193 protein-coding genes and 2 pseudogenes (2 of these 195 cut by a window edge) are annotated in these 228542 nt (G+C 66.5%); 104 read left to right on the top strand and 91 right to left on the bottom strand.

The features are described from left to right. The 6 genes from DFLDMN_RS28630 to DFLDMN_RS28605 all read left to right on the top strand — a co-directional run. A protein-coding gene (locus DFLDMN_RS28630; protein WP_423199121.1) for an aldehyde dehydrogenase family protein crosses the window boundary here: on the top strand, positions 1 to 972 show its 3' portion. It extends 477 nt beyond the left edge of the window; the window shows 972 of its 1449 coding nt (coding positions 478–1449); its start codon lies beyond the left edge, outside the window; its stop codon occupies positions 970 to 972. A gap of 99 nt (positions 973 to 1071) precedes the next feature. Further along, the gene (locus DFLDMN_RS28625) at positions 1072 to 2061 is read left to right on the top strand and encodes a tripartite tricarboxylate transporter substrate binding protein (RefSeq protein WP_423199120.1); all 990 of its coding nucleotides are present in this window, start codon (positions 1072 to 1074) and stop codon (positions 2059 to 2061) included. 32 nt (positions 2062 to 2093) lie between these two features. Then, positions 2094 to 3257: an iron-containing alcohol dehydrogenase gene (locus DFLDMN_RS28620; RefSeq protein ID WP_423199119.1), complete on the top strand. Its 1164-nt coding sequence runs from the start codon at positions 2094 to 2096 to the stop codon at positions 3255 to 3257. A gap of 24 nt (positions 3258 to 3281) precedes the next feature. Then, complete coding sequence (locus tag DFLDMN_RS28615; protein WP_423200602.1) at positions 3282 to 4286, top strand: substrate-binding domain-containing protein; 1005 nt, start codon at positions 3282 to 3284, stop codon at positions 4284 to 4286. A 321-nt stretch (positions 4287 to 4607) separates the two neighbouring features. Continuing rightward, on the top strand, positions 4608 to 5378 hold the full coding sequence (locus tag DFLDMN_RS28610) for an SDR family oxidoreductase (RefSeq protein ID WP_423199118.1): 771 nt from the start codon (positions 4608 to 4610) through the stop codon (positions 5376 to 5378). 77 nt (positions 5379 to 5455) lie between these two features. Then, positions 5456 to 6130: an HAD family hydrolase gene (locus tag DFLDMN_RS28605; protein WP_423199117.1), complete on the top strand. Its 675-nt coding sequence runs from the start codon at positions 5456 to 5458 to the stop codon at positions 6128 to 6130. Positions 6131 to 6182: 52 nt separating this feature from the next. Here DFLDMN_RS28605 and DFLDMN_RS28600 read toward each other — a convergent pair whose 3' ends face one another. Then, on the bottom strand, positions 6183 to 7112 hold the full coding sequence (locus DFLDMN_RS28600; protein WP_423199116.1) for a LysR family transcriptional regulator: 930 nt from the start codon (positions 7110 to 7112) through the stop codon (positions 6183 to 6185). 363 nt (positions 7113 to 7475) lie between these two features. Here DFLDMN_RS28600 and DFLDMN_RS28595 point away from each other — a divergent pair, with 363 nt between their 5' ends. Continuing rightward, a complete protein-coding gene (locus tag DFLDMN_RS28595; RefSeq protein WP_423199115.1) occupies positions 7476 to 8570 on the top strand; it encodes a porin in 1095 nt (364 codons plus the stop codon). Positions 8571 to 8640: 70 nt separating this feature from the next. Here DFLDMN_RS28595 and DFLDMN_RS28590 read toward each other — a convergent pair whose 3' ends face one another. Then, positions 8641 to 9717, bottom strand: coding sequence for a LysR family transcriptional regulator (locus tag DFLDMN_RS28590; protein ID WP_423199114.1), 1077 nt, complete (start codon positions 9715 to 9717; stop codon positions 8641 to 8643). Between the two features lie 389 nt (positions 9718 to 10106). Between DFLDMN_RS28590 and DFLDMN_RS28585 the strand changes: the two genes are divergently transcribed. Continuing rightward, positions 10107 to 11057 carry a cupin domain-containing protein gene (locus DFLDMN_RS28585; protein WP_423199113.1) on the top strand — a complete coding sequence of 317 codons (951 nt, stop codon included), beginning with the start codon at positions 10107 to 10109 and terminating at the stop codon, positions 11055 to 11057. 189 nt (positions 11058 to 11246) lie between these two features. Then, positions 11247 to 11663, top strand: a complete 417-nt coding sequence (locus DFLDMN_RS28580; protein ID WP_423199112.1) for an EF-hand domain-containing protein — start codon at positions 11247 to 11249, stop codon at positions 11661 to 11663. 102 nt (positions 11664 to 11765) lie between these two features. Here DFLDMN_RS28580 and DFLDMN_RS28575 read toward each other — a convergent pair whose 3' ends face one another. From DFLDMN_RS28575 to DFLDMN_RS28565, 3 genes are all read right to left on the bottom strand, one after another. Next, entirely contained in the window at positions 11766 to 14351 is a 2586-nt protein-coding gene (locus DFLDMN_RS28575; protein WP_423199111.1) for a hypothetical protein, read from the bottom strand. Positions 14352 to 14751: 400 nt separating this feature from the next. After that, entirely contained in the window at positions 14752 to 15633 is an 882-nt protein-coding gene (locus DFLDMN_RS28570) for a DUF427 domain-containing protein (protein WP_423199110.1), read from the bottom strand. A gap of 79 nt (positions 15634 to 15712) precedes the next feature. Then, positions 15713 to 16132, bottom strand: a complete 420-nt coding sequence (locus tag DFLDMN_RS28565; RefSeq protein ID WP_423199109.1) for a VOC family protein — start codon at positions 16130 to 16132, stop codon at positions 15713 to 15715. Between the two features lie 305 nt (positions 16133 to 16437). Here DFLDMN_RS28565 and DFLDMN_RS28560 point away from each other — a divergent pair, with 305 nt between their 5' ends. Then, entirely contained in the window at positions 16438 to 17067 is a 630-nt protein-coding gene (locus tag DFLDMN_RS28560) for a CGNR zinc finger domain-containing protein (protein WP_423199108.1), read from the top strand. Positions 17068 to 17191: 124 nt separating this feature from the next. On the opposite strand, the gene DFLDMN_RS28555 is transcribed toward DFLDMN_RS28560, so the two are convergent. Beyond that, positions 17192 to 17854 carry a CGNR zinc finger domain-containing protein gene (locus tag DFLDMN_RS28555; RefSeq protein WP_423199107.1) on the bottom strand — a complete coding sequence of 221 codons (663 nt, stop codon included), beginning with the start codon at positions 17852 to 17854 and terminating at the stop codon, positions 17192 to 17194. A 203-nt stretch (positions 17855 to 18057) separates the two neighbouring features. Continuing rightward, positions 18058 to 19824, bottom strand: coding sequence for an MOSC domain-containing protein (locus tag DFLDMN_RS28550; protein WP_423199106.1), 1767 nt, complete (start codon positions 19822 to 19824; stop codon positions 18058 to 18060). A gap of 200 nt (positions 19825 to 20024) precedes the next feature. Between DFLDMN_RS28550 and DFLDMN_RS28545 the strand changes: the two genes are divergently transcribed. After that, complete coding sequence (locus tag DFLDMN_RS28545; protein WP_423199105.1) at positions 20025 to 20948, top strand: ketopantoate reductase family protein; 924 nt, start codon at positions 20025 to 20027, stop codon at positions 20946 to 20948. Positions 20949 to 21039: 91 nt separating this feature from the next. Here the strand turns inward: DFLDMN_RS28545 and DFLDMN_RS28540 are convergent, their stop codons facing one another. Continuing rightward, positions 21040 to 21483 (bottom strand): copper resistance protein CopQ, encoded by a 444-nt coding sequence (locus DFLDMN_RS28540; protein WP_423199104.1) that lies wholly within the window; start codon positions 21481 to 21483, stop codon positions 21040 to 21042. 342 nt (positions 21484 to 21825) lie between these two features. Between DFLDMN_RS28540 and DFLDMN_RS28535 the strand changes: the two genes are divergently transcribed. Continuing rightward, complete coding sequence (locus tag DFLDMN_RS28535; RefSeq protein WP_423199103.1) at positions 21826 to 23688, top strand: RecQ family ATP-dependent DNA helicase; 1863 nt, start codon at positions 21826 to 21828, stop codon at positions 23686 to 23688. On the opposite strand, the gene DFLDMN_RS28530 is transcribed toward DFLDMN_RS28535, so the two are convergent. Further along, entirely contained in the window at positions 23678 to 23893 is a 216-nt protein-coding gene (locus DFLDMN_RS28530) for a DUF2188 domain-containing protein (RefSeq protein ID WP_423199102.1), read from the bottom strand. The two genes, DFLDMN_RS28535 and DFLDMN_RS28530, sit on opposite strands and share 11 nt — an antisense overlap. Between DFLDMN_RS28530 and DFLDMN_RS28525 the strand changes: the two genes are divergently transcribed. After that, on the top strand, positions 23879 to 24616 hold the full coding sequence (locus DFLDMN_RS28525) for a DUF2244 domain-containing protein (protein WP_423199101.1): 738 nt from the start codon (positions 23879 to 23881) through the stop codon (positions 24614 to 24616). The two genes, DFLDMN_RS28530 and DFLDMN_RS28525, sit on opposite strands and share 15 nt — an antisense overlap. A 48-nt stretch (positions 24617 to 24664) precedes the next feature. Here the strand turns inward: DFLDMN_RS28525 and DFLDMN_RS28520 are convergent, their stop codons facing one another. Together DFLDMN_RS28520 and DFLDMN_RS28515 are read right to left on the bottom strand one after the other, a co-directional pair. Continuing rightward, on the bottom strand, positions 24665 to 27010 hold the full coding sequence (locus DFLDMN_RS28520; RefSeq protein WP_423199100.1) for an FdhF/YdeP family oxidoreductase: 2346 nt from the start codon (positions 27008 to 27010) through the stop codon (positions 24665 to 24667). 313 nt (positions 27011 to 27323) lie between these two features. Beyond that, positions 27324 to 27761 (bottom strand): hypothetical protein, encoded by a 438-nt coding sequence (locus tag DFLDMN_RS28515; protein WP_423199099.1) that lies wholly within the window; start codon positions 27759 to 27761, stop codon positions 27324 to 27326. 289 nt (positions 27762 to 28050) lie between these two features. On the opposite strand from DFLDMN_RS28515, the gene DFLDMN_RS28510 reads away from it, so the two are divergent. After that, complete coding sequence (locus DFLDMN_RS28510; protein WP_423199098.1) at positions 28051 to 28767, top strand: OBAP family protein; 717 nt, start codon at positions 28051 to 28053, stop codon at positions 28765 to 28767. 38 nt (positions 28768 to 28805) lie between these two features. On the opposite strand, the gene DFLDMN_RS28505 is transcribed toward DFLDMN_RS28510, so the two are convergent. After that, positions 28806 to 29393, bottom strand: a complete 588-nt coding sequence (locus tag DFLDMN_RS28505; RefSeq protein WP_423199097.1) for a hypothetical protein — start codon at positions 29391 to 29393, stop codon at positions 28806 to 28808. On the opposite strand from DFLDMN_RS28505, the gene DFLDMN_RS28500 reads away from it, so the two are divergent. Together DFLDMN_RS28500 and DFLDMN_RS28495 are read left to right on the top strand one after the other, a co-directional pair. Beyond that, positions 29322 to 30620 (top strand): SDR family oxidoreductase, encoded by a 1299-nt coding sequence (locus DFLDMN_RS28500; protein WP_423199096.1) that lies wholly within the window; start codon positions 29322 to 29324, stop codon positions 30618 to 30620. The two genes, DFLDMN_RS28505 and DFLDMN_RS28500, sit on opposite strands and share 72 nt — an antisense overlap. Beyond that, on the top strand, positions 30602 to 31060 hold the full coding sequence (locus DFLDMN_RS28495) for a DUF2269 family protein (RefSeq protein ID WP_423199095.1): 459 nt from the start codon (positions 30602 to 30604) through the stop codon (positions 31058 to 31060). The genes DFLDMN_RS28500 and DFLDMN_RS28495 overlap by 19 nt, the downstream gene beginning before the upstream one ends. An 18-nt stretch (positions 31061 to 31078) precedes the next feature. Here DFLDMN_RS28495 and DFLDMN_RS28490 read toward each other — a convergent pair whose 3' ends face one another. Next, positions 31079 to 31300 (bottom strand): DUF3820 family protein, encoded by a 222-nt coding sequence (locus tag DFLDMN_RS28490; RefSeq protein WP_423199094.1) that lies wholly within the window; start codon positions 31298 to 31300, stop codon positions 31079 to 31081. 181 nt (positions 31301 to 31481) lie between these two features. Here DFLDMN_RS28490 and DFLDMN_RS28485 point away from each other — a divergent pair, with 181 nt between their 5' ends. The 3 genes from DFLDMN_RS28485 to DFLDMN_RS28475 all read left to right on the top strand — a co-directional run bounded on the left by DFLDMN_RS28485 (position 31482) and on the right by DFLDMN_RS28475 (position 34298). Then, positions 31482 to 32066 (top strand): TetR/AcrR family transcriptional regulator, encoded by a 585-nt coding sequence (locus tag DFLDMN_RS28485; protein WP_423199093.1) that lies wholly within the window; start codon positions 31482 to 31484, stop codon positions 32064 to 32066. A 268-nt stretch (positions 32067 to 32334) separates the two neighbouring features. Further along, positions 32335 to 33018 carry a GNAT family N-acetyltransferase gene (locus DFLDMN_RS28480; RefSeq protein ID WP_423199092.1) on the top strand — a complete coding sequence of 228 codons (684 nt, stop codon included), beginning with the start codon at positions 32335 to 32337 and terminating at the stop codon, positions 33016 to 33018. Between the two features lie 116 nt (positions 33019 to 33134). Continuing rightward, a complete protein-coding gene (locus DFLDMN_RS28475) occupies positions 33135 to 34298 on the top strand; it encodes a GGDEF domain-containing protein (protein ID WP_423199091.1) in 1164 nt (387 codons plus the stop codon). On the opposite strand, the gene DFLDMN_RS28470 is transcribed toward DFLDMN_RS28475, so the two are convergent. After that, the gene (locus tag DFLDMN_RS28470) at positions 34280 to 35806 is read right to left on the bottom strand and encodes a 3-deoxy-D-arabino-heptulosonate 7-phosphate synthase (protein ID WP_423199090.1); all 1527 of its coding nucleotides are present in this window, start codon (positions 35804 to 35806) and stop codon (positions 34280 to 34282) included. The genes DFLDMN_RS28475 and DFLDMN_RS28470 overlap by 19 nt on opposite strands. Positions 35807 to 36063: 257 nt before the next feature. On the opposite strand from DFLDMN_RS28470, the gene DFLDMN_RS28465 reads away from it, so the two are divergent. The 3 genes from DFLDMN_RS28465 to DFLDMN_RS28455 are packed head-to-tail and all read left to right on the top strand — an operon-like array spanning position 36064 to position 38893. Further along, positions 36064 to 37431, top strand: a complete 1368-nt coding sequence (locus tag DFLDMN_RS28465; RefSeq protein WP_423199089.1) for an NAD-dependent succinate-semialdehyde dehydrogenase — start codon at positions 36064 to 36066, stop codon at positions 37429 to 37431. Positions 37432 to 37442: 11 nt separating this feature from the next. After that, positions 37443 to 38462 carry an alcohol dehydrogenase gene (locus DFLDMN_RS28460; RefSeq protein ID WP_423199088.1) on the top strand — a complete coding sequence of 340 codons (1020 nt, stop codon included), beginning with the start codon at positions 37443 to 37445 and terminating at the stop codon, positions 38460 to 38462. Between the two features lie 20 nt (positions 38463 to 38482). Next, entirely contained in the window at positions 38483 to 38893 is a 411-nt protein-coding gene (locus DFLDMN_RS28455) for a GFA family protein (protein WP_423199087.1), read from the top strand. A gap of 23 nt (positions 38894 to 38916) precedes the next feature. Here the strand turns inward: DFLDMN_RS28455 and DFLDMN_RS28450 are convergent, their stop codons facing one another. Continuing rightward, entirely contained in the window at positions 38917 to 39702 is a 786-nt protein-coding gene (locus DFLDMN_RS28450) for an enoyl-CoA hydratase/isomerase family protein (protein ID WP_423199086.1), read from the bottom strand. 283 nt (positions 39703 to 39985) lie between these two features. Between DFLDMN_RS28450 and DFLDMN_RS28445 the strand changes: the two genes are divergently transcribed. Together DFLDMN_RS28445 and DFLDMN_RS28440 are read left to right on the top strand one after the other, a co-directional pair. Continuing rightward, on the top strand, positions 39986 to 40957 hold the full coding sequence (locus DFLDMN_RS28445) for a Bug family tripartite tricarboxylate transporter substrate binding protein (RefSeq protein ID WP_423199085.1): 972 nt from the start codon (positions 39986 to 39988) through the stop codon (positions 40955 to 40957). Between the two features lie 162 nt (positions 40958 to 41119). Beyond that, a complete protein-coding gene (locus tag DFLDMN_RS28440; RefSeq protein ID WP_423199084.1) occupies positions 41120 to 41740 on the top strand; it encodes a flavin reductase family protein in 621 nt (206 codons plus the stop codon). Between the two features lie 94 nt (positions 41741 to 41834). On the opposite strand, the gene DFLDMN_RS28435 is transcribed toward DFLDMN_RS28440, so the two are convergent. Genes DFLDMN_RS28435 through DFLDMN_RS28420 form a run of 4 tightly spaced genes read right to left on the bottom strand, consistent with a single transcriptional unit; the run spans position 41835 to position 45671 of the window. Further along, positions 41835 to 42188, bottom strand: coding sequence for a hypothetical protein (locus tag DFLDMN_RS28435; protein ID WP_423199083.1), 354 nt, complete (start codon positions 42186 to 42188; stop codon positions 41835 to 41837). 17 nt (positions 42189 to 42205) lie between these two features. Next, positions 42206 to 42997: a citryl-CoA lyase gene (locus DFLDMN_RS28430; RefSeq protein WP_423199082.1), complete on the bottom strand. Its 792-nt coding sequence runs from the start codon at positions 42995 to 42997 to the stop codon at positions 42206 to 42208. A gap of 10 nt (positions 42998 to 43007) precedes the next feature. Further along, complete coding sequence (locus DFLDMN_RS28425) at positions 43008 to 44543, bottom strand: AMP-binding protein (protein WP_423199081.1); 1536 nt, start codon at positions 44541 to 44543, stop codon at positions 43008 to 43010. 12 nt (positions 44544 to 44555) lie between these two features. Beyond that, a complete protein-coding gene (locus DFLDMN_RS28420; RefSeq protein WP_423199080.1) occupies positions 44556 to 45671 on the bottom strand; it encodes an acyl-CoA dehydrogenase family protein in 1116 nt (371 codons plus the stop codon). A 246-nt stretch (positions 45672 to 45917) separates the two neighbouring features. Between DFLDMN_RS28420 and DFLDMN_RS28415 the strand changes: the two genes are divergently transcribed. The 4 genes from DFLDMN_RS28415 (at position 45918) to DFLDMN_RS28400 (ending at position 48828) form a co-directional block, all read left to right on the top strand. After that, positions 45918 to 46934 (top strand): LacI family DNA-binding transcriptional regulator, encoded by a 1017-nt coding sequence (locus DFLDMN_RS28415; RefSeq protein WP_423199079.1) that lies wholly within the window; start codon positions 45918 to 45920, stop codon positions 46932 to 46934. A 156-nt stretch (positions 46935 to 47090) separates the two neighbouring features. Next, positions 47091 to 47606, top strand: a complete 516-nt coding sequence (locus DFLDMN_RS28410) for an acyl-CoA thioesterase (RefSeq protein WP_423199078.1) — start codon at positions 47091 to 47093, stop codon at positions 47604 to 47606. A gap of 45 nt (positions 47607 to 47651) precedes the next feature. Beyond that, on the top strand, positions 47652 to 48434 hold the full coding sequence (locus tag DFLDMN_RS28405; RefSeq protein WP_423199077.1) for an enoyl-CoA hydratase/isomerase family protein: 783 nt from the start codon (positions 47652 to 47654) through the stop codon (positions 48432 to 48434). A 4-nt stretch (positions 48435 to 48438) separates the two neighbouring features. Beyond that, positions 48439 to 48828, top strand: a complete 390-nt coding sequence (locus DFLDMN_RS28400) for a RidA family protein (RefSeq protein ID WP_423199076.1) — start codon at positions 48439 to 48441, stop codon at positions 48826 to 48828. A gap of 110 nt (positions 48829 to 48938) precedes the next feature. Here the strand turns inward: DFLDMN_RS28400 and DFLDMN_RS28395 are convergent, their stop codons facing one another. Continuing rightward, positions 48939 to 49664 carry an IclR family transcriptional regulator gene (locus tag DFLDMN_RS28395; RefSeq protein WP_423199075.1) on the bottom strand — a complete coding sequence of 242 codons (726 nt, stop codon included), beginning with the start codon at positions 49662 to 49664 and terminating at the stop codon, positions 48939 to 48941. Positions 49665 to 49844: 180 nt separating this feature from the next. Here DFLDMN_RS28395 and DFLDMN_RS28390 point away from each other — a divergent pair, with 180 nt between their 5' ends. From DFLDMN_RS28390 to DFLDMN_RS28360, 7 genes are all read left to right on the top strand, one after another. Further along, positions 49845 to 50801 (top strand): tripartite tricarboxylate transporter substrate binding protein, encoded by a 957-nt coding sequence (locus DFLDMN_RS28390; protein ID WP_423199074.1) that lies wholly within the window; start codon positions 49845 to 49847, stop codon positions 50799 to 50801. A 67-nt stretch (positions 50802 to 50868) separates the two neighbouring features. Beyond that, positions 50869 to 51567 carry an RraA family protein gene (locus tag DFLDMN_RS28385; protein WP_423199073.1) on the top strand — a complete coding sequence of 233 codons (699 nt, stop codon included), beginning with the start codon at positions 50869 to 50871 and terminating at the stop codon, positions 51565 to 51567. Further along, a complete protein-coding gene (locus DFLDMN_RS28380) occupies positions 51564 to 52526 on the top strand; it encodes a hydroxyacid dehydrogenase (protein WP_423199072.1) in 963 nt (320 codons plus the stop codon). The genes DFLDMN_RS28385 and DFLDMN_RS28380 overlap by 4 nt, the downstream gene beginning before the upstream one ends. 28 nt (positions 52527 to 52554) lie before the next feature. After that, positions 52555 to 53520 carry a Bug family tripartite tricarboxylate transporter substrate binding protein gene (locus DFLDMN_RS28375; protein WP_423199071.1) on the top strand — a complete coding sequence of 322 codons (966 nt, stop codon included), beginning with the start codon at positions 52555 to 52557 and terminating at the stop codon, positions 53518 to 53520. Positions 53521 to 53535: 15 nt separating this feature from the next. Next, on the top strand, positions 53536 to 54459 hold the full coding sequence (locus DFLDMN_RS28370) for an SMP-30/gluconolactonase/LRE family protein (protein WP_423199070.1): 924 nt from the start codon (positions 53536 to 53538) through the stop codon (positions 54457 to 54459). After that, positions 54456 to 55319: an amidohydrolase family protein gene (locus tag DFLDMN_RS28365; RefSeq protein ID WP_423199069.1), complete on the top strand. Its 864-nt coding sequence runs from the start codon at positions 54456 to 54458 to the stop codon at positions 55317 to 55319. Before DFLDMN_RS28370 ends, DFLDMN_RS28365 begins: the two co-directional genes overlap by 4 nt. Before the next feature lie 46 nt (positions 55320 to 55365). Continuing rightward, positions 55366 to 56367: a Bug family tripartite tricarboxylate transporter substrate binding protein gene (locus DFLDMN_RS28360; protein ID WP_423199068.1), complete on the top strand. Its 1002-nt coding sequence runs from the start codon at positions 55366 to 55368 to the stop codon at positions 56365 to 56367. 60 nt (positions 56368 to 56427) lie between these two features. On the opposite strand, the gene DFLDMN_RS28355 is transcribed toward DFLDMN_RS28360, so the two are convergent. Further along, positions 56428 to 57156: a cysteine hydrolase gene (locus tag DFLDMN_RS28355; RefSeq protein WP_423199067.1), complete on the bottom strand. Its 729-nt coding sequence runs from the start codon at positions 57154 to 57156 to the stop codon at positions 56428 to 56430. 100 nt (positions 57157 to 57256) lie between these two features. Further along, positions 57257 to 57847: a TetR/AcrR family transcriptional regulator gene (locus tag DFLDMN_RS28350; RefSeq protein ID WP_423199066.1), complete on the bottom strand. Its 591-nt coding sequence runs from the start codon at positions 57845 to 57847 to the stop codon at positions 57257 to 57259. Positions 57848 to 57975: 128 nt separating this feature from the next. Here DFLDMN_RS28350 and DFLDMN_RS28345 point away from each other — a divergent pair, with 128 nt between their 5' ends. The 9 genes from DFLDMN_RS28345 to DFLDMN_RS28305 all read left to right on the top strand — a co-directional run bounded on the left by DFLDMN_RS28345 (position 57976) and on the right by DFLDMN_RS28305 (position 65674). Continuing rightward, positions 57976 to 58539: a M23 family metallopeptidase gene (locus DFLDMN_RS28345; protein WP_423199065.1), complete on the top strand. Its 564-nt coding sequence runs from the start codon at positions 57976 to 57978 to the stop codon at positions 58537 to 58539. Positions 58540 to 58682: 143 nt separating this feature from the next. Further along, positions 58683 to 58970 carry a hypothetical protein gene (locus DFLDMN_RS28340; protein ID WP_423199064.1) on the top strand — a complete coding sequence of 96 codons (288 nt, stop codon included), beginning with the start codon at positions 58683 to 58685 and terminating at the stop codon, positions 58968 to 58970. Positions 58971 to 59166: 196 nt separating this feature from the next. Then, on the top strand, positions 59167 to 59961 hold the full coding sequence (locus tag DFLDMN_RS28335; RefSeq protein ID WP_423199063.1) for an AraC family transcriptional regulator: 795 nt from the start codon (positions 59167 to 59169) through the stop codon (positions 59959 to 59961). Positions 59962 to 60251: 290 nt separating this feature from the next. Beyond that, on the top strand, positions 60252 to 60938 hold the full coding sequence (locus DFLDMN_RS28330) for a hydrolase (RefSeq protein WP_423199062.1): 687 nt from the start codon (positions 60252 to 60254) through the stop codon (positions 60936 to 60938). A 237-nt stretch (positions 60939 to 61175) separates the two neighbouring features. Next, positions 61176 to 63032, top strand: a complete 1857-nt coding sequence (locus DFLDMN_RS28325; protein ID WP_423199061.1) for an amidohydrolase — start codon at positions 61176 to 61178, stop codon at positions 63030 to 63032. Between the two features lie 20 nt (positions 63033 to 63052). After that, entirely contained in the window at positions 63053 to 63481 is a 429-nt protein-coding gene (locus DFLDMN_RS28320; RefSeq protein ID WP_423199060.1) for a DoxX family protein, read from the top strand. After that, positions 63478 to 64662, top strand: a complete 1185-nt coding sequence (locus DFLDMN_RS28315; protein WP_423199059.1) for a porin — start codon at positions 63478 to 63480, stop codon at positions 64660 to 64662. Before DFLDMN_RS28320 ends, DFLDMN_RS28315 begins: the two co-directional genes overlap by 4 nt. Before the next feature lie 23 nt (positions 64663 to 64685). After that, a complete protein-coding gene (locus DFLDMN_RS28310) occupies positions 64686 to 64967 on the top strand; it encodes a XapX domain-containing protein (RefSeq protein ID WP_423199058.1) in 282 nt (93 codons plus the stop codon). Continuing rightward, positions 64967 to 65674 (top strand): YoaK family protein, encoded by a 708-nt coding sequence (locus DFLDMN_RS28305; protein WP_423199057.1) that lies wholly within the window; start codon positions 64967 to 64969, stop codon positions 65672 to 65674. The genes DFLDMN_RS28310 and DFLDMN_RS28305 overlap by 1 nt, the downstream gene beginning before the upstream one ends. 153 nt (positions 65675 to 65827) lie before the next feature. Here the strand turns inward: DFLDMN_RS28305 and DFLDMN_RS28300 are convergent, their stop codons facing one another. From DFLDMN_RS28300 to DFLDMN_RS28270, 7 genes are all read right to left on the bottom strand, one after another. Further along, positions 65828 to 66448, bottom strand: a complete 621-nt coding sequence (locus tag DFLDMN_RS28300; RefSeq protein WP_423199056.1) for a flavodoxin family protein — start codon at positions 66446 to 66448, stop codon at positions 65828 to 65830. 186 nt (positions 66449 to 66634) lie between these two features. Beyond that, entirely contained in the window at positions 66635 to 67624 is a 990-nt protein-coding gene (locus tag DFLDMN_RS28295; protein ID WP_423199055.1) for a Bug family tripartite tricarboxylate transporter substrate binding protein, read from the bottom strand. A gap of 273 nt (positions 67625 to 67897) precedes the next feature. Continuing rightward, positions 67898 to 69067, bottom strand: a complete 1170-nt coding sequence (mnmH, locus tag DFLDMN_RS28290; protein ID WP_423199054.1) for a tRNA 2-selenouridine(34) synthase MnmH — start codon at positions 69065 to 69067, stop codon at positions 67898 to 67900. Between the two features lie 107 nt (positions 69068 to 69174). Then, on the bottom strand, positions 69175 to 70230 hold the full coding sequence (locus DFLDMN_RS28285) for a vWA domain-containing protein (RefSeq protein ID WP_423199053.1): 1056 nt from the start codon (positions 70228 to 70230) through the stop codon (positions 69175 to 69177). After that, a complete protein-coding gene (locus DFLDMN_RS28280) occupies positions 70227 to 71264 on the bottom strand; it encodes a DUF58 domain-containing protein (protein WP_423199052.1) in 1038 nt (345 codons plus the stop codon). The genes DFLDMN_RS28285 and DFLDMN_RS28280 overlap by 4 nt, the downstream gene beginning before the upstream one ends. Then, positions 71242 to 72255, bottom strand: coding sequence for an AAA family ATPase (locus DFLDMN_RS28275; RefSeq protein ID WP_423199051.1), 1014 nt, complete (start codon positions 72253 to 72255; stop codon positions 71242 to 71244). Before DFLDMN_RS28275 ends, DFLDMN_RS28280 begins: the two co-directional genes overlap by 23 nt. Positions 72256 to 72267: 12 nt before the next feature. Further along, positions 72268 to 73314, bottom strand: coding sequence for a trypsin-like peptidase domain-containing protein (locus DFLDMN_RS28270; RefSeq protein ID WP_423199050.1), 1047 nt, complete (start codon positions 73312 to 73314; stop codon positions 72268 to 72270). A 75-nt stretch (positions 73315 to 73389) separates the two neighbouring features. On the opposite strand from DFLDMN_RS28270, the gene DFLDMN_RS28265 reads away from it, so the two are divergent. Then, positions 73390 to 74448 carry a VWA domain-containing protein gene (locus tag DFLDMN_RS28265; protein ID WP_423199049.1) on the top strand — a complete coding sequence of 353 codons (1059 nt, stop codon included), beginning with the start codon at positions 73390 to 73392 and terminating at the stop codon, positions 74446 to 74448. Positions 74449 to 74529: 81 nt separating this feature from the next. Here DFLDMN_RS28265 and DFLDMN_RS28260 read toward each other — a convergent pair whose 3' ends face one another. Together DFLDMN_RS28260 and DFLDMN_RS28255 are read right to left on the bottom strand one after the other, a co-directional pair. Next, entirely contained in the window at positions 74530 to 74985 is a 456-nt protein-coding gene (locus DFLDMN_RS28260) for a carboxymuconolactone decarboxylase family protein (RefSeq protein ID WP_423199048.1), read from the bottom strand. Between the two features lies 1 nt (position 74986). Beyond that, a complete protein-coding gene (locus DFLDMN_RS28255) occupies positions 74987 to 75442 on the bottom strand; it encodes a cupin domain-containing protein (RefSeq protein ID WP_423199047.1) in 456 nt (151 codons plus the stop codon). A 110-nt stretch (positions 75443 to 75552) separates the two neighbouring features. Between DFLDMN_RS28255 and DFLDMN_RS28250 the strand changes: the two genes are divergently transcribed. Then, entirely contained in the window at positions 75553 to 76971 is a 1419-nt protein-coding gene (locus tag DFLDMN_RS28250) for a PLP-dependent aminotransferase family protein (protein WP_423199046.1), read from the top strand. 67 nt (positions 76972 to 77038) lie between these two features. Here DFLDMN_RS28250 and DFLDMN_RS28245 read toward each other — a convergent pair whose 3' ends face one another. Both DFLDMN_RS28245 and DFLDMN_RS28240 read right to left on the bottom strand, forming a co-directional pair. Beyond that, on the bottom strand, positions 77039 to 78340 hold the full coding sequence (locus tag DFLDMN_RS28245; protein WP_423199045.1) for a UDP-N-acetylglucosamine 1-carboxyvinyltransferase: 1302 nt from the start codon (positions 78338 to 78340) through the stop codon (positions 77039 to 77041). Between the two features lie 257 nt (positions 78341 to 78597). Beyond that, entirely contained in the window at positions 78598 to 78861 is a 264-nt protein-coding gene (locus DFLDMN_RS28240) for a hypothetical protein (protein ID WP_423199044.1), read from the bottom strand. 276 nt (positions 78862 to 79137) lie between these two features. Here DFLDMN_RS28240 and DFLDMN_RS28235 point away from each other — a divergent pair, with 276 nt between their 5' ends. The 4 genes from DFLDMN_RS28235 to DFLDMN_RS28220 all read left to right on the top strand — a co-directional run bounded on the left by DFLDMN_RS28235 (position 79138) and on the right by DFLDMN_RS28220 (position 82973). Next, a complete protein-coding gene (locus tag DFLDMN_RS28235; RefSeq protein ID WP_423199043.1) occupies positions 79138 to 80229 on the top strand; it encodes a mechanosensitive ion channel family protein in 1092 nt (363 codons plus the stop codon). A gap of 202 nt (positions 80230 to 80431) precedes the next feature. Continuing rightward, on the top strand, positions 80432 to 80926 hold the full coding sequence (locus tag DFLDMN_RS28230; protein WP_423199042.1) for an Ohr family peroxiredoxin: 495 nt from the start codon (positions 80432 to 80434) through the stop codon (positions 80924 to 80926). Positions 80927 to 81069: 143 nt separating this feature from the next. After that, the gene (locus tag DFLDMN_RS28225) at positions 81070 to 82095 is read left to right on the top strand and encodes a LysR family transcriptional regulator (protein ID WP_423199041.1); all 1026 of its coding nucleotides are present in this window, start codon (positions 81070 to 81072) and stop codon (positions 82093 to 82095) included. Next, positions 82092 to 82973 (top strand): DMT family transporter, encoded by an 882-nt coding sequence (locus DFLDMN_RS28220; protein WP_423199040.1) that lies wholly within the window; start codon positions 82092 to 82094, stop codon positions 82971 to 82973. Before DFLDMN_RS28225 ends, DFLDMN_RS28220 begins: the two co-directional genes overlap by 4 nt. 369 nt (positions 82974 to 83342) lie before the next feature. Here the strand turns inward: DFLDMN_RS28220 and DFLDMN_RS28215 are convergent, their stop codons facing one another. The 3 genes from DFLDMN_RS28215 to DFLDMN_RS28205 all read right to left on the bottom strand — a co-directional run bounded on the left by DFLDMN_RS28215 (position 83343) and on the right by DFLDMN_RS28205 (position 86676). Further along, on the bottom strand, positions 83343 to 84764 hold the full coding sequence (locus DFLDMN_RS28215) for an ATP-binding protein (protein WP_423199039.1): 1422 nt from the start codon (positions 84762 to 84764) through the stop codon (positions 83343 to 83345). Between the two features lie 352 nt (positions 84765 to 85116). Beyond that, the gene (locus DFLDMN_RS28210; protein ID WP_423199038.1) at positions 85117 to 86133 is read right to left on the bottom strand and encodes a GlxA family transcriptional regulator; all 1017 of its coding nucleotides are present in this window, start codon (positions 86131 to 86133) and stop codon (positions 85117 to 85119) included. 84 nt (positions 86134 to 86217) lie between these two features. Beyond that, the gene (locus DFLDMN_RS28205; RefSeq protein WP_423199037.1) at positions 86218 to 86676 is read right to left on the bottom strand and encodes a hypothetical protein; all 459 of its coding nucleotides are present in this window, start codon (positions 86674 to 86676) and stop codon (positions 86218 to 86220) included. A gap of 353 nt (positions 86677 to 87029) precedes the next feature. Between DFLDMN_RS28205 and DFLDMN_RS28200 the strand changes: the two genes are divergently transcribed. The 3 genes from DFLDMN_RS28200 (at position 87030) to DFLDMN_RS28190 (ending at position 89814) form a co-directional block, all read left to right on the top strand. Then, positions 87030 to 87770 carry an acetoacetate decarboxylase gene (locus DFLDMN_RS28200; RefSeq protein ID WP_423199036.1) on the top strand — a complete coding sequence of 247 codons (741 nt, stop codon included), beginning with the start codon at positions 87030 to 87032 and terminating at the stop codon, positions 87768 to 87770. A gap of 89 nt (positions 87771 to 87859) precedes the next feature. After that, entirely contained in the window at positions 87860 to 88642 is a 783-nt protein-coding gene (locus tag DFLDMN_RS28195; RefSeq protein ID WP_423199035.1) for a 3-hydroxybutyrate dehydrogenase, read from the top strand. 29 nt (positions 88643 to 88671) lie between these two features. Continuing rightward, on the top strand, positions 88672 to 89814 hold the full coding sequence (locus tag DFLDMN_RS28190; protein ID WP_423199034.1) for a DUF3734 domain-containing protein: 1143 nt from the start codon (positions 88672 to 88674) through the stop codon (positions 89812 to 89814). Positions 89815 to 89877: 63 nt separating this feature from the next. Here the strand turns inward: DFLDMN_RS28190 and DFLDMN_RS28185 are convergent, their stop codons facing one another. Further along, the gene (locus tag DFLDMN_RS28185) at positions 89878 to 90660 is read right to left on the bottom strand and encodes a response regulator transcription factor (protein ID WP_423200601.1); all 783 of its coding nucleotides are present in this window, start codon (positions 90658 to 90660) and stop codon (positions 89878 to 89880) included. A 444-nt stretch (positions 90661 to 91104) separates the two neighbouring features. Between DFLDMN_RS28185 and DFLDMN_RS28180 the strand changes: the two genes are divergently transcribed. Continuing rightward, positions 91105 to 91875 (top strand): sensor histidine kinase, encoded by a 771-nt coding sequence (locus DFLDMN_RS28180; protein ID WP_423199033.1) that lies wholly within the window; start codon positions 91105 to 91107, stop codon positions 91873 to 91875. Position 91876: 1 nt separating this feature from the next. On the opposite strand, the gene DFLDMN_RS28175 is transcribed toward DFLDMN_RS28180, so the two are convergent. Together DFLDMN_RS28175 and DFLDMN_RS28170 are read right to left on the bottom strand one after the other, a co-directional pair. Continuing rightward, entirely contained in the window at positions 91877 to 93676 is a 1800-nt protein-coding gene (locus DFLDMN_RS28175; RefSeq protein ID WP_423199032.1) for an FAD-dependent oxidoreductase, read from the bottom strand. A 208-nt stretch (positions 93677 to 93884) separates the two neighbouring features. Further along, positions 93885 to 94430, bottom strand: a complete 546-nt coding sequence (locus tag DFLDMN_RS28170; protein ID WP_423199031.1) for a carboxymuconolactone decarboxylase family protein — start codon at positions 94428 to 94430, stop codon at positions 93885 to 93887. 134 nt (positions 94431 to 94564) lie between these two features. Between DFLDMN_RS28170 and DFLDMN_RS28165 the strand changes: the two genes are divergently transcribed. Continuing rightward, complete coding sequence (locus DFLDMN_RS28165; RefSeq protein ID WP_423199030.1) at positions 94565 to 95431, top strand: AraC family transcriptional regulator; 867 nt, start codon at positions 94565 to 94567, stop codon at positions 95429 to 95431. Positions 95432 to 95468: 37 nt separating this feature from the next. On the opposite strand, the gene DFLDMN_RS28160 is transcribed toward DFLDMN_RS28165, so the two are convergent. Next, entirely contained in the window at positions 95469 to 96767 is a 1299-nt protein-coding gene (locus tag DFLDMN_RS28160; protein WP_423199029.1) for a class I adenylate-forming enzyme family protein, read from the bottom strand. A 213-nt stretch (positions 96768 to 96980) separates the two neighbouring features. Further along, positions 96981 to 97868 carry a LysR family transcriptional regulator gene (locus DFLDMN_RS28155; RefSeq protein ID WP_423199028.1) on the bottom strand — a complete coding sequence of 296 codons (888 nt, stop codon included), beginning with the start codon at positions 97866 to 97868 and terminating at the stop codon, positions 96981 to 96983. A gap of 120 nt (positions 97869 to 97988) precedes the next feature. On the opposite strand from DFLDMN_RS28155, the gene DFLDMN_RS28150 reads away from it, so the two are divergent. The 5 genes from DFLDMN_RS28150 to fliD all read left to right on the top strand — a co-directional run bounded on the left by DFLDMN_RS28150 (position 97989) and on the right by fliD (position 102286). Continuing rightward, entirely contained in the window at positions 97989 to 99107 is a 1119-nt protein-coding gene (locus tag DFLDMN_RS28150; protein WP_423199027.1) for a muconate/chloromuconate family cycloisomerase, read from the top strand. Between the two features lie 106 nt (positions 99108 to 99213). Beyond that, on the top strand, positions 99214 to 99492 hold the full coding sequence (catC, locus tag DFLDMN_RS28145) for a muconolactone Delta-isomerase (RefSeq protein ID WP_423199026.1): 279 nt from the start codon (positions 99214 to 99216) through the stop codon (positions 99490 to 99492). A 103-nt stretch (positions 99493 to 99595) separates the two neighbouring features. Further along, positions 99596 to 100555 (top strand): tripartite tricarboxylate transporter substrate binding protein, encoded by a 960-nt coding sequence (locus DFLDMN_RS28140; protein ID WP_423200600.1) that lies wholly within the window; start codon positions 99596 to 99598, stop codon positions 100553 to 100555. Further along, positions 100545 to 101333: a 3-oxoadipate enol-lactonase gene (gene pcaD, locus DFLDMN_RS28135; RefSeq protein ID WP_423199025.1), complete on the top strand. Its 789-nt coding sequence runs from the start codon at positions 100545 to 100547 to the stop codon at positions 101331 to 101333. Before DFLDMN_RS28140 ends, pcaD begins: the two co-directional genes overlap by 11 nt. Before the next feature lie 155 nt (positions 101334 to 101488). Then, positions 101489 to 102286, top strand: a complete 798-nt coding sequence (gene fliD / locus DFLDMN_RS28130; protein ID WP_423199024.1) for a flagellar filament capping protein FliD — start codon at positions 101489 to 101491, stop codon at positions 102284 to 102286. Here the strand turns inward: fliD and DFLDMN_RS28125 are convergent. After that, positions 102252 to 103187, bottom strand: coding sequence for a LysR family transcriptional regulator (locus DFLDMN_RS28125; RefSeq protein WP_423199023.1), 936 nt, complete (start codon positions 103185 to 103187; stop codon positions 102252 to 102254). The two genes, fliD and DFLDMN_RS28125, sit on opposite strands and share 35 nt — an antisense overlap. A 120-nt stretch (positions 103188 to 103307) precedes the next feature. Here DFLDMN_RS28125 and DFLDMN_RS28120 point away from each other — a divergent pair, with 120 nt between their 5' ends. Continuing rightward, positions 103308 to 104066, top strand: a complete 759-nt coding sequence (locus DFLDMN_RS28120; protein WP_423199022.1) for an SDR family NAD(P)-dependent oxidoreductase — start codon at positions 103308 to 103310, stop codon at positions 104064 to 104066. Positions 104067 to 104082: 16 nt separating this feature from the next. Here the strand turns inward: DFLDMN_RS28120 and DFLDMN_RS28115 are convergent, their stop codons facing one another. Further along, entirely contained in the window at positions 104083 to 105042 is a 960-nt protein-coding gene (locus tag DFLDMN_RS28115; RefSeq protein WP_423199021.1) for a LysR substrate-binding domain-containing protein, read from the bottom strand. Positions 105043 to 105148: 106 nt separating this feature from the next. On the opposite strand from DFLDMN_RS28115, the gene DFLDMN_RS28110 reads away from it, so the two are divergent. Then, the gene (locus DFLDMN_RS28110; protein WP_423199020.1) at positions 105149 to 106309 is read left to right on the top strand and encodes an L-dopachrome tautomerase-related protein; all 1161 of its coding nucleotides are present in this window, start codon (positions 105149 to 105151) and stop codon (positions 106307 to 106309) included. A 28-nt stretch (positions 106310 to 106337) separates the two neighbouring features. On the opposite strand, the gene DFLDMN_RS28105 is transcribed toward DFLDMN_RS28110, so the two are convergent. Beyond that, positions 106338 to 106733 (bottom strand): cupin domain-containing protein, encoded by a 396-nt coding sequence (locus tag DFLDMN_RS28105; protein WP_423200599.1) that lies wholly within the window; start codon positions 106731 to 106733, stop codon positions 106338 to 106340. 42 nt (positions 106734 to 106775) lie between these two features. Next, positions 106776 to 108044 (bottom strand): esterase-like activity of phytase family protein, encoded by a 1269-nt coding sequence (locus DFLDMN_RS28100; protein ID WP_423199019.1) that lies wholly within the window; start codon positions 108042 to 108044, stop codon positions 106776 to 106778. A gap of 235 nt (positions 108045 to 108279) precedes the next feature. Here DFLDMN_RS28100 and DFLDMN_RS28095 point away from each other — a divergent pair, with 235 nt between their 5' ends. From DFLDMN_RS28095 to DFLDMN_RS28075, 5 genes are all read left to right on the top strand, one after another. Then, entirely contained in the window at positions 108280 to 110619 is a 2340-nt protein-coding gene (locus tag DFLDMN_RS28095; RefSeq protein WP_423199018.1) for an ATP-binding protein, read from the top strand. Positions 110620 to 110692: 73 nt separating this feature from the next. Further along, positions 110693 to 111433, top strand: coding sequence for a methyl-accepting chemotaxis protein (locus DFLDMN_RS28090; protein WP_423199017.1), 741 nt, complete (start codon positions 110693 to 110695; stop codon positions 111431 to 111433). Between the two features lies 1 nt (position 111434). Further along, a complete protein-coding gene (locus tag DFLDMN_RS28085; RefSeq protein ID WP_423199016.1) occupies positions 111435 to 112001 on the top strand; it encodes a hypothetical protein in 567 nt (188 codons plus the stop codon). Positions 112002 to 112016: 15 nt separating this feature from the next. After that, positions 112017 to 112382 carry a response regulator gene (locus DFLDMN_RS28080; RefSeq protein ID WP_423199015.1) on the top strand — a complete coding sequence of 122 codons (366 nt, stop codon included), beginning with the start codon at positions 112017 to 112019 and terminating at the stop codon, positions 112380 to 112382. Positions 112383 to 112540: 158 nt separating this feature from the next. After that, complete coding sequence (locus DFLDMN_RS28075) at positions 112541 to 114778, top strand: TonB-dependent receptor (protein ID WP_423199014.1); 2238 nt, start codon at positions 112541 to 112543, stop codon at positions 114776 to 114778. A gap of 39 nt (positions 114779 to 114817) precedes the next feature. Here DFLDMN_RS28075 and DFLDMN_RS28070 read toward each other — a convergent pair whose 3' ends face one another. Next, positions 114818 to 115123: a high-potential iron-sulfur protein gene (locus DFLDMN_RS28070; RefSeq protein WP_423199013.1), complete on the bottom strand. Its 306-nt coding sequence runs from the start codon at positions 115121 to 115123 to the stop codon at positions 114818 to 114820. A 314-nt stretch (positions 115124 to 115437) separates the two neighbouring features. Between DFLDMN_RS28070 and DFLDMN_RS28065 the strand changes: the two genes are divergently transcribed. The 3 genes from DFLDMN_RS28065 to DFLDMN_RS28055 all read left to right on the top strand — a co-directional run bounded on the left by DFLDMN_RS28065 (position 115438) and on the right by DFLDMN_RS28055 (position 119376). Continuing rightward, the gene (locus tag DFLDMN_RS28065; protein WP_423199012.1) at positions 115438 to 117675 is read left to right on the top strand and encodes a TonB-dependent receptor; all 2238 of its coding nucleotides are present in this window, start codon (positions 115438 to 115440) and stop codon (positions 117673 to 117675) included. Positions 117676 to 117728: 53 nt separating this feature from the next. Next, on the top strand, positions 117729 to 118412 hold the full coding sequence (locus tag DFLDMN_RS28060) for a Fe2+-dependent dioxygenase (RefSeq protein ID WP_423199011.1): 684 nt from the start codon (positions 117729 to 117731) through the stop codon (positions 118410 to 118412). A gap of 298 nt (positions 118413 to 118710) precedes the next feature. Continuing rightward, positions 118711 to 119376 carry a helix-turn-helix domain-containing protein gene (locus DFLDMN_RS28055; RefSeq protein ID WP_423199010.1) on the top strand — a complete coding sequence of 222 codons (666 nt, stop codon included), beginning with the start codon at positions 118711 to 118713 and terminating at the stop codon, positions 119374 to 119376. A gap of 83 nt (positions 119377 to 119459) precedes the next feature. Here the strand turns inward: DFLDMN_RS28055 and DFLDMN_RS28050 are convergent, their stop codons facing one another. From DFLDMN_RS28050 to DFLDMN_RS28020, 7 genes are all read right to left on the bottom strand, one after another. Further along, positions 119460 to 120029: a RidA family protein gene (locus tag DFLDMN_RS28050; RefSeq protein ID WP_423200598.1), complete on the bottom strand. Its 570-nt coding sequence runs from the start codon at positions 120027 to 120029 to the stop codon at positions 119460 to 119462. After that, positions 120029 to 120925: a PhzF family phenazine biosynthesis protein gene (locus DFLDMN_RS28045; protein ID WP_423199009.1), complete on the bottom strand. Its 897-nt coding sequence runs from the start codon at positions 120923 to 120925 to the stop codon at positions 120029 to 120031. The genes DFLDMN_RS28050 and DFLDMN_RS28045 overlap by 1 nt, the downstream gene beginning before the upstream one ends. Beyond that, entirely contained in the window at positions 120918 to 121871 is a 954-nt protein-coding gene (locus DFLDMN_RS28040; protein WP_423199008.1) for a Bug family tripartite tricarboxylate transporter substrate binding protein, read from the bottom strand. Before DFLDMN_RS28040 ends, DFLDMN_RS28045 begins: the two co-directional genes overlap by 8 nt. Positions 121872 to 122151: 280 nt before the next feature. Continuing rightward, the gene (locus DFLDMN_RS28035) at positions 122152 to 122763 is read right to left on the bottom strand and encodes a UdgX family uracil-DNA binding protein (protein ID WP_423199007.1); all 612 of its coding nucleotides are present in this window, start codon (positions 122761 to 122763) and stop codon (positions 122152 to 122154) included. A 257-nt stretch (positions 122764 to 123020) separates the two neighbouring features. Then, a complete protein-coding gene (locus DFLDMN_RS28030; protein ID WP_423199006.1) occupies positions 123021 to 123698 on the bottom strand; it encodes a hypothetical protein in 678 nt (225 codons plus the stop codon). Continuing rightward, entirely contained in the window at positions 123695 to 125167 is a 1473-nt protein-coding gene (locus DFLDMN_RS28025; protein WP_423199005.1) for a cytochrome-c peroxidase, read from the bottom strand. Before DFLDMN_RS28025 ends, DFLDMN_RS28030 begins: the two co-directional genes overlap by 4 nt. A 187-nt stretch (positions 125168 to 125354) precedes the next feature. Further along, positions 125355 to 127601: an alkaline phosphatase family protein gene (locus DFLDMN_RS28020; RefSeq protein WP_423199004.1), complete on the bottom strand. Its 2247-nt coding sequence runs from the start codon at positions 127599 to 127601 to the stop codon at positions 125355 to 125357. Positions 127602 to 127845: 244 nt separating this feature from the next. Between DFLDMN_RS28020 and DFLDMN_RS28015 the strand changes: the two genes are divergently transcribed. Next, positions 127846 to 128862 carry a 2OG-Fe(II) oxygenase gene (locus tag DFLDMN_RS28015; protein ID WP_423199003.1) on the top strand — a complete coding sequence of 339 codons (1017 nt, stop codon included), beginning with the start codon at positions 127846 to 127848 and terminating at the stop codon, positions 128860 to 128862. Positions 128863 to 129210: 348 nt separating this feature from the next. Here the strand turns inward: DFLDMN_RS28015 and treF are convergent, their stop codons facing one another. From treF to DFLDMN_RS28000, 3 genes are read right to left on the bottom strand one after another with little or no spacing between them, the layout of a single operon-like run. Beyond that, on the bottom strand, positions 129211 to 130989 hold the full coding sequence (treF, locus tag DFLDMN_RS28010; protein WP_423199002.1) for an alpha,alpha-trehalase TreF: 1779 nt from the start codon (positions 130987 to 130989) through the stop codon (positions 129211 to 129213). Further along, a complete protein-coding gene (locus tag DFLDMN_RS28005; RefSeq protein ID WP_423199001.1) occupies positions 130976 to 131743 on the bottom strand; it encodes an SDR family NAD(P)-dependent oxidoreductase in 768 nt (255 codons plus the stop codon). Before DFLDMN_RS28005 ends, treF begins: the two co-directional genes overlap by 14 nt. A gap of 56 nt (positions 131744 to 131799) precedes the next feature. Then, on the bottom strand, positions 131800 to 132381 hold the full coding sequence (locus tag DFLDMN_RS28000) for a shikimate kinase (protein WP_423200597.1): 582 nt from the start codon (positions 132379 to 132381) through the stop codon (positions 131800 to 131802). 508 nt (positions 132382 to 132889) lie between these two features. On the opposite strand from DFLDMN_RS28000, the gene DFLDMN_RS27995 reads away from it, so the two are divergent. Next, a complete protein-coding gene (locus tag DFLDMN_RS27995) occupies positions 132890 to 135556 on the top strand; it encodes a tannase/feruloyl esterase family alpha/beta hydrolase (RefSeq protein WP_423199000.1) in 2667 nt (888 codons plus the stop codon). A gap of 102 nt (positions 135557 to 135658) precedes the next feature. After that, positions 135659 to 136360 carry a GNAT family N-acetyltransferase gene (locus DFLDMN_RS27990; RefSeq protein WP_423198999.1) on the top strand — a complete coding sequence of 234 codons (702 nt, stop codon included), beginning with the start codon at positions 135659 to 135661 and terminating at the stop codon, positions 136358 to 136360. Positions 136361 to 136675: 315 nt separating this feature from the next. Here the strand turns inward: DFLDMN_RS27990 and DFLDMN_RS27985 are convergent, their stop codons facing one another. The 13 genes and pseudogenes from DFLDMN_RS27985 to DFLDMN_RS27925 form a co-directional block, all read right to left on the bottom strand. Continuing rightward, a complete protein-coding gene (locus tag DFLDMN_RS27985; RefSeq protein ID WP_423198998.1) occupies positions 136676 to 137605 on the bottom strand; it encodes a hypothetical protein in 930 nt (309 codons plus the stop codon). A gap of 2 nt (positions 137606 to 137607) precedes the next feature. Further along, positions 137608 to 139851 (bottom strand): AAA family ATPase, encoded by a 2244-nt coding sequence (locus tag DFLDMN_RS27980; protein WP_423198997.1) that lies wholly within the window; start codon positions 139849 to 139851, stop codon positions 137608 to 137610. Between the two features lie 58 nt (positions 139852 to 139909). Then, the gene (locus DFLDMN_RS27975; RefSeq protein WP_423198996.1) at positions 139910 to 143722 is read right to left on the bottom strand and encodes an NACHT domain-containing protein; all 3813 of its coding nucleotides are present in this window, start codon (positions 143720 to 143722) and stop codon (positions 139910 to 139912) included. 502 nt (positions 143723 to 144224) lie between these two features. Further along, positions 144225 to 144947 (bottom strand): annotated as a pseudogene (istB, locus tag DFLDMN_RS27970) (IS21-like element helper ATPase IstB); the annotation flags it as partial. 100 nt (positions 144948 to 145047) lie between these two features. After that, the gene (gene istA, locus DFLDMN_RS27965; RefSeq protein ID WP_423198995.1) at positions 145048 to 146088 is read right to left on the bottom strand and encodes an IS21 family transposase; all 1041 of its coding nucleotides are present in this window, start codon (positions 146086 to 146088) and stop codon (positions 145048 to 145050) included. Positions 146089 to 146333: 245 nt separating this feature from the next. Then, positions 146334 to 146957 carry a class I SAM-dependent methyltransferase gene (locus tag DFLDMN_RS27960; RefSeq protein ID WP_423198994.1) on the bottom strand — a complete coding sequence of 208 codons (624 nt, stop codon included), beginning with the start codon at positions 146955 to 146957 and terminating at the stop codon, positions 146334 to 146336. Between the two features lie 161 nt (positions 146958 to 147118). Then, positions 147119 to 147568, bottom strand: a complete 450-nt coding sequence (gene cynS, locus DFLDMN_RS27955; protein WP_423198993.1) for a cyanase — start codon at positions 147566 to 147568, stop codon at positions 147119 to 147121. 64 nt (positions 147569 to 147632) lie between these two features. Then, positions 147633 to 148571, bottom strand: a complete 939-nt coding sequence (locus DFLDMN_RS27950) for an ABC transporter ATP-binding protein (protein ID WP_423198992.1) — start codon at positions 148569 to 148571, stop codon at positions 147633 to 147635. A gap of 7 nt (positions 148572 to 148578) precedes the next feature. Next, on the bottom strand, positions 148579 to 149472 hold the full coding sequence (gene ntrB, locus DFLDMN_RS27945; RefSeq protein ID WP_423198991.1) for a nitrate ABC transporter permease: 894 nt from the start codon (positions 149470 to 149472) through the stop codon (positions 148579 to 148581). 15 nt (positions 149473 to 149487) lie between these two features. Beyond that, positions 149488 to 150903 (bottom strand): CmpA/NrtA family ABC transporter substrate-binding protein, encoded by a 1416-nt coding sequence (locus DFLDMN_RS27940; RefSeq protein ID WP_423198990.1) that lies wholly within the window; start codon positions 150901 to 150903, stop codon positions 149488 to 149490. A 61-nt stretch (positions 150904 to 150964) separates the two neighbouring features. Then, the gene (locus tag DFLDMN_RS27935; protein WP_423198989.1) at positions 150965 to 152353 is read right to left on the bottom strand and encodes an FAD-dependent oxidoreductase; all 1389 of its coding nucleotides are present in this window, start codon (positions 152351 to 152353) and stop codon (positions 150965 to 150967) included. Continuing rightward, a complete protein-coding gene (locus DFLDMN_RS27930) occupies positions 152350 to 153489 on the bottom strand; it encodes an acyl-CoA dehydrogenase family protein (protein WP_423198988.1) in 1140 nt (379 codons plus the stop codon). The genes DFLDMN_RS27935 and DFLDMN_RS27930 overlap by 4 nt, the downstream gene beginning before the upstream one ends. Positions 153490 to 153526: 37 nt before the next feature. Continuing rightward, positions 153527 to 154075 (bottom strand): OsmC family protein, encoded by a 549-nt coding sequence (locus tag DFLDMN_RS27925; protein ID WP_423198987.1) that lies wholly within the window; start codon positions 154073 to 154075, stop codon positions 153527 to 153529. A 342-nt stretch (positions 154076 to 154417) separates the two neighbouring features. Between DFLDMN_RS27925 and DFLDMN_RS27920 the strand changes: the two genes are divergently transcribed. Continuing rightward, a complete protein-coding gene (locus DFLDMN_RS27920; protein WP_423200596.1) occupies positions 154418 to 156001 on the top strand; it encodes a sigma 54-interacting transcriptional regulator in 1584 nt (527 codons plus the stop codon). 25 nt (positions 156002 to 156026) lie between these two features. On the opposite strand, the gene DFLDMN_RS27915 is transcribed toward DFLDMN_RS27920, so the two are convergent. After that, complete coding sequence (locus DFLDMN_RS27915; protein WP_423198986.1) at positions 156027 to 156536, bottom strand: MarR family winged helix-turn-helix transcriptional regulator; 510 nt, start codon at positions 156534 to 156536, stop codon at positions 156027 to 156029. A gap of 364 nt (positions 156537 to 156900) precedes the next feature. Between DFLDMN_RS27915 and DFLDMN_RS27910 the strand changes: the two genes are divergently transcribed. The 11 genes from DFLDMN_RS27910 to DFLDMN_RS27860 all read left to right on the top strand — a co-directional run bounded on the left by DFLDMN_RS27910 (position 156901) and on the right by DFLDMN_RS27860 (position 168660). Further along, on the top strand, positions 156901 to 159294 hold the full coding sequence (locus tag DFLDMN_RS27910; RefSeq protein ID WP_423198985.1) for a xanthine dehydrogenase family protein molybdopterin-binding subunit: 2394 nt from the start codon (positions 156901 to 156903) through the stop codon (positions 159292 to 159294). Further along, complete coding sequence (locus DFLDMN_RS27905; protein ID WP_423198984.1) at positions 159291 to 160109, top strand: FAD binding domain-containing protein; 819 nt, start codon at positions 159291 to 159293, stop codon at positions 160107 to 160109. Before DFLDMN_RS27910 ends, DFLDMN_RS27905 begins: the two co-directional genes overlap by 4 nt. Then, entirely contained in the window at positions 160106 to 160633 is a 528-nt protein-coding gene (locus tag DFLDMN_RS27900; RefSeq protein WP_423198983.1) for a (2Fe-2S)-binding protein, read from the top strand. Before DFLDMN_RS27905 ends, DFLDMN_RS27900 begins: the two co-directional genes overlap by 4 nt. Continuing rightward, the gene (locus DFLDMN_RS27895; protein ID WP_423198982.1) at positions 160623 to 161351 is read left to right on the top strand and encodes an SRPBCC family protein; all 729 of its coding nucleotides are present in this window, start codon (positions 160623 to 160625) and stop codon (positions 161349 to 161351) included. Before DFLDMN_RS27900 ends, DFLDMN_RS27895 begins: the two co-directional genes overlap by 11 nt. 74 nt (positions 161352 to 161425) lie before the next feature. Continuing rightward, a complete protein-coding gene (locus tag DFLDMN_RS27890) occupies positions 161426 to 162595 on the top strand; it encodes an ABC transporter substrate-binding protein (RefSeq protein WP_423198981.1) in 1170 nt (389 codons plus the stop codon). Positions 162596 to 162620: 25 nt separating this feature from the next. Beyond that, a complete protein-coding gene (locus DFLDMN_RS27885) occupies positions 162621 to 163493 on the top strand; it encodes a branched-chain amino acid ABC transporter permease (protein ID WP_423198980.1) in 873 nt (290 codons plus the stop codon). Continuing rightward, positions 163490 to 164539: a branched-chain amino acid ABC transporter permease gene (locus DFLDMN_RS27880; protein ID WP_423198979.1), complete on the top strand. Its 1050-nt coding sequence runs from the start codon at positions 163490 to 163492 to the stop codon at positions 164537 to 164539. The genes DFLDMN_RS27885 and DFLDMN_RS27880 overlap by 4 nt, the downstream gene beginning before the upstream one ends. Then, the gene (locus DFLDMN_RS27875; protein ID WP_423198978.1) at positions 164536 to 165318 is read left to right on the top strand and encodes an ABC transporter ATP-binding protein; all 783 of its coding nucleotides are present in this window, start codon (positions 164536 to 164538) and stop codon (positions 165316 to 165318) included. The genes DFLDMN_RS27880 and DFLDMN_RS27875 overlap by 4 nt, the downstream gene beginning before the upstream one ends. After that, entirely contained in the window at positions 165305 to 166009 is a 705-nt protein-coding gene (locus tag DFLDMN_RS27870; protein ID WP_423198977.1) for an ABC transporter ATP-binding protein, read from the top strand. Before DFLDMN_RS27875 ends, DFLDMN_RS27870 begins: the two co-directional genes overlap by 14 nt. 109 nt (positions 166010 to 166118) lie before the next feature. Further along, positions 166119 to 167384, top strand: a complete 1266-nt coding sequence (locus tag DFLDMN_RS27865) for an amidohydrolase/deacetylase family metallohydrolase (protein WP_423198976.1) — start codon at positions 166119 to 166121, stop codon at positions 167382 to 167384. 13 nt (positions 167385 to 167397) lie between these two features. After that, positions 167398 to 168660 carry a DUF1116 domain-containing protein gene (locus DFLDMN_RS27860; protein WP_423198975.1) on the top strand — a complete coding sequence of 421 codons (1263 nt, stop codon included), beginning with the start codon at positions 167398 to 167400 and terminating at the stop codon, positions 168658 to 168660. A gap of 76 nt (positions 168661 to 168736) precedes the next feature. On the opposite strand, the gene DFLDMN_RS27855 is transcribed toward DFLDMN_RS27860, so the two are convergent. Continuing rightward, positions 168737 to 170086: an erythromycin esterase family protein gene (locus DFLDMN_RS27855; protein WP_423198974.1), complete on the bottom strand. Its 1350-nt coding sequence runs from the start codon at positions 170084 to 170086 to the stop codon at positions 168737 to 168739. A gap of 207 nt (positions 170087 to 170293) precedes the next feature. Continuing rightward, positions 170294 to 171241: a LysR family transcriptional regulator gene (locus tag DFLDMN_RS27850; RefSeq protein ID WP_423198973.1), complete on the bottom strand. Its 948-nt coding sequence runs from the start codon at positions 171239 to 171241 to the stop codon at positions 170294 to 170296. Between the two features lie 120 nt (positions 171242 to 171361). On the opposite strand from DFLDMN_RS27850, the gene DFLDMN_RS27845 reads away from it, so the two are divergent. The 3 genes from DFLDMN_RS27845 to DFLDMN_RS27835 all read left to right on the top strand — a co-directional run bounded on the left by DFLDMN_RS27845 (position 171362) and on the right by DFLDMN_RS27835 (position 174594). After that, positions 171362 to 172531, top strand: a complete 1170-nt coding sequence (locus tag DFLDMN_RS27845) for a hypothetical protein (protein ID WP_423198972.1) — start codon at positions 171362 to 171364, stop codon at positions 172529 to 172531. Between the two features lie 137 nt (positions 172532 to 172668). Further along, positions 172669 to 173745 (top strand): Bug family tripartite tricarboxylate transporter substrate binding protein, encoded by a 1077-nt coding sequence (locus tag DFLDMN_RS27840; RefSeq protein ID WP_423198971.1) that lies wholly within the window; start codon positions 172669 to 172671, stop codon positions 173743 to 173745. A 105-nt stretch (positions 173746 to 173850) separates the two neighbouring features. Next, complete coding sequence (locus DFLDMN_RS27835) at positions 173851 to 174594, top strand: hypothetical protein (protein WP_423198970.1); 744 nt, start codon at positions 173851 to 173853, stop codon at positions 174592 to 174594. Positions 174595 to 174770: 176 nt separating this feature from the next. Here DFLDMN_RS27835 and DFLDMN_RS27830 read toward each other — a convergent pair whose 3' ends face one another. Both DFLDMN_RS27830 and DFLDMN_RS27825 read right to left on the bottom strand, forming a co-directional pair. Next, complete coding sequence (locus DFLDMN_RS27830) at positions 174771 to 175289, bottom strand: DUF6714 family protein (RefSeq protein WP_423198969.1); 519 nt, start codon at positions 175287 to 175289, stop codon at positions 174771 to 174773. 12 nt (positions 175290 to 175301) lie between these two features. Continuing rightward, entirely contained in the window at positions 175302 to 178037 is a 2736-nt protein-coding gene (locus DFLDMN_RS27825) for a DUF6531 domain-containing protein (protein ID WP_423198968.1), read from the bottom strand. A 681-nt stretch (positions 178038 to 178718) separates the two neighbouring features. Between DFLDMN_RS27825 and DFLDMN_RS27820 the strand changes: the two genes are divergently transcribed. The 5 genes from DFLDMN_RS27820 to DFLDMN_RS27800 all read left to right on the top strand — a co-directional run bounded on the left by DFLDMN_RS27820 (position 178719) and on the right by DFLDMN_RS27800 (position 185459). Next, positions 178719 to 179057, top strand: a complete 339-nt coding sequence (locus DFLDMN_RS27820; RefSeq protein ID WP_423198967.1) for a copper resistance protein — start codon at positions 178719 to 178721, stop codon at positions 179055 to 179057. Positions 179058 to 179129: 72 nt separating this feature from the next. Continuing rightward, positions 179130 to 180431: a TolC family protein gene (locus DFLDMN_RS27815; protein ID WP_423198966.1), complete on the top strand. Its 1302-nt coding sequence runs from the start codon at positions 179130 to 179132 to the stop codon at positions 180429 to 180431. Further along, complete coding sequence (locus DFLDMN_RS27810; RefSeq protein WP_423198965.1) at positions 180428 to 181957, top strand: efflux RND transporter periplasmic adaptor subunit; 1530 nt, start codon at positions 180428 to 180430, stop codon at positions 181955 to 181957. The genes DFLDMN_RS27815 and DFLDMN_RS27810 overlap by 4 nt, the downstream gene beginning before the upstream one ends. Beyond that, positions 181954 to 185124: an efflux RND transporter permease subunit gene (locus DFLDMN_RS27805; protein WP_423198964.1), complete on the top strand. Its 3171-nt coding sequence runs from the start codon at positions 181954 to 181956 to the stop codon at positions 185122 to 185124. The genes DFLDMN_RS27810 and DFLDMN_RS27805 overlap by 4 nt, the downstream gene beginning before the upstream one ends. Continuing rightward, positions 185121 to 185459, top strand: a complete 339-nt coding sequence (locus DFLDMN_RS27800) for a copper-binding protein (RefSeq protein ID WP_423198963.1) — start codon at positions 185121 to 185123, stop codon at positions 185457 to 185459. Before DFLDMN_RS27805 ends, DFLDMN_RS27800 begins: the two co-directional genes overlap by 4 nt. A 620-nt stretch (positions 185460 to 186079) precedes the next feature. Here DFLDMN_RS27800 and DFLDMN_RS27795 read toward each other — a convergent pair. Continuing rightward, complete coding sequence (locus DFLDMN_RS27795) at positions 186080 to 186319, bottom strand: hypothetical protein (protein ID WP_423198962.1); 240 nt, start codon at positions 186317 to 186319, stop codon at positions 186080 to 186082. Between the two features lie 255 nt (positions 186320 to 186574). Between DFLDMN_RS27795 and DFLDMN_RS27790 the strand changes: the two genes are divergently transcribed. Next, a complete protein-coding gene (locus DFLDMN_RS27790; protein WP_423198961.1) occupies positions 186575 to 187039 on the top strand; it encodes a BON domain-containing protein in 465 nt (154 codons plus the stop codon). A gap of 134 nt (positions 187040 to 187173) precedes the next feature. Here the strand turns inward: DFLDMN_RS27790 and DFLDMN_RS27785 are convergent, their stop codons facing one another. The 5 genes from DFLDMN_RS27785 to ligD form a co-directional block, all read right to left on the bottom strand. Continuing rightward, positions 187174 to 188271 (bottom strand): Ku protein, encoded by a 1098-nt coding sequence (locus DFLDMN_RS27785; RefSeq protein WP_423198960.1) that lies wholly within the window; start codon positions 188269 to 188271, stop codon positions 187174 to 187176. 8 nt (positions 188272 to 188279) lie between these two features. Beyond that, positions 188280 to 188417, bottom strand: a complete 138-nt coding sequence (locus DFLDMN_RS27780; RefSeq protein WP_423198959.1) for a hypothetical protein — start codon at positions 188415 to 188417, stop codon at positions 188280 to 188282. A 13-nt stretch (positions 188418 to 188430) separates the two neighbouring features. Beyond that, positions 188431 to 190494, bottom strand: coding sequence for a response regulator (locus DFLDMN_RS27775; protein ID WP_423198958.1), 2064 nt, complete (start codon positions 190492 to 190494; stop codon positions 188431 to 188433). Beyond that, entirely contained in the window at positions 190491 to 190718 is a 228-nt protein-coding gene (locus DFLDMN_RS27770) for a hypothetical protein (protein ID WP_423198957.1), read from the bottom strand. The genes DFLDMN_RS27775 and DFLDMN_RS27770 overlap by 4 nt, the downstream gene beginning before the upstream one ends. Positions 190719 to 190990: 272 nt before the next feature. Further along, on the bottom strand, positions 190991 to 194044 hold the full coding sequence (ligD, locus tag DFLDMN_RS27765) for a DNA ligase D (protein ID WP_423198956.1): 3054 nt from the start codon (positions 194042 to 194044) through the stop codon (positions 190991 to 190993). Between the two features lie 257 nt (positions 194045 to 194301). Between ligD and DFLDMN_RS27760 the strand changes: the two genes are divergently transcribed. Beyond that, on the top strand, positions 194302 to 195318 hold the full coding sequence (locus DFLDMN_RS27760) for an SDR family oxidoreductase (protein WP_423198955.1): 1017 nt from the start codon (positions 194302 to 194304) through the stop codon (positions 195316 to 195318). An 18-nt stretch (positions 195319 to 195336) separates the two neighbouring features. Here the strand turns inward: DFLDMN_RS27760 and treY are convergent, their stop codons facing one another. From treY to DFLDMN_RS27740, 4 genes and pseudogenes are all read right to left on the bottom strand, one after another. After that, positions 195337 to 198048, bottom strand: a complete 2712-nt coding sequence (treY, locus tag DFLDMN_RS27755; RefSeq protein ID WP_423198954.1) for a malto-oligosyltrehalose synthase — start codon at positions 198046 to 198048, stop codon at positions 195337 to 195339. Then, positions 198045 to 200078: an alpha-amylase family glycosyl hydrolase gene (locus DFLDMN_RS27750; protein WP_423198953.1), complete on the bottom strand. Its 2034-nt coding sequence runs from the start codon at positions 200076 to 200078 to the stop codon at positions 198045 to 198047. Before DFLDMN_RS27750 ends, treY begins: the two co-directional genes overlap by 4 nt. Before the next feature lie 27 nt (positions 200079 to 200105). Then, a pseudogene (gene glgA, locus DFLDMN_RS27745) lies at positions 200106 to 201747 on the bottom strand (glycogen synthase GlgA). A gap of 279 nt (positions 201748 to 202026) precedes the next feature. After that, positions 202027 to 204606, bottom strand: a complete 2580-nt coding sequence (locus DFLDMN_RS27740) for a glycogen/starch/alpha-glucan phosphorylase (protein ID WP_423198952.1) — start codon at positions 204604 to 204606, stop codon at positions 202027 to 202029. 176 nt (positions 204607 to 204782) lie between these two features. On the opposite strand from DFLDMN_RS27740, the gene DFLDMN_RS27735 reads away from it, so the two are divergent. Then, entirely contained in the window at positions 204783 to 204953 is a 171-nt protein-coding gene (locus DFLDMN_RS27735) for a hypothetical protein (protein WP_423198951.1), read from the top strand. 155 nt (positions 204954 to 205108) lie between these two features. Further along, on the top strand, positions 205109 to 207085 hold the full coding sequence (locus tag DFLDMN_RS27730; RefSeq protein WP_423198950.1) for a PAS domain-containing hybrid sensor histidine kinase/response regulator: 1977 nt from the start codon (positions 205109 to 205111) through the stop codon (positions 207083 to 207085). A gap of 3 nt (positions 207086 to 207088) precedes the next feature. Here the strand turns inward: DFLDMN_RS27730 and malQ are convergent, their stop codons facing one another. From malQ to DFLDMN_RS27700, 6 genes are all read right to left on the bottom strand, one after another. Further along, complete coding sequence (malQ, locus tag DFLDMN_RS27725; RefSeq protein WP_423198949.1) at positions 207089 to 209515, bottom strand: 4-alpha-glucanotransferase; 2427 nt, start codon at positions 209513 to 209515, stop codon at positions 207089 to 207091. Further along, on the bottom strand, positions 209512 to 211662 hold the full coding sequence (gene glgX / locus DFLDMN_RS27720; protein WP_423198948.1) for a glycogen debranching protein GlgX: 2151 nt from the start codon (positions 211660 to 211662) through the stop codon (positions 209512 to 209514). The genes malQ and glgX overlap by 4 nt, the downstream gene beginning before the upstream one ends. 111 nt (positions 211663 to 211773) lie before the next feature. Next, positions 211774 to 214050, bottom strand: a complete 2277-nt coding sequence (gene glgB / locus DFLDMN_RS27715; protein WP_423198947.1) for a 1,4-alpha-glucan branching protein GlgB — start codon at positions 214048 to 214050, stop codon at positions 211774 to 211776. Beyond that, positions 214037 to 217435 (bottom strand): maltose alpha-D-glucosyltransferase, encoded by a 3399-nt coding sequence (gene treS / locus DFLDMN_RS27710; RefSeq protein WP_423198946.1) that lies wholly within the window; start codon positions 217433 to 217435, stop codon positions 214037 to 214039. Before treS ends, glgB begins: the two co-directional genes overlap by 14 nt. Continuing rightward, a complete protein-coding gene (locus DFLDMN_RS27705; protein ID WP_423198945.1) occupies positions 217432 to 220773 on the bottom strand; it encodes a maltotransferase domain-containing protein in 3342 nt (1113 codons plus the stop codon). The genes treS and DFLDMN_RS27705 overlap by 4 nt, the downstream gene beginning before the upstream one ends. A 292-nt stretch (positions 220774 to 221065) precedes the next feature. Then, positions 221066 to 222094 (bottom strand): sigma-54 interaction domain-containing protein, encoded by a 1029-nt coding sequence (locus DFLDMN_RS27700; RefSeq protein ID WP_423198944.1) that lies wholly within the window; start codon positions 222092 to 222094, stop codon positions 221066 to 221068. 382 nt (positions 222095 to 222476) lie between these two features. On the opposite strand from DFLDMN_RS27700, the gene DFLDMN_RS27695 reads away from it, so the two are divergent. From DFLDMN_RS27695 to DFLDMN_RS27675, 5 genes are all read left to right on the top strand, one after another. Continuing rightward, the gene (locus DFLDMN_RS27695) at positions 222477 to 223877 is read left to right on the top strand and encodes a sigma-54-dependent transcriptional regulator (RefSeq protein WP_423198943.1); all 1401 of its coding nucleotides are present in this window, start codon (positions 222477 to 222479) and stop codon (positions 223875 to 223877) included. Between the two features lie 118 nt (positions 223878 to 223995). Beyond that, entirely contained in the window at positions 223996 to 224802 is an 807-nt protein-coding gene (locus DFLDMN_RS27690) for a sensor histidine kinase (RefSeq protein WP_423198942.1), read from the top strand. Between the two features lie 335 nt (positions 224803 to 225137). Continuing rightward, positions 225138 to 225515 carry a hypothetical protein gene (locus tag DFLDMN_RS27685; protein ID WP_423198941.1) on the top strand — a complete coding sequence of 126 codons (378 nt, stop codon included), beginning with the start codon at positions 225138 to 225140 and terminating at the stop codon, positions 225513 to 225515. Between the two features lie 23 nt (positions 225516 to 225538). Beyond that, entirely contained in the window at positions 225539 to 226144 is a 606-nt protein-coding gene (locus tag DFLDMN_RS27680; protein WP_423198940.1) for a hypothetical protein, read from the top strand. 129 nt (positions 226145 to 226273) lie between these two features. After that, positions 226274 to 226735, top strand: coding sequence for a PRC-barrel domain-containing protein (locus DFLDMN_RS27675; RefSeq protein WP_423200595.1), 462 nt, complete (start codon positions 226274 to 226276; stop codon positions 226733 to 226735). Positions 226736 to 226805: 70 nt separating this feature from the next. Here DFLDMN_RS27675 and DFLDMN_RS27670 read toward each other — a convergent pair whose 3' ends face one another. Further along, positions 226806 to 227123, bottom strand: a complete 318-nt coding sequence (locus DFLDMN_RS27670; protein ID WP_423198939.1) for a BON domain-containing protein — start codon at positions 227121 to 227123, stop codon at positions 226806 to 226808. Positions 227124 to 227293: 170 nt separating this feature from the next. On the opposite strand from DFLDMN_RS27670, the gene DFLDMN_RS27665 reads away from it, so the two are divergent. Together DFLDMN_RS27665 and DFLDMN_RS27660 are read left to right on the top strand one after the other, a co-directional pair. After that, positions 227294 to 227830: a low affinity iron permease family protein gene (locus DFLDMN_RS27665; RefSeq protein WP_423198938.1), complete on the top strand. Its 537-nt coding sequence runs from the start codon at positions 227294 to 227296 to the stop codon at positions 227828 to 227830. A 226-nt stretch (positions 227831 to 228056) separates the two neighbouring features. After that, a protein-coding gene (locus DFLDMN_RS27660) for a DUF3182 family protein (protein ID WP_423198937.1) crosses the window boundary here: on the top strand, positions 228057 to 228542 show its 5' portion. It continues 687 nt past the right edge of the window; 486 of the gene's 1173 nt are visible here — the first part of the coding sequence; the start codon lies at positions 228057 to 228059; the stop codon falls past the right edge of the window.

Below are 228542 nucleotides of genomic sequence, written 5' to 3'. Positions count from 1 at the left end.
TTCAATTCCCCGCTCAATACGGTGCTGCACAAGGTGGGGCCCGCGTACGGCGCAGGCAACGCGGTGGTGCTCAAGCCGTCCGCCTTGACGCCGCTGACCAGCGCGCTGCTCGGCCAGGTGCTGCTGGAGGCGGGCATGCCGGCCCCGTTCCTCTCCATCCTGCAGGGCGAGGGCGAGACCGTCGGCGCGTGGCTGCTGGAAGAACAGGACGTGGCGTTCTACACGTTCACCGGCAGCACGCGCGTCGGCCGGATCATCCAGCGCGCCGCGGGCCTGCGCCGGACGCAGATGGAGCTTGGCAGCATCGCCAGTACCTTCGTTGCGGCCGATGCCGACCTTGAGCGCGCCATCCCCAAGATCGCCAACGCCGGTCTGCGCAAGGCCGGGCAGGTCTGTACCTCGGTACAGCGTCTTTATGTCGATCGCCGCATCGCCGACGAAGTGGCGCAGCGCCTGGTGGCGTATGCCGGCACGCTGGTAGCCGGCGATCCGCGCGATCCGGCCACGCGTGTCGGGCCGCTGATCAGCGAACAGGCCGCGCTGCGCGCGGAGGCGTGGATCGGTGAAGCCACTGCCGCCGGGGCTCGCGTGCTGTGCGGCGGCACGCGCCGGCGGTCGGTGATCGACCCGGTGATCATGACGGATGTGCCCGAAGACGGGCGTGTGTGGTGCCAGGAAGCGTTTGCGCCGCTGCTCGCGCTGCGGCCGTTCGACGACTTCGACGCCGCGCTGGCCAGCGCCAACAGCACGCCGTTTGGCCTGGCCGCCGGCATCTTTACCCAGGATATCGACCGTGCGCTGAAGGCGGCGGGCACGCTGCGCTTTGGCACCGTGCAGATCAACGAGACCTCGAGCGCGCGCTCGGACGTGATGCCGTTTGGCGGCGTCAAGGACAGCGGCTTCGGCAAGGAAGGTCCGCACTACGCCATGCGCGAGATGACCGAAGAGCGGCTGGTCGTCTTCAATCCGTGACCGGGCGGGCCATCGATATCGCATGGCCCGGCGCCGCGTCGAACCGTTCCAATCCCGGCTGGCCGCGTGCCGGCCCATAAGAAACACTGGAGACCCATCATGAAAACTTCCCTTAAGCAGCTTGCCCGCGTATTTGGCGCGTCCCTCGGCGTGTCGGCCGCGCTGGCGGTTGCCGCCACGCCCGCGCGCGCGGCCGACTGGCCGACCAGGCCCGTCACCATCGTGGCGCCGTTCACGCCCGGCGGCACCACCGACATCGTCGCGCGCGCGATTGCCGCCCAGTTGCAGCGCGAGCTCGGCCAGTCGGTGGTGGTCGACAACCGCCCCGGCGCGGGCGGCACGCTCGGCGCCGCGATGGTGGCACGCGCGCAGCCGGACGGCTATACGCTGCTGCTGGCCAACGTGGGCCACGCCGCGGCACCGGCGCTCTACAAGAACCTGACGTACGACTTCGAAAAGGACATGACCCACATCACCACCGTTGCCGTGGTGCCGAACGTCCTGATCGTGCGCAAGTCCTTGCCCGTCAACAACGTCAAGGAACTGATCGCCTACGTCAAGGCGAACAAGCCCGAGGCTACCTACGGTTCCGCCGGCGTTGGCACCACCCAGCATCTGTCGGCCGAGCTGCTGAAGAAGCAGGCAGGCTTCGAAGCCGTGCATGTGCCGTACAAGGGCGCCTCGCCGATGATGACGGACATCATCGGCGGCCGCGTGACCTTCGCGCTCGATTCCGCCGCCTCGGCCAACGCGCAGCTCGCCGGCGGCAATATCAAGGCGCTTGCGGTCACCACCGCACAGCGCACCCGCTTTCTGCCCGATGTGCCCACGCTGAGCGAAGCGGGCGTGCCGGGCTACCAGATGAGCACGTGGTACAGCCTCACCGCACCGCGCAACCTGCCCGCGCCAATCCGCGACCGCATCTACCAGGCGGTGCTCGCCAGCATGAAGGACCCCGCCATGCAGACCACCCTGCAAGGCATGGCGGCCGAGCCGGGCGGCATGGCGCCCGCCGCGCTGACCACGTTCGTGCACGCGGAAACCGGGCGCTGGACCAACATCGCCGCGAGCTTCGCCGCGGCAGACTGATGCCGTCGATCCGACCAATCCCGACCACTTGCATGTCCATTACCGATATCTCCACCTTCTTCTGTCCCACCCGCATCTACATGGGCGCGGGATCTCACGCGAAGATCTCCGGCATCGTGCGCGAGCGTGGCTGCAAGCGCGTCTTCATTGCCGTGGACGCCGCGCTGCTCGGCAGCGATTTCTACGGCCGCGTGACCGCGTTACTGGAGCGCGAGGGCGTGGCCATCGCCACCTATTCGGACATCGAGCCGGACCCGAGCGCGCATACGGTGGCGCGCGCGCTGGAGGTATGCCGGGCCCATGAGGCCACCGTCATCCTCGCCATTGGCGGAGGCAGCACCATCGACGTGGCCAAGGCGGTCGGCATCGTGCTGGCCAACGGCGGCCGCATCCACGACTACGAAGGCATCGAGAAATTCGCGATCGCGCCGCCGCCGCTGATCGCGATCCCGACCACCGCGGGCACGGGGTCGGAGGTGTCGGGCTCCTGCGTGATTACCGATACGGACAAGCAGCTCAAGATGTCGATTCGGCATGCCGCGCTCAATCCCGCGGCATTCGCCATCCTCGATCCGCTCGCGCTGCGGACCGTACCGGGCCATGTGGCGGCGCACTCGGGCATCGACGCGTTCGTCCACGCGTTCGAGTCGTATGTGTCGCGCCAGTCCAACCTGATCACGGACGCCATCAACCTGCAGGCCATCGAGCTGCTGGCGGCGAATATCCGCCAGTTCGTGGCCGATCGCGAGAACCTGGAAGCCGCGACCAACATGCTGTGCGGTTCGGCACTGGCGGGGATCACGTTCGGGCAGACCGGACTGGGCAACGTGCATTGCATGGCGCGCTTCGTCGGTGCGGAATTCCATCTCTCGCACGGCCTGTCCAACGCGTTGTGCCTGCCGGCGGTGGCGCGCTTCAACCTGCTGGCCAATCCGGCCAAGTATGCCAAGGTGGCCGCGGCGATGGGACGGCCCGTGCAGGGCTTGCCGATGCTCGATGCCGCCCGCATGGCGGTGGAGGCGATCGACACGCTGTGCGCGGACCTCGGCATTCCGCGCCGCCTGCGCGACGCGGGCGTGACCGAGGACAAGCTGGAGGGGATGGCGGAGCTGTGCGTGCAGGCCAACTATAATCGCTGGAATCCCCGGAAGACGACCCTGGCCGATTTCCGGAACCTGTTCCAGGAAGCCTTCTGACCGGAAACCGATTTGACCAAGCGCGTGACTGTCCATGATGTCGCCCGCGCGGCGGGCGTCGCTATCGCGACTGTTTCGCGCGTGGCAAATGGCGTGCCTACCGTCGCCGAGGACGTGCGCGCGCGCGTCCAGGCCGCCATCGACGAACTTGGCTGGAAGCCTAGCGTGGCGGCGCAAAGCATGCGCGGCATGTCCGCGCGCATGATCGGCTTTATCTTCTCCGATATCCGCAATCCGATCTATTCGGCCATGGTCAAGGGTGCCGAGGGCATCCTCAGCGAGCACGGCTACATGATCATGGTGGCGAGCAGCGATGGCAGCAGCGAACGCGAGCTGGCCTTGCTCGACCTGTTTCGCCAGCGCGGCGCGGACGGCGTCATCTTCGCGGTGCAGGACGAATCGGATCCGAAGGTGCTGGCCAGTATCCGCTCGGGCAATCTTCCGGTCGTGCTGCTGGAGCGCGAACTCGATGCACCGGTCAACGCGGTGGGGGCCGATCACCTCGGCGGCACGCGGCGCGCGGCGGAATACCTGATCAGCCTCGGCCATCGCCGCATTGCCATGATCACCGGGGGCAATGGCACCCGTGTGGCGCGCGACCGGCTGGAGGGCCTGCGCCAGGCGCACGCCCAGGCAGGGTTGACGGTCGACCGGCAGTTGCTGCGGCTCGAAAGCTTCTCCACCGAGTACGCGTATCGCGAGATGCAGATGCTGCTGAGCCTGCCCGAGCCGCCCACCGCCGCCATCGTGCTGGGCATGCCGCTGCTGGCGGGCGTGCTTCCCGCCATCCGTATCGGCGGCCGGCGCATCCCCGAGGATATTTCGCTGATCGCCTCGAACGACAGCGAACTGGCGCAACTGGCCACGCCCCCGATCTCGGTCATTCGCTATGACGCGCACGCGCTCGGCAACGAGGCCGCGCGCATGCTGCTGCGCCAACTCAAGGGCGAAGTGCCGCCCGACAGGCTGCGCATCCAGATCCCCACGGAACTGGTACTGCGCGGCTCGTGCGCGCCGCCGGCCGCCTGAGCGCCGCCACTCCGCAATGAAAGGTCGACGCCCCGAGCGTCGACCTGCCTTGTCAATCGCGTCGGCAACATCTGCGGGGCGCTTACGCCCTTCTTACGCCCTTCTTACCCCCTTGCTTGCCGCTTGCCTGGCCCCCTATATGCGGCTTGTCCGACTGGTCGCGCCCCGTGAGCGGCGCACAGGTTTGTACGCAGGCTTGTAGTAACCTGCTTTAATAAATAATATAGGTTATTATGCCGGCGGCACATTGCCCGTCGCGACACCCATTGCGCGGCTCATGGGGAGCCCGGTGATTTGCGTCGCATACATTTGAGGAAGATCATGTCGGATTCGGTTGCAATCGTCACGGGTGCAAGCTCGGGCATCGGACGGGCCACGGCGCTGCGCCTTGCGCGCGATTTCAGTCATGTCGTGATCGTGGCGCGTGCCGGCGAGCAGCTTGCGGAAGTCGCACGGGGCATCCGTGCGGCGGGCAGCGTGCCGGAAACGATCGAGCTCGACCTGATGGCGGCCGATGCGGCCGACATCGTCGTCAAGACGGCGCTCGCGCGATGCGGACGCATCGATGCGCTGCTCAATATCGCGGGTGCGGTGCCTGGCCTCGATGTCTTCCAGATGACCGACGAACAGTGGCACACCGGCATGGAGCTCAAGTTCCACGGTGCGCGCCGGCTGACGGCAGCGGCCTGGGATGCACTCAAGGCCAGCCAGGGCGCGGTGGTCTTTACCTCGGGCACGGCGGCGGAAATCCCGAAGCCGGGCGCGGCCGCGGTGGGCGCGATCAATGCTGGCATCGAAGCGTTGGCCAAGGCATTTGCCGAGCGTGGTATCGAGGATGGCGTACAGGTCAACAGCGTCTCGCCCGGAGCGGTCATGACCGGTCGCCGTATGGGCATGCTGGAGAAGGCGGCAGCGGCCAAGGGCGTGAGCATCGACGAGGTCAAGGCGGGGTTCCTGCGGCAGGCCGGCATCCGACGCTTCGGCGAGCCCGAGGACATTGCAGAGGTGATGGCGTTTGCGGTCTCGCCGGCGGCACGCTGGATGACGGGTACGGTGCTGCGCATCGATGGTGGCGAGGTGAAGGCGGTTTGATCCTGGCACGCCGCGTGCGCGGCGTAGCGCGGCTCGCGCGGCTGGCGCGGCGGGGGCATTGACCCAAGGAGGATGGCATGAGCAAGATCAAAGGTGTGGTGTTCGATCTGTATGGCACGCTCTACGACGTGTATTCGGTCGCGCAGGCATGCGACGCGTGTTTTCCCGGTCGCGGCGCTGAGGTCAGCCAGCTCTGGCGGCTGAAACAGCTCGAATATGCGTGGCTGCGCAGCCTGATGAACCAGTACCGGCCGTTCGAGGACATCACCGAGGACGCGCTGGTCTACGTATGCCACCGCCTGGCGCTGCCGCTGAGCGATGCGCAGCGCGCCATGCTGTGCGATGCCTATCTGAAGCTGCAGCCATTCCCCGAAACCGCGTCGACGTTGGGGGCGCTGCAGGCGCTGGGCGTGCCGCTGGCAATCCTGTCGAACGGATCGAGCCGCTCGATCGCCAGCGTCGTGCAGCATTCGGGGCTGGAACAACACTTCGCGCACCTGATCAGCATCGAGCAAGTGCGGTTGTACAAGCCCCATACGCGCGCGTATGAACTGGGCGAGCAGTACCTGGGCGCAGCGCGCCACGAGCTGCTGTTCGTCTCCTCCAACCCGTGGGATGCCAGCGGCGCCAGGCACTTTGGCTACCAGGTCGCGTGGGTCAACCGCACGGGCACGGCATTCGACGAACTGGGCGTGCGTCCCGACCGCGAGATCGCGTCGCTCGCAGGGCTGCTGGACGCGGTGCGGGCGTAGCATCGCATCGCGCCCGTCACAGTGCCGACGGCTAGCTGGCCGCAGCCGCTCGCTAGCCCGCTGCCTGCAGGCGCGCCTCGTCGCGCTCCAGCCGCGCCCGCAGCTGTGCCACCGCGTAATCGATGAACGCGCGCGTGCGCGCCGCCAGGCTGCCTTGGGACGCATACATCAGATTCACCGGAATCGCGGGCGGCTCATACTGGCGCAACACCAGTTCCAGTTCGCCTCTGGCCACGCCCTGCGCCACCTGGTGCGACAGCACGTGGGCCAGGCCCATGCCGCTGATGGCGGCATCCACTGCGGCCTCTGCGGTATTGACGGAGATGCGCGGCCGGATGCGGATGCGGTCGGCCCGGGCGCGTGCCGATCCCGCAAAGCTCCACGTCGGCCCCGACGGTAGCGTGTCGATCTCGATGCAGTCGTGCCGTCCGAGATCCGCCGGCGTTGCCGGGCGCCCACGCGCATCGAGGTAGGACGGGCTGCCGCATACCACCCGCATCACACCGCCGACCCCCGTGGCGATCATGCTGCTGTCGGGGAGGTTGCCGACCCGCACCGCCACGTCGATGTGCTCGTCCACCAGGTTCAGTACCTTGTCGGAGAGATTGAGGCGCACGTGGATATCGGGAAACGTCGCCGTAAAGTCACGGACCACCGGCAGCACATGCAGACGTCCGAACAGCAGCGGGGCGGTGACGACGACGTCCCCGCGCACGAAGTGATGACCCTCGGCGACCAGGCGCTCGGCATCGCCGATCTGGCGCAGGATCGACTTGCACGACGCGTAGTAGCCGGAGCCGACGTCGGTGAGCCGGAGGGCCCGCGTCGATCGCACCAGCAGGCTCGCTTCCAGATGCCCTTCCAATTGAGAGACGTTGCGGCTGATCGTGGCGATCGGAATGTCGAGCCGGCGGCTGGCGGCGGCAAAGCCGCCTGCCTCGACCACCGCGACAAAGACCTTCATCGCATCTAGTCTGTCCATCTTTTGCGCAATCGCCCGCCCATGGCGGGTCGCTGATCGAGTGCGACATGATAGGGGCGAGGCATCATGCCGGCGAGACTCGATCGACTCAAATTCATGCCCGCGCGTCTCACGGCATTTTTTCGCCGTGCGCATGCGCGCGCGGATCGTCCAGCCCGTCTTTCACGGGGGGGAATTTCCAGAAACTGGAAATCTGCATTCCATGGCACACGCATTGTCGGTGGCCGTGCCCGAATGCAAAAATTCGTTCCGCCCGGTCGTCGGCCCCGATAGTCGGAACCCTTTGCGAGGGATGTCTTCACATCCGGCATGCCGCAAACGCCGAGGCGATTTCACGCGAAAAATAACAGGGATCATCAAGGAATGAAGAATCGGCTAGCAATTGCGGCGGCCATGTCGCTGCTGCCCATGGCCTCTTTCGGTCAGAGCAGTGTGACACTCTATGGGGTGGTGGACGACGGTATCGAGTACATCAATCATCTGCCCAGGGCAGGTGGCGCCAGTGGCTCCGTGCTGCGTGTGGCGGCCGGCAACCAGTCGACTTCGCGTTGGGGTCTGCGCGGTACCGAGGATCTCGGCGGCGGCCTCAAAGCGGTGTTCCAGATCGAGAACGGCTTCGATGCCGATACGGGTGTGGCCAACCAGGGCGGCCGTCTGTTCGGACGGCAGGCCTATGTGGGTCTGGCCAACCGCTACGGCATGTTCAGTATCGGCCGGCACCAGAATCTGGTCTATGATTTTTCCACGCCGTTCGATCCGTTGTCGGTGTCCACGCGATATTCGCTGCTGACGCACGATCGCTGGATGTCGAGCCGCTCGGATAACTCCGTCAAGTTCTCGGGCCAGACCGGCGCTATCTACTATGGCCTGCTCTACAGCACTGGCTACGACAGCTCGGCCGGCGGCGAGATTCCTGGTGCCTCGAAGGCGGGGCGCGAGCTGAGTGGCGCGCTGGGTTATACCTCCGGGCCGTTCACGACCCGCGTGGTGTATGACGAACTGCGCGGCAGCACGCTGATCACCGACCGCAACACCGAGCGGCGCGCCGCGATTGCCGGTATCTACTCGCTTGGCGCCGCCAAGATCTACGCGGGCTATCGCTGGTACTACGGCAACTACCAGGCCAGCGAGCTGCGCACCAACCTCTACTGGCTGGGCCTGCAATACCAGATCACGCCACAGCTATCGACGACCGGCGCAGCGTATTACACGGATGTGCGCAACAGTGCCGCCGATCCGTTCAGCTTCGTCTGGAAAACCTCGTATGCGTTCACCAAGCGCACCGACCTGTACACCGTGGTGGGCTACGCCTGGAACCGCCATGGTTCGAGCCTGGGCCTCGGGGGCTTCGGTCCGTCGCTGACGCGTTCTCCCAATACGCTGACCACGAGTTCCGAGCAGGTGGTCGGCGGCCAGAGCCAGCTCTCCGCGGTCATCGGCATTCGCCATCGCTTCTGACGATTGCCGAACTTCAAGCAGACGCGTCGTGAACGGCTCCGGCGCGTCTGCTCTTTTTCCACCGCATCGATCAGAGGCTTGCCTCACGCCACGGGCTGGTAGCAGCCGCTCTGGACCTGCCAGTATTGCCGCGCGCTTCGTTGCGGCCGTCCGGGCGATCGCCATGACGCACTTCCGTGCGCACCTCCGACATTTCCATCCCGAGCTGGCGTGACGCACGCGACGCGGCGCGCGCCATCTCCGCCTCGCCGGGCAGACTGTCCACGCTGGCAAACAGCGTGTCGATAAACATGCTGACGCGGCTCGCATGATGGCGGTGCGAGGCATACAGGACCCATACCGGCGGGCCCGGCGCGCGGAAGTCGGCCAGGATCTCGACCAGCGCCCCCTTCTTGAGGTAGGGCAGGGCCACATAGTCCGGCACCTGCACGATGCCGACGCCTTGCGCCGCGGCATCGAGCAACGCCTCGGTGTTGTCGATAAACAGGTTGCCTTTGACGAAGCTGTGATCCGATACTTCGTCGCCGCGCTGGAACGACCAGGTCGGGCGGGCCCGCCGTCCCTGCCGCAGCAGGGTCAGGCAGTTATGGGAGACCAGATCCTCCGGCGATGCCGGCGTGCCCCATTCGTCGAGATAGCCCGGACCGGCCGCCGTGACGATGCGGGATTCATGCAGCTTGCGCGTGACCAGCCGCGTGTCGGGCGGCTCGCCGATCACGATGGCCACGTCGAAGCCTTCGTCGTTCTCGTCGGCATTGCGGTCCGAGAGCCGCGTGCTGATGATCAGGTCGGGGAACTGCTTGGCGATGCCGTTCAGGATCGGCATGATCCAGAATTTTCCGTAGCTGACCGGCAGGGTGACACGCAGCCGTCCGCTCTGGGTGGCATGGGTCGCGGCGAGCTCGTTGCGGGCATCCTCCAGCTCGCGCAGGATCAGCTTGCAGCGCCGGTAGAAGGTCATGCCGTCCGGCGTCGTGCCCACATTGCGCGTGGTGCGCTCCAGTAGCTTGACGCCAAGATCGCTCTCCAGCCTGGCGATCGACTTGCTGACGGATGAGGTGGATATGCCGAGTGCCGATGCACTTCGGGTGAAACTGCTCAGTTCGACAGTCTTCACGAAGACACCGATAAGTCCGAACTGCTCCATCTATTGCCTCTCCTCGCAGATGGTCACGACGCCATCGTCCTGTGCGCGATATGCCTTGACCAGTTCCGCCCCGATGCCCTGCGTTGCACCGGTGATAATGACTGCACTTGACGAAGACATCCTGCATTCTCCCGTTCTTGATGCCCTTCCACGTTGGCTTTTGTCGATAGTTGAGATAACCCGTTTCCGGCAGGAAGGGAAGTGCCACTACGGATAAACCCTATCGCGCTCACGCTGCTGTTACCGACTGATGGCGCACGTTAGCGACATCAATGACCCCGGCAACGCAACTTTAGAGTAACCTCGCTAAATGCTTTTGCCAAGTTATTTGTCGGGGTATACGATGACGGATCGATGTATGGAAAATAATTCAACGGCGAGGGCAGTAAATGGATTGGCTTAGTCAACTGCTGGACATCATGCCCGTGAGCGGGCGCCTTGAAGTGCGTTGTCTTTATGGGGCGCCATGGCGCGTCAACTACGAGCAGTCCGGACCGGGCGAAATGCCGTATCACGTGATCGTGGCAGGCTCGGCCGTACTTGAGGACGGTCCTCATCGTCACCCCCTTTACGCCGGCGATATCGTCATGCTGTCGCACGGCACCGCGCATGTGCTGCACGACGGCAGCGGTCACCGGCCGCTGACCTCGCGCGAGCGCGGTACCGCGAACGTCGTCGTCAGCGAGAACCGTGGCCAGGGTGAGCAGCTGGAAATGCTGTGCGGGCGCTTTGTGGTGGGACCGCAGCATGAGCGCCTGGTGCGTGGCTATCTGCCCTCGTCGCTGGTGGTGCGCGCCAGCAACGACGCGCCCGGAGACCGGCGTTCCGAATCGGCGGCCAATGTGATCAACCTGGTCAGCCTGATGCGCCGCGAGTCGTCCGCCGATGGCCTGGGCGGCCTGGCCATGCTCAATGCACTGTCGGCAGCGCTGTTTGCGCTGGCGCTGCGTCTGGCGAGCGAAGCCGAGGAAGCCCCGGTGGGGCTGCTGGCGCTAGCCGGGCATCCACGCCTGGCGCCGGCATTGATGGCGATGTTCGAGCAGCCCGCGCATCCGTGGACGCTGCCCGAACTGGCGCAACGCTGCAATATGTCGCGCGCCACGCTGGCGCGGCATTTCCAGGAGAAGGTGGGACGCTCGGCCAGCGAACTGCTGACCGATATCCGTATGACGATGGCCACCGGCGCCTTGCGCAAGCCATCGCTCTCCACCGATGCCGTGGCGGAGCTGGTGGGCTATCAATCCGTTGCCGCGTTCCGCCGCGCATTCAAGGACCACGTCGGACTGACGCCGGCGGAATGGCGCAGGATGGCCAGCCCCGCGGTACAGGAAGCGGCGTGACGAGCGCGGCGAGCGGCCAGGCCACAAGCGACCGGCGGTAGCGGCCGATGGTAAGCGACACAGGCCAGGCAAGGCGCGCTTACCCATGCGTCATCGGCCCGATTTCGGGCCACTTATGCCGCCTGCTTCTGCGATGGCACTGGGGTGCCGGTACTACGATGGCCTTTCTTCTTTTCAATGGAGGTCGTCATGGAATTGCGTATCACGGGTGCGGGCGCCGTTTATGCCGCGCAAGGACAGTCTGCCGCGCGCGCCGCGGAGCTCGCGGACACGGACCGACGTAACGCCCAGTCGGCGGCGGCGTCGGACCTCGAGGCCAAGGGCATCAGGATGTTTTCGATCGACATGGTGGGGGCGCACAAGAACCACGTGGCGCAGTCGATCGACCGGAATGGCGATGGCGCGATCTCGCCCGACGAACTCGCGGCGGTCATGGCGGACGGCGGCAAGGACCAGGCCAACCTCGCCGAGACCTACCGGGCGATGGACATGGACCACGATGGCAAGGTCTCCCGCCAGGAACTGGCCGCCAGCATGCCGTTCACGCCGCAGGACTTCCTCGCCCTGGTGGCGTCATCGCGCGAGGCAAAGCTGTACCAACCCTGAGCGTCATTGACGGCCGTGGTGCGACCATCGGCCGACCGGTAACCACCGGGGCGGCCGACGGTGGCAGGCATGGATCCGGCGTCGTCCCATGCCCGCGCGGTGTTACGGCCAGATGCGCCGGGTCCAGTCACTCCACTTCTGGACCCGGGCCGGATCCGCGCCCAGCTGCGTCGCCTTCCAGATACCGTATTGCTGCAGTTGTTCCTGCGGCGGACGGGCATACATATCCGTGTTCATCGCATAGCCGCCGCGTGGCGAGACTGCCAGCGGCTGCTGGCTGCGGTCCACGCAGAAGGCAAAGCCCGCCGTCGGCTCGCTCTCGCCCAGGTCCGTGTTGGCCGGATCGCATCGACGCCATGCGGCGGGATCGGTATCGGTGTAGAGCGTGTTGAATTGCCTGATCTCGCCATTGAGCACCTTCAGGTACAGCCCCGGGGCCAGTTCATCGAGGCCGGAGAAGCGCGTGATGGCGGTGCCGAAGTTGACGGTGGCCTTGTCCATCATCTGCGTCGGCGTCAGGTGCTTGAGGGTCTGCGCCCGCCCATAGCGGCCCCGGTTGTTGATCAGGCTGCCGGTGTCGGTGGACACGTAGAGCGGAATGGCATTGTTGACGTACTGCGCCGCCTTGATATGCGCCTGCAGCAGGCGTGCCGTACTCAGCATCGAGGCATTCTTCTCCGCGGGCCCGGCCGTGCCGATGGCATTGGCGAGCACCTCGTCGAAGCCGGTGAGGTACGGCCAGTCCATCGGGAAGTTGACCCAGTCGCTTTGCGCCCCCGGGTTGAGCGAGAGCTGCAGCTGGTACCAGATATTGGTGCGGTAGTAGGAGCCGACCTTGTTGTTGGCTTCCCACGCCATGTACCACTCCCGCGTGACGCGCCCCGAGCTGTCGGCATCGGCCTGGTACAGCATATGCGGGGCCAGATAGAACGCGCTGACGGTATTGAACGGCCAGCCACGCTTTTCGCCCCGGCCTTTCCACGTATTGGTGCCGGCGTCGTAGTCGCCGATAAACCACGGCTGGTTTTCTTCGAGCCCATAGGCCTGGGCCCAGTCCCATTGCCGGATCAGGTTCCAATGGAGCAGGCTCATCATCGACCGCTCGATAAAGGCATTGGTGGTGGCGGCCTGCGGATCGCCGGCCACGGTCTGGCTGGATGCCAGGCGTGCGAGGTTGCGCGCGCCGACCTGTGCGCCGAATTCGCCGGAGGCCGCGACATGATTGCCTCTGCCGCCGCCGAGGAAGCTGTACGAGACCCAGCCGAACGCGCGGAACATATCGCCAATTTCCTTGCGCCTGGCGGGCGTCAGGTGGCTCCAGTCCCCGCGCGTGCCGTTGGGATTCTGATTGGCCTTGAGCCATGCCTCGATACGTGCGGCGGCGCCGTTCGGGTCCTGGAAGCTGCTCGCCGAGAAGCGCGCGCCAGCGGCGAACGAACCGGAGGCGTCGGCACCGTCGGGCCATACATCGAGCGGGTGGATGGCCGGCAGCCACGCATTCCAGTCGGGATACTGCAGCGGCATGGCCACTTCACGCGTGTTCAGCGTGGCGTTGGGGTCCATCACCGCGTCGATCTCGGCTTGCGTGAGCGCTGGCGCCACATCGTTGGCCGGTTTGCCGAAAATCGCGTTGACGGCCTGTGCCGGCGTTTCCAGCACCGCGCCAAGGCCCGCGCCCGCGGCCCATTCGGCCACCGGCCTGGCGTCCAGGCCGGCACCGGGCTGGTACGGCGGATTCCATGGCGCCGCCTGCGCGACATGGGGCACCTGCTGCTGGGAGTACCGCAGGTACGCGGCGATCTGGCGGCCCTCGCCCTCGCTGAGCCCGTGGAACCTGCTGCGCTGGACAATCGCGTAGTTGGAGTAGTTGAAGTACTGCAGGTCGCGGCCGCTCGGGCTATGGCATGACGCACAGGCCGCGTGAATCTTGCGCGTCACGATCGACGACTTGGCGATCGTGTCCTGGGCGTTCCACAGTGCGGCCCCGGCCGCCACGTCGGGGCTCCAGATGCGGCCGGCGGCCTTCTCCTGTCCGATATCGGCAAACGTCACCGGGTTGGTGACGAGGTTATTGCCCTGTGCGTCGCGCAGCGCCAACGCCAGGACGCGGAAGCCGTTGCTCTCGCCATCGGTGCCGTTGAAGCGGAACTGGACCACGTTCCGGCGCGGCGCCGCGACCAGCCTGGCCCGTGTGGCGTCGTCGAGCGGCAGCGCGAGGCGCACCGTATAGAAGCCACCGCGATCGAGTCCACCCTGGAGGCGTTCGAGGTCGGCAAGCTTCATATTGGCGTCGGTGACGTCCACCCACGGCACGGTCGCGGCCGTCTCCGTATCGGCGCCGCCAAGCACGCGTACGCTGGCCTTCACCCGGGTCACCGGCTCTGTAGTGGCTTCGAACTCCGGCGCGCCAAAGAAGCCGCAGCGATGACAGACAAACCAGAGCTGACTGGCGGTGCCCAGCCGCTCCGGGTCGACGGTCAGTTCGGCCTGGGCAATGACGGGGGCGGAGGGGCGGCCGTCGCCGAGCACTTCCAGCGGCAGTTGCAGCGTGCCATCGGGCGCGGTGCCACCGGGAGGATTCGATGCGCCGGCCGAGCCGGCCGCGGTGGAGGCAGCCGTGGGGCGGCCCGGTGCATCGGACTGGCCACCGCCGCACGCGGCGATCAGTGCCGCGCATGCAAACAGCATGAGTCCCGGTCCAGGCAGTCTGCGGATGCGGGCGCCGACGTCTGCAAGTACCCGTGCCCGCCGTTGTGTCACTCGCTGTTGCGTTTGCACCTGACCCCCGCTTCCATTCGCGTTGCTCGACAAAGTCGTTCTCCTTGTATTTTTCGGGCACGGCCGGAGATGGCGTACCGCTGTCGAAAACTACGCAAAACACGCATTCTGGTAAACCGTGCCACGGTGCCATATTCGGCAAATTGCGCGGGATTTTGCCCGTAGCGAGCGGACACTTTCCGTACCGTCCATGCTGTCTTGTTCGGCGAGAAATTCCGTATGAGCGCGGTATCGGGTGCGTGAAATGGAAACAAAAAAAACGGTGTAGCAAAGTCGCTACACCGTTGTGAGTACTACGGGCAAGCCGGCGTCAGTCGCGTCGCCGCATGCCGTCGCGTTGCAGGATTTCGTCCGGGTCCAGCGCACGGTCGATGCCATGCGGGGTGACGTTCTGCCCGGGCTCCATCAGCAGTTTCCGGTTGTCGAGAAAGACGTCGACCTTGTCCGGTTCGAACGAGACAAGGTTGGAGATGCGGTGCACCTCCGGCCAGGCTTGCGGATAGCACCACGCTGCCTTGCGGGCGCCTGCGATGTCGTAATAGCTCGCCAGCCCCTTGTAGGGGCAGAAGGTCTGGCCGTCCACGGGCGTCAGCGCGGTGGCGTCGAGATCGTCGCGCTCGACATACCAGCGCGGCGCAAAGCCCGATTCGAACAGCACCACCGGGCGCCGCGTATCGGCAATCACGCGGTCGCCGGCCTTGACCACGAGGTGGCGCGAGCTCGCGCGGATATCGATACGGTGATATGGATCCGCGGCGTGGCCGACGATGCGTTCGTCCTCTTCGTAAAACGCATCCATGGCCCGCCACGCAAACGCGACGCGCTCGCGCAATTCCGCCGCATGCGCGGGTGCCGCGCCATGCCGCCACGCGCCGCGCGCCGCGCGGTTGGCACCCACCGCGACGGTGAACCAGTCGGTCTCGCCAAAGTCGCGATGCGTGGTTGCGCGCTCCTCCCTGGACAGCACGTCGGCGCGAATGTCGGCCAGCGGAAAGTAGGCCACCGGATAGCGCGCCGGTTCGTGCAGCAGCAGCACGTTCTCGCTATCGGCAATCCACTCTCCAGCGAACTTCACGCGCATGCGGCGCCGCAGCGGCTCCGCAAACAGCAGACGTTCCGGCAATGGCTCGGGTGTCAGAAAACGGCCCGTCGACCCGCCGCCAAGCGGGCCTTGCTGCCATGAGAGTCCCATGTTTCACCTGTTACGTGGTTGCCCCGCGTCGCTGTCCGCGTTGCCGCTGGCGGCGCGAGGTGTGCTGGCCGACGATGGCTCAGGGCTGACGGAAGCCGCGTTCCTGCAGCGTCCAGCGATTGCCATCGGGGTCCGTGAAATCCGCGAACGTCGCGTAGTCGCGCCGCTCGGGGTCGAGGCCCGCGGCCCAGTCGCCGCTCCATGTCGCCAGTGGGTGCTTGTGCCGGCATTCGCCCACGGCCACGCCGCGCGCGAGCAGTTGCGCGCGCTCGGCCGCAATGTCATCGGTGACGAGGTACAGGTTGCGCACGGGCGCGGGCGTCTCGCTGGCAACCAGGTGGATCGAGCATGCCGAACCAGCCGGCGTCAGTTGCACCACGCGAAACGACGGGGTCGGGTGATAGTCGACATCGAGGTGGAAGCCGGCGCGGTCCCGGTAGAAGGCGATTGCGCGATCCACATCCGCGACGGCGAGTGAGATCACTTCCAGCGACGGCATGCCTGCTCCTGTCTCGATCACAGCGGCCGGGCAGGTGCCGCAATGTGGGGTTGGTTGCGAAGAGTGAGTCGAACTTCTGGATGGATCGTAGCGCCCGCGTCGCCGCTTTTCAAGCGTTCGTTGCAGATTGGATAACTTTCTATTGCGGTATTAGTGGGTTATGTTACATATGCGCTGGCAATGATGTGTCGGGACAGGAACTGCACATCGTGAACATGCGGCGTGCGCGATTTGGCCATCCGCGTGAGCGTTTTGTATAGTTGCAGATAACCGTCATAGGCGGCGTTGACTGGAAAGAGATGATATTGAGACAGCCCCCCCTACTCATCGCCGATGCCGTGGCACTGGATTTCCTGAACTCCGTGGTCAGCTTTCCGCAGGGGACGATCGATTTCATGGCGGATGGCGAGGGCCTGCTCGCCTGGATGACCGAGGCGCGGCTGATCGAGCCATCGTTCGCCGGCGACATGCGGCTATCGAGCACGTCCGAGGAACTCGACAGCATCGCCGCGCAGGCGCGTGAGTTACGCGAGTGGTTTCGGGCGTTTGTCACGGCGCGCAAGGGCCGCAAGATCGTCGCGGCGGATCTGCCGGCGCTGGCGAGGCTCAACGACATGCTCAGGATGGACGACACCTTTACCCGGCTGGTACCGAGCAGCCACACGCCGGGCTATCCCTATCGGCTGGAGACGGTCAGGCGACATGCGGCCAGCATCGGACTGCTGATGACGATCGCCGAGACCCTGGCGCGGTTCGTCTGTGCCGATGCGATGATGCGCGTCAAGTGTTGCGAAGGGCCTGGCTGCACGCTCGTGTTCGAGGACCGCACGCAGGGCCGCAGCCGGCGCTGGTGCGGGGCACCGCTGTGTGGTGACGATACCCGCGTGGCCGACGCGCGCGCACAGGGTCTGGGCGCGCGCTCGCAAGCCTGGTAGTGGGGCGACCGCGGGTCGATAGTGGGTCGATAGTGGCTTGGTAGCGAGGCCGGTAGCGGCCTGGCACCGAGCGGCAGTGGAACGGCTCGGTACGCGCTTCGCCTGCGGCTTCCCAAGCCCGCTTTCAGCGGCTGGCCGGGTCCCCTTCCTTCACCGTGCGACGGCGCGCGCGATGGAGCGCCTGCTTGGCGCGATTGCCGCAGATGGCCATGCTGCACCAGCGGCGGATATGGCCACGGCTGGTGTCGAGGAACAGAATGGTGCAGGCCGAGCCCTCGCAGTGCTTGATATGCGCGAAGTTCGCGGTGGCAACGAGGTCCGCCAGTGTCTTGGCGATGGGCAACAGCAGGGCCTCGGGACTGCGCCAGCGACGCCGCGCCATGAATTCCAGCGGCGACGGCGCGTCCGGGCCCAGATGGGTCGGGTCGCGCAGCACAATCTGACCATAGACCTCGTCGCGCGCGAGCACGCGATTGAGCGGTTCCAGCTCGTCGATGGCCGCGCGCGTGAGGCGGCTGCCCTTGTGTTGGAGCACGAAGCCGCGGAACCACTCGCGCAAGGCACGCGCCTGCCCCGCCACGGCGTCCAGTTCGCCGGGGCCGGCGTTGCTGGCGATCTCCCGCAGGATATCGGTGTGAACCAGCTTGGCCTGATCGAGCCAGTTAAGCAAGCCGGCGCCATCCGCGAGCCACTCGACCTGCGTGTCCACCGGTACCGCGATCGAGTTCAGGAAATCCAGGCCGGGCGAGTCGGCCAGGAACATGGGTGCGGGAAGTTCGTCGGACATGTCCTGTCTTTCTGCGACTTCATTCGCCGATTGCCGTTTCATCTGATAAGCGCGGATTAGTTACTGATTGGTAACCATCTTACCGCAACTGATTAGTAACTTTCTTCCTAATTGAAAAGCGGTTATTAAAAAACCGTTCGATTAAAGAGAATAGGAAACAACGGGCGCGACGGCCAGCCCGTTTGCGGGGAGCATCGCACGATCTAGAGGTCGAGCTCGAGATCGGAGGCCGGCGTTGCGCAGCACAGCAGGATGGTGCCGCGCGCGGGCGGCGCGAGCGGAGCAGGCCGGTAGTCGACCTCGCCCTCGATCAGCGCGGCCTGGCAGTTGTGGCAGACGCCGGTGCGGCACGACCAGCGCGTCGGAACGTCGCAGGCTTCCGCCATTTCCAGCAGGCTCTGGTAACGTTCGCTCCAGCGTACCGACAGGCCGCTGCGGACAAAGTGAACCGAATGACCATGGCCGGGTTCACCGGTCGGCGCATGGGGCGCAGGTGCGTGGATATCGGCCACCGGCGCGCCAAAGATCTCGCTGTGGATGCGCTCGCGGGCCACACCCAGGTCCGGTAATTGGCGCGTGAATGCATCGATAAATCCGGCGGGGCCGCATAAATAGAAATCGGCGTGCACCGGTACCTGGCTGCGCTCCAGATCGGCCAGCGTCAGGCGGCCGGTAACGTTGAAATCCTCGCCGGGGCGATCGGCGGGGTCCGGCTGGCTATAGGCAATACACGATACGGCGCACGGCAGCTCATCGAGCAACTGCCGTGCCTCGCCGCGGAACGCGTGATGCGTGCCGTTCCTGGCGCTATGAAACCACCACACTGGCCGGCCGTTGGCCGCGTCGCGACGGAGTTCGTGCAGCATCGACAGCAGCGGCGTGACCCCCACGCCGGCGCTGAGCAGCACGACCGGCTGGTTGCCCGGGCGCAGATGAAAGGCGCCGCGCGGCGCGGCCAGCTCCAGCGTGCTTCCGGCCCGCACCTCGCCATGCAGGTAGCGGCTGAATGCCCCCAGCGGCTCGCGCTTGACGCTGATGCGATACCTGCCACCGCCGCTCGGGCCCGATAGCGAATACATGCGCGTGATGACCGGTTGCCGCGCGTCGGGATGGCCACGCACCACCACGTGCTGGCCGGACAACGCGGCCGGGAGTGGCGCGCCATCGAGCGGTTCGAGCCAGAACGAGGAGACCTCGGCGCTCTCGCGCTCGACCTGCGTCACACGCATGCGGCGAAAGCCTGGCCACGCGTCGGCGGCCGATGCCAGCGGGTCGAGCGCGGCATTGCCGCCGCCGTTGCCACGATCGGCCCGGTCGGCCTGATCTGCGAGGAGGGCGGCAAACGATTGCTGCCACCCGGGACTGAGCGCATGGATGCGCAGTGCCCGCTGCAAGTCCGCCTCGGGATGATGGCCGCCGTAGAGCAACTGGTCGATGTCGGCCACCGACATGCGTTGGGGCCCATCGCTCACCTTGACGATGTCGTCGCCGGCACCAATCTCGCCGGTCTCGATCACGCGCATGTAGAAGCCTGGGCGGCGGTGCGATACGAGCAGGGCGGGCAACTCCGGATGCTGCATGCGAATGCCGAGCCGGTAGCACGTCACGCGAGGCTGGGTCACTTCGAAGAGGGCCCCCCCGATGCCGCCGATCCGGTAACGGTCGCCGATACAGACTTCGGCGTCTTCCAGGCCGTCCACGGTGAGGTTCTCGCCGAACTGGCCGTAGGAGAAGTCACCGCGGCCGAGCTGCTCGCTCCAGTAGCGGTATGCGGACAGCTGGTACACAAGTACCGCGCGCTGCTCCCCACCGTGGCCTTGCAGGTCGGCCTGCTCGTCGCCGGCCAGGTTGGTGCGGCCGGCGAATACACGTCCCGCCACCGGCGTTTTCCAGATCGCCGTGCGAATCGTCTTGCCACGCCAGGCGACCTCGCGTGGACGTCCCACATTGACCGACAGCAGTTTGCCCACGATAGTCTCCTTGCGCGATGCGCCTGCAGTATCGTTGAAGCTGGCCGGACAGGCGGAATGACGGGTGCGATGGCAAAAATAATAACCATCGTTGTATGCGTTGACAAGTTATGCACCGCTTCGTAATCTGCCCGCCCAGCGTCGATGAGACCCGCGTCGATGAAACCGGGTGCACGATACCCCTACGGACGGAGATGAATATGAAGATCGTCGTAATCGGCGCCGGTGGCGTCGGCGGATATTTCGGTGCAAAGCTGGCGGCATCGGGCTGCGACGTGACCTTTGTCGCGCGCGGCGCGCATCTGCGGGCGGTGCGCGCGGACGGCCTGCGCATCCGCAGTCCCGGGGGCGATCTGCATCTGCAGCCGGTCAACGCGGTGGAAGACGTGGCCGCCGTCGAAGCGGCCGATCTCGTCATCGTCGCCGTCAAGCTATGGGATACGGAAGCACTGGCGCCAAAGCTCAAGCGTCTTGTCGACGACGGGGCCGCAGTGGTGTCGTTTCAGAACGGCACCCACAAGGACGACATGCTGCGCAGGCATCTTCCCGCTGGCGCGCTGTTCGGCGGCGTGGGCTATATCGCCTCGGTGATCGCCGAACCGGGTGTGATCGAACACAAGGGTCAGTTGCAGCGGCTGGTATTCGGCGAGTTCGATGGCCGGCGCACGCCGCGGGTGGAAGCGTTTCTCGCCGCATGCCGGCAAGCCGGTATCGATGCCGAGATCAGTGCCGACATTGCCCGCACGATCTGGGAGAAGTTTGTCTTCCTGGTGGGACTGTCAGGCACGACCGCGAGCATTCGCCAGCCGATTGGCCCGATTCGCTCGCATCCGGCCACGCGCGCCTTTCTGCATGACGTGATGCGCGAAGTGGTGGCAGTGGGCCGCGCCAAGGGTGTGGCGTTGCCCGCGGACTTTGCCGACGAGCGCCTCGCCTTTGCCGATACGCTGCCGCCTGACATGACCTCGTCGATGCATCATGACCTGCAGCGCGGCAACCGGCTCGAACTGCCCTGGCTCAGCGGCGGCGTGGCCAGCTACGGCGTGGAAACCGGTGTGCCGACGCCGTGCAATCGCGCCATTGCCGACGTGCTCGCGCTTTACGCCGATGGCACACGGGTCTGAATGATCCAGTACCCGCCCCGTGACGCCACGAGGCAGGTCTGCGAGAACGGCGCGATGCCTGCCGGCAATTTTTGCCAACAGGCACGCCGTCTTACACATTGGCACCGTCGGTGTACACGTCGCGCGGACCATTGGCGTCATAACGCGCACCGTCCAGATAGGGGTTGCGCGAGCGGGCCGGCGGCGCCGATACGCCCACATGATCCAGTCCGGCAACGGTGCGGGCACCGTCGGTGTACACGTCGCGCGGTCCGTTGACGCCGTAGCGCGCGCCGTCGAGGTACGGGTCGCGCGAGCGCCCCGGCGGCGCCGATACGCCCACATGATCCAGTCCGGCGACGGTGCGGGCGCCGTCGGTGTACACATCGCGCGGTCCGTTGACGCCGTAGCGCGCGCCGTCGAGGTACGGGTCCGCCGTGCGCGATACGGGCGCGTCTTCGGTATAGCCGTCCCGGTTGCTGATACGCGCTTCGGCAGCTCCGGCAACAAACACGGAAGCAAGGGCGAGGGCGGAAACAATGGTCTTGACGTTCATGATGGATCTCCTGGTGATTGACTTCGGTCTGTCTGCAAAATCAGGCGGTGATCGAGTTGCCGTCCTGATGTAAGCCAGTGTAGGGATGGCGGCTGATGCGGGGAACGACGATCTGGCTCAAAAACACGCTCGATCGTCTCAGGGTGGGGTGCGGGGCAGGAGGGGTGCGGCCAGACGCGGCGCGGGTACGGCACGGGGCCGTGGGGTGTCGGGTGGATATGGTGCGGAGCGGATCGTTGCGCGAGGCGAACCGCGTCGGCGGCCTGGCGGCGCGTGCCGCGGGCATCGGTGGCGCGGCATGCTTATTGCTGCGTTGGCGAGATCCCCCGACGCTGGTGCTCCATGTCCCATCGACTGTCCCCCGACCTGATGCGCATCCTGCGCGAACGATTTGGCGTGCGCGAACTGCGCCCTGGCCAGGCCGACGTGCTGGCGAGCGTGCTGCGCGGCGATGACACCGTGGCCGTGATGCCGACCGGCAGCGGCAAGTCGCTGTGCTTTCAGTTGCCGGCATTGCTGCAGGACGGGCTGACCGTGGTGGTGTCGCCACTGATCGCGTTGATGCACGACCAGGCCGACAAGCTGGGCAATATCGATCTGCCTCCCGCCGTGGTCAACAGCGCGGTCGGCGATGGCGCGCTCGCTAGCCTCGCGCGCGGCGGCGAGCGCATCCTGCTGACGACGCCGGAACAACTCGAGGACGAAGCCGTGATGGCGGCATTGCGCCGCAACCGCGTTGCCCTGTTCGTGGTGGACGAGGCCCATTGCATCTCGCAATGGGGACATGATTTCCGGCCGGCATACCTTGGTCTGCGCGATGCCCTCGCGGCGTTGTCGCGGCCGCCGGTACTGGCGCTCACCGCGACGGCCACCGAGGCGGTGGTCAAGGACATCGCGACGCAGCTTGGCATGCGGCGTCCGTGCGTGATCCGCACGCCGTTGTATCGGCCCAATCTCGTTTATGCCGTCGAGCATGTGTCCGGCGAAGCGGCACGACTCGACGCGGTCATGCGCCTGGTGTCGGCACGGGCGGGCGCGGGCATCGTCTACACCGCGACGGTGGCGATGGCCGAGCAGCTCGCCGCCCGCCTGCAGGCCGCCTTGCGCGAGGCCGGCAGACGCGTGGCGCTCTACCACGGCCGTCGCACCGCGAGCCAGCGGCGCGAAGCGCAGGAAGCGTTCATGAACGGGCAGGCCGACGTGATGGTGGCAACCAACGCCTTCGGCATGGGTATCGACAAGCCCGACGTGCGCTTTATCGTGCATGCGCAGTGCCCGGGCAGCCTCGACGCGTACTACCAGGAGTCGGGTCGTGCCGGCCGCGATGGCGAGACCGCGCATTGCACGCTCGTCTTTGACGAGAAGGACCGGCGCATCCATCAGTTCTTTCTGGCCAACCGCTATCCCGCCCTCATGGACTTGCGGCACATGGCCGATGCGGTCCGCGTTGCGCCACGCGCCATCGCCGCGTTGCAGCAGGTGCTGCCCCACATCGGCATGCGGCGGATACAGGCTGGCATGCGCATGCTGGCAGACTTCGGCATTGTGCGGCGTGACCGGCGCGGCCGCTTTGCCTTGCGCGATGGCGGTGCCGGCGACGTGGAAGCGATTGCGGCACGCTATGAAGCGCGCAGCCGCGAGGATCGCGAAACGTTGCAGGCGATGCTCGGCTACGCGCGCAGCGGGCGCTGCCGGTGGACGCTGCTGCTGGCGTACTACGGCGAGGGTGAAGGGCTGGAGCGCTGCGGCACCTGCGACAGCTGCCGCGGCGTGGCGGCGGTGACGGCACAGGCCACCGCGCAGGGGGCAGCGCGGGCCGTCGCGGATCGCGCCGGCGAGGGGAGCCCGGATGACGCCGGCAGGGGCGTTACCGATGCCATCGCCGCATGCGTGACGAAGGCAGCCGCCGGTGCCGTGATCGATGCCGCGCGAGGGGTGACCGGGAAGCTGGTGACAGCCAAAGGTGTGACAGCGAAGGGTGCGGCCGGCACGGTCACGCCCGGCGCCGCCGAAGCTGGCGCCGGGCGTGGTGCTGCGCGCTTTGCCGAAGGCGACGCGGTGCGGGCGCGCCGCTTCGGCCCCGGCACCGTGGTATCCGTCACGACCGAATGGGTCGAGGTGCGCTTTCCGGACGACAGCGTGCGCAGGTTTCTACCGGAGTATCTTCGCCCTTCCAGGGGACTCGCCGTCCGCGCTATCCCTTGATGTCGCGCGGATCATGGCCAAAGGAATTGCGCTGCCGGATCTGGCCATCGCGGCCATGGATCAACAGCTCCACCCTGGCGCGCCTGGCGCGCTCCGTGCCGGCGGCGATGGCCTCTTCCTGCGTAAAGAACATCGTGCGGTCGCCACCACCGGCTTCCTCCACGGCCCATTCGTTGCCTGCGGGTACCACATGAATCGCTGCCATGATCTGCTCCCATGGTTGAGTGTCATCAGTCTTGCCGCAGCGAGCGCGCCTGGCTATCGGCGTGACGCCTACAAGCCAGCGCTGGCGGCCGCGCATCTCGCGGCTCCCTGCGCGGCAGGACCGTGCCGCGTTGCAATTCCCGGCGGGAGACGTTGTAAAGGCGGCGGCACCCCGAGCGCCGTGCCGGCGGGAGAACGCGGGCTGCCGGCAGGCATGCCGTATGCATCAAGGCGTGCTCCCCGAGGAGCCCGACCGGAGTGCGCCATGCAATGGAGAATGCGCAGGATATGCCCGCTGACACGCCGCCAGACGCTGATACGTTACGGTCTGGCCTGTCTTGCCCCGTGCATGCTCGGCATGACGGCGGCATGGTATGGATACTGGCCAATGGCCGCCTTCGTGACCGTGGAAGGCTTTCTGCTGGGCATGCTCGCGCTGCGCTACGCGGCCTCCGCCACGGACAGGGAGCGTGTGGTCATCGACGAGGAGACGCTAAAGGTCGAACTCGATCTGCAGGGCGACCACACCACGCACGTGCTGTTTGCCCCGTTGGTCAACGTGGTCTATCCCTCCGTCTCCGGCCTGGTCCTGTTGAGCTATGCGGGGCAACTGGTCGAGCTGGGCCGCTTTGTCCCGGCCCGGGAGCGTCAGCAGCTTGCCGACTCGGTGCGTACCGCGGTGCGTCGCACGGCGGTCCGCACCGCCCTGGCGATCCATGCCTGAAGCGTTACGCCGGTTGCCGCGCCGGCACCCCGCCGCACGCGCGCCAGGCTATACCTGCCCGGCCGCCCGCGCTGCCGACGGCAGTGAAGATGCGGCGCACGGCCGCAGGAACACCGGCACCGATTTGTAGGACGGCGTGCCGCTGCGCGGATCGAAGTGTTCCAGCGCCACCAGTCCATTGGCTTCCGGGTAATAGGCGGCGACCGAGCCGCGCGCGATGTCGTAGGCCACCGCCACCATATTGCGCAGCACGCGCGCACCGGGGACGCCGACATGCGCCGAGACCGCCTCGATATCGACCTTGTCCCCGTGCGCGAGACCGCGTTCGGCAAGGTCCGCCTCGTTGACGAAGACCACGTCGCGCCGGCCCGTGATGCCACGGTAGCGGTCGTTGTACCCGTACAGCGTGGTGTTGTACTGGTCGTGGCTGCGGATCGTGGCCAGCATCAGCGCGCCGGAATGATTGCGCGCCGGCGTTTCGTCGAGGCCGGCCATGGTAATGAAATTCGCGCGGCCGCCCGGCGTGTGCCACTTGCGCGCCGCGGCGGCATTCGGCAGCCGGAAGCCCAAGGGCTGGCTGACGCGTGCGTTGTAGTCGTGGAAGTCGGGAAACACCGCCTCGATGGCGTCGCGAATGCGGCTGTAGTCGGCCACCATGCCATCCCAGTCGACGCGCGTGCCGCGCAGCGTGGCCTTGGCCATGGCGGCGACGATCCAAGGCTCGGAGCGCAGCATCGGCGAGGCCGGCTCCAGCGTGCCGCGGGTGGCATGGACCATCGACATCGAATCCTCGACCGTGCTCGACTGCGGACCGCTGGCCTGCAGGTCGACCTCGGTACGTCCCAGGCATGGCAGGATCAGGCTCTGCCTGGCGAGGAGCAGGTGCGAGCGGTTCAGCTTGGTGGCGATATGCACGGCGAGGTCGAGCTTGCGCATGGCCGCGTAGCATTGCTCCGGGTCGGGCATCGCTACCGGCAGATTGCCGCCCAGGCAGACGAGCGCGCGCGATTCGCCGGCGAGCATGGCGCGCATGGTCTCCACGGCGTTGTGCCCATGGCGGCGCGGCATCGGCATATCGAAGGTTGCTTCGAGGCGGTCGAGCAGCGCGTCGGAGGGAATCTCGGTAATGCCGACGGTGCGGTCGCCCTGCACATTCGAATGGCCGCGCAGCGGGCAGATGCCCGCGCCGGGCCGGCCGATATTGCCGCGCATCAGCAGCAGGTTGCATAACTGCTGGACATTGGCCGTGCCCTGGCGATGCTGGGTGATGCCCATGCCGTAGCAGAAGATGGCGGCCTCCGAGGCTGCATAAATGCGCGCGATCTCGCGGATCTCGTCCTCCGGCACGCCCGCGGCGGCCTCGATGTGCGTCCATGCGGTGGCGTCGAGATCTTCCACCAGCGCCGCATAGCCGGCGGTGTGGGCGGCAATGAAGTCATGGTCGATCACCGGACGCTGCAGCGTGGCACGCGCATCGTGATCGGCTTCCAGCAGCGCCTTCATCATGCCTTTGAGGACTGCCGCATCACCCCCGATGCGCGGCTGGACATAGCGCGTGGCGATCGGCGTGGACATGCCCAGCGACATCTCCGCCGCATTCTGTGGCGACGTGAACCGTTCCAGGCCGCGTTCGCGCAGGGGATTGACGACGACGATCTGCGCACCGCGCCGGGCGGCGCCGCGCAGCGTCGATAGCATGCGCGGGTGATTGGTGCCAGGGTTGTGGCCAAAGCAGAAGATTGCATCGCAGTATTCGAAGTCCTCCAGCGTGACCGTGCCCTTGGCGACGCCGATGGACTCGGGCATGCCCACGCTGGTCGCCTCGTGGCACATGTTGGAGCAATCGGGGAAATTGTTGGTACCGAACGCGCGCGCAAACAACTGGTAAAGGAATGCCGCTTCGTTGGAGGCCCGTCCCGACGTGTAGAACTCGGCCGCGTCCGGGTGAGGCAGGGCGCGCAGGGCGGCACCGATGCGCGCCATGGCATCGTCCCATTCGATCGGCAGATAACGGTCGGTGGCGGCGTCGTAGACCATCGGGTGCGTCAGCCGTCCTTCGTTTTCGAGGTCGTAGTCGCTCATGCGCCAGAGTTCCGCTACGGTGTGGGCGGCAAAGAAGCCGGGCGTCGTGCGTCGTGACGTGGCCTCCCATGCCACGGCCTTGGCGCCGTTTTCGCAGAACTCGAAGGACGAAGACGCACGCGGGTCCGGCCATGCGCAGCCGGGGCAGTCGAAGCCGTCGGGCTGGTTCACGCGCAGCAGCATGATGGCGTTGCGGCCCGCGCCCATCTGGCCGCGCACCGCGCGCGCTACCGCCTGCAATGCGCCCCAACCGCCGGCTGGTCCGCCGTAACGGCCCACACCCGGCACTTCCTTGCGTTGCGCTTTTTCCATGTCGGTACCCCGGTCGGTGCGTAAGCAACGGGGTGTATGCGCGCAACAAGCGTGCCGGCCCTGTTCCAGCGGTGTCGAGCGTGGCCGCGCGTCGGCCGGCACCGGTTGCCGCCTTGGCTCGCCACCCGCTACCGTCAATAGAAGGCGGCCGCGACGGTATTTCCTGCATCGCCTGCCAGCACCGATTTCACGGCCGGTGCCGGCGGCGCCGATGGCGCGCGCGCAGTCCGCCACGCTGGCGCGGATGTGTCGGGGGCAGCCGAGGGTCGCGCACGAAGGCCGCGCACGATATAGGCCGCCGCCGCGCGCGGCATCATGCGGGGTCCGCGGGTTCGATCACGCAGAAGCCGTGGGTCAGCAGGTCGTAGATGACTGCGGCGGCGGAGATGCCAATCATTGGCGTGTGCTCGTTGATCGACGTTTCCTGTGTTTGGTCGATACGGCCCAGCCAATGCCGGACATAGGCCGGCACGTGCTCGAACGCCGTCTCCTTCGGCACGAGCACCGCTCGCGTGCCGCTACGGTACAGCGTGACCGCGATGGACACCTCGCGTACGTACGGGGCGCGAGGGCAGGCTATGGTCTTGGTGAAAGGGTCGTAGCGCCCGGCCGCGACCTCCGTGGGTGCCGCCAAGGTTGCAAAAGCGTCCGGGCCGCGTACCGGCTCGCCGCGGTCGCTGCGGTCGCCGCGGTCGTCGCGGTCAATGCGTGAGGCGATATCCCGCTCGCCTGCTTCGCCGAAGCAGATCATGGTGGCTCTCCGTGTGGAATGTCGTCTGCAACGGAAGCGTACCGTCCCGGATGCCATCATGGACCTTCCGAAATGGAACCATAGTGAACGGGGTTCTGCAGCGGACATGGTTCTTGCGTGATAGTCGCGTCCCCATTCCAGGAGTGTCGCCATGTGCCGTCTGTCCGCAACGCTGTCCGCGCCCCGGGTCCCGGTGCGGTCGTCCTCGCCACTGTCGGCTGCACTCTGTTTTCGCGGCGCGGCGACTGCCGCCGCCCCGCCGCGATGGTCCTGTGCTCGCATATTGCTGATGGGCTGCGTCGGTGTCCTCGCCGCCACCGCGCTGGCGGGTTGCCAGGGCAAGGACAGTGGCTCCCCGGTAAAGGCGCCGGGGCAGGCCGAATCCACGCGCACGCGCGTCCTCGAAGGTGGCGCCGACGTGCTGCAGGACAAGGCGCCATTGGAGGCGATGCACACCTACCTCGATGGCTTCCATTTCTACAGTGGCAACATGCATGCGCAGATGGAGGCACACCACTATTGCGCGGTGCTCAATGAAGAGGTGTTCCAGTGCATCATTTTCGACGGTAATACCAGGCGCGCAAAGATCATGGGGGTGGAGTACATCATCAGCGCCCGCCTGTTCCGTGACCTGCCCGCGGCGGAGAAGGCGCTATGGCACAGCCATGTCCATGAGGTGAAGTCGGGCCAGCTGGTAGCGCCCGGCATTCCGGACCTTGCCGAGCACAAGCTGATGGAGCAACTGGTCGGGACTTACGGCAAGACCTGGCATACGTGGCACACCGACCAGGGCAACGCGCTGCCGCTGGGTCCGCCGCAACTGATGATGGGTTTCACGGCGGACGGGCAGATCGATCCGGCGCTGGTTTCCGATCGTGACCAGCGCATGGGCGTGGACTCCAACCGCAAGCGTGGCGAGCGCGCGTCGATCCCGGCGCCACCGATCGATCCGGGCGCCGATGCGTGGCAGCACGGCAAGGCCGTCCAGCTCAAGGATCCCTCGTGAACCCGCGCACGCGGGTCCTGCAACAAAGCGGACTGGCGTCACTGCGCATGCCGGGTCGGCGGGCGATGACGCTCGCGCGCGGTCAGCAGATATTGCAGCAGCCGTCCGGCCGACAGCGCCAGACCGAAGCCTGCATACAGCGCGAACAGCGCGCCTGGGCGCAGCTTGCGCTCGAAGCCGGGGGTGAGTCGTTCGGGCGTCAGGCGCAGGTCCACGAGCGCGGCGATGGCTGCGACCGCGGTTCCCACCATCACGGCGTGCGCGGTCGATGCCGCCGGGCGCCGCCATGCCAGATAGCCTTCGTAGCCGGTTGCCCACAGGACCGACATCGCATGATGAATCACGTACCCCGTTACGGTATGCGCGACCGAGAAGTCGTGGCGGCCGAACGCACGCTCGGCCCAGATCCAGTGACTGACGGCGTTGATGGGCGCCACCGCGCTGGCGCAGTCGCGCACGCCGGCGAGCGCCATGACACCGCTGGAGACGAGACTGGCGCAGGTGCCGGAGATCGCGGCGCGGCGCAGGACCATGTCGACGCGCACGGCGGCGTCGTGCTCGTACTCGGCGCAAGCGGGTTTATCGGCCGGCATCTGGTGGGTTTGCTGGTGGCGCGGGGATTCCATGTGATCGCGGGGGTGAGGCGGCCGGAGGGGGCCAACATGGCTGGCATAAGCGAATACCGTGCCGTCGATTTCGCGCGGATGACCGAGGCCGCGGCGTGGCGCCCGGTGGTGGCGGGCGTCGATGCCGTGGTCAATCTGGTCGGCATGTTTCGCGAAAATGCCGCAGCCACCTTCGACGCGGTGCAACACGCGGCGCCCGCGGCGCTGGCCGAGGCCTGTGAGGCGGGCCGCGTGCGACGCGTGGTGCAGATGTCCGCGCTGGGCGCCGACGACAAGGCGGCAACGGCATTCCTGCGCACCAAGCGGGCCGCGGACGAGGCCTTGCTGGCACGCCGGCTCGATGCCGTGGTCGTGCAGCCGTCGCTTGTCTATGGCGAAGACGGTGCCAGTTCGGCGCTGTTCCGCGTGCTGGCATCGATGCCATGCGTGGCGCTGCCGCGTGGCGGCGTCGATGCGGTCCAGCCGGTTCATGTCGACGACGTCGTGGCCGCCATCGCGGCGTTGCTGAGGGCGCCCCCGGGCCGCTACAGCGGACGCCGGCTGGTGCTGGCCGGGCCGGAACCGCTGCCGCTACGTGCGTACCTTGCGCAATTGCGCGCGGGCATGCGGGTGCCGGGGCGGCTGTACGTGCTGCCGCTCGGAACGCGGCTGGCGCGCATCATGGCCGGTGTGGCAGGACGTCTGCCCGGGTCGCTTGTCAGCCGGGATGCGTTCGACATGCTGGCACAAGGCAATACCGCGCCGGACAACGCCGTCTCGAAGCTATTGCGCCGGCCACCACGGGCCCCGGCGGACTTTGTCGCGCCCGCGCACGCCGACATGTTGCGCACCGCCGCCGTGCTCGGCTGGATGGCGCCGCTGCTGCGCGCAAGCGTGGCATTGCTGTGGATCGTGACGGCCGCGGTGTCGTTCGGCCTTTATCCGGTGGCCGACAGCCTTGCGTTGCTGGCCAGGGCCGGCGTGCCCGAGGTCATGCGGCCCCCGGCGCTATACGGTGCGGCGCTGCTGGATCTGCTGCTCGGCGTACTGACCCTGTGGCCGCACCGGCCCCGCTGGCTGTGGCGCGCCCAGATGGCGCTGATCGTGGGATACACGGTCATTATCAGCTTGCGGCTCCCAGAATTCTGGCTGCATCCCTATGGACCACTGACCAAGAACCTACCGTTGCTGGGCTTGCTGTGGTTTCTCGACCGGGTGGAGCGCGCGCGATGGACTACGTCACGCTGAAGTGGCTGCATGTGATATCGAGCACGCTGCTGTTCGGCACCGGCGTGGGCAGCGCCTTCTATCTGGTGGGGGCGGTGCTCACGCGCAATGTGCGGACGGTGGCCGCCACCGCGCGCATGGTGGTGATCGCCGATACGCTGTTCACGGCCACTACCGCCATCCTGCAGCCGCTGACCGGCTATATGCTCGTCCGCATGGCGGGATTCGACTGGAGCATGGCGTGGCTGCGCTGGTCCGTGATCCTCTATGTGGTCGCCATCGCTTGCTGGTTGCCGGTGGTCTGGATCCAGATCCGGCTGCGCGATCTGCTTGCACCGGCGCCCGTCGAGGCGTTTCCGCCGGCATTCTGGCGCTGGTTCTGGAGCTGGTTCGCGCTGGGCTTTCCGGCGCTGTTCGCGTTTCTCGCCATCTTCTATCTGATGATCGCCAAGCCTGTCTGAGCCTGGCCGCCGCGATTGCTAGCGGCGTTGGCGCAACGGGGCGAGCAGATGCTTGAGTCCGTTGTGATCGAGTTCGTGCATGAGCGCGAGCAACCGGCCGATCTCCCCCGGCGGGAAGCCCTCGCGGGCGAACCAGTTCAGATAGTTGCCAGGCAGGTCGGCAATCACCGTGCCCTTGTGTTTGCCAAACGGCATTTCTCGGGTCACGAGCAGAAGCAGGGTGTCGCTGTCGGGGAGCATGAGGCAAGCCGGTGGCTGGCGGAAAGTCCGCCGACTATAGCAGTACCGGCCCATGGCCGGCCTCGCAACACCGGCCTCGCATCTCGTTACCTCCGCTCACCGCAGTCCGTTCTCCGCACACGTTACTTGCATATCGATATAAACGGAAATATGATGACTACAATATTTGCGGGGTATCGTGATGACGGGTTTGACCGGCCGCAAGGCCCTTTCGCACGACCGGATCGTGACCGCCGGCTCGCGTGCGGTGCGACGTGCCGGCTTTGGCGGCGTCAGCGTGGCCGACGTGATGAAGGAGGCCGGGCTCACGCATGGCGGCTTCTACGCGCATTTCGCGTCGCGCGACGAATTGCTGGCCGCCTCCGTGGCCAGGGCCGGCACGGACATGATTGCCAGCCTCGGGGCGCAAGTCGCACGGATGGTACAGGCTGGCGTCACCCCGTTCCGTGCGCTCGTCGAAACGTACCTTTACGAGGACCATATCCGGGACAGCGAGAACGGCTGTCCGGTGCCGGCGTTATGCGCCGAGGCGCCGCGCCAGAGCCAGGAAGTGGGCGACGCCACACGTCGCAGCATCCATGAGCTGCACAAGTTCGTGCAGCAGACCTTGCCACGGGACGTCTCGCCCGACGCTGCCTGGGCGATCGTCACGTCGCTGGTAGGGGCGGTCCAGCTCGCGCGAGCGATGGGAACTGGCGGGTCCGGTCGCGCGGTACTCGCGTCAACCAGGGCCGAGCTGCTGGCTCGCTACGAACCCGAGGGCTGACGCCAGCCGCATAACCGCTCCCTGCCACGACCTGCTGCGCCCTGCCGGCCCCCATCGTGCTCGCTTCGGGCCGATACGGCCTCCGGTGGGAGCACCGCTTTATCGGCCAGTCACCGCGCGCGGCGCGCAACATGTCCGGTCTCGCGCGTCCATGAATATTGTCATCATCATATTTGGGCCTGAGCGGGGCGGACGAGGTGGTCGGCCACCAACTATCTGAACGATGTGCGGGCAGCATGAGCCCGCGTCAGCCCCTCCGGAGGACACCATGGAACTGCTCGACAACCCGGCCTGGCATGCTCTGACGACGCAACAGCGGCATCTCGGCATCATCTCCGCCGTCGCCGCTCGCTATCACCCGGACGTGGCACCGTTTGCCGGCGTGGGCGAACCCTCGCCGCCGGCGTTCCAGGAACTCGTGGGCCTGTCGGCGCCGCGGCAGCCGGTGCTGCTCCAGACGCCTGGCCCGCTGCCACCGATGGACGGCATTCGCGCGGACTGCCTGTTCCCCGTCTTGCAGATGGTGGACGCAGGCGTACCCGGTGCGTCGGACGACAGCGAGGTACTGCGGCTCACGCGTGCGGACGTCGCCGACATGCTCGCGCTGGCCCAGGCCACCCAGCCGGGCCCATTCGGGCCGCGCACCATCGAGACTGGCAACTACCTCGGTATCCGCGCGGGCGGCCGTCTGGTTGCCATGGCGGGCGAACGCATGCGGCTCGATGGCCATGTGGAGATCAGCGCCGTCTGCGTCGACGCGTCGCAACGAGGCAAACGCCTCGGCGCTCGCCTCATGAACGTGCTGCGGCGCGAAATTCGTCGGCGCGGCGACACGCCCTTCCTCCACGTGCGCGACGACAACCACGCCGCCATTGCCTTGTACGAGCGGCTCGGCTTCGAGACCCGGCGCAACTTCCTGCTGCATCGCGTGGGCCGTACGGAGCCGATGTAGCCGGGAGCGCGGAGGTGTTGCGGGTATGCGTCTCCCCCGCCAGCGGGGTACCCGATGCGGAGGGGAGGGGTGGCATTTGACGTGCATAATGAGCGTACCAGGGCAGCCACGCAACGATGTACGTCGACCTTCTCACTCTTTACTTCCTTGCCATCGGGACGCTCCTCGCCAGCGCAGGGATGATGTTCTGGGAGCACCGCTCCAATCCCAAGCGCAGCATGGCCTTGCGGATCTTCGCGGCAGGCTTCGCCACGCTCGCGGCCGGCTGCGCCGCGGTGCTGGTTCGTCGCAACCTGCCGGGTGTGACCGGGGCTGCCCTCAGCAACCTGATCATGCTCGGCGGCTACCTGCTCATCATGAACGGGGCCGCCTGCCTGAGCGGTCGACGCTACCGCGCCGGGTCCATTGCCTTGCTCGTGGCGATGGCGCTGCTATGGGTAGCGGCCGGACCCCGCTGGCCGGACGCGATGTGGAGCTACGTCAGCGCGATGCCCATCGCCATCGTCAGCGGCCTTACCGCGTGGGAGATGTGGCGCTGCCACGCGCTGAAGTCGCTGCAGGCGTGCCGCATCGTGGCCGCCGTGACAGGCTTCCATGCCTTGCTCTATGTCGGCCGGGCCCTGCTGCTGCCCTGGCTGGTGAGCGCATACGGGCCGTCCCTGCAGGCCATGGCCAGCAAGATCACGCTGTACGAGGGCGTGCTCTATTCCGTGCTGCTGCCGATGGCGCTGCTCAAGCTGATGCGCGAAGAGACCCACGACCAGCTGCTATGGGAATCGCAGACCGACTACCTGACACGCCTGGGTAACCGCCGCTGGTTCTTCGAAGTGGGCGCGCGCGCGATCGAGAGCCGGGGCCGGCGCGGGCCGGTAGGCGTGCTCGCTTTCGATCTGGACCACTTCAAGGCCATCAATGACCTGTATGGTCATGAGACAGGCGACGAGGTACTCAAGGCCTTCGCCGAAGTCGCGCAAAGCGTGGTCGGTCCCAACGTCATGCTGGCCCGCATCGGCGGCGAGGAGTTTGCCGCATTGCTGACCGGTGAAGAGGCCCGGCGCGCCAGGATACTGGGCGAAGCGGTGGCCAGGCGGTTTGCGCAGACAGTGCCCAAGCGGATCACCACTATCGGCATACCGACCACGGTCAGCATCGGGCTGGCGCTGTTCGAGCACGAGGTACCACCGCTGGCCGACGGTCTTGCCGCTGCCGACCAGGCGTTGTATCGCGCCAAGTCGCTCGGTGGCAACCGGCTCGAGCCGGCTCAGCCCATCGCCGCCTGAACCTGCGCCAGCAGGTCGTCGGTCCGCACCATCAACTCGCGCACGCGGCGTAGCATCGGATACTGGTTGCGCACGGCGCCCCATTGCGGCGCGGTGGACAACTGCCGCCAGACCGCCTCCAGTTCGTGCGGCGCGGCGGCGGGATCCTCCGCGAGGCGCGTGGCGAAGGCGAGCGTGCCAGGTGCCGACAGCAGTTGCATGCGGCTTGCGGCGCCAAGCACCCGGGCCGAGGGTTCGGGCGGCGCATCGCAGCAGTAAAGTATCTGGCGCGCCAGCGCGGCATCGTCCGCGGGCAAGCTCTGCAGGGCGCGCAGGCTGTCGCCGTTCAGACGGACCGGGCCTTGCTGCGTCTCGAAGGTGTAGACCGTACGCGCTTCGGCATGGCCCAGCAGATGCAGGCCGCGCAGCAAGCGCGGCAGGTCGTTGGTGGCGGCATCGACGGAGGCCTTGACCTCGACCAGCAGGCTGATCTCCCAGGTGGGCTCGACCGCGCCTTCGCCTGCCGCGCCTGTCCCGGCTTTCGACGTCTCGCTGCTGACGCGCCGCAGCAGTACCACATCCCATTCCGTCTTCGCACGTTCGTGGCTGGCGGGAATCGACGCGGGTACCCGCATCGACGTCACCACGCGATAGGGCGCGGTGGCGTTCGCGCCGGCATGATTGAGCCGTTGTGCCAGGGCCTTGACGGCGGCGGCAGCGAGCGCTTCGGCGGCGGCGCCGCGTGCTTTCGATGACATGCCCCGGGCCGTCGCGCCGGCGGTGCCCGACTGCGGACCCTGTTGCGCCCATAACGAGCGGTACTGGCGTACGAGGGGGTCCGTGCGCAGCGCCTCCAGCCGCTGAAGTTGCGCGAGGTCCGTACTCTGCAGCAATTGCCGGAGCCGCTCACGCGTGAGTGCGTCGTCGTCGGCGTTCGCGACGCCGGCTACGTTCGCGGCGTCCGCTGTCTGCCCCGCATCCGCTGCGCCGACGATGTCGGGAGAGTCGACAACCGTCCACAAACGTTGCGCGGCATCGCGCAAGTCCGCCCACGAAGCGGCGGCCGCGGTGGCGTGCAACTGTGCCATCGCCTCGCACCGCGCCGCCGATGCCGCGCGCTGCTGGCGTTGCGGGTGCGCAATGGCATTGACCAGTGCCATCACCGGGCGCCGATGCCGGTCAGCCTGCGCCGACAACGCGGCGTACTCGCGCACGTGCGGAACCCGATGACGCAGCACCATCGCCTGGAACACCGGGTCGCCGCCGTGCGGACGCATCGCATCGCGGACCAACTGCGCCAGCGTATCGATAAACCTTGCCTTGAGATCCTCACCGGCTCGCTGGTCCTGTTCACGCGCAGTGCGCACCTGCTCGATGAGCGCGGCGAGTATCGTGGCCGGCGCCGGCGCGGATCCGTAGGTGGCCGGGGCGGGTTGGCAGGCCATGGCAGGCAGCGCCGGCAGGCGATAGCGGCGCGGCACGGTGCTCAGCGTGTGGTCGAGCAGGGCGGATGGCGGCAAGCGAGACATGACATGGGTCGGGCGGGGCAATGGCGGCCATTGTTCCACAGCCTTGGCGTGGCGGAACGGTGCAGGCAGGCAAGGACACGCCTCGCGCGCGACGTCGAGCGCGCGGAGTAATCGACACTTATACCGTTTTCGTAAAAACGATAGCGCTGACATTGAAATTCCTCCTTTGTGCTACTATTTTGAAACAAAATCGTTTTCGTTATATCTCGCAGAGGCGCGGTAGAGCCGCACCTTTGGTCAATCCAAGGAGCTACAGCATGAGCTTTCGTACCATCAACCCGGCGACGGGCGAAGTCGTCAAGGAATTTCCCCTGCAGTCGGATGCAGAAGTGTTCGCGGCGCTGGACGCCGCTGACCGACGCTATCGCGATGACTGGCGCCACCGTCCGGTGGCCGAGCGGGCGCGGATCGTCGCGCGCGCGGCGCAGATCCTGCGGCAGAAGCGCGACGAGTATGTGAAGTACGCCACCGAGGAAATGGGCAAGGTGACCCGCTTCGGTCATATGGAAGTCGATCTCGTCGCCGATATCCTCGAGTACTACGCGCGGAACGGTGAAAAATTCCTCGCGCCGCAGGCGCTGCCGGACGAGCCCGGTGCGACGCTGGTGTCCGAGCCGATCGGCGTCCTGCTCGCGATCGAGCCGTGGAATTTTCCGTACTACCAACTGGCGCGCGTGGCCGCACCGCAACTGATCGCTGGCAACGTGGTGCTGATGAAGCATGCCGAAAGCGTGCCGCAATGCGCGCTGGCGTTTGCCCGCCTGTTCGAGGAAGCCGGCGCGCCCGAGGGCGTCTATACCAACCTGTTCTGCAGCATCGACCAGATCGGCAAGCTGATCGACGACTTCCGCGTGCGCGGCGTGGCGCTGACCGGCAGCGAGCGCGCGGGTACGTCAGTCGGCGAGCGGGCCGGCCGCAATCTCAAGAAGGCCATCCTGGAGCTGGGCGGCAGCGATCCGGCACTGATTCTCGAAGGCGCCTCCCTCGCGCACGCGATCGAGCAAACCGTGATGGGACGTACCTTCAACTCGGGCCAGGGCTGCGTCAATATCAAGCGTGTGATCGTGGTGGGCAAGGCGCGCGGCGAGCAGATGCTGGCGGCGTTGAAGCAACGGTTTGCCGCCATCCCGGTGGGCGATCCTACGGACGAGGCGACCCTGCTTGGGCCGCTGTCGAGCGAACGAGCGCTCGACGGCCTGCTCAAGCAGATTGCGGATGCCAAGGCGGCCGGCGCGCAGATCGTCTGCGGCGGCCAGCGCGTGAACCGGCCGGGCTTCTACCTGGAGCCGACCATCATCACCGGCATCACGAAAGACAACCCGCTCTACTACCAGGAAGCCTTCGGCCCGGTGCTGTCGTTCTATGTGGTGGACAGCGAAGAGGAAGCGATTCAACTGGCCAACGACAGTAACTATGGCCTTGGCGCGTTCGTCTTCGACGTCGATATCGAGCACGCCAAGGCGGTGGCGGCGCGCATCGAGGCCGGCATGGTCTATATCAACTCCTGCTTCGCCGACTCGCCGGCGCTGCCGTTCGGCGGTGTGAAGAACTCGGGCTTTGGCCGCGAACTGGCGGAGCTTGGCATCGGTGAATTCATCAACCGCAAGCTGATCCGCGTGGCGTGACGGGAGTGACCATGCCAACCATGCAGGCGGTGCAGGTAACGAAGGCGGGCGGTCCCCTGGAACTCGTCGAGCGCGAGATACCGGTGCCGCTCGCGGGACAGGTCCTGATCCGGGTGCAGGCCTGCGGCATCTGCCACAGCGATGCCCATACCCGGGACGGCGACTGGCCTGGCATCGAGTATCCGCGTGTGCCCGGCCACGAGATCGCAGGCGTCGTCCACCAGCTGGGTGCCGGCGTGGTGGGATGGCAGACCGGTCAGCGTGTCGGCGTTGGCTGGCATGGTGGCCACTGCGGCCATTGCGACAACTGCCGGCATGGCGACTTCGTGCGCTGCGCCAACCTGCGTGTGCCCGGCATCAGCTACGACGGCGGCTACGCGCAGTACATGGTGGCGCCCCAGGAAGCGCTGGCGCGCATTCCCGACGATCTGGCCGGTGCCGACGCCGCGCCGCTGCTCTGCGCGGGGCTGACCACTTTCAACGCGTTGCGCAACAGCGGAGCGCGTGCCGGCGACCTGGTGGCCATTCTCGGGATTGGCGGGCTCGGTCATATCGCGGTGCAATTCGCGCGAAAGATGGGGTTTGTCACGGCGGCAATCGCGCTGGGACCGGATACCGGTCCGCTGGCGCGGCAGCTTGGCGCCCATCACTACATCGACGCCGCGGCCCAGGACGTTGCGGCAGCACTGCTGGCACTGGGCGGCGCGCGCGTGGTACTGGCCACGGCCAACAACGCGCGCGCGATGAGCGGGGCACTGGGCGGACTCGGCATGAACGGCAGGATGGTCGTGCTGGGATGGACCGAGCAGCCCATCGAGGTGTCCGCAACGCAGCTCATCATGCGCCGCAACGCGGTGGAAGGCTGGCCCTCGGGCACCGCGGCTCACTCACAGGAAACGCTCGCGTTCAGTGCGCTGGCAGGCGTGCGACCGATGGTCGAGGAATATCCGCTCGCGCGGGCTGCCGAAGCCTACGACCGCATGCTGCGCGGCGAGGCACGCTTCAAGATCGTGCTGAGGCCCGATCGCTAACCATCGACAGGAATACATCCATGCAAGCACAAAACGGGGGCTGCCTGTGCGGGGCAATCCGGTACACGCTCACGGGCGTACCGCGTAGCGCGGCCATCTGCCATTGCCGGCATTGTCAGCGGCAGAGCGGTAGTCTGTTCTCCATCAACCTGTTTGTCGACGAAGCCGACTTCGCGTTGCGCGGCGAGACCAAGGCCTTTGAGGACTTCGGTGATAGCGGCCATCCGTCCTATCGCCATTTCTGCGGCAACTGTGGTTCGCCGCTGTTCACGCGGGTGTCAACCATGCCGGGCACGGTGCTGGTGAAAGCGGGCACGCTCGATAGCGTGGTGGATGTGCCATCGCCGCAGGTGGAGATCTATACCGAGCGGGCGGCGCGCTGGCTGGCACCGGTGGCCGGCACCACACGCTTTCCGCTCGGCCCGGCCTGAGGTCGCGGTCACTTCCACCAGTTTCAATTCCCTTCAAAGCGAGGCACGCGGCGTTCGGTGAACGCCGCGACGCCCTCCAGGGCATCGTGCGTGCGCAGCAACTGTCGCTGCAATGCGGCCTCGCGCAGCAGGCCTGCCTCGAGCGTCAACGCGCCGCCTTCGACGACGGCCTGGCGTGCCGCCGTGACGGCAAGCGGCCCGTTGCCGACGATGCGGCGCGCGATAGCCAGCGCCGTCTCCGTCAACGCGTCGCGTGCCACCAGTTCGGTCACCAGGCCATGGTCGAGCGCAAAGCGGGCGTCGAATGTCTCTCCCGTCAGGATCATCCGCATGGCCACGGCGGGGCCCGCAATCCGTGCCAGTCGCTGCGTACCGCCGCCGCCCGGCAGGATGCCGAGCCTTACCTCCGGCAATGCAAACGTCGATTCGCTGGTTGCAATGCGGATATCGCACGCGAGCGCGAGCTCGAGGCCACCGGCCACGCAGATGCCACCGATCGCCGCGATGGTCGGCTTCATCACCTCGTTAGCCGCGGTCAGTCCACCGAAGCTCACGATGTCGGTGGGCGCGTCGCTGGCCGCGTGCGCGCGCCGATAGGAGAGGTAGTCGTGAATATCGGCACCCGCGCAGAAGGCGCGGCCCCCGTGGCCGGACAGGACGGCCACGCGCAAGTGGGGAGTCTGGTTGAAGCGCCGCCAGGCGTCGGCCAGCGCGCGGTCGTGCGCGACATCGAGCGCATTGTGACGCGCGGGATGATTGATGACGATATGGGCGATCGCGTGATCGATGACATGGAAATCGATGGACATGGTCGGCTCGGGCAGTCACGCGGCAGACCTGCCGCTGGAGGGCGTCATCTTAATGTGGATCGAAAACGTTATCGAGTCTTTATCCTCGGTATTTTCCCTGAAGTGACGGTGATGATATTGACTGCCGCACGATTTCATCCTAATTTAACGAAAACGTTTTCGAATAAGCGGCGCAGCGCCACTCGGGGACGTTGGCAACGATTCATAAACGAGCCGGCCATGCCTGCCACGGGGTTCCGGCGGCACGGCGAATCCGGCATATTGCGTAAGTGCGAGGGTGAACATGAAGCTGAAGCTTTTCCTTTCGATGGTGGCGATGTGCTGTCTCGGTGCGGTCCAGGCCCAGACCGCGCACTGGCCGCAAAAGCCGGTCCGGCTCGTCGTGCCTTATGCCGCCGGCGGTCCGGTGGACACCCTTGCGCGGGCGCTGTCGGCGCAACTCTCCAATGTGTGGGGCCAGCCCGTCGTGGTGGATAACCGGCCCGGTGGCAACGAGGTGATCGGTGCCGCGGCGGTGGCCAAGGCGCCTGGCGATGGCTATACGCTCCTGCTGGCGACCGATGCCGCAGCGACGCTGAACCTCCATGTGTTCAAGAAGCTACCCTACGATCCGGTCAAGGAGCTTGCGCCGGTGACCCGCGTGGCGATGGCCAATATGGCCATCGCCGTCTCCAACTTGCTGCCCGTGACGGATCTGCGCAGCTTCGTCGCCTACGTCAAGGCGCATCCGGGGCAGGTCAGCTACGGCTCGTCCGGTATCGGTAATGGCACCCATCTGTCGCTGGCGTGGTTTGCCAAGGAGGCAGGGCTGGATATGGTGCACGTGCCGTACAAGGGACTGGCGCCGGCACTGCAGGACGTCATGAGCGGAACGATCCAGGTGACGGTCGGCGCGGGGTCGGTGGTGGGGCCATTCGCCGAGAGCGGCAGGGTCAAGGCGCTCGCGATCAACGGCGCCAGGCGCGCCGCGATCCTGCCTAACGTGCCGACCTTCGCCGAGGCCGGCTTCCCCAAGCTCGATGCCAGCTTTCCTTTCAGCCTGCTGGCCCCGGGCACCACGCCCGAGCCGCTGCGCGAGAAGATCTATCTCGACGTCAAGAAGGTCGTCATGACCGAGCAGTTCCGCAAGGAGAACCTCGACCGCTACGCACTCGATCCGGTCCTCGATTCGCCGCAGGAATTCGCCAAGGCGCTGGTCAGGGATCGCGCGCTGGCGGCGGAGAAGGTCAAGGCATCGGGCGCGCAACTGGACTGATCGCGCGCGGCCCTTTGCCGACCCGATACCGCTAACCGCCGCACGGATCCGCCTCCGTCGCCTGTTGTTCGCAGCGCCCCTCTCCCGTTCCGCGAGAGGGGCGCGATCGTTGGCATTGCTGGCGATGCCGCATTGCCTGTTCCCACCCACTCGGTTTCCATCATGCAAGACGACGTCCATTTCTACCGCCCGGAGTCCGGCCATGGCCTGCCTCACGATCCCTTCAAGGCCATTGTCGCGCCGCGCATCATCGGCTGGATTTCCACGATCGGCGCCGACGGCCGTGCCAATCTGGCGCCGTACAGCTTCTGCGGCGCGATGTGTTCGGGGCCGGACATCATTGCCTTCTCGAGCGAGGGATACAAGGACAGCATACGGAACGTGGAGGCGACGCGCGAGTTCGCCTGGAACTTCGTCAGCCATGCACTCGCGGAACAGATGAACGCCACTTCGGCACGCGTTGGTCCCGAGGTCGACGAGTTCCGGTTCGCGGGCATCGAGCGGGGCAACGGCCGCGTCATCGGCGCGCCGCACGTGGCGGCATCGCCCGCGGTACTGGAGTGCAAGCTGCTCGATGTGCTGGCCCTGAAAGACCTGAACGGCAAGCCCACCCAGCACTGGGTCGTTTTTGGCCAGGTAGTCGGGGTACACATCCGCCGCAAATACCTGCGCGACGGCCTGTTCGACACGTTCCTCGCCGATCCGGTATTGCGCGCCGGCTATCGCGCCGACTACATGCGCGGCGGCCAACGCTTCGAGCTGTACCGCCCCAGCCAGCCCTGAGCCCGCCCGACACCATCGCACGACGGAAAAGAAGCAGGCTCACCGCGATACCGCCGGTGAGCCTGGACGAGCGGGCGACGCCTGCGCCGCGGCGCTACCGCGCGTGATACCGCCGGTACCGCGCGTAGCGGTGGCGCACGGTCCAGATGACTGCGCGCAGGACGCCCACGCCGGACCGGCGGACGGTTTCCGTGCAGAATTCGAGGACGGATTCGTCGGGAAAGACCTGCAGTTCCGCCGCGCATCCGAGCGCGATGGCGATCTCCGAGGGAGACTGCGCGCACATGGCGTTGCGCAGCAGATGGTCGAGCCGCTGCCGCACCGCGTGTTGATGGTCGTGCTGTCCGCGCGCGTGGCTGTGGATGTCGTCCACGCAGGCGCGGATACGATGCAGCAGCTCGCTGGTCGACAGCGAGTGGCTGGAGGGCACGCGAGTCGCGCTGGCCACGCTGTCGACCTCGCGGCTCAGTGCTCGTCCGCGGGACGCAGATGGGCGCTGGCCTCGTGCTCGACGCGCAGATAGAGCGTTTCGGCGATCGGCTGCCGCATTTCTTCCAGGATATGGCCGACCAGCCCCACCGAACGCGCGGCCACTGCCAGGCCGCGGCAGATCTTCCACGAGATGCCCATCTCGGATGCCACCGCGGCCATGGCGCCGGTCACGTTGACTGGCAGCGGACGCCCGGCCTGCTGTGTGGCCTGTTCGCCAATGGCCGTCATCAGCCGGATGTACTTGCCGTCGTAGCCGGTCTCCCGTGCAACCTTGAACAGCGCGGGCGTGCGTGGATCGATCGGCTTGTGGAACGGATGGCCGATGCCCGGGATGATTTCCTTGCGGCCACGATATTCGCCCACGATCCGGGCGGCCAGCTGGTCGATATCCGCCCCGCCGCTGTCGTTGCCGTGCCCCAGCGACTCCTGCAGCAGACGCGCCGCATTGTCGAGCGAGCCGACAAATACCGATCCCAGTCCCAGCAGGCCGGCGGCGACCGCGGCCTGCACCGACTCCGGCGCGCCACAGTAGGTCATGCGCGTGGCCAGCGACGACGGCGTGATGCCATGCTCGACCAGGATCACCATCATCGCGTTGAACATGCGCAGTTCCTTGTCGGCAGGCAGGCGGCCGAAGATCTGCAGAAACGCCATCTGGCCGAAATCGAGCTTGCCGACGATCTCCTCGCACAGGTCGAGGCCATGGATTACCACCCGCTTGGGCGTGGCCCAGGCGATATCCGATTTGATTTCCTTCTGTTTCATCGTGTCGTCCTCAGATTGATTTTGCGACGTTATCGGTCTGCAGATGGCCCCTGGCCATATCGCGCAGCACATGTTTGAGAATCTTCACGCCGTTGGGGCCGTCGACCTGCGGAAAGCTCTCCAGGGCAATGATTCGCCGCGGTACCTTGAAGCCCGCGATGCCGCATTTGCAGAACTCCAGCAGGTCGCGTTCGCTCGCCGCGGTGTCGCCGCAGCGGACAAAGGCCACCGCGACATCGCCTTCGCCCTCCTGGTGCACGCCCACGACCTGCGCCGCGGCCACCGATGGGTGCGTGACGAGAAAATCCTCGACCTCGGTCGGATCCACCAGATAGCCGCGCAGGCGCAGCGTGTCCTTGAGGCGGGACAGGTACTGGAAGCTCGCTCCGCGCGCACGGGCGAGATCGCCCGTACGGAACCAGCCATCGGCGGTGAACGCCTCCGCGCTGGCGGCCGGGTTGTTGAGATAGCCCGTGGCGACGTTGTACCCGCGCAGTTGCAGTTCGCCCTGTTCGCCCTCGGGCAGCACTGCGCCCGTGACCGGGTCGACGATGCGAAAGGCGATGTCCGGGGACACCGGGTAGCCGCCGGCCAGGCGCCGTTCCTCGGCATCGGCAGTGACGTCGCGAATGGCGGTGAGAGCGAAACATTCGGACATGCCGTACACCGCGGTCAGCGGCACCTGCCAGTCGACCCAGGCCCGCTCGGTCAGCCAGCTGCCCAGACCGGCGAATTCGGCAAAGCCGCCGCGCCGCCAATGACTCAGGTCCTGGCCTGGCACGCTGAGGACCATATCGAGCATGGCATCGGAGCCATAGAAGTGGGTGACGCGATGTGTGGACATGGCTTCGGCCGCGGCCTGCGCCTTGAAGACCGGCAGGAACACGCAGGCCGCGCCCGCCGCCAGCGTGGAGATGGCCACCACGAAGCCCATCACGCCGTACAGCGGTAGGGCGCATAGCGTGGCATCGCCGGGCTTGAGGTCCGTGGCACGCGCGACGTGCTGCACATGCGTGACGATGCCGGCTTGCGTATGCACTGCGAGCTTGGGTTTGCCGGTGGTGCCGGACGTGCTGAACGTGCACCATGGATCGGTGGCGGCGCCGGACGCATCGGCCATGGGCGTGAAGTTGTCCCACAGAAAGGCGTCGTTCACCGGTGCCTGCACCACGTGCGTCAGTGAGGGCACCGACTGCTGGATGACCGACGCCGCTTCCGCGTAGTCGAAGTCGAGAAAGTGCGTGGGGACCACCAGCATGCGCGCCTGAGCCGTATTGACGACGTGCAACGCTTCGGCGGTTTTCAGGCGCGTGCTGACCGGGACCACGAGGACGCCCAGTTGCGCGGCGGCAAACAGCAGTTGCAACCAGACCGCACCATCGGGAAACCACACTGCGAGCGTGTCGCCCTTGCGCAGACCCATGCTGGCCAGATAGGTGGCGCCGCGCTGGGCGGCCATGGCAAGTTCGCCCCGCGTCACCGCTTTGCCGTTCTGGTAGAACGCGGGCAGGCCGGGATCGTGCGCATTGAGGATGTGCTGATACATGGATGCAGCCCCTTACTGAGCCAGCACGGCGCGGGCGATCTGCAGGCGCTGCATCTCCGAGGTGCCCTCGCCGATGCGGAACGCACGCGCATCGCGATAGAACCGTTCCACCGGCAGCTCGCACATATAGCCCATGCCGCCAAAGATCTGCAGCACGCGGTCCGCCACGCGGCAGCCCATCTCGCTCGCATATAGCTTGGCGCGCGAGGCCGCGATGCGGGCGCTCGGGTCGCCACTGTCGATCAGGGCGGCGGCACGGCCGATCAGCAGGCGCGTGGCCTCGATCTCGACATCGTTGTCGGCCAGCATGAACTGCAGGCCTTGATGCTGCGCGAGCGGGCTGCCGAATGCCTTGCGTTCGTTGGCGTATTCGCTGGCCATGGCCTGCGCGCGCGAGGCGATGCCGAGCGAGCGGCTGGCGGACAGCAGACGGTCCTGATTGATGGACTGCATCATGCCGAGGAAGCCGGTGTTGGGCGCGCCCAGCACGTCAGCATCGGGCACAAAGCACTCCTCCAGTGTGAAGCCGTTGAGGTGGTAGCCACGCCAGCCCATCTTCCGGTAGCGCGTCATGCCGACTACGCCGGGATTGCCCTGCCGCACGATGAAGGTGCCGAAGCGGTCTTTCAGCGAGGCGGCCGGATCGGTCACGGCCAGCACGATGATGTAGTCGGCGGTTTCGGCGTGGGAGATGAAATGCTTGCTCCCATCGAGGCGCCAACCGCCCGGCACCCTGACCGCGCGCGTCTTGATGCCGCCGAGATCCGACCCCGCATTCGGCTCGGTCAGCGCGTAGGTGATGGTCTTCCTGCCCGCCAGTACGTCGGGCAGGAAGCTCGCCTGCTGGTCCGGGCTGGCTTGCGAGAGCTGCAGCGGCAAGTGCCCGAACACTTCGCTCAGCGGCACCGAGGTATAGGTCAGTTCTTCGAGAATGGCGACCTTGGCCTCGGCCGACAGGCCCGGGCCGCCGATGGATTCAGGCAGGTTGAAGCCATAGAGGCCGAGCGCCGCCACTTCGGCACGCAGTTGCGCGAGCAGGGCGAGGTCCACGTCGTCGTCGCGCTCGATCTGCTCCTCGAGCGGGACCAGTCGGTGCCGCACAAAGCGGCGCGCGGTGTCGCGGATCATGGAAATTTCTGTGTCGTTGGCAGAGTGATGCATGGCGCCTCCCGGTGTGGTTGGACGGTGTCCGGGTTGGGGTGCCGGACGCCGCTTTTTGGAAATAAACGAAAACGTTTTCGAAAAAGATTAGGGGCAGCGCCGGGCGAAGTCAAGCAGACTACGGTGAGAATCTTATGAAAACGGTTTCGGCGGTTTCCGCGGAATCGCGCCGCTGAGCGATAATGTCGCGCAATGCACCTTCGGGGACACCAATTGGACATCAAGGAATTTGCCGCGCATCTGAAGCTCTCCGTCAGCACGGTTTCCAAAGCCATGAACGGCCGCGCCGACGTCAGCCGCGAAACCCGCGAGCGAGTGCTGAAGGCTGCGGCGGAGCTCGGCTTCAGTCCCGATCCGGCTGGCCGGCGCCTGCGGCGACAGTCTTCGGACACCATCGGCTTTGTGATTTCCGCGCCGCAGACGCAGTTTGCCCATCCGTTCTTCCTGAACATGCTGTCGGGCGTCGACGAAGCGCTGGAGGGGACCAACTTCCAGGTCATCATCGCCTCCGGCCGCACGGTGGAATCGGAAATCGACGTGTTTCGCCGCCTGGTGGAAAAGCAGCGGGTGGACGGTCTGCTGTTCGGCCGGACGCGACGTCATGACGAGCGCATCGAGTATTTGCTGGAGCGCGATATCCCGTTCGTGACGTTCGGCCGCAGCGAAAGCTCGTCGGACTTCTCCTTCGTCGACATCGACTACACCGTGGTCGGCCGTGACGGCTGCGCGCGCTTTGTCGCGCTGGGACATCGGCGGATCGCGCTGGTCCATTCGCCTGAGTACCTGATGTTCAGCTACTTCCAGCGCCTCGGCTACGAAGACGCGCTGCGCGCGGCTGGCATCGCGATCGATCCTGACCTCTGCGTGGAAGAAGCCATGACCGAGGATGGCGGCCTGCGCGCGGCGCGGCGTCTGCTGGCGTTACCCAATCCGCCCACGGCATTCGTGTGCGGCCACGACATGGTGGCGGTCGGCGTGATGCGGGCCATTGCGGAGGCAGGCAAGCAGGTCGGCCAGGATATCGGGGTGATCGGTGGCGACGACCATCCCGTGGGGCGGCTGATCGCGCCGCCGCTGACGACGTTCTCGGCGGAGACCAACCGTATCGGCAAGCGCATGGTCGAAATGCTGCTGGCCCGCTTCGAGGGCGCGGACCCGCGCACGCTGCAGGAAATCTGGACCCCCGAGCTGATCCTGCGTTCTTCCGACGGGCCGCCGCGGCCGCGCTGACCGACTGTCCGGCTTGTACTTGGCAAGCTGACGTGCTACCTTTCTCACCGAGATACGAAAACGTTTTCGATTGCTGGGAACGTTCCAGGCGCATGGAACGCTCCGAACGCTTGAACGTTTCCGGCACGTCGACAGGAAAACAGGAAAGGAGACAGTGTGACGGAATCACATCGGCCCCAACGCGACGCGCTGCCTGCGGCGGACCCGCACGGCGCGCAACATTCCTTGCCGCCGCGCCGGACGCGGGCGGCACGACCCGACTTCGACCCGCAGGCCGTTCGTTTCTCGACGCGGCTCCGACTGCGTAATGCCGATACGGACCAGTTCCGGCATGTCAACAATGCTGCGATTGCGACGTGTTTCGAGGAGGCCCGCATGGCGATCTTCCTGCACGAGGATCTCGCGCCGTGCATGACGGACAAGAACGTCGTGGTGGCGCATCTCGCCATCGACTTCCTCAGCGAGATCTACTTTCCCGGCGAGATCGAGGTTCGCACCGTCCCCATTGCCACGGGCAATACGTCGTTCGAACTGGACCAGGGCCTCTATGCAAAGGGCACGCTGTGCGCGCGTGCCCAGGCAATCTGCGTCCTGATGCAAACGCATGAGGGCAGGCCCACGCCGTTGCCCGGGGCATTCCGCGCGCGGCTCGCGTCGGCCCTGTCGCGCTAGTTGTCCTGCCTGCGATACCGTCCTTCCATGCGACCAACTTTCGCCATGAAACCTTTCGATACCCTCACTTTTGATATCCGCGATGACATCGCCGTCATCACGCTGAACGACGTGCCACGCCGCAACGCGTTGTCGCGGCGGATGGTCGGCGAGATGTTCGAAGCCCTCGCGCAGAGCCGCACGCGGCGCGCTCGCGCGCTGGTCATCGCCGCGAACGGGCCCACCTTCTGTGCTGGCGCCAATATCGATGACCTGCGCGACGGCTGGATGGAGCGCGCCGATCCCGACACCGACCCGGCGTTGCTGTTCCAGCAGCTTGTACAGGAAGATCGCATCGTGGTGGCTGCGGTGCAGGGGCCTGCCGTCGGCGGCGGCTTCGAATTGACGCTCGCGTGCGACCTGGTGATCGCCGAAGACGGTGCCTGGTTTGCGTTGCCGGAGGTATCGCGCGGCGTCATCCCAAACACCGGGCTGGCGCTGTTGCCGCATCTGGTCGGCACCCGGCAGGCACTGCAGCTCGTGCTGACCGGCAAGCGCTTGCCGGCAGCGGAAGCGGCGCGGCGTGGGCTGGTCAATGCGGTGGTGGAGGCGGGCAACGCGGTCGAACATGCGCTCGAACTCGCCAGGAGCATCGTGGCCGGCGCGCCCCCCGGTGCGCTCGCCGCGGCCAAGCGCCACCTGCATGGACACGCCGGCTACGACTGGCAACGCGTGATCGCTTCGGTGACTGACGTGCCGCGCGCCGAATGGCAAGAGGGGCTAGATGCCTTCACCGAAAAGCGGGCGACGAACTTCGATCGCTTCTGGCACGCTCACCACGGAGGCTGACCCCATGATCGAATACATCAACCACGCCAGCGCGCCGCTGCCGCGCGGCCACTATTCGCAGGCCGTGAAGGCCAATGGCTTTGTGTTCGTGGCGGGCCAGCTACCGTTGGTGCCCGGCGACGAGCTGATCATCCCGCCGGGGCTCGACGCGCAGGTGATGCAGGTGTTCGACAACCTGAAGGCGGTCCTGCACGCGGCTGACAGCTCGCTGCGGCAGTTGGTGAGCGTGCAGATCTTTATCGCCGATATCGGTAACTGGCCGCGCGTGAACGAACTGTATGCGCGGATTCTTGGCAACGCACCGGCGCCGGCCAGGACGGTGGTGCCATGCCCGCAGATCCACTATGGCGCGGAACTCGAAGTCAATGCGATCGCGGTGACTGCCTCCACCTAAGCCGCCCGCGCGCGAGCGGGCGGGGCCGCCGGCCAGGATGGTGCTCCTTTGCGGGAGCTTTTTCGGCCATCCCCAGTGTGGGGATGGTTTTTTTTGACTCGATTTCGTCTTCAGTCGACCGCCCGGCCGGTGCCGTAGATTTTCTCGCACCAGGCAGGACTGGCGCCGAGCAATCTTGAGAGCCGGGCCGCGGCCTGCAGCTGGACCCGGGAAATTTCCGCGCGGTTCGCGGCCTCGAGGCGAGAGGCCGGCCCCGAGAGGGTCAAGGCCGCCATGAACTTGTCGCCCGCGCCGAAGAGCGGCGTGGCGAATGCCGCCGTGTAGACATCCCGCGCGCCGGAAGTGAACCATGGCAGCGGCTCTTCCTTGCGGGCCGATTCCTCTGCCTTGCCCCAATAACGCAGCACCGACGCGATGGCGGTGTCGTCGAGCGGCAGGATCGTGCCCGGCAGGCGCGTCTCGCGCAGGCCTTCGCTTGGCTCCGCGCGGTAGAGACACATACGTTGCTCGTCGCCGTGCAGTACGTAGTACGAGGCGCTCTCGCGCGTGGCCAGCGCCAACTCCTGCAGCACCGGTTCGATCAGCGTGCCGAGCTGGAACGACTGCTCGTATAGCTTGCCGAGGTAGAGCAGGCGCGGTCCGAGCGCGTAGCGGCCATCGGCGGTCCGCACCACATAGCTCATGCGTTCGAGCGAGTTCAGCAAGCGAAACACCGTGGTCTTGTGCATGGCGGAAGCCGCCGACAACTGGGCGAGCGACAGCACCTCCGAACCCAGCCGGAAACAGTCCAGCAACCCCAGCGCTTTTTCGACAGCCGCCACTCCGTGATTACTCATTGGGCATTCTCGTGCAATTTTTCTGAATTGTACGATGTACAACATCGTTTTGCACCGTACACGGGTAAACACTATCTGGCTGTCTCCGATGGCGGCGAATTATATTTGTCTCACGGATATACAACGTCGTTGTACACAGTACAACGATACGCAAAGATCAAAACAAGATGGAGACAACCGATGTGGGCGACCCGATTTCTATTCCTGCTTGGGCTGACGGCGACTGCGTCCGCGCACGCCGCGTGGCCTGACGACCGGCCGATCGAGGTGTATGTGGGGTTTGCCGCCGGCGGCGGTACCGATCTGCTGGCGCGTGCGATGGCGCCTTTCCTGCAGAAGCACCTGGGCGGCAAGGCGCGCATGGTGGTGGTGAACAAGCCTGGCGCGTCCGGGGAGATTGCGTATGTGTCGCTGTCGCGCGCAACTGCGGACGGCTACACCATCGGCATCGTGTCGACGCCGTCGTTGCTGACCATCCCCATCCAGCGCAGACCCAAATACGACCCGGCCGCGATCGTGCCGCTGGCACGCGTGATCGACGATCCGGCCATGTTCGTGGTGGCGGGCGACAGCAAGCTGAAATCGATGGCCGATCTCGTACAGCAGCTCAAGGCCAATCCGGAGGGGCTGTCGATGGGCAGCAATGGCATCGGTACCAACGGCCATATGGCGGCGCTGGCGCTGCAGCAGGTCACGGGCGTCCGTGTCAATCACGTGCCGTTTGCCGGCACTGCGCAGTCCAAGACCAGCCTGCTGGGCCACCACATCGACGTGATGGTGATGAGTACCACCGAGTTCACCGACGCCGATCGTGCCTCCCGCGATGTCAAGCCGCTGGTTCAGCTCGGCGCCACGCGTCGTCCGGGAGTGAAAGACGTACCGACCGCCGCGGAGCAGAACCTCGATATTGCCATCTCTTCCGAGCGCGGCTTTGCCGCGCCGCGTGGCCTGCCGCCCGCCATCGCGCGGCGCCTGCAGGACGCCATCGAGGCGACCACCAAAGACCCGGAGTTTCTGGCCCGCGCCGTCAACGAAGCGCGTGGCATCGCTTTCCTGAGCGGACCCGCATGGACCGCGCATATGGCCACGCAGCGCGGCAAGTTCGAGCGCCTGTGGAAGCTGGTGCCCGCGCAGTAGACCCGTTGCGGTGGTTCCGCGCCGCCGTCCCGCTTTCCCATTCCCCCTCTGTTTTCCGGAGTCGTACATGAGTACCCAAGCCAAGACATCTCCCGCCATCCGCCGGGACTTCGAGCGTGTGTCGCCTGAACTGGTCAAGCGCGCCGCCGGCTTCCAGGCCGCCATCCTGGCCGACGTGGTCGGCCGCCGTGGCACGCTGAATGCGCGCGTGCAGGGCTTGTCCCCGTCGATGAAAGTGGCTGGCCCCGCGCTGACTGTCGAGGTCCGGCCCGGCGACAACCTGATGGTCCACGTCGCCCTGGCCATCGCCCAGCCAGGCGATGTGATCGTGGTCGACGGCAAGGGCGACCAGACCGCCGCGCTGTGCGGCGAAATCATGGCCACGCAGGCGCAGGCGTCGGGTGTGGCCGGCTTTGTCATCGACGCCGCCGTGCGCGATTCGCACGAGCTGGCTGGCGGCAGCTTTCCGGTCTTCTCCGCAGGCACCAATCCGTGCGGTCCGACCAAGGCCATCGGCGGGCTGGTGAACTGGCCGGCGTCCGTGGCCGGTGTGGCAATCCGCCCCGGCGACCTGATCGTCGGCGACGCGGACGGGGTGGTGGTGATTCCGCGCGAAGAGGTGCCGGCGATTCTGGACCTGGCGCAGCAGAAGGTCGATGCCGAAGCCAAGCGCATGGCCGCGATCCGCGCCGGCGAATTGCGTCCGGGCTGGCTCGAGCGCGAACTGCGTGCCGCGGGCGTGCTGGCCGAGGGGGAAGCGCTGTGACCTTCGACGCCAACGTCGCCGCTGGCGCAGCGCGCAAGCCCGCGGTGCTGGTCACCGGCAGCGACCTCGCCCCGCAGGCGCTACGCCTGCTCGATGGCTTCGAGGTCTGTTTTGCCGGCAAGGCATGTACGGAAGAGGCTGTGACGGCGCTGGCCCGCGAGAAGGATCCGGTAGCGATCATCGTGCGCTATGGCAAGGTTGGCGCGGCCGTGATGGATGCAGCGCCTTCGCTGCGCGTGATTTCCAAGCATGGCAGCGGCATCGACGTGATCGACCAGCAGGCGGCGGCTGCACGCGGCATCGCAGTCAAGGCGGCGGTGGGCGCCAACGCGGCCGCGGTTGCTGAGCATGCCTGGGCATTGATCCTGGCCTGTGCCAAGGCCGTGCCGCATCTGAACGACCGCATGCGCGCCGGCCATTGGGACAAGGCGGCGCACAAGACCATCGAGCTGCATGGGCGCACCCTGGGCATCGTCGGCCTGGGCGAGATTGGCCGCCGTACCGCCGTGACGGGCCTGGCCCTCGGCATGCGCGTGATCGCGTTCGATCCCTATGCGAGGACGGTGCCCGACGGTGTGGAAACGGTGAGCGAATTGCCGCGGCTTTATCGCGAGGCGGACGTGGTGTCGCTGCACTGCCCCTTGACCGAGACCAATCGCGGCATGCTCAACCGCGACACGCTGGCGCTGTTCAAGGATGGCGCGATCCTGGTCAATACCGCGCGCGGCGGCCTGATCGACGAGCCCGCGCTGGCGGACGCGCTGCTGAGCGGCAAGCTGTATGCGGCCGGGCTCGACAGCTTTGCGGTGGAGCCCATGCCGGTGCCGCATCCGTTCCAGGGGATTCCCAATCTGATCCTGTCGCCGCATATCGGCGGCGTCAGCGATGCGGCCTACGTCAACATGGGCGTGGGTGCCGCGAAAAACGTACTTGCCGTGCTGCAGGGCGAACGCGCCTGAGGCAACGGCGGGACAACAGGAGACAACCATGCGCTTTCGCACCATCGGCCGCCTGTGCGTGGCGGCCGCACTGCTCGGCCTCGGCACCGCTCGCGCGGCCTACCCGGACAAGCCGGTCCGCATCGTAGTGCCCAATCCGCCGGGCGGCGCCGTGGACGTGGTCACCCGCAAGGTGGCGCAGAAACTCACCGAACAGACCGGGCAGAGCTTTGTGGTGGAAAACAAGCCCGGTGCTTCGGGGACCATCGGCACGATGCAGGTGGTGAACGCCCCGGCGGATGGCTACACGCTGCTGGCCAATGACAATTCGTACACCACGCTGCCGTATGTCTTCAGGAAGCTGAACTGGGATCACGAAAAGGCGTTGACGCCGATCGCCCCATTCGCGTTTTCGCCGGTGGTGGTCGCGGTCAAGGCCGATGGGCGCTTCAAGGATCTGACCGCGCTCGTCAGCTATGCGCGCGCGCATCCGGGCCAGGTCACCTTCGGCACCGGCGGCGCCGGCAGTTCGCCGCATTTTGCCGCCGAGGCCTTCCAGCAGGCGGCCGGCATCAAGCTGATGCATGTGCCGTACAAAGGCGCGGGCGAGGCCATGGTCGGCCTGCTGTCGGGCAGCGTTGACATGGTAGTGGTGTCGACGCCGAGCGTGCTGGGCCCGGTGAAGGGAAACCAGATGCGTCTGCTGGGCATCAGTGGCAAGCGTCGCGCCGAGGCGTTCCCCGATGTGCCGACCTTCGCGGAGGCGGGCGTGCCCGGGTTCAGCCTGTTCAACTGGTCGGGACTGGCGGCGCCACGCGGCACGCCGAACGACGTCATCGTGAAGCTGCACGCGGAACTGCAGAAGGCCATGCAGGCACCCGACATGAGGGCGTTTCTGGCGCAGATGGGATCGCAGCCCGGCCATCTCGACAGTGCGGCCTTTGCGCAGTTGATTGCGCGTGAGACCGCGCAATGGGCCACGGTGGCGCGCGACGCGCATCTCGAGAAGCAATAGACGACAGGCGAGCACATGTACCTGCTGCAACCTCCCGTCGTACGCGATGCCGCGGTGCTGACCCGGCTGCCGGACCGGTTCCGGCGGCCCGACCCGCGTAATGCGTGGGCGCGTGCCAATCGCGGCGGCGCGCCGACCGATTCGTTCCTGGAAGGACCGGTATGGGTCGAGGGCCACCTGTGGGTGACCGATATTCCCTATGGGCGCATTTTCCGCGTCTCGATGCAGGGCGACTGGGAACTCGTCACCGAGTACGACGGCGAGCCCAATGGCATGAAGCGCATGGCCGACGGCGATTTCCTGATTACCGACTATCGTCATGGCCTGATGCGGCTGCACATCGGCAGCGGGGAGGTCGAACCGTTTCTCGAACGCAGGAACTCCGAGCGCTTTCGGGGCGTGAACGACCTGACCTTCGACGCTGCCGGCAACCTCTACTTCACCGACCAGGGCCAGACCGGCATGCACGATCCCACCGGGCGCGTGTATCGCCTGGCGCCCGATGGCAGGCTCGATCTCCTGCTCGACAACGCGCCGAGCCCCAATGGGCTGGTGCTGTCGCTCGACGAGACGGTGCTGTTTGTCGCCATGACGCGCGGCAACTGCGTCTGGCGCGTGCCGTTGCTGCCCGATGGCTCGGTCAGCAAGGTCGGCCAGTTCTTTACCTCGTACGGACCGAGCGGACCCGATGGCCTGGCCCTGCGCGCCGATGGCCATCTGCTGGTGGCCAATCCCGGGCTCGGCCACGTGTGGGTGCTCAACCATCGTGCCGAGCCGGTCGAGGTCATTCGCAGCCCGGTGGGTGCCTCGCTGACCAACCTGTGTTGCGGCGGCGTGGATGGCAGGACGTTACTGATGACCGAGTCGGTGTCGGGCTCGATCCTGCAGGCGGAGATGGCAGTCGGCGGGGCGCCCGTTCATGGCGGGCGGGCCGTATGAGCGCGACGCCGGTGCTGCGCATGGCCGATGCCTGCGATTGCCATATGCATGTGTACGACCGCCGCTATCCGTTTGCGCCGCAGGCGACCCTGACGCCCGCCGACGCCTCGGTCGAAGACTATCGCGAGGTGCAGCGCAGGCTGGGAACGTCGCGCACGATCGTGGTCACGCCGTCGACCTATGGCGCCAGCAATGCCTGCACGATCGCGGCGCTCGACCAGCTCCGCGCCAACGCGCGGGGCGTGGCCGTGGTGGACCGCCACGTCACGGACGCCGAGCTCGCGCGCCTGCATCGCGCCGGTATCCGCGGGATTCGCTTCAACCTGACGCTGCCCGCGCCGGTCGGCCGCGACGACCTGCCGGCGCTGGCGGCGCGCGTGGGGGCGTTGGGCTGGCACGTGCAACTCAACCTGCCGTCGGCGTGGTTGCCGGAGATGCGCGGGCAGCTCGCGCGCCTGGGGGCGCCGATCGTGTTCGATCACTATGGTCATCTGCCGCTCGACCACCCGGAGGCCGAGCCGTCGTTCCGCGCGATTGCGGAACTGTTGTGCGGGGGCAAGGCCTGGGTCAAGCTCTCGGGACCTTATCTCGAATCGCGTACCGGCCCCCCCGATTTTGCCGATATGCGGCCGCTGGCGACGCGCTATCTGTCGCTCGCGCCGGAGCGCGTGGTGTGGGGCTCGGACTGGCCGCATCCGACGCAACGGGCCAAAGGCGTGACGGACCTCGACGATGCCGCGTTGCTGCGCACATGGCTCGCATGGTGCGGCTCGCCCGTACTGGCGCGGCGTGTGCTCGTCGACAACCCCGCAGCGCTGTATGGGTTTACCGATGCAGACGCCGGCCCCAACCCCACCTGACAGCCATTGCGGCATACCTATCAAGACAAACGACGTGGAGACAACGATGTTCCAGACTCGAACCCTGCCCAGATGCGCGCGCAAGGCGGCGCTGGCGCTCTTCCTGGCCGCTGCTTCGCTCGGCGCGAGCGCGGCCGATGCCCAGGCGGAGTGGCCAGGCAAGGTGATTACCTATGTGGTGCCGTATCCGGCCGGCGGCACCACCGATATCCTGGCGCGCCTGCTGGCGCAAAAGCTCGGGCAGTCGCTGCATACCACCGTGATCGTGGAGAACCGGCCCGGGGCTACGGGCGCGATCGGCTCGGCCTTTGTGGCGCGGGCCGCGCCGGACGGCTATACCTTGCTAGGCGCGTCGACGGCCTCGCACGCGATCAATCCGGCGCTCAATCCCAGGCTTCCCTATGACGCGGTGAAGGCGTTCACGCCCGTGGCGCTGGTCGGCACCATCCCGAGCGTGCTGATCGTCGGACCGAACAGCCCGTATCGCAACGTCGCGCAGCTGCTGGCCGCGGCGCGGCAGAAGCCGGATGCCATCAGCTATGCGTCGGGCGGCAGCGGGACCATCCTGCAGATGTCGGCGGAACTGCTGAAGGAACAGCAATCGGTGCGCATGACCCACGTGCCGTACAAGGGCGACGTGCCGGCCATCCAGGACGTCATGGCGGGCCATGTGGAGTTCATGTTTGCGCCCACAGCGCCGATCCTGCCACATATCGAGGCAGGCAAGCTGCGCGCCCTCGCCGTAGCGACGGCGGCGCGGGTCCCAACGCTGCCCAACGTGCCGACCATGGCCGAAGCAGGGGTGCCGAATTTCAAGGCCGAGCAGTGGCAAGGTGTCTTTGCGCCGGCGGGCACCCCGGCGCCTGTCGTGCAACGCCTCAATGCCGAGATCAATCGCGCGCTGCAGGAGGCCGACGTCAAGGCGCAACTGGCCAGGCTCGGCATCAAGGTCGTGGGCGGCCCTCCGGAGCGCCTGGCGGAAATGCAGAAGGCCGATATCGCAAAGTGGGGCCGGGTCGGCAAGGCCGCGCATATCTCGCTGGAGTAGCGCGGAGAGCGGCAGGGCGGCGTGGCATCTGTCACGCCGCGGCCCCCGCCGCTGTCTCCGTCAGGCGCGCGATGCGCCTGGCTGGTCGCCGCGCAGGCGTTGCACGGTCTCCTCGGTATCCCACAGCGCGTTGGCGATGTAGCGGAAGTTGACCAGCGCCGCGTGGTAGCCGTCGCCCTCGGGCAGCTTGGGGCCAGCCACGGCGTCGCGCACCACCGCGACTTCGAAGCCTTGTTCCAGCAGGTCGCGCAGATGGGACTCCACGCACAGGTTGGCGGCCATGCCGGCGAGGATGACCTGGTCGACGCGTTGCTTGCGCAACTGCAGCACAAGGTCGTTGGCCTGCGGGCCATACAGCTTGTGCGTCGAGCAGATGATGGTCTTGCCGTCCTCGATATACGGCTTGAACTCGGGCATGAAGTCGGCGCCCGAGTCGCGGAAACCGTCGAGCGTCAACGCGCCGGGGCGATCGAACATGCCGACCGCGTGCTGGAACATTTCGGCGGGGCCCTGCACCTTCCACGTGTGGTCATGCGGAAAGTAATAGTGCGGCGAGATGGCGACGGCGATGCCGGCCTGCTTGGCGGCCTCGAACAGCTTCACCAGGTTGGGGACCAGTTTCTGTTCCGTGACGCTCTCGCCCACCACGCCCCAGCTTCGGCCGGCGGGGCTCATGAAGTCGACTTGCGGGTCGATGACGACCAGCGCCGTGCGCGCAAGATCGAGTTCGATATTGGCGCGCGGCAGGGCGGGGTTGGCGGGATCGGCGTAGGCGGGGTGATTGCACATGGGCGTATCTCTCGTAAGGAAAAACAGCAGTCGAAAACAGCAGTCGAAAACAACAGCAAATAATAAATGACCGGTCGTCTATAAATCAGGCAAAAAAATTTCAGGACAGCAGCCGCTTGAGCGTGACATCGAGAAACCGCTGGCACGCGGCATCGCTGCGCTCGACCTTGCTGCGCAGGACCGCGCCTTCCCACGCTTCGATCAGCAGCGCGGCGAGTTCCTCGACGGCGCGCTCGGCCGGCAGTTCGCGGCGCACGCGCGCTTCGTCGAGACAGGCGCCAAGCATGGCTTCCCAGCGCTTCAGGATGCGCGTGAGCGCGTCGCGGACTTCGCCGCTGGCGCTCGACAGCTCCAGCGACAGGTTGCCGATCAGACAGCCGAGCCGGAACTGATCGGCGCGCTGGTCCTCCACCAGCAAGGCGAACATCCGCTCGATGCGCGCCAGCGGCTTGATGCGCGCGTCGTACAGAACGCTGCCATGGCGTTGTTCGATGGCGGCCCAATAGGCCTCGACCACCTCGGCGGCAAAGGCCTCCTTGCTGTCGAAGTAGCTGTAGAACGAGCCCTTGGGGACGGCTGCGGCCGCGACGATGTCCTGGACCCCCGCGCCATGGAAGCCGCTGCCATGAATGACGCGACCGCCGGACAGAAGCAGCCGATTGCGGATATCGGGATTGGCGGGACGGGGCATGTCGAGCGGGTCGGATTGCGAATGGACGAATCATAGACGACTGGTCGGCTAAGGTCAAATGCCGGGTTGGGACAATGCGCCGTCATGGCCGGGGCGGAATCTTGCCGCGCTCGCGCCCTCCAACCGTCATGACCGATGCGCACCTTCCCCGTCCCGCGCCGCGGCGCTCCGGCCTCCGCTGGTTGCTGCCGCTGACGCTCGCGGCCATCGTGTGGGTATCGTGGCCATGGGTGAAGCCTGCGCTGGACCGCATGGTCTATGCGGCGCGATTGGCCGGCATGCCCGCGCCGACCGCATTGCCGGTGCCGGTCCAGGGCGTATCGCCGCTGGCGTTGCGCGATACCTGGGCGGCGGCGCGCAGTGGTGGCCGCAAGCACGAAGGCATCGACATCTTTGCCACGCGCGGGCGGCAGGTGCTGTCCGCCACCGAGGGCATCGTCACGCGCATGGGCACCAATCCGCTTGGCGGCAATGTGGTGTGGGTCATGGGCCCGGGGCGGCAGATGCACTATTACGCGCATCTCGAACGCCATGCCGCGATCGCCGTCGGCGATCGCGTCGACGTGGGCACCATACTCGGCTATGTCGGCGATACGGGTAACGCGCGTGGCACGCCGCCTCATCTCCATTACGGCATCTATGCGGCCGGCGGCGCCATGAATCCGTATCCGCGGCTGAAGGCGCCGCGCTAGCGGCGTCGCAAGGTCTTGCCATCGATTGTGGTTTTTACATGGCGCCAGCTCGCGCAGGCGCAGTGCCGTCCGCATGCGGCGATGGAACGGAAGTTGCGCCGCATGCCAGTGCATCGCCATTTCCATCACCGGGAGAAGACGCCATGACACAGAGCAAGCACGATACCTCGGGCAATCCTGCGCTCGACAAGCGGCAGGGCCTGGACGATCGCGAGTTGCGCGAAAACGCGGCCGACAACCAGCGCGCGCGCGAACGCGCCGCGGCGGACTGGAAGGATGCGGCCTCGCATCGCAAGGATTCCGGCACGAACGAGGGTGGGCCGAGCCGGCAACCGGGCAAGGGCGAATTCCCGCCGGGCGTGGGCAAGCGCGACCTGCTGGATCCGGGTAGCCGCGATCCCGACGCGCCGCCCACCGAAAATCGATCGTAGCCACGCGTAGTGGTCCCCCGCCGGTCTGCCAGGTCGCCCGTACGTCCCCCGTAGCGAGCTATCATTCTGGCTTTTCACGCCATCCGCGACGCGCCCGGCATCATCGGGTCGCGGCGGTCATGACGGGGTACCCGGAATGAATATCGATACGGAACGCAGGCAGCATCGGCCCACGCTCCAACAGGTCGACGTGGGCGTGCTGCGCATCGAGCGGACGCATTGCAGCGGGCCGCTGCTTGACCCCATCGACGTGCCTGTGGTCGGCAAGACCTCTTTTATCGTGCAGTTGCAGCCGTTTCGCCGCCACAAGATATGGCGCTCGCGGCGGCTGGTCTATGAGGGCGGCCACCATACCGGCGCGCTGTCGATGACGAATCTCGAGGAGGAATGGAAATGCCACCATCTCTCCGCCTTCGATAACGTGCGGCTGCAAGTCGCTCACCACGAACTGGAAGAACTGGCGGCGAGAGCGGGGGCCGGGCGCGGCTTTGCGCTGCGCAATCCGGGCGGCAAGGTCGACCACACCATGTATCTGCTTGCCAGTTCGATCGCGACGGCGCTCGACGGGGAGGGCGCCCTCAACCGGCTGTTCCTCGGGCATGTGACCAGCGCGATGATGGCCCATCTGGTCGCGGTTTATGGCAATGGTCTGCGCCGTGGCAGGCCTGCACCAGGATTGAGCCCGCGGCATGAACGGATCGCGCTGGAATACATGCGCGAGCACGTCACCGAAAACATCGCCGTCGAGGATATCGCGCGCGCCTGCGGGCTCTCGTCGGGCCATTTCAGCAAGGCGTTTCTCCAGTCGACCGGCCTCACGCCGCATCAATGGATGCTGCGCGCACGGGTCGATCTGGCCAAGGCGTTGCTGCGCCATGGCTTCGACATCGCGGCGGTCGCCATCAGCTGCGGGTTCTCCGACCAGAGCCACTTCAGCCGCGTGTTCCGCAAGATCACCGGCTTCTCTCCGGCGCAGTGGCGGGACCGGTAGGGGGCGGATGGCCACCGGGCCGGCTCGGCTCGGGCGCACCGCCGCTGGCGCGGTTTTCTACCGCTTACCTCCGTTTTGTTCAATACCGCGTCACGCCGGCGCGGTACCTTTCGTTCGCGATCGCGTGCCCTCGCGCGCGCCGCTTCCACCGCCGTATCGCGTAATCACGCCAGCGCTTGATGCACCATCGCCCATGGCGATCGCGCTTGCAAATTGCCGACCATCTTGTATTTTGAACTTCGCGGCAAAGCGTTGTCCTGACGCGTCGCCAACCCTCGAAAGGATGCACCATGACCGATCCGAAACTCGAAGTGCTGACCCCGCAGAACTGCCAGCTCATCTTTATCGATCAGCAGCCTCAGATGGCATTCGGCGTCCAGTCGATGGATCGCCAGGCGCTCAAGAACAATGTGGTCGGCCTGGCCAAGGCGGCCCGCGTCTTCAATATTCCCACCACCATCACCACGGTCGAGACCGAGGGCTTCTCCGGCTATACCTATCCCGAACTGCTCGACGTGTTCCCCGACCAGAAGCTCCTGGAGCGGACCTCGATGAATTCGTGGGACGACCAGAAGGTGCGCGACGCGCTGGCCGCCAACCAGCGCAGGAAGGTAGTGGTGTCGGGCCTGTGGACGGAGGTGTGCAACAACACCTTTGCGCTGTGTGCGATGGCCGAGGGCGGCTACGAGATCTACATGGTCGCCGATGCGTCTGGCGGTACCTCGAAGGAGGCGCACGACTACGCGATGCAGCGGATGATCCAGGCTGGGGTGGTGCCCGTGACGTGGCAGCAGGTGCTGCTCGAATGGCAGCGTGACTGGGCCCGCCGCGATTCCTACGATGCCGTGATGGCGATCGTGCGCGAGCACTCGGGCGCGTACGGCATGGGCGTCGACTATGCCTACACGATGGTCCACAAGGCCCCGCAGCGCACCGCCACGGCGCATGAGGCGCTCGCCGCCGTAGCCGCACGCTGACGCCCGCATCGGGCAGGGCGGCATGGCCACGCGCCGCGCCGCCCAACCATGCGGCAACGTCTTTTTCTCACCCACCGGCATGCATGCCGGTGTCCTGCCTTTTCGTTTCCCTTTTTTATCGTGACCGAAGACCACCAAGACCGCGAGCGGAGTCCGACCTTCTCTCCCATCAGCCGTCGCAAATTTCTCGCCGGCGCAGTGGCGGTCGGCACGGCCACCGCAACCAGAGGCTTTGCCATGAATCCGTCCAGCCCTGATCTCATTCTCGTCAACGGCAAGTTCAGCACGCTGGACCGCGCCAATCCGCAGGCCGACGCCGTGGCGATCCAGGATGGCCGCTTTGTCGCCGTCGGCACGCGCGACGAAATCATGAAGCTGGCTCGCCCCCGGACCCCGGTGATCGATCTGAACGGCCGCCGCGCGATTCCGGGCCTGATCGACAGCCACATGCACATCATTCGCGGTGGCCTGAATTACAACATGGAGTTGCGCTGGGATGGCGTGCGCTCCCTGGCGGATGCCATGCGCATGTTGCGCGAGCAGGTGGCGCGCACTCCGGCGCCGCAGTGGGTGCGCGTGGTGGGCGGCTTTACCGAGCATCAGTTCGTCGAGCGGCGCCTGCCCACCATCGAGGAACTCAACGCGGCCGCGCCCGACACGCCGGTGTTCATCCTCCACCTCTACGACCGCGCGCTGCTGAATGGCGCGGCCCTGCGCGCCGTTGGTTATACGCGGGACACGCCGAACCCGCCCGGTGGCGAGATCGTGCGCGACGGCGCCGGCAATCCGACCGGCCTGCTGCTGGCCAAGCCCAACGCGACCATTCTCTATGCCACGCTGGCCAAGGGACCGAAGCTGCCGGCCGAGTACCAGCTCAATTCCACGCGGCACTTCATGCGCGAGGTCAATCGCCTCGGGGTGACCGGGGTCATCGATGCCGGCGGCGGCTATCAGAACTATCCCGACGATTACGCCGTGATCGAGCAACTGCACGCGGCTGGGCAACTGACGGTGCGGCTTGCCTACAACCTGTTCACGCAGAAGCCGAAGGAAGAACTCAGCGATTTCAAGACGTGGACGGCTACCGTCAAGCCCGGGCAGGGCGACGATCTCTATCGTCATAACGGTGCCGGCGAGATGCTGGTGTATTCCGCGGCCGACTTCGAGGACTTCCGCGTCGAGCGTCCGGACATGCCGCCGTCGATGGAGGGGGACCTGGAGCCGGTGATCCGCCTGCTCGCGGAAAAGCGCTGGCCGTGGCGCCTGCATGCCACCTATAACGAGACCATCTCGCGCGCGCTCGACGTGTACGAGAAGGTGGCGCGCGATATTCCGTTCGACGGCCTCAACTGGTTCTTCGACCACGCGGAAACCATCACCGACCGCAATATCGACCGCATTGCCGCGCTCGGCGGCGGCATCGCGGTGCAGCACCGCATGGCCTACCAGGGCGAATACTTCGTCGAGCGTTACGGCGCCAGGGCGGCCGAGGCGACGCCTCCGGTCAAGCGGATGCTGGAGCGCGGCGTCAAGGTGGGCGCGGGCACCGATGCCACGCGTGTGGCGTCATACAACCCGTGGGTATCGCTCTACTGGCTGACGACGGGCAAGACCGTGGGCGGCATGTCGATGTATCCGCAGGCCAGCCTGCTGGACCGCGAGACCGCGCTGCGCCTGTGGACGGAATCGAATACGTGGTTCTCGTCGGAGGTGGGCAAGAAGGGGCTGATCAAGGTCGGGCAACTGGCCGACCTGGCGGTGCTGTCGGCCGACTACTTTGCGGTGCCGGGCGACGATATCCAGGACATCACGTCCGTCATGACGGTACTGGGCGGCAAGATCGTCTACGGCGACCAGGAGTTCGGCAAGCATGCGCCGGAGATCCCGCCCGCCATGCCGGACTGGTCGCCGGTGCGCCACCAGGGCGGCTACCAGCCGCGCCCGCAGGCACTCGCGGTGCAGACGGCCTGTGCGTGCGCGAGCGCGTGCGGGGTCCATGGTCACGCGCATGCCAAGGCATGGACGTCGAGTGTGCCGACCTCGGAAGAGAGCACCTTCTGGGGCGCGTTGGGCTGTTCGTGCTGGGCGTTCTGACGATGGACCAGAATCGCACCATGTCTGGTTCCTCCCATTCGCTGTCCGGCCGGCCGTCGCGGCGGCTGCCAGGCTGGCTCTACTGGATCGGTCTGCTGCTGCTCTGCGCCGCCTACCTGCAGGGCGGGCTCGTCAAGGCATTCGACTTTGCCGGCGCGGTCGCCGAGATGCGGCACTTCGGCCTGGCGCCCGCGGCGCCGCTGGCGGGCGCCGTCATCGTGCTCCAGCTGGGCGCCTCGCTGATGATCCTGCTCGGCTGGTGGCGCTGGCTGGGCGCGCTGATGCTGGGCCTGTTCACGCTCGGGGCGACCTTTCTGGCGCTGCCGTTCTGGAACGCGCCCCCGGAGGCACGTTTCATGATGGCAAACGGGTTCTTCGAGCATCTGGGGCTGGTGGGCGGATTCGTGCTCGTGGCATGGCGGGACCGGTCGGAGGGGAGTCGCGCATGAGGGGGCATGGTCTGCGTTTCAACCTGCGTGTCCGCTCGCGCATTGCCTTCCGGGCCTCCCTCCACGGCACCCTCAACGCCACTCTCAAGGCCATCCTCGGCGCCAGCCTGTGCGGCGCGGCCGCGCTGGTCCAGGCGCCCGCGTTCGCGCAGAGCACGTTGACGGTCTACGGCCGCCTCAATACCGCGATCGAGTTCTCGCATGCTTCCACCGCCACGGACGGCACACACCTCGGCAGCGTGGCGCGCATGACCAACTATCGCTCCGTGTTCGGGCTGCGTGGCGAAGAGGGTCTGGGCGGCTCGCTCAAGGCGCTATGGCAGATCGAGAGCAACCTGTCGCTCGATACCGGCCAGGGCCAGATCGCGAGTCGCAACTCGCGCATCGGCTTGCAAGGTGACTATGGCCTGCTGTTCATGGGGCACTGGCACACACCCTATACCGAGTCGACCATGGGCTACGACCCGTACTACCCGACCACGGCGGGCTATATGGCGCTGATGGGCAACGGATCGACCTCGAGTTCGGACAACGTGCAGGACACCAGTTCCTTCGACCGGCGGCAGAAGAATATCGTGCAGTACCGTTCGCCGCAGTTCGCCGGCGTAAGCGTGTGGCTCGGCTGGGGCCTGCCCGAGGAGAAGACCTCGGTGGCGCGCGATCCGGCGCTGTACTCGGCGGCACTGGTGTTCGAACGCGGCAAGCTCAACGCCACGGCCGCCTATGAAGTGCATCAGCACTACCAGGCGGCGGGCCGCAACGACGATGCGCTGAAATTCGGGCTCGCCTATCAACTCCTGCCTGGCACGCGCATCGCGGCGGTGTACGAGCATCTGCACTACCGGACCGATACCGGCGACCTGCAGCGCAACGGCTACTACGCGTCGCTGGTGCAGCAGGTCGGGGTGGGGAGCGTCAAGCTGGGTGTGGCCTTTGCCGCCAACGGCACGGGCTCGTCGGTCGATACGGTCGGGTTCTTCCGCAGCGGCGCGGAAACCGGTGCGATGCAGGTGACGCTGGGATACGACTATCCGCTGTCCAAGCGCACCGCGTTGTTTGCGTTCTACAGCCGCATCCAGAACCGCAGGAATGCGGTCTACGACTTCGCCATCAACGAACTTGGCGTCAGTGCCGGCGCCGATCCGCAGACGTTTGCGCTGGGCATGCGCCATTATTTCTAACGCGCCACGACAGGAGTGGAATCATGAAGGTGTATCTGATCTCGCTGGGGGCGGGGATACTGGTCGGCATCATTTATTCGCTGCTGGGCGTGCGCTCGCCGGCCCCTCCGGCGATTGCGCTGGTGGGGCTGCTTGGCATGCTGATCGGCGAGCAGGTGTTGCCGCCGGTCAAGCGCATGATGGCCGGCGAGCCGGTCACGACGGCATGGTTCCGTCATGAATGCGTGCCCAGGATTTCCGGCAATCCGCCCAAGGCGCCGGCGCCGAGCGACGCCGGCTGTGACAACGCCGGCGGGAGTCACTGATGGCGCTCACCGCGCAAGCGTCCCCGGCGCCGGCGGTGGCGGCGGCAACGGTGCCAGGCTGGTTGCTGTCGTTCGTGGCCGGCTATGTCGATGTCGTGGGGTTTGCGGCCTTGTTCGGCCTGTTTACCGCGCACGTCACCGGTAACTTCATCATGATCGGCGTGCAGATGATCGGCGCTTCGGAAGGCCTGGTGACCAAGCTGCTCGCCTTGCCGACCTTTGTCCTGGCCGTGGCGTGCACCCGCCGGGCGGAAACGGCGCTGACCCGGCGCGGGGCACCGGTGGCCACGATCCTGCTGCTGGCGCAGTGTGTGTTGCTGGTGGGCTTCATGGCGGCGGGCCTGGCGGCGGTGCCGCTGACCGATCCCGCTGCATCGCGGGTCGTCGTGTGCGGGCTGCTGGGCGTGATGGCGATGGGCATCCAGAATGCCACGTCGCGCACGCTGCTGGCCGAGGCCGGTCCCACGACGATCATGACCGGCAATACCACGCAGATCGTGATCGACCTGGTCGACCTGCCGTCGGCCGCGCCGGAAGCGCGCGCGGCGATCCGGCGCCGGCTGCGCAAGATGGTGCCCGCGGTGGCGGGCTTTGCGGCGGGGGCCATCGCCGGCGCGCTCGCCTATGCACACTGGTCGTTCTGGAGCGTGCTGGTGCCCACCGTGCTGCTGGTCTGGCTTGCCGCGCATCTGCGGCGATCCCGTTAGCCCCCAACCGGCACGCCTGCATCCCGCAGGGGCAACATGGGTCGTGCCCGCGATGGCGATCCCGACCCATGATCGGCGACTAGCTCCGCGACTGACTCCGCGACTTGCGTGGCGGCGTCCGCCTGCTTCCCGCGCATGGTCATGCGCGGCCAGTCAGGCTGCCTGCTTCAGCGACGCCAGGGCCGCGCGGCCCGCGGCGAGCTGTCGGGCCACCTCCGCCACGCGCGCGCCGAGGAACTCGGCGGTGCGCAAGTCCGCTGGCGGCGGCACGACTTCGGCGCTTTCATCGGCATTGGACTGAGCGGCCGCGCCCAGGAAGAAACCGTGGCGGTTCAGCGTGTCCTCGCTGGACTGCGAACTGTTGTGGCCGGTTGGCAGGCCCAGGTTGACCCAGTGCATGCGATGCTGGGCCGCGAAGATTGCGATCTGTTGTAGCGTCGCGAGCTTGTCGCCGGCGCGCGATGCCGCGTTGGTAAAACCGGCGGCAACCTTGTCTGCCCACTTGGCACCCTTGGCAAAGACGTTGCGCGAGGTGGCATCCATGAACATCTTGAACTGGCCCGAGGCGCTGCCCATGTACGTCGGCGCGCCAAAGATGATGCCGTCGACCTGTTCCAGCGTGGCCCAGTGCTGGTCGATATCTTCGACACTGATCAGGAGGCTGGTTGCGCCTGGCACGGTGTCGACGCCGCGTGCCACGGCCTGGGCCTGCTTGGCCGTATGGCCATAGCCGCTGTGGTAGACGACCGCGATGCGAGTGGGGGTGGGGTACATGTCGGTTCTCCAATGTTCCAAATATTTGAATGCCGCTGCGATACATCCATCGTGCTGGCGCAGCTGTAGAACCGAGTGTAGGGAATGGTTTGACGGGTAAAGTCAGTGATGTCTCAATATGTCGTTGAAATAATTTGATGAATGGATCTGCCGCGCTGCCTGCGGGCAGACCCCCGTCCCGCGCGCTCAGTCGAGCGTGATCTTGCCGGCCTTGACGATCTGCGCGTAGCGCGTGATGTCGCGCTCGATCAGCTTGCGGAATTCCTCCGAGGTGCCGCCCACCGGCACGAAGCCGAGATCCGTGAGTTTCTTCGCGACTTCGGGACTGGCCGTCGCCGCCGCGATTTCCTTCGCCATGCGGTCGACGATCGGCTGCGGCGTGCCGGCCGGCGCGAGCAGGCCCGTCCACGAGCTCATGATGAAGCCCGGAAAGCCGGCCTCTTCCATGGTCGGGATGTTGGGTTCGCCCGGCCAGCGCCTGGCGGATGCCACCGCGAGCGCGTTGATCTTGCCGGACTTGACGTGCGGCATCGGTACCAGCAGCGGATCGAATGCGATCGACACCTCGCCCGAGACCAGCGCCGGCAGGATCGGCGCGCTGCCGTTGTACGGCACGTGGGTCATCCTGACCTTGGATTCCATTGCAAAGCGCTCGCCCGTCAGATGGGCAGAACTGCCGACGCCGCTTGACCCGAAGGTGAGGGCGTCGGGGTGTTTGCGGCCATAGTCGACCAGTTCGCCCACGGTCCTGGCCGGCAGCTTCTTGCTGGAGAACAGGAACAGCGGCAACTCCGCCATTTCCGCCACCGGTACCAGGTCGCTCGGCTTGTAGCTCAGCCTCGAATACAGCGACATGTTGGCGCTATAGGCGGCCAGCACCGATACGAAGGTGTAGCCGTCCGGCGCCGAGCGTGCCGCCACGCCCACGCCAAGCGTGCTGTTGGCGCCGGGCTTGTTTTCGATCACGATCGGCTGGCCCAGGCTCTGGGCAACCTTTTCGAGCACGACGCGCGAGACGGTGTCGGTGGAGCCACCGGGCGTGTATGGCACGATGACCTTGATCGGCTTGGCGGGCCAGGCGTCGGCAGCCATGGCCGCATGAGCGAAGGTAAGGCCGGCAAGCAGGCAGGCGGCAACTTGCACCGCGCGCGGTGCATATGTCTTGAGGCTCAACATTTGTCTCCGATATTGGGATGCTGGCCGTCGCGCGCCGGCGTGGGCGCGTGACGGCCAGCCGCAATTATGCGGGTACCGGGCACACTCCGGCAGGCAGGCGCGCCGCCGCTCGCGCAGTTGGCGGTAGCGCAATGAACGATGGCTGACGCGCGCGGCCAGTCATGCGTCGCGGCTGGCGGCATGCGTTGCCGATCCGGGCCTGCATGCTTGCCTGCCTCGACGACACGCTCGGTCACCACGCCTGACGCCGCCGGTGAGGCGGGCCACGCCAGGTCAGGCGGCGGGTCCGCCGCCGCCGGCGCTCCTGCCGCGCTCGCTCGCGCGCTCGTCCACGCGCGCATGCTCGCGCAGATAGGCAAGCACCGCGCCCTGCCCGCCGGCAAATACGATGCGGTCTGCCTTGAGCTTGCGCTGGTACGCATACATCGGATCGTAATACCCGGCCAGCAGGCCCGCGATCCAGTCACGATGCGGCGTCAGGTCGCCGCGGCTGGCCTGCGCGGCGAGCGCCGCGTCGAGCATGCCGCGCAACTGCTGATGCCGCACGCCACCGAGCCGCTTGTGGATATTGTCGAGACTCTTGCGCAGTCGCTCGGCAAAGCGCTCGAACCCTTGCGTCGCGCCATGGGCGGCGACAAACTCGGCGCAGAGGTTCACCACGTAGTCGCGCAGGATGCGCTCGACGCGATGTTCGAGGCTGTCCTCGAGCCACACCATCGGACACTGCTGCATGGCGCGGTACAGATCGGGCGGCAGACTGCAGCTGCCGATGGCCTGGCTCTCGTCTTCGAGCACAAGGCGGTGATGGCCCGCATGCCGTTTCTTGAGGATATCGATGGCGAGGCGATTCTCGAAGTCGATCTGGGTCGGCTGGCCGGTCACATGCTTGCCGAAGCTGGAGCCACGATGGTGCGCATGTCCTTCGAGATCGAGACCGTGGTCCAGCTGCGCCAGCAGGTCGGTCTTGCCGGTGCCGGTCATGCCGCCGAGCAGCACCAGTTCGCAATCGGCTGCCGCATGGTCGATGGTCTCGATCAGGAAACCGCGCATGGCCTTGTAGCCGCCGATCACGCGCGGATAGACGATGCCGGCGTCGTCGCGCAGCCATGTCTGCACGATCTGCGAGCGCAGGCCGCCGCGGAAGCAATACAGATAACCGTCGGGATGGGCTTGCGCAAAGTCCACCCACGCGGCCAGCCGTTCCGCCTTGACGGCGCCATGGACGAGCTGATGGCCGAGCGCGATGGCGGCGTCCTGACCATGGCGCGTATAGCAGGTGCCGACCCGCTCGCGTTCGCGGTCGTTCATCAGCGGCAGGTTGACCGCACTGGGGAAGGCGCCTTTGCCGAATTCGACCGGCGCGCGGGCGTCCATCATGGGCACGTCGCGCAGGAACAGCGAGCGGTAATCGACGGTGTTGTCTCGTAGGGGGATGTCGCGCATCTCGAACTTCAGGACCGGGGCCGCCACGACCGCGCCATGGCCGGGCCGCCGGGCTGCCGGGCATTGTAAATGAGCCCGGCTGGTTGCCGGTCTGTCCGCCGCCGGCGCTAGGCCACGCGCCCGAACCACCAGAGCGACACCAGCCCTCCAAGCGCCGCCAGCAGCGCGCCCAATGCGGCGAAGAACGCGGTGATTTCCACCTGGTCGCGCTTGCCCATGGTGAGCCGGGCATTGAGCTCGCGATACACCTTCTTCAACGCCGCCGCATCCTCCAGCCGGAAGTACTCGGCATTGGTACGCTCCGCCACCTGCTTGAGCACCGCTTCGTCGAGCCTGACCCGGGACGACAGGCCGTCGACCTTGAGCACGGTGCCTTCGGACGTGCCCACGCCCACGGTAAAGATGCGCACGCCATACGTGGCGGCGAGTTCGGCGGCCTGGACCGCGGCGGGCCCGGCATTGCTTTCGCCGTCGGAAAACACCACGATCGCGCCCTGCGCATAGGAGCCGGGCGCGACAGCGTCGGCGTCGTCGGCGCCCGGACGCCGCGGCAGCACCGGGTCTTCGTTCATCATGCGCTCGGCGTCCGCCGTCGATTGCGGCAGCAGCGTCGTAAGCGCCACCAGCAGGCCGTTGCCAAGCGCGGTGCCGCCCTGGGGCTTGAGGTTCTCGATGGCGGTCATGACGTCTTCCTTGCTGCGGCTGGGCGCCTGCGACACCGCCGCGGTTGCCGCCATCGCCACCACGGCCACGCTGACGGCCGCCGGCTTCTCGTCGAGCAGAATCTGCGCGGCCTGCTGGGCGGCACGGATGCGGCTGGGCTTGACGTCCTGCGCGCGCATGCTGCCCGACAGGTCCATGACCAGCACCACGGTTTCGATATGCGACGGCAATACCATCACCGCCTGCGGCCGCGCCACGGCAAGGGTCAGCGCGGCAAGCGCGAGCAGGATCAGGACCGGCGACAGATGGCGGCGCCAGCCGGATACGGCGGTTGGCGCGGGGCCCACCGTCCTGAGCGTGGGAAAGCTTACCGCCACGCGGCGCCGGCGCCGGTCGAGCCACACGTAGCCGGCGCCGCATGCCAGCACCAGCGCCAGCAGCCATAGCATGCTCGGCCACAGAAAGCTGAGCAGCGGCAGCCGGTTGATGGTTTCCATCATGCGACCACCCCTCCGGTGGCAGTGCCGGCGGCGGGCCGCCCCCCCGACTGCTGCCGCCGCCGCTCGCGCATGAAGTGGAGCAGCGCAAGGTCCAGGCGCGCATAGGTCGAGAGCGTCAGGCAGTCGACGCCGGCGCGCGTGAAGCCGAGGCGCAGTTCCGCCTCGCGCGCCTCGGCCGCCGCGGCAAAGCGCTTGCGGAAGGCGGCGTCATGGGTATCGACGAACATCTGCTCGCCACTTTCGGCATCCTGCAGCACCACGAGGCCGAGGTCTGGCAACGCCATCTCGAGTGGATCGACCAGGCGCACGGCCACCACTTCGTGGCGCCGCGCCAGCATGGCGAGCGAGGCTTGCCAGCCTGGCGTGCTGATAAAGTCCGACACCACGAACAGCACCGAACGCCGCCGGGCCACCGCGCGCGCGCGCTCCAGCAGGTCGCGCAGGCGCGTCTCGCCGGCCGCCGCGGCAGGGGTGGTCTCGATGCGATCGAGCAGATGCAGCAGCTGGCGCCGGCCGGCGCGCGCGGGAATCACCGCGGTCGATGCAGCGGGCGCACCCCCATAGATCACGGCACCGACACGGTTGCCGTAGCGCGTGAGCAGCAGCGCCATGACCGCGGTGAACTCGCTCAGCACGTCGCGCTTGCGCACCTTGCCCGAACCGAAATCGACCGAAGCACTGAGATCGAGCAGGAACCACGCCGATATCTCGCGATCCTCCTGGTACTCGCGCACATGCGGCGCCTGCAGGCGCGCGGTCACGTTCCAGTCGATATGGCGCACATCGTCGCCCGGGTGATATTCGCGCAGATCGGCCAGATCGAGGCCGAAGCCGCGGAACAGGGTGCGATAGTCCCCCTGCAACAGACCGTCGAGGCGGCGCACCACGGTCCATTCGAGGCGCCGCAGCAATGCGTCGGCCTGGTGCGTGCCCACGCCGACCGGCGCCGCGCCCTGCGCGCGCTCGTCGGGCGGGAGGGCTGGCGGCGCCGCTGCGCGGCTCGCCTCGCGCCTAGCGCGCAGCCGCCTGAACATGGGATTCCAGCGGACGTTCGGGCGCCGGCAGCGCCTTCAGGATGCGCGCGATCAGCTGGTCGGCGCTCATGCCGTCGGACATCGCCTCGTATGACAGCGCCAGGCGATGGCGCAGTACATCGGGCACGAGGTCGATCACGTCTTCCGGCAATGCATAGTGGCGCGCACGCAGGTAGGCCAGCGCCCGCGCGCCTTCGATCAGCGCAATGGTCGCGCGCGGGCTGGCGCCGAACGAGACGTAGCGATCGAGGTCCGCCAGGCCATAGGCGCCCGGCTTGCGGGTGGCCGCCACCACGCGCACCGCGTACTGGATCAGGCCGGGATCGACGTACACCCGGCGGCACTCTTCCTGCAGCGCGGCCAGATGCTCGGGCGTGGCGATGGCCCCCACGTGGATGCGCGGGCCGGTCACGCGATTGACGATCACGACCTCTTCCTCCTCGCTCGGATAGCCGACCAGCACCTTCATCATGAAACGATCGACCTGCGCCTCGGGCAGCGGGTAGGTGCCTTCGGTCTCGATCGGGTTTTGCGTGGCCATGACGAGGAACGGTGACGGCACGCGATGGGTTTCGCCGGCGATGGTCACCTGCCGTTCCTGCATCACTTCCAGCAACGCGCTCTGGACCTTGGCCGGCGCGCGGTTGATTTCGTCGGCGAGCAGCAGATTGGCGAAGACCGGGCCGCGCACGGTCGAGAATTCCCCGGTGCCCTGGTTGTACATGCGCGTGCCGACCAGATCGGCCGGCAGCAGGTCGGGTGTGAACTGGATGCGCTTGAAGGTGCCGCTCATGGTCTTGGCCAGCGTATTGACCGTGAGCGTCTTGGCGAGGCCGGGCACGCCTTCCACCAGCAGGTGCCCGCCGGCCAGCATGGCGACCAGCACGCGCTCCAGGAAGTGGTCCTGGCCGACCACCACGCGCTTCACCTCGAACAGCAGGCGTTCCATCAGGTTGGCGCTGTCGGCAGCGCTCCGGGCTTGGTCGTTCATAGGCCTCCGCGTCTAGAAGGGGGAAAGTCCGAGGGAACCGCCGGCGCTTTCGATCGTGATGGCAAAGCCGATCCCGAGGAAGGTGCCGCTGTTGTTGGGGTTGAGGATGGCGGTGACGATGCCGACCACCTCGCCATTCATGTTGACCAGCGGGCCGCCGGAATTGCCGGGATTGGCGGCGGCATCGAACTGGATGAGCTTTTCCAGGTGATGCTTGTTGTCGGGCGAGACGAATTCGCGATCGAGGCCGGACACCACGCCGGCGGATACGGACGGGCCGATGCCGAACGGAAAGCCCACCGCGACGACTTCGGACCCCGGCGCGAGTTCGCGGCTATTGCCGAGCGTGGCCGCCGGCAGGTCATCGGGGATCGTCCTCGCCTGGATGATGGCGAGATCCTTCTCGGGCATGGCCTGGCGTACCACGCCTTCGGCGATAAAGCCGTTATGGAAGCGGATCTCGATGCGTCTGGCGCCGGCCACCACGTGGTAGTTGGTGAGAACGATGCCGGTTTCCGTGACCACCACGCCGGAACCGATCTGGTGCGGCTCGAGCTGTTCGGCCAGCGTTTCGCCGGTACCGGCGTTCTTGTCGCCGGCCTTGTCGCCACCCTTGTTGGCCCGTTTGCTCGGGGGCGATTTATCCGGGAGCGGCTTGTCGGGTGCCTTCTCGCCGGAGCGGGCGGGCTGTTCCTTGTTGTCGGGCGCGTTGTTCCGGGCCAGTTCATCGCGCTTTGCGGGTGGCGACGGTGGCGACGATTGCGCGCCCTTCTTGCCGGGCGGATCGCGCCTGGCATGCGGCGAGGGAGGGGCGTCCTCCTTTTTTTCCGCTGGCTGGAAATTGCGGATCTCCACCACCGATTCGCGTACCGCTTCCGCCGCTCGCGCGGTGCGCGAGGGCAGCGTCCTGGTGGTCAGCGTATGCAGGACGGCGGCGTCGATATCCGCCTGCGTGAGCTTGTGCGGGGGCGGCCGCAGCAGCCACGCCGTGCCCACGCCCACGGCGACAGCCAGCGCGACCGCTGCCGATATCCATCCGTAGATCGTCACCCGTTTCATCGCTGCCCCCGAGGTCCCATCCCGCCTTGGAAAATACAGTACCATCCTCTCACACAACGCGCCAAGGAGCAGGGCATGCAGTTTCTCTGGCCGCAAATGCTCTGGCTGCTACTTGCGGTCCCAATGCTGGTAGCCGCTTATCTGTATCTGATGGCACGGCGCAAGAGAACCGCCCTGCTGTACGCCAGTCTTGCCCTGCCGCGCGCGGCGCTGGGGACGGGGCAGCGGCTGCGGCGGCACATCCCGCCGGTGCTGTTCCTGCTGGCCTTGATTGCCGCATTGCTCGCCTGCGCGCGCCCTACCGCCACCATTACGCTGCCCTCCGACTCGCTCACGCTGGTGCTCGCCATGGATGTGTCGCGCAGCATGGAAGCCAACGACGTGGCGCCCAACCGCCTGGCCGCGGCGCAGCAGGCCGCGCGCGATCTCATCGTGGAGTTGCCGGCGAGTGTGCGGCTTGGCATTGTCTCGTTCGCGGCCACCGCGACCGTGGTGCTGCCGCCGACCAATAACCGGCAGGAGATGCTCGACGCCATCGACCGCTTCCAGCTGCAGCGCGGCACGGCCACGGGCAGCGGTCTGATCCAGGCGCTGGCCGTGCTGTTTCCCGACGATGGCATCGATCTGGAAGCCATTCTGTTCGGTAGCGATTCCACCTATGCGATGGCGCAGGGCCGTCCGCTCGACGAAGCCGCCGCGGCCGACGCCGCGCGCAAACGGGCGCAGCAGCGGCCGCCAGCGCAGCCCGGTTCGTACCAGAATGGTGCAGTGATCCTGCTCAGCGATGGCCGGCGCACAACCGGGCCGGATCCGATCGACGCCGCGCGCATGGCGTCGCAGCGCGGCGTGCGGGTCTATACGGTGGGATTTGGCACGCCGGGCGGCGGCGGTGCGGGGGAGTTCTCGTATTTCATGCAGCTCGACGAACCGTCGCTGCGCGCGGTGGCTACCATTACCGCCGCGGAATATTTTCATGCGGGGACGGCCGCGGACCTGAGCCAGGTGTATCGCAAGCTCAGTACCCGCTTTGCGCTGGAGCGCAAGGAGACCGAGCTCGGCGCGCTGCTGGCGGCGGGCGCGGCCGTGCTGCTGGTGCTGGGCGGCGCGCTGTCGCTGCTGTGGTTCCGGCGTTGAGGCGGCGCGACGGTCCGATCTGGCGCTTGTAGAATTTGCAAGTTGTGGTGCCGTCGGCGCCGCGCCGTCATGCGTCCGGCGTCATCCTTGCAACGCCACCACTGAATCGGGCTCGCGGCGGAAGCTGATGGCGAGCCGGTTGTAGGCGTTCATCAGGCCGATGGCCATGGTCAGATCGGACAGTTCCTTTTCGCCGAACACCGCGGCGGCGGCCTGGAAAGCCTCGTCCGGCACGTGGGTCTGGGCCACCAGGGTAACGGTTTCCGCCCATGCGAGGGCTGCCCGTTCGCGCTCGCTGAACATGGCGCCGGCTTCGTGCCACGCCTGCACCAGCGCCAGTCTGGCCGGGGTGACGCCGCGCTTGATCAGGTCGCGCGTATGCATGTCCAGGCAGTACGCGCAGCCATTGATCTGGCTGACGCGCAGGTAGACCAGGTCGACCAGCGTCTCGTCGAGCCCCGATTGCATGATGTATCCGTACACGCCGCCGTATGCCTTGACGCCGCCCGGAGATGCCTTGGTGTAGTCGAGTCTCATGTCATTGCTCCTGCTTTTGAAAAGTGGTCAGTTCTTTCTCGTCCGTGTCGACGATGAATACCGCGAGCAGCTTGGCCGGCCTGGTCTTGCTGGCATTGCGGCTTACCGGGTGGCGGTCGCCGGGGGATTCGGAGAAACTCTCGCCGGCCTTGTAGACACGCTCGGGGCCGTCGTTCACTTTGCTGGCAATGCTGCCCGATACCACATAGGCGTAGATGAACGCCGACCTGGCATGCGTATGCGGCAGCGATGCGCCGCCGGGAGGATAGGACACTTCCACGGCGACGAGCGATTTGCCCGGAATATTGGGAATGGCATGCGCGAAATTCGGCGTGACATGATCGCCGCCCTTGGTATGGGCACCGGTATGGGCATCGGTACCATGTGCCGCGGCAAGGCTCGCGCCGGCCATGCCGATCGCGGCCAGGATGGATAGAAGGATATGGCGTGGTTTCATGATTGGCTCCTTGGTGGATAGAATCATGCGCGTACGATGGTTCATCAAAAAGAACCAGGAATGCGATTTTTTGCTGTACCAGGGCATTGCCTTTGCCTCCCGATCTCTCCATGAATCCACTACCCGACCTCCGACTCGACCGCGGCTCGCGCGAGTCGCTTGCCGAACAGATCCGGGCCGGCATCGCCGGTGCCATCGAAACCGGCGTGCTGGTGCCGGGCGCCAGGCTGCCGTCCTGGCTCGACCTTGCGGCCCAGCTCGGGGTCGCGCGCGGCACGGTCAAGAGCGCGTACGAGCGGCTCGCCGATGCCCAGCTCGTGGTGTCGTCGCGGGCCGGCGGCACGCGCGTGTCGGATCTGTTGCCGGCGGTGCATCCGGTCAGGGAGCAGGCGCGCGCGCTGGCGTCGGATCTGCGGTCCGACCTGTACCAGCACTTCCTGCCCGGCCCCGCGGTCTTCCAGATGGGGGTGCCGGCCTCGGACTGCTTTCCCGTGCCCCTGTTCGCGCGGCTACGCGCGCGGGCCGCGCGCGACGAGGTGGAGGCGCCCGCGTCCTACCCCGATCCGCGCGGCGAGCATGCGTTCCGGCGCGAGATTGCCGCGCATCTCGCGCTGGCGCGCGGCATCGACTGCCAGCCATCGCAGATCTTCATCACGGCCGCGTTTACCGGGGCGCTCGGGGTGGTGCTGCGCGCGCTGGGCGTGGAAGGACGCAAGGCATGGGTCGAGAATCCTGGCTTTTTGCCGGCCCGGCGCGGGCTGGCCGCGGCGCGCATGGAAACCGTGCCCGTGCCGGTGGATGAAGACGGTATCGACGTCGGCTATGGCGAGCGCCATGCGGGCGACGCCGCGCTCGCCATGGTGACGCCGGGCCAGCAGGCCCCGTTGGGGCCGACGCTGTCGCTCGCGCGACGCCTGCAACTGCTGGCGTGGGCGCGGCGCGCGGATGCCTGGATCATCGAGGACGACTACCTGGGGGAGCTGCAGTTGCGGCGGCGCGCGGCGCCGGCGCTGGCCTCGCAGGATCGCAGCGGACGCGTGATCCATATCGGTACCTTCAGCAAGACCATCAGCCCGACCCTGCGGCTCGGCTTTGTCGTGGCACCGCCGGCGCTGGTCGACCGCTTCGACGAGGTGGTGGCGTCGCAGGCGTGCGCGCCCGGTCCGGCCGTGCAGATGGCGACGGCCGCATTCATGCGGGAAGGGCATTATCTGCGCCACCTGCGCCGCATGAAGCGGATCTATGCCGCGCGCAGCGACGCGCTGCTCGCGGCGATGACGGCGCGCGGCTATCAGGCGTATCCGGCCGGGCTGGCGGTAGTGGTACGTCTGCCCGACGGGGCCGACGACCGGCGCATCGCGCGCGAGTCGTATGCCTACGGCATCGCGCCCGCGCCGCTGTCGCCGGGCTATTGCTCCACCGCCACGCAGCGGTCTGGCCTGCTGCTCGGCGTGGCGCCGACGATCGAGCGGCAACTGCCCAATGCGTGCGACCGGCTGCAGCAGGTGATTCGCAAGGTCACCGGCTAGCGGACTGGCGGGCTAGCGGGACACCGGGCGCGTGCGGGTGGGCCCGCCCACCACGCCATGCTTCGTCTCACTCCTCGCTGGTCCACTCCACCTGCACGCCGAGGCCGCGCAGGTTCTCGACAAAGCGCGGGTGTGCGCGGCGGATCGGCGTGGCATTGCGGATCTCCGAGCGACCATCGATGCTGGCCGCGATCATGAACAGCGCGATGGCGACGCGGATGATGTACGGGCTCTCGACAACCGCGGGCGTCAGCGGGTTGCCGCCGAAGGTAATCAGCCGGTGCGGGTCCGACGAGAACACGTGCGCGCCGAATTTCGAGAGCTCGCCGGTCCAGCCGAGCGCGCCGTCGTAGACCTTGTTCCAGAACATCGCATTGCCCTGCGCGCGCACGCCCAGCGCGATGAAGATCGGCAGCAGGTCGACCGGGAAATACGGCCACGGCGCGGCTTCCACCTTGGTCAGCGTGTTGGTCGTAAACGGCGTCTGCACCTTGAGCTGGCCGACCTCGCGTACGCGCGACCAGCCGTCCTCGTGCACCACCTGCACGCCGAACTTGGCGAAGGTGCGGTCGATCAGCGGGAAGTTGGCTGGCGTGCCGTTGCGCACCGCCACGTCGCCGCCGGTGATGGCGCCGAGCGCGAGGAACGTGGTGATCTCGTGGAAATCTTCCTCGAAGGTGAATTCGCCGCCGCGCAGCGTGGCGCCGCCACGCACGGTGAGACGCGAGGTGCCGATGCCGTCGACGTCCGCGCCCATCATGGTCATGAAGCGGCAGAACTCCTGCACATGGGGCTCGGAGGCGGCGTTGGTCAGCGTCGACTCGCCGTGCGCGGCCGCCGCGCACAGCACGAAGTTCTCCGTGGTGGTCACCGAGGCGTAGTCGAGCCAGTGGTGCGTGGGCCGCAACGCGCCGCTGCTGCGGATCAGCAGCGACCCGCTGATGCGTTCCACTTCGCCGCCGAAGGAGCGGAAGATGTCGACGTGCGGATCGATCTCGCGCACCCCGAGCGTGCATCCCTTGACGTTGTCCTCCAGGCGCGCCACCCCGAAGCGGGCCAGCAGCGGCGATACCAGCATGATCGACGAGCGCATTTCCTCGGGCAGGCGATGCGTGGCGGCGTCGAAGCGGGTATCGCGATGATGCAGGTCGAGGGTGCCGGTGGCATGGTCGATGCGGACGTCGCTGCCGAGCGTGCGGAAGATGTCGAGGATCTTGCGCACGTCGGTGATGTCGGGCACGCGGTGCAGGCGCAGGGGCTGGTCGGTCAGCAGGGTGGCGCACAGTACCGGCAGCACGGCGTTCTTGTTGGCCGAGGGAATGATGCGGCCGCGCAGGGGCGTGCCACCGTGGACGATCAGGTTGGACATGGGCGGGCGATGGTGGGGCTCGGGTGAATCGGGTGAATCGGGCGAGTCGGGTGAGTCGGGTGAGTCGGGTGAGTCGGGTGAGTCGGGTGAGTCGGCGGGGTCGCTTCGCGGGCATACACGAGGACTCCGCGCCGCGCCTGGCCGGGCCGGCGGGTGACGCGTAAGGCAAATGCAGCAAGAGGGCGTGCGGCATTCTACCGTTGTCCGGCGGCGTGGTCTCCGGACGGGGCTGGTGTAACGCGTCGGGAAGCGGAAAACTATAGCGGCACGATATGCGTGGCCACTTCGAGGCTCGCGCAATTGAGACGCACCCGTCCCGTGCGCAGCAACCGCTCGACGCGCCACCAGGGCACCGCCTCGACTTCGGTATGCGGTTCGGGCCGGCACAGCACCGCGTAGACGGGCAACCCGTTCAGCGGCGAGCGGACGATGCGGAGCGAGTAGCCCGCATTGAGCAATTCGATCATGCGTTTTTGCAGCGCGGAGATGGTCATGCGGGTCGAGATAACCGGGTTGCCCATGCGGGCCTCGTGCCCTGATGTACAAAACGTGTGCCATGTGCGTGCCGGCCGCCGCGCTGCCGGCGCACCCCACATCGGCGGGGTAGCGCGCCCCGCGCGTGGCGCGCGAGGACGGTAAATTTTGCGTCGCCCGTGCAAGGGAGACGCACCCGTTTTTGCGCAGACGGAGACGGGCGATGGGCATGCCGCCTTGCCGTTGTGTTGCACCTGCACGAAACTTCTGCGCCTCCTCGCTGTCGTTACGGACTTGAATGCCACGACAAAGGAAAGACAAGGATGGACATCGATATCCTGCTGGATCACCCCTGGTTCGGGACCTGGACGGCGGCGCTGGTCGCCGTGATACTCGCGCTGGTCGTGCACCGCGTGGGGGGGCTGATCCTGCTGCGCATCACGCGCTCGAGCGCGGTCCTGCACAACATCGTGATCAAGGCGCGCGCGCCCGCGCAGGTGGTGATGCCGCTGCTGGCGCTGCAGACCGTGTGGCAGGGTGCGCCCGACGAGCTGCGCTGGATCGACAATGTGCGGCATATCAACGGCATCCTGATGATCGCCGCCACCACCTGGCTGATCGTGCGCGTGATCGCCGGCTTTGCGCAAGGCGTGCTGGACCGGCATCCGGTCGACGTGGCCGACAATATTGCCGCGCGCAGCATCCATACGCAGACGCGCGTATTGTCGCGCATTGCGATGACGCTCGTCACCGTGATGGGCGCCGCCATGCTGCTGATGACCTTCCCGGGCGCGCGGCAGGTGGGTGCGAGCCTGCTGGCTTCCGCCGGGGTGGTCGGCCTGATTGCCGGCTTTGCGGCCAAGCCCGTGTTCAGCAACATGATCGCGGGGCTGCAGCTCGCGTTGACCCAGCCCATCCGCCTCGACGACGTGCTGATCGTCGAGGGCGAATGGGGCCGCGTGGAGGAGATTCGCAGTACCTATGTCGTACTGCGCATCTGGGACGATCGCCGCCTGATCATTCCGTTGCAGTACTTCATCGAGAAGCCGTTCCAGAACTGGACGCGCAACAATTCGCAGTTGCTCGGCTCGGTGTTCTTCTACGTGGACTATGGCATGCCGCTGGCGCCGTTGCGCAAGGAGGTGGAGCGTATCGTCCGTGCCGCGCCGCAGTGGGACCAACGTTTCTTCAACCTGGTGGTCACCGACGCGACCGAGCGCACCATGCAGTTGCGCGTGCTGTGCACGGCGGCCTCCTCCGGGCTGGCGTGGGACCTGCGCTGCGTGGTGCGCGAAGGGCTGATCGACTTTATGCAACGGGAATATCCGCAGTACCTGCCGCGCATGCGCATGGAGTACAGCGCGTCCCAGGCGGGAGACATTGCGCATGGCGGGGAGCGCACATCGGTGGTGTGAGCGCGGGGGGCGGGCGGCGGCCGGTGTTGCGGGGAGGTGGACAATCGCCTGAATTGGTGCCCGCATGTCAACACATTGCGTCCCTTGCCGACGCTAGCCTCGCGCGAAGGGCACGCCTACGATGAAGGCTGCCGGAGAAAGGGTCCGACAACTATGAGATCTCCGGCACCGGATCTGCTCCGGGTCCTTACCCAACCTCCATATGACAAGTCTGCTTCCCCCTTCGGTCACATTACTCGACAAGTACCACGGGAACGAATTCAAACCGCTCTATGTCACGTCGGTCACGGTGACCGGCGGCGAAACCGGGCATGGGCGCGCATCCGGCTTTGCGCGCGCAGAAGACGGCAACCTCGCGGTGGACCTGCGGCTGCCGCGCGAGCTCGGCGGATCCGGCGACGGCACCAATCCCGAGCAGCTGTTCGCGGCCGGGTATGCCGCCTGTTTCCATGGCGTGCTGCATCTGCTGGCGAGCAAGGCGCGCGTGGCCATCCCCAACGCCAAGGTCAAGGTCACGGTTGCCTTCGGACGCGATCCCGTCGATGGTCTCTATATGCTGACCGCCGATGTCCAGGTGTTCCTGCCCGATATCGAGCGGATACTGGCGGACGAACTGGTGCGCAACGCGGAACGGGTCTGCCCGTACGCGAAGATGGCGCGGCAGGGCATTGCCGGTATTACGGTGGCGGTGCAGTGAGGCGGATTCGCGTCACTGCCGTTAAACGTTGTGAAGAGTCGTTAAACATGCGTTTCGGATAACGCGCGGCCGGTCACAATCGGAGCAACGTCTCCGTCCTGACGGACGGAGGCCCTTGTTCTCCCAACGATGTGCCGGTATCAATGAGTCAATCCGAATCCGGAGCGCAATCGCTCTCCTCGTCCAACACCCATGCGGATGCACTGTCGGCGACCTTCTCGACAAGCTATGCGGGGGTCATGGCCTTTATTGCCGTGGTGCACGAAGGCAGCTTTGCCCGCGCGGGCGAACGCCTTGGCATCGGTCGCTCGGCCGTCAGCCGCAATGTGCAGCGGCTCGAGAACCAGCTGCATACCCGGCTGTTTCTGCGTACCACGCGCTCGACGCAGCTGACGCGCGAGGGCGAGCGGTTCTTCGAGAACTGCTCGCACGGGGTGGGGCGCATCGTCGAGGCCATGAATGAACTGCGCGAGATGCGCGACGGCCCGCCCAACGGCATGTTGCGCATCAGCTCGACGGTCGGCTTCGGCCGCAAGATCGTGGCCCCGCTGCTGGGCGAGTTCCGCCGGCGCTATCCCGATATCACGGTCGACCTGCTGCTCGACGACCGCCATACCGACTTTGCCTCCGACCGCATCGATGTGGCATTCCGCAACGGCCGCATCGAGGACTCCAGCATCATCGCCAAGCGCATCATTCCGATGCAGATGGCGCTGTGCGCGTCCACCGACTATGCGCGCCTGCACGGCCTGCCCGAGACGGTGGAAGATCTGGCGCGCCACCGCTGCGTCAACTTCCGCTTTGCCAACGGGCGCATCTTCGAGTGGGAATTCAAGGTCGACGGGCAGTTGCGCAAGGTGCTGCCAGACGCCCGGCTCTGCTTCAACGATGCGGATCTGGTGCTGCGCGCCGTGCAGGACGGGCACGGACTCGCGCAGATGTGCGGCTACCAGCTGTGGGACCTGCTGGCCAGAGGCGAGCTGACCATCGCGCTGCCGCAATATGCCCCCGACGATCGCGGCCACTACATCTGCTACCTGAGCCGGAAGCACCTGCCCACGCGCATTCGCGTGTTTATCGACTTCATGTCCGAAGGCATCCGCGCGCTCAACCTGAATTGTCTCAGTGCCTACGACGCGCAGTATCCCGCCACCTGGGGACGCCCATGAGCGCCGCCAGCTGGCTGTATGCGGGCGGGGCGGTGGCGCTGTGGGCATCGTTTGCCTCGCTGGTGGGACACGCGCACGATGTGCCGCCGTGGCTGCTGACGGGCATCTCGCTCTGCTGCGGCAGCCTGGCCTCGATCCACCGTGTGCGCGCCTGGCGCGTGCCGGCGCGGGTATTTGTGTTCGGCACGGGCTGTCTGTTCGTGTACCACGTGTGCCTGATCGGCGCGTTTCACCTGGCGCCGATTGCCGCGGCCAACATGATCAACTACCTGTGGCCGCTGCTGATGGTGGTGCTGGCGGCACGCATGCGCGGGCGTGGAAACGATGCCGTCGACCGCAAGGGCGGGGCCGGCTGTGCGATCGCCTGCCTGGGCTGCGTGGTGGCGGTCGCGCCGTCGGCGGCAAGCGGCGCACCGCAGTGGAGCCATGGCATCGGCTACGCGTGCGCGGCCGTGGCCGCGCTCACCTGGGCGGTGTATTCGCTCGGCACGCAACGGCTGTCCGTGCGTTACGGATATTCGTCGTGGGCCGCGGGGGGGTTCTGCCTGGGGGCAGGCGTGCTGGCGCTGGGCGGCCATCTGCTGTTCGAGCCGCGCCACGTGCCCACGCTGGCGGGTTGGGCCTCGATGGCCGCGATCGGCCTGGGTCCGCTCGGCCTTGCCTTTGTGCTGTGGGATCGCGCCATGCGCACCGGCCAGGTCGCGCGTATCGGCACGCTGGCGTACGCCACGCCCGCGCTCTCGATGCTGTGCCTGGCGCTGACCCAGGCGGACCGCCATGCCAACTGGCCGGCGATCTTCGTGGCATGCGCCCTGAATGCGCTGGGCCTGCTGGTCGGCACGCCACGGCGCGGCGCCGCGGTGGCGGAATCGGCCTGAGCGGCGCGCGCGGACATTGGTGCGGCGGTGGCAACAGCATGAAGCTCGCGCGGTATCTTCCGCCGGGCGAGCCCGGTCACTAGGATTCCATGCATGGCGCGCCGGCAGGTGCGCGCAGCTTCGAGGAGTCCATCATGCACGACCGCACGCCCTTGCTGTTACTGTCGGTCTGGATCGCCGTGATGGGCTTCAATGCCTTGCTGATTGTCACCATCTGCTGCAGTGGTGCGATCTGAAACCGCGTCTTTCCCGCTGGCGATCCCCATCGCCATTGAGCCCGCATCGCGCGGGCTCGTTTTTTATGTTGCAGCGCCGTGGCGCGGGCCAGGCCGGCGTTGCCGCGGCGGGCCCACCTGCCTGCGCATTCGGCTATGCGCGCACCTGCGCGTCAGCCATGGCCAGTTGTTCCTGCCGCTTGTGCCACGCATACACGCGCACCGGCTCGCTCATGGCGTAGCGGATGGTGCCACCCGCCTCGTGCACCACGGCCAGCAGGGATTTGGCCACGAGACTGTCGAGCGCCTGCGCGACCAGCGGCCCTTCGCACGGATGCCGGCACAGGACGACGAGGGCGCTTTCGAGGTCGAACTTGCCGGCAAAGGCCGATACGTCGCGGAGTACGCGGCATTCCGTCTCCGACAGCAGGCCATAGCTCCAGTCGATGCCGGCCCCGAGCGTGCGGTGGCGCGGGATGGCGGTGCGGCGTCCTTGCCAGTAGAGCAGGGAGGGGCTGTCGAGCCAGCGCGCGGTGCCTTCGATGCCAAAGGTGGCCACGCGACCCGCCGCCAGTTCGATGGCAAGCGGATGGCCGTCGAGGCGCCGGCAGATATCCGCGACGTACTCGACTTCCTGCGCGTTCCAGCAGGCATCGTTGCCGCCCGCGGCCGCGGCTTGCCGGAACAGTTGCATGGCGGGGAAGGCCAGCGCGGTGACGTGGCTCAGGCGCATGCCGCCCGGCGGCACCGCCAGGCCCGGCAGGCGGAAGACGTGTTCGCCCTTGGCGCGCAGGGCCTCGCGGCTGGTGGCGACGAGGTGGACATAGGGCGACCCGGCCACGAGCTGCTCGGCCAGTGGCGCGACCGCGCCGAGCACATGCTCGCAGGTGTCCATCACGATCAACGTCGGCCGTTGCGGCCGGCACGCGCCGATCTGGGCGAGCGCATCCATCGCGGCGTGGGCGTCGGCCACCAGGCCGAGATCGAACAGGCTGGTGGCGTCGCCGAACTCGCCGCGCATGGCCTGGGCGACGGCCATGGCGACGGTAGTCTTGCCGATGCCGCCCGGCCCCACGATCGAGACGAAGCGATGCACCGGCAGCGCCGCCGCGATGGTGCGCACGGCATCGTCGCGTCCGATGGTGGGCAGCGCCGATAGCCCGGGCCACCTGTCCAGCGTGGTGGCAGTGGTGGCAGCGGATGCGGTGGCCAGGGGCCGCGGGCTGGCCGGATACAGCGCCGCCGCCGCAGCGCGCTCGACCCTGCCGATAAAGCAGTAACCGCGCCCGGGCACGTTCGAAACCGGGCTGAAGCCCGTCTCGGGGTCGTCGAGCCGCTTGCGCAGGCTGGCGATATGGACCCGCAGGTTGCTTTCGTCGACCACCATGTTGGGCCATGCGCGCGCCATCAGATCGCGCTTCTCCACGACCTCGCCCGCGCGTTCGACCAGTGCGATGAGGATATCGAGGGCGCGGCTACTCAACGGCACCGGCTGCCCATGGCGTTCGAGCCGTCGCTCGAAACAGTACAGACGGTAGGGGCCGAAGAGAAGGACTTCGCGGGAGCGGCCGGTCACTGGCTCGTTCCCGTTGCGTCCATGGGGCGGCACTGGCTGCCGTATTGCTGCGCTCATCGCTGGACTTTGTCCGTACTCCTGGGTGCGCGCCGAGGCGGACCCGGATCTTCGAAACTGCAAACATCAAAACTGCGGCATCAAAGCCGCGACACCAGGGCCGCCGTCATTGAACCGGCCGCCGTTAAATTGCATCGTGGAGGCCATTTTTCCATTGTTTCCATGAGAACACGCCAGCCGACCCGCACGTTGGCAGAAATTCAGGAGTATTTGTCAGTGCGCGCGCGCGCCATGTCGGTCATCCGCCACGGCGCGCCGCGCGCGCTGATCTCCCGCGTCCGGTCGCAGTCGTCGCTCAGGACCCGACGCCCGTGCGCCGATAGTCGGAGGGTGTCATGCCGAGTTGGCGATGGAAGGTCACGCGCATGCGCTCTTCATCGCCGAAGCCGCATGCGCGCGCGATGTCGTCGATGGGCCGGCCGGTGGCCCGCAGCAGGCGGCACGCGGCCTCCATGCGCAGGTGTTCGAGCGCCTTGGCGGGCGTGCGGCCGGTCTTCTGCTTGTAGGCGCGCGCAAAGTTGCGCGGGCTCATGTTGACGCGCGCCGCCATGCGGTCGACCGTCAGGTCCCGGCTGGAGATGTTTTCGGTTATCCAGAGATGCAGCGCATCGAAGACGGGCACGTCACGGCTTTGCGATTTCAGCATCTCGCTGTGCTGCGGCTGTCCCCCCGGCCGCTTGAGATACACCACGAGCTCGCGCGCCACGTCGAGCGCGACCTCGTGCCCGTAGTCTTCCTGTACCAGGGCCAGCGCCAGGTCGATACCGGCCGTGACGCCGGCCGAGGTCCACGTGTTGCCCTGCTTGACGAAGATCGATTCGCGGTCGATCTCCACCGCCGGAAACAGCGCGGCGAACTGGTCGTGCATGGCCCAGTGCGTGGCCGCGCGCTTGCCATCGAGCAGGCCCGCGCGCGCCAGCAGGAAGGCACCGGTGCACACCGAGGCTATGCGCCGCGCGCCGCGCGCGGTGTCGCGCAACCACTCGACCAGGGGCAGCGTGCTGTCCAGCAGTTCGGGAAACTCGGGCGTGCCGGGCACCACGACCGTATCGATATCGCGCGGATGCTGCGCGCGGGCGGGCGCGGTCAGCATGACCACACCCTCGATGCACTGCACCGGTGCGCCATCGAGGCTGACCGTATGGCAGTCATAACCGCCCATGCCGCGCGCCTGCGCGATGCGCGACGCGAGCCAGAACACGGTCTGCGGACCGGTAATGTCGAGCAGGCACATCCGCGGGAAGGTGACGAACACGACGCGGCGCGGCGGCGCGGAGGGAATGGCGGGTGGGTGTGCGAGGGGCGACTGCATGGTGGACGACGGCAACGACGGGACAAACAGGATAAACGGTAACGGCAAGACTTCGAGGCCGCATGCTTCGACGCGGCATCCACGCTACAGGCACATGGACCGGCGCCAGTTGTGATGGCCCGCATGCCAGATCGCCGCGGTGGGATCGGCATCGCACAGCGCGGCGGCAAGACGATCGCGCGCGACCACACCCGCATAGCGCCCGCGCGCGGTCACGACGAACGGATCGGGCGGCGCATTGACCGGCTGGCTCGCCAGCACCTGCACCAGCGCGGATGTCGTGGCGTCGTGCGCGATCACGACCGGCGCGACCGAGACAAAGCACAGGCAGTTCTCGCGCCCGAGCGTCTGACGATAGCAGGGCAGGGCAATGACATCGGCAATCAGGCGACGCAGGATGAGTCCGATGGGGAGTTCGCCGGCAAGGACGACCACCGCACATGCACCTTCGTAGTTATCGAAGATGCGCAGCGCCTCGGCAAGGCACTGATTTTGTGCAATTGCCGGGAGCGGGTTCAACAGCGACGACAGCGCAAAGGACATGAGCGGTACGCGATGCCGTGGAGCGACATGGTGAGTAACGGTGGATGGGGCGCGGCGACGTGCGCCCGCCGAAGCGATAGTGTGAACATAGTGGCAAGCGCCCTGGCTGTCACTCATCCTCAGGCCGCAGCCCCTACTGCCTGGGCATGAGCAGGCGGCGCCGATGCGCCCGCGACCGCGCTTGTTACGGCGCGCGAGACCATGTCCCACGCGGCAACACAGTTTTTTTTCGCCGCGATCCCTGGGTGTCATAGCGGTGGCACGAATCGTGTACCAGAATGCATGGATCGCGTCGGTGCCCATCCGCCCGGCGCGAGACGTGACGCTCGACCTCAACCGGAGAATCGTAACCCATGGATATCGAGACGATCCGCGCACGCGCCTTTGCGAGTCCGCTCTGCAGCCCAGCCTACCCAATGGGCCCTTATCGATTTATCGACCGCGAGTATTTCGTCATCACCTATCGCACCGATGCGGACCTGCTGCGCGCCGCGATTCCGGAACCCCTGGAATTCGACGAGCCGGTGGTGCACTACGAATTCATCCGCATGCCGGACTCGACCGGATTCGGTGACTATACCGAGTCCGGCCAGGTCATTCCGGTGCGCTTTCAGGGGCGGCGCGGCAACTATACGCATGCGATGTTCCTCGACGACCACCCGCCGCTGGCCGCGGGCCGTGAGTTGTGGGGCTTCCCGAAAAAGCTGGCGAGCCCGCGCGTCTGTGTCAGCAAGGACACACTGGTCGGCTCGCTCGATTACGGTCCTGTGCGCGTGGCCACCGGCACCATGGGCTACAAACATCTTGAACTCGACGGCGATGCCGTGGGTCAGACCTTGGCCACTACGCCCAATTACCTGCTCAAGATCATCCCGCACGTCGATGGCACGGCCCGCATCTGCGAGCTGGTCTGCTATTTCCTCAAGGACGTGCAGGTGAAGGGCGCGTGGTCGGGCCCGGCGGCGCTGTCGCTGTTCCCGCATGCGCTGGCGCCCGTGGCCTCGCTGCCCGTGCTCGAGGTACTGGGTGCCAGGCATTACGTAGCCGACCTCACGCTGGGTCTCGGCGAGGTGGTCCACGACTACCTGGCCTGAGCGCCGCAGGCACTTTCTGCCTCTGTCGCACCTCTCCCACACTCTCGCACACTCTCTCACACTCTCTACCTCGAAACAGGACGCACATCATGAAGCTCCAGAACAAGTCTGCCATCGTGACCGGTGCCGCCAGCGGCATCGGCAAGGCCATTGCCGAACTGCTCGCGCGCGAAGGTGCCGCCGTCGCCGTCGCCGACCTCAATCTGCAGGCGGCCCAGGGCACCGTGCAGGAGATCGAGCGTGCCGGCGGCCGCGCCATGGCCGTCGCGATGGACGTGACCGACGAGCAGGCGGTGGACCGCGCCACCGATGCGGTGGCGGAAGCCTTTGGTGGCATCGATATCCTGATCTCGAACGCCGGCATCCAGATCGTGAATCCGATCCACGAGTACAGCTTTGCCGACTGGAAGAAGATGCAGGCGATCCACCTCGACGGCGCCTTCCTGACCACGCGCGCGGCGCTGCGCCATATGTATCCCGGCAAGCGCGGCGGCACCGTGATCTACATGGGCTCGGTGCATTCGCATGAGGCTTCGCCGCTCAAGTGCGCCTACGTGTCGGCCAAGCACGGGCTGCTGGGCCTGGCGCGCGTGCTGGCCAAGGAGGGCGGCGAGCACAACGTGCGCTCGCACGTGATCTGTCCGGGCTTCGTGCGTACGCCGCTGGTCGACAAGCAGATTCCGGAGCAGGCGAAGGAGCTCGGCATCAGCGAGGAGGAAGTGGTCCGCCGCGTGATGCTGGGCGGCACCGTCGACGGCGTGTTCACCACTGTCGACGACGTGGCGCAGACCGCGCTGTTTCTGTGCGCGTATCCGTCGGCGGCGCTGACGGGGCAGTCGTTCGTGGTCAGCCACGGCTGGTATATGCAATAACGCGCGGCCGGACGGCAAGGAGACACGAGATGGTGCATATGGAGTATCCCGTTCGCGCGCTGGTGCTGCAGGGAGGCGGGGCGCTGGGTTCCTATCAGGCCGGTGTGTACGAAGGCCTCGCGGCCGCGGGCATCGAGCCGAACTGGGTGGCGGGCATTTCGATCGGCGCGCTGAATGCGGCGATCATCGCCGGCAATGCGCCGGAGCGCCGCGTGGAGCAGCTGCGTGGTTTCTGGAACCATATCTGTAGTCAGCCATGGCTGCCGAGTCTCGTGCCTTATGAGCTGATTGCCGACGGCGCCGTGCATTGGCCGGACCCGCTGCGGGTCTGGTTTGACAGTATCGAGGCAAGCCGCGCGCTGCTGGAGGGGCAGCGCGGCTTCTTCCACCCGCGTCCGTGGCCGTTGCCGTTCACGCCCGGCAGCGGCGCGAGCTATTACGACACGGCACCGCTCAAGGCGACGCTGGAGCGCTTTGTCGACTTCGACCTGCTCAACCGTCATGAAGAGATGCGGGTCTCGGTCGGCGCGGTCAATGTCCGCACCGGCAATCTCACGTATTTCGACAACACGCAGATGCGGTTGCGCGCCGAGCATTTCATGGCGTCGGGCGCCTTGCCGCCGGGATTCCCCGCGGTCGAGATCGATGGCGAACACTACTGGGACGGCGGCCTCGTTTCCAACACGCCGCTGTCGGAGGTGTTGCAGGCCTATCCGCGGCGCGACTCGCTGATCTTCCAGGTGGACCTGTGGAGCGCGCGCGGGCGCATGCCGGACAACCTGCTCGACGTGGCGACGCGACAGAAGGACGTGCAGTATTCCAGCCGGACCCGCCATATCACGCACTACATGAGCGAGCACCAGAAATTCCGGCACATGCTGTCGGAACTGATGTCGCTGGTGCCGGCCAACCGGCGCAATCATGATGCCTACCGGACCGCGGCCGAGTTTGCCTGCGATGCGCGCCGCAATGTCATTCACCTGATCTATCGCGACAAGCCGTTCGAGGGCCATGCCAAGGACTACCAGTTCGGACCGTTGACGATGCGGGAACACTGGGCGAGCGGCCTGGAGGATATCCGCGAGACGCTCATGCATCCGGAATGCCTGCGGATGCCAACGCACGAGCAGGTGTTCGTGACCCACGATATCCATCGCGAGAAGCGGCCATAGCGGCCTGGTAACGTGCCGCTGACCGACCTGGCCTGGGTTGGGCCGGGGCGTGAGCGCGGCGGATCAGGCCGATTGCAGCAAGGTGTCGCCGAGGTCGGCATGGCCGGCCTGGCGGCACCGGGCGTGCGGATGAGAGAGGGGCGGTTGGGGACTTGCGGCGGTACTGCGCTGGAGCCTCGGCGCCGCGTTCAGATCGGTATCGGCGGCCTGCGCCGGAATCGCATTCAGCTCGTGCGCCATTTTGACCAGTTCGGCAAAGGTGCGTGCCTGCATCTTGCGCATGGCGTTGCTGCGATGGATCTTGATGGTGACCTCGCTGATGCCGATACGCCCCGCGATCTGCTTGTTCATCAGGCCGGCCGCCGCCAGCAGCATGACCTCGCGTTCGCGCTCGCTGAGGGAGGCGAAACGCGCGCGCAGGCGGTCGTCGACGCGTAGCGCGGCGCGCCGCGCGCGGTCGGCATCGACGGCATCGGCCACGGCGTCGAGAAAGTCCTGGTCGCGGAACGGCTTGCAGAGGAAATCGCGGGCACCGGCCTTCATTGCGCGCACGCTCATCTCCACGTCGCCATGGGCGGTAATGAAGATCACCGGCAGTGCCATGCCCTGCTGGCGCAGGTAGGCCTGCAGGTCGAGTCCGTTGGTGCCGCGCAGGCGCACGTCGAGCACCAGGCAGGCGGGCCGGTCTTCGCGTTCGACGGCGAGAAAGGCCTGGGCCGACAGGAAGCTGCGCGACGCCATGCCGACCGACTTGAGCAGGTCCGCCAGCGCGTCGTTCATGCTGGGGTCGTCGTCAACGATGTAGACGACGGCATCGTCCGGGGGAGCGGGGTCGCGGAAGGGCACTACACGGGAGGGGCTCACAGGTGGGGGGCTCACTGGCGGCTCCAGTACGGATCGGACGATGTCATGGCTCTGCGGGTAACCATCGGCGGACCATCGGGTGATGATCGCTGGCAGGTCGGTGGCAGTCTAGGTACCGTGAAATATCACGTCAAGCTTGAAAGGTGGACGGCGAAGTTTCCTGTCGTGCAACAATGATTCGGTACAAAAGCACCAAAATGGGAGTCAGACGGCGATGGCGGAAAAACCGGGACCAATGTCCTATGCCGCGCGGCATGCGCGCGCGTAGCATGCCGCGTCGCAACTTTTCCCACTCTGTCGGAGCGCCCCCATGACTTATCCAGTCCGCGTTGCGGTGACGTATCGAAACGAGGGCGCCCTGCCGGCGCGCTCGGCGTGACCGTGCCGCTCGAGACGCGGTCGCGCGCGCGCGGTAACCACCGTCCCATGATGAGCGAGACCGAGCGCGAGCGCATGCACAGCACGCGCCTCGCCATGATGGGTGGATTGTTCACGAGCGTAGTCCACGATGTGCTGCAGCCGATTTCCGCCTGCATCGTGCGCGGCCGCACCGCGGTGCGCTGGCTGCAGCGTCCGACCCCGGACGTGGCCGAGGCCACCGCCGCCATCGAGAAGCTGATTGCCGACGCCGAACGTGCGATCGCGGTGGTCACCCAGTTCCGCAAGATGGCTGCAAAGGGAGCCGGTACCCCGGAACCGGTGGTATTCAACACGATGCTGCGCGATTGCCTGCAATGGCTCGACCACGAGTTCCAGCGCCACCGCGTCGAACTGAATGTGCATCTGTCCGCCGGCCATTGCTGCGTGTGGGGCGAGCGCGTGCTGCTGCAGCAGGTCGTGATGAACCTGCTGGTGAACGCGATTCAGGCGATGGTGGCGGCACCGGGCCGCCGCCTGCTGTGCGTCGACCTGATTCGCACCGGCAGCGGGGCCGACAGCCATGCCGTCTTCTCGGTGCAGGACAGCGGCGAAGGCATCGCGGATGCGGCAATGCTGCGGCTGTTCCAGGCGTTCCATACCACGCGGCCGGATGGCATCGGCGTGGGCCTCTCGATCTGCCAGACCATCGTGAGCGCGCACGGCGGCAGGATCTGGGCCGAGCGCCCACGCGGCGGCGGCGCGCGTTTTGTCGTGCAGTTGCCCCTGCACGATGGCCACGAGGGCCACGAGGGCAGCCGAGGCAGCGCGCCGGCATGATTCACACCGTCAGGTAGGCGTGGATCTGCGAGACTACCGCCGCGCCTTCGCCCACGGCGGTAGCCACGCGCTTGGTCGAGCCGGAGCGGACATCGCCCACCGCGAACACACCGGGCACGCTGGTCTCCATCGACGCCGCGCCGGCACTGCCAGGCTGGCCGAGGCCGCGTCCGGTCAGCACGAAGCCCTTGGCATCGAGGTCGATGTGGCAGGACTGCAGCCAGCCCGTATTCGGCTCCGCGCCCGTGAACAGAAAGACATGCCGCACCGCCATGCGCGCCAGCGTGTCGGTTGTGCGGTCGCGCACCGTGACTTCGCGCAGCTGGCAGTCGCCGTGGAGCTCGGTCAGTTCGCGGTGCGGATGGACGGTGATATTGGGTTGCGAGGCAATGCGGTCGATCAGGTAGCGCGACATGCTCTGTTCGAGGCCCGGACCCCGGATCACCACATGCACGTGCGCCGCATGCGTGGCCAGGTAGACCGCGGCCTGACCGGCGGAGTTGCCGCCGCCCACCAGCACCACCTCCTGCCGCGCACACAGGCGCGCTTCCACCGGCGAGGCCCAGTAGTAGACGCCTCGCCCCTCGAAGTCGGCCAGGCGCGGAATCGGTGGCCGGCGATAGGCCGCGCCGCTGGCGATCACCACGGTTTTCGCGCTCACGCTGCGGCCATCCTTGAGCATGATGCGATGGATGCCGCCGGCCATGCCTTGGGGGGCGTCGCCGTGACGATCACGGCCATTGCCGGCGCCATTCCCGCCGCCTTGGCCTCCGCATTCGAGGCCGGTCACTTCCAGCGGTATCGCGATATGGGCGCCGAACTTCTGCGCCTGCGCATACGCGCGGCTGGCCAGCGACTGCCCCGAGACCCCGGTGGGAAAGCCCAGGTAGTTCTCGATGCGTGAACTGGCCCCGGCCTGGCCGCCCGGCGAGAGCGAATCGAGCACCGTCACGCACAGGCCCTCCGAGGCCGCATAGACGGCCGTGGCCAGACCGGCCGGGCCGGCGCCGACCACGGCCACGTCGTACACCTGGTTGGCCTGGAATTCCGGCAGCAGTCCCAGGCACGACGCCAACTGGCCGGTATCGGGCCGGCGCAGGACGGTGCCGCCCGGGCACACCACCAGCGGCAGGTCGCTCGACGTAAAGGCGGTCCTGGACAGCAGATGCAGTGCGTCGGCGTCCTTGTCGATATCGATGACCGTATGCGGATGGTTGTTCCGGCGCAGGAACGCCTGCAACAGCAGCACGCGCGGTTCGTCGCTGTGCCCGAACAGCGTGGGCCCGCGGCCGCGCTCGATCAGGCCGGTGCGGCGCAGGATCAGCGCCCGCATGATGCGCTCGCCCAGCTCGGCCTCGGCCACCATCACCGCGCGCAGGCGCTCGGGCGCGATCACCAGCGCTTCCACGTCTTCCAGCGCGATGCCGTCGACGAGTTGCGGGCGGCCGGCCAGCTGACCGATGTCGCCCATGAAATAGCCGGGGCCGTGCTCGGCGATCAGTGTGGTGCGGTCGAAGCCGTCGCGTTGCAGCACGCGCACGCGGCCCTTGAGAATCACTACCATGCCGGCGGCCGCGTCGCCGGTGCGCACGACATAGTCGTCGGTGCGCCAGCGCCGGAGCACGCCGAAGGCGCGCACGCGGGCAATCTCCGCTGCGCTGAAGCAGGGATGCATCTGGTCCTCGCGCAGGGTCAGCGGCGAATAGGCCTGGCCGGATTCGCCGTCGATCGACGGTTCGGCGACCATGGCCGGGCTGTGCCGGGCGGCTTCGGGAAAGGGAACTGGCGACTGGTGGCGCATGATGGCTGGCCTCGAAAAGGGGCGGAGCCGACCTGACGAAGCATGGTCTTCCGCATGCAGCCATCATGGATCATCGCCGGCGAAACCACTGGTGTTTGTTGGGAAACACCGTGTACCACACGCATCGGCTTCGGCCCTGCAGGCAGGGAGAAGCCGGGCGCCGCGCGCGCAGGGGCGCGCGCGGATCAGGCGCGGAGCGGGCGCGAACCTAGCGCGGATTCAGCTTCACGGCGGGAAAGTCCACTGGCACCGCGAACGCGACGTTGACGTAGTTGGTGAACAGGTTGAGCGCCACGTGTGCCAGGATCTCGACGACTTCTTCATCGCGATAACCGGCGGCGCGCAGTTGCGCGACCTCGCTGTCGGCGAGCTGGCCGCGTTGCTCGACGACCTTCAGCGCGAATGCCAGCGCGGCGGCGGTCTTCGGGTCCTCGGCGTGGCCGGCCTGGGCGGCGGTCATCTCGGCGGCCGAGGCGCCGGCCTTGCGGCCCAGCGCGGTGTGCGCGGCCAGACAGTACTCGCAACGGTTGCGGTCGGCGATGGCCACGGCGATTTTTTCGCCGAGCAGGGCCGGAATGGTGCCGCTGCCCAGCGCGCCAAACGCGCCCCACATCGCCTTCAACGCGGCGGGCGAGTTCGCCACCGCGCGGAACATGTTGGGCGTGGCGCCGAACGCGCCGTGGATCTGCGCGAGAGTGTCGGCGCTGGCGGACGGTGCGGTCTGCTGGTCGAGCAGGGGAACAAGTGCTTGCATGAGAAATCCTTTCGGTGGGTCGATGCGTTGCGATGGCAGGCGGCAGATGCCGTTGCTGGAAGGCAGTATGGTCGGCCGGTCTGTACTTGAGGATACAATCCGTCCATGTTTCGTATCTTTTCGTCCAGGTCCGTATGTCAGCCTCCGCCATCACGCCGCAAGACCGCCTCTCCGCGCTGCTTGAGCGCTTCCGCGTGCGCGCGCACCTGTTTCACGTGGGACCGCTGTGCGGCCTGACCCGGTTCGACGTGAAAGGGCGCGGCTTTCTGCATGTGTTGCGCGAGGGCGGGATGGAGGTCACGCATAGCGCGCGCGGGTTGCCCCGGCACCTGCGCGTGGACGAGCCCACGCTGCTGTTCTATCCGCGCCAGGTGGTGCACCGGTTTCACAATCCCCCGGTCGACGGTTCGCAGTTCACCTGCGCCACGCTGGAATTCGCCGGCGGAGACATGAACCCCGTGGCGCGCGCGTTGCCGCCGCTGATCGTATTGCCGCTGGCGCGCGTGCAGGGCTTGTCGCCGGCGTTGCGCCTGCTGTTTGCGGAGACGGAGCACGTGCGCTGCGGCCAGCGGCTGCTGGCGGACCGCTTGTTCGAGGTGGTGCTGATCCAGTTATTGCGGTGGTTGCTCGACCATCCGCAACTGGCCGGCGTGCAGCCGGGACTGATCACGGGCCTGTCCGATGCGCGTCTCGCGCGCGCGCTGATCGCGATGCACGAAGGGCCGGGGGAGCCGTGGACGCTGGCGCGGATGGCCGAGCGTGCCGGGATGTCGCGCAGCGCTTTCGCGGCGGCATTTCACGCCAACGTCGGACAGACCCCGGCCGACTACCTGGCGGACTGGCGCGTGAGCCTCGCGCAGGCACGCCTGCGCGAGGGGGTGCCGGTCAAGCGACTGGCGGACGAGCTCGGCTACGCCAATCCGTCCGCACTGTCGCGCGCGTTCCAGGTACGCGTCGGGCTGTCGCCACGGGACTGGCTGCGCGACGACGGCGCGGGCTGAGCGCAACGCCGCCGGCAGGGTGGTGGCGCCGGACGCATCAGGCGCGATGGAGGCGCAGATAGCCGTGCGCGTCCATCGCGCCGAGCTGGCCGGTATGGCGCCAGCCGTCGGCCTCGTCATCGCCATCGGCGGCATCGTCGGTGGAATCATCGGCAAAATACGCACGCATGGTGCCGGCCCCGCGCACGCAGATCTCGCCGAGCGCATGCACGGGCACGATCTCCCCGCTGGCGGTATCGACGATCTTGACCTCGGCCCCCGGCATTGGCCGGCCGACGGTGTCGGGCCATGTGGCGTGAAGCTCGTCCGGCAACGTGTGGGCGAGAAACAGCGACGACTCGGGCTGGCCGAATCCCATGGCCACCTTCACGCCGAAGGCACGCCGCGCGCGCCGCAGGAGGTCCGCGGCGGGCACGGTGTCGAGGGACACCAGCCGCCATGCCTGCAGGTCGAAGGTTGTCATCTCGGGATGCGCGAGCATCAGGTCGAGCATGGCCGCGTCGCATGGCACGATGGTGCCGCGCTTGCGCTCCAGCAGCGATAGCGCCAGCAGCGCATCGAACGTGGGCAGCAGCACATGCGTGCCGCCCGTTTGCAGCGCACCCAGCGTGACCGGCGCGCAGCTCATGGTCTGGCACAGCGGCAGCGGATTGATCCACACGTCGCTCGAACGCGCGCCCAGGCGCCGTGCATAGAGCCGGCTGTTGTTGGCCAGGCTGCGATGCGTCAGGCATGCGCCGCGCGGCGGTCCCGGGTGGCGCGAGGTGTAATGGATCTGCGCAATATCGTCGGGCGCGGGCGTGGGCAGTGCGCCGGTGAACGACAGGTCCGACACGAAGTGATCCCAGTCGCCGAGCGAGATCACCTCGCGCAAGGCCGGCAGTGCACCGCGGTTGCCGGCGAGCGTCGCCAGCAGGTTGCGGCCGCGATGGACCGGCTGCGCGAACACGCCGCGCGCGCAGGAATGGCGCAGGATATGAGACACCTCGGGGCCGGTGCTGGCGGGCGGCACCGGCACCAGTACCAGGCCGGCCAGCGCGGCGCCGAGCTCGAGCAAGATCCACTCGGGACAATTGGCGGACCACACCGCGACATGTTCGCCCGGTGCAAAGCGGGCGAGCAGTGCGCGTGCCACCTGTTCGCATGCAGTCAGCAGGTCGTCGTAGCTCCAGCGCTGGCGCGGCGGGCCTGGTGTGCCGTCGATGAGCGCGGTACGCAGGCCGTGGTCGCGTGCCGTCATGCGCAGTGCCGCGCCGATGGTCTGATCGAAGATCAGCGCCTCTCCGGCGGCAGGCCAGTACGCATGGGTCAGAACACGTGTGGGCAACTCGTCCATGAACGCTCCGTGGCTTGCCTGCAAGCCTCTGCCGCGGCTTGCCGACGGGCTGGAGAATATGGCCCGAACCCCCCCGGTGTCAAAGCGTCCCGTATTGCCACGGCACTGAACTTGCCGCTTGCACCGATCGCGGCGCGCGCCGTCATCGGTCGGTCACGACCGTGCCATGCGTGCAGCCGTGCCGGGTGCGCCGTCCTGCCCGGTGACCGTGCTTCAGCCAGCCTGCCGCATCACCCATGCGACCGCGCGCGCGAGGTAGGGCGAGGTATCGCCGGCCCGGTAGCTCATGATGACCGGTGAGACGAAGCTTGGCGCGTCGATCGGGACGTAGCGCACATCGTCGCGATGCAGCCGCTGCACCGAGGCCGGCACCAGCGTCATGCCGAGTCCCGCCGCGACGAGGCCGAGCGCGGTCTGCAGTTCGTTGGCTTCCTGCACCACGCGCGGCTGCAGGCCCTGCGCGCGGAATAGCGACAGCACGTGATCGGCGTAGCTGGGACGCGGGCGCGCGGGATAGAGGATCAGCGCCTGCGCCGCCAGTGCATGCACGGTCAATGCCCGTGCCGGCGGCGCGGCCCCGGCGGCGTCGGCCGGATACGCGGCCACCAGCGGCTCGGCCATCACCACCTGCTGCGCGATGGCGGGATCGTGGAAGGCGAGGCGACCGAAGCCAAGATCGATGCGGCCGGACTTGAGCGCTTCCATCTGCTGCACGGTGATCATCTCGGTCAGGCCGACCTCGACCGCGCTGTCGTCCGCGCGCAGTTCGCGAATCAGCTCGGGCAGCACACCGTAGAGCACCGACGGCACGAAGCCGATGCCGAACCAGCGCTTCTCGTTACGGCCGATGCGGCGCGTGCCTTCCAGCGTTTCCTCCAGCCGCTGGGTCAACTGCAGCGACTGCTCGAGCAGAAAGCGTCCCGCTTCGGTCAGTTGCAGGCCACGGCCGACGCGGTCGAACAGCGGCACGCCCACTTCCTCCTCGAACTGCCGGATCTGCCGCGAGAGCGGCGGCTGGGCCATATGCAGGCGCACCGCGGCACGCGTGACGTTGAGCTCCTGGGCAACAGTCTGGAAATAGCGGAGATGGCGCAGTTCCATGGCGGCAAGGTATGCGGGAATGCATACCCAAAAGGTATCGAATAAGACATCATCGGTCTTGGACGCGTGCGGCGTCAAGGACCATACTGGCGCCACCGATAGATCAGGCACCAGGAAAGTATGGCAACGACGATTCAAGCAGTGGAGGCGGTCCTGGTCGATCTGCCGACCATCCGGGCCCACCAGCTGGCCATGGCCACCATGCAGCAGCAGACGCTGGCGATCGTGCGGCTGCGTTGCAGCGACGGTATCGAGGGCATCGGCGAGGCCACCACCATCGGCGGCCTGTCCTATGGCGACGAAAGCCCGGAAGGCATCAAGCTGACCATCGATACCTATCTGGCGCCCGCCCTGGTCGGCGAGGACGCCACCAACATCCATGCGGCAATGGCGCGCCTCAACAAGGTGGCGCGCGGCAACCGCTTTGCCAAGTCGGCGCTGGAATCGGCGTTGCTCGACGCGCAGGGCAAGCGCCTCGGCGTGCCGGTCTCGACCTTGCTCGGCGGCCGCGTGCGCGACACGCTGCCGGCGTTGTGGACCCTGGCCAGTGGCGATACCGGCCGCGATATCGAGGAGGCCGAGCGTCTGCTGGCCGAACGCCGGCACAACACCTTCAAGCTCAAGATCGGCCGTCGCGGCGTGCGCGACGACGTGGCGCATGTGGCTGCCATCAAGCGCGCGCTGGGCGAACGGGCGCGCGTGACGGTCGACGTCAACCAGGCGTGGAACGAGGCCGAGGCGGCCACCGGCATTGCGATGCTGGAGGCGGCCGGCATCGACCTGATCGAACAGCCCACGCCGCGCGAGCAGAAGATGGCGCTGGCGCGGCTGGCCGCGCGCTTCGTGGTGCCGATCATGGCCGACGAGGCGGTATGCGGCCCCGAAGATGCGATGGAACTGGCCCGGATCGGCGCTGCCGATGTGTTTGCGCTGAAGATCGCCAAGGCGGGCGGCATCTTCGGCATGCTGCGTACGGCCGCGGTGGGCGATGCGGCGGGCATCGCGCTCTATGGCGGCACCATGCTGGAAGGCAGCGTGGGCACCATTGCCGCGGCGCATGGGTTCTGCACGCTGCCGCAGCTTGCCTGGGGCACCGAGCTGTTCGGGCCGCTGCTGCTGAAGGACGATATCGTGGTCGAGCGCCCCGTGTATCGTGACTTCTCGCTGCACCTGCCGCAAGGGCCGGGCCTCGGGCTTGCGCTAGATGAGGACAAGCTCGCGCATTACCGACGCAAATGACGGACGCGCATGACGGACGCGAATGAGGGCCGCAAATTGCGGACATGAGCAAGGCGCGAACCGGCACGCTGCGACGCCGCAGTCAACCCACGACAAGGAGATACCGATGTTGTACCTGGTGAGGATGGATGTCCATCTGCCGCACGACCTGCCGGCCGCGCAGGCGGACGAGATCAAGGCGCGCGAGAAGGCCTACGCGCAGGACCTGCAGCGGCAGGGCAAGTGGCAGCAGCTGTATCGCGTGGTGGGCGAATACGCCAACTACAGCGTGTTCGACGTGGAGTCGAACGACGAGCTGCACACGTTGCTGGCGGCGCTGCCGCTGTTCCCCTATATGAAGATCCAGGTCACGCCGCTGGCGAAGCATCCGTCTTCGATCCGGTAAGCGCAATCAGAACCACAAGGTGGAGGAGACGATGTCGAAGCAAAGCAAACCGGCCGCCGTGCGCATGCCGGGCAACGAAGGCCGCGCGCATGTGCGCGCGGGCATGGCAAGCCTGGCCGCGGCATGCGCGCTGCTGTGCGGCGTGTCCGGCGCCGCGCAGGCCGCCTATCCCGACCATGCCATCCGCTGGATCGTACCGTTCCCCGCGGGCGGGGCGATGGACAATATCGCGCGCACGCTGGGCGAGGACATGTCGCAGACGCTCGGGCAGCCGGTGGTGGTGGAGAACCGCCCGGGTGCCGGTGGCAATATCGGCGCGGAACTGGTGGCGCGCGCGCCGGCCGACGGCTACACGCTGCTCATCGTCGCCAACGGCATGGCGGTGAATCCCGCGCTCTACGGCAAGCTTGGCTACGACCCGGTCAAGGACTTCGCGCCGGTGTCGCTGCTCGCGGTGGTGCCCAACGTGCTGGTGACCAACAAGGCGAAGAATCCCGCCAGCAAGGTGGCCGAGGTGATTGCCAGGGCCAAGGCACAGCCGGGCAAGTACACCTACGCGTCGGCCGGCAACGGCACCTCGATCCATCTGGCCGGCGAGCTGTTCACGTCGATGGCGCAGGTGGATATGCTCCACATTCCGTACAAGGGCAGCGGCCCGGCCATGACCGATCTGCTCGGCGGCCAGGTCGACTACATGTTCGACAGCATTACCTCGGCCAAGCCCCATATCGATGCGGGCAAGCTGACCCCGATCGCCGTGACCACGAGCCGGCGCTCGACCGCGCTGCCCAATGTGCCGACGGTGGCGGAGTCGGGGCTGCCCGGCTACGAACTGTCGCCGTGGTTCGCGGCCTTTGTGCCGGCGCGCACGCCGCAGGCGGCTATCGATACCCTGAACCGCGCGATGCTGGAGGCGCTGAAGAAGCCCGCCGTGCAGAAGCGCCTGGCGGCTATCGGGGCCGAGCCGATCGGCAGCACGCCGGCCGCGCTCAAGGACCACCTGGCTCGCGAGACCACCAAGTGGGGCGCGCTGATCCGCGAGCGGGGTATCCATGCCGATTGAACCGACGCGCCAGCTGCACTACGAGATCGCCGGGCCGGCGCAGGCGCCGGTGCTCGTGCTGGCCAACTCGCTGGGCACCACGCTCGGGATGTGGCAGCCGCAGATGGCCGCGTGGACCGCGCGCTATCGGGTGCTGCGCCATGACACGCGCGGCCATGGCCGCTCGCCGCTGCCGGCGGCGGGCGCCGCGTCGGGGTTTGGCTTCGACGACCTCGCGGCCGATATCGTTGCCATCCTCGACCATGCCGGGATCGCACGCGCGCACTATTGCGGGCTCTCGATGGGCGGCATGACCGGCATGGTGCTGGCGCGTCATCATGCGGATCGCTTCGACCGCTTCGTGTTTGCCAATACGGCCGCGCAGATCGGGCCGGAATCGGTCTGGAATGCCCGCATCGAGACGGTGCGGCGCGGCGGCATGGACGCCATTGTCGAGGGCGTGCTGGCACGCTGGTTCACCGATGACTACCGCGCCAGGCCCGATGCCGGGATCGGACCGGTGCGCGAGATGCTGGCGCGGACCGACCCGGCCGGCTATCTCGCCAACTGCGCGGCGGTGCGCGATGCCGACCTGCGGCCATTGCTGGCCGGCATCGACGCGGAGGTGCTGGTGATTGCCGGTGAGCGGGACCTCGCCACCACCGCGGCGCAGGGCCGTGCCGTGGCTGAATCGATAGGGGGCGCACACTTTCTGTCACTCGATGCGGCCCATCTGTCCAACTGGGAAGTGCCCGCGGCCTTTGCCGACGCGGTCAGCAATTTTCTGGCGCTGCGCTAGGGGCCGGTACGCATGGTGTGGCCAACGCAACGATTGTTGCCGGCATGGCTACGCGGTGGTGACATCGATGCGCGCAATGCCATGCTCAAGGAGCCTCAAGGTGCGCGCGGCCCCGCCGTTATCCCGGAGGTCCACCACCTTCGCCCCTTCTTACGATGGCCAAGACCTCCCCGCTCGGTTCGCTCGCCGGCGTCAATCTCGATGCCGTGCTGGCCGACATCCAGCGCAAGCAAGGCGGCCGCCTTGCCAGTATTGCTCAGCAGGAACAGTCGTACACGTCCAGGCTTTCCGCCTATGGCAAGGTGGCCGGCGCGCTGACGGACTGGAAGTCCGCCGCGGCGGCACTGGCCAAGGCGTTCGGTGCCGGCGGCGACGAGGCCGGGCCGGATGCCGACAAGATCAAGTCGGCGGTCAAGTCCTTCGTCGATGCGTACAACGCCGCGCAGAAGGTCATGGCCAGTGTCGGCGGCTACGACAAGAGCACCGGCTCCGGAGGCGCGCTGTTCGGCGACAAGGCCCTGGCCGATGCGCGCACCCAGTTGCGCGACGTGTTCAACCAGACCACCGGTGGCGCGCTGGCCGACTACGGCCTGTCGTTCGATAGCGATGGCACGCTGCAGCTCGACCAGGACAAGCTCGGCGCCGCGATCCAGAGCAATCCGGGTGGGGTGCGCCAGTTCTTTATCGGCGACGACGGCGACGCCGGCCTGGCCGGTCGCGCGACGGCACTGGTGAGCGCGCTGACCGGCAAGGGCAGCCCGCTCGCCGGCGCGTCCGACGACGCGCTTGCCATGCTCGCGCTGCTGGACCAGAGCCACGAGAACGAATCGGACCGCGTGCAGCAACTCGTGGCGTCGTACCGCGCGCAATTCCAGCAACTGAGCCTGGTCAGCTACAACTTCGACGTCGCCAGCATGTTCATGTCGGACCAGCTGGCGGTGCTGCGGGGCTGAGCTCGGCCAGAAACGGCGTCAAGGTCGCCGCGATCCAGTCCATGAATACCCGCACCCGCGACGGCAGGTTGCGGCGGTGCGGGTAAAGCAGGGTGACCGGCATGGATGGCGGCCGGTACGCGGGCAGGACCTCCACCAGCCGGCCGTCGTCGAGCGCCGGCTGCATCGCATGCAGCGGCGCCTGCACGATGCCAAGGCCGGCCAGGGCCGCCGCCGTGTAGGCGTGACTGTTGTTGACGGTCACCTCGCCCGCCATCGGTATGGCGACCGTGCCGGCCTCACCCGTATATTCGAATCCCACCGAGCGCTGGCCAAAGGTGCCGACGAAATGCACCAGTCGATGGCCGGCCAGGTCGGCGACGTGCGTGGGCATGCCGTGTGCCTGCACGTAAGCCGGGCTGGCGCAGTTGATCATCGGCATTAAGCCGAGTGGCCGCGCCACCAGGGCGCTCTCTTCGAGCGCACCCATGCGGATCACGCAATCGAAACCCTCCCGTACCACGTCGACCCGGCGATCGGTGGCGCTGATTTCGACCGACAGGCCCGGATGGCGCGCCAGGAAGTCGGGCAGGCGCGGGATGACGAAAAGCTGGGCGATGCCGGCCGACATGTCGACGCGTAACCGTCCCTTGAGCGCGTGGCCCTCGCGCCGGAACATGCCGTGCAGATCGTCCATGTCGTCGAGCAGGTCGCGCGCGCGCTCGTGGAACGCGTGGCCATCGGGGGTCAGCTGGACTTTGCGCGTGGTGCGATGGAACAACTGGGTGCCGAGCTGCGACTCGAGCCGCTGAATGGCCAGCGAGACCGCGGCTTTCGACAGGTCGAGGCTGGCAGCGGCGCGCGCAAAGCCACCGAGGTCTGCCACCTGCAGGAAGATGCGGAGCGTATCGAGGGAGTCCATGGTCGGGACTGTTCACATGACGTGAACGATGATATCGCCATCGACTGATTTATCCAATGCGGATTGGTCAATACAGTGGAGTCACCGCGGCGAGGCGCCGCTTCCTTTCCGGAGAACTTCATGCAACATGCACCGATCGCGTTGATCACCGGCGGCAGCCGGGGTCTTGGCCGTAACGCCGCCCTGCACGTGGCTCGGGACGGCACCGACGTCCTGCTCACCTATCGCAGCAATCGCGCGGAGGCGGACGCCGCCGTCGCGGAAATCCGCGCGCTGGGCCGGCGCGCCGCCGCGCTGCCGCTCGATGTCGGCCAGAGCGCCACGTTCGCGTCGTTCGCCGCCCAGGTCCGGAAGGTGCTGGCCGACTGGCAGCGCACGGATTTCGATTTTCTGGTCAATAACGCCGGCATCGGCTATCACGTGCCGTTTGCCGATACCACCGAGGCCGTGTTCGACGAACTGATGCGCGTGCACCTGAAGGCGCCGTACTTCCTGACGCAGGCGTTGCTGCCGCTGATCGCGGACGGCGGCCGCATCCTCAACGTGTCCTCCGGTCTCGCGCGCTTCGCATTTGCGGGCTATTCCGCGTACGGCATGATGAAAGGCGGGGTCGAGGTGCTCACGCGCTATCTGGCCAGGGAGCTCGGTGCACGCGGCATCAGCGTCAACACGATCGCTCCCGGCGCCATCGAGACCGATTTCGCCGGCGGCGGGGTCCGCGACAACGCCCAGGCCAACGCGGCGGTCGCCGCGGTGACCGCGCTCGGCCGCGCCGGCCGCCCCGACGATATCGGGCCGGTGGTCGCGGCGCTGCTGTCGCCCGGCACCAAATGGGTCAACGCACAGCGCGTCGAGGCCTCGGGCGGGATGATGCTCTGAGCGCCGCGGCGCGCGCCTATTTGCCGCGGGCGCGACGACGCGCAGGGGGTGGTGAGCTCGGCTGCGCCGGGCTGGCCTTGCGCGGCGGCTGGCCTACGCGTTCCTGCAGCCACGCGTGCAGCAGCCGGATCGCGGGCGAGAATTGCTTGCGGTGCGGGCATACCAGGTTCAGCGGGATGGCATCGCCGGAGATGTGGTCGAGCAGCGTCACCAGGCGGCCGGCGTGCAGGTCGGCGGCGACATCGAGCCATGATTTGTAGGCGATGCCTTCGCCGGCCACGGCCCAGCGCCGCACGATGTCGGCATCGTCGCTGATCAGCGGGCCCGATACCGCCACCACGCGGCGCTTGCCGTCTTCCTGGAACGACCACTTGTCGTAGACGCGGCCATGCAGCATGAAGCGCAGGCACGTATGCGCGGACAACGCGTCGAGCGAGTCCGGCGCCGGGTGGCGCGCGAGGTAGTCGGGCGAGGCAACCAGGACGCGGCAGTTGGCGGGCGCCACCGGCAGCGCCACGTAGCTCGAATCCTCCATGTTGCCGTAGCGCAGGGCAACGTCGACCGGATCGCGAAACACGTCCGCGACCTGGTCGGAGAACGACAGGCGCAGGGTCAGTTGCGGATGCGCGCGGCGGAATTCGGTCAGCAGCGGCAGCAGGACATTGCGGCCCAGGTCGGACGGCGCGGCGATCTGCAGCACGCCCTTGACCGTGGCGGTCTCGGTATGAATCCGTTCGTGCCCCTCGCGCAGCGTTTCCAGCGCGCCCTGCGCATAGGGCAGGTACTGCTCGCCATCGGCGGTCAGCCGCAGGCTGCGCGTCGAGCGGGCGAACAGGCGGATATTGAGGTCGCGCTCGAGCCGCTGGATTGCGGCACTGACCTGGCCGGGCAGCAGGTTCACCTCGCGCGCCGCCGCGGAGAAGCTGCCGAGCGCGGCGGAGCGCACGAACAGGGCAAGGTCGTCGAATCGGATCATTTTCACGGGCGCAGAGAAAGTGCTTCCGAATTTTGCCTGTTTCCGGATGAGTTAGCGATGGACATCATGGTAACCATCGATTTCTCCTCACTTTCCGGGTGCCGCCATGAACCAGTTTCCCCGCCTTTCGCGCTTTGCCATTGCCTTGACCCTTGCCGCCAGCGCACCGCTGGCGTCCGCCGCCACGCTGGCCGCGCTGCCTGCCGAGAAGCCTGTCGGCAAGCTGGAGCAGGTGTTTGCGTTCCGGGGCCCGATGCCGACCGGTGTCACCGTGACCGAGACCGGCCGCATCTTCGTCAACTTTCCGCGCTGGGGCGACGACGTGCCGTTCACCGTCGGCGAGATCCGCGGCAACCAGGTGGTGCCGTATCCGGACGCCGCCATCAATCGCCAGGCCAACCCCGCGGGCTTCCTGAGCGTGCAGAGCGTGGTGGCGGACGGGCAGGGCAAGGTCTGGATCCTGGACACCGCCGCGCCCGGATTCGCGGCGCCGGTGCCGGGCCGCGCGCGGCTGGTGGCGGTGGACCTCGCGACCGACAAGGTGGTGCGTTCGCTGGCGTTTCCGGCCGACGTGATCCTGCCGAGCACCTACGTCAACGACATGCGCTTCGACTATCGGACCGGTGAGGCCGGCACGATCTATGTCACGGATTCGTCGGTGTCGGGGCCGGGCGCCATTATCGTGGTCGATATCGCCAGCGGCCGCGCCATGCGGCGGCTCAGCGGCGACCGTTCGACATCGGTCGACAAGTCGTTTGTGCCGGTGGTGGAAGGCAAGCCGATGGCGATGCGCGACCCCGACGGCAAGACCCGCCCGTTCGGCGTGGCCTCGGACGGGATTGCCCTGTCGGCCGATGGCGAGACGCTGTACTTCTGCCCGCTGTCGAGCCGTCATCTCTATGCGGTGCCGACGCGCCTGCTGCGCGACCCCTCGGTGAGCGAGGCCCAGCTCGCGGCGGCGGTGCAGGATCTCGGCGAGAAGGGCGCCTCCGACGGGCTCGAGAGCGATGCCGCCGGCGCCGTGTATGCCGGCGACTACGAGCACAACAGCATTCGCAAGCGGCTGTCCGACGGCACGTGGCAGACCATCGTGCACGATGGGCGTGCGCTGTGGCCGGACACCCTGTCGATCGGGCCGGACGGGTATCTCTACTTCACCGCCAATCAGTTGCACCGGCAGGCGCTGTTCCAGGGCAAGGACATGCGGGTCAAGCCATACAGCCTGTTTCGCGTGAAGATCGATGCCAGGCCGGCGCCGACGCGATAGCCTGCAGATGCCTGGCGGTCAACGGTGCTCAGGCCGCGTCGCGGTCGAGCACCACGAAGTACTTGCGTACCGGCTCGATGACCTCGAAGGTGCCCTCGAAGCCGGCCGGAATCACGCATGCATCGCCGGCGCCGAACTCGCGCGCCACGCCGGCGAGGTCGGTAATGCGCAGCCGGCCGCTGATCACATGGAAGAACTCTTCCTTGCCGGCCGGAAACGCGATGCGCCACGCGCCGGGCTCGCACGCCCAGATGCCGCAGTCGAAGTCGCCGCGCGTCGCGCTGTAGTGGGTCCACGTGGTGCGGTCCGGATTGCCTTGCACGAGCCGGTCCGCGCGCGGACGGTCATGGCTCGGCACCGGGTCGGCGCGGAAATCGATCAGGGCGGGGGAGCGCGATGGGGGCGGAGGGGGCGGAGGGGGCAGACATGGCAGGCAACGTGAAACGGAAGTCGTCAGTCTACCGCGTCAGCGCGTCCCGTCCGCCGTGCTCGTGCTCGTGCCGGCCGGCTCGCCAGCGGGCAGTACTTCGAAGGCGAGCAACTGCGTGACCTGCGGCGGGCCGAAGTTATCGTCGGACACCATCACCAGTGTCCGGTGTCCATTCGGCAGCCGGGGGCCCCACGCGATGCCTTCGATATTGTCGAGCCGCGGCAGGCCCAGTGTGGTGAGGTTCAGCACCAGACGCTTGGTCGCCGGGCGAAAGGCCGCGCGCACCTCCAGCGACGGCACCGCGCGGGTATCGGTGGCGTCGCGGACGTCCATCTCGTAGAGGCGGATATCGTTGACGTAACGGCCCTCGGCGTTCTGCGCGGCCGCGCGTTCGACCATCAGGAATCGATGCGCGTCGATGGCCAGCATCTCGGACACCCCGTTCTCGCCGCGCCGGCCCGTGGCCGGGGCCGGCGTCACGGCATCGATCGGGTATGCCACCTGGCGCAGCACGGTGCCGTCGCGACCGAATTGCGTGACGCGCGACCACGCGCCCGCCTGCGCCGTTGGCACCGGTCCATCCTCATGCAGGGGGCCTTCCATCGCCGTCCACAGGGTCTCGCCATCGGCCGAGAACGTGAGCGCTTCGAAGCCCAGGTTGAAGCGCGCGCCGCTGCCGATCGGCTCGCACAGCCGGAACATCGCCGGCGGCTCGATGCGACCGAGATAGGCGCCCGCCCGCGTGCCATGCGTGATCGACGGATCGCGATGCGTGGTAATGCAGTCGCCCTCGCTCGTGTACCAGAGCGTGCGGTCGCGCGGATCCACGCGGATCGACTCGAAGTCGGGAATCTCGCCGCGCGCCAGCACCTGCCGCAGCCGCGAGGGATACGGCTTGCCGTTGGCCTGCGTAAACACGGTGACGCCGGTCAGCACGAAGCTGCTGAACGCGTTGGCGTCGAGAGTCAGCTTTGCCGTATAAAAGCGCGCCGGCGATGTCTCGGAGCGGTCGTCGCTGACCAGGTACCAGGTATTGGTACTGGCGTCGTAGTCGAGGCCCGACAGCCCGCCCGCGATGGTGTCCTGGAATGTCGCGCCGGGCGGTATGCGCTGCTCGCCAATCAGGCGCAGCGCCTGCAGGGTGGGGCCGGCGCGCCCGGTGCAATCGGCGCAATCGGCGCCTTGGGCGTTTGCCGGCGAGGGCAATACGAGAGTGCCCACGCAGGCGAGGGCGGCCGCCCAGGCCGCGCAAGCGGGGAGCGGCGGAAAGGCGCAGCGCTTCGCCATGATCGTGCGGGTATGCATGCAGGTGATGGTCCGAACAGACACGCGCGATTGTGCCAGCACGATATGACACGTCTTTCCACCAGATCTCGTTTCTTGCGCGCGAAGCACTCCCCACTTGCCCCTTCCGCTTTCCCGACCCCTCGCACGTAGGGCACCGTCGGCCATGACAAGGCGGTGACCTTCATCGCTCGGTCACACTTTGATGACGATAATCACGGCGCACATGTTACGGACTGTAACCAAGGGCTTTCGCATGAGTATTCGTCATCGCATCACGCTGTTGATCGTCCTGATGTTGGTCGCGCTGGCGGCCATCGGTGGCTACGCGGTATTCCAGACGCGCGGCAGCGCGGCCGAAGTGAGGCAGGTCACCGCCGGCGTGGTGCCCAGCGCGCTGGCCTCGGCCGACGTGGTGTCGCTGGTGAAGGACGTGCAACTGGCCACCATGACACTGGTCTACGCCCCCGACGCCAATCTCGTGGCGCAGGCACAGGAAGACCTGAAGGCGCGCGAGACCGCGCTGAAGACGGCGCTTGCCGAGCAGGCCGCAAGCGCCAACAGTCATGCCCAGAAAGGGCTGCTGACCCAGGCGGACGAGAGCGTCGACAATTATTTCCAGGCGATCCAGGAAACCGCCGACATGAAGGCCGCCGGCAAGGACGAGATCGCCCAGGCCTTCCTGTTTGCCAACGTGGCGCGCTATCGCGACGAACTCGAGAAGATCGTGGCCACCCTGCGCGTGGAGAAGAATCGCGAGAAGGACCAGGCCATCGATTCGCTCAATGGCAACCTGGCCACCACTACCACGGCGATCGGCGCTGTCAGCGGCGTGGCGGTGATCGTGCTGGTGGCGGTTGGCATGCTGCTGTACCGGCAGATCACCCAGCCGCTCACGCGCATGCAGGGCATGATGAGCGAGATCGCGACCAGCCAGGACTTCACGCGGCGCGTGCCGGTGGGGCGCATGGACGAGATCGGCCATTCGATCGTCGCGTTCAACCAGATGATCGAGAAGATCCAGGAGAACTCGCTGCTGCTGCGCCAGAAGAACGCCGACATCCAGGCGATCCTGCAGAACATGCAGCAGGGCATCCTGACCGTGGTCGAGGATGCGACCGTGCACCCCGAATATTCGGTGTATCTCGAGCAGATCTTCGAGACCGGCGAGATCGCCGGGCGCGACTTCATGGACCTCGTGTTTGCCGACACCGACCTCGATGCCGATGGCCGCGCGCAAGTGGAAGCCGCGGTGGGTGCCTGCCTGGGCCAGGATGGCATCAACTTCGTCTTCAATCAGCATCTGCTGGTGGGCGAGGTAGTCCGGCGCATGCCGGACGGCCGCGAGAAGGCACTGGACCTGTCGTGGTCCGCGATTACCGACGACAACGATACGATCGTGCGGCTGATGCTGTGCGTGCGCGATGTGACGCAGCTGCGCAAGCTGGCCGCGGAAGCGAGCGAGCAGCGCCGCAGCCTGGAGATCATCGGCGAGATCCTGTCGGTGAGCCAGGAGAAGTTTCAGCAGTTCATCGCCAGCGCAACCGGCTTTATCCACGAGAACGAGCGCATCATCCGCCAATACTCGCAGGCCGATTCGGCCGCGATTGCCGCGCTGTTCCGCAACATGCATACGATCAAGGGCAACGCGCGCACCTACAACCTGCGCCACCTGACCAACGTCGTGCACGAGACCGAACAGCGCTACGACGCGCTGCGGCAGGAAGACGGCGCCCGGCAGTGGGACCAGAACGACCTGATGGCCGAACTGATGCGCGTGCGCGAGGCCATCGACCGCTACGCCACCATCAACGAGCACAGCCTCGGCCGCAAGGGGCCAGGCATGGTGGCCGACGGCAATGCGCTGGTGGTAGTGGACAAGGCGCGTATCGGCGAAGCGCTGCGCCTGATCGAGCATGCCAACCCGGCCAGCCTGCCGGACCTGGTGTCGATGCGCGAATCGGTGCGGCAGACCTTGCGCCTGCTGGGCAGCGCGAGCGTCGGCGAGGCGCTGGCCGGCGTGATCGGCTCGCTGCCGTCGCTGGCCCACGAGCTCGGCAAGGAGGTGCCATCGGTGCGCATCGACGACAACGGCTACCGGCTGGCCGAGGATGTGGTGCCGCTGATGGGCGATGTCTTCACGCATCTGCTGCGTAATGCGCTCGATCACGGCATCGAGACGGCCGAGGTGCGCCGCGCGCGCGGCAAGGCTCCCGCTGGCACCATCGATATCGAGGTGGGCGTGGACCGCGGCACGCTGCAGATCACGCTGAGCGACGATGGCCGAGGCCTCGCGCTCGACCGCATCCGCGGCATCGCGATGGATCGCGGCTGGCTTGGTGCGGATGCCTCGCCCAGCGACGAGGAGATCGCGCAGTGGATCTTCCGGCCGGGCTTCTCCACCGCGGAGACGGTCACCGCGGTGTCCGGGCGCGGGGTCGGCATGGACGCGGTGCGCGAATTCCTCGCGCGCGAAGGCGGCAGCATCGCGCTCCATTTTACCGACGACCGCAAGGGCGCGCCGTTCCGCCAGTTCCAGACCGTGATCAGCCTGCCGGAACGCGTGGCGGTCGACAGCGTGGGCATGCTGGCCTGAACACCACCCGCCACCATCGGCCACTCGCCCATCACCCGCCACACGCCACACGCCCGAAGAAGGAAGGATGTCGATGCTCGCCTATGTATGGATCGCCCTGCCGGGCGTTGCGCTTGGGGCTGCCCTCGCATGGGCATGCGCGCGGCAGCGCGGCCAGGCCACGCTGGCCGCGGCGCATGATGCCGCCGGGCAGCGCGTGGCGGACCTGTTGCGCCAGCACGCCGATCTGCAAGCGCGGGCGGACGCGCTCGCCGACGCGCTGCACGCATGCGAGAGCGAGCTCGCCACCGCGCAGGCCACGGTGGCGGCGCAGGCGGAAAGCAGCCGCGACGCGGAAGCGGCGCTGGCGGCGGTGCGTGCCGAGCGCGATCGCTGGGCCGGCCTGTCGCGGCAGATCGCGGGCGAGACCGCGCGCCTGCGCGGCCTGGCGCACACGTTCGAGCGCTGGCACGAGCAGATGATCTCGCTGATGACGCAGAACCAGGCCATGCATGCGCGCAACGAGGAGCTGTCGGCCATCGTGCGGCACGTGGTGATCGTTTCGCTCAACGCCTCGATCGAGGCGGCGCGCGTGGGCGCGGCGGGCCGCGGCTTTGCCGTGGTGGCCGGCGAAGTGCGCGCACTGGCGGCGCGCTCCGAGGCACTGTCGCGCAGCTATAGCGAGAGCCTGCATCGCAACGACCTGACTACCACCGCGACGTTCCAGGACATCCAGGCCGGCGGCAAGATGATCACGGCGTCGCTGGCGAGCGTCGAGGCGCTCGCCGGGCAGTTCCAGTCCCAGTCCCAACCCCAACCGCAGTCGCTGCACTAGCGTGGCCGAGACCGAACTTGTCACCCCGCGCGCGCGGGCCAGCCTGGAGCGCATACTCCAGCATGCCGCGCAGTCGCGCCTGGCGCGCAACGCCGGCGACGCGGTGCGGCTCGAGCCGCTGCCGGCATGGCCGCAAGAGCGCCGTGGCCACGATGCGGTCGCGGCCGATCTGGTCGTGCTGACCATCTCGTCGATGGTGTTCCGGCTCGTGCTGGTGCTGCGCGTGCAGCACGACACGGCCACGCGCGACTACTACGTCGGCGACGCCGACCGTACGCTGCGCGAAACCTTCGTCGAGTACGGCAACCTGTGCTGTGGCGCGCTCAACCAGGCGCTGCTCGACCACTATCCCGATCTCGGCATGTCCACGCCATACGTGCTGAGCGCGCATTGCGCCGCTCACCTCGATGCGCTGGCGCCCGCGTACCAGGCCATGTATGCCGTGACGATCGCTGGCACGGTGTCGTTGCAGGCCACGCTGTGCGTATGCGCCAATGCGCCGGTCGACTTCGTGGCCGAGATGCAGCCCGCCACCGACTCAGGCGGCGGCGAGCTCGAGTTTTTCTGAAGCAGGAGAAGAAGCGTGGCAAAAATCCTTGTAGTGGACGATTCCCCGACCGTGCGCGATGAAGTGGCGGGCTTTCTGCGCAAGCACGGCATGGACGTCGACACGGCCGTCGATGGCAGGGACGGGCTCGCCAAAGTCCGTGCCAATGCTGGCGTGAAGCTGGTCATCAGCGACGTCAACATGCCCAACATGGACGGCCTCACCATGGCGGAAAAGATTCGTGGCGAGCTTGGCAACAAGAGCGTCAATATCGTCATGCTTACCACGGAGAGCAGTCAGGCCATGAAGGACCGCGGCAAGGCGGCGGGCGTCAAGGGCTGGATTGTCAAACCGTTCAGGGGAGAGGCCGTCCTCGACGCATTCCGCAAGCTCGCGGCCTGATCCGCCAGGCGTTCCCTCCCTGCGTCGGCGCTGCGGACGGGGAGGGAGCGGCCATGGGTAAGAACCTCCAGATTTTGTCAAGAAATCAAAATAATTCTCATTTGCACTGATGCCGGCCATACGATCGCTTCCCCAAAGCGATACTTGGAACCTGGCAAATGCGACGATTTTCAGCAGCTTTCCGCCCCAATATCCTGGCGACGGCGCTCGCGGGCCCGGCTGCGGCCATGGCGATGCAGGCGGTGGCGCAGGAGGCGACGGCGCCCGGCAGTGCGCTGCCGCGGTTGCAGGATGTGACAGTGAAGGGCGCGCGCGACGCCTATATGGTTGATTCCGCGCAGTCCCCGAAATTTACGGCGCCGCTGCTAGACACCCCGAAGTCCGTCACGGTCGTTCCCGGAGAAGTCATCCGGCAGTCGGAGTCCAATTCCCTGCAGGAGGCGCTGCGCAACACGCCGGGCATCACCTTCGGTGCCGCCGAGGGGGGCACGCCGATTGGCGACCGGCCGTTCATCCGCGGCTACGACACCATGTCCAGTCTGTTCGTCGACGGCGTGCGCGACCCGGGGTCGCAGACGCGCGATACGTTCAATATCGACAGCGTCGAGGTCATCAAGGGGCCGAGCTCAGCCTATGGTGGCAAGGGATCGGCGGGCGGCATGATCAACACGGTGTCGAAGCAGCCGCGCCAGGAGAACTTCGTGGAGGGTTCTATCGGCCTGGGCTCGGCGGCGTACCGGCGTGCCACTGTCGACGGCAACTACGTGCTGGGCGAGAACATCGCGCTACGCCTGAATGCGATGGCCTACGGCGGCAATGCGCCAGGCCGGGAGGCCGTGGACGGCAGGGCGTGGGGGATTGCGCCTTCGGTGACGTTCGGCCTCAGCGGGCCGACCCGGCTCACACTGTCCTACTACCATCTCGAAGGCAGCGGCATGCCGGACTACGGCATTCCGTATGCCCGTCCCTTTATGCAGGCGAGCAAGGCCAGTCCGGCCGGGCCGGCCGACGTAAGCCGCAACACGTTCTACGGCCTGAACGACCGCGACTTCCGCAAGGCCCAGACCGATATCGCGACCGCCATCTTCGAGCACCGCTTCAGCGAGCGCCTGACCTTCCGCAACACCACGCGCTGGGGGCGTGTGGCCAACGACTACGTCGTCACCATTCCGGACGGCAGCCGCGGAAATGTCCCCAGGGGCATGGTCCATCGCGGTGCGCGCAGTCGCGATTCGGTCACGCAGACGCTGATCAACCAGACCGACTTCGCGGCGAAGTTCGAGACCGGTTTCCTCCGGCACACGGCGCTGTTCGGCTTCGAGTTCAGCGGCGACGACACCCGTAACACGCCCTATGCCGTTATCCAGCAGGTTCCCGGCACGACGTGCAACGCCGCGCTGGTCGCCAGCCATGACTGCACGAGCCTGTACAACCCGAACCCCGGGGATACGTGGGGCGGCCGCGTCGGCAAGCGCCCGGCCACGACCAGCACATCGACGCGGGAGCGCGCGGTCTATCTGTTCGATACGGTGGAGATCACCCCGCGGTGGCGCATCAACGGTGGCGTCCGCTACGACAGCTATCACACGGAGTCGTCCACACCGGCATATCGCCATCCTGGTACCGGGAGGTCGATGCCGTCAACGAATCTCTCCAACGATGCAAACTTCTTCAATTACCAGGCAGGCGTGGTCTACAAGCCGGTCGACTACGGCAGCATCTACGTGTCGTACGGTACCGCGTCGTCGCCGCCCGGTACGGCCAACGGCGACGGTGCCGATATCCTGTTGGCGCGCAACCAGAACCTTGCACCGGAGCGCACCAGCGCGTGGGAGTTGGGCACCAAGTGGGATCTGCTCGATCGCCGCCTGTCGCTGACCGGCGCGGTGTTCGTGAGCAACAAGGACAATGCGCGCGTGGCGGTGGATGCCAACACCATGGAGAACGTGGGCAAGCAGAAGGTCAAGGGTTTCGAGCTCGGCTTTGCCGGCAACGTGACCGACAGGTGGGGCGTGTTCGGCGGCTATACCTACCTGCATAGCGAGCTCGAGAGCAACGGTCCGGTCAATGCGGTCAACGATGGCAACCAGTTCCCCAACACGCCAAAGAACAGCTTCAGCCTGTGGACCACGTACCAACTGGTCCCTGCGTTCACGCTGGGCGGCGGCGCGTACTACATGGACAAGGTCTACGGCAACGCGGCCAACTCGCTGTACGTGCCGTCGTACTGGCGCTTCGACGCGATGGCGGCCTACCGGGTCAACAAGCACCTGACGTTGCAACTGAACGTGCAGAACGTGTTCAACCGCACGTACTACGCCAAGGCCTTTGCCGCGCACTATGCGTTGCCGGGCCCCGGCCGCGCAGGCATGCTGACGGCGAACTTCCGCTTCTGAGATGCCATTCACGCGGCGCGGCTGCGGCCCGTCAGCCCGTCAGCCCTGGGCCCAGGCGCTGCACCAGCCCCTGGCTGCGACGTCCCTGGCACCGAACAGCACGCACCCGCCCGAGGCGCTCGTGCTATCGCCCTGGTACAGCTGGCAGTTGGCGCACCGTTGCGTCGGCTGGTGCTGCGGATACTTCGACGCGTCGACCGTGGCCGTATCGGCCACGTACCCCAGCTTGCGCGCGGCGGGATCCTGTTCCTCCAGCATGGCGGCCGATGCGGCCCGGCACGCCATGCCGGCCGCGGTGCCGGTCAGCAGCAGGGGAAGGGTCTGGAGGAAGCGGCGCCTGGACATGTTGTTTTCCTGTTCTTTTGTGGGTGCGGCAAGCGTACTCCATGACGATGGACGCAATAAGTCCTGAAGTTTCTGCGATGTCAGAAATTTCGCAACAAGTGGGCGCACAGGAAGAAAACGGCGCAAGATGCGCCCAAATGTCGCAGGTAAGCGCGCTTTTTGTCATATGCATATGCGAATGATTCGTATTTGTGTTTTTGTTTTCAACAAATTACACTCCCGTCCGGACGTATGTGCAGTCTGCGGGCCCGATGGATGTCTGTTTGGCTGCACACGCGAGCCAACAAAAAGACATCACACGGGGAAGTCAACAGATGAGCAGATATTCGGAGGTCTTTCGACCCAATGCGCTGGTAACCGCCATTGCCGGACCCATGGCCGCCATGGCCATGCAGGGTGCCGCCGCGCAGGAAGCCGCGCCGGCCAGCCGGCCGGCGCAACTCAAGAGCGTGACCGTGCAGGCCCAGCGTGACGACTACAAGGTCGATACCGCGCAGTCGCCCAAGTTCACGGCGCCGCTGCTCGATACGCCGAAGTCGGTCACGGTGGTGCCGGCCGAAGTGATCCAGCAATCGGGTTCGATCACGCTGCAGGATGCGCTGCGCAACACACCGGGCATCACGTTCGGTGCCGGCGAGGGCGGCAACCCGATTGCCGACCGTCCGTTCATCCGCGGCTTCGACTCGATGTCGAGCATCTTTGTCGACGGCGTGCGCGACGCCGCTTCGCAGACGCGCGATACGTTCAATATCGAAAGCATCGAGGTCATCAAGGGACCGAGCTCGGCCTACGGCGGCAAGGGCTCCGTCGGCGGCATGATCAATATCGTGTCGAAGCTGCCGCAGAAGGAGAATTTCGTCCAGGGTTCGGTCGGCGTGGGCACCGACGCCTACAAGCGTGCCACGCTCGATGGCAATTACGTGCTCAACGACAACACCGCGCTGCGGCTCAATGCGATGGCCTATGACGCCAACACGCCCGGGCGCGAGGCGGTGGGTGGCCATTCGTGGGGCTTTGCGCCGTCGGTGACGTTTGGCCTGACCGGGCCGACCAAGGTCACGCTGTCGTACTACCACCTGCAGGGCCAGGACATGCCGGATTACAGCATTCCGTATGCGCGTCCGGCCGCGCAGGCGACCAAGGCCAATCCGGTGGGCCCGGCGGATGTGAACCGCAACAACTTCTATGGGCTGGTCGATCGCGACTTCCGCAAGACGCAAAGCGATATCGCCACCGCCTATGTCGAGCACCAGTTCAGCGATCGCCTGACGTTCCGCAATACGACGCGATGGGGGCGCTCGACCAACGACTACATCGTGACCAATCCGGACGACAGCCGCGGCAATGTGCCGAACGGCCTGGTCTATCGCAGTACCAAGAACCGCGACTCGGCCACGGAGACGCTGGTCAACCAGACCGACTTCACGGCGAAGTTCGATACCGGCTTTCTCAAGCACACCGCGCTGTTCGGCTTCGAGTTCAGCCGCGACGACACCAACAATACCCCTTACAACGTGGTGCCGAGCGTAGCCGGTACCACCTGCAACGCCGCGCTGCTCGCCAGCTACAACTGCACGAGCCTGTACAACCCGAACCCCGGCGATCCGTGGACCGGCCGCATCGGCAAGATGCCCGCCACCACCAACACAACGACCAACGAACGCTCGGTCTACCTGTTCGACACGGTCGAGATCACGAAGCAGTGGCTGGTCAATGGCGGCGTGCGCTACGACAGCTATCGCACGCACTCGTTTACGCCGGCGTACGTCAATCCGAACACCAACCAGAACGTGGCCGCGGTCAGCCTGGCGAATAACGCGAGCTTCTTCAACTACCAGGCGGGCGTGGTCTACAAGCCGTTGGACTACGGCAGCATCTACGTGTCGTACGGGACCGCGTCGTCGCCGCCGGGTACCACCAATGGCGATGGCGCCGACAACCTGTCGGCGCAGATTCAGAACCTGGACCCGGAGCGCAGCCGCGCGTGGGAACTTGGCACCAAGTGGGACCTGCTCGATCGTCGCCTGTCGCTGACCGGCGCGGTATTCATGATCGACAAGGACAACGCGCGCGTGGCGGTGGATGCCAATACCACGCAGAACGTGGGCAAGCAGAAGGTCAAGGGCTTCGAGCTCGGCTTTGCCGGCAACGTGACCGACAAGTGGGGCGTGTTCGGCGGCTATACCTACCTGCATAGCGAGCTGGAGAGCGCCGGCCCGGTCAATGCGGCCAACGATGGCAACCAGTTCCCCAATACGCCGAAGAACACCTTCAGCCTGTGGAGCACGTACCAGCTGTTGCCGGCCCTGACGGTCGGCGGCGGTGCGTATTACGTGGACAAGGTGTTCGGCAATCCGGCCAACTCGCTCTACGTGCCGTCGTACTGGCGCTTCGACGCGATGGCGGCCTATCGCGTCAACAAGAACCTGACGCTGCAGCTGAACGTGCAGAACCTGTTCAACCGCACGTACTACACCAAGGCTTTCCAGGCGCACTATGCGTCCCTGGGGGCAGGGCGATTTGGTATGCTGACCGCCAACTTCCGCTTCTAGCGCCTGTTCTTGACGATGTTTTTCGCCCCCGGGTCGCACCGGGGCTTCTCATCATGATGATTCAGATTCCGGACCTGCTGTCGCGAGAACAAGTTGCGCACTGCCGTGCCGTGATGGACGCGGGCGATTGGGTCGATGGCAACCAGACCTCGGGGTACCAGTCGGCCCTCGCCAAGCGCAACCTGCAACTGGCCGAGGGCTCGGCCGCGGCCCACCAGGTCGGGGATCTGATCCAGGATGCGCTGGCCGGCAGCGCGCTGTTCTTCTCCGCGGCACTGCCGTTGAAGGTGTTTCCGCCGCTGTTCAATCGCTATGAAGGCGGTCATACCTTCGGCAATCATGTCGACAATGCCATCCGCTATCTGCGCGGTACCGACTTCCGCATTCGCAGCGACCTCTCCGCCACGCTGTTCCTGACCGATCCGGAGGACTACGACGGTGGCGAGCTGGTGATCGAGGACACCTACGGCCAGCAGCGCGTCAAGCTGCCGGCGGGTCATATGGTGCTTTATCCGGCCACCAGCGTGCACCATGTCACGCCGGTCACGCGCGGCGCGCGCGTGTCGTCGTTCTTCTGGATCCAGAGCATGGTGCGCGACGATGGCCAGCGTGCGCTGCTGTTCGACCTCGACAACCATCTGCGGCAGGTCAGTGGCGCGCTGGGCGGGGACAACGCGGCGGTGATCGGCCTGACCGGGGTGTATCACAACCTGCTGCGTCGGTGGGCGGATGCCTGACAGCGGCGCGCCGTCGGGCGTATGATGGCCGGCATTGCGTTGGACCCTTGCCGGCAGCTCGACGATGCCTGATGCTCCGCGCGCCCCTCGTGCGCCTCGAATCTCTCCCCTGGCGGCCGGATCGCCCTCGTCGCCCTCATCGGCCCTATTGCCCGTCTTGCCCGTCTTGCCCGCCTTGCCCGCCTCACCCCACGCTCGCCTGTCGCCCAAGCTTCATCTGACGGCGCGGCATGGCTATGCGCTGCAAGACAGCCGGCAGCCTGGGTTTCGTCGCGAATGGCATACCCATGATTGCGGCATGCTGCTATGGCCACGCATGGGCCGGCTGCGTACGGTGTGGGACGATCCCGCCGGCGCACCGGAGGGCCCCGAGGGCGTGCATGCCGCCACGCTGGTGCGCGGCTGCGCCGTATTGCTGCCGACGTCGACCTCGCACCTGACGGCGTCCGGGGCCGGGCGCCAGCAACACGGTGAACTCTATCTTCCGCCCGAGCGCCTGCAGGGATGCCGGCAGTATGGCGCGCTCCAGCTCGATGCGGCGACCATCGCGATGCTGGAAGCGCTGCTGGCACCGACGATCACGCCGGCGAGCGCATCGTGGCTCGTGCGGGCCATCGTCGAGCAGATCGTCGGCGCGCGCGCACTGGCCGTGCCGCCGGCGCCGGCATCGGTGGCGCTGCGCATGGTGCGGCGCTTTGCGGCCGCGCTTGAACGCGACTTGCCGCTGCCGTCGATCGACACGGTGGCGAGCGATCTGGGTGTTTCCATGCGCCAGCTGCAACGGGCCGCGCACAGCGAGTTTGGCGCGAGTCCGGTCACGGTGCGCCGGCGCGTCCTGGCGGCGCACGCGCGCGCACTGATCGCGGCTGGGCAGACCGCGGCCAGCGTCAGTGTGCAACTGGGGTTTGCCACCAGCGGCCACCTGCACCGTCTCCTGCGCGAGGTGGACGAGGGGGCTGACTGAGTGCGCTGACTGAGTGCGCTGACTGAGGGCGCTGACTGAGGGGGTGAGGGCGACAGAGGCGCGGCGCCCAGCCCCGGGCTGGGTCAGACGGCCGCGACGATCGCGTCGACTTCGATCTCGGTCCAGGCCTGGTCGGGCAGGCTCGAGACGCCGAGCGCGCTGCGCGCCGGCAGCGGTTGCTCGGGAAACGCAATACGGAGGATGGCCGAGGCGGCATCGAGCACCGCCGGATGACGCGAGAACTCCGGTGCCGCGCGCACGAAGCCGCGCAGACGCACCACCTGGACCACGCGCGTCAGGTCACCACCGCACGCCACCTGCAATGCCGCCAGCGCATTGAGCATGGACACTTCCGCCGCCCGGCGTGCCGGCTCCAGATCTGCCTCGGTGCGGCACTGGCCGGTCATGGCCACGCCGTCCTGCCGGCACACCTGGCCGGAGATCGAGATCCATTGCGCGCGTCCCCTGACTGGATTCGCCAATGCGACGCTGCCCGCGGATGCGCGGCCCGAGGCCGCGCTGTCCGCCGGCGGGATGGCATCGGGCGTGGCATACGGCATCGCGCAAAACGGCGCGTAGTTACCGCGCGGGGTCGGCACGGCGGGCAGGTGGAATCCCGCTGCGGCGAGCCGTGCTTCGGGGGTGTCGGTCATCATGCATTGCTCCAGGCAACATTGCCGCTGAGCCAGCATCCATCCGGCTCGCCAGCTTCGGAATAGCGCGGCGCCACGAGGATTTCCGAAGGGCTGCCCATGGTATCGCCTTGCCATACCGCAATGGAAGCCACACTGCCGCCGGTGCGTGCCAGCAAACCGGCATGTGCGAGATATCCCCATAGCGCGGCGGCGGCAATGCCGGTGGCGGCGTCTTCGGGATAGCCCGACGCGCGCGGGAACTGCCGTGCATGTACCAAAGCCGTACCGTTGGCCAACGGTTCGCCCATGGCGTAGGGGTAGAGACCGGTCGAGTCGATGGCGGTGCAGAGGGCCTCCATGGTGGTGAAGTCGGGCCGCAGGCCATGCAGCATGGCCACCGAAGGAAGCGCCACCAGCGTCTTGACGCGGCTGGTGGCGGCATTGACGGTGGGGTAGGAGCCCGCCGGCAGGCGCAGCTGGGCGGCCACGCGGGCGCATGCCGACGGCAACAACGAGCGGGTGCGGACGGCCGGCTGCGAGATCCAGACCTGTTCGCGCACGGCATCCCATCGGACCACCACCACGCCGCTCTCGGTCCGGATGCGAGCCGTGGGGGTGTTCCAGCGCCCCCATTGGCGCAGCGCCCAGAGCGCCCCGACGGTCGCGTGCCCGCACATTTCCATCTCGTGTTGCGGCACGAAGAAGCGCAGGCGCCAGTCGCAGCCGTGGTCCCCAGGCAGGATGAATGCGGACTCGTGACCGTAGGCGGCCGCCACGTCCTGCATGGCCCGGGCGCTCATGCCACGGGCATCGGCAACGAGCGGGACGGGATTGCCGCCGACGGCATCGACAGCGTGCGTGCCACCGCCAACGCTGTCGCGCACGAACACCCGGATCAGGCTGACTTCATTCACCGGTCGCTCCCACCGACTTCGCGATCGTGCCCCAATAGGGAATGTCCTTCAGCACGGTGGCCTGCAACGCGGCCGGCGTGCCCGGACGCGCCGTCACGCCCTTGCTGGCGAGGTCGTCCGCCACGGCCTTGTCCGCGAGCACCTTGTTCAGCGCGCCGTTGAAGCGTTCGACGATCGCCACCGGCGTTCCCTTGGGAAAGGCAATGCCGTACCACAACTGCTGTTCGAAGCCGGCCACGCCCTGGCTGGCGAAGGTCGGGACATCGGCCAGCAGCGGCGTGGGTGCGGTGGTGGCGAGCGCGGTGAGCTTGTGCGCGCGGATATACGGCGCGAGCCCCACCGGGTTGTCGAACATGAACTGCACCTGACCACCGATAAGGTCGGTGTACGCCGGCGCCGCGCCGCGATAGGGAACATGCACGAGCGGCACGCCGGTCAGCTTCTGGAACTGTTCGCCCATCAGGTGCGAAACCGTGCCGACGCCGACCGAGCCAAAGCTGCGCTGGGACTTGTCGGCTTGTAGCCTGGCGATCAGCGCCCGGGTATCGGGCGCCTTCAGGGCGTTGTTGACGGCGAGCACGTATGGCGATGTGCCGATAAAGCCCGCGTAGGCGAAGTCCCTGGCGGGATCGTACGGTAGCTTCGGATAGATCGCCACGCTGACCGCATGCGTGCTCGTGGTGGCGACTCCGGCCGTGTACCCGTCCGCCGCGGCGCGGGCGACGTAGCCGGAGCCGATGGTGCCGCCGGCGCCGCCGCGATTGTCGATCACGATCGGCTGACCGAGCTCGCGTTGCAGTGCGGGCTGGAGCGAGCGCACCACGAGGTCGGTCCCGCCACCGGCGGGAAACGGCACCACCATGGTGATGGGCCTGGCCGGCCAGGTGGCGGGCGCGGGGTCGGCATGGGCGGCACCGACCGTGAGCGCGGCGACGGCGATCAGCATGAGCTGACGCGGGGAGAGGGGTTGCGGGCGAGGGATGACACGGCTGGCTCCTGTGGACGGATGCGCCGAGTCTAGGCGCGTGTCAGCGCGCTTCCGAACCCAATCGCGACAATGGCGATCCGGAACACGCCATCGCGTCGCTCGCGCGCTTTCCGCTCCGCGCTTCCACGGCCAGTTCCGCCAGTACCGTTTCATTTCCTGTGGCCAGAGGGAATCATGATCGCCAACCGCCTCGACCGTTGCGGCGATTCGGTCGCGCGCAAGCGTTGTGTGCGTGCGGTCAGCGCTGCTGTTTGGCCGCGGTGCGCACGGCGTGCCGGAGGCTGGCGACGATGCGATCGAAGGCGGCCTTGCGACCAGCTTCGTCGCGCTGCCGCAGGACGAACGAGGGGTGGTAGGTCGCGATCACGACGCGGCCATCGTGCACCACGGCGGTGTCCATCAGCGTGGAGAGGGTGACGCGCTTTTCGCCAAGCACCGCCCTGGCGGCCGTTGCGCCGAGCGCGACGATGATGTCGGGATCGACGTCGCGGATTTCCTTTTCCAGCCAGTAGCCGCAGGCGTCGACCTCCCGTTGCGCCGGGGTCTTGTGGAGGCGGCGCTTGCCGCGCAGCTCGAACTTGAAGTGCTTGACCGCGTTGGTCATGAAGACGCTGTCGCGCGCCAGACCGGCGCGGGCCAGCGCTTCGTCGAGCATATGGCCGGCGGGGCCGACGAACGGTGCGCCCTGCTGGTCTTCCTGGGCGCCCGGCTGCTCGCCCACCAGCATCACGCGCGCGTGCCGCGGCCCGTCGCCGGGCACGCCCTGGGTGGCGTTGCGCCAGAGCTCGCAACGGCGACAGGCGTCGAGGTGCGGCTTGTCGGGGGGCGGGTTCTTGCCGGGCGATGGCATGCGCGGGCATCTCGGGTGGTGGCTGCCTCAACCCGATCAAGAGCCGTGCCATGGGTGAGGTGGGAGTACCAGGTGCGGCAGGTGGCGGAATGGCAGGTAGTTTCTACACGCGGGGTAAGGATTGCGCGCTGCGATGCCGACGCCTGATCCGACCCTGACCCGACCCTGACCCGACCCGACCCGAACCGACCCCGACTCCCACCCCGACTCCCACCCCGACTCCCACCCCGACTCCCACCCCGACCGCGCGCGTTCGCTCAGCGCACCTTCCAGCCGTTGTCCGTCTGCACCATGTCCTGGCGCAGTTCGTCCTTACCGCCGCCATTGACCACGCGGGCCACCACCGGAAACGCTTTCTGCACCGCCGGGTCGTGCGTCCACGGCGCTGCATCGATGGTGTACGTGTAGGTCACGGTAGTCAGATTGCGCCGGCTGTCGGTATCCATCTGGATGGGCGTCCAGCGCTTGATGTCCTGCAGGTGGACCGTGCCGTAGCAAAGATCGGGCTGACCCTCGGCATGCGCATTGGCGGTATCGGGGCGCGCCTTGAAATACTTGCGGCCCTGCTCGGTCAACCGGTACCGCCACGCGGGCACGGTTTCGGTTCCGCCGGCACGCAGGGGGCGCTCGGTCTGGAATCCGGTGTCGTGCGCGACGATGCCAGCATGCTCGAGCGCGGCCATCTGGACGTAATCGCGCAAGGTGTCCTTCTCGGGTACGTCCGGTACATCGAGCGGCCAGGCATGGCGACCGAGACAGAGTTCGGCATGGCTGTCGATATGCTGCCGCATGACCGCGGCAAAGGTATCGGCGGTCGGGGCGGCGGGCTTGCACGCGGCCACCGCCAGCAGGGCCGGCAGGAGCGCGAGCGGGCGCGGGGACAAGCGGGAGCGGCCCGGCACCAGCGGGCGGATCAAGATCTGTCGGAAGCTCATCGTGCGGCGGTCGTATGAGGGACGGTCGTATGAGGGACGGTCGTATGGGGGACGGTCGTATGGGGGGCGGTCGTAGGGGAGGCAGTCGTAGGGGAGGCAGCCTGGGAGGCGGTCCTCGGGTGCCGGGCGGCCGGTGCAGCCACGCTGGTCTTGGGCGTGGGCCGGGCGTCGGCGGGTACCACGTAGCCGTCGGTGAAAGTCTGCAGAAAGGCCACGAGGTCCTTCAGCTCTGCCTCGGTCATGGGCGGCTTGCTGCCCGCGCGGCGGCCATCGAGCGGCATCTGGTCGTCGATGTTGGCGCGATACGGTGCGGGCAGGTCGTTGAATTTCTGCACCTTGCCGTGCGCATCGCGCGGATACCAGCGCGCCGGATCGGTATCGCGCGTGTTGTAGAAGTGCACCACCTCGTCGAGCGAGTGGAACACGCCGTTGTGCATGAACGCATGACGGGTGGCTACATTGCGCAGGATCGGCGTCTTGAACATGCCGCAGCCGCTGCCCTTGTTCTGCCCATTGGGCAGATGGTCGGTCCGCAGCGGGCCGCACAGGCCCATGTCGAAGTACGCGGGATCGTCGTTGGCCGGAATAGCGCGATTGCGCGGCACGCCAATGGCGGCGAACGAGTAGTCGCTGGTGATGTCCTGGCTGCCACCGTTGCCGCCGCCGATCAGATGGCAGGCCACGCAGTTGCCCTTGTTCGGATCGACGAACACGCGCAGGCCGTGCATCTCCGCTTCGGTCAGCGTACCGCCGATCTTGTTGTTGCGGAAGAGATCGAACTTGCTCGAGTACGGGTGAAAGCTGTGGTCCTCGGTCTGGAAGGACTGCAACGCGGCACCGGCCATCTGGAAGGCACGCCGCGTGTCCTGGAAGATGTCGTCGCCAAAGGCCCGGCGGAACAGGTTCGCATACGGCGCCCGCTGGATCGCGGCCACCACCGCTTCCGGGCTTGCGTTGGCCATCTCGTTCGCGGCGAGCAGCGGAATCGCGGCCTGTTCGGCAATGGTGTTGGCGCGGCCGTCCCACGTCATGCCGCCGCCGGGCGCGGGCGGGCTGATCATGTCGGGGTTCTGGAATTTGTCCGAGTACGGCTCGGTGTAGTCCTTGTACATCAATGTCGGAACCGCGCGCGTGCCCGATTGCTTCATGTCGGCACCGCCGATCTGCACGGACAGGTCGTTGGGCGGGCCGTAGGCGTGAGCCGGATCGTGGCACGTCGCACACGACATGCGGCCGGAGCCGGAGAGCGCGGGGTCGAAGAACATCCGTTGCCCCACTTGTGCGGACGGCGTCAGTGGACTGGCAGGCTGGGCCGGAGCGGTCACCCTGGCGGGGCTGGCGTTGGCCGGCGCGGAGCCGGCCGGGCTCGCCGCGGTGGCGGCGGGCCTGGTATCGGCTTGCGGCCGTTCCTTGCAGGCAGCCGTGGCAATGGCCGCGGCAAGGCAAAGTGCGATCAGGGATATACGCATGACAGCAGCGCGATGGCAGCGCGCCGGAAAATTCGTGGGTGCAGGGCGATCGGTAACGGTTCGCCGTTGATGGCAGGTCCTGCCCGCGCTGTCCGCCAATGGCCAGACCTGCCGCATGGCGTGGCGGACGGGCAAGACAACCGGCCGGAGCCGCTGGCAATCCAGCAACTCCGGCCGTTGCCGCGCGTCAGCGCAGCGCCCAGAGGCTGGTCTGGGTGGCGTCCGGACCGGTCGCCAGGTTGCCGTTGTTGAAGGTGCCGCTGCCGCCGGAGCCGGCCGAGCCGCCGCCGGAGATGCGATCGCCACGCTTCATCACGTACTTGTGGTTCATCGGACGAACCGCATCGAAGTGCGAGTCGCCGCTGCCCGAGTACTCGGCCAGCGTGGCGAGGTTATCGGCGATGTACTGCTCGGTGTACTTCGAGCGGTTCATGTACGTGGTGTTGATGCCGGGGTCGGCCAGGCCGAACATGTCCTGCATCGTGCGCACGAACGAGAAGTGGCTGTACGAGTCCGAGTCCACGATCCGCTTGGGCGCGTTGGGCTGGTTGGTCAGTACACCGAAGATGGTCGGGCCGTCGCCCCGGTTCGACTTGGCATACGTCGGCACGGCGTTGGTGTTGTCCTCGCCGAGCGGCACCGCCGTCTTGACGCCACCGCCCACGTTCCAGCCGCAGCACGACGAGCTGCCGAAAAAGCTCGAGCCTTCGTCGAAGATCAGCACGATGGCCGATCGCTTGTTCGGGTTCGTCCACACCGGCGAGGCCTTGATCTTTTCGACCACATACTTGGCGTACGCATCGCCACGGCTGACGATGGCCGCACCGCCCGTGCAGTTGGCCACGGCCGAACCCGTGCTGTGCATGTCGTCGCACTGGTCCGGCACGATGAAGTTGAGCGCGCCGACGTCGCCGCTTTGCAGGTCATCCTCGAACTGGTGTGTGTTCCAGGTCTTGCCCTTGGCTGCCGCGGCGGCCTCGATCGCGGTGTCCCACTGGCCGCCCCCGATGGTGCGGTTCAGGTTCTTGAAGAAGTCGGGACGGTTGCGCACGTCGTCGAAGTTGACGGCCGGGTGGTGCTTGGTCTTGTACAGGCTGCTGATCATCGGTTCGCTGACGCCGCTGACCGCGTTCACGCCCATGATGGCGGCATTGCCCTTGCCGTCGACGCGCGGATCCTGGTTCGGATCCATCGACTCGCTGTAGACGCGGGTGGGGATGCCGGCCTTGTACATCGCCGCGAACATGTTGCGACGATTCTTCAGGTTGTGGATGGCGGCGTTATTGCAGGCACCAAGCGGCACGAAGGTGTCGGTGGGCGTGTCGGTGGTGTTGCCGGTCGGCATGCAGTTCCAGGGGCTGTCGTCGCTGACGCCCCAGTCGTCGCCGCTGGCGAGCGAGATGTAGTTTGGCTCGCTGGGATTGCCGGTCGAGAAGTAGTTGGCCGCCTTGTTGCCTTCCGTATTCAGATATCCGTAGATATTGGGGAAGTCCGGACGATCGATGGTCTCGTTGCTGTGGTTCTCGAAGATCACCACGAACAGGTGGTCATAGCGCGGAATGCCTTCCGGATTGAAGGCGGCGTCCTGCGCGGCGGTCAGCGTCGTGACCGGGTCGGCCTTCGCATCGGAGGCGTAGCCACGATCGAGCATCGTGGTGGCCAGGGCAAAGCGGTTGGCGAGCGCGTTGGCTTCGGTCAGCAGCGCCTTCCGCGCGTTGGTGTCGGCGACGCCACCGGCATCGGCCACCACGTCGGCGGCGTTGACCGTATTGTTGCCGAAGCTCAGGCGGCTGGCCAGATTGGCGGTGGCGGTCGCATAGTCGAGCTGGTCGGCTTCCATCGTCCGCACCACTTCGGTGGAGAGCGGGCTGATCACGACGCTGGCGCCATTCAGCGATTGTGCCGGCGCGCTGCGCAGGATCATCTTCTTGCCGACGTTGGCGGTGCCGCCGCCCTGGTTCGGGTCGTTGAACGTGCTGTTGGTATCCACCACGGCCACCAGGCTCACGCCCGTGGCGCTTTGCGGCACGGTCAGTTTGAAGCTGCCATCGGCAGCCGTCGCGGTCGAGGTCTCGCCCTTGTCGCACAGGCCGTTGGCATTGGCGTCGGCGCATACGGTGACGTTGCCGAAGGCGATTGCGGTCGGCTTCTGGTCGACGTCGTCGCCGGTGGTCGATTTGGCGTAGTCGATGATGCTGCCGCCGGTGCCATCGGATGCCGACTTGGCGACGCCGGTCGGGTTCTTCATGACGGCGCTGACGACGGAGCCCTGGACGGTGACCGAGGCGGGGGCGGCACCGCCACCACCACTGCTGGCGACGTCGCCACCGTCACCGCCGCAGGCTGCCAGCACGGCGGCGGCGGCGAGGGCGGTAAGCGCGGTGCGAACCTTGGGGGAAGGGACCAGCTGACGATATTGAATGTTCTTATGCATGACGGACCTCTGCGGGTGCTGCTCGCGTGGGACTTTGGGAAGGGGGTTGCCGACGGTCGTTGCCGTCGAGGCCGTGGTGTTCGGCAGCGCGGATACTAGTTCCCTTAAGTGACAATTTAATTTCATTTGAAATTACATGTCGGTACCGTGTATGAATGTATGGACGTTGCATGGCGGCGGTCGCGCGGCCATACTGCGCGGCATCGCGCCCTGCGTTTGCAACGCGCTCCACGCTGACTTCCGTATGTCCTTCGCGCCAGCTTCCCCGCCGACGTCCACGGCGTCCTCGCTTCCCGGCTCGACTTCCGCGTCAACCCGCGCGTCGACGGCTGCGTCACCCGCCACCCAGACCACCATTCATTTCTCTCCTGAACTCGGTGCCTGGATTGCGCGCAGCCTGGGTAACGGCCACGCGCCCGCGCATATCGTCGAAGCGCTGGCCGCGCAGCATTTCGATGCCGTGGTGGCTGGCCAGCTGGTGGCGGCGATCGACCGCGCGCAGCGCGCGGGTGGCCCGTTGCCGGAAGGTTCTCTGACGGTGGCGTTGCCCGCGGCGGCGGCCGCCACGGAGCCACCTGTCCAACGTATTCCACGCATTGGTACCGGCTCCGTTCTCATGGCTGGCGATCGCGAGGTACGCGTCCTGTCGCGCATGGAGCAGCCGGTGATCGCCGTGCTCGAAAGCGTGCTGAGCGCGCAGGAGTGCGATGCGCTGATGACCATGGCAAGGCCGCGCCTGCGGCCTTCGACCACGGTGGATCCGACCACGGGCTTCGATATGGTCAGTGGCGACCGCACCAGCGAAGGCATGTTCTTCCGGCTCGAGGAGAACCCGCTGATCGCGCGTCTCGACCGGCGGATTTCAGCGCTGATGCGGCTACCGGTGGAGAACGGTGAAGGACTGCAGGTGCTGCGTTACAGCGAGGGCGCCCGCAGCGCGCCGCATTTCGATTTCCTGATGCCGACCAATGCCGCGAACCAGGCTTCGATTGCCCGCAGCGGGCAGCGTGTCAGTACCCTCGTGATCTATCTCAATGACGTGCCACAGGGAGGCGAGACGGTATTTCCCGAGGTGGGTTTTGGCGTGACGCCGCGGCGCGGCAATGCGGTGTACTTCGAATATTGCGATGCGCGCCATCAGCTCGACGGCCGCACGCGCCATGCCGGCGCGCCCGTGATCGCGGGCGAGAAATGGGTCGTGACCAAATGGATGCGTCAGCGCAGGTTCGTGCCGGCGCTGACGGCCGACGCGCGCGCATGACCCACGGGCACCACGCGCATGCCGGATGCGCGGCTACGATGTGCGCTCATGGTGTGCGGCACGCGATGCCGGTGACACCACGATCGGGTGGGCGCAAAGAAATACCCCGACGCGCGGGGGCCGTCGGGGTATCAAGAGTTGCCAAGTGCGTTCGGGCCGTGTCGAATGACCCTGCGCGGAAGTTTGACGCCTTAGACCCAAGGCGCCAATAACTCAGGTGAGTTATTGCGCGACGGGTCGGACGCGGCCCAAGAAATGCCGGCAAATCGCCGTTGCCTCGCAGCATTCCGAACAAAAGAACGCGATTCCATGCAATGTTCTTCGAACGCCGCCGGCAGGCTGGTCTGGCTAGCCGTTTGCGTCCGGTTGGCCGGCGCGGCTGGCGAGGGCGGGGTGGTCCGGATAGCGCAGCAGCATTGCGCTGACCACGCCGTTGGTCCAGCCAAATCCATCCTGTAGCGGGTATTCCCCACCCCCGCCGCCTTCGGCACCGTCGCCCTCGCGCTGGAGCCGGTATTTCTCCACGAGCTTGTACTCGCGCGTATAGAGACTGGCCACGGTGGAAAGCCAGCGGCACGCGATGTCGTCGGCGAGGCGGTCGTGGCCATAGTGGCGCAGGCCGCGCACGCCGATCCACTGCAGCGGGGCCCAGCCGTTGGGGCGGTCCCATTGCTGGCCGGAGTCCAGTTCCGTGGTGGCCAATCCGCCTTCTTCGAGCAGCCGGTTGGCCACGGCGTCGGCCACCCGCCCGGCCTGTTCCGGCGTTGCCAGTTGCAGGAAGAGCGGCATCAGCGTGGCTGCCGACAGGTGTGGCCGCAAGGTGCCGAGATGCCAGTCGAAATCGAGAAAGGCTCCCGCATCGTCATCCCACAGGACCGCGCAGATGGCTTCCGCGCGCCGTCGGGCGGCCGCCTCGTAGCGCGCGGCGGCGTCGTGTTCGCCGGCGGCGGCCGACAGGCGGGCCAGGTTGCGCTCGGCGTGCCAGAGGAGCGCGTTGAGGTCGACCGGCAGGATGGCGGTGGTGCGGATGGTGGCGAGGTCGGTGGTGGGCAAGGCGCCACCCCCCGCCGGCATCGACGGCGGCTCGCACCAGCGCGAACTGAAATCCCAGCCCGACTCGGCCGCGGCGCGCAGGTCGCGGAACACCAGGTGCGCGGCGCGCCCGCTGCGGCGCGCGGTTTCCATATCTTCGAGATAGGCTTCCTCGCGCGGATGCGCGCGGTCGTCCCAATAGCGGTTGAGCACGCGGCCGTCCGGCAGCATGACGACCCTGCGGTGCGCGCAACCCGGGCGCAGGTGGTCCACGCCGTCCATCCAGAACGCATATTCCTTGCGCAACTGCGGCAGGTAGGCAAGGGCTTCGCCCACGCCGTGCGTCTCGAACAGATCGGTCATCAGCGAGAACACGGGCGGCTGCGAGCGGCTCAGGTAGTAGGTGCGGGTACCGTTGGGGATCAGGCCGTAGGTGTCGATCAGATAGGCGAAGTTGTCGGCCATCGCACGCAGCAGGTCATGCCGTTCGCTGACGGCAAGGCCGAGCATCGTGAAATAGGAGTCCCAGTAGTACAGCTCGCGGAAGCGCCCCCCAGGCACCACGTACGGCTGCGGCAGCGGCAGCAGCGAACATAGCGGCGGATGCTCGCCCGGCGTGCGCGTCAGCACGGGCCAGAGCCCATCGATATGCTCGCGCAGCGAGCTGTCGGGATTGGATTGATAGTGGTCGTCCGGGATGGTTTCGCGTGCGAAGTGCGCCTGCACGAAGGTTTCGAGCGAGAAGTCGGCGCTATCGCGTTGCTCGCGGTAGCGCGCCAGGATCACGTCCGGCGGTTGCAGCGGGATGCAGTCGGGAAACGTCTTGCTGTCGGCGAACATGCCGCTGGCCTGGACATCGACGAAGAGCTCGCCATAGCGCTCCGCCGGCGATACGGCATCGGGCGCGGCGCAACCTGGCAGGCGGCATGGGTCCGGGCAGGGCAGGTGGGTGACCGAGGGCGCCAGCGAGTGGCAATGCACCGGGCGGGCACCGGTCAGCGGGGTACGCCGCGCGGTGGCATCGGCCTTGGCCGGGCGCGCATGGGCGACAAGGTGTGGAGGGGTATCGGACGTCGGAGGGTTATTGTTCTTCATAGTTCCACAGCAAGCCGCCATCGATGAACAGGGTGGTGCCGGTGATGTAGTCGGCGTCCGCACTCGCCAGGAACGCCGCCAGTCCCGCCACATCCTCGGGCCGGCCGAGGCGATCGAGCGGAATGTTCTCGAGCAGCGCCTCCAGCTGTTTGGCATTCGCCATGAGCTGGCGATTGATGGGGGTCTGGATGGCCCCCGGGGCGATGTTATTGACGGTGATGCCGAGCGGCGCAAGTTCGATCGCCAGGTTGCGCATCATCATGCGCAGGCCACCCTTGCTGGCGCAATAGCTGGTGAAATGCGGGAACGGCAGTTCCTCGTGGACCGAGCTGATATTGATGATCTTGCCGCCACGCCCGGCCGTGCGCAGTTGCTGCACAAAGCTCTGCGTGAGGAAGAACGGGCCCTTGAGATTGGTATCGAGAACGCGGTCGTAATCGGCCTCGGTGACGTCGGTAAAGGCCGCGCGCACCTCGACGCCCGCGTTGTTGACCAGGATGTCGATGCCACGCGCGGCCTGCGCGCCCTGTTCGATCAGCGCGCGTGCGGCCGCAACATTGCCGACGTCGCCGGTGACGACAAACGCGTCGCGACCGGCGGCGCGGATACTGGCGGCGACTTCGTCGGCGTCGGCGCCGGGGTGATGGGCTGCCACGACGATATTCGCGCCTTCCTGCGCGAGTCTCAACGCGATGGCGCGGCCGATGCCGGCGGAACCGCCGGTGACCAGCGCGGTCTTGCCTTGCAGGCGCATGGGGACCTCCGTTGGGGCATTTTATTCCTGTGAGAGTGAGGCCCCGGGGCCAAAGTTCAAAACGGGTCGGCCCGGTCCGGGTCCTTGTCGCGGTCCCCGTCCTGGTCCTTCTCCCTGTCCCTGTCGGGGTCGCGGTCGCAGGCGCCGCGCCCGGTGGTATCGATGCCGAGCGTCTCCAGCACCAGCGCCGCGGCTTGCGCCACACTACCGCCATGCGCGGGCATGATGATATGGGCGAGCTCGCGGTAGATCGGTTCGCGGGCGAGGTAGAGCGCCTCGATCCGCGCGCGTGGATTGTCGGCCTGCAGCAGCGGACGATTGCGGTTGCGCCGGGTGCGCCGCCACACTTCCGCGAGCGACGCTTCGAGATAGATCACACGCCCCCGCGCCCGCAGCATGGCGCGGTTCTCCGGCCGCAGCACGGCGCCACCGCCGGTTGCCAGCACGATGCCCTGGCGTTGCGTAAGTTCGTCGAGCATGCGCGTCTCGCGCTGCCGGAAGCCTTCCTCGCCTTCCACCTCGAAGATGGTCGGAATGCGCACGCCGCAGCGTGTCTCGATTTCCTGGTCGGTATCGAGGAACTGCCGCCCCAGTTGACGGGCAACGGCGCGCCCGATGGTGGTCTTGCCGGCCCCCATGAAACCGATGAAGAAGAGGTTTTCCTGGTCCTTGTCGCAGTGCAAACGGTAGTCCGGGCAATGTTCCGAGCGGTGGTCCAAGCGGTGGTCCAAGCGGTGGTCCAAGCGGGTGTCCAAACGGCCCTACGAGCGACCCTCCGAGCGGTAGTGGTCCGTGCGGTGGTCCATGCGGTGGTCCAGCGCAGGCGCTCGACCGCCGCACCCGAGCGACGCTTGATGCGCTTCTCAGAAAGGTAGCACGAACATGGCGGGATGCAAGCCGGTTGTCAGTCGCTCGCAGCCCATTGCTCCAGCCGGATGACGATATCGGGCGTGATGGCGGCATGGCTGCTCACGTTTCACGACAGCGTGAGGCGCGTCACGCCCGGGGGCGCTGAGGGATGGGACAAATATATGCTGAAAGTATGGCATAAGTCTTAATCATATATTTTACGCCGTAGCATCCCAGTGATACCGTCTCGCTCCAGCAATCCGGCCTGTCGACCGGACGCGCATGGAGGAGACAAGAATGAGATCCGGATTTCCTGGCCAGCAACGTGCGTTGCTGGCGGCCGCATTGGCGGCCACCCTGTTGCTGGGCGCCTGCGGCGGCGGTGACGACGCCCCTGCTACCGCTGGCACGACGCCCCCGCCGTCCACCGGCACTGATGACCCCGGCAATCCGGGGCTGCCCGCGCTGAGCCCGCAGGAAGCCTGTGCCGCGCTGGCGGGCGTGAGCCTGGATGCGTCGCGCATCGCGCTGCCGTCCAATGGCGCCACGGTCAAGTCCGCCACGCTGATTGCTGCCGATGCCACTGGCAATACGCTCGGCGAATACTGCCAGGTGCGTGGCGCGATCGCGCCGCTCGATGCGGCTTCGCAGAGCATCACGTTCGCGGTAAACCTGCCGACCAACTGGAACGGCAAGGGCATCCAGTTTGGCGGTGGCGGATTCGACGGCACACTGATCGACGGGACCGAGACGGTGCGCTTTGCCATGCCGGACGATCCCGCGCCGCTGTCGCGCGGTTATGCAACATGGGGCGACGACTCCGGTCACCAGAGTTCGAGCATTACCGACGGCCGCTTCGCGGCCAACGACGAGCAACTGCAGAACTACGGTGGCGACACGCTCAAGAAAACCCACGACGTGGCCCTTGCGCTGATCCAGCAGCGCTATGGCAAGGCACCGACGCGCGCATACTTCCTCGGCACGTCCACCGGTGGCCGCGACGCGCTGACCTACCTGCAGCGCTGGCCGGCCGACTACGACGGCGTGATCGCCAACGAGCCCGCGCTCAACTACAGCGGCACGCGCCTCTCGAACGTGGCGCTGGGCCGCGCGCTGTACCTCAATGGCGGCGCCGGCTGGCTCAACCTCAACAAGACGCTGCTGGTGCAGAATGCGGTGATGTCGGCCTGCGACACGCTCGACGGCGTAGCCGACAAGGTCATCAGCAATGTCGAGGGCTGCCGCCTGAGTTCGATGCAGGTGCTGCAGAACCTGCAGTGCCCCGGCGGCACCGATACCGGCGACACCTGCCTGTCGACCGCGCAGATCGACACCGTCAAGGTGATCGAGCAACCGTTGCAACTGACCTATCCGATCGCCAACGGCGTCACGGTCGCGGGCGGCTACAACATCCTCGAAGGCGCGCTGGTCGCGGGACCGTTCACCACGCGCGACCTCGGCACGCGTCCGGTCCCGGGCAATCCGGCCACCACGGCCGACGCCAACATGTACCTGACCGGCGACCAGTGGGCCAAGTACTTCGTCACGCGCGACGCCACCTTCGACTCGCTGACGTTCGACCCGGCCAGCCCGGGCTCGTGGACCGCGCGCGTGCAGGCCGTGTCGGCACTGACGGACGCCACCAATCCCAATATCGCGCCGTTCCTCGGCAAGGGGGGCCGCCTGATCCTGCTGCACGGTCTGGCCGACGAAGTGATCAGTCCCAATTCCACCATTAACTGGTTCAAGGCGGTGACGTCGACGGTGGGCCAGACCGCGGTGGACCAGGGCATCCGCTTTTATACGGTGCCGGGCATGGGCCACGGCACCGGCAGCTTCCTGCCGGCCTGGAACTCGCTCACCGCGCTCGAGAACTGGGTCGAGATGGGCGTGGCTCCGGGCACGATGCAGGTCATGGACACCAATGCGCAGACGTTTGGCCGTACGCGTCCGCTGTGCCAGTATCCGGCGTGGCCCAAGTACAGGGGCGGCGGCAGCCCCGATGCCGCGATCAATTACACGTGCGAAGGCGCATCGGGTGTGGTACAGGCCTGCCTGAACATGCCGACCGTGCCGACCACCTGGAAGGGCGGCAATACCAACGGCGAGGAACTGTCTGTGCGCATCGACCCCGCCACGCTGCAATACACGGTGACCGTCGACGCCAGCAACCAGCGCGCCGCGGGCACCGTGCGCAGCGGCCAGCTCGTGCTGCAAAGCGGCTGTACGTATGCCAGCGACGAGAACGGCGCCAGGTTCACGCTCACGGGCGGCGGCGTGCTGGCCGGCGGCGTGGCACCCGCCAGCGGCGGCGGCTTCCTGCCGCTGGTGGCGTTCCAGAACACCACGGCGGACTTCAAGGCCGTGGCCGACATCTACAACGCCAACGGCATCATCAACAACAACGGCACCGTCTCGGTGGTCAACGGCTCGGCACGCATGCGTTCGTCCGCCGCGACGTGGCAGACCTGCACCGACCCGGTTAACAACGGCGGCTACATCGTCTACGACGCCGCCTGTACCACGACTACCAAGGGCTATATCGCCTGGAATGCCGCGCGCAACGCCTTCGATTCGTTCGATACAGGCGCCACCACCGGCACGACTGGCGGCACGGCCAACGGGTCGGTGGTGGGCGGTCTCGTCAACGGCACCCCGGTACCGCTGATCCTGACGCGTACGGCAACGTCGTTCGGCATGAAGATCTATGCCAAGCAGACCACTGTGGCGGCCAACTCCGCCGACGGCAATTTCCGCATGATGTCGACCGACGGATCGCAGTTCGCCGCCCAACTGGCCGGCACCGCCATCACGCGTGACGGGACCACCGGCACGCTGGCGTACAACCTGCCGGTGCTGGGCATTCTCCAGTCCGGCGGCGGCGTCACGCCGACCTATATCAATACCGGCGGCCTGTTGATCGGCACCTCGGCCGGCAAGCTGGAGATCGGCCTGCTGAATTAAAGCAAAAGTCGCGGAAGTGCAGAACTAAGGGGACCCTCGGGTCCCCTTTTTTCTGGTTCATCGAAGAATACCGGGACCTGACTTGCCACATTCCGTATCCTGATGACCGTCAATGTTGGTAGAGTGCGGCACCGGCGGCACGCTAGCAGAAGCGACGTACACTGTCGCGCCAGATGGCGGCGTTGGGTCATCCTCCGCGGCGGTGCCAGGTTGACAGATATCCAGGTTACGCATGAATACAGTTCACAATCGAATCAAGAAAAGATGATCCCTGCGTACACAGATCGGCTTGTCATTCGCCGGCCCAGCCCAGACGACCTGCACGCTTTCTTAGCCTATCGGAACGCTCACGAGAACATGCGACTGCAGCCGATTGAGCGTATGCCTCACGCCGAGGCGCAGACGTTTCTGGCGAGACAGGCCGGGCTCACCTCTGATGCTGACAACTGCTGGCTCATGTTCGCGATAGAACTGAAAGAGAGCGGGGGCATGATCGGAGAGGTCGGAATGTATATCGAATCCGGCAGCAAGCAGACTGGTGATATCGGATGGTCGCTGAATCGGGCTTTTTGGGGGCAAGGTTATGCGACCGAAGCGGCAAAATGGCTCATCGACTACGCATTCGGAGAGCGTCGGTTGCATCGCCTGACCTCGAACGCAAGCACGCAAAATACTGAATCCATCCGCTTGCTGGAGCGCTTGGGCATGCGTCGCGAAGGGACGACGCGCGAAAGCGTGCTCATACACGGTGTGTGGCATGACGAGCATCGGTACGCGATGCTCAGCAGTGAATGGCACGGATAACGCCGGTGATGCACTGTACAACCGAGGACACTGACGCTGGCGAATGTCCGGTCGCCACGGTAGCCCACTGCGATTCGTGCTCCTCGCGATGCTCGATCACCATGCGCACGGCGCGCTCCCGGACTTCCGGGAGAATTTGACTGACGTCCTCATGGACTCCATCCTCTCAAAGAATGGAGCCTCCACTAAACCCGGGGCGGTTCAATACACCCGCTGAACGATTCCATCAGACCGTTGCGTTGACCGGTTGAATCCACATCAAGAAGCGGTCACTCGACCTAGCGCGGTAGCAGGTGCCCTTTTGCAAAGGGGTATTCAGCGTAGTTTTTCTGTGAAGCTCCTAAGCCAAGCTTTGGCCATCGCCGAATACGGGGCATCATCTTTCGTATGGGATTTCATCTCAGCGAGAATCCGGTCCCGCAGCAGGCGCAGCCTTCCTTGCACTTTTGCCCCTGAAGTCCCTTCTAGTACGTCTTGGACATCAGGTCGATCCAGATCCACAATGGCAGCAGCGAGTTCGATAACAAGATCGCCCAGAAACTCCAGGCGCCGAAGAACACGTATTCGGTCTTGTACCAGCTTCAGGCGGTTCAACCCATAAGTCTGGATGGAAACTGCCCCGCGAGTTTGCTGCATGCCATCCCCGGCTGGCAGTACGAGGCCGGCTGCATGCGTTTGGTCGAAGCTAAACGTAAGGCAACTGTCTGGATCATCTCGGCAAGGGTCCAGCAACAAGGCATGCTCGGCTGTAAAGTCCACAGCTTCCGCCAAGGCTCGAACCCCCGTAGCTGCGAGCGGAAAGCTGTCCTTCTTCCCTGCCTGGGTGAGCAGGGGCTTTGCCAGCGCCGCTAGCTGGGCAAGACTCGTGGAGGGTTCCACTAGTACCTGACCTCTACGCCTATTGCAATCCAAACAACTCGGTAATAAGTTGGTCCACTCCATTGCCACCCACCAATAGCCGCTGTGCCCGTTATCTTCTGCAACCGCCCCCTTAGGACGGTAATGTTCGATATCGACCGGCCCTGATGCGTCGTAGAGCGTTTCGCAGTACGCGCATTTCCCGTGGAACAGATTCTCAAGGGCCGCTCGAACATCGTCGCGCTTATATACTTTGTAGACAAAGGCCTTTTTATCGGGATCGGTCGAGACTTGATGATCCCGCGCCTTCTGAAGCTCCTCGGCACCTGCCGCGCCATGGCACAGCGATTGCGGTACAGCCACCTTGCTGCGATCAACTTTGCGCATGATTACAATGACTCAAGCGCAGCTAGGATCTCGGCCTTCGCCTCGTCGCGCAGCCGCTCCAAGGTCCTGCGGCTGACGTCCCGACGACTCTGCAGGAACTTGGCAACCGCCTCTTGCACAATCCTGTGCACCTCCGTTGAACCGACAGGTAGCGCGCTCACAATGTCGGCTTCAAAAGCCTCCAAAACGGCTGCTTCCTCCGCAGAAATCATTTCCCCACGGGCTTTTGCAGCTATCAGATCGGCGATCCTGGCCAAATGTCGGTCTGTGACCGCGTCATCGGTCGAGCGCAACTGAAAGAAATCCGAAGTCAGCAACTGCTCGATACGTAGGTCCTGCACATGTGGAAGTCCATCAAGACGTTCAACAAGGATCGGCAGTTCGCTACGTCTCACACTCTCCATAGCTGAAAGCCGTTGAAGTACGACCACCTCGCCGTCACCCATCCCGCGCAGACACAACGGATCATGAGTCGTCACGATAAAGGTCATCCGAGGCAAGGCTGCGCGCAAGCTGGACATGACCTGCAGCTTCCACCGAGGATGCAGGTGGGCTTCGATCTCATCGACGAGAATGACGCCCCGTGCCAGATGGAATCCCTCGAAATCGGCATAAACGCGTGGATCTAGCAGACCCTTCAGGATGTCGCACAGCATGGCAAGCATGGATCGATAGCCAGATGAAACCGCGTCCAGTGGCGTGCGACTGTAACGGGTCTGTCCGTCTGGCTCGACAACCGACGTGATCATCCGCAACGATCCGTCACCAGAATCCCGTTGAATGACGTCAAACTCCCCATCTATCGACAGCAGGTCGCGAAGTGTCCGGATGACCATGTCAAAGTGTTCTTGCCTAAGCGATCTCAGCCACGGCTCTGGATTCGAGAGCGTACTGCCATCAAACAGGTTGCGAACATGCACGTGAGGCCCCGCCCTATGGACACCTTTCGCGAATCTGCGAAATGCCCCATAGCTGAACACAGGCAAGCGTTGATCCACCAGTGCGCTGTCAACCGTCGCAACCCCTCGCTCGATTGCCAGCCGCACGGAGCTTCCATCTGTCAACGTTAATTCCACAGTACATTCCCGTTGATCGCGCGACGGATTATCAGAGCCAAGCTGCAAAGGATCGAGCACCATGCTCGGCCAAGATAGACGCAGCGCATGACGCGCAGCGATTGGTGCAAGGGTAAGCGCGATGGCCTCCAGGATGGAACTTTTCCCCGTGGCGTTCTCCCCGAGAATGACGAGGGAGGGAACTGGTGGTGGATTGTCGTTCGCCGATGACGCAGGCTCTGGTAACTTCAATTCAAGGCGCTCAATCGACTTGAAGTTGGTCAACTTCACCCCCGCCACGGACGCTTGTGCCGTTCTGAATCCGTTGGCCGCCGTACTCCATCGCTGCACGGGCGGCTCGTTGTCATAGCTTGACGCCGCCCCGAGCGCCCATGCCAGCATGTTTCCCGCATCGTCCTTTTCCATCAGACGCATGAAAAATGCTCGAATCTGCTCGCGCGATACTTGCCGGTTGTGACCTTCAGCCTGATTAATCCACCGTGCAATGCGCCGCAATAGCAGATACCAGGTGCCTCCGAACTCCAACGATGTGAAGTCAAAGAGCGCCTCCCAACTTGCGCTGTCTCGGCTCCTTACTTCGAACAATTCTGTTAAGGCATCGAGGCGCGACTGATAGGCTTGATAGCGTCGATGACGAAGCGATGCACGATTCAGATTGAACACCATCACGGTGGTCTGGCCTTTGCGAGACGTACCCAGCAACTCGCCATCTACTCTGGGACTGAAATGCCTTTCGAAGTAGCGCTCCTCGCATGGATCCAGCAAGAGTGGCCTTTCTTTCGGGGGATAGTTTGGCCATATTCCGTTACCTTCCGACACATAAGCCTCGACCTGAGCCAAGGTAGGCAACGCGGCCCGCGTGCCGTCGACAGGAAACTGCGCCTCGTGCGGCTTACAGCCGCCACAGATGGGCAGTAAATTCTGCCACGCATCGGCGAGCCAGACGTAGTAGAGATGTGCCTCACTCACGTGGGGCAACGGCAGCGCATTTGCCGCGGGCCGGAACCGATGGACAAACAAATCGTCCTTGCCTTCACAGAACGCGCACCGATGCCCACTGAATTGCACCACAGCCTGGAGCAAACGATCGTTGGAGGAGCTTATTCCAACGGATGGCACACTAGTCTGGGCGCGGCGTTCCGGTTGATGCGCCCAGTAATTTCGCATCATTTTCCGGGACCGGTGCGCCTCCTCCGATCGCAGTACGTCAGGCGGCATACTGGGGCGGCTAATTGGCTGCATCCTGCTCCCCTTTGGTTGTCCCGGCAACAATCGGAAGCCTGTCCAAGCGACGTGCAAGCACAACTACGTCCGCATCGTGCCAAGCAGGAACGTCACCATCTTGCACCGCCTTTTCGTAGGCACGCTTGCGCATGTGAGCTCTGTAGGACGGCACGGGATGGGTGGTCGAAAGCTCGACAATAGCTCGCCACGCCAATTCACCCGGAATTCCCATGAGCAACGCAAACATCTGCTCGCGTGCGTCCTGAGCGTCATCTCGCAGCGTCGGGGAATAGACCCCCTTGCCGGCGTGATCGATATCTTCGGCCACCCGAACGAAGCGATGCGTCGTCGTGTAAAGCGCACTCAGATATGTGGGAGTCTTGAATTTTCCAAACATTGGGCTCCCTTCCCTGCGGCCGCCCATCAGGGCAACACTCAGGAGGCATGTGAACTTGACAGCGTCCCCAATATTTCCAGCCTCGTAGCATCGATGGAGTTCCGCCATTGCGAGGGCAGGATCCGCATCAATCCGCATCGCAAACCAAGTGGGCAGTTGGCTTTCTGGCGTCTCAGCGTCTGCGATCTTGCTCGCGGCTAGCGCCGCTACTTGCTCCGACGATATGTCTCCGGCCATCAAAATGGCGCGGCAATAGCGCATACACTCATCACTTGACGGATGATTGTGGCACAGCCATTCATACATCAAAGCGCTGAGCTCTGCATGCAGCCACGGCGCGTAGTAGACAACGTCGTGCAACATGTAGTGCATGGGCACGCCCGGCTGACTGTTCTGAAGCTCCCAGGCCATCTCATTCCAAATACTGAGCCTAGAGATCGATGGCCAAACCTTAAAGAACTGTTCGAACCACGCAGGAAATCCGTTCAGCTCCCAGGGCGTGTAGCGAACCGCAAGCATGGCGTCAGCTTCAGTCAGGGCCTCTGCCCCCCGTTCGCCGAGCTCGATCTCCAGACCCGCCATCGCGAACAACAATGCATACGGAACACTGCTGCGGTCTGCGCCTTCCGATCTCAAGCTTGGTCGGTATTGGCGCCAGAATTGGATCGCTGCATTCCTGTAGGCCCTGGCTACTGCAGTCCCGAACTCAGGGATTAGCCTTTTCCAATCGCTTCTGCCGCGTCCTCGGTCACCGGTATTGCCTTCCTCCAGTATGCGCAGCAGGTGGTACTGGGCGCCGTTGAACTCTCTTTCCTGTTCATCCACGGGAAAGACAAGCGCCGGGTTGGAGACAAGCTGGGCAACGAAGGCTGCTCTATCCGCCGCTTCCTTAGCAGTTCGGCGTTTCTGCCTGCGCTCGAAATCACGAGTGCTTCTCTGATGTCGAGCGACATCAGCCGGCACGGTCGGGTTAAGTAAGGTCGCCAACGACGCTTCCAATTGGGCTTCACCTGCGACCGCAGCGCGCAGTTCAACCAACCAAGCCTTAGGTCTAGTGTTTTCGTTGTAAGTGCGTACCGCGCGCGAAAGTGCGACCTGCCGATCCTCTAAAAATGCCCGGGTACGAACCCACCCCAGGAGTCGCGGAAAGTCCGTCAGATCGAACGCCCAGTAGTGCCCCATCCAACTACATTGCCAATCGTCGGTTAGATTTTTGCCCTCCTGGGCGAATGCCCGACGGCGCTCCGTCACTGTCCACCAGTAAAGCGCATCATTGAGTTCGATCCAACGCGGAACAAGTTCCTGCACTTTCATCTGGCGATCCCGATGGCCTTGGCGATCCCAGAACGACACGGTCGGTGCTTCTGCGAGCACCGCTAACGATACGTCGGACAGTGCTGTCGGCGATCGTGCCTCGATAAGACGCTCGACACTGAGTAGCGCGAGTCGAACCAACCAACGATGCGCCTTTGGCATATGGCGCCCATCACCGACCGCGCCCGCCGTTGCAGTCCAAAGTCGTCGCAGTCCTTCGACGAGGCTCATGAGCGGTTGCCGCGCCATCGGATCCGGCAGAATTGGTAATCGGTCGATAAAGCTCTCAAATGCCCGACTTAATCCGGTAACTTCATTCTCGTTGTACTCCTCGAGTCTCGATAACGAGGCCAGTGCCAGGTCCACTGCGTCCGCACATGCCGGCGCGTTGTCGACGATCTCCGCAAAATGTCGGCGCGGGACGGGAGGCCTAGCATTAATTTGCCGCCATAGCTCGAAGAATTGTGCGGGCGTACCCACACTGCCCACCGCACGGATCGAGACAAGCCGGGCGTAGATGCCCCGGGAAGGATCTGTCGCAATACTAGCGAGAGGCGCTACACATGCATGCATCTGTCCCTGCCAAACGATTCGCGCCAGGACAAAGATTGCATTATCGTTGTGAAAATATGACTCTATTTGCGTGGCGACCACATCGGACAAATCGACATGCGCAATCCTGGAAACTTCGGCATTGTCCAGACCCCGGAGTGACCCCTCCGAATCAGCGACATTCCGCATCAAGGTCTCGAGTAACGTCCGTCGCTCGCTGAGCGGCAGGCTTGCCGCATCGCCACCCTCCAACGCGACCTCGGGATACGTGCGGAGAACTTTGCGACAGATTGGTTCATCGAAAAGAACCATCCAAGAGAGAACGGAACGCAGTCGAGGTGGAAGAATTTCCTCAGCATACTGCCGCCTAATCATCAAGCCCTCGAGGTGAGCGCGTGCCCCCTCTCGCCGCATCTTTGATGCAATCCAGCACGCAGCCAAGAGCTCCCGCACCTCCCGATGACGAAAGCGGACGACCCCGTAAATCGGCTCGGCAAACAACCCGCATCGCAGCAGCTCTGCAATTCTCGACTCCGGCCAATCCTTCAACAACATCCGTGCGTCGATTGCGTTCGAGCCAGTAGCCGCTACGAGAGAAATGTTCGGCTGCCCCGTCAGCACCGTGGCGATCGCCAGCAATTCGGCACCGGCCCGTGCACTTTCGACTGAGGCCGCCTCGACACCCTGATTCAAACGGCGGTCAATTCCCATCTGCAGAATATTTAGGCGGGAACCGAATGAACGATGCTCGCGCCATACGGCAATCAGATCATAAAGGTCAAACGGCAAGCGCGCGATCCCGAACAAACGGCCACGCTCCACGGCCGCTAAGAACTCGCTTGCATTGTCAATGCCGTTGTGATCCGCAAACACGCTGATATCCGCGTCGCTCAGCGGGGCGAGCATGTAGAGATGAAGCACGGGTTCGTCATCGACAACGAGATTCGGAACGACGCGTAGCGCACGCTCCGCAGCCACTTCGTCTGACGCAAGGTCGTCCGGCGACCCGCTCTCATCCAGCACCCATTTCTCGACCGAGGAGGGCAATACCTCTTCGATCAAAGCCCGATCACTCACCGCCCTCCAAGCATACGGGCGGCTCGAAAGGTAGATACGCGCGCGCTGACGCGCGCCTCGAATTTGCCCGGCGAACGTACGGATAGCGTTCTCGAAAGCCCGAGGCTCGGCGAGCCTCACTTCATCGACGGAATCCAGAAAGAACCAGGCCTGTTCCGATCCATCGAGCCATTCCCGAAATCGCTCTGCGGTGCCGATCTCGAAAGCCGCAGCAAAAGCCTCGGTGATATCCTCAATCCGGATAAAGAAGGCGTATCGACCTTGATTAACGAGCCGCTTCGCAGTCGCCGCCAGTTCGAACGTCTTTCCCGACCCTGCCTCTGCCAGGATGACAACACGCGACTCATTTAGTAGATCGTCCCAAGATTTTCGGTGCGCACCATTGGCGCCTGGCCACACCTCGTCCAGCGGATGGTCATCCCGCTGGTAGGCCTCCGGGACAGCCACGAATCCACGTCGAAGCGGCACTGTCTGCATGAAAGAGATCCAGAAAGGAGAGTTTTAAGCTATTTTCGCTGATAACGAACACCGCATGGTGCAAGCCCTTGCTGAGCCAACCCCAACACGTCTCGCGGTAACGGCAACGACCGCGGCAAGAGATCGAGCCATTGCCGGAGGCAATCGCATGATTATTGGAGGCCTCGCGGAACCCGATTATGACGCATTACCCACCTAATTGCGTCTGCGTCGTATACCGCGGGAAGATTGTTTCGCGCCGCAGTGGGCGCCATAGTGCACAGAGCCGGCACCATCCCCGGCGGCCGTTTGATTGACCGTAAGCGCGACTACCTAAGCCTGTTTATAGCGACATCTATTCGATCAACGGCGCCATTCGCCACCGGACGTCAACGAAACGATCGATGGAAAGATCAAGGGTGAACGACGATTGCCACGCTTCGGAGCGATATAGTCGCCCGGTGTCAACGCCAATCGAATGTTGCATGGATGCGGCGGTCGAAAATTGCATGGTCGGGGTCTGTCACGTGATAGCTCTCGTTCGCCGGGAGCGCCGATTTGAATCTGGTGGATCTAACAGGTCGTCGCGCAAAGCGCGAAGATGCTCGGCATGTTCACGCATGCGATAACTGTTGCCGCGGATGTTCACCAGATGGCAGTGATGGAGGACTCGATCGATGAGACCCGCTGCCATGACTTCGTCGCCGAACACAGAGCCCCATTCCTCAAATCCCTTGTTTGACGTCAGTATCGTCGATGCTCGCTCGTAACGCCGATTCATGAGCTGGAAGAAGAGCATGGCACCCGAGTGAGTGATAGGCAAGTAGCCGATCTCGTCGACAACCAGAACCGCCGGGTGAGAAAGCACTGCGAGTCGGCGCATTAGCTGACCACCGGCCTGAGCTTCTTCGAGAGACCCGATCAGATCGATCAGCGTGCCGTAGTACACGCGACGACCGCGCTGCGCGGCGGCGATGGCAAGGCTGATCGCGAGATGGCTTTTGCCCACCCCTGGAGGACCAAGGAGGATGACGTTCTCCTTGCGCTCTACGAAACCAAGCTCATGCAGGCTCTCAATCTGCTCGCGCTTAATAGAGGGTTGGAAGGCGAAATCGAAGCCCTCCAGCGTCTTTATTGCAGGCAGGCGGGAAGAACGCATTGCCGCCTGAAGCCGGCGATTGTTGCGTAGCATGATCTGAGCGCCGAGCAGACGTTGGATAGCTTCGGAGGCGGTGAGCTGGCACCATCGACTTCGCTGAGAATCTGATCCGTCGCTTCCAGCGCTCCCGGCATCTTGAGGTCTGCCAGCATGCTCCGAATCGAGTCCCGAGGGGAGCGTGCATTGTTCATCGAAAGCCTCCCGTCAGATTGCGATAGACGCTCAGCGGGCGACGTTCTACCTGCGGCAAAGACAGCGGCAACTTGGTCTGCCTCGTATCGGGTGTCGTGACAACACCGCGATACGCTGTTCGCGCCAAAGGCTGCAGCGTGGCAAGCTCGCCTCGCAGGAATCGAACGTCCGGCGCCTCGCCTGTGGTCCGATGAATGCGTCTATTGGCCTTCTGGGTAACCCACGATATTGCTTGCGCGTTCAGATCGGCATCATTGAGGAAGGATCGGCCGTAAAAAAAGCTCTGTCGAACATAGCCAATCGGTCGTTCCACCTTCCCCTTAGTTTGAGCGCGGTACGGACGACAGGCCCGGATGCGGAAACCCCAGTGTGCGGCGAAGCGCGCGAACTCCGCGTTCTCGAGTACCTTCCCGCCCTTGGGGCGTTGGTCTTCGACCACCACGGCCTTCATCTGATCGAATAACAACTCGACGGGCACACCGCCAAAAAAGGCGAATGCTTGCTCCAAGCCACGCATCAGAACCCCCATGCTCTGACGTGGATAGAACTGCAGCCAAAGACGTCTCGAGTAGCTCAACACTACGAGCAAGGCGTATCGCTTGCCCCACGGCAAACGAAACTCGGCGAAGTCGACCTGAGCCTGGCGGCCCGCGGGAGTCTCGAAGCGCACGACCGGCTCCGGCACTGCGCCCGGGCGAGCCTTGCGTACGAACTCCTTGACCTGCGTATAGCCGCCCTCATACCCGGCCGCGCGGATCTCCTCGAACAAGCGCGTAGCACTCAGCCTTGGATACTCCGCCAGCCTCGCTGTGATGATGCCGCTGAACCGATCGAGCTTGCGCGGCACCACCGGCCGAGGACCGTAGCGCACCGGCGCTTGGTCCCGGCCTCGGTGTAGTTGGCCTGAATCAATCCAGTAGTAAAGCGTGCGAAGGCTCACGCCCAGTTGCCGGGCGATCTCAGCCTTGGGCAGGCCTTGCTCCAGGTAGTGACGCAATAGCACGCGTTGTTCCCTCCCGTACATGGCCAGCTCCACACTCTCTCGTGAAGCCACCACCTTGCACGACCGTGCAAAATTCGTCCGCCAATACCATGCAATTTACGTCCGCCACCCACACCCGGCGCTGAACGTCTGTTTCGGGCGCCTCTACGGTCGATGCGACCTGATGGGACAAATGACTGACAAGGGTCGTTCTGCGACCCACAATCCCCCCGCAAATCGGCGTAGAACCACTTTCTTGCCCTGCCGGCCTCCGCGTAGCGCTGACCAGTCCGCAGCGATCAGTCCGCGGCGTCCTTGCGGCACAGGCAGTAGACAAACTGCTGGACGGTGCCAAACGGTGTGGCGTGCGCCTCTCGCTCGTGTCGCAATAATGTGAAAGGCGTGCCGAACTCCGCGTGCAATGCATCCGCGCTGTAGCGCCGTACCGGCAGGCCGCTGCACTGTTCCGGGCCGTCCTCGGCAAAGGTTGCGACGATCACGCTGCCGCCGGGCCTGACGGCGCGCAGCACCGCGCGCACATAGGCGGCGCGCGCCTCGTCGCTGGTCAGGAAATGGAACACCGCGCGGTCGTGCCAGACGTCGTAGCGATGGCGCGGCAACGCCGCCGTGGTGATATCGTCCGCCAGCCATGTCACGCGATCCGCTTGCGCCCCCAGGCGTGCACGCGCAACGTCCAGCGCCGCCCGGGACAGGTCGAGCACCGTCAGATCGGTATGGCCGGCCGCCAGCAGATCGTCCACCAGTGTCGAGGCCCCGCCCCCGACATCGATGATGGCGCCGTCTTGCCCCGCGCCGGTAAGCCGGATCAGCTCGACCGAGCGGTGCGCGTGCGGCTGGAACCAGCTGACACTCGCGGCGGACCTGGTGCCGTAGACATGCTCCCAGTGAGCTTTGGTCTGCATTTCTGTCGTTCTCTCATGCAAAGGCGTTCACCGGGCGCCGGCCGGCACGGCCGAAGGCATTCGCGGGTGACATGCCTCAGTATGCGCCGGCGCGCGTCGCAGCGCACGGCGCCGGACCGCGCCGCGCGCGACAGACGCCGGCCCGATCTCGGCGGCAGCGCTTAATACGTCTTGTATGGCAGGAACTTGCCGGACAGCACCACGTTCACCCGATCGCCCTTGGGGTCGTGCGTGCGCTGGATATCCATCGAGAAGTCGATCGCGCTCATGATGCCGTCGCCGAACTCTTCGTGAATCAGTTCCTTGATGGTGGTGCCGTACACGTTGACCAGTTCGTACCAGCGATAGATGAGCGGGTCGGTCGGCACGGCGGTGGGCAGCGAACCCTTGTACGGCACCACCTGGAGCCAGGCCACGGCCTCGTCGGACAGTTCGAAGATCTTGCCGACGGCTTCGGCCTGCTGCTTGTCGAACGTCATCTGGCCGAGGCAGCCCGCGGTCGTCCATTCCTTCGACATGCCGACGGCCTCGGCCACGTCCGCCCACTTGATGCCCTTGCGGACCTTTGCGGAAACGATCATCTGGGTCACTTCTTCACGGCTGGAAATCATGTTGCCTCCTGGCAGGTTGTGGTCAAGAACAATAAATAACTGTGCAGCGATGCGAGGGGCGCGGCTAGGCCACGGCGCTGATGCCGTTGGCGCCGGCTGGCGGCGTGCCATCGGTCTCCTCGTCGAGCCCGGGCCGGACGATGCGGGTCACCGGCAGTTCGGCGACATCGCCCACGCGTTGCTGGATGGTCCTGGAACGTCGCACGAGAAAATCGACGAGATGGTTGCGGATGCGGTAGAACTGCGGATCGTGATGAATCGTTTCGCGCGTGCGTGCGCGTGGCAGCGTGTTGACCACCACCTCGGCGATACGCGCCTTGGGTCCGTTGCTCATCAGGAAGATCTTGTCGGCGAGCAGGATGGCCTCGTCCACGTCATGCGTGATCATGAACACGGTCTGATGGGTGGCCGCGCAGATCTTCAGCAGCTCGTCCTGGATCACGCCACGCGTCAGCGCGTCGAGCGCGCCGAACGGCTCGTCCATCAGCAGCATCTTGGGCTCCACCGAGAACGCGCGCGCGATGCCGACGCGCTGCTTCATGCCGCCCGACAGTTCCGACGGCTTTTTCGTCGCGGCGGCACTCAGGCCGACCATCTCGATAAAGCGCGCACCATGCTCGGCAACCTGCCGGCGCGACCAGTCGGGATGCCGCGAGCGCACCGCGAAGGCAATGTTCTGCTCGACCGTGAGCCACGGCAGCAACGCGTGCCCCTGGAACACCACGCCGCGGTCGAGGCTCGGGCCCGACACTTCGCGTCCGTCCATGATCACGTAGCCGCCGCTGGCCTCTTCCAGCCCCGCCAGCACATTGAGGATCGTGCTCTTGCCGCAGCCGGAATGCCCGATCACGCAGACAAACTCACCGCGCTCGATCTCGAAGCCGACATTCTCGAACACCGGCGGCAGGTCGGGGCGATAGCGCTTGCTCAGCGACTGTACGGACAGGAACGGCCGCGCCGTGCCCTCGGCAGTCCGTTCGGACAGGGATTCGGAGATCGACATCGCGCGTTTATTCCGCATAACTCACCTTCAGTTGAAGCCTGGCGAACAGCATGTCCAGCACCATTCCCACCACGCCGATGACCAGCACCGCGAAGATCACATTGGACAGCGACAGGTTGTTCCATTCGTTCCACAGGAAGTACCCGATGCCGCTGCCGCCGATCAGCATCTCCGCCGCCACGATCACCAGCCAGGCGATGCCCATCGAGATGCGCATGCCGGTGATGATGGTGGGCGCGGCCGCCGGCAACACCACGCGAAAGGCCTTGCGCAGCGGTGACACTTCCAGCGTGCGCGCCACGTTGAGCCAGTCCTTGCGCACGCCCGCCACACCGAATGCGGTGTTGATCAGCATCGGCCAGATCGAGCAGATAAAGATCACGAAGATGCCGGACACGGTGGAATCCTGAATCGTGTACAGCGCGATCGGCATCCACGCGAGCGGCGAGATTGGCTTGAGTACCTGCACGAACGGATCGATCGCGCGATAGAGCAGCGGCGACATGCCGATCACGAACCCGAGCGGAATCGCCACCACCATCGCCAGCAGGTAGCCGAGCGCGACCCGCACGAGCGAGTGCCCGAGCTGGATGCCGACACCCTTGTCGTTGGGGCCGCGATCGTAGAACGGGCTCTTGAGATGTCCCAGCGCCACCGAAGCAAACTGCGCGGGACTCGGAAAACCGGTGGCGCGCTTTTCGCCAGCGCCGCCACTGCCACCGGCGGCGGGTGCGGGTTGTCCCATCAGCGCGGCATACTCCGCCGCGTCGGCATCGGCGCTGCCCTGGTTGGCCTGGGCGGGGGTCCCGCGCGGCTGCGTGGACACCTGCCAGATGCCGAGCAGCAGCAACAGCATCAGCAGCGACAGCAGCGCGGCGCGGAGCTTCATTTGCGTGGTCATGAGCGTCTCCCAGCCTCAGGCGCGCTTGATGGCAAAGCCGTCGACATAGCGTTGCGGCGCGCTGGCGTCGTACACCTTGCCCATGACCGTGATCGGGCGGTTGCCGTTCTTGCCGGCACTGGTGCCCTCCGTCATGCCGAGTGCGGCCATCTGCTTCTGCGCATCGGTCAGCAGGAACACCTGCTGCGCGATCTGCTGGTAGTTGACGTCGCCCTTGATATAGCCCCAGCGCTTCATCTGCGTGAGCATCCAGGTCGCCATCGAGTACCACGGCATGGGGTCGAAGTCGGCGCGGTCGGGCTCGTTGCGGACCTTGCCGAGACCGTCGGCAAAGCGGCCGCTCAGCGCCTGCAGGATCACGGTCTCCGGCTGGTTCAGGTAGTTGGCCGGCGCGATCGCCTTGGCGATGTCGGCGCGGTTCTCCTGCTTGCGTGCCATGGCGGCGGCGTTGAGCACCGCGCGATAGAGCGCGGCAAACGTATTGGGATTCTGCTCGATAAAGGCCTGCGAGGTACCGAACGCGCAGCATGGGTGGCCATTCCAGATGTCCTTCGACAGGATATGGATAAAGCCGATCTGGTCGTATACGGCGCGCTGGTTGAACGGGTCGGGCCCGAGAAAGCCGTCGATATTGCCGGCGCGCAGGTTGGCGATCATCTCGGCCGGCGGCGTCACGCGCAGCTGCACATCGCGGTCGGGATCGATCCCGTGCTCCGCGAGGTAATAGCGCAGCAGGAAGTTGTGCATCGAGTATTCGAACGGGATGGCGAACTTGAAGCCCTTCCAGTTGCGCGGGTCGCGATTGTCCTTATGCTTGAGCGCGAGCGTGATCGCCTGGCCGTTGATGTTCTGAATCGTGGCCACGCGCATCGGCTGCGCGGACGAGCCCAGGCCCATCGAGATCGCGAGCGGCATCGGCGCGAGAAAGTGCGAGGCGTCGAGTTCGCGGTTCAGCATCTGGTCGCGCACGAGTGCCCAGCCCGCGGTCTTGACCAGCGTCACGTCGAGGCCCTGCGCCTCGTACATTCCCATCGGCGACGCCATGATCAGCGGCGTGGCGCAGTTGATGGGAATAAAGCCGACCTTGAGCGACTTCTTCTCGAGCGAGCCGCCTTTCTCGAGCGCCGCCGCGCGCAGGTCTTCCATGGGCAGCAACGAACCGACGGCCGCCATCACGGCACTCGCGCCGACCGCGCGCAGCAGGCGCCGGCGCGTGGCGTCCTCGGGAAACAGCGCGCGCACCGCAGCGGCTTCCACAAAATCGTTGGACAGCGCTTCCGCGTCGCTGGCGCGCGCCAGTCTGGCCGCACCGGCCGCGCGGTCGTGCTCGGCCTGAGAACCATGCTGGCCGCACTGGCAGCCGGTAAGCGAGGCGTCGGCATCGTAGGGGCGGTACAGGCTGTGATCGGCGTTCTGGGTCTGATCCTTCATATCGGGCACCTTGTATCGTTTGGGAGGGCGTTGTGCTGTCGGCGCTGGAATGCCGGGATGCTCAGGCTGCGATGGCCTGTCTGGCGGTACCCGCCTGCAGCGTCGCCACGGCCTTGCCGCCGCGCCACTGCTCCATGTGAAGCCACTCGGCCGTGTCGTCGATCACGCGCCACTCACCATCGCGCACCGGCGTGCCATGCATGACGATCGGCACGGTGCGCGTCTTGAGCCGGACCACGGGCTGGCGATGCTCATACCGGCTCTCCTCGCGACCCTCTCCACGGTCCTCCCCGCAGCCAGTGACGGCCTGCGCGATGACCGCGGCCTGGCGGGCAATCGGTTCGATAAAGCGGCAGGGAGCGCCGGCCAGGCTGATGCAATCGCCGAGCGCATACACGTCGCGCGCACTGGTTGCGAGCGTATGCGGGTCGACCACGATGCCCTTGTCGAAAGCAAGTCCCGCGCCACGTGCCACGCGGTCGTCGGTAACGAGGCCCGTGGCCACCACCACCTCGTCCACATCGAGCAGCGAGCCGTCTTCCATGGCCAGCCGCTTGCTGCCGTCGGCATTGCGCGCTACGCCGGCCACCACGCGCGCGCCGGCGAAGGTCACGCCGCTGGCGGCCAGGCCTGCACCAAGGCGGAGCGCGGCCGCTTGCGGCAGCAGGCCGGCCAGCGGCAACGGCTGTACGTCGAGCAGGGTGACCGTATGGCCGGCGCGGGCGAAGTCTTCGGCGAGTTCGCAGCCGATCATGCCTGCGCCGACGATCGCGACGCGGCGGCTTCCCCCGCCAAGTCGCGCCTGCAGGCCGGTCCATCCTGCCAGGTCGTTCACGCGCCAGCACAGCGCGCGCGGCAGCGCCGGCGGCATGGCCGGGCGCGCGCCCATCGCCATCACGAGGCGCGTGTAGGGCAGCGTGCCGCGCGTGGTGCGCAACCGATGACTCGCGGGCGACAGGCCGACCGCGAAGGTATCGGTGAGCAGCCGCACGCCGAGCCGGCGCGCGGCATCGGCCGCCGCTTCGCGCACCAGCGCGGCGGGCGACGTGCCGCGGCTGAGTGCGATGGACAGCTCCGGCTTGTGATAGCGATCGCCGGCGCACGACGTCACCATCGTGATGGGCACCTCGGCGTCGAGGCGCCGGATGGCCTCCACCGCGCTCCAGCCCGCAATTCCCGCGCCCACCACGACGATGCCGGAGCGCTGCGAGGCGGGCATGGGCGATGACACGGACGGCTGCGGGCTCGCAGCGGCCGGCACCATCACCGCGACATAGGGTTCGAAGTCGGCCTTGACCACGCCGCACAGCGGACACACCCAGTCGTCGGGAATGTCCTCGAAGCGCGTGCCCGGGGCGAGCCCGCTATCGGCGTCGCCCTTCTCTTCGTCGTAGATCAAGCCGCAGGCGCGGCAGATGAACTGCCGCCACGGCCGGGATAGCGCGCTCATGCCGGCACCTCCTCGCGCGACAGGCGCGCCATCTCCCAGCGCAGGTGCTTGATCGCCGGCGTGACGATCGCGGCGAAATGCGCCTCGCGAATGCGCCGTTGCGCGCCGGAGGTGACCAGGTAGCCGCGCGCGCCCTGGTGCAGCAGCGCCGACTGCGTGGCCCGCAGCGCCAGCTCCGCGCCCTGCGCACGGGCGTCGAGCACGTCGAGCATATAGTCCTTGCTGCCGTCGAACGGATCGGCCGCCAGACGCGCCACGCGCTGCTCGAGCTCGTCGAGTTCGCCCTGGATCTCGTCGGGGCGGTCGCTCAGGAAGCGATTGACGTGGCCGAGCAGCGGCTCGACTTCGTGCATCGCGTCGATACTGCCTTGCACGATGCCGGTGCACATGCCGATCTGCAGCAGGATGAATGCGCCCCGGATGCGCGCGATAAACGGTTGCGCCGGGTCGGCGATCAGCAGGTCCTCGCCGACAAACAGGTTGTCCACGCGCACTCCCCACGTGCTGGTGCCCTCCATGCCCGAGAACTCCGGGCACTGGCGCAGCGTGACGGCATCCGTGCAATGGAGGATGAACATGATGTCGTGCGACGGCGTGCCATCATCGCGATACACGGTGGCGATGGCGCCGCAGTACTGGCCCGGTCCGATGTGGCTGACCCACGGCAGCGCGCCGCTGACGCGATAGCCGCCCGCCACGCGGGTAGCGCGCAACAGCATCTTCTCGATGCCGGCGAATGCCTTCATCGGATTGGACAATGCGGTGCCGCCCAGGGTCTGCCCGAGCGCATGCGTGGCCAGCAGCGGCTGCAGCGCGGGATTGTCCGACGCCTCCATGTAGAGCCCGCATACGTCATGACACCACGCGAGGAAGCCGGTGGACCCGCAACGCCGGCTGATGGCGCGCATCGCGCCGAGCGCAAGGCCGTAGCGGCCGCCATGCGCGGACAGGTGCGCGGCAAATGCGCCGGCGGCGCCGAGTCCGGCCATGATCTCCTTCGGGTAGTGCCCCTCGTGGTCGATGCGATAGGCCGCCTCGGCGAGCGGGCCGTCGGCGATCGACGTGACCCGCTCCATCACCATGGCATCGGTCCACGATGCCGCGAATGTCGATGGGCTGGCTGCTACGGTAGTCATGGCTGTTCTCCGGGTTCGGACGCGTGGTCGTACGTGCTTACTCGGCCAGGCCGATCGAGAACGCCACCGGATTGCGCATGGTGTTGGCCACGGGCGAGTGGTAGTTGGCGTGCTGGACGATGTCGTCGAGCTGCTCGCGCGTGGCGTCGCCTTCGATCAGCACCTTGACGCGGATGGCCTGGAAGCCCATGTCCGACGGCTGGCGCGGCGCGCCGCCCGCACCCCAGGCGGCGCTGTTGCCGATATCGGCTTCGAGGAAGACCTCCAGCCGCGACAGGCGGACCTCGCGATACGTCGCCACCGCCGTGATGCCGACGCACAGGCAGCCGCCGAGGGCCGACAGCGCGATCTCGCCCGGCGCCGGCACCGTGTTCTCGCCGAACAGGTGCAGCGGCTCGTCGACCACCACGGGGTTGTGGTCGCCGGTAAAGCTCCACGAGCGGAACTGTCCCTTCATCACGGTATGGACCTTGTTGATGCCACGGCGCTCGGGATTGTCGCGGCCGGAGGCGGCGAACTTGAGCAGGCCCTCGCGATCGATCGGGCGCAGGTAGGTGGTGACGGTCTCGGTGGTTGCGGTAGTCAAGGTGTGCTCCGGTATGTAGGGTTCAGGACAGGCGACTCGCCTGTGCGGTCGGCAAATACGCTGACCGACGTGGCTCATATCGCAAGCGCCGTGCCACGCGCAAAAAAAGTTCGCAGATCATTGATTTGAAATGGATTTATGCCGTTTTGCGGGGGCCCCGTCGGCGCCATGCATTCAGACAATTTGTCGACAATGTCGACAAATTGTCGGGCGAACGCGATACTCGGCGTGTCGATCGAAAAGGAGCGGGTGGTGAAGGAACAGCCAGTGACTACCGAGGCCGAGCCAGAGCTCGGGTACGGCTATTGGCGCCAGCAGGAGATGCTGTTGCTGGAGCAGGTGATGGCCCTGGTGGGGCGCAGCCTGGCGCCGGATGTCCCGATGCGCGAGATGCTGCATCTGATGTCCGAGCTGCTTGGCCTCAACCGTGGCCGCGTGGTGCTGCTCGACGAGGAGACCGATACCGCCAGCATCCGTTTTTCGTACGGGCTGACGCGCAAGGAAGCGGCGATGGGCGTGTACAAGGTCGGCGAGGGCATCACCGGGCGCGTGCTGGCGGCGGGACAACTGACGATCGTGCAGGATATCGACCAGGAGCCGCGCTTCCTGTTTCGCGCGGTGCAGCGCAGCCATCTGCCGGAGGGCATGGTGTCGTTTATCGCGATGCCGATCAAGATCGGGCAGAAGACCGTGGGCGTGCTGGCGTGCCATCGCATCCGCATACGCAACCGCGCGCTCAGCGATGACCTGACGATCCTGCGCATCCTGGCCACGCTGGTCGGTCAGCTTCTGCAGCTGCAGGCGACCCTGCGTGCGCGCACCAAGGTGCTGGAGCAGCGTAACGAGATGCTGTCGCGCGCGCTGCAGACCGAGGCCGCGCGCTATGGCATCGTCGGCACCGCACCGTCCGTGCTGCAGGCCATCTCGGAGCTCGAGCGCGTATCGGACGCCACCGCCAGCGTGCTGCTGATGGGCGCATCGGGCACTGGCAAGGAGCTGTTTGCGCGTGCGCTGCATCTGGCCAGTCCACGTCGCGAGCGGCCGTTCATCAAGATCAACTGCGCGGCAATTCCCGAGACGCTGTTCGAGTCCGAACTGTTCGGCTACGAGCGTGGTGCGTTCACCGGCGCCAACGCCGCGCGCGCGGGCTGGTTCGAGCAGGCCAATACCGGCACGATCTTCCTGGACGAGATCGGCGAGTTGCCGCTATCGATGCAGAGCAAGTTGCTGCGCACGTTGCAGGAGGGCACCATCACGCGACTGGGCGGCAAACGCGAGATCGCGATCGATGTGCGGCTGGTGGCGGCGACCAATCGCGATCTCGAACACGAGGCGACGCGCGGTGCGTTCCGGCAGGATCTCTACTATCGCCTTAACGTGATTCCGATCCGGCTACCCTCGCTGGCCGATCGCCGCGAGGACATTCCGGCGCTGGTGCTGCACTTTCTCAACCATATCAACCAGACCCATCAGCGCAACGTCAACCTGACGCAGGCTGCGATCAACCGGCTGCAGAATCATGACTGGCCGGGAAATATCCGCGAACTCTCGAACCTGATCGAGCGGCTGGTGCTGCTGGCGGACCATGCGATCGTGGACGAGGCGGAAGTCGAGCGCATGCTGCCGCGTGCGGATGGGCCGGTGCGGGCGGACGGCATGCCGGCCACACCGCTGCCGGCGGCGGCTGCGCCAACGACGCCGATGGCGCCCGGCAACCAGCCGGCGCGTCAGGCATTACCCACCGATCCAGCGGCCTTTGCCCCGACCCTGGTGCGTCCTTATGCGCCCGCGCATTCGCATTCGGCCGAGCAGTTGCAACAGGCGCTGGCCGCCTGCGGCGGCAACAAGTCGCGCGCGGCGCAGCAGCTCGGGCTGACGGTGCGGCAGTTCGTGTATCGGTTGGGCAAGCTGGGGTTGGCGGGCTGATGCCTGGCGATGGCGTGCCGATGACCTACCGATGGCGTAGGGGCGCCACGCCGGGCACGTCGCTCGACTCGACCAGCCGGATCATCATCAGCATGAACAACTGGCGCTCGGCCGGGGCGAGCGCTTCGATGGTGCGATCGTGCGCGCGCTTGACGGCGTCCTGCATGCGCTGCACCAGCGCCCGGCCCTTGCGCGCAATGCGCACGAGTTTCACGCGGCCATCGAGCGGCGATTGCCGCCGCTCCAGCAGGCCGCGTGCTTCCAGCCGCGGCAGCACTTCCGCAACGGTGGTGCGTTCGAGGCCGATTTCCATCGCCAGCGAGATCTGATCCAGTTCCCCCTGCTCGAGCAAGGCGGACAGCAGGCTGTACTGCACCGGCGTGATATTGAATTCGCTGGTCTCTTCGAGAAACAGGCCACTGTGAATCTGGTGCAGGCGGCGGATCAGGAAGCCCGGACGCGCATACAGCACCGACCGTTTCTGGATGGTATTGAGCTCGGCCTCCAGCAGGGGGAGGCTGTCTTCACGGATCATGACAACGGGCCTGACCGGCAGGCGTACGTGTGGATTTGCGGAGTATGCCACGTATTGATCCGATGCGACCGGGCCCGTTGCAGGCGCGCGATATCGGGATTGCCGGCTTCTGCCGTCGCTTAATAACGGGGTATGCCCCATTTTTGAGGATACGCCCGGCCGGTTCCACTTTACGGTGCATGCCGCGTCTTCACACTGGTGCGCGGGGACGGCTCGCTTCTGTCAATTAAGGGGTATAGCCCTTAATTTTCACGGATGATTTTTGTCACGCAATCAAAGGCTTGCGTGATGTTTTCAGTGGTGGCCGCGTCGGTGTGGCACGCGCGTTGCTTTATGGGAAGCCATCATAACCAGTCGCCCCCTCATGAACGCTCCGCCTACCCGGGAATCGCTCGCGCCCGCCCATGCCCAGGGCATCGGCGAGCGGGTGCCACGCAAGGAAGACCAGCGCCTGCTGCTGGGTCGCGGTCAGTTTGTCGGCGATATCCGCATGCCGGACACGCTGGAGGTCGCGTTCGTGCGCAGCCCCGTCGCCCATGCGCGTATTGCCGGCATCCGCAAGCCCGACGGACTCGACGCGCTGGTCTTCACGATGGAGGACCTCGTCGGCGTCAAGCCGATCCTGGCGGCCTCGGGCCTGCCCGGCTTCAAGCGTTCGTTTCAGTACCCACTGGCCCACGACAAGGTGCGCCATGTCGGAGAAGTGGTGGCGGCCTGCATCGCGCCGACCCGGGCCCGTGCCGAGGATATCGCGGCGCAGGTGGAAGTCGACTACGACGAGTTGCCGGTGCTGGCCAGCATGGAGAGCGCGCTTGCGCAGCCTGCGCGCGTGCACGACGACTGGAGCGACAACGTATATGTCGAGACGCGCGTGGAGAAGGGCACGCGTCCCGCCGCCGGCGCAACGCGTCGTTATCAGCGCCGCCTGCGCACCGCGCGCCAGTGCATGATGCCCATGGAAGGCCGCGCCGTGCTGTGCTGGTGGGACCATCGGCTCGACCAGCTCGTGATGTATTCGGCCGCGCAGGTGCCGCACGTCAACCGTACCGGCCTGGCGGAATGCCTCGGGCTCGACGAAGGCCAGATCCGCGTGATCTCGCCCGACGTCGGCGGCGGCTTCGGCTACAAGGGCATCCTGCTGCCGGAAGAGATCTGCTGCGCCTGGCTGGCGCGCCATCTGAATCGCCCGGTGCGCTGGCTGGAAGACCGACGCGAGCAGATGAGCGCCAACGCCAACTGCCGCGAACATGCCTACGATATTGCCGTCGAGGTGGCGCCCGATGGCCGTCTGGTGGGTATCGAGTGCGAGGCGATGGTCGACTCGGGCGCCTATTCGCTTTATCCGTTCAGCGCCTGCCTGGAGGGCGCGCAGGTGGCCTCGATCCTGCCCGGTCCGTACACGATGGATTACTACGCGTGCCATACGCGTTCGGTCGCCACCAACAAGCCCGGCATCCTGCCGTATCGCGGCGTGGCCCGCACCGGCGTGTGCTTTGCGCTCGAACTGATGATGGATGCGGCGGCACGCGACCTCGGCATGGAACCGTACGATCTGCGCGCGCGCAGCCTGGTACCGGCGAGCGCCATGCCGTTCGTCAATATCACCGGCAAGCTGTTCGACTCGGGCGACTACGCCGAGAGCATGCACCGTGCGGTGGCGGCGCTGGACTGGAGCGCCTGGCGCGCGCGCCAGCGCACGCGGCACGCGGCGGGCGGCACGCGCCGTATCGGACTGGGCCTGTCGGTCTATTGCGAGCAGGGCGCGCATGGCACGTCGGTCTATCACGGCTGGGGCATTCCGATGGTGCCGGGCTTCGAGCAATGCGCGGCGCGCCTGACGCCGGACGGTGTGCTGGAACTGCGCCTGGGCGTGCATTCGCACGGGCAGGGCATGGAAACCTCGATGGCGCAGGTGGCCCATTCGGTGCTGGGCATCGATCTCGCCCGCGTACGCGTGCTGCACGGCGATACAGGCGCATCGCCGTATTCCACCGGCACCTGGGGTTCGCGCTGCGCGGTCATGGCCGGCGGCGCGGTGGGGGCGGCATGCGACCTGCTTGCGCAGCGCGTGCTGGCCATCGGCGCGGCCCTGCTCGAGGTGCCGGCAAGCGAGCTGCATCTCGCCAATGGTCGGGTGGCCCGTACGGGTAACGCCGCGTTCGCGGGCCTGACCCTAGCGGAGATTGCCCATGCGTGGTATCGCGCGCCGCAGAGAATTCCGGTCGGTACAGTCGACCCCGCCGGCCTGGAGGTCGTCACCGGCTACAAGACGCAACCGGACACCGGAACGTTCAGCTACGCGAGTCACGCCTGCGCGGTCGAGGTCGACACCGCGACGGGCCGCGTGACGCTGCTCGACTATGCGATCTGCGAGGACGGCGGTGTACTGCTGAATCCGCTGATCGTCGACGGCCAGATCATCGGCGGCCTGGCGCAGGGCATCGGCACCGCGCTTTACGAAGAGATGCCGTTCGATGCCGAGGGCCAGCCGCTGGCTTCCACCATGGCCGACTATCTGCTACCCGGCGCCGGCGAGATGCCGCCGCTCACGCTGCTGCATATGGAAACGCCGAGTCCGCACAGCAAGTACGGGCAGAAGGGTCTCGGGGAGGGCGGTGCCATCGCGCCGCCCGCGGCCATCGTCAATGCGATCAACGATGCGCTGTACGCGCTTGGCGCGGAGCTCACCGCATGCCCGGCCAGTCCGGAACGCGTACTGGCCGCGCTCGCCGCGGCCCGCAACGGAGCGCACGCATGAAAGCCGTGGCATATCGATTGCAGGCTGCCACCACGGTGGCGCAGGCCAATACGGCCTTGCGTGCAGGTGGCTGGGGCAGCAAGCCCATCGCGGGCGGTCAGTCGCTGGGCGCCATGCTGAACCTGCGCCTGGCGCAGCCCGAGCAACTGGTCGACCTGGATGGTATTGCGACGCTGCGCGAGGTTGCGGTGCAGCCGGACGCCATCGCCTTTGGCGCGATGGTCACCCATGCGAGCGTCGAGGACGGCAAGGTCCCCGATCCGACCCGTGGGCTGATGCCGCATGTCGCGCGTGGCATTGCCTATCGTGCCGTGCGCAACCGCGGCACGATAGGCGGCAGCCTCTGTCACGCCGATCCGGCGGCCGACTGGGTCAGCACCATGCCGCTGCTCGGCGCGTCGCTGCACATCGATGGACCGGACCGCAGCCGCATGGTGCCTGCGCGCGACTTCATGCGCGGCGCGTTCGAGACGCAACTGGACGACGGCGAGCTGCTGACCGCCATCCGCGTGCCGGTACTGTCGGCAAGTGCGTGCTGGTCCTATCGCAAGTTCTGCCGCAAGACGGGCGAGTTTGCCCAGGCGCTCGCGTGCGCACTGCGCGATCCCGTGCTGGGCATCGAGCGCGTGGTGCTGGGCGCGCTCGACGGTGCCCCGCGCGTGTTCGATGGCGCCGGGTTGCTCGCCTCGCTGCGCACGGACGTGGCGCGGCAAGCCTGGCTGGATGCCAACGGCATCGCACTCGATGGTGCGCGCATGGCGCTGCTCAATGAAATGCTGCGCCTGGTCGTCGCCGACATGGAGGAATCCCGATGAATGCCCCCCAACTTCCGTTCCCGGTCGTGCAGGAGGCACGCCTCACGCTCGACGTGAATGGCCGCCAGTACGAGATCACGGTCGAGGACCGTACCCACCTTGCCGATGCGTTGCGCGATCACTGCGGGCTGACGGCCACGCATATCGGCTGCGAGCACGGCGTATGCGGTGCCTGCACGGTGGAGGTGGACGGCGCGCCGCAGCGCTCCTGCCTGCAATCCGCGGTTCGCTTTCGCGACAAGGCGGTGCGCACGCTCGAAGCCTTCGATACCGACCCGGTCATGGCGCAACTGCGCCAGGCCTTTACGGAAGAACACGCGCTGCAGTGCGGCTATTGCACCCCCGGCATGCTGATGACCGCGCGCGACATCGTGATGCGCCTGCCCGGGGCCGACGCGGACCGCATTCGCGAGGAACTGGCCGGCAATCTGTGCCGTTGCACGGGCTACCTGGGCATCGTGCGCGCGGTGGAACGCGTGCTGAAACAACGCCGCCAGGCCACGGAGACCACGCATGGAAATTGAACAACGCTTCACGCTTGCCACCCCGCCCCAGCAGGTCTGGCGCGCCTTCGAGGATGTCCGCTTGCTGGTGAACTGCCTGCCCGGCGCGTCGATCCATGCAGCGCCCGATGCGGACGTGCCGCCGCACGATGTGCCGCTGCTGTTCCAGGTCAAGCTCGGCCCCATTGCCGCTGCGTTCAAGGGACAAGGCGCGCTGGAGCGTGACGCCGCCGCGCAGGCCGGCACCTTCAGCGGCAGCGCGGTGGACGGCAAGACCCAGAGCCGCGTCAAAGGCGTGGCGCGCTTTGCACTGGCGCCGGATGCGGCGGCCGGCGGCACCTGCGTCACCGTTGCGGTGGACTACACGATCACCGGCGCGCTCGCGCAATTCAGCCGCGAAGGCATCGTGCGCGCGCTGGCGGAGCAACTGACGCGCGAATTCGCGGCCAACCTGCAGGGCGCGCTGGCGCACACGCAGCAGGAGCACGGCGCGCACGCCGTGGCCGAGGGCACCAAGGCCGCCGCTCCGGGCGCAGCCAGCGGGGCCAGCGATGCCGCGTCGGCCACGGTGGCGGCAGTCGCCGCCGTGGCGCCGGTGGCCGTGCCGTCGATGAGCGCCGCGTCGCCACCGCCGGCACGCACGCCAGCCAATCCGCCGCCCGCTGCCGCGATCGACCTGTGGAGCGTGTTCAAGGCCTGGCTGCGCCACTGGTGGGCCAGCCGCCGCAAGACTTCCTGAAACCCGTCGCTGTTGTCTCGATCCCGTTGTTCCCATCCTTCCGACCTGCCTCATACCCATAAAGGAGATCCGTCATGTGGATCCGCTGCAAGTCTCGCCCCGCTAACGGCCTGTCCGTGGTTGCCGCCCTGCTCGCGCTCGCGAGTGCCGGTGCACAGGCACAGGAGACCATCAAGATCGGCGTGTCCGAGCCGCTCACCGGCGCCGTCGCCGCGTCGGGCACCTATGTCACCAACGGGGCCCGCATCGCGGCCGACGTGATCAATCGCAAGGGTGGGGTGCTGGGCAAGAAGCTCGAGCTCGTGATCGAGGACAACAAGTCCAACCCGCGTGAGGCGGTGAACTCGGCCGAGAAGCTCATCCTCAAGGACAAGGTGCCGGTGCTGATGGGCGCGTGGAGTTCCACCTTCACGCTCGCGGTCATGCCCAAGCTCGTCGAGTACGGCGTGCCGATGGTGGTGGAAACCGCGTCCTCCACCAAGATCACCACGGCCGGCAATCCGTGGGTATTCCGCACCAGCCCGACCTCGGCGATGGAAGCCGCGGCATTCAGCAAGCACCTCGCATCGTTCTCGCCGGCCATCAGGAAGGTCGACTTCCTCTCGGTCAACAACGACTGGGGCCTGGGTGCCGCCGCCGAGTTCCGCAAGGCGCTCGAAGCCAAGGGCATCGCGGTAGGCCGTACCGAGACCATGGCGCCCGATGCCACCGACCTGTCGGCGCAGCTCGCCGCGCTAAAGGGCACTGGCGCCGACACGCTGATCGTCACCTCGGGCATCGAGCAGCTGACGCTCGCCATCCGCCAGGCTGCCGAGCAGCGCCTGCCGCAACGCGTGATCACCACCGGCGGGTCGTTCCCCGAGCCCTTGCTGAAGACGCCGGGGCCGAAAGGCTACACCAGCCAGCATCTGCTGTTCTTTGCGCCGTGGTCGGTGGAGCGCGCCAAGTATCCGGACGTGGCCAGGGAGTTCGTCGATGGCTGGAACGCGCGCAAGCTGGACTTCGCCGGCCAGACCGAAGGCTTTCGCGGCTATGACGCCATCCTGACCATTGCCGAGGCGATCCGCCTGGCTGGCAAGGCCGAGCCCGCGGCGATCCGCGACGCGCTGTGGAAGGTCAGGCTCAAGGGCGTGAACGGCGATATCGCGTTTATCAAGGAAGGCCCCGCCGGCAAGGAAAGCGGCCAGGCCGAGCCGAACATCTACGTCGTGGAACTCAAGGACGGCGCGGTCGCGGTCAAGTAAGCCGCATCGGCCAGGGGGAATTTACGTGGAATCGTTCCTGCAGCACGCGCTCAACGGGCTGGTACTGGGGGCGACCTATGCGCTGCTGGGGATCGGCCTGACGCTGATCTTCGGCATCATGCGGGTGGTCAACTTCGCGCACGGCGAGCTTTATGCGCTCGGCGCCTATATCGCCTATGCGGTGGTATCGGTGCTGGGTCTCAACTTCTTCGGCTCGCTGGTGCTGGCGGCGGTGGGCGGCTTCCTGGCCGGCGCGCTGATCGAGTACGTGCTGCTGCGGCGGCGCAACCTAGGCGCTATCGACGAGGTCATGCTGATCATGATCGGGGTGATGATCATCCTGCAGAACGGCGAGCTGCTGTTATGGGGCGGGGTGGCCAAGGCGGTGCCGTCGCCGTTTGCGCAGGAGCCGCTCGTGTTCGGCCTGGTATCGGTCTCGCCGATCCGGCTGTTCGTGCTCTGCACGGCGCTCGCGCTGCTGGGTCTGTTCTATCTGCTGATCGAGCGCACACGGCTGGGGCTGGCGATGCGCGCCACGTTCCAGGATCGCGATGCGGCGGAGATCGTGGGCGTGAAAGTGCCCTACATGTACACGCTGACGTTCGCGCTCGGCTCGTCGCTGGCGGCCGTGGCCGGTGCGTTGCTGGCGCCAGTGTTCGTGGTGACGCCGACCATGGGCGACCTGGCCAGTCTCAAGGCGTTTGCCATCGTCATCCTCGGCGGCCTGGGCAACCTGCCCGGCGCGGCGCTCGGCGGCTTTACGCTGGGCCTCGTCGAGGAGTTCGGCGCGGGCTACGTTTCCACCGCCTACCGCGATGCGATCGGCTTCCTGGTCATCCTGATCGTGATGATCGTCCGGCCGCAGGGCCTCTTCTCGACCAAGGAGCGCGTGGGATGAACCTGTCCAGACTGACGCCGGTCGGCTGCGTGCTGGCACTTGCCGTGCTGCCGCTGTGCTGGCCCGATCCTTATGTACTGTCGGTACTGACGTCGTGCGGCATCTTTATCGTCGCGGCCATCAGCCTCAACCTGCTGCTCGGCTATACGGGACAACTGAGCCTGGGCCATGCGGCATTCTTCGGTATCGGTGCCTATACCACCGCGCTGCTGTCGCTCGGCTTCGACGTCACGCTGTTCGGCATGGACCAGCCGCTGGTGGTGGCGCCCAAGCCGGTGTGGGTAGCCTTTTGTGCGGGCATTGCCATGGCGAGCGTGGCGGGGTGGCTGGTGGGCAAGTTGGCGTTCCGTGTGCGGGGCGCGTATTTCGTGATCGTCACCATCAGCTTTGCGCAGGTCATGCGCATGGTCGCGCTGAACTGGGTCGACCTGACCGAAGGCCCGATGGCGCTGAACAATATTCCGTCGCTGACGATGTGGTTGCCGCATGCCGGCGTGGTGGAGATCGCATCCAAGGCCGCGCGCTACTGGCTGGTGCTGGCGGCCGCCGTGGTGGCCTGGTGCATCGTCGCGGCCATCGTGCGCAGCCGGGTGGGGCGCGCGATGATCGCGCTGCGCGAGAACGAGACGCTGGCGCGTTCGATCGGCATCGCGGTGACGCGCTATCTGCGTATCGCCACGCTGGTGTCGGCTGGTATCGCGGGCGCGGCTGGCGGTTTGTATGCGCATACCGTGCAGATCATCGACCCGGACGTGTTCATGTTCATGTTCACCATCACCATGGTCATCATGGTGATCGCGGGCGGCAAGGGCACGCTCGCGGGTCCCGTGGTGGGCGGCCTGATCTTTGGCCTGCTGCCCGAACTGTTGCGCGGCGTGCTGGCGCCGGAGCTGCAATGGATGCTCTATGGCGCGCTCATGATCGTGATTCTCGTGCTGCTGCCGCGCGGCATCGTGCCGGCATTGCAGGCCTGGCGGCGGCGCGGCCGCCGCGCCGCACCCGCGACGCTGCCGGTGGCGGTGCCGGCCAACGGAGACCAGGCATGAGCGAAGCGGTGCTGGAACTGGGCGGGGTGACCATGGACATCGCCGGGCTCAAGGCGATGGACCAGGTCACGTTCTCGGTATTGCCGGGGCAGATCGTCAGCCTGATCGGCCCCAATGGCGCGGGCAAGACCACCACGTTCAATGCCATTTCGGGTTATATGCGGCCCACCGCGGGCGAGATCCGTGTATTTGGCCGCAACGTGGTGGGCATGGCGCCGGAACAGATCGCACAGCTTGGACTGGTGCGTAGTTTCCAGCGTACCAACGTGTTTCCGGGCTGCACGGTGTTCGACAACGTGCTGACCGCGCTGCACCTGCAAGGCAGCGCGGGGTTGTGGCAGGCGCTGGTGCGCGGCGCGCGCATGCGGCGCGAGGAGCAGGCGCTGCGCGGCCACGCAGCGGAATTGCTGGCGTTTGTCGGACTGGAGCAGCGGGCCGAGGAACTGGCATCGAGCCTCGCGTATGGCGAGCAACGGTTGCTCGGCGTGGCCATCGCGCTGGCGGCGCAACCGCGCGTGCTGTTGCTGGACGAGCCGGCGGCGGGGCTGAATCCGTCAGAAACCGATGCGTTCAAGGCGATGGTGCGGCGCATTCGCGACAGCGGCGTGACGATCTTGCTGGTGGAGCACGACATGCATATGGTGATGTCGATCTCCGACCATATCGTCGTGCTCAACCACGGGCGCCGCATTGCCACGGGCGCGCCGCAGGACATTCAGCAGGACCCGGAAGTCATCCGGGCCTATCTCGGATCGGGGCTCAAACGTGCTCAAGGTTGATCAGATTTCCGTGCGCTATGGCAGCGCGGTCGGCGTGGAACGTGTCTCGATCGAGGTGCGCGAGGGCGAGCTGGTAACGCTGATCGGCGCCAACGGCGCCGGCAAGTCCACCACGCTGCGTGCCATCAGCGGGCTCGAGCCGCTGGTCAACGGCAGCATCACGTTCGATGGCCATCCGATCTCCGGCACCTCGGCCGCGGCCGTGATCGAACGTGGCGTGGCGCATTGCCCCGAAGGCCGCCGCGTGTTTCCGCAACTGACAGTGGCGGAGAACCTGGAGATGGGCGCGTATCGCCGCCTCGACCGCAATCGCGTGCGGCAGGATCGTGAACGCATGCTCGACCGCTTTCCGCGCCTGCGCGAGCGGCTGCGCCAGGCGGCCGGCACGTTGTCGGGCGGCGAACAGCAGATGCTGGCGATCGCGCGCGCACTGATGGCGCGGCCGCGGCTGGTGATGTTCGACGAGCCCTCGCTGGGCCTGGCGCCCAACTTTGTCGAGATGATCTTCGAGCTGATCCTGGAAGTGAGGCGCGAAGGCACCACCGTGCTGATGGTCGAGCAGAACGCCTATGCCGCGCTGGAAATGTGCGACCGCGCGTATCTGCTGGAGAACGGCCGCATCGTCAACCAGGGCACCGCCGCGCAGATGCTGGCGGACCCCAATATCCGCCGCGCCTACCTGGGCGGCTAGCGCGTGACTGGCGTATCGCCCGTGCCCCTTGGGCTAAAAACGAGGTATGCCACGTATCAAGGTATGCCAAGTATTGATGAACCGTATCTCACCCAGACTCCGGAACCCCATGAAACAGCAACTTCTCCAGGGTGGCAGGGTTGTCGACCCCACCACGCAACGCGACGGCATCTTCGATGTGCTGGTGCAGGATGATCGCATCGCGGCCATCGGTACCGACCTCGCCGCCAGCGCGCCGCAGGCGGAGGTGATCGACTGTCGCGGCAAGCTTGTCCTGCCCGGCCTGATCGACACGCACGCGCATGTCTATGAGGGCGTGACCGGGCGCTTTGGCCTGAACGCGGATATGTGCGGCGTGTATTCCGGCGTGACCACGCTGGTGGACCAGGGCGGGCCGAGCGCGATCACTGTGCCAGGTTTCCGCCGCTATGTGGCCGAGGCCTCGCGCACGCGGGTACTGGCCTACCTGTCGGCGTATCTGGTCGGCGGCCTTGAGGGGCACTACTATCCCGAGCTGTATCGGCCCGAGTGCCTCGACGTGGACGCCACGGTCAAATCCGCGCGCAGCCATCGCGATCTGGTCCGCGGCCTCAAGGCGCATGCGGAAATTGGCGGCTTTGCACGCTGGGGTGTCGATGTCATGCGCCTGGCGACGCGTATCGGACGCGAGGCCGAGTTGCCGGTGTATATCCATTTCGGGCAGCTTTGGCCCAAGCCGGACAGCGGTGGCCTCGCCGTGAATCCGGACTCGATTTTCAACCAGGTGGTGGAGATGCTGAAGCCGGGCGACATCCTGGCACATCCGTTCAGCCGCCACCCCGGTGGTTTTGTCGAACTCGACGGCAAGCTTCATCCGCTGGTACCGGAGGCGATCGCACGCGGGCTCAAGATCGATGTGGGACATGGCTCGCACTTCAGTTTCAAGACGGCGCGCATCGTGCTCGACGCGGGCGTCATTCCCGATACGCTGGGGGCGGACATGCATGGCTACAACACCTCGGTGCCGCCGCCGCCGGGCACGCCGGACTCGCATCCGGACGAGGAGGATCACCTGTTCAAGGGCAAATCGCGTTTCGGGCTGGTCTCTGCCATGACCAGCATGCTGGCGCTGGGCTTGCCGTTCGACCATGTGGTGGCGATGGTGACGCGCAATGCGGCGCGCATGATCGGCATGGAAGGTGAACTGGGCACGCTGCAGGTCGGTGGCGTGGCGGATATCAGCGTGCTGGACGACGAGCGCGGCCGCTGGGTGTTGCGCGACAACGAGGGCACGGAGCTGGTGACGGACCGCTGGCTGGCGCCGCGCTTCTGCCTGCGCGCAGGCGTCCGCTTCGACGCGCAATCGCCGCTGCTGCCGGTGGCGCAGGCGGCCTAGGCGGAGACCCGACATGAGCGATGTCATCGGCGGTACCGTGTCTCCGGATGTGCTGGCCAGTCCGTTCGCGGATGCGGCGTGGCGCGGCGTCATGCGGCGGCAGGATGCGCTGCCATTGCTGCCGCGCGAGATCCTGCTGCATGCGGGCCCGCCGCTTGGCGGCGAGAGCGGCGCCGCCGCCACGACGGTCCCCGCGCCTATCCCCGCGCCTATCCCCGCGCCGATCCGCCGGGCCGCGCTGCAGGCGATTCTGTTCGAAGGCATGGCCGACACGCTCGATGCCGCAGCGGCCTTGCTCGACACCGGCGCAGTACGGCTGGAGCCCGCGCAGGATCATGGCGTGGCCACGCCGCTGGCACAGGTGGTGTCGGCATCGATGCCGCTGGCCGTGGTCGGCGATGCGCATCGCGTAGCGTTCGCGCCGCTGATCGAAGGGCCGCCCCCCGCGCTGCGTTTCGGCACCTTGGCGCCGGACGCCCGCGACCGGCTGGCAACGGTCAGCGCGCTCGGGCTCGAGCAGCTCGACGCCCATCTGCGCGCGTGGCCGGTGAACATGGCCACCGTCATTGCGGCTGCATTGCGTGGCGGCGACGAGTGCCACGCCCGCACCGGGGCCGCCAACGCGGCGCTGGTGTCGGCGCTGGGGGCGTCACCCCACGGCACAGCTGCCGCCGGCCTGGGCGGCGGCGCGGCGGTTGCAACGAACGCCAACACGGCTGGCGCCACGGACGCGGCGGGTGCGGCAGGTACTGCGACGCTCGACGGTGACGTCATTGGTTACGTCGCGGGCAACCCCGGCTTCGTGCTGCCGATCCTGATGGCAACGGCGTGCTGGCATCTCCGTCGACAGGCAGACGGCATCGCGGCGGTCGGCGGCAATGGCGCATCGTTCGGCGTCCGCCTGCACGGGGCGCAGGCGTGGCACGCCGTGGCCGCCACCCCGCCGCTTGGCACACGACTGCCGGGGCGCGAGGCGGCGGACCCGCTCGGCGCCATCGGCGACAGTGCCGTGATCGATTTCTGCGGGTTGGGCGGCCAGGCGCTGGCGTATGCGCCGCAACTGCTGGAGGAATGGCGTGCGTGGTTACCCGCGGACGCGATGCACCGCCGCGCGCAGCTGGTGGACGACGCGACCGGCATCGTATCGCTGACACGGATGCGGGCGGCGGGGTTGGCGCCGATCGTCAATCTCGCCATTCTCGATCGCGACGGCGAGGCAGGGCTGATCGGACGCGGCAGCTATATGCCGTCGCTGGCGCTGGCGGGTGCGGCCTGACGCGCTTCCCGCGAGCCTGCCACGCGGACGCGCAGGGCCGTCGGCAGGCGGGGCAAGCGCGCCGCCGGCGCGCCGCTCACAAGCCGAACGGCCACGTGTCCGGCACACCCTCGCGCGGCGTGGTGGGCAGGGCATGCAGCGCGTGGGTATGGTCGAACCATAGCCATGCGTCGAACTGGCGCGGCAGGATTGCCTGCATGTAATGGCTGAGCAGCTCGGAGTCCGGCCGGTAGACCACGCCGATAAAGCGCTCCTGCCGGGGCGTCAGCAGGAGGTCGCGCAGCGCCCGACCGGCGGCGCCGCTGTCCTCGGCGTCTTCACGCAGGTCGAGCAGTGCGCGCGGCAGTCCCGACTCATGCGCGATATGCGCATAGCTGTGCGGATGCGCGGGCCGCACCTGCTTGACCTGCATCGGCGAATCCCAGTCCGAGGCGGCGGCGACGGTACCGGAATAGGTATCCAGGCCAACCAGCGCAACCTGCTCGCCGAGCGCGTCGCGGCATAACTGGCCGATATTGGTTTCGCCTCGTTCGGCGCCCATGGCGGTGGCGGAGGCATCGCCGATATGGGAGTTGTGGGCCCACACCACCGCTTTGGAATCGGGCCCATGTCGCGCCAGCAGCTGCATCAGGGTCTCGAACATATGCGTATCGCGCAGGTTCCAGCTGGCCGCCGAGCCGTGATACATGATGCGGTAATAGCGTTCCGCCGAAGCTACCAGGCGGGCGTTTTGCGCGGCGTCGAAGAAGGCTTCGTGGTCTTCCCCCGCGGTGACATACGCGAGCCGCTTGTCGAGCAGGTCTTTCAGTTGCGCGATGACCCCACGCTCGCAGGCATCCTGAGTGCCGGAGATGACGGCGCGCCCATAGGCGGAAGGTGCCTGGCGCCATGGGTCGAGGCAGGCATAACGCTGACGTGCCTGCGTGGCGGCAGCGGGATCGACGCGGTCGAGATAGGCCAGCACCGCCGCCATCGAGGTCCGCATGCTGTAGATATCCAGGCCGTAGAACGCCACTTTTTGCGGCGGCTGGCGTTCTGCATTGATGGCACGCAGCGACTCCACCAGCGCGACGATCTCCGAATTGCGCCACATCCAGGTGGGGAAGCGGCTGAACGGCGGCGCATCGGCGGGGGCGAGCGCGCGGCGCGCGCGGATATGGCAGTCGATGGAGGCCGCGTCGGGCCAGTCGGCCTCCACGGCGACGAACTTGAAGCCGTGCGCCGTGACGAGGCGTTCGGTCAGGCGCGCGCGGGCGCGATAGAACTCCGCGGTGCCGTGCGTGCTTTCGCCCAGCAGGACCACGCGGCGATCGGCAAAGCGGTCGATCCAGCTGGCGAATCCCGGGTCGTCGATGCCGGGCAAGGGCAGCGCGGCGCGGGCCATTCTGTGCGCGGCGTCGCGGACCGTGGTATCGGTGGCGGTCATGCTCAACCCTCCTTGCCAATGGCGCCGGGCGGCATCCCCGCGGCACCGCTGCGGGCCATTGTGCCAGCCATGGCCGGCGATGGCGAGGACCGCTGGCGGTCGCGGCAGTGGCGCACGGCCTGGCGCAGCTTGTGGCGCATCTTGTGACGCACCTCGTGGCGCACCTCGTGGCGCACCCGCACCGCGCCAAAGGAGGCGGACGAATGCCTACGCTTCCTCGCTGCCGCGCTTGCGATGCCTGGCTGCAATGCGATGCGTCAGCGCGACCAGCCCGGCGAGGGCCGGGTCCTGGTTGGTGCTGCGATAGGCCAGCGTGAGCGGTGCGCGCAGGCGGTCGGCCTCGACCATGCGGCAGTACGACACGCCGTGCCGGTTGAGTCCGGCCATCGAGGCGGGCACCACGCTGACGCCGGCACCCGCCGCCACGAGGTTCAGGTTGGTCAGCATGCGCTCGACTTCCGCGCCGATCCGTGGCGTGAAGCCGAGCGTCTCGCACTCGCGCAGCAGGTCGCCATACATGCCGGGCGCGCCCGGGCGGCGTACCAGGATAAAGTCGTCGTCGGCCAGTTCGCGCAGGGAAACCGGTGCATTGGCCGGCGTGCCGGCGGTGGCGCGCCGGCGCAGCAGCCGGTGATCGAGCGGAAGGGCGATCACGAGCTCTTCCTCCAGCAACAGGTCGAACTGCACGCCGTCGGGATACTGCACCGGCGCGCGCAGCAGCGCCGCACTGAGCTTGCCCTCGGCAAGCTGCTCGATCGCTTCCGCCGCGTTCTGTTCGCTCAGCGACAGGGTGACACGCGGAAACTGGCGCCGGCAGGCCCGCAACACCTCCGGTGTGAGCTTGTGCGCGGCGGCCGAACTGGTGAAGCCGATCGCCAGCGCACCTTCGTCGCCGCGCGCCATGCTTTGCATGCGGGCCCGGATCCGTTCGATGCGCGCAAACACGTCCTGCGCATCGGCGTGCAGCGCCATGCCCGCCTGGGTGAGGGCCACGCCGCGCGGCTGGCGCTCGAACAGGGTGACCCCGAGCTCGGTCTCGAGGGCCTTCAACTGCTGGGAGAGCGGCGGTTGCTGAATGCCCAGATGTTCCGCGGCGCGGGTGACGGAGCCGGACTCCGCCACGGCCAGGAAATAACGCAGGTGTCTTAGTTCCATCGGGCAGATATATGATTGGTGTATGGAGAACGATGAAAGCATATATTTTACTTGCGTCATCGCCAAGCCTAGTATCAGCGTTTTGCCACCCGTGGCTTGATAAGAACCAGGAGACTACCCATGCGCCGTGCCGCCTCGCGCCCACGACTGTCCGTATTTGTGCCCACGCTGGTACCCGCGCTGCTGGCGCTGTCCATGCTGGGCGGATGTGCCTCCTCCTCTTCCACCACCTCCTCGCCAGCTTCGTCTGCGCCGCCGGCCGCAGCGTCGGCCTCGGCCCCCACGGCCGACGCCGCCAGGCCGCAGTGGCAGCGCGTGCACCTTGGCCAGGGCGCCGGCTACGACTTCCCGGTCTACGCCAATCACCGCCTCGACGGCGATCTCAGCCGCATTCGCGAAGTCGTGTTCGTGCAGCATGGCCTGCAGCGCAATGGCGACGACTATTACGCGGCCGGCGCGACCTTGCTCAAGGCGAGCGGCCGTAACCCCGACGAAGTGCTGCTGATTGCGCCCAACTTCCCGGGCACACCCGATGCCGCCAAGGGCTTCACCGGCATGCCGCACTGGACCGTGCAGGGCTGGATCGGCGGCGAAGACGCCGTGTCCGGCGCCAGCGGCGCGTTGAGCTCGCTGCAGGTGCTGGACGACCTGCTCGCGTTCGTGACCAACCGCGCGCGCCTGCCGGCGGTGAAGAAAGTCGTGGTGGCGGGCCATTCGGGCGGGGCGCAGATCGTGCATCGCTACGCGGTGCTCAACAACGTGGACGAGCGGATTCGTGGTGCGGGCGTGGACCTGCGTTATGTCGTGGCCAATCCGTCCTCGTACCTGTATTTCACCCCGGTGCGTCCGGTGGCGCCCGATCTGAAGCGGTTTGCGCCGTATGACACCAAGGTCTGCGCCGACTACGACAAGTACCGCTACGGCATGCGGGACATGGTGCCGTACGCGCGCGGCGCGGATGGCATGGCGCTCTACGAGCGCTATATCCGGCGTCAGGTGACCTACCTGGCCGGCTCCGAGGACAATGACCCGAACCACCGCGTGCTCGACAAGGCGTGCGGTGCCGAGGCCGAAGGGCCCACCCGCCTGCAGCGCGCGCGCGGCTACCTGCGCTATGAACGCTTCCTGGCCAAGCCGGGGCAGACCATCGACCACCGCGCATTCGAGGTGGTGGGGGTCGGCCATGACCAGGCCCGCATGTTCGGCTCGCAGTGCGGTGCGCAAGCGGTGTTCGGCATGGACCCGGCCAGCAACAAGACAGGCGCCTCCTGCCGCGCGCCTCAGCTCTGAGCGCGCCGCGCGGGCGGTCCGTAGGGGCCTGACAAGCCGAGGCTGGCCAACCGGGTTTGCCCGGAAGGCGGGGGTAAGGTGCCGGTGCTACCATGCGCCGATCCCTTTCCCCCCATCCGTCGCCCCGGTTCCGCAGCATGCCTGTCACCGCGGGGCCGCGCCTTGCCGGCCGCGGCCCGCAGCTTCGCCTCACCGCCCATGCCCCGACTTCCGCCGTCCGTCGCCGGCTGCTGGCCGCGCTTGGCCTGACGCCAGCGCTGCCGCTGTTGCCGCTTCTGCCGCTCTCAGGTGGCTGGGCGCGTGCTTACGCCGCGCAGCCGGTATTTCACCTTCTGGTCGGTTACGGCGCCGGCGGCGGCGCCGACCATGTCGCGCGTCTGGTGGCGGACTGCATGACCGCGGACGGTGCGCTCACGATCGTCGAGAACCGCCCCGGCGCGGCTGGACAGGTGGCCATGCACGAGGTGGCGCGCGCCGGCAACCAGCGCCAGACGTTGCTGCTGGGGACGGTCGGCTCGGTGAGCATCGGGCCGTTGCTGACGCCGGCCGCGCAGGAGGCCGCCCCGGCCACGTTGCGGCCGATCGCGGTGGTCGCCAGCACGCCTCATGTGCTGCTGATGGCGGGCGACGGCGCACACGGCGATGCCCGCACCCAATTGCTGGCCTGCCTCGCACGGGCCCGCCAGCGGCCGGGCGAGCTGGCCTACGCCTCGCTCGGCGTGCATTCGAGCGCGCACCTGGTGGGCGAGCTCATGTGCCACCAGGCAGGTGTATCGATGACGCACGTTCCCTATCCTGGCAGCGCACGTGCGCTGATCGACCTGCAAGGCGGTCATGTCGCGCTGCTCGTCAGTACCCTGCAGGCCTCGCTGCCATTGATGCGCCAGGGCAAGGTACGCGCGCTGGCCGTGACCGGCCATGCGCGCAGCCCGCTCGCGCCCGCCACGCCCACCTTTGCGGAGGCCGGCATCGACGGCATGTGGCAGGAGGCCTGGTATGGCGTGCTGGCCGCGCCGAGCGTGCCCGCTACCCAGTGCACGCAACTGTCGCACCGGCTGCAGCGGCTGTTGCGCGACGCCTCGCTGCGGCGGCGGCTCGGCCAGGACGGTGCCGAACCGCTTGGCTTGACCGGTGCTCAGGCGGTCGATTATCTGGCCGCCCAGCGCGAAGTCTGGCGTCAGGCGGTGCAGCGCGTGTCGGGCCGGCTGGCCTGAAAGCCGCGCCGGACAAGGGCTTCGGACAAGGCAGAATTTCCTCACTACAATCGGCGCTGTGACGCCATGGCGCGTGTCATGGTCACGCAGACAGCGGGGTCTATCATGTGGGGCATCGTCCGCGGTACGGTATCGGGTCTGGTTGCCATCGCGTTTGCCACAGCGTGCGTGTCCCCCGGCGCGCAGAAAGCGGAAACGCCCGCCAGCGAGATGCCCGCCAGCTCACCCGCGGCGGCCCGGCTGCCAGCACCATCACTGTCCCCGACACAGTCGCCGCGGCCGCAGTCGTCCACGGACCAGGCCCTCGTGCTGCCGCCACTGCCCGCTGGCGCCGCGGCGCTCGATCTCAATACGGCGTTGACACGGCTGATCCGCTCGATGAACGTCACGCGGTTGATGATCGTGGGCATGGATCGCGCGTTCGCGCGCATGCCGGACAAGATCGGCCCGATTCCCAAGGAAAAACTGGCCGCGTGCGCGCACGCCAAGCTGACGCCCGAGATGCTGGAACAGGTCGTACGTCCGGCCTTCGCACTGACGTTCACCGATCCGACCCTGCCGATCGAACTGGCGGTGGTATTCGAATCGCCGGTCGGCACCAAGATGATAGAACTCGTCATTGCCAACAAGACCGTCAACCGCGCAAGCTTCACCGATGACGAAGTCGAAGAGATGAACCGCCTCGCCAAGTCGCCGGAGGTCGCCGCGTTCCTGCGCGACAACGGCTTCGTGCGCCTGATGCGCGCCATCACGCCATACGTCATCGCCGCCGGCACCCAGGCCCGCGACGCCTGCGTACGCGAACTTATCCCACGCGAAATTCCGGTCACCAATCCGCGGCCGGCGTGAATTGTCGACGGCGCTGCTGCAGGAGCGGGGGAGCATCGGACCGGGTTCGGCCATGAGCGGCCATTGTCCATGGGGCGGTGGGCGTCCGCAATGCAGCGGCAACGGTCAACGACGTTTACCGAGTCCTTCTCCTAGATGCACGTCGCGAGGTGCGGAATTGCACCAGTAGCAGTAGCCTACCCTCGGCTTCGGGGAATCCAGTAATTGTTCAATGCTTCGGAGACAAGCTGATAGTCGAATGGTGCCTCCTCTCGATCTTTTTCCGCCCGAAACTTGAGAAATTCAACGATTGCTTTCACCTGTCGCTTGGTCAGCGGTGCGAACTTGTGCGTCGCACTGTCCCAAGCCGTAAGTTCTCCATACCTTCGCGGATTGACGAGCTTGTTCCGCTCACCGTCCGTCAAGCCATACGTGAGCATGAAAGCCAAATGGTTCTGCTGAAATTCGTGGCCTTCAAGCTCTCGAATCAAATAGGCAGGTAGATAGTATCGAAACGCCTCTGCAGAAAAGAAGGCAAGTGCAGGATCGCGATCGAGCTCTTCATCAGTAAGCTCGTTCCACAGCTTCCCAGCGAAAGTCTTTTCTACCAAAGCGGGCTCATGGCCCTCCCTACTGCTCACGATGGACCACGATGGCGGTGGCTCAATTTCGCCGAAAGCCTCGATGATTGTGGTGGCTATTTTTTTGGCGTCCATTCAAAACTCCAATTACGGTTGCGCCAAATACGAATCGCACCTGGCAACCGCCCGCCAAGCGTTTCTCTCGGGTATCTCATGTTCCTCGTCGCCGCCCCTAAAGCAAGTCCGCATGATTCTTGTCCGTGCCATCGCACATCGCAGAGCCTGTGCTCGCTTGTACTGTAGCAAATCACGAGCATCTGAGGTGCGGCAACTGAATGCTCCGACATCCTTGCACTCTGCCTCAACGGCGTCACGTAGTTGCGTGTACTTATTCCAGTCGCAATCTCCGGGCGGCTCGCTCTTGCTGAACAACTTGTCGACAACCTGCGAAAAAGCTTGTCCGCATGCTTGCTGCACTTTTACGAGGAACTTCAAGACATACAGGCCAGGGGTCGCCTTCTCTCTAGTGAGACTCGGATCCAAATCAGAGGCGACACTCGAACCCAGGTAAGCCGGCATGCTTTGTCCTGGCTGAATGGGGGGCGTGTACTGGTTCGGAAATGACGGCGCCGGTTGGGCATGCGCCGAGCTGATTACACCCGATAGCCAGCCCTTCAACCACCGCAATACTGCATTCCATCTCGATGCCAGTCGGTTAGAAATGGAAGCCAGCGACGAGGGAGAGGGGGCACCATCCCTTGCAAACGGGCTAACTAGGCTCGATTCGTCAGGGACTTCCGGGATCGTGATGTTGTCCAGGATCTGGATCAGCCGATGGGCGGCGTCATAGGTGTAGCGGGTGACCAGATCGAACGGTCCGACGACGCCCACAAGCTGACCTACCGCATCGTACTCGTACCGTGTATGGATGCCATCAATATCGATATCCGTCATGCGACCGCGCGCATCGTAGGCGTACTTGATGCGAGATCCGCTGACATCCACAGCTTCAAGCAACCTGCCCGCGGCATCATATTGCACGGCTGTACCCGTCTGCCCCGCCATGTTCGTCACCGAAGCCAGGTTGCCCTGGGCATCGTAAGCTAAGGTCCATTGGCCAGTGACCGTGTCTCCAAGCTTATCGACGGCCGTCGCAACCAGGCCGTTTGCGCCATAGGTCCAAGTCGTGCTCGCCACGTCGCCGGACGGCTGGGCGTTGAGCCCCTGGCTGCCGCCGGCGTCGTTGGTTGGATACCAGCCATAAGTCAGCACCTGTCCTTTCGCATCGTAGCTGAAATAGTCGACCCGCCCTGGCGCAGCCACTTTCAGCGGCAGATTCCACGTCGGATGCCAGTCGGTGGTCGTGGTCTTCGCATCGGCAGTGCCGTAGCCCTCGATGCGCTGGGTCTCGCGGCCGAGCGCGTCGTAGCTGTAGCGCGTATCGTTGCCATTGCGATCGACCGTGCGGCTGACGTTGTTGCCGGAGTCGTATTGGATCGTGTTGAACGGATCGCCAATGGGGCTCGATCCTGACGCACCGGTGGGTTGCCGCAGCTTGCCGGCCAGTTGGTAATTGAAGTTGCGCGTCAGCGCGTTGCTGTCCGTCACCAGAGTGGCATTCGTGCCGTAGCTGAAAGACAGCTTGTCGACGCCGCCAGCATGTTCCTCGCTCAGTACAAAGCCATCCAAAGGACCGCCACTTGCGTACTTGTAGGTGTACGTCGCAAAGCGTTTGCCAAGTTCATCGGTAACTCCGGTGAGGCGCCCAGGCAGAAAGCTCTGAAAGCCCGGCAGGTCCTCACCATAGTGATAGCGGCGAACGGTTTGGTCCGGCCAGGTCACGGTAATCGACCCGTCCGACTGGTACCCATATTGAATCTGCCTGCCATCCGGCGAGATAAGTGTTTGAACACGGTTTTTGGCGTCATAAGTGAAAAGCAGCGTCGTGCCGAATTGATTGCGCACGCTAGCCAGCAAGCTGGCTGTGCCGCCTGGAGCTTCCGGACTTGCAACGTTTGTATAGGTGAGCACCATTGACCAGCCGTTACGCTCGGTGACGCGAAGCAGACGTCCGTCCGAGTCGTAGGATTCGATCGCGCCAGTATCCGCCACGAGGTATTGCCAAGCCCCCACGCCCGCGTCTCCGGCGCCACTGACTATCCGATCCCTGCTACGACCTTCCGCTGTCACCCAATCCTGCCCGCTACGAACAAAGCGCACAGGCCCTCCATCGTCTCTAAATGCGGTGACGGTAGGGGAGGCGTCCGTGATCAATAGAAGACTTAGCGAACGCTGCCAGTTATGGCTCCAACCAGTTCCAATCGATCCGGCGCCCGCTCCATAGCGGCCCGCTTCGGAGCGGAAGGTTCTGCGGAAGACAAGGGGATGCGGCCCGACCGATTGAAAATCCGCTGGTTCCGGCTGCGTCTTTTGCCCGGTCAGCGGCGCAACCGGATTGCCAACTGAGCAAGCATTTTCCGTCGCGCGGGGCAAGTCAGGGCATTGATCTTCCAGACTCTTGTTGGGATCGCGCTTCCAGTATGGATCATAGGTCCTACGCACCGGATCAATACAGATTTCCTTGATCCAAGCCGCCTTCGCCAACAACCTTCGTATGTAGTCGTCGCTGGGTTGGACGCCATTGATATACACGTCACAGGTAACCGAAGTTGCTGTTCTCGCGCCGGGCTTAAAGGTGTAACCGGGGAATACCCAGTTATCAAAATTGGCGCATGCCGACTCTACACTCGTGTGTAATGGTCCGTAGTTGCCGTTGTAGTCCGTGTACCAGAAGGAAAGCGGGGGAGAAGCACGGCTGTACTGCGCGTTCAATAATAGAACCAGCCCACACAAAAATTGAGAAAGGATGCGGCGGCGGAGCATCGAGTTGGCCCTTTCATGTGCACTTCTTGGGATGCAACGATGAAATCCTGCCTGCCGAGTGTATTCGTTCTAATAGGCTCGGATGTATCGCAAATCTCACATCCCATATGAATTAGAATTAACTCCGCGCCGCCCTATGAGTTTCCGATGCCACACCATCCGAGGCTTGCCGAAGGCTGTTTCGAAGGTGAAAGCGGACGTGGTGGCCGTCTCACTCGATGTCCCAGTAGGGTCGGAGGCTGCCACCTGAGGCGGTGCCGGCCGGCGCTCATCGGCCATCATTTTTTGTGCCGCTCTTGAACCTTAGTCCACTGGCCGCTTAGGTTCTGGTTTGGGTCTCTCGACGAGCCCATGACCTGCGCACTAAAGGCTCGGACTGAGGCTGCATAAATCGCTTGACGTTCCCATAGTGGAATCGTCTACGCTTCGAGTGCTTTAATGTCGCCACTCGAAATCGTGAGAGGTACGATCACCGTTCGCCGCCTGGCGTCTTGCATAACGCAGGTGTACCTCGGGAGCGCCGGCTGCCGATCGTGCTGCCGGCGTGCCTGAAGGTTCGCAGTTGCAATCTACCCAAAAGCAGTTATGCTTTGCGCTGCTTTGATATCCTCGACGATCGTGCGTGACTTGTCCCGCCGGCATTCATGGATTGCCGGATTCCTTCTGGTGGTGTTTCTGTCAGTGCAACTGGCAACGGCCGCCTACGCCTGCAATATGGGTGAAAGCAAGCCAACGGAACAGGCGCCGATGGGAGCCATGGTGTCCTGCGCCGACATGGCCGAACAGGATGCCACGCCGAGCGACAGTCAAAAGGCGCTTTGTATGAGCCATTGTCAGGCCGATACGAAGCACGCCGACCACGCTGCGCCGCAGATTCCCGCATTTATCCCCGTTCTCGCCAGCATCATCGTCGAACCTACCGTGGGGGACGCCGCGCCGTTCTTTGCGCTTCGCGCGAAGCACCAGCCGCGTGCCTCACCACCTCCGCACGCCATCCTCCACTGCTGTTTGCGCACCTAGCCTCCGAAACTACGCCACATTCTTCTCGCCCCCTGTATCGAGGGAGCGGTGGTTGTCGTTTCCGGAGACTTTATGTCTTTCTCTCTTTGCCTGAAGCTGGCGCTCCTATGTGCGTCCGCCCTCGGCATGTCGGTAGCGCTTGCAGCGCCCCCGCTTGCCGCCCCCACGTTATCCATTGAAGAAGCCGCCGCGCTCGCCACGGCGCGTGCGCAAGATGCCGAGAACTCGCACGGCGCCATCGAAGCCGCCTTGCAACAGTCTGTCGCCGCCGGCCAGTTACCCGATCCGATTCTGAAGGTCGGGCTGAACGATGTCCCCGTCAGCGGTTCAGACACCGGCTCACTGAGCCGAGATTCCATGACCACGCGGTCGATCAGCGTCCTGCAGGAATTCACGCGCGCCGACAAGCGACGGGCACGCACTGCACGGTTCGAAGCCGAGGCCGATTCCGCCGATGCGCGGCGCATCGTCGGCGTGACCAATGTTCAGCGCAGCGCCGTCGCCGCCTGGATCGACCGCTGGTACGCGGAGCGGGAGCGAACCCTGCTGGGCCACCACGCGCACCCACTGAACCTCGCGCTCGAAGCCGCCAACGCTGCCTATCGCAGTGGCCGCGGCACGCGCGCCGACGTACTGGCCGCCCAACTGGAAGTGCAGAAGTTGCAGGACCGCGAAAGCGAAAACCAGGCGGTGCTCGATGCTGCCACCGTCAATCTCTCGCGCTGGATCGGCGCGGATGCCACACGTCCGCTCGGCGACCGCCCGGCCCTCGGCGTCCCGGATCGTGTCGAGCAACTCGTCCGTGCGCGCTATGACGGCGTGCCGGAAATTGCAGCGGCGCAGCGCGATGTGACACTTGCAGAGAGCGAGGTACGCCTGGCGACGGAAGCGCGCAAGCCCGATATCAGCGTCGAGCTGATGTACAGCCAGCGCGGCTCGGCTTACTCGAACCTGGCTTCGATCAACGTAAGCTTCCCGCTACCGTGGGATCGTGCAAACCGTCAGGATCGCGAAGTGTCCGCGCGACTCGCGCAGGCCACCGAGGCGCGCGCCAAAGCGGAGATTGTGCAGCGCGATACCAACGCCGTCGTTGGCGCGCGCGTCGCGGAACTGCGCGGGAACCTTGAACGGCTCAAGCGCTATGACGACGCCACGCTGCCGCTGGCCAATGCGCAGGCGGAAGCTGCCCTGACAGCCTATCGCAACAACACGGGTTCGCTGCTGGCGGTGGCTGAGGCCAATCATCGCGCCATCGATACGGCACTGGAACGGCTAACCCTGGAACGACGCACGGCGAGGCTCTGGGCCGAACTGACATTCCTGACGCCACTGCCCACCGCACAAACCGAACCAGCCTCCAAGGACTTCAAATGAACCCGCGACTGAAATTTGCGGCTGCGTGCGTGGTCATGATCGGCGCGGCCGGATATGCCGGCTATCGCTTCGGCGTTTCGCAGGGCACGTCCACAATGCCCGGCAAGCCGGCGACGGGCGCGACGGCGAAAACCGGCGATACCGATCCGCAAACGGGCAAAAGGGTTCTCTATTGGCACGACCCGATGGTGCCCGGCCAGCGCTTCGACAAGCCTGGAAAATCGCCCTTCATGGACATGCAACTGGTACCGGTCTATGCCGACGGCGGCGACGCCGGCGGCAGTGGAGTTTCCATCGACAGTCGCGTGACGCAGAACCTGGGCATTCGCACCGCTGAAGTCAAGACCGGTCGTATGGGAGCCACGCTCGAGGCACCCGGCAATGTCGTTATCGATGAGCGCAGCATCCAGGTGATCCAGGCACGCACCACCGGCTTTGTGCAGCATGTGGGCGTGCGAGCCACGCTCGATGCCGTCCGAAAGGGGCAGACGCTGATCACGGTCTATGCGCCCGACTGGGTGGCGGCGCAGGAGGAGTACCTGGCCGTCGCCCGAATGCCCCCAGCGTTGCAGGGGGACCTCGCGGATGCGGCAAAAGCGCGCATGCGGCAGGCCGGCATGACGCCGGGGCAAGCCGATGCCGTCGCCCGTTCGGGCAAACTGCAGACGGGGCAGGGCATCGTCAGCCCGCTGGACGGCGTTGTCACCGAGATCGCCGTGCGCGAAGGCATGACGGTCGCCCCAGGCATGACACTTTTCCGGTTGGCGGATCTCGGTCAGGTCTGGGTGATCGCCGAAGTGCCGGAAGCACAGGCGCGCCGTATTGCACCGGGACAATCGGTCACGGTATCGGCCGCCGCCGCCCCGGAACCCGTGAACGGCAAGGTGGATGCGATCCTGCCCGACGTCAACTCCGCCACGCGCACCTTCAAGGTACGTATCGTCCTGCCCAACAGGCAACACCGGCTGGTGCCCGGCATGTTCGCCAGCGTGCGGTTCGACGGCGGCGATCGCCAGGACGTACTGCAGATTCCATCCGATGCCGTGATTCGTACGGGCCAGCGCAACGTCGTCATGGTCGATGTGGGGCCGCAAGGTTATGTGGCCACGGAAATCCGCACCGGCCAAGAATCCGATGGCATGACCGAAGTCGTCTCCGGACTGAATGCCGGGCAAAAGGTGGTGACATCGGGCCAGTTCCTGATCGATTCCGAAGCCAGCCTGCGCGGCACCTCGGGCCGGCTGGCATCGCCGGCCGATCCATCCGCGCCCGCCGCCACTGTGTCGGAGCATGAGGGGATCGGTCGCATCGAAGCCGTGAACGCCGCGGGCTTGACGATTTCGCATGGACCGATTCCTTCGGCGCAGTGGGGTGCGATGACGATGGATTTCCCCGCGCATGATCCTGCGATGCTCAGGGGGTTGAAGCCCGGCGACCGCATCCGGTTCCGTTTTAGCCAAGGCCAGGACGGTACCGCCACGCTATCGTCGGTACAGCCGGCCGGTGCGGAAGGAGCCAAGCCATGATCGCGCGCATCATCCTGGCGTCGATACGCAATCGCTTCCTGGTGCTGCTGGCCACGGTCATGCTCACGGCGTGGGGGCTGTGGGCGGTGCGCAGTACACCGCTGGATGCGTTGCCAGACCTGTCCGATGTGCAGGTGATCATCCGCACGCCATTTCCCGGGCAGGCACCGCAACTGGTCGAAAACCAGGTCACCTATCCGCTGACTACGACCATGCTGTCCGTGCCAGGGGCCAAGACTGTACGCGGATACTCTTTCTTCGGAGATTCGTTCGTCTACGTCCTGTTCGAGGACGGCACCGACCTGTACTGGGCGCGCTCGCGCGTGCTGGAGTACCTGAATCAGGTGCAGTCACGCTTGCCGGCGGCCGCCAAACCGGCGCTAGGGCCGGATGCCACCGGGGTGGGCTGGATCTATGAGTACGCGCTGGTGGACAAGACCGGGCGGCACGACCTCTCGCAACTACGCGCGCTGCAGGACTGGTTCCTGCGCTTCGAGTTGAAGTCACTGCCCAATGTCGCCGAGGTGGCTCCCATCGGCGGCATGGTGAAGCAGTATCAGGTCGTATTGCAGCCGGACAAGCTGCGCGCCTACAACATCCCCCAGTCGAGGATCCTGGAGGCCTTGAAGGGCGCGAACCAGGAGGCTGGCGGCTCGGTGCTTGAACTTGGCGAGGCCGAATATGCGGTTAGAGCGTCGGGGTATCTGAAGACCCTCGATGATTTCCGGCAGATTCCGCTTGTGACCCGCGAAGCCGGCATTCCTGTACGGCTCGGCGATGTGGCCACGGTACAGCTCGGTCCCGAGTTGCGGCGCGGTATCGCCGAGCTCAATGGCGAAGGCGAGGTCGCCGGCGGTGTCATCGTGATGCGCTCGGGCAAGAACGCGCTGGAAACCATCGAGGCAGTCAAGGCCAGGCTCGCCGTGCTCCAGAAGAGCCTGCCGGCAGGCGTCGAGATCGTCGCCACGTACGACCGCTCGTCCCTGATCAATCGCGCGGTGGACAATCTGACGCACAAGCTCGCCGAAGAGTTCATCGTCGTCGCGCTGGTCTGTCTGATCTTCCTGTTCCACCTGCGCTCGGCACTGGTGGCCATCGTTTCGCTACCGTTGGGAGTGCTAGCCGCGTTCCTGGTCATGCGCTATCAGGGCGTCAATGCAAACATCATGTCGTTGGGGGGCATCGCCATTGCCATCGGCGCGATGGTCGATGCCGCGGTCGTCATGATCGAGAATGCGCACAAGCATCTCGAACACTGGCATGCGGACCATCCCGGCAGGCCACTCTCCGGGGAGGAGCGCTGGCAGGTGATCGGCGAATCGGCGGCGGAGGTGGGCCCTGCGCTGTTCTTCTCGCTGCTGATCATCACACTCTCCTTTGTGCCGGTATTCACGCTGGAAGCGCAGGAGGGACGGCTGTTCTCGCCGCTGGCCTTCACCAAGACATACTCGATGGCCGCAGCCGCCGGGTTGTCGGTGACCCTGGTGCCCGTACTGATGGGCTATATGATCCGGGGCAGGATTCCGAGCGAACAATCCAATCCGCTCAACCGGTGGCTGATACGCGCCTACCAGCCAATGCTGGCCAAGGTGCTGACCTATCCGAAGACCACGGTGGCCATTGCAGCGGTTCTGCTGGCCGCGACCGCGTGGCCGATTTCGCGCGTTGGCGGCGAGTTCATGCCGCCTCTCGACGAGGGTGACCTGCTGTACATGCCCTCCGCGCTACCCGGCCTTTCCGTGGGCAAGGCCGCGCAACTGCTCCAGCAGACGGACAGGCTGATCAAGACATTCCCGGAAGTTGCCACCGTGTTCGGCAAGGCGGGCCGCGCGGACTCCGCGACCGATCCCGCGCCGTTGGAGATGTTCGAAACCACGATCCAGTTCAAGCCGCGGGATCAATGGCGCGCCGGCATGACGCCGGACAGGCTCGTCGAAGAACTCGATCGCGTGGTGAAGGTGCCGGGCCTGTCGAACATCTGGGTGCCACCGATCCGCAACCGGATCGACATGCTGGCCACCGGCATCAAGAGCCCCGTGGGCATCAAGGTGGCGGGAACCGACCTGAAGGAGATCGATCGGCTTGGCTCGCGCATCGAGGAAGCCGTGAAAGCCGTTCCGGGTGTTTCCTCCGCATTGGCCGAGCGTCTGTCTGGCGGGCGCTATATCGACGTCGATATCGACCGGATGGCGGCGGGCCGCTACGGCCTGAATATCGACAACGTCCAGAGCATCGTGTCCTCGGCGGTCGGTGGCGACAACGTCGGGGAAGTGGTCGACGGATTGGCGCGCTTTCCAATCAATGTCCGTTATCCACGCGATTACCGCGATTCGGTGGACCAATTGCGCGCGTTGCCCATCGTCACGGATCGAGGGCAGCAGATCACCCTGTCCGACGTGGCACGCTTGGAGGTGGTGCAAGGCCCGCCGATGCTACGCAGCGAAAACGCCCGGCTCTCCGGCTGGATCTACGTCGACATTCGCGGACGCGATCTGCGTTCGGCGATCCATGACATGCAGGCAGTCGTGGCAAAGGCGGTGCCAATGCCAGCGGGCTATTCTCTCAGTTGGTCGGGGCAGTTCGAATACCTGGAGCGGGCCACCGCAAAGATGAAGGTGGTGGTGCCGTTCACACTGCTGATCATCTTCGTTCTGCTCTATCTGGTGTTCGGCCGTCTGGATGAAGCACTGCTGATCATGGGCACGTTGCCGCTGGCGCTTATTGGCGGCTTCTGGCTGCTCTACGGGCTTGGCTACAACTTGTCGGTTGCGGGCGTGGTCGGCTTCATCGCATTGGCCGGCGTGGCGGCCGAGTTCGGCGTGATCATGCTGCTCTACCTCAAACATGCCTGGCGCGAGCGCGAAGCCAGCGCGGAAGCAAACCTGCCCATGCTGCTGGAAGCCATTCAGCAAGGCGCGGTGCAGCGTGTCCGTCCCAAAGCCATGACGGTCGCGGTCATTCTCGCTGGCCTCATTCCCATCATGTGGTCGCATGGCACGGGCTCGGAGGTCATGCAGCGCATTGCTGCCCCGATGGTCGGTGGCATGGTGACCGCGCCCTTGCTTTCCCTGTTCGTTGTCCCGGCGGTGTACCTGCTGATACGTAAACGCCAGACAAAAGCTGTTTCCCGTTCCACCCACCACTCGCTTAAAGAGGAAATGCAATGAAACACGTCAACACCCTCGCATTCGTTGTCTCCTTCATGGTCGCCCCGGCGGCGTTCGCCGCCGGATCCATGGACGGCATGGACATGAAGCCGTCTGCTTCCTCGCCGAAAACTTCGCAGCCTGTCGCCGCGGAAGTCAGGAAGATCGATGTCCAAACCGGGAAGGTAACGCTCAAGCACGGCCCAATTGACAACCTTGGCATGCCTGCCATGGTGATGGCGTTTCCCGTCAAGGAACGCGCATCACTGAGGAACTTCAAGGAGGGGGACGCGGTTTCCGTTACGTTCGACAAGGTCAATGGCGAGCCGGCCATCGTAGACATGAAGCGGCGGTAGTGCGCGCGATTGCATGCCGGCGCTGTAGGTGGCATGCAATTGTCCTGCGACTCAATGCATCGGATCTCCTATAAGTTGGAGCCCCCAATTGATGCGGACCACTGCGCTTCGCGATCGGTGACCGCTCACCTCCCATAAGCCGCCATCGGGAGTGACTAAGCTGATGACTGAGAAGGGTCGTTCTGCGACCCCGGGCCCATCGCCAGGCCTGCGCATCTGCGCCAAATCGCTGTCGCGTCGTCCTTCACGATTTCGCTCCCGTCGGAAATGGATGCCAACATTGGCAACCCTCAACCGCGAGAAACTCAATACAGAAGCCGGGGCACCCTGAGAGGGTGCCCCGGCTGTGGGTCCTTATGTCAGTGATCGTGCCGTAGACCGTTGGCACGATGCGACAACCGTGGAGATGTCGCGAAGGACCCAGCAAACGCGCGCATGAAATCGATGATCCCTCTCCCGCGATGCTGCAGCGGGAGAGGGCGGGAGCGGAAGCGTTGGCTGACCGATGCGATCGCATCGCGTTGACCTCGGCTTCCCTCCGTTCTCCCCGGCCCGCTACCTATGGAAACCGGAGAGAGGTCCAACCTCCTCCATGCGATATGGTGCGTGATAACCGTGCCTTACTGCTGCCGGTTCTTTTGCTGTTGGCCCTGCTGGCCTTGTTGTCCTTGCTGACCTTGTTGGCCCTGTTGGCCGCTTTGTTGCTGCGACTGGCCCGAGCGTTGGTCCTGGTTGCCCATTTGTCCGCCACCCTGGCGCTGTTGGTCCTGGCTGCCTTGCTGGTTACGCTCGCCGGGCTGCATCTGCTCCTGCTGCTTCTGGCCCGACTGGGAAGGATTCCCTTGTTGCTGCTGTCCCATTGCTGTCTCCATGACACGCGGCGAGGCTGCCGCACATAGAGCAGTGCAATGGCTGTGCCATGGCGCGAATGTGTGGCCGCTTTCATCTCCCGCTGTTGCAGGTAGCGCATGCGCTGCCTGATAGGCGCACTGATTTACAACGGCGCGGTGTTTTTACATGGCAGCGGCATGTGCGCGTGCGGTACCGCCGGGCGTAACCACCTGGTACGCCATTTGCAGAGAGTAGGCTACTCACCCATACAACAGGAGAGAGCCATGAAGAAGACTGCACAGACCCTTCGTATCGCCCTGGTGGCGACTGCACTGGCCGCGGCTGGCGGCGCCCACGCGCTTGAGATGGGCGCCCATGCCGGCGGTGGGTTCATGAAGGTCGCGGCAACGTCCGATAACTCGAACTTGCCTCCCGCCAATTCCGCGCCGGGCATGCCGGGCCACACGGAGGGCGACAAGGAAAAGCGTCCTGCCGCCACCAACGACCTGAACGCCGATCATGCCAAGCAGGCCGTCACCGACAGCGCGCTGACCACGAAGGTCAAGGCCAAGCTGCTCACCACCAAGGACCTCAAGGCAACCGGCATTCACGTCAAGACCAAGGATCGCGTGGTCAATCTGACCGGCACGGTGCCGACCAAGTCCCAGCATGAAATGGCGCTCTCCACCGTTCGCTCGGTCGATGGCGTTGCCTCGGTGAACGACGAACTGAAGGTGTCGTCGCATTAATCCGGAACAGGTTCCTTGATGCGCTGCGGCGAGAGTCGTATTGCGCCTGACCGCGACACGCGAGTGCCGCGGTCTTTTTATTCCTGGCGGCAGCGCATGACTCTCGGGTAAACCGGGCGGCGTGACCGCCGGTTTCAGGCTGCCTTGCGGCGCGGCGCTGCCTGTCCTGGAGCGGCCTTTTTTGCGGCCGCCTTCTTTGCAGTCACCTTCTTTGCAACCACCTTCTTCGCAGTCACCTTGTCTGCGGCCGTCTTTCTTGTCGTGGCCCTCTTTGTCGCGGCCTTCCTTGCGGGGGCCCTCTTTGCGGGCGCCTTCTTTCCGGCTGCCCGGGTGGCTGCCCTGGACCTGGACTCAGCCTTGGCCGTTTTGCCGGCTGGCGCATCGTCGGCGGTCTCGTCTCGGGCCGTCTTCTCTTCTGCCGTCGCCCGCTCCGCCCGCTTGCCGCGCTTGCCGAGGCTCTCGCGCAGCAACGCCATCATGTCGATGACCTTGGCGCCCTTGGCCGGCGCTTCGCCTTCCTCGCTGGCCGGGGTGAGCAGATGCGTCTTGCCCGCTTTGATCTTGGCATCGATCAGCGCCATCAGGTCGTCGCGATAGGTATCGCGGAACTGCTCCGGAGCCCAGTCCTCACTCATGTCCTCGACGAGTTTCTCGGCCATGTCGACCTCGCGCGCGGTCGCACCCTGCTTGCCCTTGGGCAGGTTGAGCTCCTCGATTGGTAACACCTCGTCGGCAAAACGCATGGTGTTGAGCACCAGCGCCTTGCCGAAGACGAGCAGCGCGGCCAGATGCTGGCGGTTGCGCAACACCACCATGGCGAGCGCCGCGCGGCCGGTGCGGCGCATGGTTTCATGCAGCAGCGCGTAGCCGCGTTCGCCGCGCTTGTCCGGCTCCAGGTAGTAAGGCGTCTCGAAGTAGTAGGGCGGGATCTTGTCGGCGTCGACAAAGCTCACGATATCGACGGTCTGCGTGGCCTCGACATTGGCCTGCTTGAAGTCTTCGTCGCTGAGCACGACGTACTCGTCCTTCTCGTACGCGTACCCCTTGACGATATCGTCGCTCTCGACCGGCTTGCCCGTATGCTTGTTGATGCGCTGGTAGCCGATCGGCGCCATGTCGCGCTTGTCGAGCATGTCCAGGTCAAGCGTATGCGAACGCGAGGCCGGCTTGAGAACCACCGGAATATTGACGAGCCCGAAGCTGATGGCGCCCTTCCAGATGATGCGCGACATAGGCGGTCCTAGGCGCGTTGTGGCGGCGGCGGCGGCAGATCGCCCGGCGGCGGATCGTTGACCGGTTCCGGCGGACCCGGTGGCGGCTCGGGAGGCGGCGATTCGGGCTTCGGCGGCACGACGTCGGGTTCGGGCGTGATATGCACGTTGTTCTCCTGATCAGGTATCGAGTTCTTCCAGCAGACGCGTAATCGCGTCGAGGTCGGCGGGTTTGACGAGATGAAGATCGAAGCCGGCCGCACGGGTGCGGCGACGGTCGTCGGGCTGGCCGAAGCCGGTCAGCGCCACCAGTCGCGCGTGGCGCAGTTCGGGAATTTCGCGCAGCCGCCGCGCGGTTTCAAAGCCGTCCATGGCGGGCATGCCCAGGTCGAGCAGCACCACGTCCGGCCGCACGCTGGCGGCCTGTTCGACGGCGCTCTTGCCATCGGACGCGGTCACCACGGTATGGCCGAGCGTCTCGAGCGTCATGGTCATGGCTTCGAGCGCGTCGACGTTGTCGTCGATGAGCATGATGGTGTGGGCCGTGCTGGCCGGCGCGCGCGGCTTGCCGGCGGACGGATGCCAGTGCTGCCAGGGCTCCACCGGCAACTCGACGATAAACGTGCTGCCCTGGCCGGGCCCGGGGCTTTCCGCCGAGACCCGGCCGCCATGCAGCAGCACGAGCTTCTGCACGAGCGTGAGACCGATGCCGGGGCCTTCGCGTGCGGCCAGGTGATCGGGGTCGCCATCGGATGCAAGCGCGTCAGGCATGGGCTGGTCGCCGGCGCCGTGTGCGCTCTGCGGCATCCTGGCCACCGACTCGTCGTCGTGCTCGGCCTGCGGCGCCCGTACCGCGCCGTCCTGCGCGCCGCTCACCTCGGGTGCGAGCGGATCGAACAGCTGGCGCTGCAATGCGGGCGAGAGGCCGGCGCCATTGTCGGAGACACGCACGCAAACCTTGCCGTCGGCGGCGGTGGCGGTCACGGCAAGCGCACCGCCTTCCGGCGTGTACTTGGCTGCGTTATGCAGCAGGTTGGCGAAGATCTGCGTGAGGCGAACCATATCGCCGCACACCGGTAGCGGTTGCTCCGGCAGCGACAGCCGTAACGTGTGATGGCGCGTCTCGAGCAGCGGCCGTACGGTTTCCACCGCGGTATTGAGCGCGCTGCGCAGTTCGACCAGGTCGCGCCGCAGCGTGATCTTGCCCTGGTTGAAGCGCGACACATCGAGCAGATCGTCGACCAGGCGCGTCAGATGGCGCAGTTGGCGGCCAATGATATCGCGCGCGCGGAACATGTCTTCGCGCGACGGCGCGCCGCGCTGAAGCAGGTCAACCGCGCTGCGCATCGGTGCGAGCGGATTGCGCAGCTCGTGTGCGAGCATGGCGAGGAACTCGTCCTTGCGCCGCTCTTCGTTATGCAGCGCGCGCTCGGCGCGGTTGTGACGCGTCACGTCCTGGCAGATGCCGGCCACGCGCAGGCAGCGGCCGTCCGCACCGCGGACCGGAAACGCGCGCATATGGACTTCCCGGATTTCGCCGGTCGGACGTTCGAGCTGGAACTCGGTGTCGAGCCGGCCATCGCGCAGCATGCTGTGCCACTCGGTTTCCATGCGCGCACGGTCCTCGGGCACCAGCCACTGGATCCAGCGGCGCGGGTCCTGCTGCACGGCTGCCGCCGGACGGCCCCACAGCGCCTCGAAGGATGGGCTGACAAACAGGAAGCGTTGCGTCGACGGATCGAGAATCCAGACCACATCGGCGAGCGCTTCCGCCAGTTGCCGGAACAGGTCCTCGTTTTCATGGAGCGCCTGCGAGGTCCGGCTGTAGGCCTCTTCCGCGCCGCGCATGCGCAGCAACGCGTTGATGTTCGACACCAGTTCCTCGGGCTCCACCGGTTCCACCAGAAAACTGTCGGCGCCGGCATTGAGCGCCTGCGCACGGCGATGGGAATCGGCCGCCCCCGGCGATGTCAGCAGGACGAGCGAACGTGCCGTGCGCGGGTCCGCCTTGAGCAGCCGGCAGACCTCCAGCCCGTCGATATCGGGTAGCCGCGTTCCGAGCAGCACCAGTTCCGGCGCGTGCTGGCGCACGAGCGAGAGCGCGGCCTGCCCGTTGGACGCCTCCAGCACGGAGAAATCGGCCCGGTGCAGGATTCGGCTCTTGACGTAACGTGGACCCTCACGGTCCTCCACGTTCAGGATGAGCGGACGACGGGCGGAAGCAATGGCGGGCGTGTCGTTCATGGCAGGCTGGCGGCAAACCGCGCCGCATTGGCAATGATCGGAAAAAAGTCAGTCGCGTTCTGATACGGAAGCATCACGTAGGGTCGATTTCTGTTGATCCGGTGTGGGCGGGAGACGCCTCCGCGCCACTCGAATCGTTCCGTTTTGTAAAAATTACTCGTCACTTCGCCGTACTGCTTGTAATTTTGGTGCGATGGAAAATGAATATCCGGCGCTGCGTTCATGCCATGGAGACCGCGCTGCCGGAGGCCTCGCCCCGGGCTGCCGTGCCGACCGCGACGCGCGATGGCGCCCGATTTCGGCGGGTTCGCGGCGGCTCATCCCGGCGCGGCGGCAGTTGCTGTGTCATGCGTGGTGTCTCTTCGGTTGCCCTTCGTAGCATGTCCGTCAGGTATCCAGACGCTCGCGTTTTCGTCCAGGGTGGCAAGAAGCGTGCCGCGCATGGCAGACCCGCTGACGGACGGACGCCGACAGTGGTTGGGCGCCGTGCGTCGGCTCAAGCGTCGGCCAGCAGCTTGCGCGCGCGGGTCAGCGTCTGGCGCTGCGCGTCATGGCCTGCCCACGGGTCATGGCGCGTCATCTCGTCGAGCCTGGCGTCGACGTTGGCGATGGTCCAGTGCGCGGCCGAGGTCAGGTCTTCCAGCTCGTCCCAACTCACCGGCATGGAGACGCCGAGCCCCGGACGGGCCCGCGCCGAATAGGCGGACGCCGTGGTAGCGCCGACACCATTGCGCAGGTAATCAATGAAAATCTTGCCCACGCGGTTGCGCGGTCCGCTCTTGGCGACGAAACGGTCGGGAATGGTCTTCGCCATATGCCTGACGACGTCCTGCGCGAAGTCCCGCACGTCGTCCCAGCCGGCGCGGGCGGCAATCGGTACCACCACGTGCAACCCCTTGCCGCCGCTGGTCTTGAGGTACGCCTGCAGGCCGAGCGCGTCCAGCATGGCGCGCACGAGACCGGCGGCTTCCTGGATGCGCGGCCAGTCCACGCCTTCGCCGGGGTCGATATCGAACACGATGCGGTCGGGCTTGTCGATGGTGCGGGCCCTGGCGTTCCAGGTATGGAATTCCACGACGTTGAGCTGGGCCACCGCGACAATGGCGGCCTCCGAGGTCAGCTCGATCAGGGGCGGGTGCCCGGGCCACAGTTCGGGATCGAGTTGCTTCATGCCGTCGATGTTGAGCGTGTCGCCATGGCGCTGGAAGAATTGCTGCCCGTCGATGCCCGCCGGCGCACGCACCATGGCCAGCGGGCGGCCCTTGAGGAACGGCAGCAGCAGACCGGCGGCGCGCGCGTAATAGCGCACGAGGTCGCCCTTGGTAAGTCCGGTGGAAGCGTCGATGACGCGGTCGGCATGGCTGACCACGATCCGGCCCGCGTTGCCATTTCCGGCGCTGGCGACCAGGGTCTCCTTTGTGGCCTGCGTTTGCCTGGCGCCCCGCGCGGTGCGGGTGGCTGTCCTGGATGTCGTTCCGGTCGTGGCCTTGGTCACGTTGCTCGCCTCCGCAGTGCTGGTCCTGGTCTTTGCTGTCCTGCTCTTGGCTATCCCGCTCTTCGCTATCCCGCTCTTGGCTATCCCGCTCTTAGCCGCAGTGCTGGCGGTGGCCCGGGTGCCGGCTTTGGCGCCGGCCGCGCCCGTCTTGGCGCGCTTGGCGCCGGTCTCCCCGGCCATCGTCTCGGGCTTGACCGGCTTCTCCACCGATACCGCGCCGGCGGGCTTGTCCGTGCGCAGGCCGTGGAAGACCGAATGCCGGATGCGGCCGTCCTGCGTCCACGCGCCGAACGAAACCTCTGCCACCAGCTTCGGCCGCACCCAGTGTCCCTTCACGCCGCGCGGCAGATCGGCGAATGGCGTGGCATCGGCAGGCAGCGCATCGAGCTGCTTGCGCAGGCTATCGAGCGTGGCGGTATCGAAGCCGGTGCCGACATTCCCTACATAGCGCAGCTTGCCCTGCGCATCGTGCACGCCGAGCAGCAACGCGCCCAGTCCGCTGCGGCTGCCCTTGGGGTCGGTAAAGCCGCCGATGACGAACTCCTGCCGCTGCGTGCATTTGAGCTTGATCCAGGTCCGCGCGCGCGCGCTGACGTAGGCGGAGTCCACCCGCTTGCCGATCACCCCTTCGAGCTTCATGCGGCAAGCGGCGCTCAGCATCTCGTCGGGGTCCGCCTCGAAGCTCTCGCTGAACCGCACCCGCGGCGCGGCTTTGGCCGCCAGCACCTGCCGCAGCAGCATGCGTCGCTGGTCGAGCGGCACCGCGCGCAAGTCGTGGCCGGCGTAGTAGGGCAGGTCGAACACGTAGTACTGGATGGTGTCGACATGCGCGGTCTCGAACGCGTTCTGCAACGCCTGGAAATCGGTGACACCGTGCTTGTCCACCACCACGATCTCGCCATCGAGCCAGCCGTCAGGCAGGCCGAGCGCGCGCACCTCGGCGGCGAGCGACCGCAGTTTGCTGGTCCAGTCGTGGCCCTGGCGCGTGAACAGGCGCACGTCGTCGCCATCCACGCGCGCGAGCAGGCGATAGCCGTCGAACTTCACTTCGTATTGCCATTCGCCGTCCGTGGGCGGGGCCTCCACCAGCGTGGCCAGTTGTGGCGCGAGCGCGAGTGGCAGGGCGGCTTTGCTGGCGCCCGTGGGTGGCGCAACGGTGTCGCCGCTGGCCTTGGCGGCCCTGGCCCGGCTTGCGCTTGCCTGGCGCGCCGCGGCCCCTTTCTTGCGCGTGGCCCTGGGTGGCGCGTCGTCGCCGTCCCCGTTCTTGTGGTCGTCCTGGTCCTCGTGCGCCTGGGCGCCTTTTTTTGCCCCCTTTTTTGCGCCCTGTTTTGCGCCCGCTTTTGCGCTCTGATCCGCGCCCTTGACCGCACCCTCGACCGCGCCGCTCGCGCGATGCTGCGCCACCGCCGTGCCCGCCAGCACGCTGTCGGGCATCGCCTCGACCACGTCGAAATCCGCCGCCGCACGCGCCAGGTCGTCGCGCTCCTTGATCAGCAGCCAGGCATCCTGGTCGCGCTGGCGCCGGCCGCCCATCCGCACCAGCGTCCAGTGCCCCTGCAGCTTTTCGCCACGCAGCTCGAACTTGAGCTTGCCGGCGGCATAGCCGGCCTCGGGGTCCTCGTCCGGTATCCAGGTGCCGCGGTCCCACACGATGACCGTGCCCGCGCCGTAGTGGCCGGCCGGGATCACGCCTTCGAAGTTGGCGTAATCGAGCGGGTGGTCTTCCACATGCACGGCCATGCGCTTGTCGGCCGGGTCGTAGCTCGGCCCCTTGGGTATCGCCCAGCTCTTGAGCGTGCCGTCGAGCTCGAGGCGGAAGTCGTAGTGCAGCCGCCGCGCCGCGTGTTTCTGCACGACGAACGTGAGCGGCTGCACGCGCTTGCGGCGCGCACGCCCGGTATGCCGGGCGGTCTCGCCAGACGGCTCCGGCGTGGCGCCAAAGTCGCGCTTCTGGCGGTATTTGCCGAGGGGCGCGGGATGGGCGCTGCCGGGGGCTCCGGTAGCCGCGGTGGCCGCGCGGGGGGGCGAGCCTGCGGCGGATGTGGTTCTGGCCATGATGCCTGCCTCTCATGTGTGCGTGATTACCAGCTTATGCAGCAAGCGGCGCCCGTGAAATAAGCGGCCGTCCTACATCGCCGGCTTTGTAATTCCGTACCGTGCCGGAGCGTCCCGCGCACGCCGGATGGCGGGCGGCGCGGCGGGAACGGGATTTGCGACAGGTCACGGCGATGCGGTCGCCGGCAGTGTGACCCGGGTGCCGGCCAGCACCGCCTGTATGCCCGGGCGAACGGACGCAGAAGGACGCGAAGCCAATGAAAGCCCTGAAGAAGATCGGATCGCAGGTCATCGTGCTGACCGGCGCCAGCAGTGGTGTCGGTCTGGTGACGGCGCGCAAGGCGGCCAGGCTGGGCGCCAAACTGGTACTGGTGGCGCGTAGCGAGGAGTCGCTGCAGAAGCTGGCCGAGGAGCTGCGCGAGCATGGCACCGAGGTCATCATCGTCAAGGCGGACGTCGGCAAGCAGGAGGAAGTCGCCCATGTGGCCCAGATGGCCATCGAGCGATTCGGCGGTTTCGATACCTGGATCAATAACGCCGGCGTGACCATCTTCGGCCGCCATGGCGATGTGCCGCTAGAAGACCAGCGGCGCCTGTTCGACACCAACTATTGGGGCGTGGTCCACGGGTCGCTGGCGGCGGCCGCTCATCTGCGTGAGAACGGCGTGCGCGAGAGCGGCGGCGCCATCATCAATATCGCGAGCGAAGCGGCCGACGGTCCGCTACCGTTGCAGAGTGCCTATGCGGCATCGCAGCATGCCATCAAGGGTTTTACCGATACGCTGCGCCTGGAGCTGGAACAGGAGCAGGCGCCCATCTCGGTGACGCTGATCAAGCCGGCCGGGCTGGAAACGCCGATGGTCACGCATGCCAAGAACTTCCTGCACGTGCAGCCGCAACAGCCGCCGCCGCTCTACGACCCGGCACTGGCGGCGGACGCCATTCTGTTTGCGGCCGAGCATCCGCGCCGGGACCTGTTCGTGGGCGGCGCCGCCAAGGCATTTTCCGCCGCGGCCTACCATGCGCCGCACGCGTTCGACCGTTTCATGCGGCGCTTCATGTGCCGGGCCCAGCAGACCCGCATGCCGGCCGGCCCGCGCGAGGACAACGCGCTCTATGACGGCGGCAACAGCCTGATCGAAAGGACCGGCACGCGGCGCGCGCTGCAGTCGTGTCCGTACACCACCTCCGCGCGTCATCCGATGCTGGCCACGATGGCCATCGTGCTCGGCGCCTCGGCCGCGATGGCCGCCGTGCTGCGCAGCCGGCGCTGAGCCGGCTGCCGGCAAAGCCTACGGGCGCACCAGCAGCGCAACCGGCAATACCTGCAGGACGTCCTTCAACCGGAGGTGTCCTGCGTGGACCGACAGCGTGCGGCCCGTCAGCACATCCACCCACGGACCGGCGCCGCTGGCGCGAATGGCCGTGTCGGCCCAGCACGGCGGCGGAATGCGCGGGACGTCCGGATCGACGTGATGCGCGGCCAGGCGGGTGACGATAGTCATCGCCTCGCGCTCGCCGCAGCGCCGGGCCAGGCCGAGCACCTGGCGCGCCAGCGTGCCGCTGGCCGGCAACGCATGGCACGTGCCTTCGTTGAACAGCACCGCATGCTCGCGCCGGTACTGCAGTACCGCCCGGATGAGTTGCTGCTTGATGCGCCCGTCGCGCCAATGGCTGAGCCAGTGCGCCCAACCTGCCGTGCATTCGCATTGCGCACGCAGGCGCGCGTAGTCCGGCGCGCGCCGGTTGTCGGGATCGACCAGGCTGAAGTCCCAGCCTTCGTTGCCCTGATAGCGATCGGGTACGCCCGGCGCGGTCAGCTGGATCAGCGTCTGCGCCAGCCCGTTCAGCGCGGCGGCAGGCCCGATGCGCTGCGCGAACTGGCCGATGCGCTCCAGCACGCTGTCGGCGCCGCCCGCTGCCAGGGCGGGCAGGAAGGCTTCGCAGGCGGCCTCGTACCCGGTGTCGGGATCGGTCCAGCTGGTATGGCGCTTGGCTTCGCGCAGGGCCTTGGTCTGCCACGCGAGAATGCGTTCGATAAAGGCGCGCTGCGCGTCTTCGCCCTCCAGCGCGCGCGGATCGGCGGGCCACGCGCCGATCAGCGTCTGGTACAGCATCAGCCGGTCCACGCCGTCGGGGCCCTTGGGCGATGCCGCCAGCAACGGCGCGATCTGCGTCTCCCATGCATGGACTGCCTCGCTCCATTCGTCGGCCACTTCGCTCAGCACGGCCAGGCGCAGGCGGGCATCCTCGCCGCGCTTGTGGTCATGGGTGGCGGTGGCCAGCATGGCATGCTGCGGCCGCGCCAGCAGGCGCGCATGGAACTGCTCCGGCTCCAGTGCCAGCGTGGCCGGCACGCTGCCGACCTCGTTGCGCGAGAGCAGCCGTCCGTAGCGATAGAACACGGTGTCCTCGGTCGACTTCGCGGCGAGGGCCGGCATGATCTGCTGCAGGCGCGTGCGCAGGTCGCCCGCTGGCGTGCCGACGGGCGCCTTGCCACGCAGTTGCGTGACGATATAGTCGAGCGCGACCTTTTCCTCCGGTGCGAGACTGTCCGCCGCGCGCGCCGCGGCGGCGGCGATCATGGCGTCGTCCCACGCGGTCTCGCCGGGATCGACCGTCGTCTCCTGTGCGCCCAGGCTTGCGTCCGCTTTTCCGTCAGCTTTTCCGTCCGCTTCTCCGTGCGCACCGGTGCCGTCGATGCGCCGGTCGTCGGCGATGCCACGGTAGTAGCTCCGATAAACCGGTACCTGCACCAGCAGCATCTTCAACGCGCGCCGCAATGCCGCCAGCGTCAGGTCGCGTTCCTGCGGGTTGGCGCGCACCAGGGCGTAGAGCCGGGCGCATGCACCGCCGAACTCGGTCATCAGGTGCCGTTCGAGCATGCGTTGCCGCGCGGCATCCACATACGCGGGATAGGTGCGGGGGTCGCCGCTCATGTGTTGCCAGAGCGCGTCGAGCGTCGCCGCGCCTTGCGCGTCGTGCAGCACGGCGGCCACGTCGTTCATGAAGTCGTAACCGGTGGTCCCGTCGACCTGCCAGTTGGCCGGCAACGGCTCGTCTTCTCCCAGGATCTTCTCCACCACGATCCATGGATGCGCGCGCGCCTTGTCGCCGGGCCGGCCCGGCCGCAGTGCGTCGAGCCGTTCGCGCAGCTTGCGGCAGTAGCCTGCGGGGTCGGCCAGGCCATCGACATGGTCGATGCGCACGCCATCGATCCAGCCCTCGCGATAGAGCCGGAATACGAGCGCGTGCGTGTCTTCGAACACCGCTTCGGATTCCTGGCGCAGGCCCACCAGTTCGCTGATCTCGAAGAAACGGCGCCAGTTCAGCTCGGCCGCCGCGGTCCGCCACCACGCCAGCCGATAATGCTGGCGCTCCAGCAACGCGTGCCATGCGGCTGCGCAGTCGGGCTCGACGAGGTCGCCATCGCGCTTGCCGTCGTCGGCGATAAGGGGCGCCTCCGCCAGCGGCAGGACATGATCGCCATAGTGCAGCATGACCACGCCGTCCTCGCCACGCCGTAACGACAGCGCGCCGGATGCCAGCGTCTGCCAGTAGCGTTCCCCGAGGATCGGCACCAGTACCTTGCCGCGCAGGGCGGGATCGCGCGATTGCCATTCGATATCGAAGTGGCGCGCGTAGGCGCTTTGTGGTCCCTTTGCCAGCACGTCGTGCCACCAGCCATTGTGCGTCGCGCTCGCGGCCATGTGGTTCGGCACGATATCGAGCACGATACCGAGCCCCGCCGCCTGGGCGGCTTCGCACAGCGCGAGAAAGCCCGCTTCGCCGCCCAGTTCGGGATTAATGGTGGTGCAGTCGGTGACGTCGTAGCCGTGCGTGGAGCCCGGCCGCGCGCACGTGATCGGCGACAGATAGAGATGACTGATGCCGAGCGCGGCGTGGTACGGCACCAGCGCTGCCGCGTCGGCAAAGGTAAAGCCCGCATGCAGTTGCAGGCGGGCGGTGGCACGCGGCACACCGGCGTGATCGAGATCGCTCATGAATGATGCAGGCAGGTCACGGTACAGCGCGGCGGCAGCGTGCCGGCCTTGAGCATGGCGATGGCACCGGGCAGGCTCGCATGGAGCATGGTGGTCGCCTCGCACTGCGCGTTTACGGCGGTATCGCCCAGGTTCAGCCAGATCGACAGGAGGCTACCGTCGCCGAGTTGCCAGCGCGCCACCAGGGCACGCTCGCCGAGGATGTCCACGCCGGCGCTGCGCGCGCCATGCAGCCGTGGCATCAATTCGTGCCGGCGTATCGACAGCAGCTCGCCGTAGTAGTGATGCCACGCGCGGCAATAGCCGTCGGTGTCATCGCAGTGCGGACGCGAAGCTTCAAAGGTTGCCGGTGCGTTGGGATCGGCGATGCGTGCCGCGCGGTCTTCGTCGCGAAAGGCATCGGCGGCGGCAAACTCGCGCCGGCGTCCGTCGCGTACGGCCTGTGCGAGTTCGGGCGGATGATCGGTGAAATAGAGAAACGGTTCGCGCGCACCGTCTTCCTCGCCCATGAAGATCAGCGGGATCTGCGGGCTGAGCAGTTGCAGCGCGATGGCGGCGCGCAGCGCGTCCGGCTCGGCCAGGGTAGTCAGCCGTTCGCCAAAGGCGCGGTTGCCGGTCTGGTCATGGTTCTGCAGGAACATCACGAAGGAAGTGGCGCCGAGTTCCGCGCTGGGCTGGCCGCGGCGTACCTCCCGGCCCTGCAGCGGCCCATCGCCGGCGGCGCCGGTGCCGTCGGTGCCTTCCCCCACCCCGCCGCCGGTGCGGTGTGGCGATATCTCGCCCTGCCAGGCAAAGCCTTCGGCCAGCACGCGCGCCAGATGGCGCAGCGGCGCGCTGCCGGGGCCGCCCGCCGGCGCGGCCCCGGGCAGGTCGCCATTGAACTCGGCGTAGTAGCCATCGTGCTCGCCGGTCAGCAGCACGTGCAGCGCATGATGGGCGTCGTCGTTCCACTGCGCGTCATAACCGCTGCGCAGCAGCGCCACGTCGTTATGATCGTTCTCGAGGACCAGGTGCACATGACGTGGCCCCGCACCAGCTCCCTTGCCGCCTTCGCCACTGGCCACGCAGCGCCGCAGATGGTCGGCCAGTTGCGGCAACCAGCCCTCGTCCTCGATCGCGTGCACGGCATCGAGCCGCAGACCGTCGAAGCGGAATTCTTCCAGCCAGTAGCGTGCGTTCTCGGTAAAGAAACGGCGCACCTCGGGGCGGCGGAAATCGATAGCCGGGCCCCACGGCGTGTGCCGGTCCTGGCGAAAAAAGGCGCTCGCGTAGCGGTTCAGATAATTGCCTTCGGGACCAAAGTGGTTGTACACCACATCGAGCAGCACCATCATCCCGAGGCCATGGGCGGCGTCGACGAGCGCGCGCAGTTCATCGGGCGTGCCATAGCCATGCTCGGGTGCAAACGGCAGCACGCCGTCATAGCCCCAGTTGCGCGTGCCCGGAAACTCCGCGAGCGGCATCAGTTCCACCGCGGTAATGCCGAGGGCGGCCAGGCGCGGCAGCAGCGCGCGGGCGCCGGCAAAGCCGCCGTGCAGGCCCACGTGCATCTCGTAGATAACGGCCTCGTGCCACGGCCGTCCGCGCCATTCCTCGTGTTGCCAGCGATATGCGGCCTCGGGTGGAGGATGCCAGAACACGCTGGCGCCGTGCACGTCATCGGCCTGCGCGCGCGCGGCCGGGTCGGGCACGGTGGTGCCGTCATCGAGGCGGAACCAGTAGCGCGCGCCATGGCAGCAGGCGGTAATGGCCTCGAACCAGCCATGTGCGTCGGGGACCATCATGATCGGGCCCACGCCACCGATTTCGAGCCGCACCGACTGGCCCTGTGCCGCCGCATCGGGCGCCCACAGACGGAAGCGGACGCGGCCGTCGGACAGCATTGCCGGGCCGAAGCGATAGATCTCCTCGCCATCCTCGTCGCACGGGAGTGCGCGCACATCGGCACCGAGGGTTTCCCAGTTGGCGCCGGCGGGCGGCGCCGGCATGCGGGGCGGCGCCTTGGGCGCCGCGGGGATCGAATACATCATGACCAGTCTCGCGGTCGGGCATTGCTATCAGGCCGGCGTGGCCGCGGCCACGGGGTCCACGGCGGCGCCTTGCGGCTCCGTCACGGCTGCGGGCGGACGCGCCCCGCGTGCCGGACGCGCGGGGCGTTCCTGGCGCACGTTGCGCGCGGCACGCGCCGGACGTTCCTCCGGCTCGACCAGCGGTTGCGGAGCGAGCGCCAGGGCCGGTGCCAGCGCACCGTAGAGCGCGAGGTATTGCCGCGACGGGCTCTCCCAGCTGAAGTCGGTCTGCATGCCGACGCGCTGCAAGGTGCGCCAGTGGCGTGCCTTGCCGAGCCAGCCGAGCGCACGCGCAATCGCCGCGGCCATGTCTTCCGGCGTCTCGCCGTCGAAGATGAAGCCGTTGGCGCGTGCGGCCGGCGCTTCGTCGCCACCGGCATCGCGCACGGTATCGGCAAGGCCACCCACGCGCGAGACGATGGGCACGGTGCCGTAGCGCATGGCATAGACGGGGGTGAGGCCGAACGGCTCGAAGCGGCTGCCGTGCAGCAGTATGTCCGCGCCCGCGTGCAGCAGGTGGGCGTCTTCCTCGCGATAGCCGATCGACACGCCGACCCGCTGCGGATGACGGGCCGCCAGTTCCACGAAGGCAGCTTCCAGCGCGGGGTCGCCGCAGCCGAGCACGGCGAATTGCACATCGTCGTGCGCCGCCAGCGATTGCTCGATGGCGGCGAGCGCCACGTCGGCCATCTTCTGGTGGGTCAGGCGGCTGCCGAGCGCGATCACTGGCGCCGCGGCCCTGCTGCGGCAGGCCATAACGCGACTGCAGCGCGGCCTTGCAGGCGCGCTTGCCGGCCAGGCTGCGATGATCGTAGCGTTGCGGCAGCAGGCGGTCGGTGCCCGGGTGCCATGCCGACGTATCGACGCCGTTGGGAATCGCGCCGAGCACATTGGCACGGTGGTTGAGCAGGCCGTCCAGCCCGTGACCAAAATGCGGCGTGCGGATTTCGCGCGCGTAGGTATGGCTGACGGTGGTGACGCGATCGGCGTACCGGATGCCTGCCTTGAGAAAGTTGATCTTGCCCCAGAACTCGATGCCGTCCGGACCGAGGCAGTCGTCGTGCAGGCCCAGCACAGGCGCGACTTCCATCGGGAATACGCCCTGGAACGCCAGGTTGTGGATGGTGCAGACGGTCGGGACATGCAGGCCGCGCTGGCGCATCAGCAGCGGCGTCAGGCCGGCATGCCAGTCGTGTGCGTGCACGAGGCCCGGCACCGGCAGCGGCGTTTCGCCGGCGGCAATGGCCGCGGCCGCATGGGCCAGCGCGGCAAAGCGCTGGGCGTTGTCGCAGAAGTCGCGGCCGGTGGCATCCACGTAGAGCGACCCCGGGCGGTCGTACAGCGAAGGGCAATCCAGCAGGACGACGCGGGCGCCGCTGTCCGGCATCCGGCCTTCGAGCAGCCGGGCCGGGCTGTGCCCGGGCGGCAGCGACATCGGCAGGCGTACCGCGCCAAGACTGCGGACGTCGCGTGCCGCGGCGATGGCCCGCGGGTAGCCGGGCATGAGAATGGACACGTTGGCGCCGCGCTGATGTAGCGCGCCAGCCAGACCGCCAATGACATCTGCCAGACCGCCGGTCTTGGCAAGAGGCTGTGCTTCCGCCGCGACAAACAGGATGTTCGCGTTCAAGGTGAGGCTCCGGGTAGGACGAACGTGAGCGGACGTGAGGTGCGGCGGGGAGCCGTTGCACGAGCGCTCGTTCTTTGTTTTGGCATGGGGCGCCGGGACGACGCGCCGGATCACCAATGCGAACTCCGTGCCAGCTTGCGGCGCTGGCGTCATCCCGTTCCACCCCGCATGGCTGCGAGGCCCGGAGGCCGTCACCCGGCTGCCGGTGACGCCCGCGTGTACAAAGCTGCCGTAGCCATTGTAGAAACTACCGCGCGCGACGCGGTGGCGGAAAAAACCTCATCCACCGCAGCGCGTGCTGAATCCCCCGCTTCCAGCCTGCGACGCACCCTGCACCTGACCGCTCGACCGGTGCAGCAGGCAGACGGGCACCGGTTCCACATGCCAGATTCGCCCTGCGTACTCGCGGATGGCGCGATCCGAGGAGAACCGGCCGGAACGCGCGCACGACAGGATCGACATCCGCTGCCAGCGCGCCTGGTCGCCGTACGCGGCCGAGACGTCCTGCTGGCAATGCAGGTAGGAAGCAAAGTCCGCCAGCAGCATGTACGGATCGTGCTGAAGCAGGCCCTCGAACAACGGCCGGAACACCGCGGCATCGCCCTTGGAGAAGAAGCCGTGCTGGATCAGGTCGATGACCGCGCGCAATTCCGCGTCGCCGTCGTAGAACGTGGCCGGATGGTAGCCGGCTGCCTTGAGCGCGTAGACCTCCGCCGCGTTCAGGCCGAACGGGAAGAAGTTGTCCGCGCCGATGGCGTCGCGCAGCTCGATATTGGCGCCGTCCATGGTGCCGATAGTGATGGCGCCGTTCATCGCGAACTTCATGTTGCCGGTGCCGGAGGCCTCCTTGCCGGCCAGCGAGATCTGTTCCGACAGGTCCGCGGCCGGGTAGATCCGCTGGCCCGACGTCACATTGAAGTTGGGCAGGAACACTACCTTGAGCCGGTCGCGCACCTGCGGATCGCGGTTGACGACGTCGGCCACCGAGGTAATAAAGCGGATCATCAGCTTGGCGTAGTGGTAGCCCGGCGCGGCCTTGCCGCCGAAGAGAAAGGTACGCGGGGCGATTTGCGCGGCTGGATCGGACTTGATGCGGTGATAGAGCGCGATGATGTGGAGCACCGCCAGGTGCTGGCGCTTGTATTCGTGGATGCGCTTGACCATGACGTCGAACATCGAATCCGGGTCCACCACGATACCGGTGTGTTCGCGTACCAGGCGCGCCAGGTCCTGCTTGTTCTGGCGCCGGACCTCGTGCCAGCGGTCGCGAAAGCCGCTGTCCCCGGCAAGCGGCTCCAGCGCGCGCAGGCGTTCGAGGTCGCCGATCCACCCGTCGCCGATGGCTTCCGTCACCAGATGCGTCAGCCGCGGGTTCGACAATGCAATCCAGCGCCGCGGCGTCACGCCATTGGTGACGTTGGTGAATTTTTCGGGCCACATGGCATGGACGTCCTTGAGTACGTCCTCGCGCATGAGCCGCGAGTGCAGTTCCGCCACGCCGTTGATGGTATGGCTGCCGACACAGGCCAGATGGGCCATGCGCACCTGCCGGCCGCCCTGCTCGTTGATCAGTGAGAGCCGCGCCAGCCGCGACTCGTCGCCGTAGAAGCGGATGCGCACCTCGTCGAGGAAGCGCGCGTTGATCTCGTAGATGATTTCCAGATGACGCGGCAGGATGCGGCCGAACAGCTCCAGCGGCCATTGTTCGAGCGCTTCCGGCAGCAGCGTATGGTTGGTGTACGCGAATGCGTGCCGCGTGATGTGCCAGGCCTCCTCCCACGCGATATCGTGGTCGTCCACCAGCAGCCGCATGAGTTCGGCGATGCCGATGGCGGGATGGGTGTCGTTGAGCTGGACCGCGAACTTCTCGTGGAAGCGTGTCACCGCGATGCCATGCGCGGCCAGCAGCCGCATCATGTCCTGCAGCGAGCAGGCCACGAAGAAGTACTGCTGCTCGAGCCGCAACTCCTTGCCCTGCTGCGTCTCGTCGTTGGGATAGAGCACCTTGGTGAGGTTTTCCGAGGTCACCTTCTTGTTGACGGCGCCAAGATAGTCGCCGCGGTTGAAGGTATGGAAGTCGAACGCCTCGGTTGCCTCCGCGCGCCACAGGCGCAGGGTGTTCACGGTATTGACACGGTAGCCGAGGATGGGCGAGTCGAACGGCACGCCCACCACGGTCTTGGCCGGCACCCAGCGCACGCGGTAGTGGCCGCGGTCGTCCATATAGTGCTCGGTATGGCCGCCCAGGCGGACCTGCACCGCCCACTCGGAGCGCTGGATCTCCCACGGGTTGCCGTTGCGCAGCCAGGTGTCGGTACTCTCCACCTGCATGCCGTCGATGATGTTCTGGTGGAAGATGCCGTACTCGTAGCGAATGCCATAGCCCAGCGCGGGAATCTCGAGCGTGGCCAGGGAGTCCATGAAGCATGCCGCCAGGCGGCCCAGACCGCCATTGCCGAGGCCCGGCTCGACTTCCTGCGCGAGGATGTCGTCCAGATCGAGGTTGAGCGTGGCCATGGCGGCGCGTACGTCGTCGAAGATGCCGAGGTTGACGAGGTTATTGCCGAGGTGAGGCCCCATCAGGAATTCCGCAGAGAGGTAAGCGACCGTGCGCGAGGGCTGGTTCTGGTAGGCTTCTGCCGTGCTGATCCAGCGCTGCACCAGGCGGTCGCGCACGGTGTGGGCCAGCGCCTGGTAGAGGTCGTTGCCGCTGGCGTGCCCGGGCAGCTTGCCCTGCGTATAGAACACATGGTCGAGGAAGGCGCGCCGGATGGTGGCGCTCGACATGTCGATACGGGTGTCGTCCGGATGGTCGGCATGCGTCGACGATGCCGGCCGCAGCCTGCTGGGTTCGTTCATCTGTAGACTCCGGGTCGAGAGACATCGGCCTTTCATGCTAGGCAAAAGTGGCGGCAGGTGTGTCGCGTACCTGCCGCCGTCATTGGTATAAAACGTGCGAAAGAGGCATTGCGCACGTCCACCGCTATCTACCGCTATCCGCTGCTATCCACTGCTACCGCTGCCGGAGACACGTCATGGTGACCCATATTCCGCATGAGCCTGTCCGCCGTCCGGACCATCGCCCGGACCAGAGCCCCGACCACAACAAGGAGCGCGGCGACCAGCCGGCGCGCGACCAGCCCGACAAGCATCCGGTGCCGCCCTCCGCGCGCCATGGCGACCCTTGCCGCGCGTGCCTCGGGTAGCTTTTTCACGGACCTTGCGCCCTGCTGCGCAGGACGCGTAATTTCTGCAACGCGCGGTACCGCGGACCGACTATGCTGATACGGCAGGGCCGCGGGCAGCCGTGCTCATGGCATCCCGGAACAGCCGCGTCATTGCCATCGGAGAAGGACTTCATATGTGGGATCGGGCTACGCCAGCTCAGGGGCCGGCGCGCGAGGTAACCGCCGGGCCGGCCAGCGGCGGGGGCGGCCGCGATGCAACCGTCGCCGACGCATGGCTCGCCGCACTCCAGGATGTGGCGGTGTTCGAGCTGGACCACCGCGGCCGCATCCGGACCTGGACCGAGGCCGCGCGGCGGACGCTGTCGTACGAGGCCGGCGAAGTCGTCGGCCGCCATGTCGCCTGCCTGCATACCGCCGCCGCGGTTGGGGAGGGCGTCTCCGCACAGTGGCTGCGGGCGGCGCACGAGGATGGCCGCGCCGACATCAAGGGGTGGTGCGTGCGGCGCGACGGCAGCGTGTTCCTTGCCCATATGGTCGCCGTGGCGCATGGCGACGGTGTGGCGGTGGCGTGTCACGACATCACGGTCCGTTATGCGGCCGAGGAGCGTGCCGCGCAGGCGGAGGTGCGCCAGCGCCTGATGGCCGATATCTTGCACGACCACGCGATCTGCGAACTGAGCCTGGATGGCCAGATCCGCGACTGGAATGCCGGGGCCGAGGCGCTTACCGGGTTCAGCGCCGCCGACGCCGTCGGCCGGCCGCTGTGGGTGCTTTACCCCCATCCGCAGGCCGGTGGCGGCGAGCGGGCCGTGCTGGCCGCGCTCGACGAGGTGCGCGCGCACGGACGGTGGCGGGGCGAGGAACGGCTGCAGTGCAAGGACGGCCGGCTGGTGCGCTGCCATATCGAGCAGGTATTGATCCGCGATGCGGCCGCATGTCCGATCGGCATCCTGTGGACCGCTCGCAGCGGTAGCGCGGCGGCCCGGCTCGAGGAGCTCGAAAGTGCCGGGCGCCGCGTGCAGGCATTCCTGGCCATCCTCGCGCACGAGCTGCGCAACCCGCTGGCGCCGATCCGCAACGCGGTCGATGTGATCCGGCTCAGCGCGCCGGCCGACGACCGCATCCGCCATTGCGCCGACATCGTCGGACGGCAGGCGCAACTGCTGACGCGGCTGGTGTCGGACCTGATGGATGTGGGGCGTGTGACCACCGGCAAGCTCAAGATACAGCCGGTGCCGACCATGTTCAACGAGATCGTGAGCGCCAGCATCGAGGCGATGCGCCCGACGCTCGAAGCCGCCGGCCAACGGCTCGCCGTGACGCTGCCGCCCGACCCCGTGTTCGTCAACGCCGATGCAGGACGGCTGGGGCAGGTGCTGTCCAACCTGCTCAGCAACGCCGCCAAATACACCCCGCGCGGTGGCGCCATCACCGTTACGGTGAATACCGACGGCGGCAACGTCGTCACCATGGTCAGCGACAGCGGAGAGGGCATTGCCCCCGATGCGCTCGACCGCATCTTCCACCTGTTTGCGCAGGAGGGCGACGGCGATGGCCAGCGCGGCGGACTGGGCATCGGCCTGGCCCTGGCGCGCGCGGTGGTAGAGGCTCACGGCGGCGCCATTCAGGCTACCAGTCCCGGACTGGGGCGAGGCAGTACCTTCACCATGATCCTGCCGGAGGTCGAGATGGATGGAGAAGCCGTGGAACGCGCCCCGACGAAGGCGCTGCCCGTACGTCGGGTGCTGATCGTTGACGACAATGCCGATTCGGCCGATAGCATGGTCGAGCTGCTGGCCGTGCTCGGCCACGAGGCGCGTGCTGCGTACGGCGGTGCGCAGGCGCTGGCCATCGTGCGCGATTTTCCGCCCGACGTGGTGCTGCTCGATCTCGAAATGCCCGAGGTCGGTGGCTATGAGGTGCTTGCGGGCATGCGCGCGCAGGGGATAACCGCGCGCGTGCTGGCGCTGACGGGAAGGGGTACCGCGGACGACCGGCGTCGCGCGCTCGATGCGGGATTCGAGGATCATCTGGTAAAGCCCGTCACGGTCGAGATACTGTGTGCGGCGCTGGGCGCCAACGACGGGGCGGCGGGCACCGCGAGCCCCGCGGCAGATCCGGCCAGCGGGACGCGGCACTGCGCGCGCTAGCGCTCACGGGGTCCCCGTCCGCAATGCCGCCACGCGCGCCCTGACCGCCGCCGCTGCGAACAGCTCGCGCACATCGCCATCGATGCGCCGCTGCCAGTTTGGATGGCCGCTTACCGTGCCCGGCAGGTTCGGCTGCTCCTCGCTGCCAACGAGGTCTTCGATCGGCACCAGCCGCAAGGGCGTGCCGGTCTGTCCCAGCCACGCGAGGATGGCCTCGATCGGCGCCGCATCGGGTTCGGCACCGCTGGCGAGGCCCGCGGCGCAGAGCGCATGCCACAACGCGGCACGATCGGCGGCGCGCGCCGCCATGGCATCGGCCTCGGTCTCGTTGGCGCCAAGCTGTTCGAGGCGCGCGCGCCAGGCGATATCGCGCCCGCGCCACCAGCCGGCGATGGTCGGCAGATCGTGCGTGGTGGTGGTGGCGACCGCGTGCGGCGGCCATTGCGAGACCGGCAGGAATGCCGCCGTCTCCGGCTTGTCCAGCTTGTCGGGCGTGTCGTGCGTGCTGGGCGTGTCAAGCGTGTCAAGCGTGTCAGGCGTGTCAGGCGTGTCAGGCGTGTTGGGCCGGGCCTCCGCGCCAGTGTCCGCGTTGGCCCGCGCACCGGCACGCGCTGCCCCGTGGGCGGCGCCGGTATCGGAAGCCGTCTCGGCCCCGGCAGCCATCGTGTCGGCGATCCTGTCGCCCTCCTGGTCCGCTTTGCGATCCGCCGCGGCGGCCCGCTCGAACCACAGCACGTCGATACCGAGCACACCACGCGCGGCCAGCGCGTCGTTGAGCGAGGCCGGCACCGTGCCAAGGTTCTCGCCGATGACGATGGCGCGATGGCGCCACGACTCGAGCGCGACCAGACGCAGCAGATCGGTGAGGGGATAGGTCAGGTACGCGCCTTCACGCGCCGATGCGCCTTCCGGCACCAGCCACATGCGCGCCAGTCCGAGCACATGGTCGATGCGCAGCCCACCCGCATGCGCGAGGTTGGCGCGCAGCATCTCGATGAACGCCGCATAGCCATGGTGCCGCAGACCGCGCGGCGAAAAGACCGCCACGCCCCAGTCCTGCCCGAGCGGGTTATACACATCGGGCGGTGCCCCGGCATGAAAGCCGCGCAGGATCTCGGCCTGGCGCGTCCAGGCATGGCTGCCGCCGGGGTCCGTACCCACCGCGAGATCCGCGATCACGCCGATTGCCATGCCGGCCGCGCGCGCGCGTTGCTGCGCGGCTGCCATTCCCTGCGTCGCAAGCCATTGCAGGAAGGTGTGATAGTTGACTTCGGCCGCATGGGCCCGCGCGGCCGCCGCCACCGCCGGACTCGACGGGTCGCGCCACGCCTCGGGCCAGCGGCGCCAGTCGGTGGCCGCGGCACGCGCTGGCGCGGCGCCGTTGTCGCGGTTGTCACCCCATTTTTTGCTGCCATCGCCGCCCTGGTTGCCATCGGCCAGGCCTGCCAGCTGTGCCGCCTGCAACGCTTCGAAGCACGCATGCGCGTGCAGCGCATTGCCGCCGCGCGCGCGGAACGCCTGAAACTGCTGCACCGCCGCGGCGGGCAGCAGCGCCGTGTGGCGCTCCCACAGCCAGCGCAGCAACGCATAGCGGGCCACTGCCACCGTCGGCCAGTCGATCTCGCGCCGCGCTTCCGCCGCGAGCAAGGCATCGGTCAGGCGTAGCGCGGCACAGCCCTGGGCCACGGCGTCGGCGCCGAACACGGCAGTGGGATCGGCATAGAGCGGGTTCAGGAACAGCCGGCTCGACGGCGAATACGGACTGTAGCGCTCCGGCAATGCGGCAAAGCCCGCATGCAGCGGATTGATCGCGACCGCATCGGCCTGTTCGCGCGCGGCCGCTTCGCACAACTCGGCGAGCGCGGTCAGGTCGCCGAGCCCGGTCAACGCGCCGCGCCGCAGTCCGTAGAGCTGGACCGCCAGCCCCCATGGCCTGGCCGTCGGGCTCCCGGCCCGCCAGTGCGGCGCCTCGGCCAGCGCATCCGCCACGCCGTAGCAACGCGGCGGCGCTACCGCGATCGTGGTCCGCGTGTCACCCAGCGTCACGTGGTGGTAGCCGATGGTATCGATCGGCGCGAGCAGCAGCATGCCGGCATCGCGCCGCTGCGCCACGCCATCGGCCACGCGGCCATCTTCGTATTCGATCTGGTAGGGCCGTTGCGCGGGAGCATGCGGCCACGGGACCGGTACCGGTTTGCCCTGGTCGGCGGTGATCAGTGGCGGCAGCGCATGCGCGGCGTCGTCCGCCGCCAGCCATGCGCGCGATGCCTCGCACTGGTCCGCGGTGGCGCAGGGCAGCCCCATCGCGTCGAGCACCGTACGAATGGCGTCGGGCGACAGCGCCTGGGGCTGCCCCCAGGCGTCGTCCCATTGGGTCTGCAGCCCCGCATCGGTAGCCAATGCCTCCAGCGGCGCGCCCGATGTCGTCATGATGCGTCGTCCTCGTCTCTGGAAAGCTCAACGGCCAGCAGCACCGCGCCGTGGGCCGCCACGCGTTGCACCGGGCGGCCCTCTTCGGTGGCTGTCACGGCGCTTTCCTCGGCCTCCGGCTGCGTGCTGTCGAACAGCATGCGCCAGCGCTGGCCCGGTTCGGGCAGGCGGAAGGTCACGTCGTCATTGCCCGCGTTGAGGCACAGCAGGATGACCTGCACGCCACCGCCTTTCTCGCAATGGGTTGCACGCCGCAGGGCCAGCGTGCGGTCCTCCGGATTGGCCCATTGCTCGGGCGTCAGCTCGTTGCCGTCGGGCCCGAACCACGCGATATCGGCCACGCCCGGGGCGGGGCGCGAACGCCCGTGCACGAAGCGGTTCTCGGTCAGCGCCGGCAAGCGGCGGCGCAACGCCAGCAGGCGGCGCACGCACGCCAGCATCGGTGCGTTGGACGGGTCCGCGGCGTCATTCCAGTCGAGCCACGAGATCGGACCGTCCTGGCAGTACGCATTGTTGTTGCCGTGCTGGCTACGCTCCCACTCGTCGCCGGCGGTGATCATCGGCGTGCCCTGCGAGAGCAGCAGCGTGGTCATCAGCGCGCGTGCCACGCGACCGCGCGTGGCCAGGATGGCCGGATCGTCGGTCGGCCCTTCGACGCTGCCGTCCGGGCTCCAGTTGGCGCTGGCGTTGTCGTCGTTGCCGTCGCGGTTGTCCTCGCCATTGGCCTCGTTGTGCTTCTGGCTGTAGCTGACCAGATCCGCCAGCGTAAAGCCGTCGTGCGCGGTGATGAAGTTCACGCTCGCCCACGGCTTGCGATGGCGGCGGTCGAACAGGTCCGCCGAGCCGGTCAGGCGCGCCGCGAGCTCGCCGCGCTGGCCCGCATCGCCGCGCCAGAAGCGGCGTACGTTGTCGCGGAACTTATCGTTCCATTCGGCAAAGCCCGGCGGATGGTTGCCCACCTGGTAGCCGCCGGGGCCGAGGTCCCACGGTTCCGAGATCAGCTTCACGCGCGACAGCACGGGGTCCTGCAGGATCGCATCGAAGAAGCCCGAGCCGGGATCGAAGCCGGTGGCCTCGCGCCCGAGCGTGCTGCCGAGGTCGAAGCGGAAGCCGTCGATGTGATAGCACTGCACCCAGTAGCGCAGCGAATCGAGCACCATCTGCAGCACGCGCGGATGCGACAGGTTGAGCGTATTGCCGCAGCCGGTGTCGTTGATGTAATGGCGCTCGTCGCCGGGCATCAGGCGGTAGTAGCTGGCGTTGTCGAGGCCGCGCCACGAGAGCGTGGGCCCGAGTTCGTTGCCTTCGCAGGTGTGGTTGTAGACCACGTCGAGGATGACCTCTATGCCGGCCGCGTGCAGGCGCCGCACGGCGACCTTCACTTCGTTGAGCTGGTTCGACGACAGGTACTGCGGCTCGGGCGCAAAGAACGCCAGCGTGTTGTAGCCCCAGTAGTTGCGCAGGCCGCGCTCGATCAGGAAGCGATCCTGCAGGAACGCATGGACCGGCAGCAACTCGATGGACGTAATGCCGAGCGTGACCAGGTGATCGACAAAGCGCGGATCCGCCAGCGCCTGGAACGAGCCGCGCACGTGCGGCAGCAGGTCCTCGCGCTGCATCGAGATGCCGCGCACATGGGCCTCGTAGACGGTGGTCTGCGGCCATGGCACCGCGGGCGGCCGATCGTCGCCCCAGTGGAAGCTCTCGTCGATCACCACGCCCTTCGGCATCATGGGCGCACTGTCGCGACGGTCGGGCGTGAGGTCGGCGCGCGGGCTGTTGAGACGATAGCCGAACAGCGCGTCGGACCAGCGCACCGGGCCGCTGAGCTGGCGCGCGTAAGGGTCGAGCAGCAGCTTGTGCGGGTTGAAGCGATGGCCATGCGCCGGCTCGTAAGGGCCGAAGGCACGATAGCCGTACATCGTGCCGACCTGCGCATGCGGCAGGTAGCCATGCCAGATCTCGTCCGTGCATTCCGGCAGCGGCAGGCGCTGGATTTCGCGGCGTCCGTTGGCGGAGAACAGGCACAGGTCGATACGGCTCGCATTGGCGGAGAAGACCGCGAAGTTGACACCCAGTCCGTCCCAGCTTGCGCCGAGGGGATACGGCTTGCCGGGCTGCAAGCGGTCAATGGGGGCGCTCGCCATGTAGAAGGCTCCTTCCTGTCGTGTTGTGGTTATGATCGCGTCGCGGCACGCGCCGCGACGGTGCCGATATCGATGCAGCGTTGTGAGGCAGAGGCATGAACCGGAGCGGCATCAACCGAGATACCTGAGGACCAGCGTGGCGAGTGGCGGCAGCGTCAGCGTCAGCGAGGCAGGATGGCCATGCGACGGCGTGTCGCCGGCCTCCACGCGTCCGCCGTTGCCGACATTGCTGCCGCCATAGCAGGCGGCATCCGTATTCAGGCATTCCTCCCATGCCCCGGCATATGGCACGCCAAGGCGGTACCCTGCGCGCGGCACCGGGGTCATGTTGACCACCACCAGCGCCACCTCGCGTCCCCCCGGGGCCGCGCGGCGCAGGAATGCGAAGACGCTGTTCTGGTGATCGTCGCCCACCACCCACTGGAAGCCATCGGGGCGATGGTCCATCGCATGCAAGGCTGGCAGCTCGCGATAGAGCCGGTTGAGGTCGCGTACCAGAGAATGCACGCCGCGGTGCGCGGGCTGGTCCAGCAGGGACCAGTCGAGCTCGTCGTCGTGGTTCCACTCGCGCCATTGCGCGAACTCGCCCCCCATGAACAGCAGCTTCTTGCCGGGATGGGTCCACATGAAACCGTAGTACGCACGCAGGTTGGCCAGCCTCTGCCAGTCGTCGCCGGGCATCTTGCCGATCATCGAACCCTTGCCATGCACCACCTCGTCATGCGAGAGCGGCAGCACGAAGGCTTCGGACCATGCGTACACCATGCCGAAGGTCATGTCCGAGTGGTGCCAGGGCCGGTGGACCGGCTCATGGCTCATGTACCGCAGCGTGTCGTGCATCCAGCCCATATTCCATTTGAAGCTGAAGCCGAGCCCGCCCGCCTCCACGCTTGCGGTCACGCCGGGCCATGCGGTGGACTCCTCGGCAATGGTCAGCGCGCCGGGGCAACGCTCGCGCACGAGCGTGTTCAGTTCGCGCAGGAACGCCACGGCTTCGAGGTTCTCGCGCCCGCCATAGCGGTTGGGCACCCACTGGCCCGCTTCGCGGCTGTAATCGCGATAGAGCATCGAGGCCACCGCGTCCACGCGCAGCGCATCCGCGTGGAAGTGTTCGAGCCAGTGCAGCGCGCCCGCCAGCAGGAACCCGCGTACCTCGTTGCGGCCGAGGTTGTAGATCAGCGTATTCCAGTCCTGGTGGAAGCCCTCGCGCGGATCCTCGTGCTCGTAGAGCGCGGTGCCGTCGAAGCGGGCCAGCCCGTGCGGATCGGTCGGAAAGTGGGCCGGCACCCAGTCGAGGATCACGCCGATACCGGCCTGATGGCAGCGGTCGATGAACGCGGCGAACTGTTCGGGCCGCCCGAGTCGCGCGGTGGGCGCAAACAGCGACAGCGGCTGATAGCCCCAGGAGCCGCCGAACGGATGCTCGGTGATGGGCAGCAGCTCGATATGCGTAAAACCGAGGTCGCGGAGATAGGGCACCAGCCGTTCGGCCAGGATTTCCCAGCCGCGCTCGGTGTCGTCGGCGGCGCGCTGCCACGAAGTGGCATGCAGCTCGTAGACCGACATCGGCGTGGTATATGGATTGGCCGCGGCGCGCTGCCGCATCCATTCGGCATCGTTCCACGCAAAGGGCGGCGCCCCGCCACCCGCGCAGGCCACCACCGACGCCGTGGCCGGGGGCGCCTCGGTGGCGAGGGCGAGCGGATCGGCCTTGTCGGGCAGCGCCATGCCGTCGGCGCCAATCAGGTCGAACTTGTAGCGCGCACCGGCACCTGCGCCCAGCGCGCCCGGGATAAACAGTTCCCAGATGCCGGAGCCATGGCGTAGCCGCATCGGATGACGGGCCGGGTTCCAGCCATTGAAGTCGGCGATGACGGAGACACGCTGGGCATTCGGCGCCCATACCGCAAAGCGCACGCCGACCTCGCCCTCGACCGTCATGCATTGCGCGCCCAGGCAGCTGCCCAGTTCGAGATGGCGGCCCTCGCCGATCAGGTGCAGGTCGAGTTCACCGAGCAGCAGGCCGAACGCATAGGGGTCGGGACTGTCCTGCTCGCTGCCATCGGGCCAGCGGACGCGCAGGCGGTAATCGCGCGAAACCGGCTGCCCGTTGGCAAAGCCCGGCAGGCGGCCGGCGAACACCCCGTCGGCGTGCAGCCGTGTCATGTCGGCGACCGGGGTGCCGTCGGCGTCGGTCAGTTGCACGTGTTCGGCACCGGGCAGCAGCGCCCGTACGACCACGCCATGCTCGTCGCGATGCGGTCCCAGCACGCCGAACGGATCGGCCAGGCGGCCGGCCAGCAACGACTGGATGACCGGGTCGGGCAGCGTCACCGGCGCGGTCCTGGCCGCGGGTGCAATGGAAGTGTCGGTGTCAGGGCTGGCCATCGGCGGCTCCGGTACCCAGCAGTTTGCGTACGAGGCGCGCGAGCCCGCTCGCCGGCAGGTCGATCCACGCGACGCGGTTGGCGGCTTCATAGCCGACCTCGTACGCGGCGCGCTCCAGCAGGAAGAGATCGAGCAGCGGCTGCAACTGTGCCGCCTCTACCCAGGTGCGCGCGGCGTTCTGCATGGTCTGCTGGTAGCAATTGAGAAAGGCGCCGCCGGCCGCTTCGCGGAAGCGATCGAGCAGCGCACTGCGGCGTTCGGCCAGCGTGGGCGGCAAGGTCGCGTGGGTGCGTTCCTGGCGGTCCGTGCCGACCGTGGCGGCGGCGTAGTCGAGCGAGCGCAGCAGGCCCGCCACGTCGCGCAGCGGCGAGGTCTTGCGGCGACGGAACGCCAGCGGCTGGCGCGGCTCGCCCTCGAAGTCGACGATATAGGTGTCGTTCTGCGCGATCAGCACCTGGCCCAGGTGGAAGTCGCCATGGATACGTGTCTGCAGGCTGCCCGGCGCGGCCGCGGCGAGCCGCGCCACCAGCCGGGGCAACTGCTCCCGCGCGGCGAGCAACGTTTCGATATCCTCGGCGAAGGCGCCGCGCGCGTCGGCGCGCCGCGCCGCGAGCAGGGTCATGGCCTCTTCGAGCGAGGCCAGCGCGCGGCTCGCCCAGTCCTCGGCCTCGGCCTCGCCCGCCTGCGTGGGGGTGAAGGCCTCGTCCCCGGAAGGTTGCGCCAGCACCGCGTGCAGCTCGGCGAGGCGGCGGCCCAGCGTGCCGACCATGGTGGCGTAGCCCTTGAGCGCTTCGTCGAATTCTTCGGGGCTGCCGTCGGCCGGCAACGCGTCGTCGATCGACCGGCCGAGGTAATCGAGCGTCCAGTCCCAGCCGTCGCCCTGGTTGAGGATATAGCCCTGCAGCAGCATCAGCGTATGCGGCGTGCCATTGGTGCCGGTACGCACCACTTCGCCCAGCAGCGGGGCCGAATGCGCATAGCCATGGCTGGTCAGGTAGCGCGTCATCTCGGCTTCCGGGTGGATGCCGCCGGCGATGCGCCGGACCATCTTGAGCACGGCGGCATTGCCATAGGCGAGCGAACTGTTGGACTGCTCGGCCGACATCCACTGCACCGGTTCCTCTTCGAGCGGCACCGACGACAGGCCCGGCTCGGGCAGGAAGCGGATCACGCCATGCGTGGTTTCGGCCTCGGTCGAGGCGCGCAGCGCGGCCACGACCTGACGCGCAAACGGTTCGATGACAAAGCCATCCGTCACGATGCCGACGCGCGCGCCCCGGCGCACGCGCGCCATCGACAGGCCATGTGCCAGCTGCGACAGGCCGTCCTGGCTCTCGCGGTCCCACATCAGTGCGACGGGCAACTGGTAGCATTCGACACGGCCGGGCAGCGTCACTTCCACCTCGCAGTGGAAGACCTCCTCGTTGGCAAGGGTCTTGACGAAGGGCAAGGCATACGCAACGTTCACGCGCTCGATGCGCTCGCCCTTCGAGGCGAACCAGCGGCGCCGCGCGATGTAGTGCGGCAGCACTTCATTGGTCAGCGCGCGGCGCGCCGATTCGGTCAGCTCCGAACGGCCGGCCACGTTCTGCACGACAAGGGTGATCTGATCGGTCATCTGTTCGGGCGCGTCGACGTGCCACGAAGGCGGCTGCGCGTCCTCGCTCAGCACAAACCAGTAGAAGCCATATGGCGGCAGCGTCAGCAGATACGTAAGCTGCCCGATGGCGGGGAACGGCGTGGCGCCCAGCATCTCCACCGGCACGCGGCCGGCAAACGCGGACAGGTCGAGCTCCACCGCCTGCGGCGCGCGCGACAGGTTGGCCACGCACAGGATGTGCTCGTTGTCGTATTCGCGCAGGTACGCCAGGATCTTGCGGTTGCCCGGGAACAGGAAGCGCAGCGTGCCGCGGCCGAACGCGCGATGCTGGCGCCGCAGCGCGAGCATGCGGCGCATCCAGTTGAGCAGCGAGTGCGGATCGCGGTTCTGCGCTTCCACGTTGACGGCTTCATAGCCGTAAAGCGGACCTTGCAGCGGTGGCAGCACCAGCCGCTCAGGATCGGCGTGCGAGAAGCCGCCGTTGCGGTCGGGCGACCACTGCATCGGGGTGCGCACGCCGTCGCGATCGCCCAGGTGGATGTTGTCTCCCATGCCGATCTCGTCGCCGTAATAGATCACCGGCGTGCCCGGCATCGAGAACAGCAGGCTGTTCATCAGCTCGATGCGGCGGCGGTCGCGTTCCATCAGCGGCGCCAGGCGGCGGCGGATGCCAAGGTTGATGCGTGCGCGGCGGTCCGAGGCATAGACCTCCCACAGGTAGTCGCGTTCGCTGCTGGTGACCATCTCGAGCGTCAGCTCGTCATGGTTGCGCAGGAAGATCGCCCACTGGCAATTGGGCGGCACCTCCGGCGTCTGCCGCATGATGTCCGTGATCGGGAAGCGGTCCTCGCGCGCGATCGCCATATACATGCGCGGCATCAGCGGAAAGTGGAACGCCATGTGGCACTCGTCGCCGGCAATGCCGTCGGGACTGGCGGCACCGGTGGTGTCGGCGGTCGCGCCGCCGCTCATGCCGCCAAAGTACTGCTGCGCATCCTCGGGCCACATATTGGCCTCGGCCAGCAGCAGACGCCCCGTGTAGTGCTCGTCGAGATGGCGCCGGATCTGGCGGATGACCGCATGCGTCTCCGCCAGGTTTTCGTTGCTGGTGCCCTCGCGCTCCACGAGGTACGGCACCGCGTCCAGGCGCAGACCGTCCACGCCGATATCGAGCCAGAAGCGCATGACCGACAGCACTTCGTTGAGCACCTGCGGATTGTCGAAATTCAGGTCCGGCTGGTGCGAATAGAAGCGGTGCCAGAAATACGCACCGGCTTCGGCATCCCAGCTCCAGTTGGACTTTTCCGTATCGCAGAAGATGATGCGGGTGCCGGCATAGGCCTGGTCGTGGTCCGACCACACGTAGTAGTTGCGCGCCGCGGAACCCGGCTTGGCCTTGCGCGCACGCTGGAACCACGGATGCTGGTCCGAGGTGTGGTTGATGACGAGTTCGGTGATCACGCGCAGGCCGCGCGCATGCGCGGCGGTGATAAAGCGGCGCGCCTCGGCGAGCGTACCGTAGTCCGGATGCACATTGCGATAGTCGGCGATGTCGTAGCCATCGTCGCGGCGCGGCGACGGGTAGAACGGCAGTAGCCAGATGGTGTCGACGCCAAGGTTGACGAGGTAGTCGAGCTTGGCGAGCAGGCCGGCGAAATCGCCGACGCCATCGCCGTTGGCATCGTAGAAGGACTTGATATGCAGTTGGTAGACGACCGCATCCTTGTACCAGAGCGGGTCGGCGTTGAGCAGGGCGGCGTTGGCGCGGTCGGTAAGACGCTTCATGCCGTGTCTCCTGGCAAAGGTTGGGGCCTGACGTGCCAGAGCGAGAACGGCAGCTCGTATGGATTCAGGCGGATATGCTGTTGTTTGCCGCGCCATGTAAAGCGGTGGCCGAACATCTGGTCTTCCACCAGCAGCGATGCATGGTCGGGCAGGCCCCACTCCCATAGCGGCAGCTCGATGTCGGCCTCGCGCGGCTGGCGCGGGTCCAGGCTGATGGCGGCCAGCAGCACGTCGTCGCCAAAGGCGCCGGTGTGCTCGGCGCCGCTCGGCACGAAGCGCGCGAAATAAAGCACCGCGTCGTCGCTGGCGTGATAGAAGCGCAGACCCAGATGGCTCTGCAATGCGGGGTGATTGGCGCGGATCTGGTTCAGGCGCGAGATCTCCGCGACGATATTGCCGGGCTGGCGCCAGTCCCGCACGCGCAGTTGGTACTTCTCGGAATCGAGATACTCCTCGCGGGTCACGCCGTTGAGTACGAGCGGCTCGCTCTCGCAGACCTCGAAGCCGCTGTACATGCCCCACAGGCCGGATAGCAGGGCCGCCAGCGCGGCGCGGATCAGGAAAGCGGGCCGGCCGCCCTCATGCAGGAAGTACGGATTGATATCGGGCGTATTGACGAAGAAATGCGGGCGATAGTATTCGCGCTGCGGCCCGCGTGTGAGCTCCGTCATGTACTCGATCAGCTCGGCCTTGGTGTTGCGCCAGGTGAAGTAGGTATAGGACTGCGCAAAGCCCAGCTTGGCGAGGCGCGCCATCATCTTCGGGCGCGTGAAGGCCTCGGCCAGGAACAGCGTGTCGGGGTAGCGTGCGCGCACGTCCGCGATCATCCACTCCCAGAACGGCAGCGGCTTGGTGTGCGGGTTGTCGACGCGGAAAATACGTACGCCCTGTTCGGCCCAGAACATCACCACGTCCCGCAGCGCCTGCCAGAGCTGTTCGCCAGCCGGCGGCGTGGCGTAGAAATCGACGTTGACGATGTCCTCGTACTTCTTGGGCGGATTCTCGGCGTAGCGCAGCGTGCCGTCGGGGCGGTGCGAGAACCATTCGGGATGCTCGCGCAGCCAGGGATGATCGAGCGAGCACTGGATGGCAAAATCGAGCGCGAGCTCGATGCCCATGCCGGCCGCCGCGCGCCGCAGGCGCTGGAAGTCCTCCAGCGTGCCAAGCTCCGGGTGAATGGCATCGTGGCCGCCGGCCTCGCCGCCGATGGCATAGGGGCTGCCGACGTCGTCGGGTTCCGCCTTGAGGCTGTTGTTCTTGCCCTTGCGGTGCTTGACGCCGATCGGGTGGATCGGCGGAAAGTACAGCACGTCGAAGCCCATCGCGCGGATCTCGGGCAGGCGCCGGATGACGTCGGCAAACGTGCCATGGCGCCGCTCGTCGCCGCTCTCGGAGCGCGGGAACAGTTCGTACCAGCTCGCGAAGCGCCCGGCCAGGCGATCGGCCTCGACCGGCAGCGTGGCGGGAAAGCGGCTGGCGAACGGACGACCCGACGGGTATTGCATCGAGGCGCGCATGGTCTGTTCCGCACGCGGCGACAGCAGGATCTCCAGCCGCAACGCATCGTCGCCGCGCGCCGCTTCCAGATCGGCCACCAGCGCGGCCGCCTCCTCGATCTTGTCGCCGTCCGGACCGGTAAGCGTTGCCGCCACCAGGCGCGCGCCTTCCTCGATCTCCAGCGTGATATCGACGCCCGCCTTGCGCTTCTTGCCGACTTCGTCGAGCCAGCTGCCGAAGCTGTCCTTCCACGCTTCCACGGTGTACTCGTGGCGGCCCATGGCGACCATCGGAAAGCTGCCGCGCCAGCGGTCGTTGACGATATGGACCATGGGCGACGCCTGCCAGGTGTTCTCGCCCGGCGCGCGCCACAGTACCGCCGCCGCCAGCTTGTCGTGGCCATCCATCCAGATGTCGGCGCACACCTCGACACGCTCGCCCACCACGCGCCGCACGGCAAAGCGGCCGGCGTCGCAGCTCGGCGTGAGGTTTTCGATGGCCACGCGCGGGGCCTGCAGCGCGGCGGCCAGCTCGCGCTCGGCGCGGCGGGCGGTGCTGCCATTGCGGCGCGGCTTGGCTTCCACCGGTGCCGGCACGGCCTGGTACAGGCGGATATCGGCAGGCGCGAGCGTGATGGCGCAGCACGGGTCGAGCGTGGCCTGCGGCTCCAGCGCGCTGCCCGGGCCGCCCGCGCTGGGTCGCAGGCTGGCGGCGGGTTGCGGCAATGCCTGCAGCACGCGGTCGGCCCCGAACGACGCCGGATGCAGCGCGCACGGGTTCAGCACGATCGTGAGGGCCGGCTCCGGCGGCGCACCGTTGGCCAGGTGGGCCGGCACGCGCGCGAGTACCGTCAGCGGCGCATCGGGGCCGCTCAGCTGGCGCACCGCCACCGCCGGCGTGTCGGGACGCGCCGCGAGCCATGCGTTGACTTCCATGAGCTCGTGCGTCAGGTCGAACGGGGCATCGTGGATCGTGGCGGTGCCTTCGCGCGAGGCGGTCCGGTCCGCCATGGCATCGCCGGCCGGGTGCCCTGCGCGAGCGTCTCCATGCGGGTCGCCATGCGGGCCGCTCGCCAGGCCGCCGGTTTCATAGCCGGCCGGGACCAGCAGACCGTCGCCGATGGCAGCCGCGGTCCACAGTGCGCGGCGCGCGGCCAGTACGTCGACGCCGTCGGGGCGCAGCGCCGGCGCCGCCAGCACCCGGCCAAAGCGGCGCAGGCGAGCCATTTCCTCGGTCAGCCACGCACTGCGGTAATCCCACCACGGCAGCGACGAGAACGCGCCGTCGAACGGGGCGCGGCCGAGATCGTCGAGTTGCTGCGGCGTGGCCCCGGCGGTCCAGGCCAGAAACACGCCAGGGGCGGCGCCGTTGCGCCTGACCGTGCCCAGCAGCTCGGCCCAGGCGTCGCCGGACACGCGCGTCGGCGCGCGGCAGCAGAAGCCGTGCACGCCGCTGTCGAGCGCGGCGCGGATCTGCGCCGACCACCATGCGATCAGGGCCGCGGCGACGGCCGGATCGTGCCAGCGCAGCCGCACGCCCGCGAGGTGGCTGTCGGTGGCATCGGGGCTGCCGGCAGGGCGTGCATGGTCGACCCAACCGTCGTGCATGGCGGCGGCGTCGTGCGGAAACCGGTCCAGCGCGAGATCGAGCAGCAGGCCAAGACCCTGGCGGCGGCACGCGGCCGCGGTGGCGGAGAGGGTATCGAGGCGGGCATCGGTGCGCGGGTGTGGGATCGACCAGCCGGCCAGCAGCACATGGTCGAATCCCAGTGATGCGGCGCGCGACAGCGAGGCGTCGTCGAGCGTCCGCGCGTCGCTCATGTTGAGTTGGCAGATGCGCACGTGAACTGTCCTTGGGACTTCGAGATTTGCGAGGGCATGCGAAGGCTGTGCCAGACATGTGTGCAGTGCGGGAAACGCGCGCGCGGCCCGCTGGCACAAGGGAATGGCGCCGGGCCGCCGGGCCGCCGGCAAATTGCGCGGATGTAATTTCTACACGGGTAGCGCAGTGGTCAGGGCAGCTTTGGCCGATGGGGATGAACGTGCGCGTCGCGGCGGGTGCGGACAGGACGGAAGCCGTGCGAGCAGGCAGCGGCGGCGGTGCATGCGGGCCAGCCCGCGAGAGTGGCGCGACTCAGCTCGCGCGGTACACGTCGAGCCGGTTGTAGAGCGTCTTGAGGCTGATGCCGAGCGCCTTGGCCGCCTGGCGCTTGTCGCCATCGAAGCGGGCCAGCGTGGCCAGGATGATCTCGCGTTGGGTATCGGCCAGCGTGGTGCCCACGCGCACGTTGACCACCCCGTCGACCGTGGTCGGTCGCGGCGGCTGGTTGGCAAGGTTGGGGTTGCCGATCTCGACCACCTTGTCGGCGAGGATATACGCGCGGTAGACCGAGTTCTTCAGCTCGCGCACGTTGCCGGGCCAGTCGTAGCGCGTGAGCCGCTCGAGCGTGCCGGCCGAAAAGGTCTTGTCGGTCTGCTCCATCGCGTTGAACTCGGCGAGGAAGTGCCGGGCCAGCGGCACGATATCCTCGGGCCGCTCCCGCAGTGGCGGGATGTGCAACGGAAAGACCGCCAGACGATACAGCAGGTCCTCGCGCAGGTAGCCATTGCGTACCGCATCCATCGGATCGCGGTTGGTGGCTGCCAGGATGCGCACATCGCTCACCAGCAGGGTGTCGCCGCCCACTCGCTGGAAAGTCCGGCTTTCCAGGACCCGCAGCAGCTTGATCTGCATCTCGAGCGGCATTTCAGTCACTTCGTCGAGAAACAGCGTGCCACCCTGGGCCTGCTCGAAATAGCCGGCCTTCTGGTCCAGCGCACCGGTAAAGCCACCTTTCTCGTGACCGAACAGCTCCGATTCGATCAGGGTCGGCGCGATCGCGCCGCAGTTCACCGCGACGAAGGGTCCGGCGCGCCGCGCGCTGCGGTCATGGACGGCGCGCGCGACCACCTCCTTGCCGCTGCCGGATTCGCCGACGGCGAGCATGGTCACATCGGTGCCCGCCACGCGATTCAGCTGACCGAGCAGGCGCTGCATGGCGGGCGAGGTCGATTCCCAGAGCAGGGAGACCTGGCCTGGCACGGCGCGGCGAACCGTCGCGCGGGCTTCGCGGGGCGGGGGAGCGGCGGGGCGGGCCGTAGGGCTGGTGACGGTAGTGGACACGGATCTCGTAATGTCGGCTGGACCGGCGCGCCGCGCATCTCTGCCACAGTCTTCTGCCACAGTCGCCGCCACAGAGGCGCCACAGAGGCGCCACAGAGGCGCCAAGGCCGCCCGTCATGCCGTAAGGCGCGGGCGCGGCAGGGCAGGCAGTGGCGTGTGGAAGCGTGCGGAACGTGGGCGCAATCGCATCGGCATTGGTGGATGATGGTTCTTATGCTATCTGTTGGAACAGCCAGTGGCTACCGCCGCGGCGGCGGTCGCGGCAAGGTCCGACAGCCGTGTCAGACGGACACCGGCATCTCATGCCGGAGGGCGCCGTTACACTTCCTGTTACATTCCGCCGTGCGCCCCCGCCGCCCCCAACGCCCACTCCCTGGAGACCATGCCACATATTCTGATCGTTGACGACGACGAGAACGCTTGCGCAGCGCTGGCCGAGATTGTCGCGATCGAGGGCTTTTCTTCGGCGACCGCGGGCAATCTGCGCGAAGCGCGCCTGCAGATCGGCTGGCGCATGCCCGATGCCGTGCTGGCCGACCTGCGCCTGCCCGATGGCAGCGGCATGGAGCTGTTTAGCGAGGTCAGTTCGGCCGGCGTCGAGGTCATCCTGACCACCGGCTACGCCAGCGTGGAAAGCGCCGTCGAGGCGCTGCGCATGGGCGCGACCGACTATCTGGTCAAGCCGATCAACGTCACGCGGCTGCAGGCGGTCCTCAAGCGGATCGCCACTACCGGCGAGCTCAAGGCCGAAATCCATTCGTTGCGCGGCGAACTGCGTCGCTATGGCCGCTTTGGCCGTCTGCTCGGCAGTTCCGAGGCGATGCAGGCCGTCTACGACCAGCTGAGCAAGGTCGGCCCGACCGAAGCCACCGTGCTGCTGATCGGTGAATCCGGCACGGGCAAGGAACTGGCCGCGCAGACCGTGCACGAGCTGTCATCGCGGCGCCGCCAGCCGTTCCTGGCCGTCAACTGCGGCGCGATTTCGCCGACGCTGATCGAATCCGAAATGTTCGGCCACGAACGAGGCAGCTTTACCGGCGCCGACCGCCAGCACAAGGGTTACTTCGAGCGCGCCGACGGCGGCACGCTGTTCCTCGACGAGATTACCGAGATGCCGCTCGAGCTGCAGGTCAAGCTGCTGCGCGTGCTGGAGACCGGTACCTTCATGCGCGTGGGGACCAACCGCGAGTGTCACGCCGACGTGCGCGTGCTGGCGGCCACCAACCGCAATCCCGAGGAAGCCGTGGCCGACGGCAAGCTGCGCGCCGACCTGTACCACCGCCTCAATGTCTTCCCGATCGAGTTGCCGCCGCTGCGCGTGCGTGGCGACGACGTCGTGCAGATCGCCAACACCATGCTCGAACAGCTCAATGCCGAGCAGGGTACGCAGCGGCGCTTCTCGGCCGGGGTACTGGAAAGCCTGCGCATGCATTCGTGGCCGGGCAACGTGCGCGAACTGCGCAACTTTGTCCAGCGCGCATACATCCTGGCCGACCAGGATGTGATCACCGAAGTACAGATTCCGCTGCAGGTTGCGGCCACGCCGTCGCCGGGCACCGCCGTGGTGTCGGTGCCGGTCGGCATGTCGCTGGCCGAAGCGGACCGCCAGCTCATCTTCGCCACCCTGGAGCAGTGCGCCGGGGTCAAGAAGCACGCGGCGGAAATTTTGGGTATCAGTTTGAAGACCTTATACAACCGTCTGGAAGACTATGCCGCCAAGGGCGAGCTGCCGGAGTGGCTGCGCGCATCCCGCAATGGCGAGAGCAGCCCGCCAGCGGCATGACAACGAGAAGAATTCGATGGTGCAGCCGGCCCCGCACGCCCGAACGGCGCACGGTTCTTGCATGGCGGACATCGCTCGCGGGAACCGCATCACTCAATGGGCTGACACGCACGGACAAATGATGGCCGACGCACCGATTCCATCCCGACCGGACATCTCGTCCGGCGCTGCCGCGGGGAGCGCCCCGGCCCCCGTCGAGAGCGCCGCGGAGATCTCCACGCTGATCGAGCAGGCCGCGCACGATCTGCGCTCCTCGCTCAACGCCATCCAGAGCTGGAGCTATGTGCTCGACCGCTCGGTCGAGTCGCTGCCGGCGCCGGCCCAGCGCGCGCTCGAAGGCATGCGTTCGGGCATGCAACAGCAGCTCGCGCTGATCGAGGAAATGGAGGAGGCGGTACGCCTGCTCATCGACGATAGCGCCTCGGGCTGGGAGACCACCGACCTGCGCGTGGCGGCGGAGAACGCGATTACCGACAAGCGTGCCGCCGCCGAGGCGCGCGGCGTGCTGCTGCAGCCGCTGGCGTGCGAGATCGCGGGCGGCGACGACTTCGTCGTCGAGGGCGATGCGCTGCGCCTGGCGCCGTTGCTGCGGCATCTGCTGATCCACTGCGTCTGGCGCGCGCCGGCCGGCGGCACGGTCACCGTGCACCTGACCGCCGAAGCCAATTTCGTCAAGCTGCGCATTTCCGAGAGCCAGCCGGTGGACCGCTCCCGCGGCGCGGGCCGCCTGGCCACGCTCACCGACTTCTTCGGCAGGCGGGTGCCGACCGATGGCACGCCCACGCCACGCCAGAGTACCGCGCTGCTGCTCACGCGCCGCATCGTCGAGCTGCAGGGCGCCGAATTGACCGCGGAAAACGTCAACTGCGATGCGGACAGTGTGACCGTTTGCATCGCGGTGCGCTTTCCCCGCCAGCACGTCTGATCTCCCCCCTGTTGTGCCGGTCGGCCCGCGGTCGACCGGGGCGCTGCCCGGCGTGCCCCGCGGCCGGTCGTTGTCCGTCTCCCTCGCCCCCTCCCTCGCCCTCCCTGTCCCCCCGCCGTCTCGCTCCCACCCGCCGCATGCCCCCTCCGCATGCCTGGCCGCCGCGTTCATGGCATTTCTTACCGGCGCCGGCACAAACTGCACAGCGCCCGTGTGTGCAGGGCGCGCGCGTGCGCGCCACGGCTTCCGTGCGAATCTGGCGCGCAGTTTGCATGACGACCGGTTGAGCCGTGGTGGCTCCAGACCAGATACATATACCCGCAGGAGAGAACGCCATGCAAAAAGCCCACGCTTCCGCACAGGCCGGCAAGGGATCGCAACAGCCCTCGGCAACGTCCCGTGACAAGACCTCGGGATCGAAGTCTTCCGGTGCCGGCCACGACAAGAAGGACGACACCTATCAATCCGCCGTCGACGAATCGCTCGACATGACGTTCCCGGCCAGCGATCCGATCTCGCCGGGGGCGGCCGCGCATGCCGAGAAGCAGACCCAGACGCGGCGCGACGACGTCGACTGGACGCTCAAGCCCGGCAGCGAACACCAGCCCCCGGGCGAGAAGCCGGCCGCCGCACGCAAGGGCACTACCGGCAAGGGCGCCACCGATAAGGCCGGTAGCGCCGGCAAGAGCGGCAAGAGCGGCAAGAAACCTTGACTCCTTGAATACGGAGCGAAAAGATGTCTACGATCATCGCAGGACGATTCCAAACCTTCGACCGTGCCGAGACCACCGCCAACCGCATGATGGCGCAGGGGTTCCGGCAGGATGACCTCAACATGTTCTACGTCAATCCGCCCGGCCAGCACGGCGCCTACCCGATCGGCGGCGACCGTGCGACCGATCCCGCCGCGCGGCAGACCGGCAAGGGTGCCGGTCGCGGCCTGATGCTGGGCGCCGCCGTGGGGGCGGGCGTCGGGGTCTGCGTGTGCGCGGCACTGCGTGCCTGGACGGCGGCGCCGGTGCAGACCTGGCTGCTGGTGCTGATTCTCGCCATCGCCACCGGCCTGGGCGCCTATCTCGGTTCGCTGGTCGGCGCGCTGGCCAGGACCAGTACCGAGCCGCGCGACCCGCGCACGGGCGAGCCGCGCGTTCGCAACGCCGGCGTGCTGCTGGCCGCGCACGTGACGCCGGACACCACCGAGCTGGCGGCGGAACTGCTGCGCAAGGGCGGTGCCGAGGAAGTGGAGCGCGCGGAAGGCGAGTGGCGCGATGGACGTTGGGAGGACTTCGATCCGCTCGCGCCGCCGCGCCCTGCCCAGGCGCGCGCGGATGCGCCGCGCTGAGCCTGCCGTTTGTTGCAGTCGGTGCGCTGAAGTCAGATGATGTCGGTGAAGCGTGCCGATGTGCGTTGAGGTGTGCCTGACCCGTTCGATGACCGTTGCATTCACGTCGTATCAAGGAGAAAAGTCGTGATCAATCCCAATGAACCGCAAACGCCCCCGGGCACTCCGCCGCGCGGCGCGGCCATCATCGGCGGCGCGGACCAGAACCCGTCGGGGTGCGGCCCATTCGTGATGGCTTCGGACACGCTGGAAGGCAACCGGGTGGTCGACCCCTCGGGGCAGGAGATCGGCACCATCGACCACATCATGCTCGACGTGCTGGGCGGCCGCATTGCCTATGCGGTGCTGGCGATGGGTGGCTTCCTCGGCATCGGCGAGAAGCTCCATGCGCTGCCGTGGTCGGCACTCACGCTCGACACGCGCCGCAAATGCTTTGTGCTCGGGGTGGAGAAGGATCGCCTCAAGGCCGCGCCAGGCTTTGACAAGGAGCATTGGCCGACCATGGCCAACTCGCAATGGGCCACCAGCATCCACGAGTACTACGGCATCTCGCCGTACTGGGAATCGGATCGCTACGATCCGTGGGCCTGAGGCCCGCGCGCGGGTGACGGTGCGGCCGGGCGGGCCTTACGCCCCCCGGCCGCATCGTCGCATCATCCCGTCATACCTTGTGATTGATCTGGCCCGACGGCTTTTCCGACGGGTCGGCGCGCATGCCGCTCGCGCGCGGCTGGCCCGGCGGTTCATCGGGTGGCGGCACGCGTGTCGTCAGCTGGTTCGATACGCCCAGCACGCCGGGAGGCGTCGCCGCGGCCTTCTCCAGCCGCTGCGAGAGGTCGATGTCCTCGACTCGTCCGGTCAAGGTGACGCGGCGGTCGGCCACATGTACGGCGACCGTATCCGGCATGTCGCCGCCGCAGACTTCGGCGATACAGGTGCCCACGCGTTCGCGCAGCATTTCGTCTTCGTCATCTGGCATGGTGGTTTCTCGTCGAGTTGGGTGTGCCTTCACCGTAGCACGTACCATGCCGTCCGCCCAGTCTTGCGGCGCGCCACTGCAGGACCTGGGCCATGTAGGACACCGCCCGCTAACTTTCGGCGAGGCCGCTTCGTAGAATCCGATCAGTGCCATCCCGAGGGAGCGCTGTCATGCACACCCCATCCCATTCCCATCCCCCCGCGCCCCGGCGCGTGGAATCCGCTTCCGTCGGCCGCCCGCGCCATCGGCTCATGCACCTGTTCGACCGGTTTGCCGGCAGCGCCACGCGGCATGCGGGGTCACCGGTGGCCTTCACGCTTGCCGTGCTGGTGGTGGCGGCATGGGCGCTTACCGGGCCCATGTTCGATTACTCGGAGACGTGGCAACTGGTGATCAATACCGGCACCACCATCGTGACGTTCCTGATGGTGTTCCTGATCCAGCAGAGTCAGAACAAGGATTCGGTCGCCGTACACCTCAAGCTCAACGAGTTGCTGGCATCGCATCGCGAGGCCAGCAATCACCTGGTCTCGATCGAGGATCTCGACGAGGAGGAATTGCGCCAGCTGGTCAAGTTCTACCGGCACCTCGCCGACCTCGCGGACCAGGAGGGCGACGTCTCCGTCAGCCACTCGCTCGATGAGGCGGACGAGATTCACGCCATCAAGACGCAGGCGCGGCACGAGCGCGGTCGGGCCCGGCACTGAGCGTGGCACTGAGCGCGGCGGCTGGCATGTTCTTCGCGGTGATTTCTCTCGTGGCAATACCTGCGCGGCAAACAGCGGGAGCAAAGGAAAACAGCCGATAAGAGCGGCAAAGAAGGGGGGTAAAAAGAGGGGTAAAGCGCGGTAGAGGTATCCCGGTGTCTCGCGCCGACCGCGCGACACCGGCAACGATGCAGTGCTTGGCAGGCCTTCGAGACAGGAGCGCACCTTGGCGACCACCGCAATACCAGACGCAGTAGCAGTCATCGCACCCGAGCCCGACGCACGCGGCGTCCAGGTCGTCGCCTATGGGCGCGCGGACTGCGACGATCCCGCCAGCCACCAGGGCGCCACGCTGGCGGAAGTTGCGCGGCGCGTGGCGGCCATCGGCGGCTATACCTTTGCCGGGCTCTACGACGCGGCCGTCCACCGCGCGGGCGAGGGCCGTTTTTACTTCGTGCCCGCCCACACACTGGTCGGTCTCGACTGCGCGCGGCAACTCGGCATCGCCAGTCTTGCCGACCTGTTTGGTGGCGTGGTGCCCCACGCATTCGTGGGTACCAAGGTCATCTCACACGGTCTCGTGCGTCCCGATGCCACGGCGCCGCAGGGCTGGAGCGAGGACTTTGCCCGGCGCGTGCGGCATTGCGTGTTGCCTGGCTATACGGCCTTCACCCCCGACGATGCACTGGCGGCGGGGCGGGCGATGCTGCGC

Source organism: Cupriavidus sp. H19C3, from assembly GCF_049393815.1.
In the GTDB taxonomy this organism is placed as follows: Bacteria; Pseudomonadota; Gammaproteobacteria; order Burkholderiales; family Burkholderiaceae; genus Cupriavidus.
The sequence above is the reverse complement of the archived record's forward strand: the minus strand, read 5'-3'. Positions and strand labels throughout refer to the sequence as shown.

What these genes read in the sequence shown, in the direction of transcription:
- DFLDMN_RS28095 (WP_423199018.1), top strand. Translation starts at nt 108,280, where the DNA reads ATGAGTATTCGTCATCGCATCACGCTGTTGATCGTCCTGATGTTGGTC.
- DFLDMN_RS27850 (WP_423198973.1), bottom strand. Translation starts at nt 171,241, where the DNA reads ATGGAACTAAGACACCTGCGTTATTTCCTGGCCGTGGCGGAGTCCGGC.
- DFLDMN_RS28605 (WP_423199117.1), top strand. Translation starts at nt 5,456, where the DNA reads ATGAGCAAGATCAAAGGTGTGGTGTTCGATCTGTATGGCACGCTCTAC.
- DFLDMN_RS28020 (WP_423199004.1), bottom strand. Translation starts at nt 127,601, where the DNA reads ATGCATAAGAACATTCAATATCGTCAGCTGGTCCCTTCCCCCAAGGTT.
- DFLDMN_RS28245 (WP_423199045.1), bottom strand. Translation starts at nt 78,340, where the DNA reads ATGTCCAACCTGATCGTCCACGGTGGCACGCCCCTGCGCGGCCGCATC.
- DFLDMN_RS27680 (WP_423198940.1), top strand. Translation starts at nt 225,539, where the DNA reads ATGTCTACGATCATCGCAGGACGATTCCAAACCTTCGACCGTGCCGAG.
- DFLDMN_RS27960 (WP_423198994.1), bottom strand. Translation starts at nt 146,957, where the DNA reads ATGCAGACCAAAGCTCACTGGGAGCATGTCTACGGCACCAGGTCCGCC.
- DFLDMN_RS27690 (WP_423198942.1), top strand. Translation starts at nt 223,996, where the DNA reads ATGATGGCCGACGCACCGATTCCATCCCGACCGGACATCTCGTCCGGC.
- DFLDMN_RS28470 (WP_423199090.1), bottom strand. Translation starts at nt 35,806, where the DNA reads ATGTCTCGCTTGCCGCCATCCGCCCTGCTCGACCACACGCTGAGCACC.
- DFLDMN_RS28445 (WP_423199085.1), top strand. Translation starts at nt 39,986, where the DNA reads ATGAAGCTGAAGCTTTTCCTTTCGATGGTGGCGATGTGCTGTCTCGGT.
- catC (WP_423199026.1), top strand. Translation starts at nt 99,214, where the DNA reads ATGTTGTACCTGGTGAGGATGGATGTCCATCTGCCGCACGACCTGCCG.
- DFLDMN_RS28140 (WP_423200600.1), top strand. Translation starts at nt 99,596, where the DNA reads ATGGCAAGCCTGGCCGCGGCATGCGCGCTGCTGTGCGGCGTGTCCGGC.
- DFLDMN_RS28025 (WP_423199005.1), bottom strand. Translation starts at nt 125,167, where the DNA reads ATGCGTATATCCCTGATCGCACTTTGCCTTGCCGCGGCCATTGCCACG.
- DFLDMN_RS28610 (WP_423199118.1), top strand. Translation starts at nt 4,608, where the DNA reads ATGTCGGATTCGGTTGCAATCGTCACGGGTGCAAGCTCGGGCATCGGA.
- DFLDMN_RS28115 (WP_423199021.1), bottom strand. Translation starts at nt 105,042, where the DNA reads ATGATCCGATTCGACGACCTTGCCCTGTTCGTGCGCTCCGCCGCGCTC.
- DFLDMN_RS28090 (WP_423199017.1), top strand. Translation starts at nt 110,693, where the DNA reads ATGCTCGCCTATGTATGGATCGCCCTGCCGGGCGTTGCGCTTGGGGCT.
- DFLDMN_RS27770 (WP_423198957.1), bottom strand. Translation starts at nt 190,718, where the DNA reads ATGAACGCAGCGCCGGATATTCATTTTCCATCGCACCAAAATTACAAG.
- DFLDMN_RS28180 (WP_423199033.1), top strand. Translation starts at nt 91,105, where the DNA reads ATGATGAGCGAGACCGAGCGCGAGCGCATGCACAGCACGCGCCTCGCC.
- DFLDMN_RS28240 (WP_423199044.1), bottom strand. Translation starts at nt 78,861, where the DNA reads ATGGGCAACCCGGTTATCTCGACCCGCATGACCATCTCCGCGCTGCAA.
- DFLDMN_RS28565 (WP_423199109.1), bottom strand. Translation starts at nt 16,132, where the DNA reads ATGCCGTCGCTGGAAGTGATCTCACTCGCCGTCGCGGATGTGGATCGC.
- DFLDMN_RS28570 (WP_423199110.1), bottom strand. Translation starts at nt 15,633, where the DNA reads ATGGGACTCTCATGGCAGCAAGGCCCGCTTGGCGGCGGGTCGACGGGC.
- DFLDMN_RS28600 (WP_423199116.1), bottom strand. Translation starts at nt 7,112, where the DNA reads ATGGACAGACTAGATGCGATGAAGGTCTTTGTCGCGGTGGTCGAGGCA.
- DFLDMN_RS28220 (WP_423199040.1), top strand. Translation starts at nt 82,092, where the DNA reads ATGAGCGCCGCCAGCTGGCTGTATGCGGGCGGGGCGGTGGCGCTGTGG.
- DFLDMN_RS28100 (WP_423199019.1), bottom strand. Translation starts at nt 108,044, where the DNA reads ATGCATACCCGCACGATCATGGCGAAGCGCTGCGCCTTTCCGCCGCTC.
- DFLDMN_RS27815 (WP_423198966.1), top strand. Translation starts at nt 179,130, where the DNA reads ATGTCTTTCTCTCTTTGCCTGAAGCTGGCGCTCCTATGTGCGTCCGCC.
- DFLDMN_RS27980 (WP_423198997.1), bottom strand. Translation starts at nt 139,851, where the DNA reads ATGATGCGAAATTACTGGGCGCATCAACCGGAACGCCGCGCCCAGACT.
- DFLDMN_RS27915 (WP_423198986.1), bottom strand. Translation starts at nt 156,536, where the DNA reads ATGATCCGTGAAGACAGCCTCCCCCTGCTGGAGGCCGAGCTCAATACC.
- DFLDMN_RS27905 (WP_423198984.1), top strand. Translation starts at nt 159,291, where the DNA reads ATGAAAGCCGTGGCATATCGATTGCAGGCTGCCACCACGGTGGCGCAG.
- DFLDMN_RS28265 (WP_423199049.1), top strand. Translation starts at nt 73,390, where the DNA reads ATGCAGTTTCTCTGGCCGCAAATGCTCTGGCTGCTACTTGCGGTCCCA.
- DFLDMN_RS28355 (WP_423199067.1), bottom strand. Translation starts at nt 57,156, where the DNA reads ATGTGCAATCACCCCGCCTACGCCGATCCCGCCAACCCCGCCCTGCCG.
- DFLDMN_RS28040 (WP_423199008.1), bottom strand. Translation starts at nt 121,871, where the DNA reads ATGCTGATCGCCGTCGCCGCGCTCACGGTCGGTGCCGCCCATGCCGAC.
- DFLDMN_RS28520 (WP_423199100.1), bottom strand. Translation starts at nt 27,010, where the DNA reads ATGGAAAAAGCGCAACGCAAGGAAGTGCCGGGTGTGGGCCGTTACGGC.
- DFLDMN_RS28530 (WP_423199102.1), bottom strand. Translation starts at nt 23,893, where the DNA reads ATGGCAGCGATTCATGTGGTACCCGCAGGCAACGAATGGGCCGTGGAG.
- DFLDMN_RS27805 (WP_423198964.1), top strand. Translation starts at nt 181,954, where the DNA reads ATGATCGCGCGCATCATCCTGGCGTCGATACGCAATCGCTTCCTGGTG.
- DFLDMN_RS28360 (WP_423199068.1), top strand. Translation starts at nt 55,366, where the DNA reads ATGTTCCAGACTCGAACCCTGCCCAGATGCGCGCGCAAGGCGGCGCTG.
- DFLDMN_RS27830 (WP_423198969.1), bottom strand. Translation starts at nt 175,289, where the DNA reads ATGGACGCCAAAAAAATAGCCACCACAATCATCGAGGCTTTCGGCGAA.
- DFLDMN_RS27670 (WP_423198939.1), bottom strand. Translation starts at nt 227,123, where the DNA reads ATGCCAGATGACGAAGACGAAATGCTGCGCGAACGCGTGGGCACCTGT.
- glgB (WP_423198947.1), bottom strand. Translation starts at nt 214,050, where the DNA reads ATGGCCAGCCCTGACACCGACACTTCCATTGCACCCGCGGCCAGGACC.
- DFLDMN_RS27985 (WP_423198998.1), bottom strand. Translation starts at nt 137,605, where the DNA reads ATGCGCAAAGTTGATCGCAGCAAGGTGGCTGTACCGCAATCGCTGTGC.
- mnmH (WP_423199054.1), bottom strand. Translation starts at nt 69,067, where the DNA reads ATGCGCGACATCCCCCTACGAGACAACACCGTCGATTACCGCTCGCTG.
- DFLDMN_RS27895 (WP_423198982.1), top strand. Translation starts at nt 160,623, where the DNA reads ATGGAAATTGAACAACGCTTCACGCTTGCCACCCCGCCCCAGCAGGTC.
- DFLDMN_RS27810 (WP_423198965.1), top strand. Translation starts at nt 180,428, where the DNA reads ATGAACCCGCGACTGAAATTTGCGGCTGCGTGCGTGGTCATGATCGGC.
- DFLDMN_RS28585 (WP_423199113.1), top strand. Translation starts at nt 10,107, where the DNA reads ATGGATTGGCTTAGTCAACTGCTGGACATCATGCCCGTGAGCGGGCGC.
- treY (WP_423198954.1), bottom strand. Translation starts at nt 198,048, where the DNA reads ATGAGCGATCTCGATCACGCCGGTGTGCCGCGTGCCACCGCCCGCCTG.
- DFLDMN_RS28515 (WP_423199099.1), bottom strand. Translation starts at nt 27,761, where the DNA reads ATGATCTGCTTCGGCGAAGCAGGCGAGCGGGATATCGCCTCACGCATT.
- DFLDMN_RS28460 (WP_423199088.1), top strand. Translation starts at nt 37,443, where the DNA reads ATGCCAACCATGCAGGCGGTGCAGGTAACGAAGGCGGGCGGTCCCCTG.
- DFLDMN_RS27835 (WP_423198970.1), top strand. Translation starts at nt 173,851, where the DNA reads ATGTGGGGCATCGTCCGCGGTACGGTATCGGGTCTGGTTGCCATCGCG.
- DFLDMN_RS28205 (WP_423199037.1), bottom strand. Translation starts at nt 86,676, where the DNA reads ATGTCCTTTGCGCTGTCGTCGCTGTTGAACCCGCTCCCGGCAATTGCA.
- DFLDMN_RS28260 (WP_423199048.1), bottom strand. Translation starts at nt 74,985, where the DNA reads ATGAGACTCGACTACACCAAGGCATCTCCGGGCGGCGTCAAGGCATAC.
- DFLDMN_RS28315 (WP_423199059.1), top strand. Translation starts at nt 63,478, where the DNA reads ATGAGGGGGCATGGTCTGCGTTTCAACCTGCGTGTCCGCTCGCGCATT.
- DFLDMN_RS27855 (WP_423198974.1), bottom strand. Translation starts at nt 170,086, where the DNA reads ATGACCGCCACCGATACCACGGTCCGCGACGCCGCGCACAGAATGGCC.
- DFLDMN_RS28065 (WP_423199012.1), top strand. Translation starts at nt 115,438, where the DNA reads ATGAGCAGATATTCGGAGGTCTTTCGACCCAATGCGCTGGTAACCGCC.
- DFLDMN_RS28625 (WP_423199120.1), top strand. Translation starts at nt 1,072, where the DNA reads ATGAAAACTTCCCTTAAGCAGCTTGCCCGCGTATTTGGCGCGTCCCTC.
- DFLDMN_RS28480 (WP_423199092.1), top strand. Translation starts at nt 32,335, where the DNA reads ATGGAACTGCTCGACAACCCGGCCTGGCATGCTCTGACGACGCAACAG.
- DFLDMN_RS27950 (WP_423198992.1), bottom strand. Translation starts at nt 148,571, where the DNA reads ATGTCGATCTCCGAATCCCTGTCCGAACGGACTGCCGAGGGCACGGCG.
- DFLDMN_RS28165 (WP_423199030.1), top strand. Translation starts at nt 94,565, where the DNA reads ATGTCAGCCTCCGCCATCACGCCGCAAGACCGCCTCTCCGCGCTGCTT.
- DFLDMN_RS28385 (WP_423199073.1), top strand. Translation starts at nt 50,869, where the DNA reads ATGAGTACCCAAGCCAAGACATCTCCCGCCATCCGCCGGGACTTCGAG.
- DFLDMN_RS27940 (WP_423198990.1), bottom strand. Translation starts at nt 150,903, where the DNA reads ATGAAGGATCAGACCCAGAACGCCGATCACAGCCTGTACCGCCCCTAC.
- DFLDMN_RS28390 (WP_423199074.1), top strand. Translation starts at nt 49,845, where the DNA reads ATGTGGGCGACCCGATTTCTATTCCTGCTTGGGCTGACGGCGACTGCG.
- DFLDMN_RS28465 (WP_423199089.1), top strand. Translation starts at nt 36,064, where the DNA reads ATGAGCTTTCGTACCATCAACCCGGCGACGGGCGAAGTCGTCAAGGAA.
- DFLDMN_RS27875 (WP_423198978.1), top strand. Translation starts at nt 164,536, where the DNA reads ATGAGCGAAGCGGTGCTGGAACTGGGCGGGGTGACCATGGACATCGCC.
- DFLDMN_RS28545 (WP_423199105.1), top strand. Translation starts at nt 20,025, where the DNA reads ATGAAGATCGTCGTAATCGGCGCCGGTGGCGTCGGCGGATATTTCGGT.
- DFLDMN_RS27685 (WP_423198941.1), top strand. Translation starts at nt 225,138, where the DNA reads ATGCAAAAAGCCCACGCTTCCGCACAGGCCGGCAAGGGATCGCAACAG.
- DFLDMN_RS28015 (WP_423199003.1), top strand. Translation starts at nt 127,846, where the DNA reads ATGTCCTTCGCGCCAGCTTCCCCGCCGACGTCCACGGCGTCCTCGCTT.
- DFLDMN_RS27935 (WP_423198989.1), bottom strand. Translation starts at nt 152,353, where the DNA reads ATGAGCGCGCTATCCCGGCCGTGGCGGCAGTTCATCTGCCGCGCCTGC.
- DFLDMN_RS27665 (WP_423198938.1), top strand. Translation starts at nt 227,294, where the DNA reads ATGCACACCCCATCCCATTCCCATCCCCCCGCGCCCCGGCGCGTGGAA.
- DFLDMN_RS27975 (WP_423198996.1), bottom strand. Translation starts at nt 143,722, where the DNA reads ATGCAGACAGTGCCGCTTCGACGTGGATTCGTGGCTGTCCCGGAGGCC.
- DFLDMN_RS28055 (WP_423199010.1), top strand. Translation starts at nt 118,711, where the DNA reads ATGCTGCTATGGCCACGCATGGGCCGGCTGCGTACGGTGTGGGACGAT.
- DFLDMN_RS28310 (WP_423199058.1), top strand. Translation starts at nt 64,686, where the DNA reads ATGAAGGTGTATCTGATCTCGCTGGGGGCGGGGATACTGGTCGGCATC.
- DFLDMN_RS28340 (WP_423199064.1), top strand. Translation starts at nt 58,683, where the DNA reads ATGACACAGAGCAAGCACGATACCTCGGGCAATCCTGCGCTCGACAAG.
- DFLDMN_RS28525 (WP_423199101.1), top strand. Translation starts at nt 23,879, where the DNA reads ATGAATCGCTGCCATGATCTGCTCCCATGGTTGAGTGTCATCAGTCTT.
- DFLDMN_RS27890 (WP_423198981.1), top strand. Translation starts at nt 161,426, where the DNA reads ATGTGGATCCGCTGCAAGTCTCGCCCCGCTAACGGCCTGTCCGTGGTT.
- DFLDMN_RS27760 (WP_423198955.1), top strand. Translation starts at nt 194,302, where the DNA reads ATGAAAGCCCTGAAGAAGATCGGATCGCAGGTCATCGTGCTGACCGGC.
- DFLDMN_RS28365 (WP_423199069.1), top strand. Translation starts at nt 54,456, where the DNA reads ATGAGCGCGACGCCGGTGCTGCGCATGGCCGATGCCTGCGATTGCCAT.
- DFLDMN_RS28395 (WP_423199075.1), bottom strand. Translation starts at nt 49,664, where the DNA reads ATGAGTAATCACGGAGTGGCGGCTGTCGAAAAAGCGCTGGGGTTGCTG.
- DFLDMN_RS28370 (WP_423199070.1), top strand. Translation starts at nt 53,536, where the DNA reads ATGTACCTGCTGCAACCTCCCGTCGTACGCGATGCCGCGGTGCTGACC.
- DFLDMN_RS27880 (WP_423198979.1), top strand. Translation starts at nt 163,490, where the DNA reads ATGAACCTGTCCAGACTGACGCCGGTCGGCTGCGTGCTGGCACTTGCC.
- DFLDMN_RS28200 (WP_423199036.1), top strand. Translation starts at nt 87,030, where the DNA reads ATGGATATCGAGACGATCCGCGCACGCGCCTTTGCGAGTCCGCTCTGC.
- DFLDMN_RS28320 (WP_423199060.1), top strand. Translation starts at nt 63,053, where the DNA reads ATGTCTGGTTCCTCCCATTCGCTGTCCGGCCGGCCGTCGCGGCGGCTG.
- DFLDMN_RS27750 (WP_423198953.1), bottom strand. Translation starts at nt 200,078, where the DNA reads ATGATGTATTCGATCCCCGCGGCGCCCAAGGCGCCGCCCCGCATGCCG.
- DFLDMN_RS27730 (WP_423198950.1), top strand. Translation starts at nt 205,109, where the DNA reads ATGTGGGATCGGGCTACGCCAGCTCAGGGGCCGGCGCGCGAGGTAACC.
- treF (WP_423199002.1), bottom strand. Translation starts at nt 130,989, where the DNA reads ATGAAGAACAATAACCCTCCGACGTCCGATACCCCTCCACACCTTGTC.
- DFLDMN_RS28595 (WP_423199115.1), top strand. Translation starts at nt 7,476, where the DNA reads ATGAAGAATCGGCTAGCAATTGCGGCGGCCATGTCGCTGCTGCCCATG.
- DFLDMN_RS28505 (WP_423199097.1), bottom strand. Translation starts at nt 29,393, where the DNA reads ATGGAATCCCCGCGCCACCAGCAAACCCACCAGATGCCGGCCGATAAA.
- DFLDMN_RS28035 (WP_423199007.1), bottom strand. Translation starts at nt 122,763, where the DNA reads ATGCCATCGCCCGGCAAGAACCCGCCCCCCGACAAGCCGCACCTCGAC.
- DFLDMN_RS28350 (WP_423199066.1), bottom strand. Translation starts at nt 57,847, where the DNA reads ATGCCCCGTCCCGCCAATCCCGATATCCGCAATCGGCTGCTTCTGTCC.
- cynS (WP_423198993.1), bottom strand. Translation starts at nt 147,568, where the DNA reads ATGATTTCCAGCCGTGAAGAAGTGACCCAGATGATCGTTTCCGCAAAG.
- DFLDMN_RS28125 (WP_423199023.1), bottom strand. Translation starts at nt 103,187, where the DNA reads ATGGACTCCCTCGATACGCTCCGCATCTTCCTGCAGGTGGCAGACCTC.
- DFLDMN_RS27840 (WP_423198971.1), top strand. Translation starts at nt 172,669, where the DNA reads ATGCCTGTCACCGCGGGGCCGCGCCTTGCCGGCCGCGGCCCGCAGCTT.
- DFLDMN_RS28295 (WP_423199055.1), bottom strand. Translation starts at nt 67,624, where the DNA reads ATGTTGAGCCTCAAGACATATGCACCGCGCGCGGTGCAAGTTGCCGCC.
- DFLDMN_RS28510 (WP_423199098.1), top strand. Translation starts at nt 28,051, where the DNA reads ATGGGCTGCGTCGGTGTCCTCGCCGCCACCGCGCTGGCGGGTTGCCAG.
- DFLDMN_RS28405 (WP_423199077.1), top strand. Translation starts at nt 47,652, where the DNA reads ATGAAACCTTTCGATACCCTCACTTTTGATATCCGCGATGACATCGCC.
- DFLDMN_RS28580 (WP_423199112.1), top strand. Translation starts at nt 11,247, where the DNA reads ATGGAATTGCGTATCACGGGTGCGGGCGCCGTTTATGCCGCGCAAGGA.
- fliD (WP_423199024.1), top strand. Translation starts at nt 101,489, where the DNA reads ATGGCCAAGACCTCCCCGCTCGGTTCGCTCGCCGGCGTCAATCTCGAT.
- DFLDMN_RS28540 (WP_423199104.1), bottom strand. Translation starts at nt 21,483, where the DNA reads ATGAACGTCAAGACCATTGTTTCCGCCCTCGCCCTTGCTTCCGTGTTT.
- DFLDMN_RS28495 (WP_423199095.1), top strand. Translation starts at nt 30,602, where the DNA reads ATGGACTACGTCACGCTGAAGTGGCTGCATGTGATATCGAGCACGCTG.
- DFLDMN_RS28210 (WP_423199038.1), bottom strand. Translation starts at nt 86,133, where the DNA reads ATGCAGTCGCCCCTCGCACACCCACCCGCCATTCCCTCCGCGCCGCCG.
- DFLDMN_RS28490 (WP_423199094.1), bottom strand. Translation starts at nt 31,300, where the DNA reads ATGCTCCCCGACAGCGACACCCTGCTTCTGCTCGTGACCCGAGAAATG.
- DFLDMN_RS28425 (WP_423199081.1), bottom strand. Translation starts at nt 44,543, where the DNA reads ATGTATCAGCACATCCTCAATGCGCACGATCCCGGCCTGCCCGCGTTC.
- DFLDMN_RS28230 (WP_423199042.1), top strand. Translation starts at nt 80,432, where the DNA reads ATGACAAGTCTGCTTCCCCCTTCGGTCACATTACTCGACAAGTACCAC.
- DFLDMN_RS27860 (WP_423198975.1), top strand. Translation starts at nt 167,398, where the DNA reads ATGAGCGATGTCATCGGCGGTACCGTGTCTCCGGATGTGCTGGCCAGT.
- DFLDMN_RS27990 (WP_423198999.1), top strand. Translation starts at nt 135,659, where the DNA reads ATGACCGTCAATGTTGGTAGAGTGCGGCACCGGCGGCACGCTAGCAGA.
- ntrB (WP_423198991.1), bottom strand. Translation starts at nt 149,472, where the DNA reads ATGACCACGCAAATGAAGCTCCGCGCCGCGCTGCTGTCGCTGCTGATG.
- DFLDMN_RS27735 (WP_423198951.1), top strand. Translation starts at nt 204,783, where the DNA reads ATGGTGACCCATATTCCGCATGAGCCTGTCCGCCGTCCGGACCATCGC.
- DFLDMN_RS28235 (WP_423199043.1), top strand. Translation starts at nt 79,138, where the DNA reads ATGGACATCGATATCCTGCTGGATCACCCCTGGTTCGGGACCTGGACG.
- DFLDMN_RS28285 (WP_423199053.1), bottom strand. Translation starts at nt 70,230, where the DNA reads ATGATGGAAACCATCAACCGGCTGCCGCTGCTCAGCTTTCTGTGGCCG.
- DFLDMN_RS28250 (WP_423199046.1), top strand. Translation starts at nt 75,553, where the DNA reads ATGAATCCACTACCCGACCTCCGACTCGACCGCGGCTCGCGCGAGTCG.
- DFLDMN_RS28275 (WP_423199051.1), bottom strand. Translation starts at nt 72,255, where the DNA reads ATGAACGACCAAGCCCGGAGCGCTGCCGACAGCGCCAACCTGATGGAA.
- treS (WP_423198946.1), bottom strand. Translation starts at nt 217,435, where the DNA reads ATGAAGCGTCTTACCGACCGCGCCAACGCCGCCCTGCTCAACGCCGAC.
- DFLDMN_RS27695 (WP_423198943.1), top strand. Translation starts at nt 222,477, where the DNA reads ATGCCACATATTCTGATCGTTGACGACGACGAGAACGCTTGCGCAGCG.
- pcaD (WP_423199025.1), top strand. Translation starts at nt 100,545, where the DNA reads ATGCCGATTGAACCGACGCGCCAGCTGCACTACGAGATCGCCGGGCCG.
- DFLDMN_RS28485 (WP_423199093.1), top strand. Translation starts at nt 31,482, where the DNA reads ATGACGGGTTTGACCGGCCGCAAGGCCCTTTCGCACGACCGGATCGTG.
- DFLDMN_RS27790 (WP_423198961.1), top strand. Translation starts at nt 186,575, where the DNA reads ATGAAGAAGACTGCACAGACCCTTCGTATCGCCCTGGTGGCGACTGCA.
- DFLDMN_RS28590 (WP_423199114.1), bottom strand. Translation starts at nt 9,717, where the DNA reads ATGGAGCAGTTCGGACTTATCGGTGTCTTCGTGAAGACTGTCGAACTG.
- DFLDMN_RS27900 (WP_423198983.1), top strand. Translation starts at nt 160,106, where the DNA reads ATGAATGCCCCCCAACTTCCGTTCCCGGTCGTGCAGGAGGCACGCCTC.
- DFLDMN_RS28005 (WP_423199001.1), bottom strand. Translation starts at nt 131,743, where the DNA reads ATGCGCCTGCAAGGCAAGACCGCGCTGGTCACCGGCGGTTCCGCCGGC.
- DFLDMN_RS28175 (WP_423199032.1), bottom strand. Translation starts at nt 93,676, where the DNA reads ATGCGCCACCAGTCGCCAGTTCCCTTTCCCGAAGCCGCCCGGCACAGC.
- DFLDMN_RS28620 (WP_423199119.1), top strand. Translation starts at nt 2,094, where the DNA reads ATGTCCATTACCGATATCTCCACCTTCTTCTGTCCCACCCGCATCTAC.
- DFLDMN_RS27775 (WP_423198958.1), bottom strand. Translation starts at nt 190,494, where the DNA reads ATGAACGACACGCCCGCCATTGCTTCCGCCCGTCGTCCGCTCATCCTG.
- DFLDMN_RS28190 (WP_423199034.1), top strand. Translation starts at nt 88,672, where the DNA reads ATGGTGCATATGGAGTATCCCGTTCGCGCGCTGGTGCTGCAGGGAGGC.
- DFLDMN_RS28195 (WP_423199035.1), top strand. Translation starts at nt 87,860, where the DNA reads ATGAAGCTCCAGAACAAGTCTGCCATCGTGACCGGTGCCGCCAGCGGC.
- DFLDMN_RS27795 (WP_423198962.1), bottom strand. Translation starts at nt 186,319, where the DNA reads ATGGGACAGCAGCAACAAGGGAATCCTTCCCAGTCGGGCCAGAAGCAG.
- malQ (WP_423198949.1), bottom strand. Translation starts at nt 209,515, where the DNA reads ATGACGACATCGGGCGCGCCGCTGGAGGCATTGGCTACCGATGCGGGG.
- DFLDMN_RS27930 (WP_423198988.1), bottom strand. Translation starts at nt 153,489, where the DNA reads ATGACTACCGTAGCAGCCAGCCCATCGACATTCGCGGCATCGTGGACC.
- DFLDMN_RS28280 (WP_423199052.1), bottom strand. Translation starts at nt 71,264, where the DNA reads ATGTTCAGGCGGCTGCGCGCTAGGCGCGAGGCGAGCCGCGCAGCGGCG.
- DFLDMN_RS28440 (WP_423199084.1), top strand. Translation starts at nt 41,120, where the DNA reads ATGCAAGACGACGTCCATTTCTACCGCCCGGAGTCCGGCCATGGCCTG.
- DFLDMN_RS28555 (WP_423199107.1), bottom strand. Translation starts at nt 17,854, where the DNA reads ATGTCCGACGAACTTCCCGCACCCATGTTCCTGGCCGACTCGCCCGGC.
- DFLDMN_RS27825 (WP_423198968.1), bottom strand. Translation starts at nt 178,037, where the DNA reads ATGCTCCGCCGCCGCATCCTTTCTCAATTTTTGTGTGGGCTGGTTCTA.
- DFLDMN_RS27995 (WP_423199000.1), top strand. Translation starts at nt 132,890, where the DNA reads ATGAGATCCGGATTTCCTGGCCAGCAACGTGCGTTGCTGGCGGCCGCA.
- DFLDMN_RS28255 (WP_423199047.1), bottom strand. Translation starts at nt 75,442, where the DNA reads ATGAAACCACGCCATATCCTTCTATCCATCCTGGCCGCGATCGGCATG.
- DFLDMN_RS28150 (WP_423199027.1), top strand. Translation starts at nt 97,989, where the DNA reads ATGGCAACGACGATTCAAGCAGTGGAGGCGGTCCTGGTCGATCTGCCG.
- DFLDMN_RS28420 (WP_423199080.1), bottom strand. Translation starts at nt 45,671, where the DNA reads ATGATCCGCGACACCGCGCGCCGCTTTGTGCGGCACCGACTGGTCCCG.
- ligD (WP_423198956.1), bottom strand. Translation starts at nt 194,044, where the DNA reads ATGGCCAGAACCACATCCGCCGCAGGCTCGCCCCCCCGCGCGGCCACC.
- DFLDMN_RS28110 (WP_423199020.1), top strand. Translation starts at nt 105,149, where the DNA reads ATGAACCAGTTTCCCCGCCTTTCGCGCTTTGCCATTGCCTTGACCCTT.
- DFLDMN_RS28330 (WP_423199062.1), top strand. Translation starts at nt 60,252, where the DNA reads ATGACCGATCCGAAACTCGAAGTGCTGACCCCGCAGAACTGCCAGCTC.
- DFLDMN_RS28455 (WP_423199087.1), top strand. Translation starts at nt 38,483, where the DNA reads ATGCAAGCACAAAACGGGGGCTGCCTGTGCGGGGCAATCCGGTACACG.
- DFLDMN_RS28430 (WP_423199082.1), bottom strand. Translation starts at nt 42,997, where the DNA reads ATGAAACAGAAGGAAATCAAATCGGATATCGCCTGGGCCACGCCCAAG.
- DFLDMN_RS28120 (WP_423199022.1), top strand. Translation starts at nt 103,308, where the DNA reads ATGCAACATGCACCGATCGCGTTGATCACCGGCGGCAGCCGGGGTCTT.
- DFLDMN_RS28345 (WP_423199065.1), top strand. Translation starts at nt 57,976, where the DNA reads ATGACCGATGCGCACCTTCCCCGTCCCGCGCCGCGGCGCTCCGGCCTC.
- DFLDMN_RS28375 (WP_423199071.1), top strand. Translation starts at nt 52,555, where the DNA reads ATGCGCTTTCGCACCATCGGCCGCCTGTGCGTGGCGGCCGCACTGCTC.
- DFLDMN_RS28030 (WP_423199006.1), bottom strand. Translation starts at nt 123,698, where the DNA reads ATGAGCTTCCGACAGATCTTGATCCGCCCGCTGGTGCCGGGCCGCTCC.
- DFLDMN_RS28575 (WP_423199111.1), bottom strand. Translation starts at nt 14,351, where the DNA reads ATGCTGTTTGCATGCGCGGCACTGATCGCCGCGTGCGGCGGTGGCCAG.
- DFLDMN_RS27740 (WP_423198952.1), bottom strand. Translation starts at nt 204,606, where the DNA reads ATGAACGAACCCAGCAGGCTGCGGCCGGCATCGTCGACGCATGCCGAC.
- DFLDMN_RS28270 (WP_423199050.1), bottom strand. Translation starts at nt 73,314, where the DNA reads ATGAAACGGGTGACGATCTACGGATGGATATCGGCAGCGGTCGCGCTG.
- DFLDMN_RS28475 (WP_423199091.1), top strand. Translation starts at nt 33,135, where the DNA reads ATGTACGTCGACCTTCTCACTCTTTACTTCCTTGCCATCGGGACGCTC.
- DFLDMN_RS28000 (WP_423200597.1), bottom strand. Translation starts at nt 132,381, where the DNA reads ATGGGGGCCGGCAAGACCACCATCGGGCGCGCCGTTGCCCGTCAACTG.
- glgX (WP_423198948.1), bottom strand. Translation starts at nt 211,662, where the DNA reads ATGGCGAGCGCCCCCATTGACCGCTTGCAGCCCGGCAAGCCGTATCCC.
- DFLDMN_RS28400 (WP_423199076.1), top strand. Translation starts at nt 48,439, where the DNA reads ATGATCGAATACATCAACCACGCCAGCGCGCCGCTGCCGCGCGGCCAC.
- DFLDMN_RS28300 (WP_423199056.1), bottom strand. Translation starts at nt 66,448, where the DNA reads ATGTACCCCACCCCCACTCGCATCGCGGTCGTCTACCACAGCGGCTAT.
- DFLDMN_RS28325 (WP_423199061.1), top strand. Translation starts at nt 61,176, where the DNA reads ATGAATCCGTCCAGCCCTGATCTCATTCTCGTCAACGGCAAGTTCAGC.
- DFLDMN_RS28170 (WP_423199031.1), bottom strand. Translation starts at nt 94,430, where the DNA reads ATGCAAGCACTTGTTCCCCTGCTCGACCAGCAGACCGCACCGTCCGCC.
- DFLDMN_RS28075 (WP_423199014.1), top strand. Translation starts at nt 112,541, where the DNA reads ATGCGACGATTTTCAGCAGCTTTCCGCCCCAATATCCTGGCGACGGCG.
- DFLDMN_RS27845 (WP_423198972.1), top strand. Translation starts at nt 171,362, where the DNA reads ATGCGCCGTGCCGCCTCGCGCCCACGACTGTCCGTATTTGTGCCCACG.
- DFLDMN_RS27920 (WP_423200596.1), top strand. Translation starts at nt 154,418, where the DNA reads ATGGCCCTGGTGGGGCGCAGCCTGGCGCCGGATGTCCCGATGCGCGAG.
- DFLDMN_RS28070 (WP_423199013.1), bottom strand. Translation starts at nt 115,123, where the DNA reads ATGTCCAGGCGCCGCTTCCTCCAGACCCTTCCCCTGCTGCTGACCGGC.
- DFLDMN_RS28060 (WP_423199011.1), top strand. Translation starts at nt 117,729, where the DNA reads ATGATGATTCAGATTCCGGACCTGCTGTCGCGAGAACAAGTTGCGCAC.
- DFLDMN_RS27785 (WP_423198960.1), bottom strand. Translation starts at nt 188,271, where the DNA reads ATGTCGCGCATCATCTGGAAGGGCGCCATCAGCTTCGGGCTCGTCAAT.
- DFLDMN_RS28155 (WP_423199028.1), bottom strand. Translation starts at nt 97,868, where the DNA reads ATGGAACTGCGCCATCTCCGCTATTTCCAGACTGTTGCCCAGGAGCTC.
- DFLDMN_RS27800 (WP_423198963.1), top strand. Translation starts at nt 185,121, where the DNA reads ATGAAACACGTCAACACCCTCGCATTCGTTGTCTCCTTCATGGTCGCC.
- DFLDMN_RS27865 (WP_423198976.1), top strand. Translation starts at nt 166,119, where the DNA reads ATGAAACAGCAACTTCTCCAGGGTGGCAGGGTTGTCGACCCCACCACG.
- DFLDMN_RS28450 (WP_423199086.1), bottom strand. Translation starts at nt 39,702, where the DNA reads ATGTCCATCGATTTCCATGTCATCGATCACGCGATCGCCCATATCGTC.
- DFLDMN_RS28050 (WP_423200598.1), bottom strand. Translation starts at nt 120,029, where the DNA reads ATGACCGACACCCCCGAAGCACGGCTCGCCGCAGCGGGATTCCACCTG.
- DFLDMN_RS28305 (WP_423199057.1), top strand. Translation starts at nt 64,967, where the DNA reads ATGGCGCTCACCGCGCAAGCGTCCCCGGCGCCGGCGGTGGCGGCGGCA.
- DFLDMN_RS28160 (WP_423199029.1), bottom strand. Translation starts at nt 96,767, where the DNA reads ATGGACGAGTTGCCCACACGTGTTCTGACCCATGCGTACTGGCCTGCC.
- DFLDMN_RS28225 (WP_423199041.1), top strand. Translation starts at nt 81,070, where the DNA reads ATGAGTCAATCCGAATCCGGAGCGCAATCGCTCTCCTCGTCCAACACC.
- DFLDMN_RS27910 (WP_423198985.1), top strand. Translation starts at nt 156,901, where the DNA reads ATGAACGCTCCGCCTACCCGGGAATCGCTCGCGCCCGCCCATGCCCAG.
- DFLDMN_RS28535 (WP_423199103.1), top strand. Translation starts at nt 21,826, where the DNA reads ATGTCCCATCGACTGTCCCCCGACCTGATGCGCATCCTGCGCGAACGA.